The organism is Actinophytocola algeriensis, assembly GCF_014203735.1.
GTDB lineage: Bacteria > Actinomycetota > Actinomycetes > Mycobacteriales > Pseudonocardiaceae > Actinophytocola > Actinophytocola algeriensis.
Map to the genome: position 1 here is coordinate 1 of NZ_JACHJQ010000013.1, position 179,650 is coordinate 179,650.

At 70.3% G+C, this 179,650-nt stretch carries 170 protein-coding genes, 1 tRNA gene, 8 pseudogenes and 1 riboswitch; of the genes and pseudogenes, 81 read left to right on the forward strand and 98 right to left on the reverse strand.

Features of this window, described 5'->3' with window-relative positions; translation table 11 throughout:
- Positions 1-346: 346 nt before the first annotated feature.
- Entirely contained in the window at positions 347-1,621 is a 1,275-nt protein-coding gene (tyrS, locus tag FHR82_RS42205) for a tyrosine--tRNA ligase (protein WP_184816470.1), read from the reverse strand.
- Positions 1,622-1,706: 85 nt separating this feature from the next.
- Here tyrS and FHR82_RS42210 point away from each other — a divergent pair, with 85 nt between their 5' ends.
- Positions 1,707-1,973: a PASTA domain-containing protein gene (locus tag FHR82_RS42210; RefSeq protein WP_184816328.1), complete on the forward strand. Its 267-nt coding sequence runs from the start codon at positions 1,707-1,709 to the stop codon at positions 1,971-1,973.
- A gap of 46 nt (positions 1,974-2,019) precedes the next feature.
- Here the strand turns inward: FHR82_RS42210 and FHR82_RS42215 are convergent, their stop codons facing one another.
- From FHR82_RS42215 to FHR82_RS42265, 11 genes are all read right to left on the reverse strand, one after another.
- Positions 2,020-2,688 (reverse strand): DNA-3-methyladenine glycosylase, encoded by a 669-nt coding sequence (locus FHR82_RS42215; protein ID WP_184816329.1) that lies wholly within the window; start codon positions 2,686-2,688, stop codon positions 2,020-2,022.
- A gap of 9 nt (positions 2,689-2,697) precedes the next feature.
- Complete coding sequence (locus tag FHR82_RS42220) at positions 2,698-3,939, reverse strand: MFS transporter (protein WP_184816330.1); 1,242 nt, start codon at positions 3,937-3,939, stop codon at positions 2,698-2,700.
- Complete coding sequence (locus FHR82_RS42225) at positions 3,936-4,505, reverse strand: winged helix-turn-helix domain-containing protein (protein ID WP_184816331.1); 570 nt, start codon at positions 4,503-4,505, stop codon at positions 3,936-3,938. The genes FHR82_RS42220 and FHR82_RS42225 overlap by 4 nt, the downstream gene beginning before the upstream one ends.
- Before the next feature lie 49 nt (positions 4,506-4,554).
- Entirely contained in the window at positions 4,555-5,964 is a 1,410-nt protein-coding gene (gene argH, locus FHR82_RS42230; RefSeq protein ID WP_225944132.1) for an argininosuccinate lyase, read from the reverse strand.
- Positions 5,957-6,475: an arginine repressor gene (locus tag FHR82_RS42235; protein ID WP_184816332.1), complete on the reverse strand. Its 519-nt coding sequence runs from the start codon at positions 6,473-6,475 to the stop codon at positions 5,957-5,959. Before FHR82_RS42235 ends, argH begins: the two co-directional genes overlap by 8 nt.
- Positions 6,472-7,389 carry an ornithine carbamoyltransferase gene (gene argF, locus FHR82_RS42240; RefSeq protein WP_184816333.1) on the reverse strand — a complete coding sequence of 306 codons (918 nt, stop codon included), beginning with the start codon at positions 7,387-7,389 and terminating at the stop codon, positions 6,472-6,474. The genes FHR82_RS42235 and argF overlap by 4 nt, the downstream gene beginning before the upstream one ends.
- Before the next feature lies 1 nt (position 7,390).
- Positions 7,391-8,581: an acetylornithine transaminase gene (locus FHR82_RS42245; protein WP_184816334.1), complete on the reverse strand. Its 1,191-nt coding sequence runs from the start codon at positions 8,579-8,581 to the stop codon at positions 7,391-7,393.
- Complete coding sequence (gene argB / locus FHR82_RS42250; RefSeq protein ID WP_184816335.1) at positions 8,578-9,465, reverse strand: acetylglutamate kinase; 888 nt, start codon at positions 9,463-9,465, stop codon at positions 8,578-8,580. Before argB ends, FHR82_RS42245 begins: the two co-directional genes overlap by 4 nt.
- Positions 9,462-10,619, reverse strand: a complete 1,158-nt coding sequence (gene argJ, locus FHR82_RS42255) for a bifunctional glutamate N-acetyltransferase/amino-acid acetyltransferase ArgJ (RefSeq protein ID WP_184816336.1) — start codon at positions 10,617-10,619, stop codon at positions 9,462-9,464. The genes argB and argJ overlap by 4 nt, the downstream gene beginning before the upstream one ends.
- Positions 10,616-11,632 carry an N-acetyl-gamma-glutamyl-phosphate reductase gene (argC, locus tag FHR82_RS42260; protein ID WP_184816337.1) on the reverse strand — a complete coding sequence of 339 codons (1,017 nt, stop codon included), beginning with the start codon at positions 11,630-11,632 and terminating at the stop codon, positions 10,616-10,618. The genes argJ and argC overlap by 4 nt, the downstream gene beginning before the upstream one ends.
- Positions 11,633-11,773: 141 nt before the next feature.
- Positions 11,774-13,372, reverse strand: coding sequence for an alpha/beta fold hydrolase (locus FHR82_RS42265; RefSeq protein WP_376706494.1), 1,599 nt, complete (start codon positions 13,370-13,372; stop codon positions 11,774-11,776).
- A 136-nt stretch (positions 13,373-13,508) separates the two neighbouring features.
- Here FHR82_RS42265 and FHR82_RS42270 point away from each other — a divergent pair.
- Positions 13,509-14,196, forward strand: a pseudogene (locus FHR82_RS42270) (DNA alkylation repair protein).
- A 20-nt stretch (positions 14,197-14,216) separates the two neighbouring features.
- Positions 14,217-15,011 (forward strand): AAC(3) family N-acetyltransferase, encoded by a 795-nt coding sequence (locus FHR82_RS42275; RefSeq protein ID WP_221464986.1) that lies wholly within the window; start codon positions 14,217-14,219, stop codon positions 15,009-15,011.
- A 66-nt stretch (positions 15,012-15,077) separates the two neighbouring features.
- Here FHR82_RS42275 and pheT read toward each other — a convergent pair whose 3' ends face one another.
- From pheT to FHR82_RS42320, 9 genes are all read right to left on the reverse strand, one after another.
- Positions 15,078-17,588 (reverse strand): phenylalanine--tRNA ligase subunit beta, encoded by a 2,511-nt coding sequence (pheT, locus tag FHR82_RS42280; RefSeq protein WP_184816339.1) that lies wholly within the window; start codon positions 17,586-17,588, stop codon positions 15,078-15,080.
- Positions 17,589-17,622: 34 nt separating this feature from the next.
- Entirely contained in the window at positions 17,623-18,690 is a 1,068-nt protein-coding gene (pheS, locus tag FHR82_RS42285; RefSeq protein WP_184816340.1) for a phenylalanine--tRNA ligase subunit alpha, read from the reverse strand.
- A 104-nt stretch (positions 18,691-18,794) separates the two neighbouring features.
- Complete coding sequence (locus FHR82_RS42290; protein WP_184816341.1) at positions 18,795-19,622, reverse strand: DUF6159 family protein; 828 nt, start codon at positions 19,620-19,622, stop codon at positions 18,795-18,797.
- A 59-nt stretch (positions 19,623-19,681) separates the two neighbouring features.
- Positions 19,682-20,509, reverse strand: coding sequence for a TrmH family RNA methyltransferase (locus tag FHR82_RS42295; RefSeq protein WP_184816473.1), 828 nt, complete (start codon positions 20,507-20,509; stop codon positions 19,682-19,684).
- On the reverse strand, positions 20,506-20,883 hold the full coding sequence (gene rplT, locus FHR82_RS42300) for a 50S ribosomal protein L20 (RefSeq protein WP_184816342.1): 378 nt from the start codon (positions 20,881-20,883) through the stop codon (positions 20,506-20,508). Before rplT ends, FHR82_RS42295 begins: the two co-directional genes overlap by 4 nt.
- Positions 20,884-20,953: 70 nt before the next feature.
- On the reverse strand, positions 20,954-21,148 hold the full coding sequence (rpmI, locus tag FHR82_RS42305; RefSeq protein WP_184816343.1) for a 50S ribosomal protein L35: 195 nt from the start codon (positions 21,146-21,148) through the stop codon (positions 20,954-20,956).
- An 86-nt stretch (positions 21,149-21,234) separates the two neighbouring features.
- Entirely contained in the window at positions 21,235-21,816 is a 582-nt protein-coding gene (infC, locus tag FHR82_RS42310) for a translation initiation factor IF-3 (protein WP_184816474.1), read from the reverse strand.
- A 289-nt stretch (positions 21,817-22,105) separates the two neighbouring features.
- The gene (locus FHR82_RS42315) at positions 22,106-22,780 is read right to left on the reverse strand and encodes a response regulator (RefSeq protein WP_184816344.1); all 675 of its coding nucleotides are present in this window, start codon (positions 22,778-22,780) and stop codon (positions 22,106-22,108) included.
- Positions 22,781-22,837: 57 nt separating this feature from the next.
- On the reverse strand, positions 22,838-24,433 hold the full coding sequence (locus FHR82_RS42320; protein ID WP_184816345.1) for an ATP-binding protein: 1,596 nt from the start codon (positions 24,431-24,433) through the stop codon (positions 22,838-22,840).
- Positions 24,434-24,548: 115 nt separating this feature from the next.
- Here FHR82_RS42320 and FHR82_RS42325 point away from each other — a divergent pair, with 115 nt between their 5' ends.
- Positions 24,549-25,934, forward strand: a complete 1,386-nt coding sequence (locus FHR82_RS42325) for a cation:dicarboxylate symporter family transporter (RefSeq protein WP_184816346.1) — start codon at positions 24,549-24,551, stop codon at positions 25,932-25,934.
- Between the two features lie 52 nt (positions 25,935-25,986).
- Here FHR82_RS42325 and FHR82_RS42330 read toward each other — a convergent pair whose 3' ends face one another.
- Positions 25,987-26,448: a pyridoxamine 5'-phosphate oxidase family protein gene (locus FHR82_RS42330; RefSeq protein ID WP_184816347.1), complete on the reverse strand. Its 462-nt coding sequence runs from the start codon at positions 26,446-26,448 to the stop codon at positions 25,987-25,989.
- A gap of 44 nt (positions 26,449-26,492) precedes the next feature.
- Here FHR82_RS42330 and FHR82_RS42335 point away from each other — a divergent pair, with 44 nt between their 5' ends.
- Complete coding sequence (locus FHR82_RS42335) at positions 26,493-27,071, forward strand: TetR/AcrR family transcriptional regulator (protein WP_184816348.1); 579 nt, start codon at positions 26,493-26,495, stop codon at positions 27,069-27,071.
- On the opposite strand, the gene FHR82_RS42340 is transcribed toward FHR82_RS42335, so the two are convergent.
- Entirely contained in the window at positions 27,055-28,035 is a 981-nt protein-coding gene (locus tag FHR82_RS42340) for an AraC family transcriptional regulator (protein WP_184816349.1), read from the reverse strand. The two genes, FHR82_RS42335 and FHR82_RS42340, sit on opposite strands and share 17 nt — an antisense overlap.
- 141 nt (positions 28,036-28,176) lie before the next feature.
- Here FHR82_RS42340 and FHR82_RS42345 point away from each other — a divergent pair, with 141 nt between their 5' ends.
- The gene (locus FHR82_RS42345; protein WP_184816350.1) at positions 28,177-29,004 is read left to right on the forward strand and encodes an NAD(P)H-binding protein; all 828 of its coding nucleotides are present in this window, start codon (positions 28,177-28,179) and stop codon (positions 29,002-29,004) included.
- Here the strand turns inward: FHR82_RS42345 and FHR82_RS42350 are convergent.
- Positions 28,989-29,435 carry an SRPBCC family protein gene (locus tag FHR82_RS42350; protein WP_184816351.1) on the reverse strand — a complete coding sequence of 149 codons (447 nt, stop codon included), beginning with the start codon at positions 29,433-29,435 and terminating at the stop codon, positions 28,989-28,991. The two genes, FHR82_RS42345 and FHR82_RS42350, sit on opposite strands and share 16 nt — an antisense overlap.
- 32 nt (positions 29,436-29,467) lie before the next feature.
- Between FHR82_RS42350 and FHR82_RS42355 the strand changes: the two genes are divergently transcribed.
- Complete coding sequence (locus FHR82_RS42355) at positions 29,468-30,343, forward strand: oxidoreductase (RefSeq protein WP_184816352.1); 876 nt, start codon at positions 29,468-29,470, stop codon at positions 30,341-30,343.
- Between the two features lie 109 nt (positions 30,344-30,452).
- On the opposite strand, the gene uvrA is transcribed toward FHR82_RS42355, so the two are convergent.
- Entirely contained in the window at positions 30,453-33,305 is a 2,853-nt protein-coding gene (gene uvrA, locus FHR82_RS42360) for an excinuclease ABC subunit UvrA (protein ID WP_184816353.1), read from the reverse strand.
- Between the two features lie 188 nt (positions 33,306-33,493).
- Here uvrA and FHR82_RS42365 point away from each other — a divergent pair, with 188 nt between their 5' ends.
- The gene (locus tag FHR82_RS42365; protein ID WP_184816354.1) at positions 33,494-34,288 is read left to right on the forward strand and encodes a maleylpyruvate isomerase family mycothiol-dependent enzyme; all 795 of its coding nucleotides are present in this window, start codon (positions 33,494-33,496) and stop codon (positions 34,286-34,288) included.
- Here FHR82_RS42365 and FHR82_RS42370 read toward each other — a convergent pair.
- A complete protein-coding gene (locus FHR82_RS42370) occupies positions 34,285-34,827 on the reverse strand; it encodes a DUF1349 domain-containing protein (protein ID WP_184816355.1) in 543 nt (180 codons plus the stop codon). The two genes, FHR82_RS42365 and FHR82_RS42370, sit on opposite strands and share 4 nt — an antisense overlap.
- A 47-nt stretch (positions 34,828-34,874) precedes the next feature.
- Between FHR82_RS42370 and FHR82_RS42375 the strand changes: the two genes are divergently transcribed.
- From FHR82_RS42375 to FHR82_RS46995, 9 genes and pseudogenes are all read left to right on the forward strand, one after another.
- Positions 34,875-35,552, forward strand: a complete 678-nt coding sequence (locus tag FHR82_RS42375) for an MBL fold metallo-hydrolase (RefSeq protein ID WP_184816356.1) — start codon at positions 34,875-34,877, stop codon at positions 35,550-35,552.
- A gap of 312 nt (positions 35,553-35,864) precedes the next feature.
- Positions 35,865-36,131: a type II toxin-antitoxin system Phd/YefM family antitoxin gene (locus FHR82_RS42380; protein WP_184816357.1), complete on the forward strand. Its 267-nt coding sequence runs from the start codon at positions 35,865-35,867 to the stop codon at positions 36,129-36,131.
- Positions 36,121-36,585 (forward strand): type II toxin-antitoxin system VapC family toxin, encoded by a 465-nt coding sequence (locus FHR82_RS42385; protein ID WP_184816358.1) that lies wholly within the window; start codon positions 36,121-36,123, stop codon positions 36,583-36,585. The genes FHR82_RS42380 and FHR82_RS42385 overlap by 11 nt, the downstream gene beginning before the upstream one ends.
- A gap of 29 nt (positions 36,586-36,614) precedes the next feature.
- A pseudogene (locus FHR82_RS42390) lies at positions 36,615-36,804 on the forward strand (MBL fold metallo-hydrolase); the annotation flags it as partial.
- A 145-nt stretch (positions 36,805-36,949) separates the two neighbouring features.
- Positions 36,950-38,014 (forward strand): beta family protein, encoded by a 1,065-nt coding sequence (locus FHR82_RS42395; RefSeq protein WP_184816359.1) that lies wholly within the window; start codon positions 36,950-36,952, stop codon positions 38,012-38,014.
- Positions 38,015-38,053: 39 nt separating this feature from the next.
- A pseudogene (locus FHR82_RS48200) lies at positions 38,054-38,155 on the forward strand (MBL fold metallo-hydrolase); the annotation flags it as partial.
- A 39-nt stretch (positions 38,156-38,194) separates the two neighbouring features.
- Entirely contained in the window at positions 38,195-39,076 is an 882-nt protein-coding gene (locus tag FHR82_RS42400; RefSeq protein WP_184816360.1) for a hypothetical protein, read from the forward strand.
- Positions 39,077-39,227: 151 nt separating this feature from the next.
- The gene (locus tag FHR82_RS42405; RefSeq protein ID WP_184816361.1) at positions 39,228-39,431 is read left to right on the forward strand and encodes a cold-shock protein; all 204 of its coding nucleotides are present in this window, start codon (positions 39,228-39,230) and stop codon (positions 39,429-39,431) included.
- Positions 39,432-39,596: 165 nt separating this feature from the next.
- Positions 39,597-40,076 carry a hypothetical protein gene (locus tag FHR82_RS46995; protein ID WP_225944131.1) on the forward strand — a complete coding sequence of 160 codons (480 nt, stop codon included), beginning with the start codon at positions 39,597-39,599 and terminating at the stop codon, positions 40,074-40,076.
- Positions 40,077-40,125: 49 nt separating this feature from the next.
- Here the strand turns inward: FHR82_RS46995 and FHR82_RS48205 are convergent.
- A pseudogene (locus tag FHR82_RS48205) lies at positions 40,126-40,179 on the reverse strand (SEC-C metal-binding domain-containing protein); the annotation flags it as partial.
- A 252-nt stretch (positions 40,180-40,431) separates the two neighbouring features.
- Here FHR82_RS48205 and FHR82_RS42415 point away from each other — a divergent pair.
- The gene (locus FHR82_RS42415) at positions 40,432-41,172 is read left to right on the forward strand and encodes a GNAT family N-acetyltransferase (protein ID WP_225944130.1); all 741 of its coding nucleotides are present in this window, start codon (positions 40,432-40,434) and stop codon (positions 41,170-41,172) included.
- Here the strand turns inward: FHR82_RS42415 and FHR82_RS42420 are convergent.
- From FHR82_RS42420 to FHR82_RS42430, 3 genes are read right to left on the reverse strand one after another with little or no spacing between them, the layout of a single operon-like run.
- Positions 41,152-42,060, reverse strand: coding sequence for an aminoglycoside phosphotransferase family protein (locus FHR82_RS42420; RefSeq protein WP_184816363.1), 909 nt, complete (start codon positions 42,058-42,060; stop codon positions 41,152-41,154). The two genes, FHR82_RS42415 and FHR82_RS42420, sit on opposite strands and share 21 nt — an antisense overlap.
- Entirely contained in the window at positions 42,023-42,295 is a 273-nt protein-coding gene (locus FHR82_RS42425; protein ID WP_184816364.1) for a hypothetical protein, read from the reverse strand. Before FHR82_RS42425 ends, FHR82_RS42420 begins: the two co-directional genes overlap by 38 nt.
- A 13-nt stretch (positions 42,296-42,308) precedes the next feature.
- The gene (locus tag FHR82_RS42430; protein WP_184816365.1) at positions 42,309-43,004 is read right to left on the reverse strand and encodes a DUF429 domain-containing protein; all 696 of its coding nucleotides are present in this window, start codon (positions 43,002-43,004) and stop codon (positions 42,309-42,311) included.
- Between FHR82_RS42430 and rnhA the strand changes: the two genes are divergently transcribed.
- Together rnhA and FHR82_RS42440 are read left to right on the forward strand one after the other, a co-directional pair.
- Positions 42,994-43,440, forward strand: a complete 447-nt coding sequence (gene rnhA, locus FHR82_RS42435) for a ribonuclease HI (protein ID WP_184816366.1) — start codon at positions 42,994-42,996, stop codon at positions 43,438-43,440. The two genes, FHR82_RS42430 and rnhA, sit on opposite strands and share 11 nt — an antisense overlap.
- 42 nt (positions 43,441-43,482) lie before the next feature.
- Positions 43,483-44,268: a nucleotidyltransferase domain-containing protein gene (locus FHR82_RS42440; protein ID WP_184816367.1), complete on the forward strand. Its 786-nt coding sequence runs from the start codon at positions 43,483-43,485 to the stop codon at positions 44,266-44,268.
- Here the strand turns inward: FHR82_RS42440 and FHR82_RS42445 are convergent.
- Positions 44,237-45,421: an aminotransferase-like domain-containing protein gene (locus FHR82_RS42445; RefSeq protein WP_184816368.1), complete on the reverse strand. Its 1,185-nt coding sequence runs from the start codon at positions 45,419-45,421 to the stop codon at positions 44,237-44,239. The genes FHR82_RS42440 and FHR82_RS42445 overlap by 32 nt on opposite strands.
- 117 nt (positions 45,422-45,538) lie before the next feature.
- On the opposite strand from FHR82_RS42445, the gene FHR82_RS42450 reads away from it, so the two are divergent.
- On the forward strand, positions 45,539-45,913 hold the full coding sequence (locus tag FHR82_RS42450) for an FKBP-type peptidyl-prolyl cis-trans isomerase (protein ID WP_184816369.1): 375 nt from the start codon (positions 45,539-45,541) through the stop codon (positions 45,911-45,913).
- 4 nt (positions 45,914-45,917) lie between these two features.
- On the opposite strand, the gene FHR82_RS42455 is transcribed toward FHR82_RS42450, so the two are convergent.
- Positions 45,918-46,688: an alpha/beta fold hydrolase gene (locus FHR82_RS42455; protein ID WP_311771551.1), complete on the reverse strand. Its 771-nt coding sequence runs from the start codon at positions 46,686-46,688 to the stop codon at positions 45,918-45,920.
- A gap of 39 nt (positions 46,689-46,727) precedes the next feature.
- On the opposite strand from FHR82_RS42455, the gene FHR82_RS42460 reads away from it, so the two are divergent.
- Positions 46,728-48,026: a cytochrome P450 gene (locus FHR82_RS42460; RefSeq protein WP_311771552.1), complete on the forward strand. Its 1,299-nt coding sequence runs from the start codon at positions 46,728-46,730 to the stop codon at positions 48,024-48,026.
- A gap of 193 nt (positions 48,027-48,219) precedes the next feature.
- Here FHR82_RS42460 and FHR82_RS42465 read toward each other — a convergent pair whose 3' ends face one another.
- On the reverse strand, positions 48,220-48,777 hold the full coding sequence (locus tag FHR82_RS42465; protein WP_225944128.1) for a hypothetical protein: 558 nt from the start codon (positions 48,775-48,777) through the stop codon (positions 48,220-48,222).
- Positions 48,778-48,957: 180 nt separating this feature from the next.
- A complete protein-coding gene (locus tag FHR82_RS42470) occupies positions 48,958-50,445 on the reverse strand; it encodes an MFS transporter (protein WP_311771553.1) in 1,488 nt (495 codons plus the stop codon).
- Between the two features lie 97 nt (positions 50,446-50,542).
- Here FHR82_RS42470 and FHR82_RS42475 point away from each other — a divergent pair, with 97 nt between their 5' ends.
- Positions 50,543-51,544 (forward strand): aldo/keto reductase, encoded by a 1,002-nt coding sequence (locus tag FHR82_RS42475; RefSeq protein ID WP_221464988.1) that lies wholly within the window; start codon positions 50,543-50,545, stop codon positions 51,542-51,544.
- 60 nt (positions 51,545-51,604) lie between these two features.
- On the opposite strand, the gene FHR82_RS42480 is transcribed toward FHR82_RS42475, so the two are convergent.
- On the reverse strand, positions 51,605-53,611 hold the full coding sequence (locus tag FHR82_RS42480; RefSeq protein WP_184816371.1) for a beta-propeller domain-containing protein: 2,007 nt from the start codon (positions 53,609-53,611) through the stop codon (positions 51,605-51,607).
- Positions 53,612-53,698: 87 nt separating this feature from the next.
- On the opposite strand from FHR82_RS42480, the gene FHR82_RS42485 reads away from it, so the two are divergent.
- Positions 53,699-54,364: a nucleoside/nucleotide kinase family protein gene (locus FHR82_RS42485; RefSeq protein WP_184816372.1), complete on the forward strand. Its 666-nt coding sequence runs from the start codon at positions 53,699-53,701 to the stop codon at positions 54,362-54,364.
- Between the two features lie 19 nt (positions 54,365-54,383).
- Here the strand turns inward: FHR82_RS42485 and FHR82_RS42490 are convergent, their stop codons facing one another.
- From FHR82_RS42490 to FHR82_RS42500, 3 genes are read right to left on the reverse strand one after another with little or no spacing between them, the layout of a single operon-like run.
- Complete coding sequence (locus FHR82_RS42490) at positions 54,384-54,659, reverse strand: DUF4342 domain-containing protein (RefSeq protein ID WP_184816373.1); 276 nt, start codon at positions 54,657-54,659, stop codon at positions 54,384-54,386.
- Positions 54,643-56,145 carry an FGGY-family carbohydrate kinase gene (locus FHR82_RS42495; RefSeq protein ID WP_184816374.1) on the reverse strand — a complete coding sequence of 501 codons (1,503 nt, stop codon included), beginning with the start codon at positions 56,143-56,145 and terminating at the stop codon, positions 54,643-54,645. The genes FHR82_RS42490 and FHR82_RS42495 overlap by 17 nt, the downstream gene beginning before the upstream one ends.
- A complete protein-coding gene (locus tag FHR82_RS42500; RefSeq protein ID WP_184816375.1) occupies positions 56,138-57,550 on the reverse strand; it encodes an L-fucose/L-arabinose isomerase family protein in 1,413 nt (470 codons plus the stop codon). The genes FHR82_RS42495 and FHR82_RS42500 overlap by 8 nt, the downstream gene beginning before the upstream one ends.
- Before the next feature lie 149 nt (positions 57,551-57,699).
- Here FHR82_RS42500 and FHR82_RS42505 point away from each other — a divergent pair, with 149 nt between their 5' ends.
- Both FHR82_RS42505 and FHR82_RS42510 read left to right on the forward strand, forming a co-directional pair.
- Entirely contained in the window at positions 57,700-58,695 is a 996-nt protein-coding gene (locus FHR82_RS42505; RefSeq protein WP_184816376.1) for a LacI family DNA-binding transcriptional regulator, read from the forward strand.
- Positions 58,696-58,775: 80 nt separating this feature from the next.
- Positions 58,776-59,201 carry a hypothetical protein gene (locus FHR82_RS42510; protein WP_184816377.1) on the forward strand — a complete coding sequence of 142 codons (426 nt, stop codon included), beginning with the start codon at positions 58,776-58,778 and terminating at the stop codon, positions 59,199-59,201.
- A 72-nt stretch (positions 59,202-59,273) separates the two neighbouring features.
- Here the strand turns inward: FHR82_RS42510 and FHR82_RS42515 are convergent, their stop codons facing one another.
- From FHR82_RS42515 to FHR82_RS42530, 4 genes are read right to left on the reverse strand one after another with little or no spacing between them, the layout of a single operon-like run.
- A complete protein-coding gene (locus tag FHR82_RS42515) occupies positions 59,274-61,736 on the reverse strand; it encodes a glycoside hydrolase family 172 protein (RefSeq protein WP_184816378.1) in 2,463 nt (820 codons plus the stop codon).
- A complete protein-coding gene (locus tag FHR82_RS42520; protein ID WP_184816379.1) occupies positions 61,736-62,740 on the reverse strand; it encodes a substrate-binding domain-containing protein in 1,005 nt (334 codons plus the stop codon). Before FHR82_RS42520 ends, FHR82_RS42515 begins: the two co-directional genes overlap by 1 nt.
- A 55-nt stretch (positions 62,741-62,795) precedes the next feature.
- A complete protein-coding gene (locus FHR82_RS42525; RefSeq protein WP_184816380.1) occupies positions 62,796-63,845 on the reverse strand; it encodes an ABC transporter permease in 1,050 nt (349 codons plus the stop codon).
- A complete protein-coding gene (locus tag FHR82_RS42530) occupies positions 63,842-65,407 on the reverse strand; it encodes a sugar ABC transporter ATP-binding protein (RefSeq protein ID WP_184816381.1) in 1,566 nt (521 codons plus the stop codon). The genes FHR82_RS42525 and FHR82_RS42530 overlap by 4 nt, the downstream gene beginning before the upstream one ends.
- Positions 65,408-65,626: 219 nt before the next feature.
- Between FHR82_RS42530 and FHR82_RS42535 the strand changes: the two genes are divergently transcribed.
- The 3 genes from FHR82_RS42535 to FHR82_RS42545 all read left to right on the forward strand — a co-directional run bounded on the left by FHR82_RS42535 (position 65,627) and on the right by FHR82_RS42545 (position 67,226).
- A complete protein-coding gene (locus tag FHR82_RS42535; protein ID WP_184816382.1) occupies positions 65,627-66,202 on the forward strand; it encodes a DNA-binding protein in 576 nt (191 codons plus the stop codon).
- Position 66,203: 1 nt separating this feature from the next.
- On the forward strand, positions 66,204-66,857 hold the full coding sequence (locus FHR82_RS42540) for an RES family NAD+ phosphorylase (RefSeq protein WP_184816383.1): 654 nt from the start codon (positions 66,204-66,206) through the stop codon (positions 66,855-66,857).
- Between the two features lie 135 nt (positions 66,858-66,992).
- Positions 66,993-67,226, forward strand: coding sequence for a hypothetical protein (locus FHR82_RS42545; protein ID WP_184816384.1), 234 nt, complete (start codon positions 66,993-66,995; stop codon positions 67,224-67,226).
- A 4-nt stretch (positions 67,227-67,230) separates the two neighbouring features.
- Here FHR82_RS42545 and FHR82_RS42550 read toward each other — a convergent pair whose 3' ends face one another.
- Positions 67,231-68,412, reverse strand: coding sequence for a TerC family protein (locus tag FHR82_RS42550; RefSeq protein WP_184816385.1), 1,182 nt, complete (start codon positions 68,410-68,412; stop codon positions 67,231-67,233).
- A 262-nt stretch (positions 68,413-68,674) separates the two neighbouring features.
- On the opposite strand from FHR82_RS42550, the gene FHR82_RS42555 reads away from it, so the two are divergent.
- The 4 genes from FHR82_RS42555 (at position 68,675) to FHR82_RS42570 (ending at position 73,516) form a co-directional block, all read left to right on the forward strand.
- Positions 68,675-71,698 (forward strand): alpha/beta fold hydrolase, encoded by a 3,024-nt coding sequence (locus tag FHR82_RS42555; RefSeq protein ID WP_311771554.1) that lies wholly within the window; start codon positions 68,675-68,677, stop codon positions 71,696-71,698.
- The gene (locus FHR82_RS42560; RefSeq protein WP_184816386.1) at positions 71,695-72,624 is read left to right on the forward strand and encodes an ABC transporter permease; all 930 of its coding nucleotides are present in this window, start codon (positions 71,695-71,697) and stop codon (positions 72,622-72,624) included. Before FHR82_RS42555 ends, FHR82_RS42560 begins: the two co-directional genes overlap by 4 nt.
- 12 nt (positions 72,625-72,636) lie before the next feature.
- Positions 72,637-73,074: a hypothetical protein gene (locus FHR82_RS42565; protein ID WP_184816387.1), complete on the forward strand. Its 438-nt coding sequence runs from the start codon at positions 72,637-72,639 to the stop codon at positions 73,072-73,074.
- A 61-nt stretch (positions 73,075-73,135) separates the two neighbouring features.
- A complete protein-coding gene (locus FHR82_RS42570) occupies positions 73,136-73,516 on the forward strand; it encodes a VOC family protein (protein WP_184816388.1) in 381 nt (126 codons plus the stop codon).
- An 85-nt stretch (positions 73,517-73,601) separates the two neighbouring features.
- Here FHR82_RS42570 and FHR82_RS42575 read toward each other — a convergent pair whose 3' ends face one another.
- Positions 73,602-75,536: a vWA domain-containing protein gene (locus FHR82_RS42575; protein ID WP_184816389.1), complete on the reverse strand. Its 1,935-nt coding sequence runs from the start codon at positions 75,534-75,536 to the stop codon at positions 73,602-73,604.
- Between the two features lie 22 nt (positions 75,537-75,558).
- Positions 75,559-76,974, reverse strand: a complete 1,416-nt coding sequence (locus FHR82_RS42580) for a sigma 54-interacting transcriptional regulator (RefSeq protein WP_184816390.1) — start codon at positions 76,972-76,974, stop codon at positions 75,559-75,561.
- Between the two features lie 217 nt (positions 76,975-77,191).
- Here FHR82_RS42580 and FHR82_RS42585 point away from each other — a divergent pair, with 217 nt between their 5' ends.
- Positions 77,192-78,361: a phosphotransferase gene (locus FHR82_RS42585; RefSeq protein ID WP_184816391.1), complete on the forward strand. Its 1,170-nt coding sequence runs from the start codon at positions 77,192-77,194 to the stop codon at positions 78,359-78,361.
- A gap of 7 nt (positions 78,362-78,368) precedes the next feature.
- Here the strand turns inward: FHR82_RS42585 and FHR82_RS45450 are convergent, their stop codons facing one another.
- Entirely contained in the window at positions 78,369-79,016 is a 648-nt protein-coding gene (locus FHR82_RS45450) for a low temperature requirement protein A (RefSeq protein ID WP_221464990.1), read from the reverse strand.
- Between the two features lie 61 nt (positions 79,017-79,077).
- Positions 79,078-79,506, reverse strand: a pseudogene (locus FHR82_RS48210) (low temperature requirement protein A); the annotation flags it as partial.
- Between the two features lie 114 nt (positions 79,507-79,620).
- Here FHR82_RS48210 and FHR82_RS42595 point away from each other — a divergent pair.
- The 3 genes from FHR82_RS42595 to FHR82_RS42605 all read left to right on the forward strand — a co-directional run bounded on the left by FHR82_RS42595 (position 79,621) and on the right by FHR82_RS42605 (position 81,801).
- Entirely contained in the window at positions 79,621-80,154 is a 534-nt protein-coding gene (locus tag FHR82_RS42595; protein WP_184816392.1) for a YcxB family protein, read from the forward strand.
- A gap of 61 nt (positions 80,155-80,215) precedes the next feature.
- Complete coding sequence (locus tag FHR82_RS42600) at positions 80,216-81,013, forward strand: Rv1486c family protein (protein WP_184816393.1); 798 nt, start codon at positions 80,216-80,218, stop codon at positions 81,011-81,013.
- A 224-nt stretch (positions 81,014-81,237) separates the two neighbouring features.
- Entirely contained in the window at positions 81,238-81,801 is a 564-nt protein-coding gene (locus FHR82_RS42605; RefSeq protein WP_225944126.1) for a hypothetical protein, read from the forward strand.
- A gap of 113 nt (positions 81,802-81,914) precedes the next feature.
- On the opposite strand, the gene FHR82_RS42610 is transcribed toward FHR82_RS42605, so the two are convergent.
- The 8 genes from FHR82_RS42610 to FHR82_RS42645 form a co-directional block, all read right to left on the reverse strand.
- Positions 81,915-82,451, reverse strand: coding sequence for an RICIN domain-containing protein (locus tag FHR82_RS42610; protein ID WP_184816395.1), 537 nt, complete (start codon positions 82,449-82,451; stop codon positions 81,915-81,917).
- Positions 82,452-82,485: 34 nt separating this feature from the next.
- A complete protein-coding gene (locus FHR82_RS42615; protein WP_184816396.1) occupies positions 82,486-83,511 on the reverse strand; it encodes a ferrochelatase in 1,026 nt (341 codons plus the stop codon).
- A gap of 3 nt (positions 83,512-83,514) precedes the next feature.
- Complete coding sequence (fabI, locus tag FHR82_RS42620; RefSeq protein ID WP_184816480.1) at positions 83,515-84,282, reverse strand: enoyl-ACP reductase FabI; 768 nt, start codon at positions 84,280-84,282, stop codon at positions 83,515-83,517.
- Positions 84,283-84,482: 200 nt separating this feature from the next.
- Entirely contained in the window at positions 84,483-85,187 is a 705-nt protein-coding gene (gene fabG / locus FHR82_RS42625) for a beta-ketoacyl-ACP reductase (RefSeq protein ID WP_184816397.1), read from the reverse strand.
- Between the two features lie 102 nt (positions 85,188-85,289).
- Entirely contained in the window at positions 85,290-86,282 is a 993-nt protein-coding gene (locus tag FHR82_RS42630) for a VWA domain-containing protein (RefSeq protein ID WP_184816398.1), read from the reverse strand.
- Positions 86,282-87,166 (reverse strand): DUF58 domain-containing protein, encoded by an 885-nt coding sequence (locus tag FHR82_RS42635; RefSeq protein ID WP_184816481.1) that lies wholly within the window; start codon positions 87,164-87,166, stop codon positions 86,282-86,284. The genes FHR82_RS42630 and FHR82_RS42635 overlap by 1 nt, the downstream gene beginning before the upstream one ends.
- 53 nt (positions 87,167-87,219) lie before the next feature.
- Positions 87,220-88,293 (reverse strand): AAA family ATPase, encoded by a 1,074-nt coding sequence (locus FHR82_RS42640; RefSeq protein ID WP_184816399.1) that lies wholly within the window; start codon positions 88,291-88,293, stop codon positions 87,220-87,222.
- 85 nt (positions 88,294-88,378) lie between these two features.
- Positions 88,379-89,029 (reverse strand): CatB-related O-acetyltransferase, encoded by a 651-nt coding sequence (locus tag FHR82_RS42645; RefSeq protein WP_184816400.1) that lies wholly within the window; start codon positions 89,027-89,029, stop codon positions 88,379-88,381.
- A gap of 147 nt (positions 89,030-89,176) precedes the next feature.
- Here FHR82_RS42645 and FHR82_RS42650 point away from each other — a divergent pair, with 147 nt between their 5' ends.
- Positions 89,177-89,719, forward strand: coding sequence for an MOSC domain-containing protein (locus FHR82_RS42650; protein ID WP_184816401.1), 543 nt, complete (start codon positions 89,177-89,179; stop codon positions 89,717-89,719).
- A gap of 7 nt (positions 89,720-89,726) precedes the next feature.
- Here FHR82_RS42650 and FHR82_RS42655 read toward each other — a convergent pair whose 3' ends face one another.
- Positions 89,727-91,037, reverse strand: coding sequence for an NlpC/P60 family protein (locus FHR82_RS42655; protein WP_376706496.1), 1,311 nt, complete (start codon positions 91,035-91,037; stop codon positions 89,727-89,729).
- A gap of 211 nt (positions 91,038-91,248) precedes the next feature.
- Between FHR82_RS42655 and FHR82_RS42660 the strand changes: the two genes are divergently transcribed.
- Positions 91,249-91,737, forward strand: coding sequence for a hypothetical protein (locus tag FHR82_RS42660; protein ID WP_184816402.1), 489 nt, complete (start codon positions 91,249-91,251; stop codon positions 91,735-91,737).
- Positions 91,734-93,230, forward strand: a complete 1,497-nt coding sequence (locus FHR82_RS42665) for a mediator complex subunit 15 domain-containing protein (protein ID WP_184816403.1) — start codon at positions 91,734-91,736, stop codon at positions 93,228-93,230. The genes FHR82_RS42660 and FHR82_RS42665 overlap by 4 nt, the downstream gene beginning before the upstream one ends.
- 59 nt (positions 93,231-93,289) lie before the next feature.
- On the opposite strand, the gene FHR82_RS42670 is transcribed toward FHR82_RS42665, so the two are convergent.
- Positions 93,290-93,655 (reverse strand): VOC family protein, encoded by a 366-nt coding sequence (locus FHR82_RS42670; RefSeq protein WP_184816404.1) that lies wholly within the window; start codon positions 93,653-93,655, stop codon positions 93,290-93,292.
- 102 nt (positions 93,656-93,757) lie between these two features.
- On the opposite strand from FHR82_RS42670, the gene FHR82_RS42675 reads away from it, so the two are divergent.
- Complete coding sequence (locus tag FHR82_RS42675) at positions 93,758-96,562, forward strand: aconitate hydratase (RefSeq protein ID WP_311771555.1); 2,805 nt, start codon at positions 93,758-93,760, stop codon at positions 96,560-96,562.
- Between the two features lie 202 nt (positions 96,563-96,764).
- On the opposite strand, the gene FHR82_RS42680 is transcribed toward FHR82_RS42675, so the two are convergent.
- From FHR82_RS42680 to egtA, 5 genes are all read right to left on the reverse strand, one after another.
- Positions 96,765-97,670, reverse strand: coding sequence for a DNA-3-methyladenine glycosylase family protein (locus FHR82_RS42680; protein WP_184816406.1), 906 nt, complete (start codon positions 97,668-97,670; stop codon positions 96,765-96,767).
- Positions 97,671-98,098: 428 nt separating this feature from the next.
- Complete coding sequence (gene egtD, locus FHR82_RS42685) at positions 98,099-99,067, reverse strand: L-histidine N(alpha)-methyltransferase (protein WP_184816407.1); 969 nt, start codon at positions 99,065-99,067, stop codon at positions 98,099-98,101.
- Positions 99,064-99,810: an ergothioneine biosynthesis protein EgtC gene (egtC, locus tag FHR82_RS42690; RefSeq protein ID WP_184816408.1), complete on the reverse strand. Its 747-nt coding sequence runs from the start codon at positions 99,808-99,810 to the stop codon at positions 99,064-99,066. Before egtC ends, egtD begins: the two co-directional genes overlap by 4 nt.
- A gap of 3 nt (positions 99,811-99,813) precedes the next feature.
- Entirely contained in the window at positions 99,814-101,139 is a 1,326-nt protein-coding gene (egtB, locus tag FHR82_RS42695) for an ergothioneine biosynthesis protein EgtB (RefSeq protein ID WP_184816409.1), read from the reverse strand.
- The gene (gene egtA / locus FHR82_RS42700) at positions 101,136-102,368 is read right to left on the reverse strand and encodes an ergothioneine biosynthesis glutamate--cysteine ligase EgtA (RefSeq protein ID WP_184816410.1); all 1,233 of its coding nucleotides are present in this window, start codon (positions 102,366-102,368) and stop codon (positions 101,136-101,138) included. The genes egtB and egtA overlap by 4 nt, the downstream gene beginning before the upstream one ends.
- A 161-nt stretch (positions 102,369-102,529) precedes the next feature.
- Here egtA and FHR82_RS42705 point away from each other — a divergent pair, with 161 nt between their 5' ends.
- The 5 genes from FHR82_RS42705 to FHR82_RS42725 all read left to right on the forward strand — a co-directional run bounded on the left by FHR82_RS42705 (position 102,530) and on the right by FHR82_RS42725 (position 107,150).
- Positions 102,530-103,102 carry a TetR/AcrR family transcriptional regulator gene (locus tag FHR82_RS42705; protein WP_184816411.1) on the forward strand — a complete coding sequence of 191 codons (573 nt, stop codon included), beginning with the start codon at positions 102,530-102,532 and terminating at the stop codon, positions 103,100-103,102.
- A 64-nt stretch (positions 103,103-103,166) separates the two neighbouring features.
- The gene (locus tag FHR82_RS42710) at positions 103,167-103,730 is read left to right on the forward strand and encodes a TIGR03086 family metal-binding protein (RefSeq protein ID WP_184816412.1); all 564 of its coding nucleotides are present in this window, start codon (positions 103,167-103,169) and stop codon (positions 103,728-103,730) included.
- 145 nt (positions 103,731-103,875) lie between these two features.
- A complete protein-coding gene (locus FHR82_RS42715; protein ID WP_184816413.1) occupies positions 103,876-105,228 on the forward strand; it encodes a hemolysin family protein in 1,353 nt (450 codons plus the stop codon).
- Complete coding sequence (locus tag FHR82_RS42720; protein ID WP_184816414.1) at positions 105,225-106,274, forward strand: hemolysin family protein; 1,050 nt, start codon at positions 105,225-105,227, stop codon at positions 106,272-106,274. The genes FHR82_RS42715 and FHR82_RS42720 overlap by 4 nt, the downstream gene beginning before the upstream one ends.
- A 60-nt stretch (positions 106,275-106,334) precedes the next feature.
- Positions 106,335-107,150, forward strand: coding sequence for a pentapeptide repeat-containing protein (locus FHR82_RS42725; protein ID WP_184816415.1), 816 nt, complete (start codon positions 106,335-106,337; stop codon positions 107,148-107,150).
- Here FHR82_RS42725 and FHR82_RS42730 read toward each other — a convergent pair.
- Positions 107,116-108,060, reverse strand: coding sequence for a DMT family transporter (locus FHR82_RS42730; protein WP_221464992.1), 945 nt, complete (start codon positions 108,058-108,060; stop codon positions 107,116-107,118). The two genes, FHR82_RS42725 and FHR82_RS42730, sit on opposite strands and share 35 nt — an antisense overlap.
- Here FHR82_RS42730 and FHR82_RS42735 point away from each other — a divergent pair.
- The 4 genes from FHR82_RS42735 to FHR82_RS42750 all read left to right on the forward strand — a co-directional run bounded on the left by FHR82_RS42735 (position 108,059) and on the right by FHR82_RS42750 (position 111,998).
- Positions 108,059-109,435: an aminotransferase-like domain-containing protein gene (locus FHR82_RS42735; protein ID WP_184816416.1), complete on the forward strand. Its 1,377-nt coding sequence runs from the start codon at positions 108,059-108,061 to the stop codon at positions 109,433-109,435. The genes FHR82_RS42730 and FHR82_RS42735 overlap by 2 nt on opposite strands.
- A gap of 5 nt (positions 109,436-109,440) precedes the next feature.
- A complete protein-coding gene (locus FHR82_RS42740) occupies positions 109,441-110,292 on the forward strand; it encodes a 3-methyladenine DNA glycosylase (RefSeq protein ID WP_311771557.1) in 852 nt (283 codons plus the stop codon).
- Entirely contained in the window at positions 110,289-110,783 is a 495-nt protein-coding gene (locus tag FHR82_RS42745; protein WP_184816417.1) for a SecDF P1 head subdomain-containing protein, read from the forward strand. Before FHR82_RS42740 ends, FHR82_RS42745 begins: the two co-directional genes overlap by 4 nt.
- Before the next feature lie 99 nt (positions 110,784-110,882).
- A complete protein-coding gene (locus FHR82_RS42750; protein ID WP_184816418.1) occupies positions 110,883-111,998 on the forward strand; it encodes a serine hydrolase domain-containing protein in 1,116 nt (371 codons plus the stop codon).
- Between the two features lie 191 nt (positions 111,999-112,189).
- On the opposite strand, the gene gcvP is transcribed toward FHR82_RS42750, so the two are convergent.
- The 9 genes from gcvP to FHR82_RS42795 form a co-directional block, all read right to left on the reverse strand.
- On the reverse strand, positions 112,190-115,057 hold the full coding sequence (gene gcvP, locus FHR82_RS42755) for an aminomethyl-transferring glycine dehydrogenase (protein ID WP_184816419.1): 2,868 nt from the start codon (positions 115,055-115,057) through the stop codon (positions 112,190-112,192).
- A gap of 150 nt (positions 115,058-115,207) precedes the next feature.
- Positions 115,208-115,298, reverse strand: a riboswitch (glycine riboswitch).
- Between the two features lie 220 nt (positions 115,299-115,518).
- The gene (locus FHR82_RS42760) at positions 115,519-116,076 is read right to left on the reverse strand and encodes a MerR family transcriptional regulator (protein ID WP_184816485.1); all 558 of its coding nucleotides are present in this window, start codon (positions 116,074-116,076) and stop codon (positions 115,519-115,521) included.
- Between the two features lie 473 nt (positions 116,077-116,549).
- Positions 116,550-117,023, reverse strand: coding sequence for a bifunctional nuclease family protein (locus tag FHR82_RS42765; RefSeq protein ID WP_184816420.1), 474 nt, complete (start codon positions 117,021-117,023; stop codon positions 116,550-116,552).
- Positions 117,024-117,187: 164 nt separating this feature from the next.
- Positions 117,188-117,877 carry a transcriptional regulator FtsR gene (gene ftsR, locus FHR82_RS42770; protein ID WP_184816421.1) on the reverse strand — a complete coding sequence of 230 codons (690 nt, stop codon included), beginning with the start codon at positions 117,875-117,877 and terminating at the stop codon, positions 117,188-117,190.
- 20 nt (positions 117,878-117,897) lie between these two features.
- A complete protein-coding gene (garA, locus tag FHR82_RS42775) occupies positions 117,898-118,344 on the reverse strand; it encodes a glycogen accumulation regulator GarA (RefSeq protein WP_184816422.1) in 447 nt (148 codons plus the stop codon).
- Between the two features lie 83 nt (positions 118,345-118,427).
- Positions 118,428-118,808 (reverse strand): glycine cleavage system protein GcvH, encoded by a 381-nt coding sequence (gene gcvH, locus FHR82_RS42780; protein ID WP_184816423.1) that lies wholly within the window; start codon positions 118,806-118,808, stop codon positions 118,428-118,430.
- Between the two features lie 36 nt (positions 118,809-118,844).
- Positions 118,845-119,441: a cardiolipin synthase ClsA gene (gene clsA / locus FHR82_RS42785; protein WP_184816424.1), complete on the reverse strand. Its 597-nt coding sequence runs from the start codon at positions 119,439-119,441 to the stop codon at positions 118,845-118,847.
- A 21-nt stretch (positions 119,442-119,462) separates the two neighbouring features.
- Positions 119,463-119,657: a hypothetical protein gene (locus tag FHR82_RS42790; RefSeq protein WP_184816425.1), complete on the reverse strand. Its 195-nt coding sequence runs from the start codon at positions 119,655-119,657 to the stop codon at positions 119,463-119,465.
- 11 nt (positions 119,658-119,668) lie between these two features.
- A complete protein-coding gene (locus FHR82_RS42795; protein ID WP_184816426.1) occupies positions 119,669-120,535 on the reverse strand; it encodes a class I SAM-dependent methyltransferase in 867 nt (288 codons plus the stop codon).
- A 136-nt stretch (positions 120,536-120,671) separates the two neighbouring features.
- Here FHR82_RS42795 and FHR82_RS47855 point away from each other — a divergent pair, with 136 nt between their 5' ends.
- Positions 120,672-123,473: a helix-turn-helix transcriptional regulator gene (locus tag FHR82_RS47855; RefSeq protein ID WP_184816427.1), complete on the forward strand. Its 2,802-nt coding sequence runs from the start codon at positions 120,672-120,674 to the stop codon at positions 123,471-123,473.
- Here the strand turns inward: FHR82_RS47855 and FHR82_RS42805 are convergent.
- The 3 genes from FHR82_RS42805 to FHR82_RS42815 all read right to left on the reverse strand — a co-directional run bounded on the left by FHR82_RS42805 (position 123,468) and on the right by FHR82_RS42815 (position 125,989).
- On the reverse strand, positions 123,468-123,857 hold the full coding sequence (locus FHR82_RS42805; protein WP_184816428.1) for a hypothetical protein: 390 nt from the start codon (positions 123,855-123,857) through the stop codon (positions 123,468-123,470). The two genes, FHR82_RS47855 and FHR82_RS42805, sit on opposite strands and share 6 nt — an antisense overlap.
- An 18-nt stretch (positions 123,858-123,875) precedes the next feature.
- Entirely contained in the window at positions 123,876-125,531 is a 1,656-nt protein-coding gene (locus tag FHR82_RS42810; protein WP_184816486.1) for an MFS transporter, read from the reverse strand.
- 299 nt (positions 125,532-125,830) lie between these two features.
- On the reverse strand, positions 125,831-125,989 hold the full coding sequence (locus tag FHR82_RS42815; protein WP_184816429.1) for a hypothetical protein: 159 nt from the start codon (positions 125,987-125,989) through the stop codon (positions 125,831-125,833).
- A 159-nt stretch (positions 125,990-126,148) separates the two neighbouring features.
- Here FHR82_RS42815 and FHR82_RS42820 point away from each other — a divergent pair, with 159 nt between their 5' ends.
- The 4 genes from FHR82_RS42820 (at position 126,149) to FHR82_RS42835 (ending at position 130,935) form a co-directional block, all read left to right on the forward strand.
- A complete protein-coding gene (locus FHR82_RS42820; protein WP_184816430.1) occupies positions 126,149-126,973 on the forward strand; it encodes a crotonase/enoyl-CoA hydratase family protein in 825 nt (274 codons plus the stop codon).
- Positions 126,974-126,986: 13 nt separating this feature from the next.
- Complete coding sequence (locus tag FHR82_RS42825) at positions 126,987-128,696, forward strand: AMP-binding protein (protein ID WP_184816431.1); 1,710 nt, start codon at positions 126,987-126,989, stop codon at positions 128,694-128,696.
- 120 nt (positions 128,697-128,816) lie between these two features.
- Positions 128,817-130,352: an MFS transporter gene (locus FHR82_RS42830; protein WP_184816432.1), complete on the forward strand. Its 1,536-nt coding sequence runs from the start codon at positions 128,817-128,819 to the stop codon at positions 130,350-130,352.
- Entirely contained in the window at positions 130,333-130,935 is a 603-nt protein-coding gene (locus FHR82_RS42835) for a TetR/AcrR family transcriptional regulator (protein WP_184816433.1), read from the forward strand. The genes FHR82_RS42830 and FHR82_RS42835 overlap by 20 nt, the downstream gene beginning before the upstream one ends.
- A gap of 131 nt (positions 130,936-131,066) precedes the next feature.
- On the opposite strand, the pseudogene FHR82_RS42840 reads toward FHR82_RS42835, so the two are convergent.
- Positions 131,067-131,207: pseudogene (locus FHR82_RS42840) on the reverse strand (DoxX family protein); the annotation flags it as partial.
- Positions 131,204-132,541: a hypothetical protein gene (locus FHR82_RS42845; protein ID WP_184816434.1), complete on the reverse strand. Its 1,338-nt coding sequence runs from the start codon at positions 132,539-132,541 to the stop codon at positions 131,204-131,206. The pseudogene FHR82_RS42840 and the gene FHR82_RS42845, both read right to left, overlap by 4 nt.
- Before the next feature lie 145 nt (positions 132,542-132,686).
- Between FHR82_RS42845 and FHR82_RS42850 the strand changes: the two genes are divergently transcribed.
- The 6 genes from FHR82_RS42850 to FHR82_RS42875 all read left to right on the forward strand — a co-directional run bounded on the left by FHR82_RS42850 (position 132,687) and on the right by FHR82_RS42875 (position 139,674).
- A complete protein-coding gene (locus FHR82_RS42850; RefSeq protein ID WP_184816435.1) occupies positions 132,687-133,103 on the forward strand; it encodes a DUF1801 domain-containing protein in 417 nt (138 codons plus the stop codon).
- A 422-nt stretch (positions 133,104-133,525) separates the two neighbouring features.
- Positions 133,526-135,106 (forward strand): AAA family ATPase, encoded by a 1,581-nt coding sequence (locus tag FHR82_RS42855; protein ID WP_221464993.1) that lies wholly within the window; start codon positions 133,526-133,528, stop codon positions 135,104-135,106.
- Positions 135,085-136,074, forward strand: coding sequence for a serine/threonine-protein kinase (locus FHR82_RS42860; protein WP_184816436.1), 990 nt, complete (start codon positions 135,085-135,087; stop codon positions 136,072-136,074). The genes FHR82_RS42855 and FHR82_RS42860 overlap by 22 nt, the downstream gene beginning before the upstream one ends.
- Entirely contained in the window at positions 136,074-137,756 is a 1,683-nt protein-coding gene (locus FHR82_RS42865) for a VWA domain-containing protein (RefSeq protein WP_184816437.1), read from the forward strand. Before FHR82_RS42860 ends, FHR82_RS42865 begins: the two co-directional genes overlap by 1 nt.
- On the forward strand, positions 137,753-138,304 hold the full coding sequence (locus FHR82_RS42870; RefSeq protein ID WP_184816438.1) for a hypothetical protein: 552 nt from the start codon (positions 137,753-137,755) through the stop codon (positions 138,302-138,304). The genes FHR82_RS42865 and FHR82_RS42870 overlap by 4 nt, the downstream gene beginning before the upstream one ends.
- Positions 138,301-139,674, forward strand: coding sequence for an AMP-binding protein (locus FHR82_RS42875; protein WP_184816439.1), 1,374 nt, complete (start codon positions 138,301-138,303; stop codon positions 139,672-139,674). Before FHR82_RS42870 ends, FHR82_RS42875 begins: the two co-directional genes overlap by 4 nt.
- A gap of 261 nt (positions 139,675-139,935) precedes the next feature.
- Here the strand turns inward: FHR82_RS42875 and uvrB are convergent, their stop codons facing one another.
- Both uvrB and FHR82_RS42885 read right to left on the reverse strand, forming a co-directional pair.
- Complete coding sequence (gene uvrB, locus FHR82_RS42880) at positions 139,936-142,068, reverse strand: excinuclease ABC subunit UvrB (protein ID WP_376706497.1); 2,133 nt, start codon at positions 142,066-142,068, stop codon at positions 139,936-139,938.
- A 66-nt stretch (positions 142,069-142,134) separates the two neighbouring features.
- The gene (locus FHR82_RS42885; RefSeq protein WP_184816440.1) at positions 142,135-143,268 is read right to left on the reverse strand and encodes a DUF5685 family protein; all 1,134 of its coding nucleotides are present in this window, start codon (positions 143,266-143,268) and stop codon (positions 142,135-142,137) included.
- 91 nt (positions 143,269-143,359) lie between these two features.
- Here FHR82_RS42885 and FHR82_RS42890 point away from each other — a divergent pair, with 91 nt between their 5' ends.
- The 7 genes from FHR82_RS42890 (at position 143,360) to moaA (ending at position 149,345) form a co-directional block, all read left to right on the forward strand.
- Complete coding sequence (locus FHR82_RS42890; protein ID WP_311771559.1) at positions 143,360-143,866, forward strand: DUF402 domain-containing protein; 507 nt, start codon at positions 143,360-143,362, stop codon at positions 143,864-143,866.
- A gap of 142 nt (positions 143,867-144,008) precedes the next feature.
- A complete protein-coding gene (locus tag FHR82_RS42895; RefSeq protein ID WP_184816442.1) occupies positions 144,009-144,527 on the forward strand; it encodes a ribonuclease FAU-1 family protein in 519 nt (172 codons plus the stop codon).
- A 103-nt stretch (positions 144,528-144,630) separates the two neighbouring features.
- Positions 144,631-145,539: an ABC transporter ATP-binding protein gene (locus FHR82_RS42900; protein ID WP_184816443.1), complete on the forward strand. Its 909-nt coding sequence runs from the start codon at positions 144,631-144,633 to the stop codon at positions 145,537-145,539.
- Between the two features lie 9 nt (positions 145,540-145,548).
- Positions 145,549-146,289 (forward strand): ABC transporter permease, encoded by a 741-nt coding sequence (locus tag FHR82_RS42905; protein WP_184816444.1) that lies wholly within the window; start codon positions 145,549-145,551, stop codon positions 146,287-146,289.
- Between the two features lie 3 nt (positions 146,290-146,292).
- Positions 146,293-147,567 carry a sensor histidine kinase gene (locus tag FHR82_RS42910; protein WP_184816445.1) on the forward strand — a complete coding sequence of 425 codons (1,275 nt, stop codon included), beginning with the start codon at positions 146,293-146,295 and terminating at the stop codon, positions 147,565-147,567.
- The gene (locus FHR82_RS42915) at positions 147,564-148,193 is read left to right on the forward strand and encodes a response regulator (protein WP_184816446.1); all 630 of its coding nucleotides are present in this window, start codon (positions 147,564-147,566) and stop codon (positions 148,191-148,193) included. The genes FHR82_RS42910 and FHR82_RS42915 overlap by 4 nt, the downstream gene beginning before the upstream one ends.
- Before the next feature lie 111 nt (positions 148,194-148,304).
- Positions 148,305-149,345, forward strand: coding sequence for a GTP 3',8-cyclase MoaA (moaA, locus tag FHR82_RS42920; protein ID WP_221464995.1), 1,041 nt, complete (start codon positions 148,305-148,307; stop codon positions 149,343-149,345).
- A 29-nt stretch (positions 149,346-149,374) separates the two neighbouring features.
- Here moaA and coaE read toward each other — a convergent pair whose 3' ends face one another.
- From coaE to rpsA, 3 genes are all read right to left on the reverse strand, one after another.
- The gene (gene coaE / locus FHR82_RS42925) at positions 149,375-150,571 is read right to left on the reverse strand and encodes a dephospho-CoA kinase (RefSeq protein WP_184816447.1); all 1,197 of its coding nucleotides are present in this window, start codon (positions 150,569-150,571) and stop codon (positions 149,375-149,377) included.
- A gap of 45 nt (positions 150,572-150,616) precedes the next feature.
- A complete protein-coding gene (locus tag FHR82_RS42930) occupies positions 150,617-151,198 on the reverse strand; it encodes a hypothetical protein (protein WP_184816448.1) in 582 nt (193 codons plus the stop codon).
- A gap of 665 nt (positions 151,199-151,863) precedes the next feature.
- Positions 151,864-153,360 carry a 30S ribosomal protein S1 gene (rpsA, locus tag FHR82_RS42935; protein WP_184816449.1) on the reverse strand — a complete coding sequence of 499 codons (1,497 nt, stop codon included), beginning with the start codon at positions 153,358-153,360 and terminating at the stop codon, positions 151,864-151,866.
- A 290-nt stretch (positions 153,361-153,650) separates the two neighbouring features.
- Between rpsA and FHR82_RS42940 the strand changes: the two genes are divergently transcribed.
- The 4 genes from FHR82_RS42940 to FHR82_RS42955 all read left to right on the forward strand — a co-directional run bounded on the left by FHR82_RS42940 (position 153,651) and on the right by FHR82_RS42955 (position 157,198).
- Positions 153,651-154,511 carry a class I SAM-dependent methyltransferase gene (locus tag FHR82_RS42940; RefSeq protein WP_184816490.1) on the forward strand — a complete coding sequence of 287 codons (861 nt, stop codon included), beginning with the start codon at positions 153,651-153,653 and terminating at the stop codon, positions 154,509-154,511.
- A complete protein-coding gene (locus tag FHR82_RS42945; protein WP_184816450.1) occupies positions 154,508-155,443 on the forward strand; it encodes a GNAT family N-acetyltransferase in 936 nt (311 codons plus the stop codon). Before FHR82_RS42940 ends, FHR82_RS42945 begins: the two co-directional genes overlap by 4 nt.
- A 65-nt stretch (positions 155,444-155,508) precedes the next feature.
- Positions 155,509-156,000 (forward strand): RNA polymerase sigma factor, encoded by a 492-nt coding sequence (locus FHR82_RS42950; RefSeq protein WP_184816451.1) that lies wholly within the window; start codon positions 155,509-155,511, stop codon positions 155,998-156,000.
- Positions 155,993-157,198 carry a sialidase family protein gene (locus FHR82_RS42955; protein ID WP_184816452.1) on the forward strand — a complete coding sequence of 402 codons (1,206 nt, stop codon included), beginning with the start codon at positions 155,993-155,995 and terminating at the stop codon, positions 157,196-157,198. Before FHR82_RS42950 ends, FHR82_RS42955 begins: the two co-directional genes overlap by 8 nt.
- Positions 157,199-157,575: 377 nt before the next feature.
- Here the strand turns inward: FHR82_RS42955 and FHR82_RS42960 are convergent, their stop codons facing one another.
- A complete protein-coding gene (locus FHR82_RS42960; protein ID WP_225944125.1) occupies positions 157,576-158,100 on the reverse strand; it encodes a Rossmann-fold NAD(P)-binding domain-containing protein in 525 nt (174 codons plus the stop codon).
- A 140-nt stretch (positions 158,101-158,240) separates the two neighbouring features.
- Complete coding sequence (gene polA / locus FHR82_RS42965; protein ID WP_184816492.1) at positions 158,241-160,895, reverse strand: DNA polymerase I; 2,655 nt, start codon at positions 160,893-160,895, stop codon at positions 158,241-158,243.
- 142 nt (positions 160,896-161,037) lie between these two features.
- Between polA and FHR82_RS42970 the strand changes: the two genes are divergently transcribed.
- Complete coding sequence (locus FHR82_RS42970; protein ID WP_311771561.1) at positions 161,038-161,463, forward strand: PaaI family thioesterase; 426 nt, start codon at positions 161,038-161,040, stop codon at positions 161,461-161,463.
- A gap of 45 nt (positions 161,464-161,508) precedes the next feature.
- Here FHR82_RS42970 and FHR82_RS42975 read toward each other — a convergent pair whose 3' ends face one another.
- The 5 genes from FHR82_RS42975 to FHR82_RS42995 form a co-directional block, all read right to left on the reverse strand.
- The gene (locus FHR82_RS42975; protein WP_184816453.1) at positions 161,509-162,222 is read right to left on the reverse strand and encodes an ABC transporter ATP-binding protein; all 714 of its coding nucleotides are present in this window, start codon (positions 162,220-162,222) and stop codon (positions 161,509-161,511) included.
- On the reverse strand, positions 162,219-163,061 hold the full coding sequence (locus tag FHR82_RS42980; protein ID WP_184816454.1) for an ABC transporter ATP-binding protein: 843 nt from the start codon (positions 163,059-163,061) through the stop codon (positions 162,219-162,221). Before FHR82_RS42980 ends, FHR82_RS42975 begins: the two co-directional genes overlap by 4 nt.
- Complete coding sequence (locus FHR82_RS42985; RefSeq protein WP_184816455.1) at positions 163,058-164,845, reverse strand: branched-chain amino acid ABC transporter permease; 1,788 nt, start codon at positions 164,843-164,845, stop codon at positions 163,058-163,060. Before FHR82_RS42985 ends, FHR82_RS42980 begins: the two co-directional genes overlap by 4 nt.
- Positions 164,842-165,759 carry a branched-chain amino acid ABC transporter permease gene (locus FHR82_RS42990; RefSeq protein WP_184816456.1) on the reverse strand — a complete coding sequence of 306 codons (918 nt, stop codon included), beginning with the start codon at positions 165,757-165,759 and terminating at the stop codon, positions 164,842-164,844. Before FHR82_RS42990 ends, FHR82_RS42985 begins: the two co-directional genes overlap by 4 nt.
- A gap of 84 nt (positions 165,760-165,843) precedes the next feature.
- Entirely contained in the window at positions 165,844-167,076 is a 1,233-nt protein-coding gene (locus FHR82_RS42995) for a branched-chain amino acid ABC transporter substrate-binding protein (RefSeq protein WP_184816457.1), read from the reverse strand.
- A gap of 283 nt (positions 167,077-167,359) precedes the next feature.
- On the opposite strand from FHR82_RS42995, the gene FHR82_RS43000 reads away from it, so the two are divergent.
- A complete protein-coding gene (locus FHR82_RS43000; protein ID WP_184816458.1) occupies positions 167,360-169,306 on the forward strand; it encodes a hypothetical protein in 1,947 nt (648 codons plus the stop codon).
- On the opposite strand, the gene FHR82_RS43005 is transcribed toward FHR82_RS43000, so the two are convergent.
- Positions 169,299-169,907 (reverse strand): ANTAR domain-containing response regulator, encoded by a 609-nt coding sequence (locus FHR82_RS43005; RefSeq protein ID WP_184816459.1) that lies wholly within the window; start codon positions 169,905-169,907, stop codon positions 169,299-169,301. The two genes, FHR82_RS43000 and FHR82_RS43005, sit on opposite strands and share 8 nt — an antisense overlap.
- 247 nt (positions 169,908-170,154) lie before the next feature.
- Between FHR82_RS43005 and FHR82_RS43010 the strand changes: the two genes are divergently transcribed.
- Positions 170,155-170,231 (forward strand) — tRNA-Leu (locus FHR82_RS43010).
- A 492-nt stretch (positions 170,232-170,723) separates the two neighbouring features.
- A complete protein-coding gene (locus tag FHR82_RS43015; protein WP_221464996.1) occupies positions 170,724-171,830 on the forward strand; it encodes a hypothetical protein in 1,107 nt (368 codons plus the stop codon).
- 13 nt (positions 171,831-171,843) lie between these two features.
- Here the strand turns inward: FHR82_RS43015 and FHR82_RS47015 are convergent, their stop codons facing one another.
- Genes FHR82_RS47015 through FHR82_RS43025 form a run of 3 tightly spaced genes read right to left on the reverse strand, consistent with a single transcriptional unit; the run spans position 171,844 to position 173,413 of the window.
- Positions 171,844-172,545 (reverse strand): tyrosine-type recombinase/integrase, encoded by a 702-nt coding sequence (locus tag FHR82_RS47015; protein WP_311771562.1) that lies wholly within the window; start codon positions 172,543-172,545, stop codon positions 171,844-171,846.
- 20 nt (positions 172,546-172,565) lie between these two features.
- Positions 172,566-173,228, reverse strand: coding sequence for a hypothetical protein (locus tag FHR82_RS47020; RefSeq protein WP_225944124.1), 663 nt, complete (start codon positions 173,226-173,228; stop codon positions 172,566-172,568).
- A complete protein-coding gene (locus FHR82_RS43025) occupies positions 173,228-173,413 on the reverse strand; it encodes a helix-turn-helix transcriptional regulator (protein WP_184816461.1) in 186 nt (61 codons plus the stop codon). The genes FHR82_RS47020 and FHR82_RS43025 overlap by 1 nt, the downstream gene beginning before the upstream one ends.
- Before the next feature lie 11 nt (positions 173,414-173,424).
- Here FHR82_RS43025 and FHR82_RS47025 point away from each other — a divergent pair.
- From FHR82_RS47025 to FHR82_RS48215, 3 genes and pseudogenes are all read left to right on the forward strand, one after another.
- A pseudogene (locus FHR82_RS47025) lies at positions 173,425-173,715 on the forward strand (DUF5919 domain-containing protein); the annotation flags it as partial.
- Between the two features lie 122 nt (positions 173,716-173,837).
- A complete protein-coding gene (locus tag FHR82_RS47030) occupies positions 173,838-174,107 on the forward strand; it encodes a hypothetical protein (protein ID WP_311771566.1) in 270 nt (89 codons plus the stop codon).
- A 126-nt stretch (positions 174,108-174,233) separates the two neighbouring features.
- Positions 174,234-174,350: an inositol monophosphatase family protein gene (locus tag FHR82_RS48215; protein ID WP_184816464.1), complete on the forward strand. Its 117-nt coding sequence runs from the start codon at positions 174,234-174,236 to the stop codon at positions 174,348-174,350.
- Between the two features lie 349 nt (positions 174,351-174,699).
- Here the strand turns inward: FHR82_RS48215 and FHR82_RS43045 are convergent, their stop codons facing one another.
- The 4 genes from FHR82_RS43045 to FHR82_RS43060 all read right to left on the reverse strand — a co-directional run bounded on the left by FHR82_RS43045 (position 174,700) and on the right by FHR82_RS43060 (position 177,595).
- A complete protein-coding gene (locus FHR82_RS43045; RefSeq protein WP_184816465.1) occupies positions 174,700-175,350 on the reverse strand; it encodes a nucleotidyl transferase AbiEii/AbiGii toxin family protein in 651 nt (216 codons plus the stop codon).
- Complete coding sequence (locus FHR82_RS43050) at positions 175,350-175,880, reverse strand: helix-turn-helix transcriptional regulator (RefSeq protein ID WP_311771563.1); 531 nt, start codon at positions 175,878-175,880, stop codon at positions 175,350-175,352. Before FHR82_RS43050 ends, FHR82_RS43045 begins: the two co-directional genes overlap by 1 nt.
- Before the next feature lie 412 nt (positions 175,881-176,292).
- A complete protein-coding gene (locus tag FHR82_RS43055; RefSeq protein WP_184816466.1) occupies positions 176,293-176,913 on the reverse strand; it encodes a recombinase zinc ribbon domain-containing protein in 621 nt (206 codons plus the stop codon).
- A 223-nt stretch (positions 176,914-177,136) separates the two neighbouring features.
- Positions 177,137-177,595, reverse strand: a complete 459-nt coding sequence (locus FHR82_RS43060) for an NAD(P)-binding domain-containing protein (RefSeq protein WP_184816467.1) — start codon at positions 177,593-177,595, stop codon at positions 177,137-177,139.
- Between the two features lie 25 nt (positions 177,596-177,620).
- On the opposite strand from FHR82_RS43060, the gene FHR82_RS43065 reads away from it, so the two are divergent.
- Entirely contained in the window at positions 177,621-177,842 is a 222-nt protein-coding gene (locus tag FHR82_RS43065; RefSeq protein ID WP_311771564.1) for a transposase, read from the forward strand.
- Between the two features lie 19 nt (positions 177,843-177,861).
- Here FHR82_RS43065 and FHR82_RS43070 read toward each other — a convergent pair whose 3' ends face one another.
- A complete protein-coding gene (locus tag FHR82_RS43070) occupies positions 177,862-178,173 on the reverse strand; it encodes an Atu4866 domain-containing protein (RefSeq protein WP_221464997.1) in 312 nt (103 codons plus the stop codon).
- Positions 178,174-178,478: 305 nt separating this feature from the next.
- On the opposite strand from FHR82_RS43070, the pseudogene FHR82_RS47040 reads away from it, so the two are divergent.
- A pseudogene (locus tag FHR82_RS47040) lies at positions 178,479-179,547 on the forward strand (transposase); the annotation flags it as partial.
- Positions 179,548-179,650: the final 103 nt, after the last annotated feature.

The following is a 179,650-nucleotide window of genomic DNA, read 5'->3' on the forward strand; positions in this document are numbered from 1 at the left end:
CCAGCAATATATACCTACCTCTACCAAAAGAGGCCAGGCACAAGCTCACTAGCATTTTGAATCGGCACACTGTTGAGTTCTCAAACAACACACGCGCACCCGCCCGACGCTGCAAGAGCTATCTTCTGGGGGCTTATTTCAAGCTTGTCTTAGGCTCTGATCTCTCTCGGCCTGAGGTCACCCACTCTATCACCTTGGTGAGAGCTTGGTTCGCGACCCCTCTGCCTTCGCTCCGTTCCGGTCTGGCCTTTCGGCTTTCCGGCCCGTTCCGCGCTGGCAGAGAGAAAGTTACACGGGCCTGAAAACCCCGTTTCACCCACCCCCCCTTAATGTGCGTTTCCGCAGGTCAGGGGCGGATTTCGACCCCTGCGGTGCTGCGCTTGCCGCGACGCACCACGAGCCACCTCCCGTGCAGGAGGTCGCCGGCGGCCGGCGACCACTCCTCGTCGGCGATCCGCTGGTTGTTCACGTACGCCCCGCCCTCGTTCACGGCACGGCGCGCGGCACCCCTGCTGTCCGCCAGCCCGGACGACACCAGCAGGTCGACGACCGTGGGCTTGTCCGCGAGGCGTGCGGCACCGGTCGGCACCTCGGCCATGGCGGCGTCCAGCGTCGACGCGTCGAGGTCGCCCAGCTCTCCCCTGCCGAACAGGGCTCCACTCGCGGCCACCACCTGGTCGGTCGCGTGCTGCCCGTGCACGAGCGTCGTGAACTCCGCGGCCAGGCGCTTCTGCGCGGCACGCAGGTGCGGCCGGTCCGCGGTGTCCTTCTCCAGCGCGTCGATCTCCTCGCGCGGGAGGAAGGTGAAGAGCCGCAGGTAGCGGATGACGTCGGCGTCCCCGACGTTCACGAAGTACTGGTACCAGGCGTACGGCGAGGTCAGCTCGGGATCGAGCCACACGTTGCCGCCACCGGTCGACTTGCCGAACTTGCGCCCCTCGGCGTCGGTGACCAGCGGCGCGGTGAGCGCGTGCACCGACGCGCTGTCGATCCTGCGCACCAGCTCCACCCCGCCGATGATGTTGCCCCACTGGTCGGAGCCGCCCATCTGCAGCGTGCAGCCGTACTTGCGGAAGAGCTGCAGGTAGTCGTGGGACTGGAGCAGCAGGTAGCTGAACTCGGTGAACGACATGCCGTCTGCCTCGAGGCGGCGCCGCACGGTCTCCCGGGAGAGCATCACGTTGAGCGAGAAGTGCTTGCCGACGTCGCGGAGGAACTCCAGCACCGAAAGGCCACCGGTCCACTCCAGGTTGTTGACCACGACCGCGCCGGTCGGCGAGTCGTCGAAGTCGACGAACCGTTCGAGCTGGCCGCGGATCCGGTCCGCCCACTCGGCGACGACGTCGAGCGAGTTCAGTGAGCGTTCGCCCTGGTCACGTGGGTCGCCGATCATCCCGGTGGCGCCACCGGCCAGCACGATCGGCCGGTGTCCGGCCCGTTGGAGCCTGGTGAGCATCAGCAACGGCACGAGGTTCCCGGCGTGCAGGCTCGGCGCGGTCGGGTCGAACCCGACGTAGGTGGTCAGCGGACCGGCGTCGAGGTCGCGCCGCAGCGCGTCGAGGTCGGTGGACTGCGCGATCAGCCCGCGCCAGGACAGCTCGTCGAGGATGTGCTCCGTCACGGTCACCAATACTCTCCTACCGTTCCACGACCAGTCGCGCGAGTATCCTGAACGCGGGTGATGAACGCTGTCCAAGCCGATCTACGTGCCGGATTTCCGGGGCATGCAGGCCCTCAACGCCTGGTTGCTGGGGCACGACCTCGGGCTGCTGCTGCAGGGACCCGACCCCGACGCTCCCGAACCGCTGATGCACGGTGTGGTGGTCCGTCAGTCGCCGCCACCGCAGACGCCGTTCGACAGGTGGGACCCGGTCACGGTGTGGGTGGAGATCCCCGACGACGGTGGCGCGGGGGTGCGTGAGCCGCGCAGGCCGCTGCCGCCGCACCGCGAGGACGTCAGCGAACCGTCCTGATCCTGCCGAGCCCGATTCAAAGTCCGGCCGACCTCCGTCAGCGAGGTCACTCGGCTTTGCGAAGTCCGGCCCGTCTGCCTGTGTCAACTCGTGCTCGTCGTTTGCCACCACGCCGGTACACGCTCACCGCCGGTGAGCCCTCCAGCCAGAACCGCCACGGCACGTCCATCGCGACTGCCACCCCGACGCGGGGACCGGCGAGGATCCGCTCCGGCGGTGCCGGCTCCGCCGCGTGCAGGCGGACCGGCGACGCCGGATCGGTGAGGTCGGCTCCGTTGTGGCCGCGTTCCAGCCCGAGCACCGCGGTGAGCCGTGCGGGGCCTTTCGCCAGCTCGGCGTCGCTGCGGGACGCGGGGCGCCGGGACCGCGCCACATCCAGTCCCGCGACCACCTCCCCCGCGCGCAGGAGCACGGCGCCGGGCACGCCGTCGGTCAGCGAGACCACGTTGGCGCAGAAGTGCATGCCGTAGACGAAGTACACGTACAGGTGACCCGCCGGGCCGAACATGACCTCGTTGCGCGGTGTCCTGCCGCGGTAGCAGTGGGAGGCCGGGTCGTCGCCGCCGCGGTAGGCCTCGACCTCGACGAGGCGCACACGCACGTCACCGGTCTCGATCACGCAGCCGAGGAGCAGTTTCGCGGCGTCGACCGGGTCGACCGCCAGCTCCTCCCTGGTGAGCTGCCGGCCCAGTGGTGCGGCACCGGCATCGGACATGGGCCGACCCTATACGGGCACCGGTTTGCGGCGCTCGGCGCGCATCGCGGGCAGGTACAGCGGCGATGCCAGTGCCAGGACGACGCCGCCCGCGATGATCGCGACGCTCGTCGACACCCCGGAGGCGAGCAGGGTGAGGAGGATCTGGCCGAGCGCGCCCGCCGGTTGCCAGATCATCGAGCTCATCGACATCACGGTCGACCGGTGTTCGCTGGTGACCTCCCGGTGCAGCAACGTCATGCTGACCGGGCCGCTGGCGCCGTGCGCGGTGTAACAGACCAGGTGCGCGGCGATGACTCCGGCCGGGCCGGCGGCCAGCCCCATGAGCACGATCGACGCGCCGTGCAGGAGCGGCAGCAGCACGGCGGTGCGCCCGACCCCGAGCCGGGCGGTGACCAGCGTGATCGCCGCCGCGCCGAGGGCGTTCACGAACCACGCGGCGGCACTGACCGGGCCCGTCAGCTCCACCGCCCGCTCCGGACCGCCGACCAGCTCGGACAGGCGGACCGGCATCAGCACCTCGAAGGTGACCATGCCGAAGCCCCAGCACAGGGACACACCGAGCAGGCACAGCAGCACGCGCGAGCGCCGGACGATGCGGGCTCCCTCGACGATCACCCCGGGCACGTCGCGGATCGACGCGAGCAGGGAGCGCTTGCCTGACGGGTGCGGGGCCTCGCGGACCAGTAGCGCGAGGGCGGCGAACCCGGCCAGCTGCAGAGCGAGGATCAGCAGGACGGGTTGGACGAGTGTCGGCACGCCGGGAAGGTGGACCCACGCGACGATCCCGCTGGTGACCAGCGCGCCGGTGCCGATGGCGACCCCCGCGACCGTGCCACCCGCGGACAGGCCGCGTTCCAGCTTCGCGTCCGGGTCGTCGGCCAGTGTCGCGTCGACGTACCAGGACTCGAGCGGGCCGCTGTCCAGTGCGCGGTAGATCCCCTGCAGCACGTAGACCAGGGCGAACATGGCGAAGGTGTCGGCGAAGATCAGCACGGTGACCGAGGCGAGGCCGATCACCGACGAGAGCAGCAGGACCGGGCGGCGGCCCCACGAGTCGGACAGACCACCCGTCGGCAGCTCCAGTGCGAGGACGACGAAACCCTGCAGCGACGCCGCCAGCCCGGCTTCGGCGAGGGTCAGACCGCGGTCAAGGGGCAGCAGGACCACGATCGGCACCCACATGCCGACCGGGAACCAGCGCAGGAAGAGCAGGAACAGGTAGCGGTCGCGTGCCTGGGCGCCGGTCACGGTCTGTCGTCCAGGTCGATCGGCACGGCGTTGAGCGTGACCGACACCCGCCGGGCGCCAGGGCGGGGCTCGTGGCCTAGCCGCTCGCTGAAGCGTGTCATGACCGACTCCAGCTCGGTCATCAGCTCGTCCAGTTCCCCTGCGGTGGCGGTGAACATCAGGTCGGAGGTGTGTGCCGCGTCGCGCCACTCGACCGGCCAGAACCGGCGTTGGTCGTCCCATTTGGCGAGTTGCTCGCCGAAGTGGTTGAAGTAGTGCTGGCGCAGCCAGCCGGACGCGGCGATGGCGTCCGGGTCACCTTCGAGCTCGGCTTCCGACCAGCTGTGCGACTCCTGTGCCGGTGCCCAGAACCGTTGTTTGCCGGTCCCCTCCCCGGTCTCGACGACCAGGTTGACCTCGGCGAGTTTGCGCAGGTGGTAGCTGGTGGCGCCGGTGTTGGTCGACAGGCGCTCGGCGAGCTGCGTCGCCGTGGCGGCCCCGTTGATCCGCAGCTCGCTGAGCAGCCGCGCCCGCAGCGGGTGCGCGAGCACCCGCAGGGCGCGGCCGTCCAGGTGCAGGTTGTCCATGCGTGCACAATAACTGTGCACACTTCCTGTGCACAAGAGTTATGCACAACTATTGTGCATACCAGGTCCGCAGGTCAGCGAGCACAGTGGCGACCCGGGCACGCTGCTCGGCGACCCTGGCGGGCGCCGTGCCGCCGTACGCGTCGCGGGACGCGATCGAGCCGTCGACCGTCAGCACGTCCCGCACCTCGGGCGAGAGCGCGGGGTGCACACCGGCCAGCTCCTCGTCGGTGAGGTCCTCGAGTCCTGCGCCGCGGGACTCGGCGACCCGCACGCAGTCCCCCGCCGCCTCGTGGGCCACGCGGAACGGGACGCCCTGGCGCACGAGCCACTCGGCGATGTCGGTGGCGAGGGTGAAGCCCGCGGGTGCCAGCGCGGCCATGCGGTCGGTGTGGAACGTGAGCGTGCCGACCATGCCCGCGATGGCGGGCAGCAGCAGCTCCAGCTGCTCGACCGAGTCGAACAGCGGCTCCTTGTCCTCCTGCAGGTCGCGGTTGTACGCGAGCGGCTGGGCCTTCAGCACCGCGAGCAGACCGGTCAGGTTGCCGATCAGCCGCCCGGACTTGCCGCGGGTCAGCTCCGCGACGTCCGGGTTCTTCTTCTGCGGCATGATCGACGAGCCGGTCGCCCACGCGTCGTCGAGCGTCGCGTAGCCGAACTCGGCGGTCGTCCAGATGATCGTCTCCTCGGCGATCCGCGACAGGTTCACGCCCAGCATGGCCAGCACGAACGCCATCTCGGCGGCGAAGTCGCGGGACGCGGTGCCGTCGATCGAGTTCTCCGCGGCCGCGTCGAAGCCCAGCTCCTTCGCGACCGCCTCGGGGTTCAGGCCCAGCGACGAGCCCGCCAGCGCACCGGAGCCGTAGGGCGAGATCGCCGCGCGCTTGTCCCAGTCCCGCAGGCGGTCCAGGTCGCGCAGCAGCGGCTGGACGTGGGCCAGGAGGTGGTGGGCGAGCAGGACCGGCTGCGCGTGCTGCAGGTGGGTGCGGCCGGGCATGACCGCGGCCGGGTGCTGGTCCACCTGGTGGAGGAGCGCGTCCACGATGTGGCCGACACCGGCGGCGACCCGGCGGGCGGCGTCCCGCAGCCACATCCTGAACAGCGTCGCGACCTGGTCGTTGCGGGAGCGGCCTGCCCGCAGCTTGCCGCCCAGCTCGGGTCCGGCGCGCTCGATCAGGCCGCGCTCCAGCGCGGTGTGCACGTCCTCGTCGGCGAGCACCGGCGTGAACTCGCCGGACGCCACGTCGGCGGCCAGGGAGTCGAGCGCGGCGAGCATGCCGGTCAGCTCGTCGTCGGTCAGCAGCTTCGCGTTGTGCAGCACCCTGGCGTGCGCACGCGATCCCGCGATGTCGTAGGGCGCGAGGCGCCAGTCGAAGTGCGTCGACAGCGACAGCTTCGCCATCGCCTCGGCCGGACCGGACGAAAATCGGCCACCCCAGAGGGCGGTCGGCTCACTCAACGTCGTTCTCCTCTTCGTGCGTGCCCGCCGCGAGGGCGGTGAAGCGTTCCGCCAGGTCCTTGCCCGACAGGGGTTCCCTGGCGATGACCATCACGGTGTCGTCGCCCGCGATGGTGCCGACGACCTCGTGCAGTGCGGCCCGGTCGATCGCGCTCGCGAGGAACTGCGCGGCACCGGGCGGGGTTCGCAACACGGTCAGGTTGACCGAGTAGTCGGCGGACACCATCAGCTCGGTGAGCAGGCGGGACAGCCGCGACGTGCCGCCCTGGACACCGCGCACGGGCGCGCCGTCCTCCGGGATCACGTAGACGGCCGCGCCGCCGTCGACACCGCGCAGCTTGACCGCGCCCAGCTCGTCGAGGTCCCGGGACAGGGTCGCCTGGGTGACGTCGATGCCTTCGCCCGCCAGGAGTTTCGCGAGTTCGGTCTGGCTGCGGATGCCCATCGACGACACCAGCTCGACGATCCGGGCCTGGCGCGCCACGCGGGTGGTGTTCGACACGGCGGTCATGCGCCCACCGCCCACGACAGCAGTGCCTTCTGTACGTGCAGGCGGTTCTCCGCCTCGTCCCACACCGCGCTCGCGGGGCCGTCGAGGACCTCGTCGGTGATCTCCCAGCCGCGGTGCGCGGGCAGGCAGTGCAGCACGATCGCGCCCGGCGCGGCCCGGCCGAGCAACGCCTCGTTGACCTGGAACGGGCGGAAGGGCGCGATACGGTCCTTGCCGTCGTTCTCCTGGCCCATGGACGTCCACGAGTCGGTGACCAGCACGTCCGCGCCGTCGACCGCCGCGTGCGGGTCGGACAGGACGGTCACCGAGCCCTCGGTGTCGGCCGCGCGCTTCTTGGCGGCGAGCAGCACGTCGGGCAACGGCGCGAAGCCCTCCGGGTGTGCGACGCGGACGTGCAGGCCCGCGGTGACACCGCCCAGCAGCAGCGAGTGCGCCATGTTGTTGGCGCCGTCGCCGAGGTAGGTCAGGGTGAGGCCCGCGAGCCTGCCGTGCCGTTCGCGGATGGTCTGCAGGTCGGCGAGCACCTGGCACGGGTGGAACTCGTCGGTCAGCGCGTTGATCACCGGTACCCGCGACGCCGAGGCCATGGCGGCGATCCTGGCCTGCGCGTACGTCCGCCACACGACCGCGTCGACGTAGCGGGACAGTACCCGCGAGGTGTCCTCGATGGTCTCCTCGCGACCGAGTTGCATGGTGCGACCGTCGATGACGATCGGCTGGCCGCCGAGCTGGCTGATGCCGACCTCGAACGACAGGCGCGTGCGGGTGGAGTTCTTCTCGAAGATCGTCGCCACCGACCGGCCCGCGAGCGGGGTGAAGGCGAGATTGTCGGCCTTCATGCGGTCGGCGAGGTCGAGGACGGCGAGCTGCTCGTCGGCGGTCAGGTCGTCGTCACGCAGGAAGTGCCGGACCACGTCATGCCTCCTGTGCGGCGTCGAGGACACCCGGAAGGGCGTCGAGGAACCCGTGCACCTGCTCGGTGTCGAGGATCAACGGTGGCGCGAGCCGGACCGAGTCGGGCTGCACGTTGTTGACCAGGTAGCCGGCCTTCAGCGCCGCGCCGGCGACCGCGCCGGACACGGGGCCGGTCAACCCGATGGCCAGCAGCAGGCCGCTCCCCCGCACCTCGGTGACCAGCGGGTGGCCGAGCGCCTCGACGCCGGCGGCGATCTCCTTGCCCATGGCGGCCGCGTGGTCGACCAGGCCGTCGGCGGCGATGGTCCGCAGGACCGCGAGCCCGGCGGCGCAGCAGACGGGGTTGCCGCCGAACGTGGTGCCGTGCTGACCCGGTTTGAGCAGGTCACCCGCCGCGCCGACGCCGATGCAGGCACCGAGCGGCAGGCCGCCGCCGAGGCCCTTCGCGAGCGTGATGACGTCCGGGGTGACGCCTGCCTGCTGGAACGCGAACCAGGTGCCGAGCCGGCCGAGACCGGTCTGGACCTCGTCCATCACCAGCAGCGCACCGGTCCTGGTCGTGATGTCCCGCGCCGCCTGCAGGTATCCCGCCGGGGCCGCGTGCACACCGCCCTCGCCCAGCACCGGCTCGATGAACACCGCCGCGGTCTCGTCGTCCACCGCGGCCCGCAGCGCGTCGACGTCACCGAACGGGACGTGCGTGACGCTCTGCAGCAGCGGTTCGAACGGTGCCCGCTTGGCGGGCTGGCCGGTGACGGTGAGCGCGCCCATGGTGCGGCCGTGGAACGCGCCGTCACAGGCCACGAGCTTGGTGCGGCCGGTGAGGCGGGACAGCTTCACGGCCGCCTCGACGGCTTCCGCGCCGGAGTTGCAGAACAGGACCTTCGCCTGACCAGCGAGCCCGGCCACGTCGAGCAGTTCCTCGGCCAGCTCGACGGTGACCTGGTTGACGTACAGGTTCGACGTGTGGCCCAGCGTCCGGACCTGCTCGGTCACCGCGGCCACGACGGCCGGGTGGGCGTGGCCCAACGCGTTGACCGCGATGCCCGCGACGAGGTCGAGGTAGCGGTTGCCGTCGGCGTCCCAGACGTACGCGCCCTCCCCGCGCACCAGCGTGAGCGCGGGGGTGCCGTAGTTGTCCATGAGGGACGCCCGCCACTTCGCCTGGCCGTCCACATTGGACGCGATCATGCGTTCTCCTCCTCGGGCAGGACCATCGTGCCGACGCCGCTGCCGGTGAACACCTCGAGCAGCACGGAGTGGGCGAGCCTGCCGTCGATCACGTGGGCACGCGGCACCCCGCCGCGCACGGCCGCGAGGCACGCCTCCATCTTCGGGATCATCCCGCTGGCGAGCCCCGGCAGCATCTTCTCCAGCTCGCCCGCGCGAACCTGGTTGAGCAGCGAGTCCCTGTCCGGCCAGTCCGCGTACAGGCCCTCGACGTCGGTGAGCATGACGAGCTTCTCGGCCTTGAGCGCGATGGCGATCGCGGCGGCCGCGGTGTCGGCGTTCACGTTGTGCGCCAGGCCGTCCGTGTCCGGCGCGACCGTGGACACGACCGGGATGCGGCCGGCGTGGACGATGTCGAGCACCGCGGCCGGGTTCACCGCGATGACCTCGCCGACGAGGCCGAGGTCGACGACCTCGCCGTCCACGGTGGCGGTGCGGCGCTGCGCGGTGAGCAGCCGCGCGTCCTCGCCGGAGATCGCGACCGCGTACGGGCCGTGCGCGTTGATCAGCGCGACCAGCTCGCGGGACACCTGGCCGGTGAGCACCATCCGGACCACGTCCATGGTCTCCGGTGTGGTGACGCGCAGGCCGGCCTTGAACTCGCCGGGGATGCCGAGCCGGTTGAGCATGGCGGTGATCTGCGGGCCGCCGCCGTGCACCACGACCGGGTGCAGTCCGCACAGCTTCAGGAACACCATGTCCTGCGCGAACGCGGCCTTCAGCTCCTCGTCGACCATCGCGTTGCCGCCGTACTTCACGACGACCGTGGCGCCGTGGAACCGTTGCAGCCACGGCAGTGCCTCGATCAGGACCGCGGCCTTCTCCGCTGCCTGGGGGATCGTCATGACGAGTACGCGCTGTTCTCTTCGACGTAGCCGTGTGACAGGTCGGTGGTCAGGACGGTCGCGCGGCCCGGCCCGGCGTGCAGGTCGACCTCGACGGTGATGTCGCGGCCGGACAGGTCCGCCTTCGACCGGTCCTCCCCCGCGCCACCGGCGACGCAGACCGCGACGCCGTTGATCGTGATGTCGAGCTTCGCCGGGTCGAACTCGGTCGGCGCGTTGCCGACTGCCATCGCGACGCGGCCCCAGTTCGGGTCGGAGCCGAAGAACGCGGTCTTGCACAGGTTGTCGCGTGCGACGAGCCGTGCGGTCGCGTCCGCTTCGGCGGCGGTGGCGGCGCCGCGCACGGTGATCGTGATGTGCTTGGTGACGCCCTCGGCGTCGGCCTGGAGCTGCCGGACCAGATCGGCGCACAGCTCGGTGAGCCGCGCGGTGAACTCCTCGACCGGGACCTCCTTGCCGGACGCGCCGGAGCACAGCAGCAGCACGGTGTCGTTGGTGGACGTGCCGCCGTCGACGTCGAGCGCGTTGAACGTCAGGTCCACCGCGTGACGCAGTGCCGCGTCCGCGTCGGACCGCGCCAGCACGGCGTCGGTGGTGACGACCGACAGCATCGTCGCCATGTTGGGCGCGCACATGCCAGCGCCCTTGGCGAAACCGCCGAGCGCCCAGCCGTCCTGGACGGATCCGGCGTACTTGGGGACGGTGTCGGTGGTCATGACGGCCGTGGCGGCGTCGATCCCGGCTTCCTCCGTGCCGGCCAGCTGCGCCGCGGCGGCGGTGACCCCGGCTTTGAGGTCGTCCATCGGCAGGCGGGCGCCGATCAGGCCGGTCGAGCAGACCGCCACGTCGATCGCGCCGATGCCCAGCGTCGCCGCGACGTGCTCGGCGGTGGCGTGCGTGTCCTGGAAGCCCGCCGGGCCGGTGCACGCGTTGGCGCCGCCCGAGTTCAACACGACGGCCTTCACGTGGCCGGTCGCCAGGACCTGCTGCGACCACAGGACGGGTGCGGCCTTCACCTTGTTGCGGGTGAAGACACCGGCGGCCACGTCGAGCGGGCCGTCGTTGACCACGAGGGTCAGGTCCTTGCCGCCGCTCTCCTTGATCCCGGCGGCGACTCCGGCGGCCCGGAAACCCTTGGGGGTGTTGATGGTCACGGTGCCACTCCCACAGTGGTGAGTCCGGTGGTCTCGGGCAGGCCGAGCGCGAGGTTCATCGACTGGACGGCCGCGCCGGCGGTGCCCTTGGTCAGGTTGTCGAGCGCGGCGACCACGACGAGGCGGTGCGCGTCGCGGTCGACGGTGGCGCGCAGCTGCACGGCGTTGGAGCCGAGCGTGGCTGCGGTCGCGGGCCAGGAGTTCTCGAGGATGTGGACGAACGGCTCGTCGGCGTAGGCCTGGCGGTACACCTCGTCCGGGTCCAGCTCGTTCCTGAGCGGCGCGGACGCCGTGGTCAGGATGCCGCGGGGCATGGGCGCGAGTACCGGCGTGAACGAGACGGTGACCGGCTCCCCCGCGACGCGCCCGAGGTTCTGCGCGATCTCCGGGGTGTGGCGGTGCGCACCGCCGACGCCGTACGCGCTGGCCGAGCCCATGACCTCGGAGCCCAGCAGGTGCGGCTTGAGCGACTTGCCCGCGCCGGACGTGCCGCTGACCGAGACGACCACCACAGCGGGCTCGATCATGCCCGCCGCCAGCGCGGGGGCCAGGGCGAGGGACGCGCCGGTCGGGTAGCAGCCGGGGACGGCGATCCGCTTGGTGTGCACCAGCTTCGCGCGGTGACCGGGCAGTTCGGGCAGGCCGTAGGGCCAGGTGCCCGCGTGGTCGCCGCCGTACCAGCGGGTCCAGTCCGCCTCGTTCTCGAGCCGGTGGTCGGCACCGCAGTCGATCACGAGCGTGTCCGGGCCCAGCCGGGCCGCGATCTCGGCCGAGTGGCCGTGCGGGAGCGCGAGGAAGACCACGTCGTGGCCCGCGAGCTGCTCCGAGGTGGTCTCGGCGAGGACGCGGTCCGCGAGCGGGAGAAGATGGGGCTGGTGCGCGCCGAGTGGGGTGCCCGCGTTGCCACCGGCGGTCAGCGCGCCGATCTCCACCTCGGGATGGCCGAGCAACAGCCGCAGCAGCTCACCCCCGGCGTACCCGCTGGCACCACCCACCGCGATTCGGATCGTCACCTGGATGATTATGCATGGTCGTGCAAACTTACTCAACCGAGATGTCCGGCCCAGGTCGCGGGGGCGTGACGCGATCACGGCGGACGACGAACGGGCGTCCCCGGAGCTCCGGGGACGCCCGTTCGTGTGATCCGGATCGCGTCAGCGCGGGACCGCCACCGCCAGTTCGGCGCGGAGGTCGGCCGACGGGACCGTCGCGGCCCGCTTGTCGGCCGCGGCGCCCGCCGGGACCGGCCGCGGCACCGGGTCGCACTGGACGTCGGAGCCGTTGCCCGGCTTGCGGGCGGGCAGGGCACCCGTCTTCAGGTACTCGGTGATGATGCTGTCCGTGCACTCCACACCCGAGAGCGACCCCGAATGGGTGGTACCGCCGACACCTTCGATGAGCACCGAGTTCGGGAACAGCTTGCGCACCTCGATGGCGCCCGAGTACGGCGTCGCCGAGTCGAGGGTCTCGTTGATGAGGAGCGCGCTGTCGACCCCGCGGCCGTCGACCTTCACCGGCTTGTCCGACGACGCCGGCCAGTAGAAGCAGGGGGCGTTGAACCACACGTTGCCCCACGTCTCGAACGGCGCGCGGATGTGGGTCAGCCAGTTGTCGACGCGCCACTTGTTCCAGTTCGTCGGCCACTGGGCGTCGGTGCAGGACACCGCGAGGTACACGGCGTGCCCGTTGTCGTCGAACGGCGGCGTGCCGTACATCTCCTGCAGCGTCTGCCAGTCACCGTCGTGGACGTAGCCCGCGAACGCGTTGGCGACGTCCTCCCAGCCGTACACGTAGTACGCGGCCTGCAGGAAGATGTCGGTCCACTCGTCCGGGCCGATCACGCCGCCCGCCGGGGCGCGCAGCAGCTCGGCCTGCTTCTGGTAGAACAGCGCCTCGACCTGACGGCCGGTCTTGCCGAGGTGGTAGATGTCGTCGTACGTGGCGACCCACTCGAAGTAGACCTTGATGTTGCGGTCGAACGCGATGTCCTGGTCGATGTTCGCGTCGTACCAGACCCGCTTCGGGTTCACGTTGCCGTCGAAGGCCACCCGGCGGAAACGATCCGGGAACAGCGTGCCGTACACCTGGCCCAGATAGGTGCCGTACGAGAACCCGTAGTAGTTGATCTGCTCGGCGCCGAGCGCCTTGCGAATGCTCTCCATGTCGTTCGCCGAGTCGACGGTCGTCATGTGTTCGAGCAGTTTCCCGCCGTTCTCACCACACGCGTCCGCGTAATTCTTCGAACGCTTCAGCCACGTGCGCTCGAGACCCGGCGTGATTGGCACGAAGTACGGCCGGTTGTAGCCGTCGTAGTCCGGAATGCACGAAAGCGAAGGCTGGCTGGCGCCGACACCCCTCGGGTCGAAGCCGATCCAGTCGTACCCGTCGCCGCCGCCGTCCGGCACGAAGTCGCCGAAGATCGAGTAGATGAGGCCGGAGCCGCCCGGACCGCCCGGGTTGACCAGCATCGGGCCCTGGTACTCGGAGTCCGGGCTCTTGTGCGTCACGCGCGACACGGCGAGCTTGATCTTGTCGCCATCCGGCTTCGCGTAGTCGAGGGGGACCTCGAGGAAGCCGCACTTCGCACCGGCCTGCACGAGCCGGGGATTGTCGCATTCACCCCATTGGATGGCTTTTGGAGTGAATTCAGGTGTTTTCGCCGGCGCAGCGGAAGCGACCGACGTTGCGGTCAGCCCACTGAGCACGACTCCCGCGATCGCCGCCAGGGCAGCGAATCTCTTTGCTTTGATCACCGGATGAGCCTGCCTCCGAAATAGTGAGCGGGGAATACCCCGAAAGTCGATTTACCGTATCGTGACGGCACGGAGCGCGACCACTCGAACACACTGCTCGCGGGAACTGTCGGTGGGCTGACGTACGTTGCGCCCCATGGACGAATCCCATGCTCTCGTCGTCGCAGTGCGGTCCCGCCTGGCCGCCTGCGGCGACCCGCGCAAGGCACCGGAGATGCAGCGGTACATGAAGTCGGAGCTGCCGTTCCGCGGGGTCGCGTCACCGGAACGCAAGGCGCTCGCGAAGGAGCTGTTCGCCGCGCACCCGCTGCCGTCCGCGGCCGCGGGTGCGCACCGCCGCACTGGAGCTGTGGCGGACGGCCGCCTACCGGGAGGAGCGGTATCTGGCGATCGACCTGACCGGACACCGGGCGTACCGGGCATGGCAGACACCGGCGCTGCTGCCGCTGTACGAGGAGATGATCGTCACCGGCGCGTGGTGGGACTACGTGGAAGAGATCGCGAACCGCAGGGTCGGCCCGCTGTTACGCGACTTCCGGAGCGAGCTGACGCCGGTCATGCACGCGTGGGCGGCCGACGAGGACCTGTGGAAGCGCCGCACGTCGATCATCTGCCAGCTGAGCTTCAAGGAGGCCACCGACACCGCGCTGCTGACCGCGGCGATCGAGGCGAACACCGGCGACCGGGACTTCTTCATCCGCAAGGGCATCGGCTGGGCGCTGCGCCAGTTCGCCCGCACCGAACCGGGCTGGGTGCGGGCCTTCGTGGACGGTCACCCCGAGCTGTCGCCCCTGTCCGTGCGGGAGGCTGTTAAGCACTTGTAGCCGTTGGCAGGATGGTCGATGTGACCTCGCTTCCCCCGACCCGGGCATCGCTGGCCGCCGACCTCACGGCGCTGGGTCTGTCCACTGGCGACACGGTGCTGGTGCACTCGTCGATGCGCGCGATCGGGTGGGTACCCGGCGGTCAGGTGGCCGTGGTGCAGGCCCTGCTGGACGTGCTCGGCCCGGACGGCACGCTCGTCGTGCCTGCGCAGACCGGCGGCAACTCGGACCCGAAGCACTGGACCAACCCGCCGGTCCCGGAGGAGTGGTGGCCTGCCATCCGTGAGCACATGCCCGCGTTCGACCCCGCGATCACACCGAGCCGCGGCATCGGCGCGGTGGCGGAGTCGGTGCGGACGTGGCCGGGTGCGGTGCGGAGCGACCACCCGCACACGTCGTTCGCGGCGGTCGGCGCGCGGGCGGCAGCACTGATGGCGAGGCACGACCTGGACTGCCAGCTCGGCGCGGAGTCACCGCTGGGGGCGCTGGAGGCCGAGGACGCACGCGTGCTGCTGCTGGGTGTCGGCTTCGACGTCTGCACGGCGTTCCACCTCGCGGAGTACCGGATCCCGTCCGCGAAGATCGAGCACAGCGGCGCCATCCGCACCGAACGCGGCCGCGAGTGGATCACCTACGTCGACGTCGCCACGAACAGCGACGACTTCGACCAGGTGGGCGCGGCTTATGAACCGACGGCCACCCTGCGCCGCGGCCAGGTGGGCACGGCGGACAGCCGCCTCTTCCCGTTGAGGGAAGCGGTGGCCTTCGCCACAGGATGGCTGAACGAGCACCGCGAGACGCCGCAAGCCGAGTGAGGCAGGCACGCGAACCACGAGCTGACCCCTGCCCGGGCTCACCGGCCCGGGCGCAGAGTCACCAACTCAGGCCCGCAGCGCGGCACCGAACCGGGACGCGGCAGCAGCCACAGCGGTGTCCCGCGCCGCGGTCGCCTCCTCCACCGTCAAGGTCCGGTCCGGAGCCCGGAAGCGCAGCGAGTAGGCCAGCGAGCGCTTGCCCTCGCCGACCTGTTCGCCGGTGAACACGTCGAACAGGTTCAGCTCCTCGAGCAGGTCACCGCCGCCACCGCGCAGGGTGTCCGCGACCTCGGCGACCGGCACGGTCGCGTCGACCACCAGCGCCACGTCCAGCAGCACCGGCGGGTACGGCGACGGTGACGGCGCCGGCCTGCGCTCGACCAGCGGGAGCCCGTCGAGCTTCAGCTCCATCGCGCAGGTGCGCGCCGGCAGACCGAGCTTGTCGATCACCTTCGGGTGCAGCTCGCCCGCATAGCCCACGGCGAGGTCGCCCACCAGCAGCTGCGCGCACCGGCCCGGGTGCCACGGCGCCAGCTCGCCTGCCTTCACGGTCAGCTCGACACCGGCGGCCTCCGCGACGATCTCCGCCGCGCGCACCGCGTCCGACCAGCTCGCCCGGACGCCGGGGCCCCACCAGCCTGCCCGCTCGCGGTTGCCCGTCAGGACCACCGCCGTGTGCACCGGCTGCTGCGGTAGCGCGGCGTGCAGGCTCGCCACCTCCGCGTCGCTCGGGCGGCCGGCGACACCGACCTCGGGCACCGGCACCTGCTGCGCCTTCGGCAACGTCACCTGCCCGATGTGGAACAGCGCGATGTCCCGCATGCCGCGGGACACGTTGCGCACCAAGGCATCCAGCAGCCCGGGCAGCAGGGTCGTGGCCAGCTCGCTGCGCTCGGCCTCGAGCGGGTTGACGATCGACACCGTCCGGCGGCGGCTGTCTTCCGGGGCCAGGCCCAGGGAGTCCCACACGCTCGGCGCCACGAACGGGAACGGGAGGACCTCGACGTAGCCCGCCTCCGCGAGCGCGCGGCCGACCGACCGCCTGCGGCGCTGGCTCGCCGTGGTGCCGGTGCCGGGGCGCGCGGCGGGCAGGACGGTCGGGATGGTGTCGTAGCCCTCGAGCCGCAGCACCTCCTCGACCAGGTCGGCGGGCTCGGCGAGGTCGTGCCGCCACGTCGGCGGCTGGGCGACGACGTAGGACTTGCCGTCGTCGCCGGTGAAGACCTCGGTGGTGCAGCCGATCTGCTGGAGCCGCCGCACGGTCGCGCCGCGCTCGTAGTTCGTGCCTGCCACGCGGTCGGGCAGGCCGAGCTGCATCGTCACCGTCGGGAGCGCGGTCACGCCGCCCTCGTCGGTGCGGCCCGGCTTGATGCTGCCGTCCGCGAAGTCACGCAGCAGGCGCGCCGCCCGCTCCAGCGCCATCGGCGGGATGTTCGCGTCGACGTGCCGTTCGAACCGCTTCGAGGCCTCGGACGGCAGTTTGTGCCTGCGCACGGTCCGCGCGATCGAGGCCGGGTCCCAGACCGCGGCTTCGAGCAGGATGTCGGTGCTGTCGGCGTTGACCTCGGTGCTCGCGCCACCCATCACACCCGCGAGCGAGACCGGGCCGGTCTCGTCGGCGATGACGATGTCGTCCGGGTCCAGCTCGCGGACGGTGTCGTCGAGCGTGGTGAGCTTCTCCCCCGGCTTCGCGCGCCGCACGACCAGCCCGCCCTTGATCGACGGCGTGTCGAAGGCGTGCATGGGCTGGCCCATCTCGAGCATCACGTAGTTCGTGACGTCGACGGCCAGCGAGATCGACCGGACACCGGCCAGCATGAGCCTGCGCCGGATCCAGAACGGGGTCGGCGCGGTCGGGTCCACCCCGGTCACGCGCCGCGCGACGAAGCGCGGGCAGTCGGTCTCGTGCTCCACGGTCACCGAGAACGCGTCACCCTCGGCACCCGGCGCGTCGATGGCGGCGGGGTCGCGGTAGTCGATGTCGAACGCGCAGGCCAGCTCGCGGGCGAGGCCGCGGATGGAGAACGCGTAGCCGCGATCGGGCGTGATCGACAGCTCGATCACGCTCTCGTCCAGGCCCAGCAGCTCGACGGCGTCGTCACCGGCACCAGCCTCGCCGCTCGGCAGCACGAGGATGCCGGAGTGCTCGTCGCCCAGTCCCAGCTCGCGGGCCGAACAGATCATGCCGTTGCTGACCCGGCCGTACGTCTTGCGCGCGGCGATCGAGAACCCGCCGGGCAGCACCGCACCGGGCAACGCGACCACCACGAGGTCGCCCTCGGCGAAGTTCGTCGCGCCGCAGACGATCCCGCGCACGCGCGGCTCGCCCTCGATGACGTCGTCGTGGTCGTCGGCCTCCGCGACCTCGACCATGCAGTACCGGATCGGCTTCTTGAACTCGGTGAGCTCCTCGATCTCGGCGACGCGGCCGACCACGACGGGACCGGTCACCGGGCCGAGTGGCGTGACCTCCTCGACCTCGAGACCGACACGGACGAACGCCTCGGCGATCTGTTCCGCCGAGTAGTTCTCGTCCGTCTCGAGGTGCTCGGTGAGCCAGCTGACGGGGACCCGCACGGTGTTACCTCTCCTACTGACGGGTGTGGCGAGATCAGGCTTCGGTGCCGAAGGGGGCCGTGAACCGGACGTCGCCCTCGACCATGTCGCGCATGTCCGGGATGCCGTTGCGGAACTGCAGCGTCCGCTCGATGCCCATGCCGAACGCGAAGCCGGAGTAGACGTCCGGGTCGATGCCGCAGGCACGCAGCACGTTGGGGTTGACCATGCCGCAGCCACCCCACTCGACCCAGCCCGCGCCGCCCTTCTTCTCCGGGAACCACACGTCGGGCTCCGCGGACGGCTCGGTGAACGGGAAGTACGACGGGCGCAGCCGGATCTTGGAGCTGTCGCCGAACATGGCCTTGGCGAACGCGTCCAGGGTGCCCTTCAGGTTGGCCATCGTGAGGCCTTTGTCGACGGCGAGCCCCTCCACCTGGTGGAACACCGGGGTGTGGGTGGCGTCGAGCTCGTCGGTGCGGAAGGTCCGGCCGGGGCACACCACGTAGACCGGCAGGTCACGCTCGAGCAGCGAGCGGATCTGCACCGGTGAGGTGTGGGTGCGCAGGACCAGGCCGGAGTCGGCGGGCGCCACGTAGAACGTGTCCTGCATGGTGCGCGCCGGGTGGTCCTTCTTGAAGTTCAGCGCGTCGAAGTTGAACCACTCGGTCTCGACCTCGGGTCCCTCGGCGATTTCCCAGCCCATGCCGACGAACACGTCCGCGATGCGGTCGGACAGCGTGGTCAGCGGGTGCTGGGCGCCGCGGGGGACGCGGTTCCACGGCAGCGTGACGTCCACCGACTCCTCGCGGAGCACCCGCTCGTCGCGGTCGGCCACCAGCTGGACGCGGCGCTCCTCGAACGCCTCGCGCACGGCCTTCTGCGCCTCGTTGACCCGCTTGCCCGCGTCTGCCTTCCCGTTGGGCGGCAGCGCACCGATCTCGCGACGGGCCACCATCAGCGGGGCCTTGTCCCCCAGGTGGGCGGGCTTGACCGTGGCCAGCGCCGCCAGGTCGCCCACCGCCGCGAACTCCTTGCGCGCCTGCTCCACGGCAGCCTGCAGCGTCTCGGGCGCGAGGGCCGCGACCTGCTTCGGATCGTAGGAGTCGTTGGCTGCGGACATGTGGGTGCGAGCTCCCGGGGAAGGCTGACCGGATCGACGTGCTCGCGGGTAGCGAGCACAGTGATCCTAGGTGATCGGCTGATCCGGCCCGAACCCAGTTTCCCCTATCGGCGCTTCGGGGGGAACGCACCGGCCAGATCCGCGCCCCCGAACTCCCGCGGCACGCTCCGGTCCGCGGCGTAGTGGTACAGCGCGGTCTGGTAGATCCCGGATAGCGCGGTGATCAGCACGAGGCTCACGAGGAACCAGAGCACGGCGAGCGCGAAGCACACCATCGCCACCGCCCCGCCCGCGACGCCGCCGAGCACGACCAGCAGCACGCTCGGCAGGACGAACAGGAACCCGACCGCGCCGATGCCCACGTTGCCCAGCACGTTCTCGCCCCAGGTGCCGCGGAACAGCTCGGCGGAACGCTTGACCGCGGGCTTGGTGGTGGCGCGTTCGAGCACCATCACCGGCAGCACCAGGTAGGTGACGAGGCTCCAGGCCATGCCGATCAGACCGCCGACGATGCGACCCAGGAAGCCGAGGCGTTCCTCGATGATCCGCAGGACCATCGACACGGTCGCCGACAGCAGCGCCCACGGCAGGAGCCTGCCCGCCATCGAGCCCGCGGTGCGCAGCCCGCCTGCGACGCTCGGGTCACCGCCCTTCAGCGCGACGTTCGCCTGCGAGATCAACGCCACGTTGAAGAAGATCGCCACGTAGGCGCTGACGACGTAGAACCCGGCCAGCAGCGCGTAGGTGCCGGGAGTCGCGCCGCCGTCACCGGAGCCGAAGTCGACCGTGAACACCGCGGGGGTGAGGAAGATGATCGCCACCACCAGCCCCACCGCACCGGACAGGACCGGGAAGACCGCGAGTTCCTTGCGTGAGCGCAGCACGCGCCAGGACGCCGTGAACATTTCCCACGAACGCTTGAACCGACCCATGCGGAACCCCCAGGGAAGCCGTGACCCGATGCCAGCAGAGTGGTCGGATTCGCGTCTGACTAAACCTGATCAGGTGAACCGTGTGCACGCCACGCGCTCGCGTAGAGGCAGACGGTCGCGGCGGTGGCGAGGTTGAGGCTTTCCGCCCTGCCGTAGAGCGGCACGCGCACCGACTCGTCGGCGGCCTCCTTCACCGCGGCGGGCAGTCCGTGCGCCTCGCTGCCGAAGAGCCAGGCCACGGGCGCGGGTGCGGTGGCGGGGGTGAGTTCGGTGGTGGCGTAGCCGTCGGTGGCGACCAGCCGCAGACCGGCCGCGCGGCAGGCGGCCAGGGTCTCGTCGACGGTGGCGCGGGCGATCGGCAGGTGGAAGACGCTGCCGGTCGACGCGCGAACGCACTTGCCGTTGTGCGGGTCGACCACGTCCCCGGCCAGGACCACCGCGTCGGCGCCCGCCGCGTCGGCGACCCGGATGACCGTGCCCGCGTTGCCAGGGTCGGACACCTCGACCAGCACGGCGACCAGCGCGGGTGTGCCGGCCAGCGCGGTGGCGAGCGGCACGTCCACGAACGAGCACACCGCGACCACGCCCTGCGGTGTGACCGTGTCGGACAGGCCTGCCATCGCGCGGTCGGTCACCGGGGAGACGGGGACGTCCCGGCCGGCGGCGAGTGCGTGCAGTTCCGTGTCGCGGGCGGTGAACGCCTCGGTCACGAACAGTTCGTGCACCTCACCGGGCCACGTGAGCGCCTCGCGGACGGCCTGTGCGCCCTCGACGAGGAACCGCCCGGCGCGCTGCCGCCCCACTCGGCGCGACAGGGCCCGGGCAGCAGCGACCCGGGGTGTCCGTTCGGTGAACGGAACTGCCCCGGGTCGTGGTGCGGTGCTCAGGAAGCGGCCTTGCCCTGCTGGTCGGCGTTGGCACGCGCGACCTCGACGAGCGCGGCGAACGCGCCCGCGTCGTTCACGGCCAGCTCGGCGAGGATCTTGCGGTCGACCTCGACACCCGCGTTCTTCAGACCCTGGATGAAGCGGTTGTAGGTCAGGCCGTTCTGGCGAGCCGCGGCGTTGATGCGGGTGATCCACAGCTGCCGGAAGTCACCCTTGCGGGCACGGCGGTCCCGGTAGGCGTAGTTGAGCGAGTGGAGCATCTGCTCCTTCGCCTTGCGGTACAGCCGCGAGCGCTGGCCACGGTAGCCGCTGGCCAGCTCAAGGGTGGTGCGGCGCTTCTTTTGGGCGTTGACTGCCCGCTTGACGCGTGCCACGGTGCGAATCCGATCGATCTCGAGGGCGGCGGTCCCGCGCGCCCAGTGTGGTCAGGGAAACGAGTGCCGGTCAGCGACCGAGCAGCTTCTTCACGCGCTTGACGTCGGCCTTGGCCAGCTCTTCGGTGCCGGACAGGCGACGGGTCACCCTGCTGGACTTCTTCTCCAGCTTGTGGCGGAGACCGGTCTGCTGACGACGGAGCTTTCCCTTGCCGGTGACCCGAACGCGCTTCGAGGTACCGGAGTGGGTCTTGTTCTTGGGCATGGTGTTCCTTGCCGTCTTCCTTGCGCGGTTGTACGACCGGGTGCGTCACGCCTCGCGGTGAGACGCACTCGGCCCTGTTCGGACGATCAGTTCGTGTCGGCGGCGGCAGCGTCGGCGGGGTCAGCGGCGTCAGCGCTGGGCTTCGGCCGCGTCTTCTGGGTCTTGTGCGGCGCCAACACCATGATCATGTTCCGGCCGTCCTGCTTCGGCGCGGCCTCGACGAAGCCGAGATCGGCGACGTCCTCGGACAGCCGCTGCAGCAGCCGGAAGCCAAGTTCGGGGCGGGACTGCTCACGTCCGCGGAACATGATCGTCACCTTGACCTTGTTCCCGTGTTCGAGGAAGCGGATCACGTGACCACGTTTGGTCTCGTAGTCGTGCTTGTCGATCTTCGGGCGGAGCTTCTGCTCCTTGATCACGGTGAGCTGCTGGTTTCGACGCGACTCGCGTGCCTTCTGCGCGCTCTCGTACTTGAACTTGCCGAAGTCCATGAGCTTGCAGACCGGCGGACGAGCCTGCGGGGCTACCTCCACGAGGTCCAGGTCCGCTTCCTGAGCGAGGCGGAGTGCGTCTTCGATGCGCACTATCCCCACCTGCTCGCCGTTCGGTCCGACGAGTCGGACTTCCGGAACTCGGATGCGGTCGTTGATGCGTGTCTCGGAGCTGATGGGGCCTCCTCGGGCCGGGTTCGTCTTTCTCCTCCGCGACCCTCACGGATCCCCATCAAGCACGAAGCCCCGGTCGTCTGATGGACGAACGGGGCCCGCTTCCGATCACTCGTCGCACCCGACGAGAAACCGCGCCCGAATGCCGGAGCTGTCCGGTACAGGTCGCGGCGACCGGAACCCGGCCACTGTGTGACTCGGGTGGGAGCGGGGCTCCACTTGTACAGTCTCGCAAGCGAGACTGGTCGCGTCGTTCAGGATAACACCACCGCCTGGCCGGTTGTTCCACCGGTCAGGTCCTGGCCCACTGATAGCGCAACTCGGGCCGTCCGACCTGACCGTACCTCGGCTGCCGGATCGCCATCCCGTGGTCCGCGAGGTACTCCAGGTACCGGCGCGCGGTCACGCGGGACATGCCGAGCGCGTCCCCTGCCGCGCCCGCGGAGAGCCCCTCCGCCGCGCCACGCAGTGCGGCCGCGACGGCGTCGAGCGTCGGTGCGCTCATGCCCTTGGGCAGCTGGGCGCCCTCACTGCCGCGCAGTGTGGCGAAGAGGTGGTCGACGTTCGTCTGGTCGGCCTCCTGGGCCTGGTCGACGCCGTGCCGGAACCGCGCGTACCGCTCGAGCTTGTCGCGCAGTGTCGCGAAGGTGAACGGCTTCAGCAGGTACTGCACCACGCCGCTGGACACCGCGGCCCGCACCAGCGCCAGGTCCCGCGCGGAGGTCACCATGATCACGTCGACGAGCCTGCCCTCGGCCCGCAGCGCGCGGCACAGGTCGAGCCCGTTGCCGTCGGGCAGGTACTGGTCGAGCAGCAGGAGGTCCACGTCCAGCCGCCCGAGCGCCCGCCGCGCCTCCCCGGCCGAGTGCACGACCCCGGCGACGGCGAACCCGTCGACCCGCTCGACGTAGAGCCGGTGCGCGTCGGCGGCGACGAGGTCGTCCTCGACCACCAGCACTGCAATCATGGGTCGCCGCGCTCCTCCGCTACCACGTCGTCTTCCCTCCGGCGCTCCGCTCCCCGATCACGTCGACACCAACGCGGTCGGGAGCCGGACCGCGAACACCGCGCCGCGTTCCCCCTGGCTCACCTCGATCGTGCCGTTGCCCCTGTGCACCGCCTGCCGCACCAGCGCGAGCCCGAGGCCGCGGCCGTCCGCTTTCGTGGACCAGCCGCGGTCGAACGCCACCTCGCCCGCCGCGAGGCCGGCGCCGGTGTCCTCGACGCGCAGGAGCAGCGCGCCGTCCTCGGTGCGGGCGGTGACGAACACCTTCGGCGCGTTCCCGCCCTCGATGGCCGCGTCGAGCGCGTTGTCGATGAGGTTGCCGAGGATGGTGACCACGTCCCTCGGCGCGAGGGTGCCGCCCAGCACCGCGTCGTCGATCTCCGTCTCGGGCGTGATCACCAGCTCGGCGCCGCGTTCGTTCGCCTCGGCCGCCTTGCCGAGCAGCAGCGCCGCGAGCACCGGCTCGGACACCGCGTCCACCACGCGGTCGGTGAGCTGCTGCGCGAGCGCCAGCTCGGCGGTCGCGAACTCGACGGCCTCCTCGTAGCGGCCGAGCTCCACGAGCGACACGACCGTGTGCAGCCGGTTCGCGGCCTCGTGCGCCTGCGAGCGCAGCGACTCGGCGAAGCCGCGGACCGAGTCCAGCTCGCCGGTGAGCGCCTGCAGGTCGGTGTGGTCCCGCAGGGTCACGACCGTGCCGTGCGCGCGGTTGCCGGAGCGGACCGGAGTGCCGTTCACGACCAGCACGCGCCGGTCGGTCAGGTGGATCTCGTCACGGGTGGTGCGGTCGGGCGCCATGCTCGCGACCATCGCCGCGGGCAGCCCGAGGTCGCCGAGTGCCTTGCCCTCGATGTCGTCGGCCAGGTCCAGCAGCTCGCGGGCACCGTCGTTGCAGAGCGTCACCCGGCCTGCCTGGTCGACCAGCAGGAGGCCTTCGCGGACGGTGTGCAGGATCGCCTCGTGGTACTCCAGGCGCCTGCCGAGTTCCGCTGGCCCGAGGCCGTGGGTCTGCCGGTCGAGGCGCCTGCTGACGAGGTAGGTGCCGGTCATGCCGGCCGCGAGCGTCACGAGCGCGACCAGGACCAGCGGTACGAGCCGGTCGCGGACCTGCCCGGCGATCGCGTCGAGCGTGATGCCGACGCTGACCAGTGCCGCGATCCGGTCGCCGTCGCGGACCGGGACCACCGCGCGGACCGACGGGCCGAGCGTGCCGGTGTAGGTCTCGGTGAAGACCTCGCCCGCGAGCGCGTCCTCGATGTGGCCGAGGAACTTCTCGCCGATGCGGTCCGGGTTCGGGTGGGTGTATCTGAAGCCCGAGGTGTCCATGATCGTGATGAAGTCGACGCCGGTGTCGCGGCGGACGCGCTCGGCGAAGGGCTGCAGCACCGCGCTCGGTTCCCTCGCCTCGACGGCGTCGACGACCGCGGGTGAGTCCGCGATGGTCAGCGCGACCGAGACGACCTCCTCGCGCGTCGAGTCCTCGGTCCGGTCGGCCACGTCGAGGTACGCGAGGAGCGCGCCCGCGACGACCAGCACCCCGACGATGATCACCTGGAGCACCAGCAGCTGCCGCGCGAGGCTCCAACCTCCACGGCGCTCACCTGTCATGCGCATCAGTGTGGCCCGCTTCACAATGATCTTGGAAAGCCCATCTACTTAATGAACACAAACGTGACCCACCTCATAGCGGTTCGGAGAATCACCGCAACCAGCCCTGCCAGGAGGTCTCGTGTCCAGCGTTGAACAACCGGCCCGCCCACGTCGTCGGGACCGGACCCATCTCCTCTACATCGCCGTGATCGTCGCGGTCGCGGCCGGCATCCTGATCGGTCTGGTGTGGCCGGAAGTCGGCAAGGAACTGAAACCGCTCGGCACCGGGTTCGTCAACCTGATCAAGATGATGATCAGCCCGATCATCTTCTGCACGATCGTGCTCGGCGTCGGCTCGGTGGCCAAGGCCGCGAAGGTCGGCAAGGTCGGCACGCTCGCCATCGGTTACTTCCTCGCGATGTCGACGGTGGCGCTGGTCATCGGCCTCATCGTCGGCAACATCCTGCACCCCGGCGAGGGGCTGCAGCTCACCGACACCGTCCGCGAAGCGGGCCAGGGACAGGTGAAGGAGTCCGAGGGCACGGTCGACTTCCTGCTCGGCATCATCCCGGCGACGCTCGTGTCGGCGTTCACCGAGGGTTCGGTGCTCCAGACGCTGCTCGTCGCGTTGCTCGCCGGGTTCGCCGTGCAGGCGCTGGGCGCCAAGGGCGAGCCGATCCTGCGCGGCGTCGGCCACATCCAGCGGCTGGTCTTCCGCATCCTGGCGATGATCATGTGGGCGGCGCCGGTCGGCGCGTTCGGCGCGATCGCCGCGGTGGTCGGCGAGACCGGCGTGGACGCGTTGAAGAGCCTCGCGATCATCATGATCGGCTTCTACGCGACCTGCCTGCTGTTCGTGTTCGTGATCCTGTCGTCGCTGCTGTGGCTGGTCGCGCGGATGAACATCCTGACGCTGTTCCGCTACCTGTCGCGCGAGTTCCTGCTGATCCTGTCGACCTCGTCGTCCGAGGTGGCGCTGCCGAGGCTGATCGCGAAGATGGAGCACCTCGGCGTCAGCAAGCCGGTCGCGGGCATCACGATCCCGACCGGGTACTCGTTCAACCTCGACGGCACCGCGATCTACCTGACCATGGCGACGCTGTTCATCGCCGAGGCCATGGACGCGCCGCTGTCGGTTGGCGAGCAGATCGGGTTGCTGCTGTTCATGATCATCGCGTCGAAGGGTGCGGCCGGTGTGACCGGCGCGGGCCTCGCGACGCTGGCCGGTGGTCTGCAGTCGCACCGGCCGGAGCTGGTCGACGGCGTCGGTCTCATCGTCGGCATCGACCGGTTCATGTCCGAGGCGCGAGCGCTGACGAACTTCGCGGGCAACTCGGTCGCGACCGTGCTCGTCGGCACGTGGACCAGGGAGTTCGACCGCGACCAGGCGAACAGGGTGCTCTCCGGCGAGGACCCGTTCGACGAGAAGACGCTGATCGACGACCACTCCGCGGACACCCCGCAGGACGGTCCGGCAGCGCGGACGGAAGCTGCCGCGACAGCGGCGGCCGAGTCCGGCAAGTAGCTCCACTCCGGGAGACGACGGCCGCCCTGCCATCCCAAGGGCGGCCGTTCTCCTATTTGCGCGTGCGCCGCCGGTAGCCGGTGCCCTCGTGCCAGGACTCGATCACGAGGTGGTCGGGCGGGTTGCCGCCGACGTGGGTCAGCGCCACCTCGGTGATGTCGACGCGGAAGTACCCGGCACCCTCCTGGGCCTCCTGCTCCGGCGGTGCCGTCTCGACGACCCGGCCGGCGAGCTTGGCCTCGCCGAGCCATTCCGTGGGGTCCGACGGCGGTTCGACCGTCGGGCTGTGGATGGCGACGCGCGGGTCGCGGCGCACGTCGTTCAGCTTCATCGAGCCGTCCATCATGCCGAGGGTGACCTCGCCGTCCTTGATCTCCAGCTCGGACCCGCTGATCCGGGGCGACCCGTCCTTGCGCAGTGTCGCGATGGTCTTGTTGGTGCCCGCCGCGAACCGGCTCCGCACTCGTTCGGCGAACTCGGGCGCGTCCTTCTCGATGTCCTGCCAGGTGGCCATGGCACGGATGCTACCGCGTTTCCGAACCGTGGTTCAATAACTACATGGCCCGTCCACGCAAGGTGTCCGACGAGGAGCTGATCGCGGCGTGCGGCCGGGCGATCGGCCGGTTCGGCCCGGGTTTCACGCTGGCGCAGGTGGCGGGTGAGGCCGGTGTCGCGGTGGGGACGGTGGCGGGCCGCTTCGGCTCGAAGCAGAACATGCTGCTGACGATGATGACCATGGGCGCGGAGGGCGCGGCGCCGATGATGCGCGCGGCCGCGGCCGGCCGCGCGCCCCTGGACGCGATCACGACGACGATCCTGGCCACGACGGAGGCGGTCGCCGACCCGGCGACCACGTCCAACCACCTCGGCCAGCTGGGGGTGGACCTGGCGGACCCCGCGCTGCGAGCGGGTTTCGCCCGGCTGCGGGCCGGCGTGCGGGAAGTGCTGACGGACCTGTTCACCGCGGCGGACCTGCCCGGCGCTCCCCCACCGGCGCAGGCGGCCCGCATCATCGCGGCCATGGCCCACGGCGCGCTGATGGACTGGGCCCTGGACCCGGTGGGCGAGTTCGCGGACGTCCTGCGCGCCGACCTGGACGCGGTGCTCGCCGCGTGGTCGGTCAGCCTGCCGGGCTGACGCCGGGCTGGTCGTCGCCGCGGCGTTTCTTCGCCGCGCCCGGGGAGACGCCCAGCACCCGCTTGAACGCGCGCGCGAACGCGGCTTCCGACCGGTAGCCGAGCTTGCGCGCCAGTTCCGCGGTGGTGGTCCGGCCGTCCTCGAACGACCGCAGCGCCACCTGCATGCGCCAGCGCGTCACGTACCGCATCACCGGCTCCCCCACGACGTTGGTGAACCGCGCGGAGAACGCCGACCGGGACATGGCCAGCTCGGTCGCGAGCTCCGCGACGGTCCACGCGTGGTCCGGGCGCCGGTGGATCAACGCGAGCGCGCGACCGAGCTGCGGGTCGTGCAGCGCGCCGAGCCAGCCCGTGCGTGCGGCCGGGTCGGACTCGAGCCACGCGCGGATCGCCTGGATGACGAGGATGTCGGACAGGCGCGTGATCACCTCTTCGCCGCCGGGACGCAGGTGCTTCGCCTCGCTCGCCATGAGCCGCAGCAGGCTCGGCAGCCAGCTGTCCGGTGCGGCGTCGGCGGCTCCGATGTGCAGGGTCTTCGGCAGCACCTCGATCAGGTGCCGCGCGCCGGGCTGGTCGAACCGGATGGCACCGCAGACCATGTGCGTCGGCGCGCCGCCACCGCCGTGCCGCAGCGTCTCGTAACGGTCGCTGACGAGGTCGCGAGGCAGGTCCATGACGCTGGGCGCCGCGATACCCGGCTCGCTGAGCAGCGCGTGTCCCTGCCCGTGCGGCACGAGGAACAGCTCGTTCTGGTTCATGGTGTGGGTCGCGCCGTCGGCGGTGCGCAGCAGGCACCGCCCGGCGGTCACGACGTGGAACCACAGGTGCCCCGGCATCGCGGGCATGGTCATGCCCCACGGCGCGGACATGTCGGTGCGGCAGTAGAACGCGCCGTTCATCCGGAGCAGGTGCAACGCCTCACCGAGCGGGTCGGTGGGCGCCCACGGGTCGAAGCCGGTCATGCCGACAACTATCCCCCTCGGAGTATCGATCATCCAAGGTGCCTGGACGAAAGAGCATGAACTAGCGCGGTTCGGTCATGGAATCTCCCGTTCAGTCATGGTCTGCTGGACGCACTGCAGCCATGACTATTGGAGGACGACATGACCACACTCGTGCTGGGTGCGAACGGCAAGACCGGGCGACGGGTCGCGGACCGCCTGACGGCACGCGGCGTGCCGGTGCGGCGCGGCAGCAGGTCCGGAACGCCGGCGTTCGACTGGGCGGCCCCGGCGACGTGGGCACCGGTACTGGCCGGCACGGACGCGGTGTACGTGTCCTACTACCCGGACCTCGCGGTGCCGGGTGCCGTGGCGGCGGTGCGCGAGCTGACGTCCCTCGCGGAGCAGGCGGGTGTGCGGCGGCTGGTGCTGCTGTCGGGCCGCGGCGAGGCGGAGGCGCAGGCAGCGGAGGACGTGGTGCGGGAGGGCGGACTCGACTGGACGGTCGTGCGCTGCTCCTGGTTCAACCAGAACTTCTCGGAGGGCTACCTGCTGGACCCGTTGCTCGGCGGCCATGTCGTGCTGCCCGCCGGTGCCGTCACCGAGCCGTTCGTCGACGTGGACGACATCGCGGACGTCGCGGTGGCCGCGCTGACCGAGCCGGGCCACGACGGCAAGACGTACGAGATGACCGGCCCGAGGCTGCTGACGTTCGCGGACGCGGTGGCCGAGATCGCGGAGGCGACGGGCAGACCGCTCACCTACGAGCCGGTCGACCTGGACGCGTACGTCGAGGCCGCGGCGGCGCACGGCGAACCAGAGGACGTGGTGGGCCTCATGCGCTACCTGTTCGGCGAGGTCCTGGACGGCAGGAACGCGTGGGTCGGCGACGGGGTCGAGCAGGCACTCGGGCGTCCGGCGAAGGACTTCACCGCGTTCGCGCGGGACAACCGGGCGGCGTGGCAGGCGGCGGCTCAGCCGGCGAGGTAGTCGCGGAAACCGCGCTGGCCACGCCACATCATGAGTGCGTGGTTGGCGCGGAAGACGGGCCGCCCGACCGGGGCGAACGCGCGGAGCAGCGGTTTCCTGACGACGACCCGCTGGGTGATCGCGAGCAGCGCCCCGGCGGTCCGGTGCTCGGCGACCCGCCCCTGGACGAAGCCCTCGAGGTCACCGGTGACGTCCACCCGCATGTGCCCGGCGGACTCGTCCTCCACGGCCCGGTGCAGCCGGAACCTGAGCGCGTAGGGCAGGACGGAGCGGCAGATGACCTCGGCGGTGTCGTCGCCCACCCGGGTCACCGCGCGGATGTCGGGCCACCAGTCGGGATAGCGGGCGACGTCGACGAGCGCGGCGAAGACCCGGCCGGTGGTGGCGCGCACGGACCAGAGGCCGCGGAAGCAGTAGTCGTTGAGCGACACAGTTCGAGTATGCCCGGGACTAGGGTGCTGCCATGGCCAAGTGGACGTTGGGTGACATGCCGCCGCAGCAGGACCGCACGGTCATCGTCACCGGTGCGAACAGCGGCATCGGCCAGGCGGCGGCAGCGGCCTTCGCGGCGGCAGGCGCCCGGGTGATCCTGGCGTGCCGCAACGTCGACAAGGGCAACGCCGCCGCGGCGACCATGGCGGACACGGTCGAGGTGCGGGCGCTGGACCTGGCCAACCTGGCCTCGGTGCACGAGTTCGCGACGTCGGTCGACGAGCCCATCGACGTGCTCGTGAACAACGCCGGCGTCATGGCCATCCCCCACCGCCGCACGGTCGACGGTTTCGAGATGCAGATCGGCACGAACCACCTTGGCCACTTCGCACTGACCGGTTTGCTGCTGGACCGCATCCGCGACCGGGTGGTCACGGTGTCCAGCACCGTGCACCTGGCCGGCAAGGTGGACCTGACGGACCTGAACTGGGAACGGCGCCGCTACCAGCGGTGGCTCGCGTACTGCCAGTCGAAGCTCGCGAACCTGCTGTTCACCTATGAGCTGGCGCGGAGGTTGACGGATGCGGGCTCACCGCTGAAGTCCCACGCGGCCCACCCGGGCTACGCGTCGACGAATCTCCAGTCCCACACGGAAACCCTGCTGGACACGATCATGGCGCTGGGCAACCGGCTGGTGGCCCAGAGCGCGAAGATGGGCGCCATGCCGACCCTGTACGCGTCGACGATGGACCTGCCGAACGGCTCGTTCGCCGGCCCGGGCGGCGTCACCACCCAGCACGGCTACCCGAAACTGGTCGGTTCGAGCAAAGCCTCCCACGACAAGCACAAAGCGGAAGGTCTGTGGACGCTGTCGGAAAAGCTGACGGACGTGACGTTCACCATCTGAGCCGCGCCGGCAGGGCCGCGTCCCTGCCCGACCCAGCCCCCCTACCTGATCCCAGCCACACCCCTCCCCCGGAACCCCGGACCCCGGCCCATCCCAGCGCACAAACCCATCACAGCACCGGCTTCAAGAACTGACCGGTGTACGAAGCCTCCAGAGCGGCGACATCCTCCGGCGTTCCCTCGCCGATGACGGTCCCGCCGCCGGAACCACCCTCCGGCCCCATGTCCACGATCCAGTCCGACGTCTTGATCACGTCGAGGTTGTGCTCGATCACGATCACCGTGTTGCCCTTGTCCACCAACCCGTTGATGACGCCGATCAGCTTGCGGATGTCCTCGAAGTGCAGGCCGGTCGTCGGCTCGTCCAGTACGTACACCGTCTTGCCGGTGGACCGCTTCTGCAGTTCGGACGCGAGCTTCACGCGCTGCGCCTCGCCGCCGGACAGGGTCGGCGCGGGCTGGCCAAGGCGGACGTAGCCCAGACCCACGTCGACCAAGGTCTTCAGGTGGCGGTGGATCGCCTTGATCGGCTCGAAGAACTTCTCCGCTTCCTCGATCGGCATGTCGAGGACCTCGGAGATCGTCTTGCCCTTGTAGTGGACCTCGAGTGTCTCGCGGTTGTACCGGGCGCCCTTGCAGACCTCGCACGGCACGTACACGTCCGGCAGGAAGTTCATCTCGATCTTGATGGTGCCGTCGCCCGCGCACGCCTCGCAGCGGCCGCCCTTGACGTTGAACGAGAACCGGCCCGGCTGGTAGCCGCGCACCTTGGCCTCGGCCGTGGCCGCGAACAGCTTGCGGACGTGGTCGAACACGCCGGTGTAGGTGGCCGGGTTGGACCGCGGGGTGCGGCCGATCGGTGACTGGTCCACGCGCACCAGCTTGTCGACCATGGTCAGCCCGTTGACGCGGGTGTGCCTGCCCGGGACCTGCCGCGCGCCGTTCAGCTTGTTCGCGAGGACGGTCGCCAGGATGTCGTTGACGAGCGTCGACTTGCCGGAGCCGGACACGCCGGTGACCGACACCAGACACCCGAGCGGGAACGACACGTCGATGTTGCGCAGGTTGTGCTCCCGCGCGCCGACCACGGTCAGCAGCCGCTTCTTGTCGACGGGCCTGCGGATCGCGGGCACCTCGATCCGCTGCCGCCCGGACAGGTACGCGCCCGTCAGCGACTTCTTGTTCTTCAGCAGCTTCTCGTACGGTCCGCTGTGGACGATCTCGCCGCCGTGCTCACCGGCACCCGGCCCGATGTCGACCACCCAGTCGGAGTGGCGGATGGTGTCCTCGTCGTGCTCGACGACGATCAGCGTGTTGCCCAGGTTGCGCAGCCGGGTCAGCGTCTCGATCAACCGGTGGTTGTCGCGCTGGTGCAGGCCGATCGACGGCTCGTCCAGCACGTACAGCACGCCCACCAGCCCGGACCCGATCTGCGTCGCGAGCCGGATGCGCTGCGCCTCGCCGCCGGACAGGGTGCCCGCTCCCCGGTCGAGCGACAGGTAGTCGAGGCCGACGTCGAGCAGGAACTGCAGGCGCGCCTGGATCTCCTTCAGCACGGCGCCCGCGATCATCGTCTCGCGCCTGCCCAGCTGCAGCCCGGACAGGAAGTCGGCGCACTCCCCGATCGACAGCGCCGACACCTCGGCGATGGATCGTTCGCCCCGCTTCTTGTGCATCAGCGTGACGGCGAGGATCTCCGGCTTGAGGCGGGTGCCCTCACACGTGGGGCACGGCACCTCCCGCATGTAGCCCTCGTACTTCTCCCGCATGTACTCGGACTCGGTCTGCTCCTGGCGCCGCTCCAGGAACGGGATCACGCCCTCGTAGTTGGCGTAGTAGGAGCGCTCGCGGCCGTACCGGTTGCGGTACCGGACGTGCACCTGGTCGGCGCTGCCGTGCAGGACCGCCTTCTGCGCCTTGGCTGGCAGCCGCCGCCACGGGGTGTCCATGCGGAACCCGACGGCCTCGGCGAGCGAGGTCAGCAGGCGCTGGAAGTACTCGGCGGTCTGCCCGCCCGCCCACGGCGCGATGGCGCCGTCGGCGAGGCTCAGCTCGTCGTCCGGCACGACCAGCTCCGGGTCGACCTCCTGCCGGACGCCGATGCCGGTGCAGACCGGGCACGCGCCGTAGGGCGAGTTGAACGAGAACGAGCGCGGCTCGAGGTCCTCGATGGCGAGGGGGTGGCCGTTGGGGCAGGCCAGGTTCTCGGAGAACCCGCGGATGCGGGCCGGGTCGTTCTCCGGCAGGTCGACGAACTCCAGCTCGACGAGACCGTCGGCGAGGCGCAGCGCGGTCTCGACCGAGTCGGTGAGCCGCCGCTTGGAGCTCGGCTTGACCTGCAGGCGGTCGATCACGACCTGGATGTCGTGCTTCTCCTGCTTCTTCAGCTTCGGCGGGTCGGTCAGCTGGTACACGACGCCGTCGATGCGGGCGCGGGAGTAGCCCTGCGACTGCAGTGACGAGAACAGGTCGACGTACTCGCCCTTGCGGCCGCGGATGACCGGCGCGAGGACCTGGAACCGCAGGCCCTCCTCCATGGCCATGACCTGGTCGACGATCTGCTGCGGCGTCTGCTTGCTGATCGCCTCGCCGCACTGCGGGCAGTGCGGCTTGCCCGCGCGCGCGAACAGCAGGCGCAGGTAGTCGTACACCTCGGTGATGGTGCCGACGGTCGACCTCGGGTTCCGGTTGGTCGACTTCTGGTCGATCGACACCGCGGGCGAGAGGCCCTCGATGAAGTCGACGTCGGGTTTGTCCATCTGGCCGAGGAACTGCCGGGCGTACGCGGACAGCGACTCCACGTACCGGCGCTGGCCCTCCGCGAAGATCGTGTCGAACGCCAGGCTCGACTTGCCCGAGCCGGACAGCCCGGTGAACACGATCATGCTGTCCCTGGGCAGGTCGATGTCAACGCCGCGCAGGTTGTGCTCCCTGGCGCCGCGAACGACGAGGCGGTCAGCCACTGAAGTCCCTTCGAAGTATCCGTTCGTACTGGTCACGGGCCGGTTGCGGGACCGAGAGCCGTGGCCGGGGTCATGCTAGGACGGGGCACCGACAATTTCCGGATCGCTCGGTGACTACCGGTCAACTGCCGCGCTCACCTACGCTGGAGTAACCAGGTCTGCCACCGAACACGCGGGGATTGGGCGGTATGAGCATCTCACCTGAGGCATCCATCGGACAGAACGACGTACCGTCGCAGCGACGCGCCGACGAACGGTCGGCCGCGGAACGCGCGGTACGCCTGCTTCCCTTGGTGCGCCAGGCGACGGAGAGACTCGACCACGTTGTCGCGGGACTCGGCGAGGACGCCGTCCACCAGCCGAGCGGGCTGCCCGGCTGGTCGAGGGCCCACGTCGTGTCCCACCTCGCCCGCAACGCCGATGGGCTGGTCAATCTCCTGACCTGGGCACGCACCGGCGTCGAGCATCCAATGTACGCCAGCAACGCGGACCGCGACGCGGACATCGAGGAGGGCGCCGGTCGCCTCGCCCAGGTCCTGATCGAGGACCTCCGCGCCTCGAGCGACCGGTTCATGGCCGCCGCCGCCGCGATGCCGGAACTGGCGTGGTCCTCGGGGGTCACGGCCCGCCGCCCGGTCCCGTTCCCCGCGGCGAACATCCCGTCCATGCGCCTCCACGAGGTGTGGGTGCACCTCGTGGACCTCGACGCCGGGGTCACGTTCGCGGACGTGCCGCAGGACCACCTCGAGCACCTCGTCGCCGAGGCCGTCACCAGGCACATCAACCGGCCCGACGGCAAGCGCGTGCGCCTCACCGTCGAACTGCCCGGTGACCGTGAGCGCGTGTGGGACCTCGTGAACGGCCGCGACGACCCACGCCACGACGTGTCGGGCAGTGCCGCGGCCGCCATCGCGTGGCTGACCGGCCGCTCCGACGGCGACGGCCTGCGTGGCGACGTGCCGGTCCTGCCCGCCTGGGGCTAGATCGTGATGTTCTCGAATCGTGTGGTGAACCCCTTCCCGGTCGGTGACGCGCACATCACACCAGCGAGCACCGACAATTCCGGTGGGAAGTAGGCGAGTCGCAGCATCGTCGCAGGTGGGGCACCGTTCAGGCCGTACGAGATCGTGACGGTGTCCCCCGTCCGGTCAGCCTTGACGGTCACCGTCCCGGCGGGCTCCGCGAGCGCGACGACCGACCAGTCGGAAACCTCGCGCGTCACCACGGCCGAGATCTGGTGCTGCCCGTCGACGAGCTCGATCCCGCTCTTGATCCAGTTCTTCTCGTCGAGCCGGATCGCGATGCCCGCCTGGTCGTACTGCTCGCGGTAGTCACCCGAGAAGGTCACGGTCAGCTCGAAGTCCCCGGCCTTGTCGACGCCGAGGATGTGCCCGGTGTCACGGACATAGCCGTAGTGGGTGGTGCGCCAGAAGTCCGTGTCGGGATCGGTCGTGACCGTGTCCCCACCCCACTGTCCCGGCTCGTTGAACCAGCGCCAACCGCTCTTGATCAGGTCATCCACGAGGACATGCTGTCAGCCTGCCGGTCCGAGCCGCTAGTGTCCGTGGCGTGGACGTTGTCGAGGAGTACACCGGTCATGTCGAGCCAGGCGGCGCGGCCGCGCGGCGCACGCTGGCCGCGCTGACGATCACCAAGATCTCCGTCGGCCCGATGGACAACAACGCGTACCTGCTCGTGTGCCGGAGCACGCGTGAGGCCCTGCTGGTCGACGCCGCGAACGACCCGGAACGCCTGTCCGACCTCATCGGCCACGGCGACGACCGCCCCACGCTCCGCACCATCGTCACCACGCACCAGCACCAGGACCACTGGGGCGCCCTGGGGGCGATCGCCGGCGCCTACGGCGCGAACACCGTCGCCCACGAGGCCGACGCAGGCGTGCTGCCCGTGCCGCCGGACCAGTACGTGACGCAGGGCGACACGCTGCCCGTCGGCGACTGCGTGCTCGAGGTGATCCACCTGCGCGGCCACACCCCCGGTTCGGTCGCCCTCCTGTACCGCGACCCCGATGGCCACGGCCACCTGTTCACGGGCGACTCGCTCTTCCCTGGCGGCGTCGGCAAGACGACGTCACCGGAGAACTTCACGTCGTTGATCAACGACGTGCGGTCCCGCGTCTTCGACCAGCTCCCGGACGACACCTGGTTCTACCCCGGACACGGGGACGACTCCACCCTCGGCGCCGAGCGCCCCAAGCTCGACGAGTGGCGCGAACGCGGCTGGTAGTGCGCCTCGGCATACGGTGAGCCGCGTCCAGGGTGACTAGACCTCACCTTCATCGGCGAGGACAGCACGGCACTGAACGCAGGTGACGTTCGACAATGGCTCACGCAAACGCCTCTTCACCCGACGGGTGCCAGCACGCGAGCACAGCGTCGATGACGCCACCCTCGTTCTCACATTCTTCTGCCGCACCTCGGCAGCGTGCCGTCTCTGACACCGCTCCGACACCGACGTTGCTCGACGTGTGGCGCGCGCTGCAGCCAGCGAGCGTGCTACACGGTGCCACCGAGTGGCACAATCGCGTACCATGGCGTCATGGCTCAGCCTGAGATCAACCAGCGCGACCTTCGCAGCAGGTCCAAAGAGATCATGGACGCCGTCGCGGGTGGTCAATCCTTCACGGTCACTCGTGACGGGCATGAAATCGGAGAGCTGATTCCGTTGCGTCGGCGCCGACGCTTCGTTGCTCGAGATGAGTTCACCGCCATGTCACGCAACGCCGCGAGCGTCGATGTCAACGCGTTCCGCGCAGACCAGGATGCCGCGGCGGATCAGGAGGTCGTCGACCCCTATGAGCAGTAGCCTCCATCGCCAGGGTCTCCTCGACACGAACATCCTGATTCTTCGCCGCTGGGTCGATCCAGCCGACTTGCCGGAGGAGATGGCGATCAGCGCGATGACGCTCGCCGAACTCTCCGCAGGTCCACACCAGGTACGACCGAACAGCGAACAGAACATCTATGCCGAGCACGCGGAACGCGCCCGGCGCCTTGATCTACTTCAACGCGCCGAGCACGAGTTCGACCCGATCCCTTTCGGTGTCGAGGCGGCCAGGGTCTACGGCCGAGTGACCGCCTCAGTGGTCGCCGTCGGACGAAAACCACGACGCCGCATCTGCGACCTGATGATCGCCGCAACCGCCATCGCTGAAGAACTTCCTCTGTTCACGACGAATCCCGGCGACTTCGACGGACTTCACGACCTGCTCGCCGTGGTGCCAGTCGCCCGGCCTGTCGTACCTCATGAAGGGCGCTGACCATCCCCTCGGTTGTTCACCGCCAGTGCGACTCGCTGTTCCCGGGCGGCGTCGGCAAGGCGACGTCCGGAGAACTTCACGTCGTTGATCAACGACGTGCGGTCCCGCGTCTTCGACCAGCTCCCGGACGACACCTGGTTCTACCCCGGGCACGGGGACGACTCCACCCTCGGCGCCGAGCGCCCCAAGCTCGACGAGTGGCGCGCCCGCGGCTGGTAACACGGAACGAGCTCGGATACTGTCCGTGATCCACCTATCACGCTCTCGCCGATAGTCGCCACCTGTCCGGAGGACAGATGCGTGGCTCGATCATGCCCCACACTGGGATTTTCGAGCTACGCGCCGTCCATCGGGAGGAAGGCGGATGCACCCCGCTCGTCCACTGGTAACGCTCAAATGCAAGCTCGGCGAACTCGACAGTCTCTGCCGTCTCCGCTCCACGAGCGACGAGCATGTGACATTGATGATCGAACTGCTCGATTCGGCGAAGCCCGGCGGGAGGCTCCTCCCCGCTCTTGTCCGCGCAGCGGTGAGCGTCGCGAACTCGCGGCGGACGCTGTGGCTGGACACCACTTGGCTCACCGCCGCGAGCCAGCTCGCCGGACAACCCGGCGGAGTGTTCGAGTACCTGGACGACATGATCGAGTCCGCGTTGGTGGAAGAACTCGGGCTCATGGCCGACGGCCTCCCCGGCCTCGTACCCGTGATCGCCGGCGGCGCGCCTGACGACGCACTGCGTCGTGTTCGGTTGCTCGTCGAACACAGGGAGCGCGACCTGGTGATCCGGTTCCGCCGGCCGCTGCCGGCCAGCGAACTCGTCAGCAGGATCCGGTCCATCATGCGGTTGACCGGCACGCGGGTCGGACATGTGCACGTGGTGCTGGACGTCGGATTCGTCGAGGAAGTGCGCCAAACACAGGTAGCCGCCGTGGCAGAAGCCGCAGCAGCTGTGCACGACGTGCTCGGTCCAGGCTCTGCCACGCTCCTGGCCGGGTCGATTCCGGCCGCTCGAACCACCTACGCGACAACTACGCGGGATCGTCCCGAGGTCTTCATGTGGAGTGAGGTGCGCCGACGCGTTGGCACGATCGGCTACGGCGACTACGGCGTGGCGCACCCCGTTCCCAGGTCGGGGGAGAACGCACGGTCCCCTTACCCATACCTTTGCTACACCGTGCCGCGGAGAACGGTGGTATTGCGTAGAAGGATCGAGAAGGGCGATGTCCCTGCGGAGAGGTTCGCCGACCTCGCCGAGGAACTCGTCGAGCGGGAGGACTTCGCCGGCCCTGACTTTTCGTGGGGCGATCGCGAACTGGCGCTCTGCCGGCCCAGCGGCGGGCATGCTGCCGGATCCGTGTCCCGATGGGTGTCCATGGCGACGTCTCATCACCTCGCACACGTGTCACGCAGGGTTCCTGCGGACCTGTGAGCCAGCTGCTACAGACCCGCATCTCTTGACCGTCAGCGCGACTCGCTCTTCCCTGGCGGCGTGGGCAGGACGACGTCACCGGAGAACTTGACGTCCGCGCTCAACGACGTGCGGTCCCGGGCGCGCGAGCCGTCCGAAACCTCCAAGACGGGGGCGTGCGCGGCAGCGAGAATCGACGGCGTGACTGTCGATCTCGCTGCTGCCGCTTCCTTCATGGCCACCCACGCCCGGGTGCTCGACCGGCGGCGGTTCGAGTACCTGTTCGGGCAGGGGGACGCGGGCGCCGTGCTCGCCGCCGTGGACGGGTACCGGAACGCCGACGGCGGGTACGGGTGGGGGCTCGAACCCGATCTGCGTGCGCCCGAGAGCCAGCCCGGTGGGGCGCTGCACGCGCTCGAGGTCTTCGCCGAGGTCGGCACTGCCGACCGGGCCATCGAAGTGTGCGACTGGCTCGAGCGCGTCTCCCTCCCCGACGGGGGTGTGCCGTTCGCGGTGCCCGTCGCCGACGCGGCCGGGTGTGCGCCCTTCTGGGTGCAGGCCGACCCGACGTCCTCGTCCCTCCAGAGCACGGCCTTCGTCGCCGGGGTGGCGCACCGGGTGGCCGCCGCCGACGAGCGGGTTGCCGCGCACCCGTGGCTGCTGGCCGCCACCCGCTACTGCTTCGACGCCATGGCCGCGCTCGAGACCGCTCCGCACGCCATCGAACTGCGGTTCGCGGTCGGGTTTATCGACCAGGTGTTCGACACCCATGACGAGGCCCGTCCACTCCTTGACAAACTCAGGAACTTCATCCCCGCCGACGGGCTCGTGCCCGTGTCAGGCGGGAAGGACGGGGAGACCATGCGGCCGCTCGACTTCGCGCCACTGCCGGGGCGGGCGGCCCGGCGGCTGTTCGACGACGACGTGATCGCCGCTGACCTGCGGCGGGTCGCCGACGGGCAGCAGGACGACGGGGGCTGGACCGTGGATTTCGACAGCCATTCGCCCGCCGCGGCGCTCGAGTGGCGGGGGTACGCGACCGTGGCGGCCATGTCAGTGCTGCGTGCCTACAGCGTGGTTTGAGCGAGTCGTGTAGCGTTACCGTTGTCGTTGGTTTTGTGTTCGTGTCATTGCGCGCTCGCGAAACATGTCGCGGGCGTTCGCACCTCCTCGGGTGGTCGACCTTCCGCCGCAGACATCGGCGTACGTATCACCACAAAGTTGAGGAAGAAATATGGCACAGGGCACCGTGAAGTGGTTCAACTCCGAGAAGGGCTTCGGCTTCATCGCGCCGGACGACGGCAGCGCCGACGTCTTCGTGCACTACTCGGAGATCCAGGGCGGCGGCTTCAAGTCGCTCGACGAGAACCAGCGTGTGCAGTTCGAGGTGGGTCAGGGCCAGAAGGGCCCGCAGGCCACCGGCGTCACCGTCATCTGACGTAGCTAAGCGCAGCGGCCGGCAAGTTCACTCGATCGAGTGAACTTGCCGGCCGCACTGCTTTTGCCACCTCCCGGTGCTTCGGGAGGAGTAACCGGTCGCGGCCATTCTGCGTCAGATCCTGTTCGGGCGTAACAGCTTCCGCGTCCCGGCGACAGACCTGGCATGGGTTTTGCCGACCGGTTGCGGAAGCACCTCGTCTCGGGCACGCGCGTACCGGGAATCCCCGACACCTCCCCGTCCGCGGCGCGGCCGCTTTGGATGCGCGACGGGATGCGGGCGACCGAGATCTCCGGCGCCGACGACCTGCACGTCGTGGGTCTGCCCGGCCACCAGGACGTGCTGTGGTCGATCGTCGGCCGCGACGCGCCCGCGCCGGTGCGCCAGGACATCCACGGGCTGCTGGTCGCCGAGCACGGCAACCCGTTCGACCGGAACTCGGTGGCCGTGTGGGTCGGCGGGCATCGCGTCGGCAAACTCCCCGAGACCGAGGCGGGCAAGCTGCGGCCCGGACTCATCCGCCTGCAACGGGAGCACCGCAGGGCCGTCGCACTGCCCGGGCACGTCGGCGGGGACCACGCAGGCGGCCTCGGTGTGGTCCTGAGCTACGACGCCGGCGCGTTCGGTGTCCCTCAGCGAACGTAGGCCGGTCAACGGACGTAGTAGTCGCCATCGTGTCGTCGTAGCGGCCGGTCGGCCTGCAGCAGCGACGAAACCGCCGCCCCGAGCCGCACGGGCACGGGTCGTTGACTGCCTCCTCGGCATGGCCTCAGTCCGATGTGCCGCCAACGCTAGCGGGGCTGTCACCCGAAATTCGGTTGGTGCGCGGCCGGGCGCGTGGCAGACTGACCCGCGAACCCGAAAGACCGAGCCAGGGGAACGCCTCATGCCTGACGCCCTCGATGGGCGTCGCCTGTAGTGCCGGTGGCGCCACGTCCGCTGTCAGTTTCCCCATGCTCGTTGAAAGGTTCACCCCACCTTGTCTTCTTTGCAGTCACACATGCGTCGTGCCGCCGCGGCCGGGCGCATGGTCGAACAGATCGGTCCGTTCCTCGCCACCTTCTCCCGGCAGTCGGACAACCCGTTCCTCAACTACGCCATCCCCGACGACGGCGCGCGACCGTCGCGGTCCGGTGTGGACGACCTGACGAACGCCTACGCGCGGCGGGAACTGTTGCCACGCGTGGAGTTCATGGCCGAGACCGCACCGGACGCCGAAGGGGCGCTGCTCGCGGCGGGCTGGTCGGTGGAGCGGCGGATCCCCGTCATGCTGTGCCCGCCGGCGTCCGCGTTGACGATTCCGGCACCGGCAGGCATCGAGCTGGTCGTGCCCGGCACCGACGAGGAGATCCACGCCATGCTCGTCGTGCAGTTCGAGGCGTTCGGCCAGTCACCTGACGTGCCGGACAGCCAGGTCGAGAAGACCCGTGAACAGCTGCTCGCCGGCGGGTTCGCCGTGCTGGCAAGGGATGCGGCGACCGGCGAGCCCGCCGGTGGCGGCGTCGCGGAGGCGATCGTCGACGCGACGACCGAGGTCGCGGGCATCGCGGTGCCGGTCTCGTACCGCAAGCGCGGGATCGGCGCGGCACTGACCGCGTTCCTGACCGCGGCCGTGCACGACGCGGGTGCGCGGACGGTGTTCCTCACTCCCGCCGGGGTGCCGGAGCAGCGGATGTACGCCCGCGCCGGCTACACGCCCACGGGCGACATGCTGCACCTGTCACTGGCTGAGCTCGCGTAGCCACGACACCACGACGTCCGCCTGGGCCCGCTGGAACTCACGGAGTGCCGGCAGCCCGGGCGGCGCCGGGAGCCGGGCGCCGTCGGCGAAGAACCCGCCGAGCCCGGCGAGCACGCCGACGGCGTCGTCGTGGTCCGCGTCGAGCACGGTCAGGTCCGCGTGACCGCCGAACAGCCGGATGTTGATCAGCAGCAGGAGTGTGTCGAGCCACGCCGGGCCACGGCAGCCGTGTGGCCAGTCGATGACGGTGACCGTGCCGGCGTCGCTGATCAGGAGGTTGTCGGCGCGGACGTCGCAGTGCGCGAGCGTGTCCCCGGCGAGCGCGTCGAGGCCGTGCTCGGCGTGGCGGCACAGGTCGTCGAGGTGCTCGGCGACCCACGGGTCCAGGCGCGCGGGCGGGTCGTCGCGGAGGCGGTGCCAGCCGGTGAAGTCGGGTTCGAGGACGTCGCGGGCGGAGCGGACCTCGATCGGGCACGGGGTGAGCGCGCGGGCGAGGTCGGCGAGCGCGGTGCGCGCGGCGGCCACGTCGCCGGGGTCGTCCCAGGAGGGGTGCCGCCCGTCGACGTCGGTGAGCACGAGCGCGATCCAGTCGCCGTCGTCGTACGTACCGAGGAGTTTCGGTGTGGGCGCACCGGGCGGCAGAGCGGCGGTGATGGCCGCCTCCTGGCGGTGCATCCAGGGACTGTGCTCGTTCAGCGCCGCGTTGACTGCCTTGACGAACGCCCGCCCGCCGTCGGCGGTGCGCACCCGGTCCGCGGTACCGGGCGAGAACCCACCGGACTGCGACACGGCCTCGACGACCCTCCCATCGAGGATCTCCTCGACCGCGTGCCGCACCGAACCGGGCAGGTCATCCCACCCGATCCGCGTCCCGGAAGCCACCACCATGCCACCGATGGTGACCGATCACCACGACGGGCCGCATCCCGATTACCCGAGCGGGGCGACGATCGCGGGCATCCACCGACGGCATCGTGGGACCGTGCAGCCGCGTCTCGATCGGGCAGCCCTTGTTGTCCGGCAGGTCGTCGACGATCGCGTCGTCCATGTTGTTGCACAGCTCCTGGAAACGGCGGTGCTGTGCGCCGCGACCATTTCGTCCATGGTTGAACAGATAGTTCACGACGGCATGATCACTACCGCCAGATCGCCACGTCGCGGTCGCCGATCCGCTCAGGCGGGGAAGGCAGCGGAATCGCGTCTCCAGTGAGGAAGCGACGAGCCGTCCACGCGGCGACGGCCGCGTCGAGGACGTCGTCGACGCCCACGTCGACGCCCCTGAGGCCGAGGGCTCCGCTCGGCAGGATGTCCGCCACGGCGAGCAGAGCTCGACGGCGTTCTGCGCCCGCCCAAGTCTTCTTGCGTTCGTCGAGGGGGCCGCCGGCCAATTCGGCGAAACTCGTTTCCGGATGGACTTCGATCACCGGACACGGCGCCGATGGCAGCCAGCGGTCCACCTGGAGGATCTTCTCGCACAGGCCGAACGCCTGCCGCGAGATGCCGCTGCCGGTGATCCGCTGGTTGATCGCGTTCGCGGTCTCGTGGTCCGGCGCCGCCACGGCGGCGCGGACCGGAGTCATGAACAAAGAGGAGCGCCGATGGCGCAGGAATTCGCGGGTGTGCAGGTCGGCCTGCCGGTGGTCCGTCTCGGCGAGGCCGATCGGGATGTCGATGGCGATGACCGATACCTCGTCGACGAACTCGATGAGATCGCTGATGTTCTCGGCGACATGAGCCGTCATCGTCTCGCCGAGGCGGATTCCGATCCAGCCGGACTTGCACGCGTCCACGCCCAGGACCGGGTTGGTTAGGCTCCTGCTCGTGTCGAACACCGTGGAGATATACACCGACGGCGCGTGCAGTGGGAACCCCGGACCGGGTGGGTGGGGTGCCGTGCTCAAGTACGGCAAGCACGAGAAGGAGCTCTACGGGGCCGAGCCGGCCGTCACCACCAACAACCGCATGGAGTTGATGGCGCCGATCGTCGCGCTCGAGAGTCTGACGCGGCCGTCGGTCGTCGCCATGTACACCGACTCCACGTATGTGCGGAACGGGATCATGCAGTGGCTGCCAAGGTGGAAGAGCAACGGGTGGCAGACCTCCGCCAAGCAGCCGGTGAAGAACGCGGACCTCTGGCGGCGGCTCGACGAGGCCGTGAAACCCCATGAGGTGCAGTGGTTCTGGGTGAAGGGGCACGCCGGGCACCCCGAGAACGAGCGGGCCGACCAGCTCGCCGTGAAGGGGTCGCAGGAGGCCGCCGGCCGCTAAATCGGCGGCGCACCAACGCGAACGCATGCCACCATCCTCGGCATGAACCACACCGAGCACGGGAACCGGGACGTCGCGGTGCGCGGCGAGATCCTGCGTACCGTCGTGGGCTCCGGTGTGCACGGGATCGCGATCGCCGGCACCGACGACCACGACGAGATGGGTGTCTACATCGAACCGCCCGCCAACGTCGTCGGCACGGACGGGGCCGCGCAGCACTTCGTCTTCCGCACGCAGCCGGAAGGCGCGCGCTCCGGGCCGGGTGACACCGACCTGGTGAGCTACTCGCTGCACAAGTACCTGCGACTCGCGACCAAGGGCAACCCGACGGCGCTGCTTCCCTTGTACGCGCCGGAGGACACCGTCCTCACGGTCACGCCGCTGGGCGAGGAGCTGCGGGCGCTCGCACCGAAGTTCCTGTCCCGGGCCGCGGTGCACCGGTTCCTCGGCTACCTCGCCGCGCAGCGGGATCGGCTGCTCGGCCGGGGCAGCCGGGGGAACGTGCCGAGCAGGCCCGAACTGGTGGCGAAGTACGGCTACGACGTGAAGTACGCGTCGCACGCCCTGCGCCTGGCCTACCAGGGGCTCGAGGTCGCCAGGGACGCGCGGCTCACGCTGCCCATGCCCGACGCCGAGCGCGAGCGGGTGCTGCGGGTCAAACGGGGTGACGTGCGCGATCTCGACGACGTGCTCACCGAGATCGCGGCCGTCCAGGCCCGGGTGGAGGACCTCCTCGACACCGGGAAGACGCCGCTGCCCGACGAGCCGGACCGCCGGGCGATCTCCGAGTGGTCCGTCAGCGCTCACCGGCGGCACTGGGGCTGGTGAGCGCGGCCGCCAGCCTGCGCATGCCCTCGGCGATGTCCTCCGGCGGGTTCGTGGTGAACGACAGGCGCATCGTGGCGGTGTCGGGGTTGGTCGCGAAGAACGGGGCGCCCGGCACGAACGCCACGTCGTGCGCCAGTGCCTGCTTGAGCACCTCGGTGGTGTCGACAGCGCCGTCCACACCGGGCAGGCGCACCCACACGAACATGCCGCCGTCCGGGTCCGTCCACTCGGAGCCCGCCGGGACCGTGTCCGGGAGCGCCGCGATCATCGTGTCGCGGCGTTCCCGGTAGGCGGCGCACAGGCCGGCCACGTGCGCGTCCATGTCGACGCTCATCAGGTACCCGGCCGCCGCGGCCTGGTCGATCGTGCTCGTGTGCAGGTCGGCGGCCTGCTTGGCGATCACCGCGGCGGACATCAGCGACCGCGGCGCCCGCAGCCAGCCCAGCCGCAGACCGGGTGCGCCGATCTTCGACAGGCTGCCGAGGTACAGCACCCGGTCACCGTAGGACGCCAGCTGCGGCACCTGCTCGCCCCGGTACCGCAGCTCGCCGTACGGGTCGTCCTCCACCACCCACACGTCGTGCCGCTCCGCCAGTGCGGCGATCTCCTGCCTGCGCGCGGCGGGCAGCGTGCGGCCACTCGGGTTCGCGAACGTCGGCACCAGGTACACCAGCGTGGGCTTGTCCCGTTCCAGGACCTCCGCCAGCGCCGCCGGGACCATGCCGTGCTCGTCGCTCACCACCGGCACGACCCGCGCCCCTGCCAGCTGGAAGCACTGGAGCGCCGCGAGGTAGGTGGGCTCCTCGACCGCGACCACGTCACCCGGCTCGACCAGGGTGGTGGTCACCAGCGTCAGCGCCTGCTGTGAACCGGTCGTGACGAGCAGGTCGCCCTCGGTCGTCGGCAGGCCGCGACGGGTCATCCGCGCCGCGATCACCTCGCGCAGCGCGGGATCGCCCTCGGTCGTCGCGTACTGCAGGTTGCGCCGGTCGTCCAGGGCCTTGGCGAACGCGTCCCGCCAACCGTCCACATCGAACAGTTCCGGCGCGGGCAGGCCGCCCGCGAAGGAGATCACCTCGGGACGCCGCGTCAGCGCGAGCAGGTCACGGACGGGAGAACTCTTCACACCCTGGAGTCGGCTGGCCGGAGACATGCCGCGATGTTAACGAACGCTCACGTGCGGGTGCCAGTACCAGCCCACAGGGCGGGACGCCGAGGTGGCTGGTTGGATGGACCGGTACGCCAGAAGCCCAACCAAGGAGGAACACGCATGGCGCTCGAGAAGCCCGTTGTCGATCCGGTCGAGGGTCCGGCCCCGGCCGACCTGATCGTCGAGGACATCACGGTCGGCGAGGGCGACGAGGCGAAGCCGGGCCAGAGCGTGAGCGTCCACTACGTCGGCGTCGCGCACTCGACCGGTGAGCAGTTCGACGCCTCGTGGGACCGCGGCGCGCCGTTCGACTTCCCGCTCGGTGCGGGCCGCGTGATCGCGGGCTGGGACCGCGGCGTGGCCGGCATGAAGGTCGGCGGCCGCCGGCGGCTGGTCATCCCGCCGCACCTCGGCTACGGCGACCGCGGCGCGGGTGGCGCGATCAGGGGCGGCGAGACCCTCATCTTCGTGGTGGACCTGCTCGGCGTCCGCTGAGGGTTCACCGGCCGAGCGCGTCCGTCGCGGAGGCCAGCAGCCTGTCCATGATCGGCCACAACGCGAGCGGGTTCTCGACGTGCACGTTGTGGCCGGTCGCGGGCAGCACGACGCCGTCGGGGGCGACCGCGCGCAGCTGGTCGGGCGGGCACATCGGGTCCAGCTCCCCCGCCGCCAGGATCGTCGTGCCCTTGGCGGCCGCGAGCAGCGCGGGCACGTCCGGTGCGCCGACCCCGAACGCCTTCGGGTCGACCGCGACCCGCCAGCCATCGTCCACCCGGGTGACTCCCGCGTCGACGCGCGGCGAGTCCGGTGGCACCAGCCCGGCGAGGCCGGAGATCTTCAGCCAGCGGTCGACGGCCTCCTCGCGGGTGGCGAATACCCGCTCCGGTCTGGCGGCGACCTCAGCCGCCTTGGCCAGCTCCGCCTCCGACCAGTTCAGCTTGATGCCCACACCGCACGCGGCGGCGACGTCGAGGCCGTAGGAGCCGTCGGCCAGCATCAGCGCCAGCACGCCGCCGAGCGAGTGGCCGAGCACCACCACCTGCCGTCCCGGCGGCACGACCTCGGCGACCGAGGCCGCCATCGACGAGAACGTGTACTCGGACAGCCGCGGCGAGCGGCCGTGCCCTGGCAGGTCGGGGGCGAAGGTCTCGCCGGGCCAGTTGCGCATCTGCAGGTCGTGCCAGGCCTCGCCGGTCGCGCCGAGACCGTGGAGCAGCAGCAGGGCGGGGTCGCCGCCGAAGTCGTGCCGGGCTAGGTACAGGTTCGTCACCCCTCAGATCGTGCCCCATGAACGGGCAGAATGGTGATCGTGCCGAGCGACACCGAGGTCGATACCGCTGCCGTCGTCAACCCGGACACCTACCTGCGCGGCGTCCCGCACGACGTGTTCGCCCGGCTGCGGGCCGGGGCGGCCGTCCTGTGGATGGCTGAGCCGGCCGTGCCGCCGTGGCCTGCGGGGCCCGGCTTCTGGGGCGTGGTGCGGCACGCGGAGATCAAGCAGGTCATGCGGGACCCGGTGACCTACTCGTCGTGGGAGCGCGCCACCCAGATCATCGACCCGCCGGACGACGGGACGCTCGAGTTCGTGCGGCAGATGATGCTCAACCAGGACCCGCCCCGGCACTCGCGGCTGCGGAAGATGCTGACCCGCGCGTTCACGCCGAAGGCCATCGCGCGCCTGGAGGACCGGATCACCGGCTGGGCGAACGAGTTGGTCGACGGAGTGGCCGACGACGCGGGCTGCGACTTCGCCGAACTGGCCGCCGACCTGCCGCTGCGGACCCTCGCGGAGATCTTCGGCGTGCCGCACGAGGACCGGTGGCTGATGTACGACTGGAGCAACCGGGTCATCGGCTACCAGGACCAGGAGTACGCGGTCAGCGCGAAGGCGAGCGCGGACGGCTCCACGGCGATGGCGCGGCGGGCCATGGCGCTGCGGCCCCAGCCGGACGAACACGGGCTGCTGCCCGACCAGCGGACCCGCGAGGGCATGCCGGACCTGTACGCGTACGCCCACGACCTCGCCCAGCACAAGCGCCGCGTGCCGGGGGACGACGTGCTGACCAACCTCGTCGCCGAGGGCATCACGACCGCCGAGTTCGAGAACATGTTCTGGCTGTTCTCGGTGGCGGGCAACGAAACCCTCCGCAACGCACTGCCCGGCGGCATGCACGCCCTGCTGTCCCATGTGGACGAATACCGGAAGCTGTCGCGGGACCGGGCTTTGCTCCCCGGCGCGGTCGAGGAGATGCTGCGCTGGTGGTCACCGGTGATGCGGTTCCGGCGCACCGCGACCGCCGACACCGTGCTGGGCGGCCAGCACATCAGGGCGGGCGACAAGGTCGTGGTGTGGTTCTCGTCCGGCAACCGGGACGAGCGCGTGTTCGACGACCCGGACCGCTTCGACGTGACCCGCGCGAACGGCGACCACCTGAGCTTCGGGCACGGCCCGCACTACTGCATCGGCGCGCACCTGGCGAAAACGCAGATGCGGGCTCTGTTCACGGCGGTGTTCGACCGGCTCGGCGAAGTGCACGCGGCCGGTGAGATCGTGCGGCTGCGGTCCAACTTCCAGCACGGCGTGAAGCACCTGCCGGTGGCATGGTGAAAGCGGTGCTTTCCCCCGGGGAGCAAGGGAAAGCACCGCCAGTTCAGATGATCAGCAATGATGTTTCGCTCAGTAATGAGCGTTCGCTCCGCACGCTCCGCTAGTCATGATGTTCGCTCCGCAAGCTCCGCTCAGCGATGACGTTCGCTCCGCAAGCTCCGCTCAGCAATGATGTTCGCTCCGCAAGCTCCGCTCAGCAACCTCCGCAGTTGTAGTACGTGACATCCCAGTGGTTGCTTTCCAGGAAGTAGATGTTGCCCGACCCGGACTGCCACTTGTTGCCACCGATGTAGCTGAAGTTGTTGCGGATGTAGTTGCCGACGCAGGAGTACAGGCTGTAGTCCAGCTTGTAGCCGTTCCAGTGGCTGTAGGTGCCGCTCGCGTGCCCGGTCTCGGTGCCACCGGTGATGTTCAGCGCACAGCCGCTCGCCGACTTGAGCGTCTGCGCGCCCTGGATGGTCGCCAGGTTGACCTGGGAGAACGACGTGCAGGTCGGGTTGTTGCGGTCACTGCAGTTGCCGCTGGACGACCAGGTGATGCCGGACGACCGCAACCTCGACGTGGCCTCGGAGTGCGACAGCTTCGTGACGTACGGCCCGACATCGGCCGACGCGGCCGTCGCGGCCGGCCGGTCGAAGACCGGGTCGACCTCCCCTGGCTGCACGGATGCCTGCGCACCCGTGGTCGTGAGCAGCAACGCGGTAGCCGCGGAAGCGGCGGCGACCAACGCCCGAACCACCATTTTTCGCATGTTCGATCTCTCCCTCGCATGGGCAGGGCCGGACCGCCGGGCAGCCGGAACCTGTCGGCGCGCACGGCGTCGACCCTTGTGTGGAATGAGCGAAGGAAAGCGGCCCCCGGACCGCGACGGGTATCAGCAGGGGCCGCGCGCCGCGATCGGTGGAACGCCATCCGCAGCGAACGTTAGTAGTTACTGACTTGATGTCATAGAGGTTGATGAGAAATTTTCCAACTCGGTGTTCCCATGATTCCCAATTTGTCCACGGTGTTCCGCTATCGCGAGCACCAGGGCGATCACGATCAGCGCCACCGCGACGATCATCGCCACCGCGAAACCCGTCGCCGGGGCGTACGCGGTCGCGACGGCGTGGAACACCGCGGCCAGCAACGCGGTGCCGACCGCCGACCCGATCCGTTGCCCGGTCTGGAGCACCCCGCTCGCGACCCCCGACATGCTGGTCGGCACGCACGCGAGCGTCAGCGTCGTGTTCGGGGAGATCACCGCGCCGCCACCGATGCCAGCCACGAGCAGCGGCACCGCGATGGCCCAGATCAGGTGCTCCTTGCCGACCGTGAACCCGAGCACGGCGACCATGGTGAGCCCGGCCGAGATGAGGACCAGCCCGGCGGTCGTCACGCGCCTGCCGTACCGGTGGACCAGCCGGCCCGCGAGCCACGCCGAGACGGCGGAGCCGAGCGCGAAGGGCGTGACCGCGAGTCCCGACTCGAGCGGTGTGAGCCCCAGGTCGGACTGGAAGTACACGGCGAACACGAGCCAGATGCCCGCGAACCCGCAGAAGTAGACGGCGGCGAGCGTCGCGCCCGACGGGTAGCCGGGGGTCGCCGTGAACAGGCGGGTGTCGACCAGCGGCGGCCGGTCCGCCAGCCGCCTGCGCCGCTCCCACCGCAGGAAGCTCCAGCCCAGCGGCACCGCGACGAGGAACAGCCACCAGAACCGGCGCAGCCCACCCGACTCGGACAGCACGACCGGGAACATCACGGCCAGCACGGTGAGGCCGAGCAGCAGGATGCCCGCGTAGTCGATGTCGGCCCGGGTGGTGCGCCTCGGCGTCCTCGGCACCAGCAGCACCGCGAGCACGAGCGTCAGCAGCCCGAACGGCAGGTTCACGAGGAACACCCACCGCCAGCCGTCCGGCTCGCCGGCGACGCCGAGGATGAACCCGCCGATCACCGGCCCCACCGCGGTGGACAGGCCGACGGTGGCGCCGAACAGGCCGAACGCCTTGCCGCGCTCCGCGCCCCGGAAGAGGTCCTGGATGAGCCCGCCGTTCTGCGGCGTGACCAGCCCAGCGGCCAGCCCCTGCAGCAACCGGGCGACCACCAGCAGGGTCAGCGACGGCGCGAGGCCGGCGAACACGCTGGTCGCGATGAACGCGGTCAGCGCGACGAGGTACATGTTCCGCCGCCCGAACGCGTCGCCGAGCAGGCCGCCCGCGACCAACGCCAGCCCGAACGTCAGCGGGTAGCCGGAAACCACCCACTGCACACCGGCCTCGGAGGTGCCGAGCCCTTCCTGGATGGACGGGATCGCGACGGTCACGATGCTGACGTCGAGCAGGATCATGAACCCGCCCGCGAGCGTCACCACCAGCGCGCGCCAGCGGCGCGGATCGGTGCCCGGCTCGTAGTCGGTCGGCTGTGTCGATGCTCGGCTCACCACTGATGTCTACCCAGATCGGCACGCGGGTACCACCACCTGACGGACAACAAGATCATCCAGGACAACACGGCGTGCGGTCCGGGAAAATGGCCGGGTGACGAACACACGCACCCTCGGTGACCTCTCCACCTCCGCGATCGGGTTCGGGGCCATGGTCCTGTCCCCCGGCGTCTACGGCGACGTGGACGACGACCGCGGCCGCCGCGCACTGCGGCACGCACTCGACGAGGGCGCCACGCTCGTCGACAGCAGCGACGGCTACGGCCCCGACGGGCACAACGAGCGGCTCCTCGGGTCGGTGGTACGGGAGTGGGACAAGCTGGGCCGCCGCGACGAGATCGTCGTGGCCACCAAGTTCGGCTTCCTCGTCCCCGGCGGGGTGGCGCGGCACTCGTTCCCGGTCGCCTACGAGTTCGGTGAGCTGGCCGTGAACGCCGAACCCCGCCACGTCCGCGGGTACGCGGAGGCGAGCCTGCGCAGGCTCGGCACCGACCACCTCGACCTGTACTACCCGCACTACCCCGATCCGGAGGTGCCGATCGAGGACACCGTCGGCGCGATCGGCGAGCTGGTCGACGCCGGGCTGGTGCGGCACATCGGGCTGTCGAACGTGACCGCGGACCAGCTCGCGGCCGCGCACGCGGTCCGGCCCATCGCGGCGGTCCAGGTGCAGTGGTCGATGTGGACGCCGGTCGACCCGGACTTCCTGGCGACCGCCCGGCGGCTCGGGGTGGGGATCGTCGCGTGGGGCCCGCTCGGCACCGGATTCCTGACCGGGACCGTGACCTCGGTGGCGGACAACGACTTCCGCGCGAACATCCCCGGGTTCGCCGACCGGCACCTCGCCGCCGACCACGACCGGTTCGCGCCGGTCCGCGCGATCGCGGCCGCCGCGGGCATCACGCCGGGGCAGCTCGCCCTCGCGTGGTTGCTCCACCAGGACGAACACGTCGTGCCCATTCCCGGCAGCCGCACCCCGGCACACATCTCCGAGAACCTCGCCGCGGCGGCGGTGTCGCTGTCGGCCGACCAGGTGGCGGACCTGGAGGCCGCTCTCGACGGTGTTTCCCCTTCCGGAACCGTGCGCCTGTTGTGAACGGGAAGCCGGGCGGTGGCACACCCCCAACAGTCCGATGTGGACTTTCCGGCGCACCGGTCAGGCGAACGCCAGCCACGCCAGCTGACCGAGCGAGTCCAGGTCGCTCACCAGCATGCCCGCCTCGGACACCGTCCACAGCTCGTCGCCGATCACCATCGCGCGCCGCGGCGCCATCGCCATGTTGGCGAACCGCTCCGACGTGTGGGTGAGCACGCCGACCTGCTGGAAGGTGTTCCCGTCCAGCTTCAGCACGAGCGCGCCCGCGGCCACCTGCTCCGGCGGTCCGTCCGTGATCGCCACGCTGCCGCCGTTCACCGGAACGACCAGCAAACCCTTGTCCGGCCAGTAGAGGAACGCGTGCGGGTCGGCCTCCGCCTCCGTCCACGAGTTCTCCAGGTGGTACTGCGCGAGCCGCGTCGCGCCCGGTTTCGTCGTGTCGAACAAGGAGATCTGGGCGCCCGTCACCCTGCCGTTCGAGTCGGCCTCCTGGCCGACGCCGATCAGCCTGCCCTCGCCTGCCGGGTGCAGGTAGGCGGAGTAGCCGGTGATCTTCAGCTCGCCGGTGACCTTCGGCCGCGCCGGGTCCGACAGGTCCACTGTGTACAGCGGGTCGGTCTGGCGGAACGTCACGACGTAAGCGGTGTCGCCGAAGTAGCGGACGGCGTAGATCCGTTCCCCCACCCCGAGTCCGTCGACGAGGCCGACCTGGCCGAGCACGTTCCCATCGCGCCGCAACACGGTGATCCGGCTCTGCGAACCCTCACCGGCCGCGGTCGTGGTCGCGACCCGAAGGTGCCCGTCGTGTTCGGAGAGCGAGTACTGGTTGAGCAGCGTGCCGTCCACACCGCCGGACGCGACGTGCACCGGTTTGCCCGCGCCGGAGATGTCGAACTGGTACAGCTCGGTGCGGCCAGGGCCCCCCTGGCCGCCGCGCACGTCGCCCATCCCGTGCACGACGTGGTCGTCGGCGACGTAGAGGTGCTCACCGGTGCCGTACACCGTGTCGCCGTCGGCGACGATCGTGACCGGGTCGCCGGTGCCGAGGTCCTTGCCGAGGTCGAAGGTGAGCACCGTCAGCATCGAGGTCGCCGTGTAGTCGACGGGGTGGCTCACGTCCGCGCAGTCGGTGAGCTGGCCGGTCGTGGCGCCCGTACCGGTCTCGAGGCGGTAGGCGGGCAGCCAGTCCGCGATGGTCGACGTCGCGACCGCGTCCTTGTTGGCGACCGTGGCCTCGGCCGTGCTCGCGTCGTAGTCCGGGTAGGTGAACTCCAGCCGGGGTGCCGACCGCACGACGACGCGGGCGACGGCGCCGATCTGGCGGGCGTCGAGGTAGTTGCCGTCGAGCGACAGCGTGCCGAGGACCTTGCCCGCTCCCGTGAGGTCGACGAGCGTGAGCGTCGAGGCGTACTGGTAGGTGTCGGTCGGCGCCGGCTTCGGGACGTCCCTCGCCACCGGGGTGTCGTAGGCCATCACGCCGCCGGACATGACGAGCGCGCGGTCGCCCGAGATCAGCAGCTGGGTCGCGTGGCCGCCCTCCAGCGGCACGCGCGCGGTCTGCGCGCGGGACGCGACGTCCACGACCCGCACCACGCCGTCGGCGACGCTGATCACCCGCTTGCCGTCGGTCTTCACGAGGTCGGGCTCGTCGACGCCCTTCTCGTGCACGTTCGTCGTCGAGTGCTCCGGCGCGGACTGTTCCGGCTCGGCCTGCTTGGGCGCCCCCGCCGAGTCCTCCGCGACGTTCGGCTCGGCCGGTGCCGCGCGCCCGCCCTCCGCGGGGAGGGCACCGTCCTCCATCCGGGGTGCCATGCCCTGGTCGAGGCCGTAGGGCCCGACGCGCGGCAGGACCCGCGACTTCATCTCCGCGAGCGCGGTCTCACAGGTGTCGAACGAGACGAGGTCGACCCCGTGCCGCACGGGCGTGCCGCCGCCGGTCCGGTCGTCCGGTCCGTCACCGTCGTTCGCGCCGACGACCAGGGCGACGGTCGTGACGGCCGCGCCGAGTGCCACCACCAATGCCGCGGTCAGCGCCAGCCGTGGGCGGCCGGATAAGTCGTGCTTCATGCCGCCAGGACGGACCATGGTGGCGATTGCGTTGCTCGTTCGTGCGAAGACCTTGGAAAACGGGCGGTCACACGGTTCACTGACGGCATGCGTCCCTGCCAGCACGTAGCGGAAGCGGTACTCGCACTGCCCGCCGACCGGGTCCGCCGGGTGGCGATCGACGGCGTCGACGGGGCGGGCAAGACCTTCTTCGCCGATGAACTCGGCGAGGAGCTGACGGCCCGCGGCGCCACGGTCATCCGCGCGTCGACGGACGGTTTCCTGAACCCGCCGAAGACGCGGCACCGCAGAGGCCGCGACTCGCCGGAGGGCTACTACCGCGACTCGTTCGACTACGGCCGGATGTGCAGGCTGCTGCTGGACCCGCTGAGCCCGCGCGGCAACGGCGAGTACGTGCGCGCCGTGTACGACGTGCACCGCGAGCGCGAGGTGCGGATGCTGCCCGAACTGGCCCCCGACGACGCGATCCTCGTGGTCGACGGGATCTTCACCCATCGCGACGAGCTGATCAGGTACTGGGACTACTCGGTGTGGCTCGAGGTCCCCTTCACGGTCTCGATCCCTCGCGGCGCGAAGCGCGGCTACGGCACCCCGGACCCGAGCTCCCCCAAGAACGTTCGCTACATCGCAGGTCAGCGCCTGTACATGGCCGAGTGCCACCCGCAGACGCGGGCGACCCTGGTCATCGACAACACAGACCTGGACAAGCCCCTGCTGCTCCCGGACCCGGACGAGTCACCCTCCGGGTCCTAGCCGTGGTGACTGGCGCGGATCAGCCGGTGGTGTCGGTGGACTCGCCGGGAACCACGTCCGGCGTGGTGTGCTCCACCTGGATCTTCCAGCCGCCCGCCAGGGCCAGTGCCGCGCCCGCCGCCATCAGCATCGGGAAGAACACCGCCGCCACGACACCGGCGTTGACCGGGACGTCGAGGACCTTGCGGCCGGACTTGTCGGTCACGACCACCCGGCGGACGTTGCCCTCGCGGACCAGCTCACCGATCTTGTCGACCAGCGCCTGGACGCCGTTGCCTTCAGCTTCGTTCCCCATCGTCGCCCCCACCTGACACGTTCTGCTGTCCGGCAAGGAAGTGTGCCACGTCCACGGTCGCCGGGTACAGCTCGCGGTACCGGGCGTAGAAGTCGTCGTAGACATCACTGACACCGTCGCCGGACGGGTGCACCACGTGGTCGTCCGGGTTCCAGCCCGACACGTCCACCCCGGCGGCGCCCGCCGCCAGCATCGCGTCGCCGAGGGCCGCGCCGACCGTCTCGGCGGGCACGACCTGCGCCTGTCCCGTCACGTCCGACACGATCCGCGTCCACAGCCCGCCCTGTGTGCCGCCGCCGACCGCGACCAGCCGCCGCGCCGGGCCACCGGCCGCGCGCATGACCTCCAGGTTGTGCCGCACCCCGTACGCGATGCCTTCGAGCGCGGCCCGGTACAGCTCCGCCCGGCCGTGCCCCAGCGTCAGCCCGGCGATGATCCCGCGCGCCTCTGGGTCGAAGATCGGCGTCCGCTCCCCGGCGAAGTACGGCAGCAGCAACAGGCCACGACTTCCCGGCGGCACGCCACCCGCCTCGGCCACCAGCGTCGCGAAGTCCGCGCCGACGAGCCTGCGCAGCCAGTCGGTGACCGCGCCCGAGGTCGCCATCCCAGCGGCCAGCGACCACGTCCCCGGGTACACGCCGCTCGTGGTCCACAGCGCGGGGTGCGGCGCCGGCGCCGCGACCACCTGGACGAGGAACATCGTGGTGCCGTACATGACCATCACGTCACCGGGCTCACGCACGCCGACGCTCGTGGCCTCGGCCCACGCGTCGACCGTGCCCGCGGTGACCGGCAACCCCTCCGGCAGCCCGGTCTCGCCGGCAGCGGCCGCGGTGACCGTGCCGACGACCTCGGTCGGCCACGCCAGCTCCGGCAGCCGCAGCCCGGGCGCGACGACCGCCGCCCAGTCGTGGGCCCAGTCGAAGGCCGTCTGGTCGTACATCGGGTCGCACTGGCTCGCCGAGTGGTGGTCGAGCACGTACCGCCCGGTCAGCCGGTGCACCAGGTACGAACTCGCCATCAGCAACAGCTCGGTGCGCTCGGACACCTCCGGCTCGTGCCTGGCGAGCCAGCGCAGCTTGGGTCCGACCGCCTGACTGGAGAGCGGGGTGCCGCCGCGTCGGAGGATCTCCTCGGCACCCAGCTCTCCGGTCAGTTCGGCGATCTCCTCGGTGGCGCGGGTGTCGACGCCGTACAGGATCGCCGGGCGCAGCGGTTTCCCCGTGCCGTCGGCGGGCAGCAGCACCGGGCCGATGCCGCTCACGGCGAGGCCCGCGATGCGGTGGCCGGTCGCCGTCAGCTCACGGGCGAGCGCGAGGAAGTCGGCCCACCACACGCCTTCCGCGTCGTGCTCGACCCAGCCGGGGCGGGGTGCCGAGGTCTCGTGTGCGCGGCTCGCCCGCGCGATGATCTCGCCGTCGGCGGTGACGAGCACGCCCTTCGAGCTGGACGTGCCGATGTCGATGCCGCAGAAGACCTCAGCCACGGGTGAACTCGTCGAGGGTCACGTCCAGGAGCTCGCACACCGCCCGCAGCTCCGCGCGCCGGTCGCCGGGGACCGCGTGGATGTGGTTGGCGCCGAAGCGGGACAGGAAGACCTCGGCGGGCGCGTCGAGCCGGGCGAACGCGTGCGGCCACTCCGGCGTCGACATCTTCATCAGCTCTTCGGTGGTGGCGTCGTCGTAGTTCTCGAACTCGCCGAGCATCAGCTGCAGCCGGTAGCGGCCGTCGTTGCGGGTCAGCCGGGCGAGGGTCATCTGACCGGGTGCCGCGACGTGCTGCACGGACGCGCCGCCTGCCGGGAAGAAGAACACCTCCGGGTACAGGTGCACCTTCGCGAGGTTCTCGGCCGGGTCGTCGCTGCGGGCGGCGTACCAGGTGGCGTGCTGGCCGGAGTTGCACAGGTCCCAGATGTCGCGATCGCCGTGGTAGTGCCGCACGTCGGCGAACAGCACGGGGGTACCCGTGATGTGCTTCATGATCTGCATGGTCAGCGCGCCGTCCATGTCCGCCTCGGTGGCGCACACGTGCGGTTCCTTCGGCCCGTTCCAGTCGTACGGGTCGTTGAGGAACGCCTCGGCGATGTCCATGGTGGCGAAGTACTGGGTCAGCTCCGGCTGGCCCTTGATGCCGGTGAAGTCCAGGTGCCACTCGTCGATCAGCTCACGCATGGCGAGGTACGAGCCGACCTGGCGCTCCAGCAGCTCCGGGGTCAGCTTCCTACCGTCGTAGTGCACGTTGGCGTGCTGCTCCAGCCACCGCCGGGCCTTGGTCTTCTCGGCCTGGTCGGCCATCTCGGCGCGGCGGACGATCTCCCACTGGTCGATCTCCTCGACGTCCACGCCGAACAGCCGCTGCCACTGGTCGGTGTTGGCGGTGGCGGTGTTCATGCCCATCGGGCGGCCGCCGATACGGCCGAACGTCTGGCCACGGAGCGCCTTGACCGCGTGCGCGGCGGTGGCGCGGACACCGATGGCGCCGATGAGCGCGTCGTCCTCCGGGTCGCCCCACAGGCGGGTGTGGGCGCGGCCGACCTGGTCGAGCGCGCCGCCCGCGGCCAGCATGCCGACCATGCCGGGCTGGACCGGGTCGATGTTGGCGAGCAGCAGCAGCGGGCTGGTGAGCTGGCCCGCGGCGAGCATCGTGAAGTGCGGGAACGCCCAGACGCAGTAGTGCAGCACGGTCAGGTCGACGCCGGCGGCCTCGACCTCCCTGGCCACCGAGGTGGCGATGGTGTTCGCGGAGACGGGCTGCCGCGCGCGGACCACCTCGTGCCCGGCGGCCTCGAGCTTGCGGACCAGCTTGTCCTCTCCTGTGAGGATGAACTCGGCGATGCCGCCGTGGACGTAGTCCCGCCCGTCCGAAATGTTGATCACGCCGATACGGGCCACCGGTGTCCTCCTGCGTCGTCGAAGTCGGTCCCCCACGCTGCTTTGCGCGCCGGTGGAGTAATCGTTTTCTCAGAAGCTATTCTTAGGCCTGGATCGTGTCAATAGCGGTCGGCGTAGGGTCTTCGCAGAGGCGGGAAGCGAGGCGGTAAGTGGCGACGATCAGTGACGTTGCCGCGCGGGCAGGCGTGTCGACGGCGACGGTCTCCCGCGCGTTGAACGGAAAGTCCACAGTGGACCCCCAGTTGGCGGCGCGGGTGCTGGCGGCCGCCCAGGAGCTGGGCTACCAGCCGAACGGCCCCGCGCGGAACCTGCGACGGCAGGAGGCGGCGGTCCTCGCGCTGATCATCAGCGACGTGGAGAACCCGTTCTTCACCGCCATCGCCCGCGGCGTCGAGGACGTGGCGCACAGCGTCGGGTACTCGGTCGTGCTGTGCAACACCGACGAGGACGCGGACAAGGAACGCAAGTACGTCGACGTGGCGATCCAGGAACGGGTCGCGGGTGTGATCATCTCCCCCACCGCGACGGCCGCCGGGGTCGAACACCTCGCACGGCGCGGCACGCCCGTGGTCGCCGTGGACCGGCCGCTGCCGGATCGCGAGAGCGACACCGTGCTGGTCGACACCCGGCTCGCCGCCCGGCAGGCCACCACGCACCTCATCGAACAGGGTTACGAACGGATCGGCTGCATCACCGGTCCGTCGGGTGTCCGCACGGCGGACGATCGGCTCGCCGGTTACCGGGACGCGCTCAAATCAGGCAAACAACGCGGTTCGCCTCGGCTGGTCCGGCGGACGGAGTTCAAGGCCGCCGGTGCGCAGAAGGCCGCCGCTGATCTGTTCTCCCAGGATGAGCCGCCGGACGCGTTGCTGGTCGCCAACTCGGCCATGGCGATCGGGGTACTGGAGGCGTTGCGGTCGCACCGGTTGCGGCCCGGGCAGGACGTGGGCGTGGTGGCTTTCGACGACGTTCCCTGGGCCGGGCTCGTGGAGCCGCCCATGACTGTCGTCGCGCAGCCCGCCTACGAGATCGGGTCCGTTGCCGCTCAGCTGTTGCTCGCCCGGATCGCGGACAACACCCGGGCGGCCACGACCACCACGCTGGGGGCTCGGTTGATCGAACGGGGTAGCAGCCACCGGGGATGACTCGGTGGTCGTCCTGGCCGCGTCTCCCGGACGCGGTTCCCCGGCCGTGTGGTGATGATCGGCTCGGTAGGGTGCCCCGCGTGTCAGCACCGTGGACCTTCGGCCGTGTTCTGTCCGGCATGTTCGCCATCGGGGGCCTTGTCGCGCTTGTCGTGGGGATGTTCCTGTCATTCACCAGTGGGGACGGAGACGAGAACTTCTGGGGCACCCAGAAGGTCGAGATGGACGAGCATTCCTGGACCTGCACCGCCACCCCCGCCGGCGAGAGCCAGGTCAACCAGGTCTGTGAGAGTGGCCTCGCCTTCGGGACGGTCACCGACAAAGGCACCGGTTTCCCGATCACGGTGAGCCTGTTCGGTGTCGGCATGATCGGGGTGTCCGTCGTGCTGCGGCTGCGTCCGCAAGCCGCCACCCCCACCGCCCCGGCGCCCCCTGCCGCCCCGTCCTACCCGAACAGCCAGCAGGCGTACCCGGCCGGCTACCCCGGCCAGCAGCAGAACCGCTGACCGATGGGGACGCCTTCGCCGCCGTGGGGGACTACGGCGAAGGCGTCCCGTTCGGTAGTCCCCCGGCTCCGGTCAGCCGCGGGACAGGGCCCGGTAGGTGGCCGCCGACCAGGCAGGGCCGCCGTCGACCGGCCTGATGGTCACCGTCACCTTCGTCCTGCCCCCGGTCGCCGACGCGGGCAGCTCGAAGCTGTCCTCCAGCCACCGCGAGCGCGTGTTGCCGAGTGGCTGCAGCCACTCGCCCACCCGCTTTCCGTTCACCAGCACGACCGCGCGCTGGTACGCCACGTTCTGGTCCCCCAGCCGCAGCAACCGGACGCCCCTGTTGTCCCGTGCCACCTCGACCGTGAACGACACCTCTCCCGTCGCCGCCGTGACGTCGCGCGTTACGGGCGTGGTGTCACCTCTGCCCTCAAAGGTCGACGTGAGCGTCCCCCGGGTCTCCCCCTCGGCCCGGTACGCGTGCGACGCGCGGCTTTCCTCCGAGGTGGCGTCGACGACGTCCGTTTCGGACAACGATTTCTCGGCCGTGCCGTACCAGTACGCGGTCGAGCTGTAGTCCGCCGGTTCGTTGTCCACCGGGCCGTGTTCGATGTTGAAGCTCAGGGACTCGCCGAACGAGACCGCGTCGCCGACCATGAGCCGGTACGCGCCCGTGCAGTCGTACCGGCAGCCGTCGCCGTCCAGTTCGTACGCCGGGTTGCCCGCCTCCGGCATGACGTAGGTGGTGCCGTCCCGGAAGTACCAGCCGGACTCGTAGAAGTCCTCGCTGCCGGTGCCGTACAGCGTCGGGCTCGCCGCGCCGTCCACGTACACGGTCTCGTCGCCCTCGAGGTAGTTCCTGCGGTTGCCGGACGGGATGTTGCCGCGCATCGAGTGCGTCACCCCGTAGAACACCCCGGTGCCCTCGGCCTCCAGGAAGTTCCACGACTGCTCCGGCACGGTGGCGCCGCGCCGGTGGGTCGCGTTGAAGTAGCCGAGCCGTCCCGACGACAGCCCGCCCGCGACCGCCCGGTCCGGCGCCGAGGTCACCTCGACCACCGCGCCCGTGATCGGCACACCGCTGCCGTTGACCAGCTCGAACGACGCCGAGCGGCCGTAGGGCATCGGCCACCACGCGGTGTACCAGCCGTCGGCCGTCGCGTCGATCGACGAGAACAGCGTGCGGGTGTCGTACTCGCCGAGGCCGGAGCCGAAGAACTCGCCGACCGGCGCGTCCACCGTGGTCGTGCCGTCGAACGTGGCCCGCAGCCGCGCGCCCTCCAGCACCGCGTCGGAGGCGGTCACCCGCGCGGGGTCGGCCTGCAGGCGGTACACCCGCGAGCCCTCCCAGCTCTGGTTGCGGATCGTGTACCCGTGTGCCTTCTCCTCGCCGTCATGACCGGGGCCGAGGTCCAGCACGTCGGTGCGGGTCCACGAGTCGCCGAGGCGGGAGTGCACGTCGTAGCGGAACTCGTTGACGTCCAACGCGGACGACACGTACTCGACGCCGATCTTCAGCGACGAGCGGCCCTTCGTCACCGACGCCGGGATGTCGACCACCTGGTCGAGCCACTGCCCGCCGCGCACCGGTCCACTGTCGACGGTGCCGACCGCCTTGCCGTCCACCACGATCCGCGCGACCTGGTTCGCGATCACCGGGTCCACGCGCCGCGTCAACCGCACGCCGTCGTTGTTCTTGTCCACCGCCACGGTGAACGCGCTGCTGCCGCCGGCACCGAACGCGCGGCCGTCGTTGCCGACCCTCGGGCTCGCCACCACCTGCGGCAGCCGCACCCGCACCTGCGACACCCAGCCGGCGCCGGACAGCGACGCGAGCGACGCGGTCGCACCCGGGGCGAGGTCACCGGAGAACCGCTTCACCGAGGCGTCCCGCAGCGCGGGCTTCGGGTCGCGGACACCGAAGGCCCGCATCCGGTGCACCACGTCCTGCGCCGCGTCGCGCGGGTCGAACGTGCGGACGCCCTGGGAGTCGGTGAACTCGCGGTAGGTCACGTGGTAGAAGAACGGGTCCTTCTGGACGGTGACCCGCATCGACTCGCGGTAGGGCATCGGCACCTTGACCACCGAGCCGCCCGCGGTGTCGTCACCGTTGCCGACCAGCGGCCACACGAACGGCGCGCCTGCCTTGCCGTCGACCAGTTCCTGCAACAGCTCGTCGACCACGACGCGGCCGTCCAGCTCGACCTTGATCCGTCCGTTGTGGACCATCGAGCCGTAGTCGCGGGTGAACCACATCGAGTCGATCTCGCCCGCGCCCCGGCGTTCGGCGATCACGCAGCCGTCGTCGGAGTGGCGCAGGCAGGAGTAGGTGTTGTTGAAGCCGTCGTCGTTGCCGCCCGCGCGGTCGTAGCTGGAGAACTGCCGCACCTGGCTGTCCGGCCGCAGCTGGGCGGCGGCCGTGAGGTCGCGGTAGGTCTGCCAGCCGACGGGTCCGGTGCCGGTCTCCTCGGCGGCCGGGGCGGCTGGCGCGGTCGGCGCCGTCACGAAGGCGGCGGCGCCGAGCACGGCCGCGAGCACGATCCTGCCGCGCATCAGCTGTTGGCCTCGTTGTAGACGGTGGCCGCGTTGTCGATGGTGATCAGCTCGGTCTCGAGGGTCTGCTCCTTCGGCACGTCCTGGCAGTCGACGAGCAGCTTCTTGGCCGTGTCGACGGCTTCCGCGCCACCGGTCGGGTAGATCAGCGTGGCCGACAGGCGACCCTGCTCGACCGCCTTCAGGCCACCGGACGGGATGGGCAGGCCGTCGATGCCGATGAACTTCAGGTTCTTCTCGATGCCCGCGGCCTTCGCGGCGAGGTACGCGCCCTCGGCCATCGGGTCGTTGTGCGCGTACAGGACCTGGATGTCCGGGTGCGCCTTGAACAACGCGTCCGCCTGCGACTGGCCCTTCTCCCGCAGCCAGTCACCGTCGACGCTCTGGACGATCTCGATGTCCTTGCCCTCGATGCCCTCGCGGAACCCGTCGCCGCGCTCCTTGGCCGGGGTCGAGCCCGCCAGGCCGCGGATCTCACCGATCTTGCCGCCGTTCGGGAGCAGCGTCGTCGCCACGTACTCGCCGGCCGTGCGGCCGATCTCGACGTTGTCCGCGCCGATCCAGGTGGTGTACGCGTCACCGTCGACCTTGCGGTCCAGCACGATCACCGGGATGCCCTTGTTGTACGCCTTGGCCACCACCGCCGTCAGCGGCGTCGCCTCGTTCGGGCTGATGATCAGCAGGTCGATCTGCTTGGTGAGGAAGTTCTCCACATCGGACACCTGCTTGGCGTTGTCCTGCTGCGCGTCCGCGAACTCCACGCTGAACTGCGGCACCGACTCGGCCGCGGCCTTGATGTCGTCGTCCATCCGCTGCCGGTACGGCTCGGCGACGTTGGCCTGGCTCATGCCGATCGTGTACTTGCCGTCAGGACCGCCACACTCGCTCTCCTGCGCGCCCCCACCGCCCTGACCACTGTTCTCGCTGGTCGTTCCACATGAGACGGACAGACTGAGCGCGGTGGCCGCGGTGAGCACGGCGGCCACGGCACGACGACGGGCCATGTCGGATCCTCTTTCCTGGTTTGACAGACGTGTGGCAGAAGATGTGGCTGTGCGGTCAGACGGTCGGCCGCAGGCGCTGCAGCCCGGCGGCGACGACGATGACGAGCCCCTTGACGAGCAGCTGGACGTTCGGGTCCACGCCGTGGAGACCGAGGAAGTTGTTGAGCACACCGAGGAGCAGCGCGCCGGCGACCGTGCCGACGACCGAGCCCCGGCCACCCATCAGGCTCGTGCCGCCGATGACGACGGCCGCGATCGCGTCCAGCTCGTAGCCGAACCCGTCGTTGGGGCTGCCCTGGTTGAGCTGGCCGGCGTGCACGATGCCCGCCAGCGCCGCCAGGAACCCGCAGATGCAGAACACGATGACCTTCACGCGGGTCACCGGCACCCCGGAGAGCCGCGCGGCCTTCTCGTTGCCGCCGATCGCGTACACGTGGCGGGCGAAGGCACTGGTGCGCAGGAACACGATCGCGACGACGGCGACGACCGCGAAGATCAGCGCGGGGATCGGCACGATCCCGTTGAACGTGCGCTCCCCCAGCAGGGAGAACGTCACCGGCGCCTCGCCTGGCCCGTCGCCGTACGCGATGGCGACGCCCTGCCCGCCCGACCAGATGCGGGCGAGACCTCTGGCTATCTGCATGCCGGCGAGCGTCACGATGAACGCCTGTATGCCGAACAACGCGGACGCCATCCCTTGCAGGAAGCCGAAGAACAGCCCGATCGCCAGCACGATGACGACGGTGGCGACGACCCCGAAGTCGTCGTTCACCATCAGCACCGCCGACCCGACCGCGGCGAGACCGAGCACCGCGCCGACGGACAGGTCGATGCCGCCGACGAGGATCACGAACGTCATGCCGACGGCCATGATCCCGATCTCGGACATCGCGCGGACGACGTTGGCGAGGTTGTCCGCGTTGAGGAACAGCAGCTCGCCGTTGTGCCGCGGCGAGAACACCACGGCTACGACGAACACCGCGACCAGGCCGAACAGGCTCTGGAAGCGGAACAGCGCGTTCACGAACTCCCGGCGCTGTTTCCTCTGCTGTGGCGGCGGTTCCGGCTCGGCACCGGCCTGCTTGGTCGTCACCTCGCTGGTCATGCGTTCTCTCCTCCTTCAACCGCCAAAGCCGCGGAACCCTCACCCATCGACGCGGCCAGCAGGTCGGCCTCACCCGCCTGCCGCGTGTCCAGCTCACGCACGCTGCGCCCGCCGGACAGCACCACCACCCGGTCGCACACTCCGACCAGCTCGGCCAGCTCCGACGACGCGAGCAGCACGCCGATCCCCTGCTGCGCCGCCTCGCCGAGCAGCTGGTAGATCTCCGCCTTCGCACCGACGTCCACGCCGCGGGTCGGCTCGTCGAGCAGCAGCAGGACCGGTTCGGTCAGCAGCATCCGGCCGAAGACGACCTTCTGCTGGTTGCCGCCGGACAGCGTGCCGACCGCGTCACCGATCGAGCCGAGCTTCACCTTCAGCTCGGCGGTGATCCGCCGCACGGCACCGGTTTCCCTGGCCCTCGGCACGAACCCGGCCGTGGCGATGCGATCCACAATGGACAGCACGGTGTTCGCGGCGACCGAGTGTTCCAGCGACAGCCCCGCGATCCGCCGGTCCTCCGGCACGAGCGCCATGCCCGCGCGCAGCGACTGCCGGGCGCCGCGCGGGTGGAAAGGCCTGCCGCGGAACAGGATCTCGCCCCGCAACGTCCCGGCCGAGCCCGCGCCGTAGAGGGTCTCGAGCAGCTCGGTGCGCCCGGAGCCGAGCAGCCCGCCGACGCCGACGATCTCGCCCCGCCGGACGGCCAGGCTGATGCCGTCGGGTTCCCGCCGCCCGGACCGCTCGCGCCGCGGGGTGAGCGCGAGGCCGGTGACGCGCAGGACCTCCTCCCCCGGATCGACGTCGCGCGTGCGGAACATGGCCTGCACGGGCCGTCCGACCATGGCCTCGGCCGCGGCCTCCGCGGTCATGTCCCGCGTGTCGAACCCGGCGACCACGGAACCGTTGCGCAGCACGGTCGCCCGGTCGGCGATGCGGCCGATCTCGTCCATGCGGTGGGAGATGTAGACGATCCCGACCCCGGCCCTGCGCAGCTCGGAGATCACCGTGAACATCTGCTCGACCTCGACCGGCGAGAGCGCGGAGGTCGGCTCGTCCATGATCAGGACCTTCGCGTCGAGGGACAGCGCCTTCGCGATCGTCACCAGCTGCTGCTCGCCGGTGCGCAGCTCGCCGACCGGTCTGCGCGGGTCGAGCGCGACGCCGCAGCGCTCCAGCAGCCCCCTGGTCACCTGGTTCGTGCGGCGTCGGTCGACCGTGCGCAGCCGGGTCCGGAGCTCACGGCCGAGGAAGATGTTCTCCGCCACCGTGAGACCGGGCACGAGGTCCAGCTCCTGGTGGATCATGGCGACGCCCGCGCGCTGCGCGTCGGCAGGCGCGGCGAACCGCACCGGAGCACCGCCGATCGAGACCGTGCCGTCGTAGTCGGTGACGTCGCCGGACAGGATCTTCATGAGCGTCGACTTGCCCGCGCCGTTCTCGCCGAGCAGCGCGTGCACCTCACCGGCCCGCACCGTGAGGTCGATGTCGCGGCAGGCGCGCACACCGCCGTACGACTTGCTGATGCCGATCATCTCGACCAGCGGGTTGACAGCGTTGTCCATGCTCCCTCGTCGCCAGTCGTCAGCGTCTGGGAAATCGATTACCCGAGACGCTAGGGGCGGTGCGGGACGGTGTCAAGGGTGCGAACGAGGATGGCGCGGAGCCGCCGACCGGCAGGGCCCCGAGTCACGAAGGGGTCCTTCATCACACCGCTCCACACGAAGGGGTCCTTCGTCACGCGGGTGCGCACGTTCGCGCACGAGCGTGCTAGCCTGAATCGCATGTCCGCGCTACGAACCGCACTGGCCCGCGCCGGGCTTCGGGTCGAGGCGGACGAGTTTCTCGCACTGGTCGAGGACGCCGCCAAGCGGCTCTCCCCTGTCGACCCGCGCCCGGCCGACTACTTCACCACCGACCAGCGCACCGCGCTCACGGCGGTGGGGTTCGACCTCGCGCCACAGCGGCAGGGCGAACGGGACGTGCGGGCGCGGACGGTCGCGCTGCAGGCGGTCCTGCGCGACACGGCGCTGACGGTGGCGGGCGCGGCCGAACGGATCGGCGTCGACGCCAGCCGGATCCGGCACCGGCTCGCGGCGGGCCAGCTGGTCGGCTGGAAGGACCGCGGCGGCTGGCGGCTGCCGGTGTGGCAGTTCACCGACGACGACGTGCTGCCCGGGCTCGGGACCGTGCTCGCCGAGGTGCCCGCCGACCAGCCCGCGCTGGTGGTGGCCGCGTTCATGACCACACCGCAGACCGCGCTCGGCGACCCGCCCGTGACGCCGAGGGACTGGCTGCTGGCGGGCGGCATGCCCGAGAAGGTCGCGCGGCTCATGTCGGTACTGGGGACGCCTGCCTGACGTGTCCCGACTCCCCCTGCCCCCTTCGCCTTCCGTGCTGCACGCGCGCCTGCGCCCGCACGAGGACGTCGTCGCGCTGCCGACCTCCACCCGCCTCGTGCGGGTGTTCGTCGCCGCGGGCGCACACCAGCAGCGGTGGAACACCTTCCGCCACACCGGCCCGCTGCCGCACGCCAGGTTCGACCCGCAGCCGCCGCCACCGAACGGTGGTGTGGTCACCGCGCCCAAGCACGGCGTCCTGTACTTCGGGCTGTCCGTGCGGACGTCCATCGCCGAGGTGTTCCAGGCGTCGTCCATCGTGGACAGATCGACGCGGCGGCCGCACCTGGCCGTGTTCGCGCCGGTCCGCCCGCTGAAGCTCCTCGACCTCTGCGGGCTGTGGCCGACCAGGGCCGGGGCGTCGCAGGAGATCTCCAGCGGACCCAAGGACATCACGCAGGCGTGGGCGCGGACGATCCGCGACGCGTTCCCCGGCCTCGACGGGCTCTGGTACCGCTCGTCGATGGACTCCGGCGACCCGGCCGTGTGCCTGTGGGATCCGCCTGCTGGCGACGCGCTGCCCCTCACGCCGGAAGTGCTGCTGCCGCTCGACTACCCGGGCCTCGACCTGCCGCTGGCCCGCATCTGCGACTCGCTGAACTACGTCCTCAACTGAGGGCCTCCCCCGGCGCCGGGTAGGGGTTCCCCACTTCGGATTCTGGGGGTTTCCCCGGTGTCGGGAAGAGCTCGGGAACTTATCGTAAGGAACGAGCCGGCTCGTGAATCACATCACACGAACAAGGAGGTCGTGATGAACGAGCCAACCCGGTGCACGAGACCCGTCGACATGCCGAACCGCCCGCGTGTGTGGCTGGTCGGCCGGATCGGGACCACCCCCGACCCGATCGACCTGCCCGCCGTCCGGGACACCTGGTTGCGCACCTGGTTCCCCGGTGCCGACGGGATCTACCACACCGCGGACGGTCGGCACCACGCCACCTGGGCCGAGCTGCACGCTCGGTGCGACCTCGTCGAGGTGGCGTGATCGGTCACCTGCCCGTTCGGTCGGCGGCGGTGTCACCGGCCTCGAGCGGCGACCGGTCGGTCTCCGTGCTCTCTTCGTCGTCGGTCCCGGTGACGGCGTCGGTCCCGGTGACGGCGTCGGTCCCGGTGACGGCGTCGGTCCCGGTGACGGCGTCGGTCCCGGTGACGGCGTCGGTCCCGGTGACGGCGGCCTCGGCCGGCGCCCCGTTCTTCTTCTCGTCCCTGCGGGTCTTCATGAGGCTGGCGACCGCGGTGATGACCAGGACGCCGATGATCACCGACAGGGACAGCGGGATGCCGATGGTCGGCACGTTGAGGTGCTCGCCGCCGTTGAGGAACGGCAGCGTGTTCGTGTGGAGCGCCTCGAGGACCATCTTCACGCCGATGAAGCCCAGGATGACCGCGAGCCCGATCGACAGGTAGACCAGGCGCCGCAGCAGGCCGCCGAGCAGGAAGTACAGCTGCCGCAGACCCATCAGCGCGAACGCGTTGGCCGCGAAGACCAGGAACGGCTCCTTGGTGAGACCGAAGATCGCGGGGATCGAGTCCACCGCGAACATGATGTCCGCCGAGCCGATCGCGATCATCACGATGAACATCGGCGTCGCGAAGCGCTTGCCGTCGATCTTCGTGAAGACGTGGCCGTGGTGGTAGTCGTCGGTGACGGGGAAGAGCTTGCGGGCCCACTTCGTGACCCGGTTCTCCTCGTAGTCCTCGTCGTCGTCGCCGCCGATACCGGAGCCCGACAGCTTGATCGCGGTGTAGATGAGGAACGCGCCGAACACGTAGAACACCCAGCTGAACTGGGAGATCGCGGCCGCGCCGACGGCGATGAAGATGCTGCGGAAGACCAGCGCCAGCAGGATGCCGACCAGGAGGACCTTGTGCTGGTGGATCTGCGGCACCTTGAACGCCGACATGATCACCAGGAAGATGAACAGGTTGTCCACCGAGAGGGAGTACTCGGTGATGTACCCGGCGAAGTACTCACCGGCGTAGGTGCCACCCGAGAACATCCAGATACCGATGCCGAACAGCACCGCGCAGGCGACGTAGAAGGTGACCCAGCGCCCCGCCTCACCGACGCCGACCTCGTGTGGCTTGCGGTCGACGATCACCAGGTCGATCGCAAGTAGCACTAGGAGGCCGCCGATGGTGGCGAGCCAGATCCACGCGGGAACATTCATCCAATGAACCTCCGGTTCAACGGTTCTTACCGACAACCGGAGGTCTCTTCCGCAGGTCAGCGCCTGCCGGGGACGCCGGGACTCGAGGTCCGTGTTGACGACGCCGCCGCGAAGGAATACTCCCCTCCAACACATCCATTGTGGTGGTCATATCCGGAACACACCAGTCAGATCAGGTTGTCGAACATCACATTCGGGCGATGCGGACCAATCGGTCAGGGGCTCTCAGCCACTCTCAGGAAACGTCCAATACGTTTTGAGCGTGCCCCGTATCCCACGTCTTCAACCACGCTGGCTCGCCGCCGGGCTGGTCGCCGTCCTCGCCGCCGCCGGTGGCCTGGTCTGGCTGAACAGCGGCGACGACCCGGCCGAGGTCAAGACCCGTGAGCTGACGCTCGCCGGCGCCCAGGGGCCCGGCGACGCGGCCCCGGTGCGCCTCGACGCCACCCTGTACCTGCCCGAGGTGACCCCGGCGCCCGCGGTCATCGTGGCGCACGGGTTCGGCGGCTCGAAGCAGAGCGTGGACGGCGACGCCCGTGAGCTGGCGCAACGCGGGTTCGTCGCGCTGGCCTACTCGGCCCGTGGCTTCGGGCGCAGCGAGGGGCAGATCTCGCTGAACTCGCGGCAGCACGAGGTCGCGGACGCGTCGAAGCTCGTCGACTGGCTCGGCGAGCAGGCCGAGGTCACCCAGGACGGTGACGACGACCCGAAGGTGGGCGTGACCGGCGGCTCGTACGGCGGTTCGCTGTCGCTGCTGCTCGCGGGCACCGACAAGCGGGTCGACGCGCTCGCGCCGTCGATCACCTACAACGACCTGAGCCAGGCGCTGCTGCCCAACTCGGCCACGACCGACGACACGGTCCCCGGCACGCCTGCGGCCAACGCGTACGCGGCGGACGGTGTGTTCAAGCGCTCCTGGGCCGGCATCTTCTTCGCCTCCGGTGCGGGCGGCGGCGGGCTCGCCGACCCGACCGTGGACGCGGTGGAGGAAGGCGACGAGGACGACGACATCGACGTGCCGGCAGGCAACACGGGCACCGGCGGCACGGATTCGGGCGGCGAATCCGGCGGCACCGACAGTGGTACCGACAACGGCGCGGGCAGTGACACGGGCAGTGGCACCGACAGCGACACGGGCGGCGACACGGGCAGTGACTCCGGCGCGGCGAACAGTGCCACGGCCGGTGCCGGCGCTGGTCAGCCGGGTGGCGGACCCAGCCAGCCCGGGCAGGAGGCCGGGAACCCGTGCGGGAAGTTCCGGCCCGAGTTCTGCGCGGCCTACGCCGAGGTGGCCACCACCGGCCGGGCCAGTCAGCAGACCGTCGACCTGCTGCAGTCCGTCTCCCCGATGCAGGTCACCAAGAACATCACGCAGCCGACGATGCTGGTGCAGGGCGAGCAGGACACCCTGTTCGGCCTCGACCAGGCCGACGCCAACGCCCGGCAGATCGCCGAGGCGGGCGGCAAGGTGAAGGTCGTCTGGTACACCGGCGGGCACGACGGCGGACGGCCCGGTCCCGAGCTGCGCGGCCAGATCGCCGACTGGTTCGACTTCCACCTCCGCGGCCAGGGCAGCGACCCCGGCGAGGGCCTGTCGTACGCGGTGCAGGGCGCGCTGCGGGTGCAGGGCGCGCCGTCGGTGCGGACCGTCAGCACCGGCACCTACCCCGGCCTGAACGGCGCCGACGCCACCGAGCGCAGGAGCGTCCCGGTCTTCGGGCCGGAACAGACGATCGTCAACCCACCCGGCGGCAACCCGGCGTCGATCAGCAGCCTGCCCGGGCTCGGGTCGATCATCGGCAGCTCGTCGCGGCTGGTCGGCCGGGTGTCCATCGACCTGCCCGGGCAGGCAGCGCAGTTCCAGAGCCGCCCGCTGCAGTCGCAGCTGCTGATCGCGGGTGCGAGCACCGTCCGGCTGCGGGTCGCCGCGGTCCCGGGTGCCGCGCCGCCCGCGACCGAGGGCGCGGTGCTGTTCGCGAAGCTGTACGACGTTAGCGCGGACGGCACCCGGATCCTGCCGGGCTCCGCGGTGTCGCCGTTCCGGATCCCGGCGCTGCCCGCGGACGGCTCGCCGGTCGAGGTGACCGTGACGCTGCCGGGCATCGTCCGGCCCATCGAGACCGACCGGAGCATCGCGCTGGTGGTCAGCACCACCGACCAGGCGTACGCCCCCGCCACGCAGGCGGCGGCGTACCGGGTCGCCGTCGCCGAGGGCGCGGCCGTCGAGGCGCCGGTCGTGTCCGGCACGCGCACCGGCAACGGGCTGCCCTCGGGGCCGCTGATCGGCATCGCGATCGTGCTCGGGCTGGTCGTGCTCGCGGCGATCTGGGGTGCCTTCCGCAGGCGCCGGGCGACCGACCTGGATCCCGGACTCGTGGACGTGCCGCTGGTGATCGAGGGGCTGTCGAAGCGGTACCCGGGCGGCGTGACCGCGGTGGACGACCTGTCGTTCCGCGTCGAGGCCGGCCAGGTACTGGGGCTTCTCGGCCCGAACGGCGCAGGCAAGACGACGTCGCTGCGGATGCTGATGGGCCTGATCCAGCCCTCCGGCGGCACCATCCGCGTGTTCGGGCACAAGATCTACTCCGGTGCGCCGGTGCTGTCGCGGATCGGCTCGTTCGTCGAGGGCGCCGGGTTCCTGCCGCACCTGTCCGGGCAGGCGAACCTGGAGCTGTACTGGGCGGCCACCGGCAGGCCGCCGGACAAGGCGCACGTCGAGGAGGCACTGGAGATCGCGGGTCTCGGCAAGGCGGTGCACCGGCGGGTGCGGACCTACAGCCAGGGCATGCGGCAACGGCTCGCGATCGCGCAGGCCATGCTCGGTCTCCCGGACCTGCTGGTGCTCGACGAGCCGACCAACGGGCTCGACCCGCCACAGATCCACCAGATGCGCGCCGTGCTGCGCCGGTACGCCTCGACCGGGCGGACCGTCGTGGTCTCCTCGCACCTGTTGGCCGAGGTGGAGCAGACCTGCGACCACGTGGTGGTCATGCACCAGGGCAGGCTCGTCGCGTCGGGCAAGGTCGAGGAGATCGTCGGCGGCAGCGGTGAGGCGACCTTCCGGGTGGACCGCCCGGAGGACGCCGCCGAGGTGCTGCGCGCGGTGGACGGAGTGGAGGGCGTCGAGGTGGAGGGCAACCAGGTCCACGCGGACCTCGACGGCCTCCCCCGCGCCGAGGCGCTGGCCAAGCTGGTCGGCGCGGGTGTCGCGGTGGAACAGGCAGGACCGCGGCGCAGGCTCGAGGACGCGTTCCTGCAGCTGGTCGGAGAGGAGACGTCCCGGTGACCGGAACGAACGGGGTACACACCGACGAGGCGGCCATCGAGCAGCTGGCCGACGCGGCGGCGCAGGAAGATCAGGGCGTGCAGCCAGACGGCTCGGTCACGGGCTACCGCGCGGGCCGGACGCTGCGGCTGCGGGTCGAGCTGGTCCGCCAGCTGCGGCGCCGCCGCGTGCAGCTCATGCTCGGGTTCCTGGTGCTGCTGCCGTGGATCCTGTGGGCGGCGTTCGAGTTCGGCACGGACGCGCGGGACAACCGGTCCGGCGGGTTCGTCGACCTGGCGACCTCGTCGGCACCGAACTTCGTGGTGTTCGTGCTGTTCGCGGTGTCGAGCTTCCTGCTGCCGATGATCGTGGCGCTGTTCTTCGGCGACACGATCGCGTCCGAGGCGTCGTGGTCGAGCCTGAAGTACCTGCTGGCGATGCCGGTCCCCCGGCACCGGCTGATGCGGCAGAAGGCGATCGCGTCGGGGCTGTTGTCGTTCTTCGCGATCGCGCTGCTGCCCGCGGTGGCACTGCTCGTCGGCGTGATCTTCTACGGCGCGGGCGAGGCCGTCAGCCCCACCGGTGACGCGATCCCGTTCTCCGACTCGATGATGGCGCTGCTGTTCACGGTGCTGTACCTGGCGGTGCACCTGCTGTGGGTGGCCGGGCTGGCGCTGTTCCTGACGGTGTCGACGGACGCGCCGCTCGGCGCGGTCGGCGGCACGGTGCTGGTGGCGATCCTGTCGTCGATCCTGGACCAGATCACGGCGCTCGAGGGGCTGCGGAACTACCTGCCGACGCACTACGCGTTCGCGTGGTCGGACCTGATCTCGACGGACATCGACTGGTCGAACATGGCGGCGGGCGCGTTCTCCGCGGTGGCGTACGGCGCGTTCTTCGGCCTGCTCGCGGCTCGTCGTTTCCGCACGAAGGACATCACGTCGTGACATGATCGCGGCATGATCTCGCAGGCCTGCCTGCGCTGTGGGGAACGCCAGGAGCTGGTCGTGGATCTCGACCTGCGCGGCGTTCCCCACGGCTTCGCGGGGCACGACACCGTGTACGACTGGGACATCGTGCTGTCGTGCACCGGCTGCGAGTTCGGTGAGCTGCGCGTGTACTCCCACGACTGCTGGGCTCCTCGGTGGGACGAGGAGTGGGACATGGAGTGGTCGGGCCAGCTCGACGCGGCCACGCTCGACCTGCTCCGGCGGTCGCTTTCGGCGTGCCAGGACCGCTCGGACCCGAAGTGCGGGTGCGCGGCGCACGTGTCGTTGCGGAAGACCAGCGCCTACACGCACAAGCTGCGCATCGACCCCAACGTCACGCCAGAAGGGGAGCGCCCCTTCGCGAAGGTGACACTGAGCGACGACGGCCTGCCCACGTTCGCCTACTGATTGCTTCGCCGGTCCGCCGGGTAGTTCACTGGCACGTCCGAGAAGCCGCAGGAGGCGCGCCATGGCCCGACCCGTGCACTTCGAGATCCACGCGACCGACCCCGTACAGGCGAAGGTCTTCTACGAGACCGTGTTCGGCTGGCGCATCGAGCAGTGGGGCACGAACCCGTACTGGACGGTCAACACCGGCGAGGGCCCGGGCATCAACGGCGGGCTGCTGCCCCGCAAGGGCCCACGTCCCGCCGCCGACACCCCGGTCGGCGCCTTCGTGATCACGGTCGAGGTCACCGACCTGGCCGAGACCGTCGCCGCCGTCATCGCCGCGGGCGGCGCGATCGCCCTCGACAAGCAACCCGTACCGAACGTCGGCTGGCTCGCCTACGTCGCCGACATGGACGGCAACCTGTTCGGCATCCTGGAACCCGACACGTCGGCGTCCTAGCGGTTCGCCCTGTTGAGCCCTGCTTTGTCGCTGCGGCGGCTTTCCCTGTCGAGAGTTGTGCTCCGACGAGGCGCACCCCCGAGCATCAGCGCCCTCGGCGGCCGCGCAGGTAGTCGCCGACCACGGCGGCACCAAGGCCGTCCAGATCGGGGGCCACGACTCGCCCGCCGCTGCGGCGGGCGATCAGGTCGACGAACTGTGCCAGCCGAGGGTCGTCGCCCAGCATGAAGACCGTCACCGACGCCCCGAGTTTGGCCAGCGCGTCGACCTCCGCGACCGTCTTGCGCAGAGTCCTCGGCTCCGGTGGGTAGGCGAACTCCGCCTCCCCGTCGGGTTCCAGGTGTGCGGTCGGCTCGCCGTCGGTCACCACCAGCACCACCGGCTGGGCGTCGGAGTGCTTGCGCAGGTGCTGCCCGGCCAGCAGCAGCGCGTGGTGCAGGTTGGTCCCCTGCTCCCACACCCCCTCCAGGCCGACCAGCTCCGGCAGCTCCACCGACCGCGCGTGCCGCCCGAACGTGATGAGCTGCAACGCGTCCGTGCGGAACCGCGTCGAGATCAGCTGGTGCAGCGCGAGCGCGGTGCGCTTCATCGGCACCCACCGCCCGTCCTGCACCATCGACCACGACGTGTCCACGCACAGGGCGACCGCCGCCCGGGTCCGCTGCTCGGTCTCGGTGACCTCCACGTCGACGACGTCCAGCGACACCGGACCACCCGCCGAGCGCAGCACCGCGTTGCGCACCGTCCGCGACACGTCCCACGGTGCGGTGTCGCCGAACTCCCACGGCCGGGTCGCGCCGGTCGGCTCACCGACCGCGCCGGACAACGCGGAGTCCCGCTCGCCGGTGCGCCGGGCCGTGGCCAGCACGTCCTTCAGCGCCGTCTGCCCGAGGCGCCGCAACGCCTTGGGAGACAGGCGAAGCGAGCCGTCCGGCGCGCGTTCCAGCAGGCCCTGGTCACGCAGCTGCTGCTCCAGCTCGGCGAGCCTGCGGGCGTCGACCCGGGCCTCGTCACCCAGCTGGCGCTCCAGCGCCTCCAGGTCGATGTCCTCCAGCCGCGCACCCGGGTACGACTGCGACAGCTGCTCCGCCAGCGCGTCCAGCTCGGCGAGGTCGGCCATCGCCTGCGCGCCCTCGCCCATGCCGAGCGGCTGGTTGCCGCGGAACCGTGCCGAACCGGTCCAGTCCTCACCGGGCCGCAGCGCACGCAGGTTGGCGTCGAGCGTCGACACCTGTTCGAGCAGTCGGGGATCGCCGAACGCCGAGGCCATCAGGTCCGACAGCTCGGCCCGCTGCTGGTCGGACATCGAGTTCATCATCCGCTGCGCGGCCGCGGCACGGGCCGCCAGCGCGTCGACCAGTTCCTCGGTGTTGCGCGGGTTCTCCGGGAAGAACTCGCCGTGCCGGCGCATGAACTCCTGGAACTGCGCCGTCGTGTCGTCGCCGCGCAGGTGTGCCAGCAGCAGGTCGTTCAGATCCGCCATCATCGCGCGGATCCGCTCGGTGTCCTCCTGGCTCATGCCTTCCAGGGCCTGCTTCATGCCCTGGAACCGCGACTCCATCAGTTCCTGGCCGAGCAGGTTCCTGATCTGCTCGTACTTCTCGCGTGCCTCGTCGGACCGCCAGTCGTACTCGGACAGCTCCCGGATGGCCGCGGCCGTACCGGACGGCAACGCGTCGAGCTGCGCCTCCCGGAACCGGGCGTCGTCGTCCGGGTCGGGGAACAGCGCGGTCTTCTCCGCGCTCACCGCCTCGTCGAGCAGCTGCCGCACCTGCTGCAGCGTCCCGTCGAGGTTGTGGCGGCGCTGGATCTGCGACCGCTTCTCCCACAGCCGCCGCGTCAGCTCGTCCAGGCCCGCGTTCTGCCTGGTGCCGCGGCGGAGCAGCTCCTCGAGCGCGGACCGGGGCGACCGGCCGTCCATGACGTCCCGCCCGATCGCGTCGAGCGCGTCCCGCAGGTCGACCGGCGGCGCGAGCGGGTCGGGCCCGTCGTAGTACTGGCCGTAGGTGAAACGGGTCACGCCGCCCCCTCGCAAGCTCCGCTCACGGCCCGTACACCGTGGTGCCGTCGTTGCTGTCGGAGTCCTTCGCGAGCTTGCGCCGCAGGTACAGCGACTCGAGCGCCAGCTCGATGGCCGCCGCGATCCGGCCCGGGTTGTCCTTGGGTGACACGTTCAGCCGGGACGCGACCTCGTGCAGCACCGGCAGCTCGGGCAGCGCCGCGAGCACCTCGCCGCCCGGCACCCGCTCACCGGTGGCGACCAGGTGGCCGTCGACCACCGCGTCCACGAGCGGTCGCAGGTCCAGGCCGGCGAACCGGTCCTTGGCGGTCTCGGCGACCGCGCGGCGCAGCAGGTGCGTCAGGTGCTCGGTCTCGCGGCCCTCCTCACCGGACTCGAACTCGAGCTTGCCGCGCAGCACGGCGGGCACCGACTCGAGGTCGATCGGCCGCGCCACGGCCGGGTGCTCGTCGATCAGCGCGGACCGGCGCAGCGCGGCGGCCGCGACGGTCTCGGCGGCCGCCACGGCGAACCGGGCGGACACGCCGGAGCGCTGGTCGATGGCGGTGGACTCGCGCAGGTTGCGCACGAACCGGGCCAGCACCTCGAGCAGCTCGTCGCCGACCTCGGCGACCAGGCTCGCCTCCTGCTTGATCACGTCCACCTCGGCGGCGACGGACAGCGGGTAGTGCGTGACCACCTCGGCACCGAAGCGGTCCTTCAACGGGGTGATGATCCGGCCGCGGTTGGTGTAGTCCTCGGGGTTGGAGGTGGCGACCAGCAGCACGTCGAGCGGCAGCCGCAGCGTGTAGCCGCGGACCTGGATGTCCCGCTCCTCCATGACGTTCAGCAGCGCGACCTGGATCCGCTCTGCCAGGTCCGGCAGCTCGTTGATCGCCACGATGCCACGGTGCGCCCTCGGCACGAGTCCGAAGTGGATGGTCTCCGGGTCGCCGAGCGTGCGACCCTGCGCGACCTTCACCGGGTCGACGTCACCGATCAGGTCACCCACGGACGTGTCCGGGGTGGCGAGCTTCTCCGCGTACCGCTCGGAGCGGTGGCGCCAGCCGACGGGCAGGTCGTCGCCCAGCTCGGCGGCGCGGCGGCGGGACTCGGGGGTGATCGGGTCGAGCGGGTGCTCGCCGAGCTCGGCGCCCTCGATCACGGGCGTCCACTCGTCGAGCAGGCCGACCATGGTGCGCAGCAGCCGGGTCTTGCCCTGGCCGCGCTCACCGAGCAGCACGACGTCGTGGCCCGCGATGAGCGCGCGCTCCAGCTGCGGCACGACGGTCTTGTCGAACCCGACGATGCCGGGCCACGGGTCGCGCCCCGCACGCAACGCGGCCAGCAGGTTGTCACGGATCTCGGTCTTCACACCGCGGGGCTCGTGCCCGGCGGCGCGCAGCTCTCCCGCGGTGCGGGGAAGGTTCTCGGGTGGGGTGGGAACGGCGCCTGTCACCGTTACGACGCTACGCACGTTCGGCCGATCAGTCGACGTGGAGTGACTCCAGGAGACCCTTGACGGCCGGTCACCGGCGGTTAGGCTCGCTTCCGGAGCGCGTCAGGGGATCGCGCCGCGACTCGCCGGAAGGCTCGAAGCCACCCCTCGCAAGAACAACGGACACCGAGTTCCGGGTGGCCCGTGCGAGTCCGGGTCCAGAGCGAGGTGCTTTCCCGTGAAGACACTCCCCGACAACCCCGACCTCGGTCACCTGAAGCAGCAGGCCAAGGATCTCCTGGCCGGTCTGCGTGACACCGACCCCGCGACCACACTGGCCACCGCGCAGAAAGCGCTCGCGACCCAGTACGGCTTCCGCACGTGGACCGATCTCAAGGCCGAAGTGGACCGCACCCGTGGCCGGGCCGCCGTCGCCGACCCCGCCCTCGCCCGCGCGATCGCCGACCGGTACGACCTCGGGGCGGTGACCGGCGAGATGCGGTCGCTGGCCCGGCCGGACGAGTCGGGCCGGGCGTGGTCGCTGGAGACCGACCGCGGCCGCTGGGTGGCTCGCACGATGGACACCTGGTGGCCGATCGTGGACGTCGAGGCCGAAGTGGCACTGCAACAGGCGGCCGCGGCCGCCGGCGTGCTGCTCCCCGCCCCGGTGCGGGACCGGGACGGCGGCATCGTGGCGACGGTGGCCGAGCACGAGTGGCGCGTGTGCGTGTGGGCGCACTCCGGACCGCCGATGGCCGCGCCGGCGAGCGCGGCCGTCACCAGGACGGTGGGCGGGATCCTGGCGACCATCCACGGGCTGGCACTGCGGGCCGACCGCGTGAGCCCGTGGCACGAGCTGCGTCTCTCACCGGTCAGCTGGGCCGACCTGGCGGCCAGGGCCGAGGCAGAGGGCGCGCGCTGGGCGCCCGCACTGACCGCCGTCGTACCGGTGCTCACCGAGCTGGACGCCGTCGGCGCGGGTGTCGCCGCCCCACCACCGGTGTTGTCGCACAACGCGATGGGCCCCGGACAGGTGCGGCGCGGGCCGGGCGGCGGCCTCGTCGTGACCGGGTGGGAGCACGCGGGCGGTCAGCCCCCGGCGTGGGAGCTGGCGAACATGCTCATGGACTGGACGGTCGACCCCGGCGGCGGGGTGAACATCGCAGGCGCCCGCGCGCTGGTCGACGGCTACCACGCCACCGCGGGCACGGTGCCCGCGCTCGACCTCGCCGCGTTCCGCGGTGCGGTCACGGGCCTCATGAACTACGTGACCGGGCAGGTCGAGTACGCCCTGGCCGCCACCGACGACGAGGACCGGCGGTACGCGGACCGCAGCGTGCGGCACCTGCTGTCACACCTGCCGACCCGCGCCGCCCTCGAACAGCTCCTCGTGGTCGCCCGCGCCTGACGGCCCGCTACTCGTGGTGCTCGTGGTCGCCGTGCCGGGCCTCGTCCCGCGCGGCACGGAACACGGTCGTCTCGACCGTGTTCAGCGTGATCAGCAGCGCGGCGAGCACCCCGAGCGCGGCCAGCGCCGGCAGGTTCGCGACCAGCGGCACGAGCGCGACGAGCACGACCGCGACCCCCAGCCGGTAGGTCTTGAACGACCGGTAGCAGCGCCACGCGAAACCCACGTGCGCGAGGAGGTAGAGCGCGGTGCCGCCGTACAGCGCCCAGAGCGGCGCCCCGTACAGCGGGTCCGACAGCGCGTGGTGCTCGCTGTCGCCCACATAGGTGAGCACCTTCTTCATGCCCAGCGCCAGCATCACGATGCCGACCATCATCGGCAGGTGCAGGTAGGTGAACGCGGTACGTGCCATGGCGACCCGCTGGTCGCCCTTCGCCGAGGGCAGCGCGTGTTCGCTGAGGATGGCGGCGGTGTCGAAGTAGGCCCACCACAGGCTCGCCGCCACCGCGAGCCCGAGCGTCGCGGCGACCACGACCGGCCAGGAGATCGCCAGGTGGGTGACCCCCACACCGATGGCGACGATCGACTCGCCGAGCGCGATGATCACCATCAGCCCGTGCCGCTCCGCGCAGAGGTTGAATGCTTCGCTCCGCAAGCTCCGCGAAGTGGCGGGCCGAGTTGAGCCGCCAGCCGCGCGCGCCGATGGCGAGCGTGCCGCCGTAGTCCGCGACCACGGCGGCGAGCCACAGCAGCAGCTGCGCGTCGCCGGAGGTGTCCGCGGCGAGCAGGAGCAGCACCGTGCCACCCACCATGGTCGGCGCGAACCGGCCGACCTGGCGACGCAGCACCGGGTCGTCCTTGCTGATCACCCAGAACAGGAGGACGTGCACCAGCCGCAGCACGAGGTAGGCGAAGGCGAACACGGTCGGGCCCCACAGCCCGCCGTCGATGTCGTCGAACGCCTCCGGGATGGCGAGCGCCAGCAGGAACATCGCCGCCATGGCGACGAGCATGGTCACCCGCGCGATGCCCTCGTCCGCCTTGACCAGGTTCGACACCCACGAGTAACCCACCCAGCACCACCAGACCACGAGGATCAGCAACGTGCCCTTCAGCAGGCCTCTGCCGGTCGGCTCCTCGGCCATGAGCGCGGTGATCTGGGTCAGTGCGAACACGAAACCAGGTCGAAGAACAGTTCCAGGGTCGTCGTGCTGCCGGACTCCCGTAGCCTTTCGACCCGTACCCGGGCTGGTTGTGCCATGCCGGACAGTCTGCCCATCGAACGGCTGACCAGGAAGGACGACACGAGGATGGCGCTCGAGCTGAAATGGGACCCCGCGCCATCGGACTGGAACGACGCGTTGCGCGCGATCTACCCGATCTACCGCTGGGCCCCGTGGTTCGCGATGGCGCTGGCCGCGCTGTCGGCGGTGCTGCTGTTCGCCGGCCAGCCGATCCCGGGCGGGTTCGGGCTGATCTGCGCGGCGATCATCGTGGCCTTGCCGGTCATGGGCGTGCGGACCCAGTTCCGCCGCAACCCGGTCGCGGCGGCGACCGTGACGGCGACCGTGGACTCCCAGTCGTTCCGGATGATGACCATCGACGGCACCGCGTACACGGACCTGCGGTGGCAGACCATCGACGGCTGGGTCGAGACCAAGCACAACTTCGTGCTGCGCACTGGCGAGTCGGCGCTCTTCCCGGTCCCCGGCCGCGCGTTCGGCACGCAGGAGGACCTGGACGGCTTCCGCGACATGCTCACGGAGCGGCTGGGCGAGCCGTCCCGACGTTAGGCTGGCGAGCACTGATCACCACCCCGCAGGCAACCGACCATCGTCGCGTAATCTTCTTGTCGTGTCATCCCCCAGCGCGACATTGGCGGTGTGGAGCTCGGCCTGGCTGAGTGGCGCGGCCGCCGCCGACGATGTGCTCGACGCCCTGCAGGACTGGGCCGAGTTCCATGAGGTGGTCGCCGCGGACGAGCGGCTCGCCTCCACCCTCGAGATCCCCGTCCGGGGCACCGCGGGCGGTTCTCCCGCCGCGATGCTCGCGGCGCTGCGCCGGTCCGGCGCCGTGACCGCCGAGCTCGTGATGCCGGTGCCCGGTGACGTGCGCGGCCTCGGCGGCGCGGGCCAGTTCGCGGCCCACGCGTTACGCGTCGGCGAGGCGGTGGTCCTGAACGGGCTCGGCGCCGTGCCGGAGAAGCTCGGCAAGAAGGTCGACACCGGCATCATCCGCTGGACGGTGTACGAGGTCGAGCGGTTGATGCCGACCCCGAACGTGCCGATCGGCGAGGCCGAGCACGAACTGACCGGCGCCATGCGCGTCGCGGCAGGCATGCTCATCGAGCTGGGCGTGGCCAAGCAGCGCGCCGGTGTCCGCGAGGAACTGCAGGCGCGCATCGCCGAGCGCACCGGCGCCAGCTGGCCGGCGGGCATGCCGCAGCGCGCGCTCCGGGTGCTGCAGCGCGCCGCGGAGGTGGCGGCGATCCTGGAGCTGGCGATGGAGGACGAGCCGGGCGGCGCGCTGTCCGCGTCGGCGGCCCACAAACGCGCCGAGGCCCTGCGCCCGCTGTTCCACGCCGTCCGCGTGGCCCGCTGCGCCGCGGTCGCCGAGGCGGTCCGCGCGCTCGACGTGTCCGACGCTCACTGACCGGGCCGCGTAAGGCCCGCGAACGCCGAGCCGAGCGAGGCCATGTTCACTGAGCGGGCCGCCGGCGTCTGGACCGACGAGCAGCGCAGGGAGCTCGGCCACGAGCGACCGAGCAGCGCAGGAGGGAAGACACCGGGTCAAGGCCCGCGAACGCCGAGCCGAGCGAGGCCATGTTGATTGAGCAACGCCTTCGTGATGGCATCAGGGACGGCACCATCACGGTGATGTTCCGCCGGTGGCGCCGCAGCCAGGTGACCGCCGGGAACACCTACCGGACCGCGGCCGGGCGCATCGTCGTCGACGAGGTCTCCACGGTGGCGCCGTCGCGCATCCGCAGCGCCGACGCCCGTGCCGCGGGTTACCCGTCCGTGGCCGCCGCGGTGGCGGATCTCCGTGGCACGCCCGGGGATCCGGTGTTCCTGTTGCGCCTGCACCTGGCCGAGGACGACGATCCCCGTGCCGCACTGGCCGCCACCGCCGAACTGTCCACTGAGGACCGTGCGGAGATCGCGCTGCGCCTGGAGCGGCTGGACCGCGCGAGCAACCACGGCCCGTGGACGGGGCAAACGCTTGCCATCATCGACCGCAGGCCCGGCGTCCGAGCGGGAGACCTCGCGGCGGAGCTGGGCCGCGAGATGCTCCCGTTCAAAGTGGACGTGCGCAAACTCAAGAACCTCGGCCTGACGCTCAGCCTGGAGGTCGGCTACCGCCTCTCCCCCCGCGGCGAGGCCTACCTGCGGCTCACGGGCACACCTGGCACGCCTTCCGCCACGTCACGTACTCGTTGACCGCGTACTGCACCGGGTGCTGAATCAGCTTGGCACCGTTCGTTCTGCACGGCCATGCACAACCCGCTGTTCGCGTTGACCAGCCGCCCCCACTCGGCGTTCTCCGGCAGCGCTTATGCGGGCACGAACGTCACGTACGAGTTGTACGCGTGCTGTGCTGGGTACTGGATCACGCTGGCGCCGTTCGCGGTGGACGCGCCTGACACGTTGACCACCTTCCCGCTGCGGGAGTTGGTCATCCAGTAGTAGCCGGCCGGCATGCTCGAGTCCCGCCTGAACTCCCACATCTCGGCGGTCCCGGTCCCGCACGGCTGCTGGACGATCGCGACACCGTTGCTCGTCCAGCCGTTCTTCACCGCGACGCACAGCAGCGTGTACTTGCGCCCGACCGTGCCCCAGCTCCTCAGGGGGTCGAGAGTCGCACCCTCGAACGTGAAGTAGAACTGCTGGGACGTCTTGCCGATGCAGGTCCACTGGGTCAGGTACAGACCGCTGGTCAACGCGTCGTTCGGCACGGACAGGCACTTCCCCGAGTGGAAGAACTTCACGTAGAAGTAGCCGCCTGGCGGGTTCGCCGCGGCGTGGCCGGCCGAGGTCAGCAGTCCGGCGAACGTGAGCAGGGTGACGAGCAGTGCTCGAAGTCTTCGCATACGCGGCAGTGTCGCCGCGTGCGCTAACAACTTTCTAACCGCGGCGCAGACGCTCGCAGCAGCCGGCGGCACAGGGCGCGCCGTTCACCGTGCAGCCCGCGGCGGGCAGGTCCGACAGCTTCCTGGCCGGTGCGTCCGCCAGGTGTTCGCGGATCAACTCCACCACCAGCTCGGCGAAACGCGGGTCGCCGCTCGGTGCGATCGCGCGGGCGAAGCCCATGCCGAGCTCGGCCGCCTTCTCCTTCGCCTCGGTGTCCAGGTCCCACACGACCTCGAGGTGGTCGCTCACGAACCCGATCGGGCACAGCAACACCGCGGGCACTCCCTTGGCGTGCAGGTCATCCAGGTGGTCGAGGATGTCCGGCTCCAGCCACGGCACTTGCGGCGGCCCGGACCGGGACTGCCACACGACGTCGTACTCCGCGATGCCGAGGTCCGCCGCGACGAGCCGGGACGCCTCCGCGATCTGGCGTGAGTAGCGGTGCCCCCCTTCCTCGGGCGGGCCTGCGGCGACGTCGGCCGCGACCGGCACCGAATGGGCGGTGAAGACCAGCCGGTACTCCCCCAGCGAGGCGGCGGCCTCCCGGACCGCGTCCGCGAACGCCGACACGAACAGCGGGTGGTCGAAGAACTGCCGCAGCTTGGTCAGCTCCGGCGCGCCGGCACCTACGGCGTCCCGCGCGCGGATGATGTCCTCGTCGTACTGCCTGCACGCCGAGTAGCCGCCGTAGGCGCTGGTCGGGAAGACCAGCGCGGCCTTGACTCCGTCGCGGCTCATCTCCGCGAGCGTGTCCTCCGCCATCGGGTGCCAGTTGCGGTTGCCGAAGTACACCGGCAGGTCGATGCCGTAGCGCGCCAGCTCCGCCTCGACCGCCTCGATGGCGGCCCGGTTCAGCGCGTTGATCGGGGACACGCCGCCGAAGCCGAGGTAGTGCTGCTCGACCTCGTCCAGCCGCTCCGGCGGCACACCTCGGCCACGGGTCACGTTCTCCAGGAACGGCCGCACGTCCTCGGGCTTCTCCGGTCCGCCGAACGACAGCCACAGCAACGCGTCGGACATGGTCTACTGACCCGTCGCGTGCACGCCGCCGTCCACCATGATCATCGAGCCGGTCGTGGCGGGCAGCCAGTCCGACAGCACCGCGCAGATCGACTTCGCGACCGGGGTGGCGTCCTCGGCGTTCCAGCCCAGCGGCGCGCGGTCGCCCCAGCCGTCCTCCAGCTCGTTGAAGCCCGGGATCGACTTGGCGGCCATCGTCTTCACCGGACCGGCGGCCACCAGGTTCACCCGGATCCCCCTCGGGCCGAGGTCGCGCGCCAGGTACCGGTTCACCGACTCGAGCGCGGCCTTCGCGACGCCCATCCAGTTGTACGCGGGCCACGCGACGCGTGCGTCGAAGTCCATGCCGACGATCGAGCCGCCGGGCCCCATGAGCGGCAGGCAGGCGACGGCGAGCGACTTGAACGAGTACGCCGAGACCTCCACCGCGACCGACACGTCCTCGCGCGGCGCGTCCAGGAACGGCGCGCCGAGGCAGGTCTGCGGGGCGAACCCGATCGAGTGCAGCACCCCGTCCAGGCCGTCGACGTGCTCGCGCACCCGGTCGGCCAGGGAGTCGAGCTGCTCGTTGTTCTGCACGTCCAGCTCGATCACGGGCGCGGGGTTCGGCAGCCGCTTCGCGATCCGCTCGACCAGGCTCATCCGGCCGAAGCCCGTCAGCACGACGGTCGCGCCTTCTTCCTGGGCGACCTTGGCCGCGTGGAACGCGATCGACGCGTCGGTGATCACGCCGGTGATGAGCAGGCGCTTGCCTTCGAGCAGACCGGGCACGAAACCGTCCTCCTGGCTGAGCGGAGCTTGCGGAGCGAACAGCATTACTAGCGGAGCTTGCCGAGCGAACAGCATTACTGAGCGGAGCTTGCCGAGCGAACAGCATTACTGAGCGGAGCTTGCCGAGCGAACAGCATTACTGAGCGGAGCTTGCCGAGCGAACAGCTTGACTGATCAGGTCAGTTACCGGGGACAGTCTGTCAGTGCCCCATGCCGAGGCCACCGTCGACCGGCAGGACCGCGCCGTTGACGTACGCGGCGGCGTCGGAGGCCAGGAACGTGACGGCGGCGGCCACCTCGTCCACCTGCCCGTAGCGGCCGGCGGGCACGCTCGCGAGGATCGACTTCTTGCGTTCCTCGGTCACCGCGTCGGTCATGTCGGTGGCGATGAAGCCCGGCGTGATCACGTTCGCGGTGATGTTGCGGCCGCCCAGCTCACGGGTGATCGAGCGGGCCACGCCGATCAGACCCGCCTTGCTGGCCGCGTAGTTGACCTGGCCGGGGCTGCCCGCCATGCCGACCACCGACGAGATGAAGATCATCCGGCCCCAGCGGGCCTTGAGCATGGCGCGGGTCGCGCGCTTCGCGACGCGGAACGTGCCGGTCAGGTTGGCGTCGAGGACCCGGGTGAACTGTTCCTCGTCCATCCGCATCAGCAACGTGTCGTCGGTGATGCCCGCGTTCGCGACCAGCACCTCGACGGCGCCGTGCTTCGCCTCGATCTCCGTGAAGGCCGCGTCCACCTGTGCGGTGTCGGTGACGTCGCAGCGCACGCCGAACAGGTCCTCCGGCGGCGGCTTGCCGCGGTAGGTCACCGCGACGTCGTCCCCCTGCGCGGCGAACGCCCTGGCGATCGCCAGGCCGATCCCCCGGTTACCGCCGGTTACCAGTACTGAACGGCCCACCTGAAAACTCCTTGCGCGTACGACCGCCACGTTCGACGGCTCAGGCTATCTTTCCGCCGCGGGAACGTTCGCGCCGACTCCACCGTGTCAGCCAGAACACGATCAGGGCAGGCGCTGCCCGATCAACAGGGCGCTGCCCGCGGCCACCAGCGCGGCCAGCGTGCCGAGGACCATCCACGGTCTGCTGGCGTCCGCGTCCTTGGTCTCGTACCCGATCTGCTCACCGAGCGTGTCGTACACCCGGTGCAGCTGGTCCGCGGTCGCCGCCTTGTAGAACTCGCCGCCGGACAGCTCCGCGATCTCCTTCATGGACTCGTCGTCCACCGGCACCGGCTGGCTCTTGCCGTCGATCGTGACCGAGCCGTCGCCCGTGCCGAAGGAGATCGTGGAGACCGGGATCTTCTGGTCCTTCGCGGCCCTGGCCGCGGTGAACGCGCCCCGCGGGTCGTCGCCGTCGTCGGTCGGGACGGTCTGCTTCCCGTCGGTCATCAGCACGATGCGGGCAGGCGGCGCACCGGTGGCGCCGCCGACGATCTGCGCGAAGCCCTCGATCGACTGCAGTGCGGCGAAGATCGCCTCACCGGTCGCGGTGGACTCCGCGAGCTTCAGGTTCTCGATGGCCTTGGCGACGCTCGTGCGGTCGGTCGTCGGCGACACCATCACGCTCGCGGTGCCCGCGAACGAGATCAGGCCGAGGTTGATGCCGGGGGTGAGGCCGTTCGCGAAGTCCTTGGCGGCGTCCTGCGCGGCACGCAGGCGCGTCGGCCGCACGTCCGTCGCCTCCATGGACAGCGACACGTCGATCACGAGCATCACGGTGGCCCGGTTGCGCGGCACCCGCTGGGTGTCGGTCGGGCCCGCCATGGCTGTGGTCAGCAGCATCAGCGCGATCACCAGCACCACCGGCGGGAGGTGCCGGACCCAGCTCTGGCGCTTGGGCGCGACCTTCTCGAGCAGCGCCAGGTTGGTGAACCGCATCGTGCGCTTGCGGCGCATCCGCTGGACCATGATGTACCCGGCGACGATCGCGGCCACCAGGATCAGCAGCAGGAACCACCAGGGCGCGGTGAAACCGCCGAAGCTGAGGCCGAACATCAGGCCACTCCTCCCCCTGACCACCGTCGCTTGCGGGCGACGACGAAACGTACGGTGTCAGCGATCCAGTCCGAGTCGGTGCGCAGCACCAGGTGCCCGGCACCGGCGCCGCGGATCGCGGTGGCGACGCGTGACCGGTGCTCGGCGGCCGCGGCGGCGAACTCCCTGCGCAGCAGTGCCGAGGCGTGCACCTCGCGCTGACGGCCCGACTCCGGGTCGGACAGCACCACGGTGCCGACCTCGGGCAGGTCCACGTCGCGCGGGTCGAGCACCTCGATCGCGATCAGCTCGTGCCGGGTGGACAGGCCACGCAGCGGCCGCTGCCAGTCGATGTCGCCGAGGAAGTCGGAGATCACCACGGCGAGGCCGCGGCGGCGGGGTGGGCGGCGCAGCTGTTCGAGCGCGTCCCGCAGGTCACCGCGGGTGCCCTCGGGCGCACGGGGCATCTCGGCGACCTTGCGGACCAGGCCGCGGGCGTGCGCGAGCCCACCGCGGGCCGGCACGCGGTTGGTCTTCTCGCCGGTGGCGATGACCGCGCCGATCCGGTTGCCGCCCCCACCGGTCAGGTGCGCGATCGCGGCGGTCGCGGCGACCACCAGGTCCCGCTTCTCGCACGCCGCGGTGCCGAAGTCGAGGCTCGCGGACAGGTCGGCCACGAGCCACGTCTCCAGCTCGCGGTCGGCGACGGTCTCGCGGATGTGCGGCTCGGTCGTGCGCGCGGTGACCGCCCAGTCCATGCGACGCACGTCGTCTCCGGGCTGGTAGACCCGTGCCTCACCCGGCTCGGAGCCCGGACCCGGCACGAGCCCGAGGTGGTTGCCCTGGAGCAGCCCGTCGAGCCTGCGGCGCACGTCCAGTTCGAGCAGCCGCAGCCCGTGCTCCATCCGGTCCCCTTGCAGGATCGGCGGTGCCCAGCTCGGCCGCTCCTTCTCCCGACTCACCTACCAGCCACCCCTACGGGAGGCGGCTGCACCCCACCCGACTGCGGGCGGGCGGAGACCTGCGGCAACGGCACGGTCTGCAGCACGCGGGACACGATGTGGTCGACCGGCACGCCGTCGGCGAGCGCGTCGTAGGACAGGACGAGGCGGTGGCGCAGCACGTCCGGCACCACGTCCACGACGTCCTGCGGCAGCACGTAGTCACGGCCGCGGACCAGCGCGAGTGCGCGGGAGGCGGCGACGATGCCGAGGCTCGCGCGCGGCGAGGCGCCGTAGGCGACCCAGCCCGCGACGTCGGCCAGGCCGTGCTCGGCCGGGGTGCGGGTCGCGAGGACCACGCGGACGGTGTAGTCGACGAGCGCGTGGTGGACGAACACCCGCGCCGCCACGTCCTGGAGGCGGACCAGCTCGGCGGGGGTCAGCACCTGGTGCGGCTCCGGCGCGGTCACGCCCATCCGGTAGACGATCTCGCGCTCCTCCTCGGCCGTCGGGTAGTCGACGACGATCTTGAAGAGGAACCGGTCGCGCTGCGCCTCCGGCAGCGGGTAGACGCCCTCGTTCTCGATCGGGTTCTGCGTCGCCAGCACGAGGAAGGGATCCGGCATCGGGAAGGTCTGGCCGCCGATCGACACGTGCCGCTCGGCCATCACCTCCAGCATCGCCGACTGCACCTTCGCCGGCGCGCGGTTGATCTCGTCGGCGAGCACGAAGTTCGCGACCACCGGCCCCAGCTCGACGTCGAACTTCTCGGCGCCCTGACGGTAGATCCGCGTGCCGAGGATGTCGGCGGGCACGAGGTCGGGGGTGAACTGCACACGTGTGAACGATCCGCCGACGACCTTCGCGAAGGTCTCCACGGCCAGCGTCTTCGCGACGCCCGGCACACCCTCGAGGAGCAGGTGCCCCTTGGACAGCAGGCCGACGAGCATCCGCTCGACCAGCCGGTCCTGTCCCACGATGACCCGCTTGACCTCGAACACGGTGCGTTCGAGGAGCTGAGCGTCCCGCGCCGGGGTGCTGGCGGGCGTCTCGCCCGCCGTTCCGTTCACCGACTCCGCCGGCTCGGTCACTGACCAACCTCCTAGTGAAGCTTTATTTCTCCGGTCTACAGGCAACCTGACGAGCGGTGTGACGGCTGTGAACTGCGTCCACTCCTCACCCGTGACGGGTGTCCGGGGCGGCGGCCGCGAGGGCGTCGACACTGCCGGACATGATCGTCCGCACGTGCTCGGTGATGTGCTCGGCCGGCCAGTCCCACCAGGCCAGTGCCAGCAGCCGGCTGACGTCCGCGTCGTCGTAGCGGGTGCGGATGAGCCGGGCCGGGTTGCCGCCGACGATGCCGTAGTCCGGGACGTCGCTCGTCACCACGGCACCCGCGGCGACGATCGCCCCGTTGCCGATCCGCACGCCGGGCAGCACCGTCGCGCCGTGGCCGAACCAGACGTCGTTGCCGACCACGGTGTCGCCGCGGTTCGGGAGGCCGGTGAGGAGGTCCATGTGCTCGGCCCACGAGCCGCCCATGGTGGGGAACGGGAACGTCGACGGGCCGTCCATGCGGTGGTTGGCGCCGTTCATGATGAACCGCACGCCCGTGCCCAGCGCGCAGAACCTGCCGATCACCAGCTTCTCCGGCCCGTAGTGGTAGAGCACGTTGCGCGTCTCGAACGCGGTCGCGTCGTCCGGGTCGTCGTAGTAGGTGTACTCCCCGACCTCGATCAGCGGGGACGTCACCAGCGGCCTGAGCAACACCACTCTCGGCTGGTCGGGCATCGGGTGGAGGACCGTCGGGTCAGCGGGCACCGGCATGATCACCAGGCTCTCACGCGGTGGCCACCGGTTACGGGCGCATACTCCTGATCATGGCGTACGACACCGACCCGGCCGGCCGGGCGCGCGAGCTGCCCCGGGGCGTCACCCACGCCCGCGCTCTGTCCGCGAAGCGGGGCCGCTGACATGGGCGGACATGTCACGGCGGTCAGCAGCAGCCCGGCGCACACGTTCAGCAAGCCGAACCGCGACGACATCCGCCTGCTCACGGGCCTCGGCGTCGAGGGGGACGCGCACCTGGGCGTGACGGTCAAGCACCGCTCCCGGGTCGCCCGCGACCCGTCCCAGCCGAACCTGCGGCAGGTCCACCTCATCCACGCCGAGCTGCACGACGAGCTGCTCGCGGCGGGCTTCACCGTCACGGCGGGCGACATGGGCGAGAACGTGACCACCCGCGGCGTCGACCTCCTCGCGCTGCCGACGGGCACCCGCCTGCGCCTCGGCGACTCGGCGGTGGTCGAGGTGACCGGCCTGCGCAACCCGTGCGTGCAGCTCGACGCCTTCCAGCCGGGCCTGATGAAAGCGGTGCTGGACCGCGACGAACACGGTGCCCTCGTCCGCAAGGCGGGCGTCATGGCGATCGTCCTGGCCGACGGCGCGGTCCGCGCCGACGACCCCGTCGAGGTGGAGCTGCCCACCGGTCCGCACCGGCCGCTCGCGCCGGTGTGACGGTGGGTCAGAGGACCCTGGTGGCGTAGCCGACGATGCCGCCGTAGCGGACGGACGTGACCCGGACGCGGGAGCCGGAGAACGGGGCCTCGATCATCCGGCCGTCGCCGATGTAGAGGGCGACGTGGTGGATGCGGCCGCGGGTCGCCCAGAACAGCATGTCGCCCGGCGCCTTCTGGGACAGCGGCACGCGCCTGCCGGCCCGTGCCTGGTAGCCGCTGTAGTGCGGCAACCGGACGCCGACGCCCGCGAACGCGTAGATCATCAGGCCGGAGCAGTCGAAGCCGATCTTGTTGTAGTCGCCGTGGGAGTCGGCGACGCCGCCGTCGCGGATGCCCCTGGTCGGGCCGTGCGCGTTGCCGCCTCCCCAGGCGTAGGGGACGCCGAGCTGCGTCATCGCGCGGTTGATCACCGTGCGCGCGCCGCCGGACGACGGGGGCAGCGCCACTCCTCCGCCGCCGCCACCACCACCGCCGCCGCCGCCGGACGGGCGGGACTGCGCGGCTTCCTCGGCCTGCTTGGCGGCGAGCCAGTCGAGGTAGCGCTGCCGCTGGCTCGACAGGCCCGACGTGTTGGCCTGCGCCGCCGTGAGCTGGGCTTCGGCGGCGCTCTTCTGCGACTCGAGCTGGGAGGTCGCCGCGACCTGGTCGGTCTGGGCCTGCCGCGCGGCGGCGGTGGCGGCGTCGGCCGCCTGCTTGGCCGCCGCGGCCGCCGCCTGCTTCTGGTTGGCGAGGTCGAGCGCCTCGCGGGCGGCGGAGTCCTTGTTCGCCTGGTCGGTCCTGGCCACCTCCATGGTGTCCAGTGCGTCGAGCCTGCTCTCGCCGACCGCCTCCAGCAGCTGCGCGCGCTGGAGCAGGTCCTCCGGGCTCTTCGAGCCGATGTAGGCCGACATCGAGCCGATGGTCGAGCCCTGCTTGTAGCTGCCTGCGGCGAACTCGTCGAGCTGCTCGCGCGCGTTGTCCACATCGGAGGACGCGGTGGCCGCGGCGACCTTCGCGACGTCCGCGTCGGACTTCGCCTTGGCGGCCTCGTCCTGCGCGGTCTGCAGGTCGACCAGCGCCCGGTTGGCGTCCTCCATCTTCAGCTCGACGTCGGCCACCAGCTGCGCGAGCTGTGCCTCCGCCTGCGCGACCTGGTTGGTGAGCTGACCGACCCTGGTGGCCTTGGTCCGCGCGTCGGCCTTGCTGGCGCCCAGCTCGGAGTCGCTGGGGTTCGGCGGCGGGGGCGGCACGGCCACCGCCGTGCCCGCGCCCATGCTCACGACGAGCAACAGTGAGGCCGCGACGATCCGCAGCCCGGTGCCGGCCAGCCTGCCCACGGTGACAACCTCCCTCGCGCCGACCCGCACTCCCCTGAACAGCGGGGACAGCGGCCCCACTGTGCCACTGTGGACACATCAAGCACCACTCGCAACACCAGGAACTCAGACAACCTGCGCAACTTTCACCCCAATGAACACGCCAGACACACCGAGAGTGGTTACGGAGGGTGTCGTCGGTGCCACCGGCCAGGGCTGACACCATGGCGACGTGCTGTCGAGAATCGCGGCCCGCCCGCACACGCCGGTCGCCATCGCCGCCGTCGGGGTGACCGCGGCCGGGCTGGTGGCCGTCGGGATCGGCACGTTCCTGCCGTGGGTGAAGTCGGGGACCGTGCTGCGTGACAGCTACCAGTCGATCGCGATCATCCGCACGATCAAGGTGCTCGACGGGAGCCCGCTGGCGCTGGTGCTCGACGCCTGGACGCTGCTGATCCCGGTGATCACGCTCAGCGTCATCGTGTACGCACTCGGTTTCCGCCGGTCGGCCGCAACGATTTCCGCCATTGTGGCGATAATCAGCGGAACCGTGGCGGGGTCCGCCACCGTCCTAGGCGGTGGCGAAGAAGTCCGCCTCGGCATCTCGAGCACCGGCCCCGTGACAACGTTGATCGGGGCCGCACTGACACTGGTCGGGGTCGTCGGCATCTTCGCTGGCCGGCGCAGTCGCGCGACCGAAGACGCAGGAGGGGAACCGTGACCTATCCAGGTTCAGGCGGCCAGTGGCAGCCGAACGATCCGAACCAGCAGGCCCCGGGTGGCTACCCGCAGCCGGGTTACGGCCAGCAGCCCGGCTACCCGCAGCAGGGTGGCTACCCGCAGACCGGTCCGCAGCCACAGCAGGGGGGCTATCCCCAGTCCGGCCCGCAGCCCGTGCAGGGTTATCCGCAGACGGGTCCGCAGGGTTTCCAGCAGCCGCAGACCGGCGGCTTCGCACAGCAGCAGTACGGGCAGCCGAACTTCGGCGGCCTCGGCGGCGAGCCGCCCAAGAAGCGCGGCAAGGGCCCGATCATCGGCGCGATCGCCGCGGTGATCGTGGTCGCGCTCGGCGTCGGCGCGACGATCTTCGTGCTGAACCGGAGCAGCGGCGACCAGGCCGGCCAGGACAACCCGACGCAGGCGGCGACCAACCTGGTCAACAGCCTCAGCCAGGGTGACGTGCTCGGGGTGCTCGAGAGCCTCACGCCCGCCGAGTCCGCGCTGCTGGTCGACTTCAACGCGAAGACCACCCAGCGCCTCAAGGAGCTGAAGGTCTACAAGGAGGACGCCGACCCGAACAAGCTGCACGGCGCGGCGGTCGAGGCGACCGACCTCAAGTACGACGAGGCCGGCGCGGAGAAGGTCAACGACCACCTGACCATCACCAAGCTCATCGGCGGCACCGTGTCGTTCCGCGCGGACCTCAACGAGCTGCCGCTGACCGACGAGTTCATGCAGGCCGCGTTCCCCGACGGCGTGCCGACCGAGTCGACGGACGAGAAGGTGAACATCGCCGAGGTCGTCAAGGAGACCGGCGAGCCGATCCGCATCGCGACCGTCAAGGTCGACGACAAGTGGTACCCGAGCCTCTTCTACACCGTCGCCGACTACGCACTGGTGGACGCGGGCGAGGAGTGGCCGTCGGAGCCGATCGCGAACAACGGCGCCGACACGGCGGACAAGGCCGTCCAGGAGATGGTCCAGGCCGCGATCAACTCCGACATCGAGCGGGTCATCGAGCTGCTGCCGCCGGACGAGATGGGCGCCCTGCACGACGCGGGCCCGGTCCTGGTCGAGGCCGCGGGCCGTCCGTCCCCGGCCCCGGTGGAGGTCACCAAGCTGGACACCGTGTCGACCGACGCGGAAACCGGCGGCCAGAAGGTCATGCTGAAAGAGGTCGAGATCAAGGCCGACGGCCAGACCTACCGCGTCGCCAAGGACGGTGACTGCTACACCGCCGAGGGCGAGGGCCAGACCCAGCAGCTGTGCGCCGACGACGTGGCGGCGGAGATCGGCGGCACCGACATGCCGGCGGATGTCCAGCAGGCCCTGGCCAACCTGGCGTCCGGCATGCTGAAGAACACCGGCGTGGTCGCCACCGAGTTCGACGGCAAGTGGTACGTCAGCCCGCTGCGCACGTACAGCGAGCTGGGCCTGACCGCGCTGTCGGACCTGACCCCGGAGGACGTGCTCGCGCTCGTCACGATGAGCTGACGGTTCTTTCCCGGGAACGGCCCGGCACTCCGCGAGGGGTGCCGGGCCGTTCCACGTTCTCAGCCCGCCAGGAACTCCAGGCGGTTGCCGCTGGGGTCGTTCGTGTGGAAGCGGCGGCGGCCCGGGATCTCGGCGGGGTCGGCCCAGCGGATCTCGTGGCCCGCGGCGGCGAGGGCCGCCGCGGTGGCGTCCACGTCGACCACGAAGGCCGGGTGGGCCTTCTTCGCCGGGCGGAAGTCCTCCTCGATGCCGACGTGCAGCTCCGCGTCCGGGCCGCCGTGGCCCGGGACCTGGAACCAGCAGCCGCCCCTGGCAGCCAGTAGTGGTGGTTTCCGCAGCTCAGCCCAGCCCAGCACGCCGGTGTAGTAACCGCGCAGGCGGTCTTCGCTGCCCGGAGGTGCGGCGATCTGTACGTGGTGCAGCATGGGTGGCGACCCTCCCTTGGCGTCGAATACAGGACAAGCGTACTGTTTGACACGAGAGAGGTCGTTCCCGAACCGCACACCACAGGCCCCATGGAGTTGGACGTGACCGCACCAGCAAGCAAGGACACCTTCGGCGCCCGCCAATCGCTGACCGTCGGCGATGCCTCTCACGAGGTGTTCCGGCTCGATGCCGTCAAGGGGTCGGACCGTCTCCCCTACAGCCTGAAGATCCTGCTCGAGAACCTGCTGCGCACCGAGGACGGCGTGAACATCACCGCCGACCACGTCAACGCGCTCGCGGGCTGGGACCCGTCGGCCGAGCCGTCTACGGAGATCCAGTTCACGCCGGGCCGCGTGGTCATGCAGGACTTCACCGGCGTGCCGTGCGTGGTGGACCTCGCGACCATGCGCGAGGCCGTCACCGCGCTGGGCGGCGACCCGGCCAAGGTCAACCCCCTCGCGCCCGCCGAGCTGGTCATCGACCACTCGGTGATCGCGGACATCTTCGGCCGCCCGGACGCGTTCGAGCGCAACGTCGACCTGGAGTACGAGCGCAACAAGGAGCGCTACCAGTTCCTGCGCTGGGGCCAGAGCGCGTTCGACGAGTTCAAGGTCGTGCCGCCGGGCACCGGCATCGTGCACCAGGTCAACATCGAGCACCTGGCGCGCGTCGTGATGACCCGCGGTGGGCAGGCCTACCCGGACACGCTGGTCGGCACCGACAGCCACACCACGATGGTCAACGGCCTCGGCGTGCTGGGCTGGGGCGTCGGCGGCATCGAGGCGGAGGCCGCGATGCTGGGCCAGCCGGTGTCGATGCTCATCCCGCGCGTGGTCGGCTTCAAGCTCGACGGTGAGCTGCCCGCGGGCGCCACCGCGACCGACCTGGTGCTGACGATCACCGAGATGCTGCGTGAGCACGGCGTGGTCGGCAAGTTCGTCGAGTTCTACGGCGTCGGCGTGTCGGCCGTGCCGCTCGCGAACCGCGCCACGATCGGCAACATGAGCCCCGAGTTCGGCTCCACCTGCGCGATCTTCCCGATCGACGGCGAGACCATCGACTACCTGAAGTTCACCGGCCGCTCCGCCGAGCAGGTCGCGCTGGTCGAGACCTACGCCAAGGAGCAGGGCCTGTGGCACGACCCGGCGGCCGAGCCCGCGTTCTCCGAGATGCTGTCGCTGGACCTGTCGACGGTCGTCCCGTCGATCGCGGGCCCGAAGCGCCCGCAGGACCGGATCGCGCTGACCGACGCCAAGCCCGCGTTCCGCTCGGCGCTGAGCAACTACACGAACGACGAGACCGACGACTCCACCGTCGACGAGGCGTCGAAGGAGTCCTTCCCGGCCTCCGACGCCCCCGCCCACTCCACCTCCGGCAACGGCCACGGCAAGCCCGTGCACTACACCGCCGCCGAGGGCGCTGAGGGCCGCCCGAGCAAGCCGACCACCGTCTCGCTCGACGGCGCCACGTTCGACATCGACCACGGCGCGGTCGCGATCGCGGCGATCACCTCGTGCACCAACACGTCGAACCCGTCGGTGATGATCGGCGCCGCGCTGCTCGCGAAGAAGGCGGTCGAGAAGGGCCTGTCCCGCAAGCCGTGGGTGAAGACCACGCTCGCGCCGGGCTCGAAGGTCGTCATGGACTACTACGAGCGCGCCGGCCTGCTGCCGTACCTGGAGAAGCTGGGCTTCCACCTGGTCGGCTACGGGTGCACCACGTGCATCGGCAACTCGGGCCCGCTGCAGGAGGAGATCTCCGCGGCGGTCAACGAGGCCGACCTCGCGGTCGTGTCGGTGCTGTCCGGCAACCGCAACTTCGAGGGCCGCATCAACCCGGACATCAAGATGAACTACCTCGCGTCCCCTCCTCTCGTGGTCGCGTACGCCCTCGCCGGCTCGATGGACAAGGACATCACCACCGAGCCGCTCGGCACCGGCAACGACGGTGAGCCGGTGTACCTGTCGGACATCTGGCCCAGCCCGCAGGAGATCCAGGACGTGGTCGCGTCGGCCATCTCCTCGGAGATGTTCACGAACGACTACGCCGACGTGTTCGCGGGCGACGAGCGCTGGCAGTCCCTGCCCACCCCGTCCGGCAACACCTTCGAGTGGGCAGGCGAGTCGACGTACGTGCGCAAGCCCCCGTACTTCGACGGCATGGAGCTGTCACCCGCCCCGGTGACGGACATCGACGACGCTCGCGTGCTCGCCCTGCTCGGCGACTCGGTGACGACGGACCACATCTCCCCGGCAGGCGCCATCAAGCAGGACTCGCCCGCGGGCAAGTACCTCAACGAGCACGGCGTGGAGCGCAGGGACTTCAACTCGTACGGCTCCCGCCGCGGCAACCACGAGGTGATGATCCGCGGCACCTTCGCCAACATCCGCCTGCGGAACCTCCTCCTCGACGACGTCCAGGGCGGCTTCACCCGCAACTTCCTGGCCGGCGGCGAGCAGACCACCATCTACGACGCGTCCGTCGCCTACGCGGAGGCGGGCGTGCCGCTGGTCGTCCTGGCCGGCAAGGAGTACGGGTCGGGTTCGTCCCGTGACTGGGCCGCCAAGGGCACCTCCCTCCTCGGTGTGCGCGCGGTGATCGCGGAGTCGTTCGAGCGCATCCACCGCTCGAACCTCATCGGCATGGGCGTGCTGCCGCTGCAGTTCCCGCAGGGCGAGTCGGCGACGTCCCTGGGCCTGAACGGCACCGAGACCTACTCGGTCGAGGGCGTGACCAAGCTCAACGACGGCGACACCCCCCGCACGGTCAAGGTCACCGCGACGAGCGAGGACGGCACCACCACGGAGTTCGACGCGGTGGTCCGCATCGACACCCCGGGCGAAGCCGACTACTACCGCAACGGCGGCATCATGCAGTACGTCCTGCGGAAGATGGTCAACAGCTGATACACACTCCTACCCGGTGCCCGGCGACCCACGAGTCGCCGGGCACTTTTTCGTTGAGGGACAAGGAAAAGACATACAGCAGCTGGAGGACATGGGGAAGCGACCCACCGAAGGCGGCGACACTTTGGCCACCCCGTGGAGAACGTGACGACCACACCGCGGCCACGGCGAGCGGCGGCCACCGGCCAGCCGGGCCCGGCGATCAGTTCCCCACCAGCTCCTCCCGCCGCACCCGGAACAACACGGACACCCAAGTCCTGAAAGGGCGCCAGCCGTCGGCCACCTCACTCAGCTCCGCCTTCGTGGCCACCGGATAGACCCGCCGCATCTCCTCGTGCAACCGCGTCTCCGCGTCCGGGAACCCGTCCGGATGCGCGGCTCCGCGCAACAGCACCAGCTCTGACGAGAACTCCCCGATGCCCGGCAACGTCCGCAGCCGGGTCAGCGCCTCCGCCACCGGAATCGAACGCAGCTCCGCCGCGTCCAGCCTGCCGGCCTCGGCGGCCTCCGCGATCGCCTTCAGGCGGTCGCTCTTCACCTCGCTGACCATCGGCACCATGGGCACCGCCCGGAGCACCGCGGGCGGCGGGAACGACGGCAGCACCACCCCGTGCACGTCCACCGACGACCCCAGCTCCCTCGCCAGGTTGCGTTTGATCGTCGCCGCCTGGTTCATCCGGATGCGGTGGCCGATGATGGCGAAACACGCTGCCTCGTAAGGGGAATGGAACGCCACCGGCCGCAACCCCGGATAGCGCGCCTGCAGGTCCCCGACCACCGGATCTCGCGCGCCGACGGCCGCGAAGCCGGTACCGTCCACGTCCAGCGACAGGATCCGCCGTGCGGCCGCCGCCGCGTTGTCCACATCGGACGGATCGCCGTGGACTGCCATGCGCACCGGGCCGTTCGGGCCCGCCTGTTTCACCAGTACACCCACCGGCCGCCAACTCGGTGCGACCGGGAACGCGAGCCGTAGCTCGCCGGGGCTGGCTGCCGCGTCGGCGCGTGCCGCGGGTGCGAAGCCCTCGAGGAAACGGGCGCTCGCCGTGAGGTCGAAGGGCCCCTGGACGGGGACGTCAAGCCAGGTGACCTGGTCGATGGTTGTCATGGGGACACCATGCCCCGGGGCACCGACAGAAACGGGCCGGAGCGGCGAGCGAATGTCCCATTCGCTCGGAGAGGTGCCCGGCACGCCAGCAGGCGGCCACAAAGGTCAGTTGCCGCCGAGGGTGGGGCGTCCGTGCCGCGCCAGGCGGAGGTCGAGCGGTTGCCCTGCTCCGGTCGGCCTGCGCGGCGCCGGACTCCTCACGCTCCCGTACCGGGAAGCGCTCGTTCAGGTCGACCAGCGCCGGTGCCACCGCCATCAGTGCGATGACCGCCAGGCCGACGACGATGCCCAAGGTCGCCAGAACGCTCATGATTTACTCCCCTGCTCTTTTCTCGTGTACCTCCACTTTCGTCGTTCTCGCTGGTCAGCGGATCGGCCGATGGGCTGGTCGCCCATCGGCCGAGTGGTTCCTCCTACCGCCGAACGACCTAGTCGGTGGCCTGCGACAGGGAGACGCCGAAGCGGTTCAGGCGGTCGGTCCACCACTTGGCGATGGTGAAGCCGGCCTCGGCCAGCTCCGTCGACACGCGCGCCGGGCGGAACTTCGACGAGACCTCCGTGCGCATCTCCTCGTTCTCCGCGAAGTCGACCTCCAGGTGCACCTCCGGGAGGTGCACCCGCATGGCGCGGGTGGCCCGCAGGCGCATCTCGATCCACTCCTCCTGGTCGTTCCACACGGCCACGTGCTCGAACGCCGACGTGTCGAAGTCGGCGCCCAGTTCCCGGTTCAGCACGTGCAGCACGTTGCGGTTGAACTCCGCGGTCACGCCCTGGGCGTCGTCGTAGGCGCGGACCAGTGTGTCCTTGTCCTTCACCAGGTCGGTGCCCAGCAGCAGCCACTCCCCTGCCCGCAGGTCGTCCCGCAGCGCGGACAGGAACTTCGCCCGTTCGACGGGGACCAGGTTGCCGATCGTGCCGCCGAGGAACACCACCAGGCGGGGCGCGCCGCCCGGGAGCAGCGCCAGGTGCTGGGTGAAGTCGCCCACCACGCCGTGCACCGTGGCCGGGGCGTACGCGTCGCGCAGCACAGCGACCGAGGACTCCAGTGCCGCCTCCGACACGTCCAGTGCCACGATCTCCTGGAGGGTGCCCCCGGCACGGAGGGCGTCCAGCAGCAGGCGGGTCTTCTCCGACGAGCCGGAACCCAGCTCCACCAGCGTCCGCGCGGCGGTCAGCTCCGCGATCTCACCGGCCCGGTCGGCCAGCACCTCCCGTTCGGCGCGGGTCGGGTAGTACTCCTCGAGACGGGTGATCTCCTCGAACAGCTCACTCCCCCGCGCGTCGTAGAACCACTTGGGCGGCAACGTCTTCGGTGTCGCCGCCAGGCCCGTCAGCACATCCGACCGCAGGCCGCGGAGCACGTCGTTCTGCGTCAGGTGCACGGTCAGGTCGGTCATGGGTCTCCCAGTCTCGTCATGTCCACACTGGACGGTGTGGCGGTCACGAGGTGCCCGTCGGGCACCTCGTGCCAGCCGGGGTCGTCGTCGTAGGGCTCGGACGCGACCACCACGGCGCCGGGCAGCGCACGCACCCACAGCGCGTGCGTCCACGCGGTCCCCACGATGGTCGAGCCGTCGGTCAGCAACAGGTTCAGCCGTGAGCCGGGCGCCGCCTCCGCCACGTCGGTGACCACGGACGCGACCGCCTTCGCGGGCGCCACCCCGGTCGACAGCAGCGACCGCACCAGGAGCCACAGCAGCGCCGAGTCGGTCGGTGCGTCCATCAGCAGCAGGTCGGTCACCGGCAGCCGCGCCGCGAGCGCCGCCACCGAGGACGGCCAGCCGCGCACCAGGCCGTTGTGGCTGAACAGCCACCGCCCGCTGGTGAACGGCGCGCACGCGGTCTCCACCACCGGCATGCCGACCGTGGCCGAGCGAACGGCCGCGAGCACCCCGCCGGAGCTGACCGAACCGGCCAGCCCGGGCAGTGCCGCGTCCGTCCACATCGGAGCCGGACGGCGCACCCGGACGGGTTCGGGATCGCCCGTGTACCAGCCGATCCCGTACCCGTCCGCGTTCACGGTGCCGCCGCCGCGCATGTCACGCGGCGCCCACGACTGCCGCAGCAGCGAGTGCTCCGGCGTCAGCAGCAGGTCGGCGAGCCGCACGGGCTCGCCGACATAGGCCAGGTGCCTGCACACGGCTCAGGCCGACTGCTCGCGGGACGCGTCGCGTGCGCACCGGAACCCGGCGAAGATCTGCCGCCGGATCGGGTGGTCCCAGTTGCGGAACGTCGCCCGGCCCGCGACCGGGTCGGTGCCGAAGGAGCCGCCGCGCAGCATCTTGTAGTCGCCGCCGAAGAACACCTCCGAGTACTCCCGGTACGGGAACGCCTCGAACCCCGGGTAGCCGTGGAAGTCCGAGTCGAGCCACTCCCACACGTCACCGACCAGCTGGTGCACGCCCAGCGGCGACGCCCCGTCCGGGTACGCGCCGACCGGAGCGGGCGACAGGTGCCGCTGCCCCACGTTGGCGTGCTCCGGGCCGGGATCCTCGTCGCCCCAGGGAAAGCGGCGCGACCGCCCGGTGGCCGGGTCGAAACGGGCCGCCTTCTCCCACTCCGGCTCGGTCGGCAGCCGCTTGCCGGCCCACCGGGCATAGGCCTGTGCCTCGTGGAAGCACACGTGCACCACCGGTTCGTCCGGCGGGATCGGCTCGATGTGCCCGAACCGGTTCCGCAGCCAGCCGGAACCGTCCCGCACCCAGAACCGCGGCGCGTTCAGGTCGGCCTTCGCCCGGTACGCCCAGCCCTCCTCGGACCAGAACCGGGGGTCGTCGTACCCGCCCGCCTCGACGAAGGCGAGGTACTGGGCGTTCGTCACCGGCGCGGTGTCGATGAAGAACGCGTCGACGTGCACGTCGTGTGCGGGCCGTTCGTTGTCCAGCGCCCACGCGTCGATCGAGGTGCCCATGGTGAACGGGCCCTCTGGCACCAGCACCTCGGCGGCCGGCAGCGGACGACCGGGCGGTGGCGGTGGCGCGTTCAGCACCGGCGCGCCGGACCGCAGCTGGTGGGTGGCCAGCATGGTCTCGTCGTGCTGCTGCTCGTGCTGGACGATCATGCCGAAGGCGAACCCGCCCGCCTCCAGCCGCCGCCCGTCGAGCGGGCTGTGCTCCAGCACGTCGAACGCCTTGTCCCGCACCTCGCGCACGTAGGTGCGGGCCTCGGCAGGCGACAGCAGCGGCAACGCGGGCCGGTCGGCCCTCGGGTGCTGGAACGCGTCGTACAGGTCGTCGATGTCCGGGCGCAGCGGAACACGTCCACCCACGTCGCGGACGAGCCACAGCTCCTCCTGGCTGCCGATGTGGGCGAGGTCCCACACCAGCGGGGACATCAGCTTCGAGTGCTGGCGCACCAGGTCGTCGTCGTCGACGGCGTCGGTCAGCGCCACACTCCGGTCCCGCGCCCGCCGCAACTGCTCCGCGACCCGCGTGCGGAGCGCCTCGGTCGGGATGTCTGCCGCGGTCATGCGCTGCTCCTCACGGTGAGACGGTCGAGGTCGGCGACGATGGCCGAGGTCAGGCCGGCAGGCAGGCCCATGCCGGGCAGCGCGGCGGCGCCCAGTTCGAGCACCGTCGTCGCGGCGCGGGCGATCGCCCGGTCGGCGAGCCCGTCACGGGCGGCGGGCAGCCACCGGTCACCCACCGGCAGGCAGGCGTCCAGCACGGCGTCGACCGTGCGCCGGTCCGACACCAGCGCCGAGAGCAGCGCGGTCGGCGTGACCCAGCCGCTGCCCGCCTGCGCGTCGAGATAACGCACCTCGAGGTACCCGTGCGGGCGCACGGGCGGGAAGAGGGTCGACAGGTGGTAGTCGAGGTCGTCGGTGGTCGGCGGTGTCGGCAAGCCGCCCGCCACCCAGTCGGCGAACGTGAGGCCGGCAGGCGTGTGCCAGCGTGCGCCCTCCCCGCGCACGCAGAGAACGGGCGTGTCCAGCACGCGGCGGGCCCAGTCGGCGGCCGGGTCCGCGACGATCGCGGACGGGAACGACCTGGCCGGGTCGGTGCCGAGCACCGCGCGCATCCGTGCCGACGCCCAGCCGGTCTGGCTGCCGGAGAGCGTCGGGGAGTTCGCGAACGCGGCGACCAACACCGGACCGAGCGCGCTCACCGCCGCCCACCGCTGCGCGACCGTGTCCGCCTCACCGGCGTCCAGGCACACCTGCAGACCGGCGGTGCAACACATCATGGTGATTCCGTGCGGCCCGATGGACTCGAAGACGTGCTCCATCGCGGCGTAGCGCGGGGTGTCGAGGATTCGGGCGGGAGACCGGTGCGGGTCGACAGCTTTGTCGCCGAGGACCAGGCCCGCTGCGGCGAGTAGTTCGGTGAGAAACGCGAGGTCGGCGTGGACCGCGTCGAACAACTCGGCGAGTGAGGATCGGGGTAGTGCGGAGATCTCCACCTGGCCGCCGGGTTCGACGGTGAGCGGAGAGCCGGATGGCAGTGGTTGCTGAGGGCTGTCGGGGGTCAGGGTGCGGGGTGCGTGGGGGCCGAGCGCGGCGACCAGACGACGGGGGTCCAGTGGCCGCCGGGGATCCTCCTCGTGGTGGACGATCCACTCGAGCTCCACTCCGTGGAGTTTCGGTGGCCCGTGTTTGAAGCAGACCGAGGCGACATATGCCTCCGCCTCGACCCGGTCCCGCAGACGGCGCCGGTCAGGCCCCGTGACCTGCGGGTCTTGGACTGCTGTCACAGCCATCACCTCCTGGAAATCGACGCTACACGCGCCCACCGACAATTACGTGACGGTGAAACGCAGAACGTGTGGACGGCGATTGGGACAAGCAGGAGAAACCGGAAAGCGCCTGGAAGACGTACGTACGGATTGCATCGCGGTGAACGGACTGCGACGATCAGGCGGTGCCACGGGTCAGCCAGGATCACCTCGAAGCGCGTCGCCACCAGATCCTCGACGGGGCCCGCGTCTGCTTCGCTCGTTTCGGCTACGAGGGCGCCACCGTGCGACGGCTCGAGGAGGCCACGGGCCTGTCCCGCGGCGCCATCTTCCACCACTTCCGCGACAAGGAGTCGCTTTTCCTCGCACTCGCCGAGGACGACGCCCTGCGCATGGCGGACGTGGTCGCGAAGGACGGCCTCGTCCAGGTCATGCGTGACCTGCTGGCGACCAAGAACGGCGCCGACTGGCTCGGCAGCAGGCTGGAGCTGTCGCGGCGGCTGCGCACCGACCCGGAGTTCCGGGAGCGCTGGGCGGAACGGTCGCGCAACCTCACCCTCGCCACCCGCGCACGCCTCGTCCGCCAGCGCGAGGCCGGCAACCTTCGTGACGACGTGGACGTCGACGTCCTCACCGCGTACCTGGAACTGGTCCTCGAAGGCCTCGTCTCCCACCTCGCCATGGGCCTGCCCGCCGACGACCTGGAGCCAGTGCTCGACCTCGTCGAACAGTCGGTGCGGCGCCGCTCGGCGTCCTGACCCCGGATAGCGCCGCGGTCGTGCGGGCGAGCGGCGGGCGCACCGCGGGTGCGATGCTGGGGACATGGATCTCCTGGACGCGCACGGACAGGCCATGGACACCTTCGACCGGGCGATGCACAAGGTGGGGCTGACCGACTGGGACTCGCCGACGCCGTGCGGCGACTGGACCGTGCGGGACCTGGTCAACCACATCGTGGTGGACCAGCTGTGGGTACCGGACGTGCTCGACGGGCGGACCCTGGCCGAGGTCGGCGACAAGTTCGACGGCGACCAGCTGCACGACGACCCGCTGGCGGCGTGGCGCGCGGCGAGTGACGTGGCGCGGTCGGCCTGGCTGCGGCCCGGTGCCCTCGACGGCACCGTCCACCTCAGCTCGGGCGACCAGGCCGCCGCGGAGTACGGCTGGCAGATGACCACCGACCTCACGGTGCACGGCTGGGACCTGGCGACGGCGCTCGGCGCGGACGCGGCCATCCCCGACGAGCTCGCCGAGGCGCTGATCGCCTTCATCGAGCCGCAGGCGGACGCGTGGTCGGCGACGGGACTGTTCGGCACGCCGGTCGCGGTACCGCGGGACGCGCCCTCGGCGGCACGCCTGGTCGGGCTGCTCGGACGGCAACCGTAGCCGCCCCCGGCCCTTTACACTGGTCACCATCCCGAAGCGGATAGGAGTGACCTGAAACCGTGCCCGAAGCACAGTCCCCCAGCGACAGTACCGAGCCGGGAGAGCCCGGCTGCCATATCGACCCGGTCCTCGGCGGTGACCCCCGATGACCGGATTACTGCTGCAAGTCCTCGGCGTTCTCGCCATCATCGCACTCACCTTCGGCACGGCGATCTTCGTCGCGGCCGAGTTCTCCCTCACCGCGCTGGAACGCAGCCAGGTGGAACACCAGCTGCGCACGGTCGGCGACGCCCGCGCGAAGCAGGTCCACAAGGCGCACCAGTCGCTGTCCTTCCAGCTCTCCGGCGCGCAGGTGGGCATCACGATCACGACCCTGACCATGGGTTACCTCGCCGAGCCGATCATCACGGACTGGGTCCGGCCGCTGCTCGACGTGCTCGGTGTGCCCGAGGGCGCTGCCCTGCCGATCGCGCTGGTGGTCGCGCTGATCATCGCGAACGTGATCTCGATGCTGTTCGGCGAGCTGGTGCCGAAGAACCTGGCGATCTCCAAGCCGATCGCCACCGCGCGCGCCGTGGCGGGTGCGCAGATCAGGTTCTCCTCCGCGTTGCGCTGGTTCATCAACCTGCTCAACGGCGCGGCGAACTGGCTCGTGCGCAGGCTCGGCATCGAGCCTGCCGACGAGCTGGCCTCCGCGCGGTCACCGCAGGAGCTGGGTTCGCTCGTCCGCACCAGCGCCGAGCACGGCACGATCGACCCCGGCACCGCGACGCTGCTGGACCGGTCGCTGCGGTTCGGTGACCGTTCGGCGGAGGAGCTGATGACGCCGCGCGTGCAGGTCGAGTCGCTGCCGACGGACGCGACCGTGCTCGACCTGATCGAGCTGACCCGGCGCACCGGCTACTCGCGTTTCCCCGTGCACGAAGGAGATCTCGACGACGTGCGCGGGGTCGTGCACGTCAAGCAGGCGTTCAGCGTGCCGGTGGACCAGCGCGGCACGACCGCGGTGAACAAGCTGGCGCTGCCGGTGCAGACCGTGCCGGAGAGCCTCGACGGCGACACGCTGCTCGAGCGGCTGCGCGAGTCGGGCCTGCAGCTCGCGGTGGTCGTCGACGAGTACGGCGGCACGGCGGGCCTGGTCACGCTGGAGGACCTGGTCGAGGAGATCGTCGGCGACGTGCGCGACGAGCACGACCGCGGTGAGGTCAACCCGGTCCGCCCGCTCGGCCGCGAGAGCTGGATGGTGTCCGGGCTGCTGCGGGACGACGAGCTGGCCGACGCCACCGGGTTCCGGATGCCGACCGGTGACTACGAAACCCTCGCCGGACTGGTGCTGGCACGGCTGGGCCGCATTCCCGAGGTCAACGACGAGGTGCGGATCGACGGCTGGCGGATCACCGTGATGGCCATGGACCGGCACCGGGTCGCGGAGCTGCGGGTGGCGAAGGTCCCCGACGCCGAACGGGTGGAGAACCGCGAGGAGGTGGCAGCGCGATGACCGGAGGGGTTGCCATACTCGTCGCCGCGCTTTTGTTGCTGCTCAACGCGTTCTTCGTCGGTGCCGAGTTCGCACTGGTCAGCGCGCGGCGCGACCGGCTCGAAGCGCTCGCGGAAGGCGGGGTGGAACGGGCCAGGATCGTCATGCGGGCCGCCGAGCACACGTCGATGATGATGGCTGGCGCACAGCTCGGCATCACGCTGTGCACCATCGGTCTCGGCGCGCTCGGCGAGCCGACCGTGGCGCACTTCCTCGAAGTGCTGCTCGGCCCGCTGAACCTGCCCGCCGCCGTGCTGCACGCGCTGGCGTTCGCGATCGCGCTGGTGATCGTGTCGATCCTGCACATCGTGCTGGGCGAGATGGTCACCAAGAACATCGCGATCGCCGCGCCGGAGAAGACGGCGGTGTGGCTGACGCCCGCGCTGGTCGGCTGGGTGCGGCTGATCCGGCCGGTGATCGCACTGCTCAACGCGGCGGCCAACGGTGTGCTGCGGTTGCTGAAGGTCGAGCCGAAGGACGAGATCGAGAGCGCCCACACGCCGGAGGAGCTCGCGAACATGATCGCGGACTCGCGGCGCGAGGGCCTGCTCGACCCGGCGGAGCACCGGCGGCTCACGCAGACGCTGTCGTCGGCGGAGCGGACGGTCGCCGAGGTGCTGGTGCCGCTCGACGAGGTCGAGACGCTGCCGCACCCGCCGACGGTCGGCGACATGGAGGAAGCGGTCAACCGCACCGGTTTCTCGCGGTTCCCGGTGCGCATGCCCGACGGCAGGCTGAACGGCTACCTGCACGTCAAGGACGTGCTGGACCAGGCGGACCAGGACCCGTCGACACCGGTGCCCTACCACCGGGTCCGCGGGCTGCCCGAGATCCCGGCCGACTCGCGGCTCGACGAGGCGCTCGCCGCGCTGCGCCGGGCGCGCAGCCACGTGGCGAAGGCGGTGGCGGCGGACCGCACGGTGCTGGGTGTGGTGGCACTGGAGGACCTGGTCGAGGAGTACGTCGGCACCGTGCGGGACGGCACCCACACCGACCCGGACACCTGATGGTGGGACGGCGTCTCCGGGTTCCTTCCCGGCGGCGCCGCCCTCTGCCATCCTGAGCCGATGGGGGATTGGCTGGCACCGGTGGCAGGCGGTCTCGTCGCGGGGGTGGCCGTCGCCGTGCTGGCGTACCTGTGCCGCGACGGCACGCGGACGTGGACCGGCGGTGGGCGGCTCGCGGTGCTCCTGGTCGTGGCGATCGTGCTCGGCGCCGCGACACCGGTGCTGCTGCGCCCGCCCGAGGACACCCGCCCGGTCACGTCGGCAGGCGACGACACCCTCACCCGCACCGTGGCGCGGCTGAAGTCCGCCGACCTCGACGAGCGGCTCGCCGCGCTCGCGGTGCTGGACCGGCTGGCGCAGCAGTACGTCGGGAAGGTACCCGCGATCTTCGCGGCGCTCGCGGAGTTCGTGCGGCGCCAGGCGCCCGAGGCCGGCGACCAGCGCTGCGCGGGCAGCGTGCCTGCCGCCGACGTCGGCGCCGCGCTAGCCACGCTGCGCGCCCGGCCGTACGACCACGACGTCACCGCGGCCGTCGACCTGCACGGGACGTGCCTCGCAGGCGCCGACCTGCGCGGCCTGCGGCTGCCCGGCGGCACGCTCGCCGACGCGGACCTGTCCGGGGCGTCGCTCAGGAGCGCCGACCTGACCAGGGCGGACCTGGCCCGCGCGAACCTGGCGGGGGCGTCGCTCGCGGGCAGCGACCTGATCGACACGAGGTTCGCCGACACGCGGTTCGCGGAGACCGAGCTCAGCCACGCCCGGTTCTCCGACGACACGCTGTGGCCCTCGCAGCACGAGGACGCCGTGATGGCCGCGTCGAGTTTCGCGACCACCACGTTCGTCATCGGGGAACTGGTGCTGTCCGATCCCCGCTGACCTGGGTGGCGACCCTGGACCTGGTCCGCTGCGTGACCGCCACGGCGGCGATGACCAGCACGGCCGCGCCCGCGGTCGCGGGGCTGATGTGCTGGGACAGCAACAGCGCGGACCACATCAGCGTCAGCACCGGCTGCAGGAGCTGGAGCTGCGAGATCCGCGCGATCCCGCCGAGCGCGAGGCCGCGGTACCACGCGTAGAACCCGGCGAACATGCTCACCGCGCTCACGTACGCGAGGCCGAGCCACGCGTTGACGTCCGGCGCGTGCCACGGTTCCGCGGTCAGGAGCGTCACCGGTATCACTGCCGGCAGCGCGAGGAGTAGCGCCCACGAGATGACCTGCCAGCCGCCGAGCTCGCGGGCCAGCACGCCGCCCTCGGTGTAGCCGAGCGCGGCCAGCCCGACCGCCGCGAGCAGCCACAGGTCGGCCACCCGGATCTGCCCGGCGCCCTGGACCACCGCGAACCCGAGCACGGTCACCATGCCGAACCCGCACGCCGCCCAGAACGGCCACTTCGGCCGCTCTCCCCCGCGCACGACGGCGAGCGCCGCGGTGGCCGCGGGCAGGAGCCCGACGAGGACGGCGCTGTGCGCGGATGTGGTGTCCCGCAAGGCAAGCACGCTGCACAGGGGGAAGCCGACCACCACGCCGACGGCGACGAGCGCGAGCCGCCGCCACTGGTTCGCGGTCGGCCGGGGCGCACGCGCGGCGAGCAGGCACACCGCGCCGAGCAGTGCCGCCGGGATGGCCCTGCCGAGCCCGACGGTGACCGCGCCGAACGCGGGCAGCGCGGCCTCGGACGCCGGGAAGGTGACGCTGAACGCCAGCACCCCGATGCTTCCCCACAGCAGGCCCGCGTCGAGTAGCGGGGCACGGCGCGCGACGGTAGCGCTATCCTTCACTGACATGTCCAACGATAGCAGTGTGGTCCGGCTCGCCAGTGCGCTGCGCGCACGGGCCGCCGCGCTCGCGCCCGGCGACCAGCTGCCGTCGAGCCGGTCCATCGTCGCGGAGCACGGCGTCAGCCCGGTCACCGTCGGCCGGGCCCTCGCGCGGCTCGCGGCCGAGGGCACGGTGGTCACCGAACCGGGCCGCGGCACGTTCGTCGCACCGCGGCAGACGCCGGTCGAGGACGTCGGCTGGCAGACCGTCGCGCTCGGCGACGCCCGCGTCAACACCGCCCACCTCGGCAGGCTCCTCGAGGTGCCGGAGCCCGGCACGCTGGTCCTGTCGTCGGGCTACCTCGGCGACGACCTGCAGCCCACCCGTTTCCTCGCCACCGCGGCGGCGCGTGCCGCCCGCAGGCCGGGTGCGTGGGGACGGGTGCCACCGACCGGGCTGCCGGAGCTGCGAGCCGGGTTCGCCGCCACGATCGGTGTCGACGCCGGGGACGTCACGGTGGTCGCGGGCGGCCAGTCCGGTCTGTCCGCGGCGTTCCGCGCGCTGTCCCCACCCGGTGCGCCCGTGCTGCTGGAGGCACCGACCTACCTCGGTGCGGTCGCCGCCGCGCAGGCCGCGGACCTGCGGCCGGTCCCCGTGCCCGCCGACACCGACGGGCTGCGGCCGGACCTGCTCGCCGAGGCGTTCGCGCGGACCGGCGCCGCGCTCGTGTACACGCAGCCGACGTTCGCCAACCCGACCGGCGCGGTGCTGGCCCCGGCACGCAGGCAGGAGGTGCTCGACGTGGTGCACGCGGCCGGCGCGTTCCTGATCGAGGACGACTGGGCCCGCCACCTCGCACTGGACCGCACCGCCCCGCCCCCGCTGCTGCGGGACGACCGCAACGGGCACGTCGTGTACCTGACGTCGCTGACGAAGCCGGTCGCGCCGAGCCTGCGGGTGGGCGCACTGGTCGCCCGCGGTCCGGCGGCGGGCAGGCTCGCGGCGATCCGGCGCGTCGAGGACCTGTTCATCTCCCGGCCGCTGCAGGAGATCGCGATCGAGCTGTTCGGCTCCCCCGCCTGGCAGCGCCACCTGACCACGCTGCGGGCGGCGCTGCGGGACCGGCGGGACGCGCTGGTGGCGGGGCTGCGCCGCGACCTGCCGCAGGTGGAGCTGACGCACGTCCCGTCGGGCGGTCTCCACCTGTGGGTGCGGCTGCCGGCGGAGGTCGACGAGATCGACCTGGTCACCCGCGCCCGCAAACGGGACGTGGTGATCGAGCCGGGCCACCCGTACTACGTGACCGAGCCGCCGGGACCCCACCTGCGCCTCACGTACGCGGCCGCGACCCCGGCCGAGCTGACCGAGGCGACCCGCAGACTCGCCCGGGAGCTAGCGTGAGGACCGTGAACCGCACGATCCTCCCGGCAGTCGAGTGGCGGGCCCGCCAGGACGCGCACGTCTCGCGGGTGCGGCGGTGGACGGATCCCCTGCGGGAGCGCCGTGCCCGGGGCGAACGGCACCCGGTGCTCGACTTCCTGTTCACCTACTACTCGCACCGTCCCGCGCGGCTGCTGCGCTGGCACCCCGGCCCCGGCGTCGAACTGGCCGACGCCGACGAGTTCCTGCGGTGGCCCGCCTACCGGCGCACCGAGCACGGCGTGACGCTGGCGCCGCTGCCCGCCGCGCGGCGGTCGGCCGTCGAGTTCGTGCACGCCCTGCTGACCGCGACCGCGGCACGCAAGCCGCACCTTGGCTGTTTCGGGCTGCACGAGTGGGCGATGGTGTACCGGTCCGGGGAGATCCGGCACGAGAACTGGCCGCTGCGGCTGGGCGGCGACGCCACGGACGCGGTCGTCGAGTCGCTTCCCGTGCGGTGCACGCACTTCGACGCGTTCCGGTTCTTCACCCACGACGCGCGCCCGCTGAACTCCCTGCAGCCACAGCGGTCCGACCAGGTCGCGCTCGAACAGCCCGGCTGCCTCCACGCGGGCATGGACCTGTACAAGTGGAGCTACAAGCTCGACCCGTACGTCCCGTCCGAGCTGGTCGCCGACTGCTTCGAGTTGGCACTCGACATCCGCTCGCTCGACATGCGCGCGAGCCCCTACGACCTCGCCCCGCTCGGCTACGCTCCGGTACGGATCGAGACGGCGGAGGGCCGGGCCCGGTACCGGCGGGAGCAGGCCGGGTTCACCGAGCGCGCGCGGCCGCTGCGGGCGGAGCTTGTTGCGGTGTGCGAGGAGTTGCTGGGATGAGGTCGTTCTTCGTCTGCGTGCTGGCCGCGCTGATGCTGGCCGGGTGCACGTCACGGACGGGTGGCGCGCCGGAGAGCACGGAGGAGAGCCGCGCGGAATCGGTCGACCTGGCCGTGCCGATCGAGCTGCGGCCGGTGCTGGAGACCGAGTCGACCGACCCGACGGTGATCGTCCTGCCCACCGACGACGGCGAACGGCTCACGCTGGCCGAGCCGATGCTCACGATCCGCCGCCTGGACAGCGCGGAGGTCACACTCGAGGAGACCGTGGGCAACTGGGTCCTGACCCTCGACCTGGACGACGCCGACGGCAAGGCGTTCGGCGACTGGACCGCCGACCACATCGGCGAACGGCTCGCGATGGTCGCGGACGAGCAGGTGCTCATGGCACCTGCGATCCAGTCCGCCATCCCGGGCGGCGAGATCCAGATCTCGGCGCGGTACACGCGCGACGAAGCCCAGGCGCTACTGGACAAGATCACCGGCAGGTAGGGCTGTCCCCACCAGGATTCCGGGGGTTTCCCGGATGTCCCGGCGCGGGGCCGCTCCGTAACGTCGGCACGATCATCCACGCGACTTGGGGGTTGTGTTGTGCTGACGAGGAAATCCACGCGCGTCGTCGCGGGTTCGCTGGCGCTGGCGCTCGGCTGTGTGGCGGCGGTGCCCGCGGCCGCGACACCACGTGGTGGCCACCCCGGTGACCACGCCGATGTGCAAGCGGTCATCGACGGCTTCACCGCGGCTGGTGCGCCGGGTGCGATGGTGTACGGCCAGGACCGGCGCGGCCGCTGGTCGGTGTCGAGCGGCACCGCCGAGCTGGGCACCGACCGCCCGATCCGGCCCCGCGACCGGGTGCGGGTCGCGAGCAACACCAAGATGTTCACGGCCGCGGTGGTGCTGCAACTCGTCGAGGAGCGCGAGGTCGAGCTGGACGCGCCCATCGAGGAGTACGTGCCGGGGCTGGTGCACGGCAACGGGTACGACGGCACGAAGATCACCGTGCGGCAGCTGTTGCAGCACACCAGCGGCATGGCGGACTACGTCGCCGACGTGCTGGCCGACCCGGACGCGAACAACCATCCGTGGCGCCCTGAGGAGCTGGTGGCGATCGGGTTGAGCCACCCGCCGCTGTTCGCGCCCGGTGCGGCGTGGGCGTACTCCAACACCGGGTACATCGTGCTCGGCATGATCGTCGAAGAGGTGACGGGCAACGACCTCGGCGCGGAGGTCACCGACCGGCTGATCCGGCCGCTCGGGCTCGGCGGGACCACGTACCCGGAAGCGGGTGACAAGCGGATCCGGGGACCGCACGCGCATGGCTACTTCGCCTTCCCCGGCCAGCCGGTCATGGACATCACCGAGCTGGAGCCGAGCCTGCCCGGCGCCGCCGGCTCGCTCGTCTCCACCGGCCCGGACCTGACCCGGTTCGTGCGGGCCCTGTTGTCCGGCAAGGTGTTGCGCCCGGACCTGCTCCGGCAGATGCGCACGACCGTGCCGGCCAGGGGGTACGACTACGGTCTCGGGATCGGCGAGATCTCCCTGCCCTGCGGTGGTTCCGCCTGGGGCCACGCGGGAAACCTGCCGGGCTTCGACACGTTCACCGCGGCCACCGAGGACGGCCGCGCGGTGTTCGTGGTGACCAACGGCCGCCTCGCCGACGGCAGCGCCGCGAACTCCCGCGCCGCGGCGGAGGCCGCGCTGTGCTGACTCGATCGGCGCCGGACCACACAGCACGGTCCGGCGCCGATCGTCTGGCAGTGCCCCTTGGATCTTTGTGCAAAGTCTTGGCCTGAGCAGCAGTTACCTCAGGGGAACGTGACGGCACTCAGCCACCGACCGCGCGCGGTCCGCCGGTGTCGCTGGGTCGGGACCAACACTTTGAAATCCGGGGAGGCGGACTAGTAAGTGTCGATGGGTGGGCAGGAGCAGACCAGGTTGCGGTCGCCCTTCGCGCCGTCGATGCGCCGCACCGGCGGCCAGATCTTCTGGCCCGTCGCGCCCTGCGGGTACACGGCCTCCTCGCGGCTGTACGGGTGGTCCCACTTGCCCGCGATGGACTCGGCCGTGTGCGGCGCGCCGCGCAGCGGGTTGTCCTCCAGCGGCCAGTCGCCGTGCGCGACCCGGTCGATCTCGCGGCGGATCGCGATCATGGCGTCGCAGAAGCGGTCCAGCTCCGCCAGGTCCTCGCTCTCGGTCGGCTCCACCATCAGCGTGCCCGCCACCGGGAACGACATCGTCGGAGCGTGCAGGCCGTAGTCGGCGAGCCGCTTGGCGACGTCGTCGACGGTGATGCCGGTGGCCTTGGTGATGCCGCGCAGGTCGAGGATGCACTCGTGGGCGACGAACCCGCCGGCACCCGCGTACAGCACCGGGAAGTGCTCGTTCAGGCGCTTCGCGACGTAGTTCGCCGCGGCGACCGCGGTCATGGTCGCGCGCCGCAGCCCGGTACCGCCCATCATCCGCACGTACGCCCACGAGATCGGCAGGATCGACGCGCTGCCCCACGGCGCCGCGCTGATCGGTCCGACGCCGGTCTCCGGGCCGGCCTTCGGCTGCAGCGGGTGGTTCGGCAGGTACGGCGCCAGGTGCTCGCGCACACCGATCGGCCCGACACCAGGACCGCCGCCGCCGTGCGGGATGCAGAACGTCTTGTGCAGGTTCAGGTGTGACACGTCGGCGCCGAACTTCCCGAAGCGCGCCAACCCGATGAGCGCGTTCAGGTTCGCACCGTCCACATAGACCTGGCCGCCCGCGTCGTGCACCAGCTCGCACACGGTCCGCACGGTGTCCTCGTACACGCCGTGCGTCGACGGGTACGTGATCATGATGGCGGACAGGTCGTCGCGGTGCGCGTCCACTGTGGACCGCAGGTGGTCGAGGTCGATGTTCCCGTCCGCGTCACAGCGAACCACGACCACGCGCATGCCCGCCATGGCGGCGCTGGCGGCGTTGGTGCCGTGCGCACTGGCGGGGATGAGGCAGACGTCGCGGTCGCCCTGGCCGTTCGCGCGGTGGTAGGCGCGGATGGCGAGCAGGCCCGCGAACTCGCCCTGGCTGCCCGCGTTGGGCTGCAGGCTGACCGCGTCGTACCCGGTGACCCGCGCGAGCCAGTCCTCGAGGTCGGCCACGATGCCCAGCAGCCCGGCCGCGTCGTCGGCGGGCGCGAACGGGTGCAGGCTCGAGAACTCCGGCCAGGTGATGGGCTCCATCTCGGCGGTGGCGTTCAGCTTCATGGTGCACGACCCGAGCGGGATCATGGACCGGTCGAGCGCGACGTCCTTGTCCGACAGGGCACGCAGGTACCGCAGCAGCGCGGTTTCCGAGCGGTGCGTGGAGAAGACGGGGTGCGTGAGGTACTCGGACGTGCGGCGGAGCTCGGCCGGGAACGCGTCCTCGGTGTCGGCGTCGAGCCGCTCGAGGTCGCCGTCCACGCCGAACGAGGCCCACAGCTTGCGCACGTGGTCCCGCGTGGTGGTCTCGTCACAGGCGACGGCGACCCGGTCGGCGGAGACGCGCCGGACGTTGATGCCGCGGTCACGCGCGTTCCCGACAACCTCGTCGGCCCGCCCCGGCACCTCGACGAGCACGGTGTCGAAGAAGTGGTCGTGCACGACGGTGACCGCGCCCTGCCGCAACCCGGCGGCGAACACGGCGGCCATCCGGTGGGCGCGGGTGGCGATGTTCCGCAGCCCGTCGGGCCCGTGGTAGACGGCGTACATGGAGGCGACGATGGCGAGCAGCACCTGCGCGGTGCAGATGTTGCTGGTGGCCTTCTCACGGCGGATGTGCTGCTCACGGGTCTGCAGCGCGAGCCGGTAGGCACGGTTGCCGTCGGCGTCGACGCTCACCCCGACCAGCCGGCCGGGCAGCTGCCGCTCGAGCCCCTGCCGCACGGCGAGGTACCCGGCGTGCGGTCCGCCGAAGCCCATCGGCACCCCGAACCGCTGGGTGGACCCGGCGACGACGTCGGCCCCGACCTCCCCTGGCGCCCGCAGGAGCGTCAACGACAGGAGGTCCGCGGCGACGACGACCTGGGCCCCACGCTCGTGCGCGGCCTCGATGAGCGCGGCGTGGTCGCGCACAGCGCCGCCGGCACCCGGGTAGGAGAGCAGCAACCCGAAGAAGTCCCCGTCCGGCAGCCCGTTCTCCAGGTCGGCGACCTCGACCTCGATCCCGAGCGGCTCGGCCCTGGTCTCGATCACGGCGACGGTCTGCGGGAACGTGTCGGCGTCCACGAGGAAGCGGTTGCTCTTGGCCTTCCCGGCCCGCCGCACGAGCGTCATCCCCTCCGCGGCGGCGGTGGACTCGTCGAGCATGGAGGCGTTGGCGAGCGGCAGCCCGGTGAGGTCGGCCACCATCGTCTGGAAGTTCAGCAGCGCCTCGAGGCGGCCCTGGGAGATCTCGGGCTGGTAGGGCGTGTAGGCCGTGTACCAGGCGGGCGACTCGAGCACGTTGCGCAGGATGACGGGCGGCGTGACGGTGCCGTAGTAGCCGAGCCCGATCATCGAGGTCAGCGCGGTGTTCTTGGCGGCGAGCCCACGCAGCTCGGCCAGCGCCTGCGCCTCGGAGGCGGGTGCGGGCAACCCGAGATCGGGGTTCGCCTCCCGGATCGAGTCGGGCACGGCGCGCTCGACGAGTTCCTCGAGCGACCCGACCCCGATCACGTCGAGCATGCGCGCCAGCTCGGCAGGCCGCGGCCCGATGTGCCGGTCGGCGAAGAGGGTGCCGTCCTCAAGGGCGGCGAGTGGGATCCGGTCCTGGGTCATCTGCGCGCCTCCGGAGCGTGGGGTGGGCATGCGTCTGGCTGCCCTCCCCCTCTGTCCGTGCACGCTACGACGTGCGCCTGAGAGCTTCGTCCACATCATCTGGACTTGCACCTTCGGCGGGTCCGGTGCCGGACCGCTTTCCAGAGGCGTCTCCACCACGCGGTTCGGGTGCCTGAGAGGTTCCGGGGAGGAGTTGCTCCTTCGGCGCCGAGCCGGACTCGGTCTCTCCCGCGCGGGATCAACGACTACGCGCGTAGCGTACCCCGCTACCGGCGATCAACCCCCGCAAGGTCGCGAACGCGACGTCCGGTTCACCGGCGGTCACGGCCGGGAGCCGCTTCCTCGAACGGGACCTTCAGGACGTTGTCCGCAGGCGGCCGCCGGCCCCCGGAATCCAGCGTAACGACGAGCACCGACGCGAACCGGCCGCAACCACGCGTCAACGGACCGTTCGCACGGTCTCACCCAGCGTTGCGGGCCTTTCGCCGGGCGGTCAGCTCGTCGTCGACGACCGTCTCGACGATGCCGCCGTCAGCACGCTCGGCCGGGAACTCGTGGATGGTCCCGTTGATCTCCTGCATGGCCCCGGACACGGCGATCCCGAAGACCCCCTGCCCGCCCTGCAGCAGATCGACGATCTCCTCTGGCGACGTGCACTCGTACACCGTCGTCCCGTCGGAGAAGAGCGTGATCCTGGCCAGGTCGCGGACCCCGCGCCTGCGCAGGTGGTCGACCGCCACGCGGATGTTCTGCAGCGACACCCCGGTGTCGAGCAGTCGCTTGACCACCTTCAGGACCAGGACGTCCTTGAACGAGTACAGCCGTGCCGAGCCGGAGCCGTGCGCACTGCGAATGGACGGGGCCACCAGCCCGGTCCGCGCCCAGTAGTCCAGCTGGCGGTACGTGATACCGGCGATCTGACAAGCCGCGGGCCCGCGGTAGCCGACGAGCTCGTCCGGTCCGGACTGGTCCGGAAACAGCTCGCCCTGCTCTCCGGTGACGGGACCTTCCTCGACCACGCCTGCCTCCAGTTTCCCTGCCACGCGCGAGCCGTCAGCTCGTCAATACGACGGTAGGTCGGCGGGGGGACAGGGTCAACGCGACGCGCGGACGACAGGTCGCAAACCTAAACCTGATATGGAGACTTTGTTACCGATCAGTCATCAACGCCGGGCCTCAGGTGTCGGCGCCGCCGTTGTGCTCCGTAGCCGTCCGGAACCAGCTCATCTCACGTGTCGGCGCCGCGACTGTGTTCATGCGGGACACCCGCACCCGGGCTTCCCAAGCTTTCCGTAGCCGTCCGGAACCAGCTCATCTCACGTGTCGGCGCCGCGACTGTGTTCATGCGGGACACCCGCACCCGGCCTTCCCAAGCTTTCCGCGGCCGTCCGGAACCAGCTCATCTCACGTGTCGGCGCCGCGACTGTGTTCATGCGGGACACCCGCACCCGGCCTTCCCAAGCTTTCCGCGGCCGTCCGGAACCAGCTCATCTCACGTGTCGGCGCCGCGGAAATCTTCCGGGGAGACGCTGTCGAGGAACTCGCGGAACTTCTCGACCTCGTCTTCCTGCTCGTCCGGGATGATGAGCCCGGCCTCCTGGAGCACGGAGTCCTCGGCGTGGATGGGTACGCCGACCCGCAGCGCGAGCGCCACCGAGTCGCTGGGCCTCGCCGAGACCCGGATGTCGCCGTCGAAGACGAGTTCCGCGAAGAACGTGCCCTCGCGCAGATCGGTGATCCGCACCTGCTCGAGCTCCCGGCCCAACGCCCCGATCACGTCCTTGAGCAGGTCGTGCGTCAGCGGCCGGGCCGGCCGGACCCCCTGCTGCTCGAGTGCGATGGCCGTCGCTTCCACCGAGCCGATCCAGATCGGGAGGTATCGCTCGCCGTCGGTCTCGCGCAGCAGCAAGATCGGTTGATTGGCGGGTAGCTCCACCCGCACGCCCACGACTCGCATCTCGCTCATCGGGTTCGCCTCCCTCCGACTGGCTCAGCGAGGATGTGCATCCACACCTTCGAGCATCGCTTATCGATGACCTCGACGCTACCCGCCATCCGGTTCCGACGCTTGTGCAATCCGGAGACGATCGAGTGCCGATGTCATATCGTGGCAACTGGTTGATCTTCAGCTTACTTCCCCGCGATACGCCGTAAACCAGCCTTGACGAGCATCGTGTGCAGCCCGACGGACAACGCCGCCAGCTCACGGACCGCTTCGTCCGCCTTGCGCCCCCGCATGGGTGCCACGATCTGCTCGACGAGCCCGACCTCCCGGTCGGCCGCCGCGCGGAATCCGCGCAGGTGACGGGGTTCGACGCCGAAGTCGGCCAGTGCGTGCACGATGGCGGCGACCTGCGCCGACTCGTTGTCGTACAGGCCAGCCGCACCGGGTTTGACCAGCCCGTACTGTTCCAGCTCACTCAGCGTGGCCGGGTCGATACCCGCTGACTCGATCAGTTCCTCGCGGGTCATCCGGCGGATCGGCTGCTCCGCGAAGTCCTCCGCGGCGGGCAGGCCGTCGGCCGGGACGGCACGCAGTACGCGTGGCCGTTCGGCGGAGTCGGCCGCGTCCAGCTGTTCCTTGATGACCCTGAGCGGCAGGTAGTGGTCCCGCTGCGCGGCGAGGACGAAACGCAGGCGATCGACGTCGGCGGCCGTGAACTGCCGGTACCCGGAGGCGGTGCGGGCGGGCTGTACCAGCCCTTCCGCCTCCAGGAACCGGATCTTCGAGATGGTGACGTCCGGGAACTCCTCGCGTAGCCGGCTGAGCACCGCACCGATGCTCAGCCGGTCGCCAGCCGGCCGCCCGGCCGCCGTCACATCTATCCTCCGCTTGAGCCCTAGGACGCGTTGACGCCGGTGAGGAACACGAGGCGGAACTTGCCGATCTGCACCTCGTCGCCGCCGGCGAGAACGGCCTGGTCCACCGGCTCCCGGTTGACGTAGGTGCCGTTCAGGCTGCCGACGTCGATCACCACGAACTCGCCGCCCTCACGCCGGAACTCGGCGTGCCTGCGGGAGACCGTGACGTCGTCGAGGAAGATGTCGCTGTCCGGGTGCCGCCCCGCACTCGTGGTGTCGCGGTCGAGCAGGAAGCGGGAACCCGCGTTCGGCCCGCGCTTGACGACCAGGAGAGCGGAACCCGCCGGCAGAGCGTCCACACCCGCGACGGAAGGCTCCGGGGCTGGGGTCTCGGTCGCCTCTGCGTCGAGGAAGTCGGCCCGGAAGACGGAAGTCCGCTCCGGCGACTGCTCCGGCGGCACGCCGGGCCCGTCGTTGGTGCTCACCTGAGCTCTCCTCCTGCTGATGCTTCTTGTCCTTAGCTAACCTACCGTGCGCGATCAGCACGCCCGGAGGTGACCTCCCGGTCCTACTTGTCGGTGAGTGCCTGGTAGGCCGCGGCGTCCATCAGATCGTCCAGCGCGGCGATGTCCGTGGCGGTGATCTCGACGATCCAGCCCTCGCCGTACGGGTCGGAGTTGATCAGCTCCGGGGACTCGTCCAGCGCGTTGTTCACCGCGGTCACCTCGCCGGACACCGGGGCGAAGATCTCCGAGACGCTCTTGGTGGACTCCACCTCGCCGAGCGGTGAACCGGCGTCCACCTTCTCCCCCACCTTCGGGAGCTCGACGAACACCACGTCACCGAGCTGGTCCTGCGCGTAGTCGGTGATGCCGACACGCACGGTGCTGCCCTCGGTCTTGGCGAGCCACTCGTGCTCTTCCGTGTACTTGAGGTCTTCCGGCGTCACTGAACTTCCTCCGCGGAGAGTGGGTTTGGCCGAAGCTTAGATGGGCTTGGCCTGCAGTGGTGAGCGCAGTGCCATGCGTGTCTGCACCAGGTAGAGCAGGCCGGACCAGACGAACAGCGCACTGCCCCACACGACGAACGCGTAGGCCGCCGGCCGGGCGATCGTCGCGAAGTCCGAACCGCCCTGCGCGATCAGCAGCAGCGGCATCGCGTACATGAGGTTGAACGTCGCCGCCTTGCCGATGTAGGTGACCTCCGGCGGACCGAACCCGTTGCGCTTGAGCACCCAGATGCACACGGCGACCATGAGGTCACGGCCGACCAGGACCAGCGCGAACCACAGCGGGATGATGTCGCGCAGCACGAACGCGACCACCGTGGCGAGCGTGTACAGCCGGTCGGCGGCGGGGTCGAGGAGGGCGCCGAGCCTGCTGGCCTGGTTGAGCCAGCGCGCGATCTTGCCGTCTGCCCAGTCGGAAACGCCGCTGTAGACCAGGATGGCGAGCGCCCAGCCGTCGGCCTTCGGGCCGAGGAGCAGCCACAGGAACACCGGCACCAGCGCAAGGCGGATCACGCTCAGCAGGTTCGGGATGGTGAGCCACCGGTCGGGCAGCTCTTCGGGCAGGGAAGCCATGCCCTGCAGAGTATTCGCCGGTCAGCGTGCCATGCGGGTCAGGCTCCAGCCACGGCGGCGCAGGTCCGCGTCGGTGAGCGACCGGGGCCGCCCCTTGTCGTCGACGCCCACCCAGCGTGCGTCCTCGCGCACGAGGGCGCGGCCCTGGCACCACACGACGCGGCCCTGCGTGGTGGGAAGCGGTGATGCCGTGGTGGTCTTGCGGTTCTCAGCCATGTCCTCGCTGCCTAGTCGTGGATCTCGTCCCTCCCGCAGGGTCTTTCGACTCTGGCGCGTGAATCGTTATCCGGTTCGTCGTCCGGTGCCCACATGGTGGACGCAGCCGCCGTGGCGACTACGTAGCGAAACGACTTCGGCAGGCGCACGACACCGTCCGGAGCAACAGCGTCGGCCACCGATTCGGTGAAGGCCGCACGCACGGGTGTCTCCCCCGCGAGACGGATCGCACGCAGGATCGGTTCGCTGCCGAGCATGGCGGTCCACGCCGCGCCGACGCTCGGGTACCTGGCCTGGCACGCCACCTCGCCGCCGCGCAGGACGGTGAGCCCGGCGGCCCGCAGCGCGCCGTCCACGCCCTCGTCGGCGCCCGCGGCGGGTGGGAGGAGGTCGAGCCGGCGCAGGTGGCCCGCGAATGTCCCGGCCCAGCCGCCGGCCGGCCGGCCCCAGCCGCCGACCGCGACCCGCCCGCCGGGGCGGACCACCCGCACCAGCTCGGTCAGCACCGCCGCACGGTCCGTCCCGCTGTGTGCCGACGCCCCCGTCGTCACGACGTCGAACGTGCCGTTGTCGAACGGCAGTGCCTCTCCCGGTTCGACGAGCCCACCGACCCGCAGGTCGGCGTCCGGGAGCGCCCAGCGCGCGATCTCCAGCCGCTCCACGGCGGTGTCCGTGCCCGCGACCAGCGCCCCCCGCTGCTCGGCGGCACACAGGAACAGCCCGACCCCGCAGCCGACGTCCAGCAGCCGCTGCCCGTCGATCCGACCGAGTGCGGCGAGGACCGCCCGGTGCAGCGGCCGGAACTCCCGTTCCGGCAGCGGCGGCCAGTCCTGAACACTGTCCTGCAACGGATACCCGTACATCGTGCTGACGATCATGTCGCGCTCCCTGCCCGTCGCGGCCAATACTCGCGGTCACGGTGGGGCGGCACATCGGGCATTGCCTCAGATCGCGCGTCCCGATGACTTAGGCCGGACGTGCCGTGCCTCACACGCACAGGTGGATACTGGCCGCGTGTCACGACGGGTGTCGGTGCCGGAGCTGATCGGCAGGCGGAGTGAGCTGGCCGTGCTGGCCGCCGCCCTCACCGACGCGACGGCTGGCACCGGCAGGCTCGTGCTGGTCGAGGGTGACGCGGGGGTCGGCAAGACCCGCCTCACCCAGGAGTTCGCGGACCAGGCCGCCCGCGACGGCGCGACCGTGCTGTCCGGCGGCTGCCTGCAGCTCGAGGCCGACATCCCCTACGCGCCGTTCGAGGAGGCGCTCCGCGGGCTGCCGGAGCGGCAGGCGCTCTTCGGCGGCGGCACCGACCGGGCCACGGTGTTCCGCCGCGTCGCCGACGTGATCGCCGCCGCGGGCAGGCCCGTCGTGCTGGTGCTGGAGGACCTGCACTGGGCGGACGCGTCGACCCGCGACCTGTTCGTGTTCCTGCAGCGGGCGCTGCGGCACGCACCGGTGCTGCAGATCGGCACGCACCGCTCGGGCGAGGTCGGCGGTGACCACCCGGTGGCGGGCGTGGTCGCGGAGCTGGGCAGGCTGCCGCACACCGAGCGGCTGCGGCTGCCGCCGCTGGACCCGGCCGAGACGACCGCGCTGGCCCGCGGCCTGCTCGGCGTCGAGCCCGGCGGCGAGATGGTGAAGATGCTGCTGGCCAGGGCCGAGGGCAACCCGTTCTTCACCGAGGAGCTGATCGCGGCGTGGCCGGCGCGCGGCGAGGTGCCGCAGACCGTGCGCGAGGTGGTGATCACCCGGCTGGCCAGGCTGACGGAGGGTGCGCGGCAGCTGTCCCGCCTGGCGTCGGTGATCGGCAGGACGGTGTCCCACGACCTGCTCGCGGAGCTTGCCGCGTTGGCTGCGTTGTCCGAGGCGGACATCGGCGGCTCGGTGCGCGACCTGATCCACCACGGGCAGCTGGTGACCTCGGGCGAGGACGGCTACGCGTTCCGGCACGCGCTGATCCGCGAAGCCATCTACGCCGACCTGCTGCCCGGCGAGCGGCGCGCCGCGCACGCACGGGTGGCCCGGCTGCTCGCCGCCCGGCCGACCCCGGTCGCCGAGCTGGCGCACCACTGGGACGCGGCGGGCGAGGTGGACGAGGCGTTGAGGGCCTCCGTGCTGGCCGGTGCCTCGGCGGCCGCCGCGTTCGCGCACGCCGAGGCGCACGCGCACTACGAACGCGCGCTGCGGCGCTGGCGGGCGGCGTCGGCCCCGGAGGCGCTGACCGGGCTGGACCTGGACACGGTGCTGGAGCGGGCCGCGGCGGCCGCCAGCATCGCGTCCCGCAACGCCCGTGCGGTCGAGCTGACCCGGGAGCGGCTGGCGCTGCTCGACCCGGTGCGGGAGCCGGAGCGGGTCGCGGTCGCGTACGCGGAGCTGGCGCACCGGGCGTGGGCGTCGGCGGACTGGCCGCTCGCCAGGTCGGCCAACCAGCGTGCGCTGGAGCTGATCCCGGCGGACTCGCCGGAGCGGGTCGCGATCATGGCGCACCGGATGGGCCTCGCGATGCTGCAGTCCCGCCACCGCGAGGCGCTGCGGTTCGCGCGCGAGCTGATCCCGGTGGCCGAGGCCGCAGGCGACACCCGCTCGTACGCGCGCGGGCTGATGGTGCTGGGGATCAGCTCGATCGGCACCGGGCAGGTCGAGGACGGGCTCGCGTACCTGCGGCAGCACCTCGCGCTCGCGACCGAGACGCGGGACCCGAGGATGCTCGGAGTCAACTACGCCAACCACACCGAGGCGCTGGTGTGGGTGGACCGGGCGGAGGACGCGCTCGCCCTGTCCCGCGAGGGCATCGCGCGGGCGGGTGAGTTCGGGTTCGACTTCTACCTGCTGCTGATCGTCGGCAACCAGGTGCGCGCGCTGGCCGAGCTGTCCAGGTGGGACGAGGCGCTCGACACCGCTGAGGACCCGACGGACCAGGGCGCCGACGCGTTCACGCGGCTGCCGGTGGACCAGACGCGGGCGGACCTGTACCTCAAACGCGGCGACGTGGCGGCGGCCGCGGCACTGCTGGCTCCGGCGGCGGCCACACTGGCCGGACAGGACGACGTGCAGTTCGGTACCGAGTTGTCCGCCCTGCAGGCGTTGATGGCGCTCCAGGAGGGTCGCTGGGCCGATGCACGCGCCGCGGTGCGGGAGGGGCTGCGGATCGCACTGGGCGCCGACAACCAGCACCGCGCCGCCCGGCTGGTGGCGATCGGCGTCCGGGTCGAGGCGGACGCCGGCGACGACCTCGCACGGGCCGACGAGATCCTCGCGGCCGGCGAGGCCCACCTGGTGGCGCTGACGGCGGACGGTGTCGCACCACTGCCGAGGACGCTGCGCTCGCTGGCCACGGCCCGCGCGGAACGGACCCGGCTGGCCACGCCGGACCCGGCGGCGTGGGCGGCGGTCGTGGCGATCGCGGCCCACGACCGGCACCTGCTGGGCTACGCCCGGTTCCGGGAAGCGGAGGCGTTGCTGCTCACCCGCGGCTCTCGGCAGCCCGCGGTGACCGCGCTGGCGGAGGCGGCCGCCATCGCGGCCTCACTGGGCGCCGTACCGCTCGCCGAGGACGTGCGCGCGCTGGCCGAGCGGGCGAGGGTGGCGCTGCCTGCCGCGACCACCGCCCCGGCCGAGGAGGACCCGGACGGGCTGACCGCGCGGGAGGTGGAGGTGCTGGCGCTCGTCGCCCTCGGGCGCACCAACGCCGAGATCGCGGCGGAGCTGTTCATCAGCACGAAGACGGCGAGCGTCCACGTGTCGAACATCCTGCGCAAGCTGGGTCTGAAGAGCCGCATCCAGGCCGCGGCGGTGGCACAGCGCCGCGGCCTATGAGTAGCAACCCCGGTACGGCGGCGTCGGCCGCGAGCGGGGCCGCGGAGACACGCCACTGGCCCAGAGCCGCACCGCGAGCGGTGCGGGCAGCGTCAGCGACTCCAGGTTCACCAGGTCCGGCAGGTCCGGCAGGTCCGGCAGGTCCGGCAGGTAGGCGGGCAGCACCGCCTTCTTCAGCCGCGCCGCGGTGGGGCACAGCGCCAGGCCGCGTATCCGCGTCAGGTCCTCCTGGCGCGGCGTGCCGCTCCACGGGATCCGCACGGCACCGTCCTCCGCGTAGTGGTCGCACTCGGCGGCGTTGCCGACGCAGAAGACCGCTTCGCCGAGAGCCGCGACCGGTACCTCCGGCCGCCCGGCGGAGACGGGGCGGTCGACGCCCGTCATACCGGGCATCATCCCGGCTCAGCCCGCCGTGTCCGGCACCGGCGCACCCAGTGGCGCCGGTTCCGCCACCACGCCTGCCTTGCCGCTGCGGGTCCGGCCGAACCACGAGGCGACCGCGGCCACCAGGCTCGCGATGATCGCGAACCAGAACGCGATGTGCAGGCCGTCCGCGAACGGCTGGGTCACCAGGCTCGGGAAGAAGCTGTGCCCGGTCAGGAACGCGGCCTGGTCCGGCGGCAGCCCGGACAGCGACCCGCCGAGCAGGTGCTCGATCGGGTTGTAGCCGAGGAACGCGGCGAACAGGACCGCGACCGCGGGCAGCTGCGCCAGCTGGTTCGCGGCGTCGGCAGGCACGCCGTGCGTGGTGAGGCCGGTGTTCATGGCAGCGGGCAGCGTCGTCGACAACCCGGCGATGATGAGGCTGAAGAAGATCCCGATGGACAGCACCATCGCCGAGTTCTGGAACGTGGCGGTCATGCCCGCTCCCGCGCCCCGCGCGTTGCCCGGCAGCGACGACATGACCTCGGCCCGGTTCGGCGACGTGAACATGCCCATCCCGATCCCGTTGACCACCAGCAGCGCGGCGAACAGCGGGTACGGGAAGTTCACCGGCAGCTCGGTGAGCAGGAAGAACGTCAGCGCGGTCAGCACCATGCCGCCGGTGGTGAAGAACGTGGCCCCGCGCCGGTCGGACAGGATCCCGGACAACGGTGCCGCGATCAGGAAACCGACGGTCATGGGCAGCATGTAGATGCCGGCCCACAGCGGTGTCTCCTCGTAGGAGTAGCCGTGCTGCGGTAGCCAGATGCCCTGCAGCCAGATGATCAGGATGAACTGGAGCCCACCCCGGCCCAGCGAGGCCATCAGGTTCGCGAGGTTGCCGAGGCTGAACACCCGGATCTTGAACAGGGACAGGTCGAACAGCGGGTTCGCCGTGCGCAGCTCGAGCCACGCGAACAGGCCCAGTACGGCCAGCCCGCCGATGAGCGCGCCGAGGACCCACGGGTTCGTCCAGCCCATCGGGTGGCCGCCGTAGGGCTGGAGCCCGTAGGTGATCGCGACCATCACGGCGATCAGGCCGGCCGCGAACGTGATGTTGCCGCCCCAGTCGAGGTGCGCCTTCTGCCGCGGCGAGGTGTCGTGCAGCCGCAGGTACGCCCAGATGGTGCCGATCACCCCGAACGGGACGGATACGAGGAACACCCAGTGCCAGTTGACCGGCGCCAGCACACCGCCGACGACCAGGCCGAGGAACGAGCCCGCGACCGCGGCGACGCCGTTGATGCCGAGCGCGAGACCGCGCTGGTTGGCGGGGAACGCGTCGGTGAGGATCGCGCTCGAGTTGGCCATGAGGAACGCGCCGCCGACGCCCTGCACGACCCGCCAGCCGATCAGCCACAGCGCGGCCGCGTCGCCGGACATCCAGGTGATCGCGAGCAGGATCGACGAGATCGTGAAGATCAGGAAGCCGAGGTTGTACATGCGGGCACGCCCGTACATGTCACCGAGGCGCCCGAAACTGACCACCAGCACGGCGGTGACGATCAGGAAACCCATGATCATCCACAGCAGGTAGCTGGTGTTGGCGGGATCGAGCGGGTTGATCCCGATCCCCTGGAACACGTCCGGCAGGGCGATCAGCACGATCGACGAGTTGATCGTCGCGATCAGCATGCCCAGCGTGGTGTTGGACAACGCGATCCACTTGTAGTGCGGGCCGAGTTCGGCGAGCGACCGCACAGACGACACGGTGAAGCCCCCTCACATCAGGTTCTCCGGCAAGGCTAGCTCGTTTCGTTCGCCTTGCTAAAGACCTGGCGTGGGCAGCGCGAGTGATGTTCCAGACAGCCTGTGCGTTTTGTTCCGGACTGCCGGAATTGCCCGCTGGGAATTCCCAGAAGAGGGCGCGAAAGTGGCTCGCGGTTGTGCTCGCGGTCACGCCGACGGCGGCGCGAGCTGGGTGTTCGGCGGGGTCAGTCCGCGCGGTGGCGGCGTCTGCCCGCGGCGGGCGGCTGGTCCGGCTCGTGGCCGGACGGCTGCTCCTGCGCGGTGGCGCGCGGCTCGGCCCGCTGTGCCATCTCGCGCAGCAGTTGGTCGAAGATCGGCGTCGACATCACGCTCTCCCGAGCCATGCGCGCCCTCCTTAACGTGAAGATCCCGCTCGATCCGGACGGTAACGCCCATGTCGGCTCAGACTGCCAAACCCCGGCCGACACGATCGGGCGAACTCGGTGCGCTGGTAGGACATACTGCGAGTAAGAATCAGGCCGACTGAACGGGTGAGGGGCCGCATGACCGACAACCTTGTATCGCTCAAGGTCGACCTCAGCGACGGCGTCGCCGAGGTGACGCTGCTCGGCCCTGGCAAGGGCAACGCCATGGGACCCGACTTCTGGCGCGAGCTGCCGGAGGTCTTCGGGGAGCTGGACCGCGACGAGGCTGTGCGGGCGGTCGTGCTCACCGGCAGCGGCAGGAACTTCTCCTACGGCCTGGACCTGCCCGCCATGTCGGGCAGCTGGGCACCCATGCTCGGCGAGAAGTCGCTCGCGAAGCCGCGCACCGACTTCCTCGACGAGGTCCGCTCGCTGCAGCGGTCGGTGACGGCGATCGCCGCGTGCCGCAAGCCGGTGGTCGCGGCGGTCAGCGGGTGGTGCATCGGCGGCGGGCTGGACGTGATCGCGGCGGCCGACATCCGGCTGGCGAGCGCCGACGCCAAGTTCAGCGTCCGCGAGGTCAAGGTCGCGATCGTCGCGGACCTCGGCAGCCTCCAGCGGCTGGCCGGCATCGTCGGCGAGGGGCACCTGCGCGAGCTGGCGTACACCGGCAAGGACGTCGACGCGGCCCGCGCCGAGAAGATCGGCCTGGTCAACGACGTGTACCCGGACCAGGAGGCGGTGCTGGCCGCGGCCAGGGAGCTGGCGGCCGACATCGCGGCGAACCCGCCGCTGGTGGTCCAGGGCGTGAAGGACGTGCTCGGCCACCGGCGGGAGGCCGAGGTCGCCGAGGGTTTGCGGTACGTGGCCGCGTGGAACGCGGCGTTCCTGCCGAGTGAGGATCTTGGTGAGGCGGTAGCCGCCTTCCTGGAGCGGCGGGCACCGAAGTTCAACGGAAGGTAGGAGGGCACCGAAGGTGAGCAGCGCAGCCACCGAGAAGTTCCGTGCGGCACGGGACTTCCTGCTGGAGCACCGGACGGACTACCTCCGCGCGAGCGCGGAGTTCGAATGGCCGAACCTGACCGAGTTCAACTGGGCCATCGACTGGTTCGACGCGGTGGCCGCGAGCGAACCCACCGCGTCGAGACTCGCGCTGTGGATCGTCGAGGAGGACGGCAGCGAGCTCAGGTGGACCTTCGCGGACGTCTCCCGCAGGTCGAACCAGGTGGCGAACTGGCTGCGCGCGAACGGTGTGCGGCGCGGCGACCGGCTCATCCTCATGCTCGGCAACCAGGGCGAGCTGTGGCTCACGATCCTCGCGGCCATGAAGCTCGGCGCGGTGCTGATCCCGGCGTCGACGCTGCTGGGTGCGGCCGACCTGCGGGACCGTGTGGACCGCGGTGGGGCGGCGCACGTGGTGGTGCGCTCGGCCGACACGGAGAAGTTCGCCGACGTGCCCGGGCAATACACCCGTATCGCGGTGGGTGAAGCGGTCGACGGCTGGCTGGACTTCGCCGACGCGGACGGTTCGTCCGCCGACTTCACGCAGGACGCGGCGACGAACGCCGACGACACTCTGTTGCTGTACTTCACCTCCGGCACGACCGCGCGGCCGAAGCTGGTGCAGCACACGCACGTCTCCTACCCGGTCGGCCATCTGTCCACGATGTACTGGATCGGCCTCGAGCCGGGCGACGTGCACCTCAACATCTCCTCGCCGGGCTGGGCGAAGCACGCGTGGAGCAACGTGTTCGCGCCGTGGAACGCCGAGGCGACCGTCTTCATCCACAACTACGACCGCTTCGACGCGGTCGAGCTGATGAACGTGATGGACCGCTGCGGTGTCACGTCGTTCTGCGCGCCGCCGACGGTGTGGCGGATGCTGATCCAGGCGGACCTGACGGTGCTGAAGACGCCGCCGCGCAAGGTGGTCGGCGCGGGTGAGCCGCTCAATCCCGAGGTGATCGAGCAGGTCAGCAAGTCGTGGGGGGTGACGATCCGCGACGGCTTCGGGCAGACCGAGACGTCGGTGCAAGTGGCGAACACGCCGGGCCAGCCGGTGAAGCCGGGCTCGATGGGCCGCGCGCTGCCGGGGTTCGGCATCGCGCTGGTCGGCGCGACCGGGGCGCCGAGCGACGAGGGCGAGATCTGCATCGACCTGTCGCGCAGGCCGGTCGGCCTGATGGTGGGCTACGCGGACGACGACGAGCGCACGGCCGAGGCGATGCGCGACGGCTTCTACCACACCGGTGACGTCGGCTCCCGCGACGCGGAGGGCTACATCACCTACGTCGGCCGCGCGGACGACGTGTTCAAGGCGTCCGACTACCGCATCTCGCCGTTCGAGCTGGAGAGCGTGCTGATCGAGCACGAGGCGGTGGCCGAGGCGGCGGTGGTCCCGTCGCCGGACCCGATCCGGCTCGCGGTGCCGAAGGCGTACGTGGTGCTCGCGGCGGGCCACTCCCCCGACGCCGACACGGCACGGTCGATCCTCGCGTTCGCGCGCGAGAACCTGGCCCCCTACAAGCGGATCCGCCGCCTCGAGTTCACCGAACTGCCGAAGACTATCTCCGGCAAGATCCGCCGCGTCGAGTTGCGCGGCCGCGAGCGCGAGGTCCACGCGGACCCGCTGGCCGCGGTGACGGGCGAGTTCCGCGAGGAGGACTTCCCCGACCTGCGTTCCTGAGCAGCACGAATCGCGCGACCCCCGAGGCCTCCCAGCTCGGGGGTCGCGCGCTTTTGTGCTGGTCAACTCTTATCTGACAGTCTACTCTCATTTCAGTGTCTACTACTGAAACGAGGAGCTATGGCTGGGGTACGTAGGTGGTGGGCGCTGGGGGCGCTCAGCCTCGTGGTGCTCGCGGTCGCGCTGCCGGCGACGATCCTGTCCGTCGCGCTGCCGACGCTCGCACCGGCGCTGGGCGCGGACGCGTCCGAGCTGCAGTGGTTCGTGTCCGCGTACACGCTCGTGCTGGCCGCCGGTGTGCTGCCTGGCGGACTGCTCGGCGACCGGTTCGGCCGCAAGAAGGTGCTGGTCCTCGCGCTGCTGATCTACGCGGTGGGGTCGGTGCTGGCGGCGACCGCGAAGAACCCGGCGATGTTCATCGCCGCGCAGGCGGTGCTCGGACTGGGTGCCGCGTTCGTGATCCCGCTGGTCCTGTCCGGGCTCGCGGTCATGTTCACCGCGGAGGAACGGCCACGCGCGGTCGGCATCTGGGCCGCGGCGAACTTCCTCGCGCTGCCGCTGGGGCCGATCGTCGGCGGCTGGGTGCTGTCGAACCTGTGGTGGGGCTGGGTCTTCCTGATGAACCTGCCGGTTCTGGCGCTCGCGCTGGTCGCGGTCATGGTGCTGCTGCCGGAGTCCCGCAGCCCTCGGCGGCCCTCGCTCGACCCGTTCGGCATCGCGACCTCCAGCACCGGGCTCGCCGTGCTCACGTTCGGCATGGTGAAGGCGGGCCAGGACGGCTGGGACTCGGCCGGGTCGCTCGGCGGCATCATCGGCGGGCTCGTGCTCCTCGCCGCGTTCGGGTGGTGGGAGAAGGCGCGCGGCACGCGTGCGCTCATCGACCTGACCTTGTTCGCCAACAAGCGTTTCCTGTGGGGCACGATCATCGCCGGGCTCGGCACCTTCGCGTTCTTCGGCATGCTGTTCGCGGCGCCGCAGTACTTCCAGGCCGTCCTCGGCACCGACGCGATGGGCAGTGGCGTGCGGCTGCTCCCACTGCTCGGCGGCATGATGGTCGGCGCGGGCGGCGCGGACCGGCTCGCCGCGCGGGTGGGCGCGAAGATCACCGTCACGCTCGGGTTCCTGATCCTCATCGGCGCGCTCGTCGTCCTCACCGCCACCACCGCGACCAGCGGCTACGGCCTCGCGGCCACCTGGCTGGCACTCGGCGGGCTCGGTGCGGGGCTCGCACTCGCGACCGCGGCGAGCGCGGCGCTCTCGGCCATCACCGAGGACCGCGCCGGGGTGGCGTCGGCGCTGAACCAGGCCGTGCAGAAGCTCGGCGGTCCGCTCGCCGCGGCGATCCTCGGCAGCGTGCTCAACGCGGGCTACGCCGACAATCTCACTCTCACCGGCCTGCCCGCGCAGGCGGCGGACGCGGTGCGGGACAGCGTGTTCGCGGGTGTCGCGGTCGCCGACCAGCTGGGCTCGGCCGCGTTGCTCACCGAGGTGCGTACCGCGTTCGTCGACGGGCTGGTCCAGCTCGCGTGGGTGGGCGCCGCGGTCACCGTGGCAGGCGTGGTGCTGACGCTGCTGTTCCTCCCGGCCCGTGCCACCCGGGTCGCCGCGACCGCGCCCGAACCAGCAGAATCGGGTCATGACGTCGCCATCCGCTAGCAGTACCGGCGGGCTGCGTGAGCGCAAGAAGGCGAAGACCAAGGCCGCCATCCAGCGCCACGCGGTCCGCCTGTTCACCGAGCAGGGTTTCGCCGCGACGACGGTGGAGCAGATCGCGGAGGCGGCCGAGGTGTCGCCGAGCACCGTGTTCCGCTACTTCCCCACCAAGGAAGAACTGGTCGTGTTCGACCCGTACGACCCGGTGATCTTCGCGGAGTTCCAGCGCCAGCCGCCCGAGCTGAGCCTGGTCCAGGCGTGGCGGCACGCGCTGCGGGGTTCCTTCGCGAACATGACCGAGGACGAGATCACCGGTCAGCTCGAACGCGGGCGGCTGGTGCTGTCGGTGCCCGAACTGTGGGGTGCCACCCTCAACGACACCCGGAACTCGCTCGAGATCATGATGAACCTGAGCGCGGAGCGGGTCGGCAGGTCCGCGGAGGACCCGGAACTGCGGGCCACGGTGGGCGCCTTCTTCGGCGTGCTGCTGACCGCGGCGCTGGACTGGGTACGTACCGAGGACCGCCTCGTCCTGGCCAAGCTCGACGAAGCGCTGGCCTTCCTGGACAGCGGGCTGCTGCGGTAGGACACCCGCATGGGGTGCTCCGCCGGTGGCGGACTGCCCCGGGTGTCACAGGTCCGCGAACCGGCCACGCCCGTGGCCCACGGCAGGAGCACGCCGAGCACCCCGGCCAGCTCGGACACCCCGGCGACCCGCATGAACGGCAGCGGCACGATCTTCGCGGCCGTCTGCCCGGTCTCGATCATCCGGTCCCGGCTCTGCGTCGACTTCAGCACACCGGACAACGTGAAGATCGCCGCGAGCAGCCCCTGCCCGATCCACAACGTGATGTTCATGCCCGGTGGACGAGACGACCACCCGATGCGTGACGACGCGCGGTGAACACCGCCGCGACCACGAGCGCCGCGGCGGCCACCAGCAAAGCGGCCACGACGCCACCGTCTGCGGCGCCGCCGGTGGCGACGAGCGGCACGGCGAGGTACATGGCGAACGCGGCGGCGACCACGAGCGGAGCCGATGGCCGCCACCCGGTGGACACGGCCAACGCCATCACCAGCACGAGCACCACGACCTCCGGCCGCACGTCCGCGAGCGCCACCGCACCGAGCGCCACCGCACCGACGGCCTGCCCGGCAGGTGCCGTCTTCCGCCAGAACGCGAACACCACCGCCACCGCACCGATGACGAGTACGGACACCAACGGGTCGAGTGGCGAGACCCGCAACGCGAGGAAGGCGGCGGCCGCGAACACCGGTGGCGTCGGATGCCGGAGGAGGAGCGGCAGGGCCAGGAGCGCGAGCAGGCCTGCGACGTGCCCGGCCCCGAGTCCGACGAGCGCGACGACGGCGAGCGCGGGCCCGGCGGGTGCGGGCAGCCAGTGGCCGAGCGCGCCTGCGACCAGCACCGTGACGATGACGAGCCACCCGTACGGCAACTGCAGGGCGATCGCGACAAGCCCACCGGCGGCGACGACAGCGGCCCCGGCGGCGGCGTGCGCGGGCCGGGTGCCACGCAGTGCGGGCAACCGGGTGACCGTGGTTCGGACCCTGGGCACCCGAATGGCGACCAGCGCCACGACAACGACGACGGCGAGCGGCCAGGCGTGCGCGGGCGCGGGCACGACGAGAACGGCGGCAGCGAGCAACCCGGTGACAAGATCACGCCGCACCGCGGCGATCATCAGCAGTACCGCGGCACTCGCCGCCGCCACAACGGAAGGCTGCGCCAGGAGGGCCACACCCGCCGCGGCCCCGGCGAGGTCCCCCCACCAGGCCCGCTCGTCCGCGAACACCACGACGAGGGTGAGCACCGCGGCCAGCACGAGGCTGTCGGGAAGCGCGAGAGCGATGAGCACGCCGGCGCCGGAGAGCCAGATCCTCGGCCCGGTGGCAGCGAGCGCGAGCAGCACGAGTGCGGGCAGCCCGTAACGGAGGGCGTCGGTGGTGGCGGTGCTGCCGAACAACCCGGCCCCGAACGCGACAAGACCCGTGCCCACGGTGACGACGTCCGCGTCGGGGAGGAACGCGACCCCGGCCCCCACCGCGACCACGGCGACCGCCACCAGCACCCGGGCGAGGCCGTCGTCGAGCGCGGCGAACCCGAGAACCACCGCCCCGCCGAACACGAAGGCGGCAGCCACGACGAGCAGCGGCGCGAAGGACCGGGTCACCAACCCGTTCTAACGCACCGGGAGCCGGCGGGCACGATCAGGACGGACGCCATGAGCCGCGCGCCGGATGTCATCCGCCGCCGTGATGAAGGATGATGATCCAGAACCTGGTCGAAGCCGGCCTGACCGTGCTCCCGGAGGAACGATGGACCACGTGACCGACCCGCGCGTCGACGACTACATCGACCGGCTGCCGGAGTGGCAGCAGCGGATCTGCCACGAGGTCCGCGCCCTGGTGCACGAAGCGGACCCGGCGGTCGAGGAGACGATCAAGCGCACGGTCCAGCCGTACTTCGTGCTCCAGGGCAACGTGTGCGCTCTGCTGGCGGCGAAGACCCACGTGAACGTCTTCGTCTACGACGGCGCGATGGTCCCCGACCCGGACGGCATCATCACGGCGGGTCACGACAACAAGACCGCCAGGACGGTGTCGTTCCGGGAGGGCGAGCAGATCAACAAGCCCGCGCTGCTGGCCATGTTCCGCCAGATCATCGCCAACAACAAGGCAGGCGGCTGGCGCAAGCTCCAACAGGAAGGCCTGCCGAACGCCCCGGTCGACTGACTGTCAGGCCGCCGCGGCCGCGCCGGCACGTCGGACCAGTCCCGGTGACCACGCACCCAGCACCACAGCACGCACGGCGTACCAGGCGACCGTCCCCACCAGACACGCGGTGATCAGCACGGATCCATGCCCAGTCCTGAACCGGGGGCCCACCAGGAGCGGCACGGCGGTGTTGACGCCCCCTTCGACGACATGCCCCCACACAGCCCGGCGCGCCGGTGGCCAGCCTTCACCCGAACTCGAGTTCCAGTGGTCGTCGAACACGCTCGGCTGGGACACCCGCCATGTCCGGCTACCGGCAGGCACCGACAAACCGGGTGTGAGCCGGGTTCCTGTGGACAACTCCTCCTGCTGTGGACAACCCACCCCCGGGACCGGGTAATTCGCTGTGGGCGTCGGTGCGGTTGGGCATGATGTGCCTCGTGGAAGCTCCTCCAGCCGCATACCGGCAGGTCTCGCAGGCGCCGACCCTCCCGGGTGGCGCCCCGCACGAACCTGACTTCGACGTCGCCGCCCTCTACGAGACACCCCTCGGCACGGGCCCGGCGCCGGGGTCGCTGCCGCTCGACGAGAAGCTCCGCCAGGCGTACTTCTGGATCGTCAACCACGCGATCATCAGCCCGCACTACGACATGGAGTTCTCCGACGGGCCGTCGCCGTCGGTGACGCTCGGCGACAGCAAGGCCCGCCTCACCCTGCCCAGCGGTCAGAGCTACTCCAGCTTCGTCCTCATCCCCTTGCTGACGTTCGCCGTCCGGCGGCGGTGTCTGCTCGTCGGCGGGCCGGGTCGCGGCAAGACCGCCAGCGCGATCCTCATGGGCGTCCTCGCCGGCTACCCGCTGCGCGAGGTGCGGCGCGCCATGCAGCACGGGCACCCGCAGCTCACGATCTCCGACCTGCTCGGCACGCCGCTCCCGGCCGACCTGATCAAGGCCGAACGCGCCGCGGACATCGACATCGCGTGGCGCAGCTGGCTGTCCATGCGCGTGAAGATCATCGACGAGTACAACCGCATCCCGACCCGCACGCAGTCCGCGCTGCTCACGCTCATGTCGGACGGGTACGCGGAGGTCTTCGACCAGATCTACGAGGCAAGCGACTCCGCCTGGTACCTCACCGCCAACGACGACGCGGGCGGCGGCACCTACCAGGTCATCGAGGCGCTCCGGGACCGCATCGACGTGGTCGTGCACGCGCTCGCGTTCAACTCCCGCTTCCTCGGCGAGCTGGTCGCCCGCGTCGAGCAGCGGCTGCGGCCCGAGGAGCTGGTGCCGCCGGAGATCGTGTTCTCGCAGGCCGAGCACGACCGCATGTCGAGCGAGATCCTGCGGGTCCGCCTGCCCGACACGGTGCGCCGCCGCCTCGAGTTCTTCACCGCGCAGTTCGAGCTGCTCGAACCAGCCGGCGAGCAGTTCGAGTACCGCACGAAGGACACCGCGAAGCTCGCCGGCGTCGAGCCGCACCTGCTGGCCGCGGGCGAGACCGGGCGCGACCGCATCGCCGACATCGGCGCCCAGACCACCGGCGGGCTGTCGGTCCGCGCGCTGCAGAGCGTGCTGCACTACGCGAAGGCGCTCGCCTACTTCCGCGACCGCGACGAGGTCGGGCTCGACGACCTGCGCGCGGTCCTCCCCTACGTGCTGCACGACAAGCTGGACGCCGACGACACGAACCCCGCCTTCGACGAGCCGGGTGCCCAGGCGTACCGGACCGACCGGGTCAGCTGGATCCGGCACCTGTTCGACCGCGCGTGCGCCGAGTACGACCGGCTCGACCTGGACGTGGCCGACCCGGTCGGTGCGCTGCTCGCCGAGTTCGCCGACGGCCTCGACGGGCTCGACGAGCAGACCGTCACCGGCAGGCTCGCGAAGATCGAGGCGCTGCTCACCGAGTGGAGCTCCGGCCGCAAGCTGTACGGCCACGTGTACGACGACGCGCTCGCGCTCAAGTACCTGCACCAGCGGTACGTCAACTACCGGACGTGGTTGAGGTGGAAGCGCTGAACCAGTTCCACACCATCCTGGCCGCGCGCCGGGAGCGGTACAACCAGCAGTTCCGCCTCGCGCGGCACCACACCCGGGCACTGGACCCGCAGGAGTTCCTCACGCACCTGCGGGACGTGATCGGGCCGATCGTCGACGCCGTGCACCACGACCCCGAGCCGGTGTGCGACGCGCTGGTGGAGCTGTCGCTCGCGCTCGCGGCCCGCGGCAGGCTGGGTTCGTCCGGCGCGGTCGCGGACGGGCTGCGGCGGTTCCTGCCCTCGGTCCCCGGCCTGGTCGCCGCCGAGCCGCGCAGGCTGCCGGTCGCGGTCGTGAACGCCCTGCACCACCTGGACGTCTCCCCCACCGGCGACCCCGGCGGCTGGCTCGACACCATGCACGAGCTGAGCCAGCACACCGCAAACGTTTCCGAGCTGCTGGACGCGGGCGCGGTCGCCGCGTGGCGGCGCGGGCTCGCCCAACTGCGTTCTTCCGCGCTGCGGACCGCGCGCCGGCTGCCCGTCCCGCTGGTGCGGCTCGCGCTCGGCACGTCGTCCACTGTGGACCTCGAACGGCTGGCCGAGGACCCGTGGCTCGACCCCGGCAGCACCGGCCGCGACTCGGCGGTCCTGCTGCTGGCTCGGCGGGTCGGCGGCTTCCGCGGGTTCGGCGGCACGTTCCGCCGCCCGCCCACGGTGTCCACCTCGGACGGGCGGTGGTACGCGACCGACGGCGAGGACGCGTGGCGGGTCTACGCGGACCGGTTCGGCGTGAGCCTCGGCCGGGTCGCGGCGATGCCGGACGAACCCGGTGACGTCGGTCCGCTCGTGCTGAAGGCGGGCGGCGTGGTCACCGACACGTCCACCGGCGCGGCGCTGGAGCTGCCGGAGCTGGCCGGCGCGACGAGCTGGGCCAGCGCGGGCGGCACACTGGCGGCGACCACGCCGTGGACGCACGGCATCCTGTTCGTGGCGCGGACGGTCGGCTGATGGACCTCGAGCGGACGTGGCGGACGCACTGGCCGGACGCACTGCGGGCGTGGGGCCCGTTCATCAACCTGCACGACCCGAGGATGTTCGCGTCCACAGCGAACGCCGAGGAGGCGGGGCTCACGGGCTCGTTCGCCGCGTTCTCGCTGTTCGACCGCCAGGTGATGATCGACCTCGACGCGGTCGTGCGGCTCGGCCTGCAGGACCTGCCACTGGAGGTGCTCGCGCACGAGGTCGGCCACCACGTGCTGTGCCCGGCGGACCTCGCCGACCAGGGCAGGCTGCTCGCGCGGGTCCGCAGAGGGCTGCCCGGGCTGGAGCAGCACGCGGGGATGATCCAGAACATGTACGCGGACCTGCTGATCAACGACCGGCTGCTGCGCAGCAGAGGTCTGCGGATGGCGGAGGTGTACCAGCGGGTCCGCGGCTCGACGGATCCACTGTGGACGTTCTACCAGCGGATCTTCGAGATCCTGTGGGCGTTGCCGGGCGGCACGCTCGCCGCGGGTGAGGTCGACGCGGCGATGGAAGGCGACGCCCAGCTCGGCGCGAAGCTGGCGCGGGTGTACGCGACCGACTGGCTCGGCGGTGCCGGCGGGTTCGCCGCGCTGTGCCTGCGGTACCTGGAGCAGTCGGTCGAGGAGGCCACCGAACGGATGCGGCGGCTGCTGTGCGTGGGCGTGCTCGACGCCGACGCGCACATCCCCGGGCTCACGAGCCTCGACGATGGCGAGATCCTGCACCCGGCGCTGGACCCGAAGGTGAACGAGTACGCGGCCGAGCCGGACCCCGGCAAGGACAGCCCGCCGTCCGGCGGCCAGTACCGCCAGCCGTTCGACTACGGCCAGCTGCTGCGGCAGCTCGGGCTCGACATCTCGGCGCAGGAGGCGGCCGCGCGCTACTACCGCGAACGGGCGCTGCCCCACCTGGTGCGGTTCCCGGTGCGGACCACGCCGTTGTCGACCGAGCCGCTGCCGGAGGGGCACGGCCAGTGGGACGTCGGCGAGCCGGTCGAGGCGGTGGACTGGCTCGCGACCACGCTGCGGTCGCCGGTGGTGGTACCCGGTGTGACGACCGTGCAGCGCATCGCGGGCACGGTCGAGGGTGACCGCCGGGACAAGCAGCCGGTCGACCTGGACATCTACGTGGACTCGTCGGGCTCGATCCCCAACCCGGCAAGGTACGAGTCGAACCTGGCGCTGGCGGGCGCGATCCTCGCGCTCTCGGCGCTGCGGGTCGGCGCGCGGGTGCAGGCGACGCTGTGGAGCGGCACCCGCCAGTTCACCACCACCGACGGTTTCGTCCGCGACGAGCGTGCCGTGCTGTCCATCATGACCGGCTACTTCGGTGGTGCGACGGCGTTTCCGCTGCACGTGCTGCGTGACACGTACCGCGACCGCGACCGCCCGACCCACATCGTCGTGATCTCCGACGACGGTGTCGACACGATGTTCACACCGGCCGACGAACACGGCACACCGGGTTCGCGGATCTCGTCGACCGCGTTGGACGCAGCGGGCGCGGGCGGCACCCTGTTGTTGCTGCTGCGCTCGGAGCGGGAACGCGAACGCATCGCCGCGCTGGCACCGGGCTGGGACGTGCGCAAGGTGACGAGCTGGCACGAGCTGGTCGACTTCGCGACCGCGTTCAGCAGGCGAACGTACGAGAGGAGCGAACGGTGACCGACGTGGCCGTCGCACAGCTGACGCGCAGACTCGCCGACACCCCACCGGACTTCCTGGCCGACCCGGCGACGGTGGCGGTGCCCGCGGTGGTGTCGGACGTGCTGCTCATGGCAGGCGGCACGGCACTGGACGCGGCGGCCGCGGCACCGTTCGAGGCGAACGGGCCTCGCTGGCAGCGCCTGGTGCTGGTGGCGTGCTGGCTGCTGACCGACCCGTCGCTGCGCGCGTCCGACCCGGCGGCGCTGAAGAGCTGGCTGACGGACCCCGCCCTGGCCAAGCTGTCACAGCTGGTGGACCCGCAGCGTTTCACCCAGGACCCGGACCGCCGCGAGGAACTGGCCCGCCTGACGCTGCGCGCACTGTCACTCCGGCCCGCGAACGAGACCCCGGCACAGTCGGCGGACCGTCTGTCCACAGTGGACAGCGTGCGACGGCAGGAGGTCCTGGTGGCGGCGAAGGAAGCGGAGGAACGAGCCGCCGCGGTCCGCAAGGCGATGGAAGAGCAGCGCGCCAAGGAAGCGGCGGCGAGGTACAGCCAGGTATGAGCAGGCACGTGGACTACCCGGTCGCCGACTACGAACCCATGGCGGCGACCGCGCTCACCGACGACGAGCGCTGGCCGCTGATGACGCCCGCGGCCGAGGCGATGCTGACGCGCCTGCGCACGCACCCGTCGGCACCCCGGTACAACCACGCGTGCGGCGACCGGCTCACCGCGAAGGCCAGGGACAGCCTGGTCGCGTACCGCACGCAGCTGGCGGACGGCTTCCCAGCACCGGACTGGATCATGCCGCTGGTGGAACGCGTGTACCGGACGGTGCCGCGCTACCGGCGCGGCCCGGCGCCCGCGTCGCTGACAGAGGTCCCGACGACCGACCGCCACGACCTGCTGTCCCACGCGGAAGCCCATGTGCCCGAGGACGCGGACCTGTCGGACCTGATCGTGTACCGGACCTCCGGGTCGCGGGGCCCGGCGGCGACGGTGCCGATGACGCCGGAGTTCTGCGCGCTCGACCTGCCGGTGATGCAGTACCTGCTGTCGGAGCTGGGGGTTCCCCTGCGCAGCGGCGCGTCCCGGGTGTCGCTGGTGAACGTGTACGACCAGCCGGTGGCGTACCAGTTCGCGTCGGTGTCGTCCTATTTGGATGGTGCCGGGGTGGTGAAGGTGAACCTGCACGAGTCCGGCTGGCGCACCCCTGATGACAGGGTGGCGTTCCTCGACGCCTGCGCCCCGGAGTTGTACACGGGCAACCCGATCTCCCTGGCGAAGCTGGCTGAACTGCCGCTGACCACGCGCCCGGCGGCGGTACTGAGCGGCGCGATGGCCCTTGGCGAGGGCCTGCGGTCGACGTTGGCCGCGCGCTTCGACTGCCCGGTAGTGGACCTGTACGGGATCACGGAGGCAGGCCTGGTGGCGTGGCGCCCGGACAACGGTCCGCACCGCCTGCTGCCCAGACGACTGCACGTGGAGATCCTGTCCCCGGCCGGCGAGCCGTGCCCGCCGGGCGAACGCGGCGAGATCACGGTGACGTGCGGCGAGAACCCGCTGCTTCCCCTGCTCCGGTACCGGACCGGCGACCACGCCGCACTGTCCTTCGTGGCTGGTGAGCCGGTGCTGACCGGCCTGGAGGGCAGGGACCCGGTGAGGTACCGTGCGGCGAGCGGCCGGTGGGTGAACTCGATCGAGCTGACGCACGTGCTGTCCCCCCTCGATCTCGTCGCGTGGCAACTGCACCAGGACGAACAGGGTGCGGTGACGGTGGAGACACATGGCGGTGCGGCCACCGAGGAGGTGGTGGCGGCGGTGCGCGGGTTGCTCGGTCAGATCCCGATCACGGTGAAGCCAGGGAACCTGGCCCGGGACACCAAACCCCAGCGCTATTCGTCCGCCTTGGCGGGTGCACTGGTTTCGTGACCGGGCGGCGGTCCGCGACCGGCCTGCCCCCCCAGCTCGATCCCCCAACCGCAGTCACCGCCACCCGGCCCGACCTCGCGCACCTGCCGCGGGGCACCGAGAAACCACTCGAGACCCGGAGCGCGGCATGACCACCCGAACGGCTGCGAGGTCGTCGAGACCGACGCGACCGGGGTCCTGGGTGTCATTGGCACGCCGGGTGGGCACGGTGACCAACCGAGATCAGCCGATCGACACCTGCCCACCCGCGGCCCAGCCGGATCACTTCACGCCGGCGGCGTCCATCCCCCGCAGCTCCTTCTTCAGATCAGCGATCTCGTCCCGCAACCGGGCAGCCAGCTCGAACTGCAGGTCCCGGGCAGCGTTCATCATCTGGTCCGTCAGCTGCTGCACCAGATCGGCCAGTTCGGAACGCGCCATCGAGCCGACGTTCTCCTTCACGTACACGCCCGAGGAACGGCCGCCCGGCTCGCCGGCGGCCCGGCGGCCTCGGGAGGCGTTGCGGCCTGAACCGCCGATGGGGACCTCGTCGCCTTCCTGGGCTTCTGTGTAGACGCGGTCCAGGATGTCGGCGATCTTCTTGCGCAGCGGCTGGGGGTCGAGGCCTCGTTCTTCGTTGTACGCGGTCTGCTTGGCGCGCCTGCGGTTCGTCTCGTCGATCGCGTGTCGCATCGAGTCGGTGATCCGGTCCGCGTACATGTGGACCTGGCCGGACACGTTTCGGGCGGCTCGGCCGATGGTCTGCACCAGGCTCGTGCCCGAGCGGAGGAAGCCTTCCTTGTCCGCGTCCAGGATCGATACCAGCGAGACTTCCGGGAGGTCCAGGCCTTCTCGCAGCAGGTTGATGCCCACCAGTACGTCGAACTCGCCAAGGCGCAGCTGGCGGAGTAGTTCCACGCGGCGCAGCGTGTCCACTTCGGAGTGCAGGTAGCGGACTCGGATGCCGAGTTCGAGCAGGTAGTCCGTCAGGTCTTCCGCCATCTTCTTCGTCAGCGTGGTGACCAGGACACGTTCGTCGCGTTCGGCTCGGACCCGGATCTCGTGCACCAGGTCGTCGATCTGGCCCTCGGTGGGTTTGACGATCACCTCGGGGTCGATCAGACCCGTGGGGCGGATGACCTGCTCCACGAACTCGCCGCCGGCCTGGCCCATCTCGTACGGGCCCGGCGTCGCGGACAGGTACACCGTCTGCCCGATGCGGTCCTGGAACTCCTCCCACGTCAGCGGACGGTTGTCCATCGCGCTCGGGAGGCGGAAGCCGTGCTCCACCAGGGTTCGCTTGCGGGACATGTCGCCCTCGTACATGCCGCCGACCTGCGGGACCGTCACGTGGGACTCGTCGATGACCAGCAGGAAGTCTTCCGGGAAGTAGTCGATCAGTGTCGCGGGCGCGGTGCCGGCGTCGCGCCAGTCGATGTGCCGCGAGTAGTTCTCGATGCCGGAGCAGAAGCCGACCTGGCGCATCATCTCGATGTCGTACTGGGTGCGCATGCGCAGCCGCTGCGCCTCCAGCAGCTTGCCCTGCTTCTCCATCTTCGCGAGTTGCTGCTCCAGCTCCGCCTCGATGCCCTTGATCGCGCGCTCCATGCGCTCCGGGCCCGCGACGTAGTGCGTCGCCGGGGAGATGCGGACCTTGTCCACCTGCTTGACGATGTCGCCGGTGAGCGGGTGCAGGAAGTACAGCGCCTCGACCTCGTCGCCGAAGAACTCGATGCGGACCGCGAGCTCCTCGTACGCCGGGATGATCTCCAGCGTGTCGCCGCGGACGCGGAACGTGCCGCGGGTGAACGACACGTCGTTGCGGGTGTACTGCACGTCGACCAGCGCACGCAGCAGCGTGTCGCGGTCGATCTCCTCCCCGACCTTCAGCGCGATCGTCCGGTCGAGGTACTCCTGCGGGCTGCCGAGGCCGTAGATGCACGACACCGACGCCACCACGATCACGTCGCGCCGCGACAGCAGGCTCCACGTCGCGGAGTGCCGCAGCCGCTCGACGTCCTCGTTGATCGACGAGTCCTTCTCGATGTAGGTGTCCGTCTGCGGGACGTACGCCTCCGGCTGGTAGTAGTCGTAGTAGCTGACGAAGTACTCGACCGCGTTGTCCGGGAAGAACCCCCGCAGCTCGTTGGCCAGCTGGGCCGCGAGGGTCTTGTTCGGCGCGATCAGCAGCGTCGGCCGCTGCAGCCGTTCGATCAGCCACGCCGTGGTCGCCGACTTGCCGGTGCCGGTGGCGCCGAGCAGGACGATGTCCTTCTCGCCCACCTGGACCCGGCGCTCGAGCTCGTCGATCGCCGCGGGCTGGTCACCAGCGGGCTGGTAGTCGCTGACCATGCGGAACTGCCCGTCGGTGCGGGGGATGTCACCGATGGGCCGGAACTCGGAGCTAGCAGTCACGATTGCCACGGAAACAGGCTACGCCGGGGCACCGACAGTTTTCGTTCGCCCTGGTCAGGGGCGGTTTCAGCCGCAGTCGCAGCAGCAGTCGCAGTCACAGCCGTCGCCCTTGCCGCTCCGGCCGCAGCAGTCACAGCAGTCGCAGCAGTCGCAGTCGCAGGTGCCGTGCGGTTCGCCCGACCACGGCCCCGGCCACGGGTCGCGGCAGCAGTACTGGCAGGTGCAGCACTGCCACATGGCGATCCCACAGCCCGCGAACGCCCCGCGCCTGCGAGCCGGTACCCGGAACTTCGGCAGCCACAGCCCACCGCCCTTGCCGTCGTACACGTCACCATGGCCGGGATCCTTGTGCTTGTGCCCGAACGCGCGGATGACCGCCTGCTCCAGCTCGTGCACCAGCAGCGCGTGCACGAGCCGGCTGTCCCGGAACGACACGTCCGCGAGCGCCAGCCGCACCCCGAGCACCGCGTCGTCGCACAGCCGCCGCGCCTCCTCGAGCGAGGTCCCGGTCGCGGTCAGCGGGTTCCACACGCCTGACCCGGTGTCCTCTTCGAGGTCCTCCACCGCGTCCACGAGGTGCACGACGCGCCCGAACAGCCTGCCGACCTCCCGCAGCGGCACGACGTTCTCCGGCCTGCCCGCCAATGCAGCCGTATGGGCACACGCCTCCGCGGTCGCCGTCTCCGTCGGCTCCGTGACCAGCAACAGGTCGCCGGGACCGGCGGCAGCCTCGACCGATGTCTGCCTGCCGACCGCGTCGAGCAATACACCGGTATCGAAACCGACCCCGCGCCCGGACGCGCCACCCTGCCGCGCCCACCGCGTCGCCACGAGCCGCGCGGCACCGGCGACGGGCTGCCTGCCGAACGCACCGTCCCCGTCGTCGACGTGGTCGCGCACCTTCGCCGCCGCCAGCACCAGCGACGCGGCGGCCGCCAGCCGGGCCCCCGCCCCGACCGACACCTCCGCGGACCGCATGCCCCGCAACGGACAGGGACCCGCGACCCGGCGGGGCTCACCGGCCTGCGCCTGCGCGTCGACGAGCGCCGAGATGATCAGTCCGTCGTAGTTGGTCGCCGCACGGCTGAGCTGTCCGTGCTCGTCGCGGAGCGCGAGGCAGAGCCCGCACAGGTGCGCCCACCACGAGGTGCGCAGCGACGCGGAAAGCCGGTGACGGCAAGGCCTGATGATCCCGAACACGTGGCGAGGCTAACGACCGGACGATCATCGGATGGCCGCTTCCGCCAGAGTTGCCTGCGAAATTGCGGGACGGGCCTGGCACCCTGGTCCCGTGACCGACCTGCACCCGCCGAAGATCGAACTGTTCGACGTCGCCGCGATGACCAACACGGACAACAAGGGGTTCGTGCGCGCGGTCGACAGGTACGAGACCACCGAGTTCGGCCTGTACATGGCGCGGCCGATCGTCGGCCACCCCGATCTCGCGTACATGCGCACGTGGCTGCTCCCCGAGCAGGGCCTGCGGGTCAGCCGCTGGGTCCCGCACCCGGGCATGCGCCTGGACCACGACGTCTACATCGACATCGCCGACGTCGAGAAGGGTCCGGTCTGGCGCACCACCGACCTCTACCTGGACATCCTCGTGTTCGACCACGAGAGCCTCGGTGTGCACGACATCGACGAGATCCTCGAGGCGCAGACCGCAGGGCTCCTCGACCCGGTGACCGTCCAACGCGCGTTCGAGCGGACCTTCGCCGCCGTCGAGGGCATCTCGGCCGCCGGTTACGACGTCGAGGAGTGGTTGGGCATCCCGCTGACCTGGGGCGACGACGCTTAGCGAGAGATCCACTCCCGGTCAACGGTTACTTCACGTCCGGATAGTGGGTTCACCGGATCGGTATCTCTCCGCGCACGAGACGTGACATAACGAATCAAACCCGTGGGTCACGTACCGCATGCTGACGACTACCCTTCGACGCGTGGGCACGGCGATCACCCCTCAGCTTGTCGACGTCGTCGACACCTTCACCGCGTCGCGAACGTACTCGTCGGGCACGACCCGACATCTGCGGACGTGCCAGGTGGAACGCTGGGGCCTGCGCACCGAGTGCCCCACGCCGGAGGACCCGTTCCACGACTCCGAGGTGACGTGGCTGATGCCGACGCTCAACCTCCGGCTCACCTGCCAGCGCCCGCGTTCCCGCCACGCGAAGGCGGGGCCGAGCGTGCTCACCGCGGTCCGCGCGACCAGCGACGGCCGGTACTGGAAGACCACCGACCTGCTGCTCGGCCTCGAGACGCCGTCCGGCCAGCGGGCACGGATCGTGCGGTCCGAGGAGTTCGCCGCCGCGGTCGCGGGCCGGGTCCTGCTCGTCGGCGACGCCGACCTCGCGCTCTGCACGGTGCACAAGACGCTCGAGGAGTTCAGCCAGTTCCGGCACGACCTGTCCGGGTGGCTGGCACACAAGCACATCTTCGACGTCTGGCCGCCCTACTGATCGGGGGTCCACCGATCGGTTGATCGGCGGACCCACCTTCGTGTCCCCACCGGTGGCCACGCGGTCGATCCGGGGAAGCCCATGGTCACGGCACGCTTCTCGCATGGCAATCATCGAGGTCGACAACCTCGTCAAGCGGTACGGCGACACCACCGCCGTCAACGGTGTCAGCTTCGCCGTCGAAGAGGGCGAGATCTTCGGCATCCTGGGCCCGAACGGTGCCGGCAAGACCACGACCGTGGAGTGCGTGGAGGGGTTGCGCTCGCCGGACAGCGGCACCATCCGGGTCGGCGGGCTGGACCCGCGACGCGACGAGGACAAGCTGCGGGACCTGCTCGGCGTGCAGCTGCAGGAAAGCCAGCTGCCCGAGAAGCTGCAGGTCGGCGAGGCGATGGAGCTGTTCAGCTCCTTCTACCGCGAGCCTGCCGACTGGCGGAAGCTCATCGAGAGCCTCCACCTCACCGACAAGGTCGGCACCCAGTTCCGACGGCTGTCCGGCGGGCAGAAGCAGCGGCTGTCGATCGCGCTCGCGCTGATCGGCAACCCGAAGCTGGCGGTGCTCGACGAGCTCACCACCGGCCTGGACCCGCAGGCCCGCCGCGACGCGTGGGACCTGATCGAGGACATCCGCGCCCGCGGCGTGACGATCGTGCTGGTCACGCACTTCATGGAGGAGGCGGAGCGGCTCTGCGACCGGCTCGCCGTGATCGACGCGGGCAGGGTCGTCGCGATCGACTCCCCCGCCGGGCTGGTCTCCGCGGTCGACGACCGGCAACGCATCCGGTTCCGCCCGTCCGCCCCCATCGACCACGCGCTGCTCACCGCGCTGCCGGAGGTCACGGCCGTCGAGCGGGCAGGCAGCCAGCTCGTCGTCACCGGCACCGGTGACCTGCTGCTCGCCGTGACCACCACCCTCGCCCGCAACAAGGTCGTCGCCGCCGACCTGCGGGTCGAGCAGACCTCGCTGGACGACGCGTTCGTCGCGCTCACCGGCCGCAAGATCGACAACTGAGGAGCCACCGTGTCCGCCCTGTCCCGACTCACACTGACCGAGACCAAGCTGTTCTTCCGGGAACCGCTCGCGGTGTTCTTCATGCTGGCGTTCCCACCGATCCTGTTGATCATCTTCGGCGCCATCCCGTCGTTCCGGGAGGCCGACCCGGACATCGGCGGACAGCGGGTGATCGACCTGTACGTGCCGATCGTCGTCGCGATGGCCCTCGCCATGACCGCGCTCAGCGGGCTGCCGCAGATGCTGGCCTCCTACCGTGAGCAGGGCGTCCTGCGCCGCATGCGGACGACCCCGGTGAAGCCGGGGTGGATGCTCGGCGCGCAGCTGCTGCTGTGCACCGCCGCGTCCGTGGCGGTCATGCTGGTGCTCCAGGCCATCGGCCGGGTCGCGTTCGACGTGTCCCTTCCCCGCCAGGCAGCCGCCTACCTGCTGGGCTACCTCCTGAGCGCGTTGTCGATGCTGACGCTGGGACTGCTGATCGCGTCGCTGGCGCCGAGCGGCAAGGGCGCGAGCTCCATCGGGACGCTGCTGTTCTTCCCGGTGATGTTCTTCGCCGGGTTGTGGGCGCCGCGCGACACCATGCCCGAGGTGCTGAGGAGGATCAGCGACTTCACGCCGCTCGGCGCGGGCGTGCAATCATTGCAGGACGCCACCGCAGGGCACTGGCCGCAGCTGCTGCACCTCGCCGTCATGGCAGGCTGGATCATCGTCGCCGGCGGGCTCGCCGCGCGGTACTTCCGCTGGGAGTGATCGTTGAGCATCGAGGCCGAGCTGCGCGAGGAGTTCGACCGGTGGGAGCGCCAGGAGAGCGCGGTCGTCAGCGCGCTCCCCTACGCCCTCCTGGCGGTCAGCATCCTGTTCGCCACGCTGCAGCCGATCGTGGGCCTGCAGCGGGTGAGCTATCCGGCGATGTTTGGCCTCGCCGCCGCGGTCGTGCTCTGGCTGCTCTGGTTCCACACGCTCCACCCGGACTGGCACCGGAACGGCAGGCTGATGGGCCTGTACTTCATCGGGTGGGTCGTGCTGGCCACCGGCCTGGTGGTGCTCTCCCCGTTGTTCGGCTTCTTCACCTTCGTCGGCTACATCCACTCGTTCGCGTACCTGAAGGGCCGCTGGCGCTACGCGGGTGTCGCCGCGACCGCGCCGATCGCGGCGGTGTCCTACATCGGCGGCGTGCAGAACATCGACGCCGACTCGTGGTGGGCGTGGGTCGGCATCAGCCTGATCACCATGACGCTGGCCGGGGCGTTCTCGTTCTTCGGCGACATGACCGACCAGCGCAACACGAAGCAGAAGCAGGCACTCGCCGAGCTCCACGAGGCCAACCTCAAGCTCGAGGCGGCGCTCGAGGAGAACGCGGCCCTGCACGCCCAGCTGCTGGTGCAGGCCCGCGAGGCCGGGGTGCTGGACGAGCGGCAGCGGATGGCGCGGGAGATCCACGACACGCTCGCGCAGGGACTCGCCGGCATCCTCGCCCAGCTGCAGGCGGCCGAGCAGGTGCCGGACGAGTGGCGGCGGCACGCCACGACCGCGATGAACCTGGCGCGGGAGACGCTCACCGAGGCACGCAGGACGGTGCACGCGGTGGAGCCGTCGGTGCTCGCCGATGCCAGGCTGCCGGACGCGATCAGCGACGTGGCGAGGCGCTGGTCGGAGGCCAACGACATCGCGGCGGTGCTCACGACCACCGGCGACGCGCGGCCGATGCACGCCGACGTCGAGGTGACGCTGCTGCGGATGGCGCAGGAGGCGCTCGCGAACGTGGCGAAGCACGCGCGGGCCACCCGCGTCGGCCTGACACTGTCCTACATGGAGGACCTGGTGACCCTCGACGTGCGTGACGACGGCATCGGCTTCGAGCCGAACACCAAGCGCGCCAACGGTTCCAACAACGGCGGCTTCGGGCTGACGGGCATGCGCCAGCGGGTGCAGCGGCTCGCGGGCAGGCTCGACATCGAGTCCGAACCGGGTGGCGGGACCGCGATCTCGGCGTCCGTGCCCGCGATCCCGGCCGGGGGTGTGGAGTGATCTCGCTGCTCATCGTGGACGACCATCCGGTGGTGCGCGACGGGCTGCGCGGCATGTTCACCGCCGACCCGCGCTTCGAGGTGCTGGCCGAGGCCGGGGACGGCGCCGAGGCCATCGCGGCGGCCGAGAAGCTGCGGCCGGACGTGATCCTGATGGACCTGCGGATGCCGAGGACCGACGGGGTCACCGCGATCAAGGAGCTGGCGAAACGGGGAGTGCCGTCGCGGGTGCTGGTGCTCACCACGTACGACACGGACAGTGACGTGCTGCCCGCGATCGAGGCAGGCGCCACCGGCTACCTGCTGAAAGACGCGCCCCGCGACGAGCTGTTCCGTGCCGTGGAGGCGGCGGCACGCGGCCAGGCGGTGCTCTCCCCCTCCGTCGCGACCCGGTTGATGGGGCAGATGCGCCAGCCCGCGTCAGAACCACTGTCGCAGCGCGAGCTGGAAGTGCTCGAGCTGATCGCGCGCGGTTCCACGAACCGGGAGGCGGCGAAACAGCTGTTCATCAGTGAAGCAACGGTGAAGACGCACCTGCTCCACGTGTATGCCAAGCTGGGGGTCAACGACCGGGCGGCCGCCGTGGCCACCGCGTTCTCCCGCGGCTATCTGACCGCGGATCGCTGAATTGCGCGCGCGTCTTTGTAATGAGCGCTGTCAGAATAGCCACAAATTGCGCAATAAATGATACCTATCACCATTATGGCGAAAAGGCGATGTGGCCTATAGATTGGTTGGGTGCCCGAACGTGACGACGCGGGGCTGGTGCTCGACACCTACCGCCGCCCGCTGCGCAACCTGCGGATCTCGGTCACCGACAGGTGCAACCTGCGGTGCCGGTACTGCATGCCCGAAGCCGAGTACACCTGGCTGCCGCGGCGTGACCTGCTGACGTTCGAGGAGATATCGACGCTCGTCGACGTCTTCATGGATCTCGGCGTGAACAAGGTGCGGCTGACCGGCGGCGAGCCGCTGCTGCGCCGCGACGTGGCCGCCCTGGTGTCGATGCTCTCCGCGAAGCCGCTGCGCGACCTCGCCATGACCACCAACGGTGTGCTGCTGGCCGGTCACGTCGAGGAGCTGAAGAAGGCCGGGCTGAACCGCGTCACCGTCAGCCTCGACACGCTGCGGGCCGACCGGTCGAAGACGCTGTCACAGCGTGCGACGCACCCGTCGGTGCTGAAGGGCATCGCGTCGGTCGCACCCGCCGGGTTCACCGACACCAAGATCGACACCGTCGCGCTGAACGGCATCAACGACGACGAGCTGGTCGACCTGATCGAGTTCGGCAGGACCGTGCCCGCCGAGGTGCGGTTCATCGAGTACATGGACGTCGGCGGGGCCACCTCGTGGTCGCCGGAGCTGGTGCTGTCGCGGGCGGAGATACTCACGCGGCTGACCGCGCACTACGGGCCGATCACGCCGTTGCGCAACCACGACGCGGCGCCCGCGGACCGGTTCGAGCTGCCGGACGGGACGACCTTCGGCATCGTGTCGTCGACGACCAAGCCGTTCTGCGCCACCTGCGACCGGAGCAGGCTGACCGCGGACGGGCTGTGGTACCTGTGCCTGTACGCGATGGAGGGCGTGAACCTGCGCGACCCGCTGCGCGATGGCGCGTCGAAGGCCGACCTGTCGAAGATCATCACCGACGCGTGGACGGCACGGACCGACCGCGGCGCGGTGGACCGGCTCGCGGAACGGGACCGGACCCCGTTCATCCCGCTGACGGCGCTGAAGAACGACCCGCACCTGGAGATGCACACCCGCGGCGGCTGAGCAGGCCCGCCTCCCCGTGATGGGGTCCTTCAGGGCGTTGGTTGCCAGCCGGTGCGCTCCGCCCACTCCTCCGCGCGCGATCCCGCCGCGTCGAACCACGTCTCCTTGGCCTCGGCGTAGTTGTCCGTGTCGTCGTCGGTGGCGAAGCGGGCGGCCAGGTCCTTCTTCGTGGCCAGGTAGGCGTCCCGTTCGGCCGGGTTGGCGCGCAGCCAGTCGGGGAACAGCAGTGCGTACCGCCAGCCGGGGCTGCCCTCGACGCGGAGGTGGACGTTCGCGTGGCGGCCGGGGTCGGCGGCGGCGTGGTAGCGCTTGCGCCACTGCTCGACGTCCGGGGCGTACGGCTTCGGGTTGTCGTGGTCGACCCACGCGAGCTTCGGGAAGCCCGCGGCGGCGAGGTTGTCGGCCAGCGCGTCGGCGTCGGCCAGCGCGGCGACGGTGATCTGCAGGTCGATGACGTCCTTGGCGGGCAGCCCGGGGACCGACGTGGAGCCGATGTGGTCGACGCGGCGGGCCAGGTCGCCCGCGGCCATCGCGATGCGCGCCCGCAGCCGGTCGGCCTGCGCCGGCCAGGTCGGGTCGGGGTCGGCGAGGCGCGGGGTGCCGACCTTGGCGCGGCGGTGGAGGCGGACGTTGGCCTCGTAGCGGACGAGCCGGTCGGCCCACAGCGCGTCGACGACGGCGAGCACCTCGTCGGGGCTGCCGCCGTTGTCGAGCCACACGTCGGCGGCGGCACGGCGCGCCTCCTCGGTGGCCTGGGCCTTGATGCGGGCGCGGGCGTCCTGTTCGGACATGCCGCGGTCGCGGACGACGCGGTGCACCCGTTCCTCTTCCGGCGCGTCGACGACCAGCACCAGGTGGTAGGCGGGGGCGAGGTGGTTCTCCACGAGCAGCGGCACGTCGTGGACGACGATCCCGTCCTGGGGCGCGGCGGCCATCAGCTCGGCGGTCCGCGCGCCGATGCGCGGGTGGACGATGCCGTTGAGGGTGACGCGCGCGGTCTCGTCGGTGAACACCCGCTGTGCGAGCTTGGCCCGGTCGAGCCCGCCGGCACTGATGACGTCGTCGCCGAAGGCCGCTCGGATCGCGTCGAGCCCGTCGGTGCCGGGTTCGACGACCTCGCGAGCGATCTTGTCGGCGTCGATCACGACCGCGCCGTGCTCGGCGAGCCGCCCGGCCACCGTGGACTTGCCGGAGCCGATCCCGCCCGTGAGGCCTACGCGCAGCATGCGGGCATTCTGGCAGGCCGCCCCGGCGCGCGACGTCCTCACCCGTCACCTGTCGGTGAGCGCGTGGTCCGCCACCTGACCGAGCAGCGCACCCGCGTGGTCCTCCCGCACGAGCACCGGAATGACCTGCACGACGACGGTCACCCGCCCCCGGATGGCGACGAGCATCCAGTTGGCGTTCCTGACCAGCACCCCGCGGTCCTGCCCGACCTGGACGTCGCTCACGGTGGCACCGGCGGTCCGCTCATCGGCGACGGTGGCGGTGAGCCGCTTGCGGGCGGACTCCTCGTTGACGTAGCTCGCGAGCCCGATCCACACCTTCGCCTTGCCGACCGGCTGCCCCGAGGGGACGCCGTAGTAGCAGTCGATGCGCGCCACACGGCCGATGTTGCTCTGCGGCACGCCGACTATCGGTTGGACGGCGCCGGTGACGAGGTTGCCGAGGTCGCGGGTGAGGTCGTCGAGGGTGGCCACGTCGCCGCAGTTGTCGGGGACGGTGCGTTCCGCGCTCGCGTTCGCCGGAGCACTGCTGAACACGGGCACGGCGGGGCTGTTGCTCGGGGGCGCGGTGCGGGCACAACCGCTGATCACGAGCACCGCCCCGAGGACCACGAGCCCTGCACGCATCGCTCCACGGTAGGCGACGGACGGCAGAGGGAAGATAACGAACAGACGGTGGTTGACCACGGGCGATTGCCGGGCTTGGGGCTTGCGGGCTCGGCTCCGCAGGGCTCGACCCGGCAAGGCTCGGCACCGCAAGACCCGACTCCGCCCAAGCTCAGCTCGCCGTAGCTCCGCACGGCCCGGCTCAGCACGGCTCCCGACCGACCACGACTCGGCACTGGCTCCGCCGCCCCGGGGCCCTCAACTCCGACCCCCGGTTGCGGCTTCGGCCCTGGCTCCGACTCCCGACCGACCCGGCTCCGGCTCCGGCTCCGGCTCCGGCTCCGGCTCCGGCTCCGCAAGGATCGCCGCCGCGAGGGCGTGCTCCGCGAGGCGGCTGGCCTCCGGCCCCCTCGAACCACGCTACCGGAGGGCACCGACAATCCCGGGGCGTGCCGTGGCCCCCTGTGGACAACTCGATCGGCTGTGGACAAACAGCCGTTGACCAGCCAAAACTGTCGGTGCTCCGCACTACGCTGGTGTTCGGGGGGCCGGAGGCCGCCCTCGGCCCCGGCCGCCGTGCGGACAGCCGGTCGCCTCGCGGGGGGCCCGGACCCCGGCATGCGAAAGGCCCCACCGGTCCGTGGACCGGTGGGGCCTTCAGCTGCTAAGCGGTCAGATCAGATCGATCAGACGCCGCCGGACAGCTTCTCGCGCAGGGCGGCCAGCTGCTCGTCGCTGGCCAGGGTGCCGCCGCTCTTCTGCTTGTCGGCGCCCGCGCTCGAGTACTCGCGCTCGGTGCCGCCGGCTTCCTCGGTGCCACCCTCGGCCTCGGCAGCAGCTTCGGCCTCCGCGGCCTTCTTGACCTGGGTCATGTGCTGCTCGTAGCGCGTGTGGGCCTCGGCGTACTGCCGCTCCCACTCCTCGCGCTGCTTGTCGAAGCCTTCCTGCCACTCCTGCGTGTCCGGGTCGAAGCCCTCGGGGTAGATGTAGTTCCCCTCGTTGTCGTACTCGGCCGCCATGCCGTACTGGGTCGGGTCGAACTCGGTGTCCGTGGTGAAGCCCTCGTTCGCCTGCTTCAGGGACAGCGAGATCCGGCGACGCTCCAGGTCGATGTCGATGACCTTGACCATGACGTCGTTGCCGACCTGCACGACCTGCTCCGGGATCTCCACGTGGCGCTCGGCCAGCTCGGAGATGTGGACCAGGCCCTCGATGCCCTCGTCCACGCGGACGAACGCACCGAACGGCACGAGCTTGGTGACCTTGCCCGGCACGATCTGGCCGATCGCGTGGGTCCGGGCGAACTGACGCCACGGGTCTTCCTGGGTGGCCTTCAGCGACAGGGACACGCGCTCGCGCTCCATGTCGACGTCGAGCACCTCGACCGTGACCTCCTGGCCGACCTCGACGACCTCGGACGGGTGGTCGATGTGCTTCCAGGACAGCTCCGAGACGTGCACCAGACCGTCGACACCGCCGAGGTCCACGAACGCACCGAAGTTGACGATGGAGGAGACGACACCCTTGCGGACCTGGCCGCGCTGCAGCTGGTTGAGGAACTCGCTGCGTACCTCGGACTGGGTCTGCTCGAGCCAGGCGCGGCGGGACAGGACCACGTTGTTGCGGTTCTTGTCCAGCTCGATGATCTTCGCCTCGAGCTCGCGGCCGACGTACGGCTGCAGGTCGCGCACCCGGCGCATCTCGACCAGGGACGCGGGGAGGAAGCCCCGGAGGCCGATGTCCAGGATGAGACCACCCTTGACGACCTCGATGACCGTGCCCTTGACCGGCTCGTCGCTCTCCTTGAGCGCCTCGATCGTGCCCCAGGCGCGCTCGTACTGAGCACGCTTCTTGGACAGGATCAGCCGGCCTTCCTTGTCCTCCTTCTGGAGGACGAGGGCCTCGACCTCGTCACCGACCTTGACGACCTCGTTGGGGTCGACGTCATGCTTGATCGACAACTCACGAGAGGGGATGACCCCTTCGGTTTTGTAGCCGATGTCGAGCAGGACCTCGTCCCGATCGACCTTAACGATGGTGCCCTCGACGATGTCACCATCGTTGAAGTACTTGATGGTCTTGTCGATGGCGGCGAGGAAGTCATCGCCCGTCCCGACGTCGTTGATGGCGACCTGCTGGCGCGGCGCGGTCTCAGCCGGGACGATGGTGGTGTCGGTGGACATTAGCTAGGAGGCTCCGGTACGGCTTGGTTGAGAGTTGGCGGATGGGATTTGCAGTTGTCGTGCGACAGCGGCATAGTGCCGTCGGCGACGAACCCCGAACCAACGAGACAACCACCGACAACGCCGCGCGACCGGATCTGATTCCCGAGATGAACAGACGGCAGCACGAAACCACTGCGCGGAGGTATCCTACGCGGCCGCGCACAGACCGGGCAAACCTGGTCCGGGGGTATTCGTCGCGAGGGGCGTACTGAGGGGGACTGATGTCGACGCTGGAGGCGGGCGCCAGCATGCCGCGAGAAGGCGACAGCGTGGTGCCACCGGCACCACAACGGACCGCGGAACGCCTGCTCGGCACGGTCGGGAGCGAGCGTCGCTGGGCCGGTTCCGCCGAGTCCGTGGCCGCGAACAGTGCCTGGTGGGACGCCGACGCCGACGACTACCACGTCGAGCACGGGGCGTTCCTCGGCGTCACCGACTTCGTCTGGTGCCCGGAGGCACTGCGCGAGGAGGACGCGCGCCTGCTCGGCGACGTCGCCGGTAAGGAGATCCTCGAGGTCGGCTGTGGTTCCGCACCATGCGCGCGCTGGCTCGCCGAGCAGGGCGCGCGCGTGACGGCGTTCGACCTGTCCGGGGGGATGCTGCGCTACGCGGCGGCCGCCAACGAGGCCACCGGCATCGACGTGCCGCTGGTCCGCGCGAACGCGGAGCGGCTGCCGTTCGCGAGCGGGTCGTTCGACATCGCGTGCTCGGCGTTCGGCGGGGTGCCGTTCGTCGCCGACCTGCCGGGCACGTTCCGCGAGGTCGCGCGCGTGCTGCGGCCGGGCGGCTCGTGGGTCTTCGCGGTCACTCACCCGATGCGGTGGATCTTCCCCGACGACCCCGGCCCGGACGGGCTGCGGGTGACCGGCTCGTACTTCGACCGCACGCCGTACGTCGAGGTCGACGCCGACGGCCACGCCACCTACGTCGAGCACCACCGCACCCTCGGCGACTTCGTGCGCGCGCTCAGCCAGGCCGGCCTGACGCTCGTCGACCTGGTCGAGCCGGAGTGGCCGGACGACCTCACCGAGGTGTGGGGGCAGTGGAGCCCCCTGCGCGGCGCGCTCTTCCCCGGCACCGCGATCTTCCTGACCCGGCGCGCCGCGTGAGGGTTGCCGGCTCCCTGCTCGGCGCACAGACCACTCGGTTCGAGCAGGTGGATCCGCTGCTGCCGCCCGCCGCTCCCCCACCGGACGGGCAGGTGCTGACCGCCGCGCTGCCCGGCGGCGACCGCGTGGCGGGCGTGGTCACCCACAGCACGTTCGAGCCGGGCACGGCGACGACGCTGTGGTCGGCGCTCCAGCTGTGGGAGATGCACCCGCTGGTCGGCGCGACGGGCGGCGCGGGCATGGACGTGCTGCTGCGGGAGTGGGCGCGGCTGCAGGCCCGCACCACCGCGGGCCCCGACTCGGCGTGCCTGCTCACGTGGCCCAGCCGGGACACGGTGGCCGCGCAACCGCTGCTCGCGCACGGTTTCACGCCGCTGACGAGCCTCGCGGTGCGGCACTTCCGGGCGGGCACCCCGATGCGCAGGGCGCCGCAGGCCGGGGTCACGGTCCGGCTCGCGACGCCATCGGACCTCGAGACGGTCCTCGCGCTCGAGCTGGCCGAGCTGGCGTACTCGGCGCTGGTCGGCGCCGCGGTGCTGCGGCCGGACGCGGAGCGGGTGAAGCGGGCGACGGTGGTCCGCCACTTCGAGCAGGGCGACCCGATGTGGCTCGCGGAGCGCGACGGGGTGGCGGTCGGGCTGGCGCACTGCAGGCTCATGGACGTGGTGGCCGACTCGCTGATCGCGACCCGTCTGCGGCCGGGGCGCTGGGGGTACGTGAACTGCGTTTCGGTGGCGGACGACGCCAGGGGGTCGGGTGTCGGCAGCGAGCTGATGGCCGTCGCGCACCACGAACTGCACAGCCGCGGCGCGACCGGCACCTTCCTCTACTTCAACCCGCCCAACCCGCTGGCCTCGGTGTTCTGGGCCCGGCAGGGGTACCGGCCGCTGTGGACGAGCTGGGAGCTGCGGCCCGCGTCCGCGCTGCGCTGAATCCCCGGGAACCTGGTTCGGTGGTCGTGCCTCTTGTTCGGTGAGCACGGAACATTGGGGGCGCGATGGCGGAAGAGACGTGGTTCGCGCAGCTGTACCAGGGGTCCTACCGGCGCCTGGTGCTGACCGCGTACGGCATGACGGGTGACCTGGGCGCGGCCGAGGAGATCACCCAGGAGGCGTTCGCCATCGCCTACGGCAAGCGCGCCAAGGTGTCCGGCACGGACAGCCCGGAGGCGTGGCTGCGGACCGTGGTCGTGAACCTCGCCCGCAGGCGGTACCGGCGCAAGGCGATGCTCGACCGCATCCTGCGCAGGCACGAGGCGGAACCGCCACCCGGCGATGAGCCGCTCTCCGAGCACCTCGACCTGCACGAGGCGATCAGGGGTCTCGGCCCCGAGTACCGGGCGGTGGTCGTGCTGCACTACCTCGCCGACCTGCCCGTCGACGAGGTGGCGGCCGTGCTCGCCGCGCCCGTCGGCACGGTGAAGTCACGGCTGTCCCGGGCGCGGGCCGCGCTCGCCGAGCGGCTGCGCACGGAGGTGGACCATGTCTGAGCTGGACACGAGGCTCACGAAGCTGCGCGACGACCTGCGGGCGTCGATCGACCCGCCCGACCTGGCGCAGGTCACCGGCCGGGCCCGGCAGCGGACCGCGCGAAGGCGCATGCAGGTCGGTGCCGTCGCGGCGGTGGTGGCGGTCAGCGTGGCGGTGCCGGTGCTGCGGACCGTGCCCGACACTCAGCCACCGGCCCGCCCGGCCGTCCCGGCGTCCATGACGTTCGACGTGGACTTCGCCGACCCCGACCACGGGTACGCGCTGGGCAGCGACTGCCACGAGCCGGAGGGCTCGTGCAGGCTCGCGCTGTTCTCGTCGGCCGACGGCGGCCGGCACTGGGAACAGCGGACCCTGCCGGACGGTGGTGAGCGGTATACGTGGGGCCAGGTGACGGTGCTGGACGCGGACCGGCTGACCGTCGACCGCGTCTCGGAACCGGCCATGCAGGTGACCCGGATCATCAGCACCGACCGGGGCCGCACGTGGCAGGACGGCGTGCTGGGTGCCGTGGGCGCACCCGCGCCGCTCCCGGACGGCGCGTGGCTCCAGGGGGTGTGCACGGGCGAGGCCCCGGGCGGGGGCTGCCTGCTGGAGATCGGCGCGGTGTCCCCGGACGGGGCCCGGGTGGTGCCGGCACCGGCTCAGCCCGCACTCGTGGAACCGCAGGTGGGCAGGTCAGCGACCGCGAGCGGCCGGTACTGGGCGACCGGCGTCGACCGCCACACCGGCCGCTGGACGATCGCGGTGACCGGCAACGGCGGCAGGACGTGGCTGACGACCCCGGTGTCCGTGCCTGGCGAGCCGTCGATGAACGACGCGTGGGCCGTGGTCGAGGCCGACGGCGTCATGTACGCGACGATGCAGGGCTCGATCGCGAAGGGCCCGTTCGGCCTGCTGGCGGTCTTCCGCAGCACGAACGGCGGCGCGACGTGGACCAACACGTGGCGCGCGACGGCGGACACCGTGCTGCAGGCGATGCTGGGCACCCCGGTGGCGACGGCCGACGGACGGTTGCTCGTGTACTCGGCCGCCACGGGCACGCACGAGAGCCGCGACGGCGCCTCGTTCACGAAGGCTGCCCACCAGCTGCCGGGTGAGGTGGAATGGACGAGAGCCGGTTACGTGGCGAAGGGTGAGGGGCACGGGTACGCCGTCTCGCGCGACGGCATCGAGTGGAGGGAATTCACGATCGGCTAGTGCTGTGTCCGCTTGCGTTGACCGGGTGGGTTCGTGGTTTGTCCTCGCCGGACGTTCTCGCCGGGCGGGTTTGCCTCCGGCGGCTCCTCGCCGGAGGGGCAGGTCTCTGGGACGGCTACCCGGTTGGCATCTTCGGTTCTCTGGCATGGGTCGGTCTGCCTGCCATCCCGTCATGCCGTGAAAGGCGCTTTCACGGCATTGGCCACGCTGCGAAAGGCGCTTTCAGGGCACTCAACGCCCTCAACGCGCCATTCACAACACCGGCGATGCCCTGAACGCGACTTTCACGGCAAACCCAGCCCCACCCCGGGTACGGCGATCACCGTCGGCTTGGCCGGACCCGCCGCAGGACCCGGCAAACGTCGGTGGACACAGCACTAGCTGTGTACCGGTCGGAACTCCCCCACATGGTGCACGTGTGGGGGTTTGCCGTCGAGTGCTCGGTGCACCGCGTCCAGTACGCCCGAGGAGACCTCCTCGTGGGTGAGCCACCGGGTACGACCGGCATGCCGCACATACCCGAGCACGACCTGCTGTGTCGGGTGGGTTGGAAGCACGGGGTCGGGGCACCCGCCGAGTGGATTGGCGGAGGCACTGCCGTGCACCTCGACCACGGGGGCGCCGTCGGCCAACAGCGGGGCGACGGCACGAAGGACGGAGACGCGAACGCCCCGGTGCACCCAGGCGACCAGGAGGTCGGCCGGCCCGTCGAGTGCCTCGGCGGTGGTGGCGGCGAGGGTGGCGGGCTCGGTCCAGTCGGCTTTGACCCAGCGCGCGTGGTCGTTGGTGACGGGTTTTCGCCTGCTGGGGAGAACGACCTGCCAGCCGTCGTCGAGCAGTGCGTTCGCCACACCGGACAACATGCCGGTACCACCGAGGACAAGGGCTCGACGCGCGGTCATCCGACCTCCGCTGCTCGGCGACAGACCCTCACATTACCGGCGCAGGCGGCAATTTTCGCGGCAGCGCCCCGGTGCGGCTGTAGACATTTCCTGAGCACGTGGACGGGTGGTGTCCGTCGAGCTGCTGATCCGAAGGGAACTCAGTGCGCCGCCGAGTTCCAGGACCGGCCGAAGCCCACTGACACGTCGAGCGGCACGTCCAGCTTGTACGCCGACCCCATGCCCTTGCGCACCAGTTCCTCCGCCGCGGCGCGCTCCGGGGTCGACACCTCCAGCACCAGTTCGTCGTGCACCTGCAGCAGCATCCGGGTCGTCAACCCGGCGTCCCGCAGCTCGCGGTGCACGTTCAGCATCGCGACCTTGATGATGTCCGCCGCGCTGCCCTGGATCGGGGCGTTCAGGGCCATGCGTTCCGCCATCTCGCGGCGTTGGCGGTTGTCGGAGGTCAGGTCCGGGAGGTAGCGGCGGCGGCCGAAGATGGTCGACGTGTAGCCGTCCTTGCGGGCCTTCGCCACGATCTCGTTGAGGTAGTCCCGCACTCCGCCGAAGCGGTCGAAGTACTCCTCCATCAGGCCGCGGGCCTCTTCTGTCGAGATCCGCAGTTGCTGGGAGAGACCGTATGCGGACAGGCCGTATGCCAGGCCGTAGTTCATCGCCTTGATCTTGGCTCGCTGGGCGCCCGTGACCTCGGTCGGTTCCACCGAGAAGACGCGGGCCGCCGTGGCCGCGTGGAAGTCGAAGCCGGACTGGAAGGCCTCGATGAGTGCGGAGTCGCCCGACAGGTGGGCCATGATCCGCATCTCGATCTGGCTGTAGTCCGCCGTCATCAGTTCGTCGAAGCCGTCGCCGACGATGAACGTGTCGCGGATCGTGCGGCCTTCGTCCGTGCGGATGGGCACGTTCTGCAGGTTCGGTTCCGTCGACGACAGGCGGCCCGTCGCGGCGATCGTCTGGCTGTACGTGGTGTGGATGCGGCCGTCGTCCGAGACGCTCTTGATCAGGCCTTCCACCGTGATCTTGAGCCTGGTCGCGTCGCGGTGCTCCAGCAGGTGCGCCAGGAACGGGTGCTCGGTCTGCTCGAACAGGCTGGTCAGCGCGTCGGCGTCGGTGGTGTAGCCGGTCTTCGTGCGCTTGGTCTTCGGCATGTCCAGCTCGTCGAACAGCACCACCTGCAGCTGCTTCGGCGACCCGAGGTTGATCTCCTTGCCGATGACGGCGAACGCCTCCTGCTCCGCGTGCTTCACCCGCGCCGCGAAGTGCGCCTCCAGCGAGGCCAGCTGCTGGGTGTCGACCGCGATGCCGACCGCCTCCAGCTCGGCCAGCACCCGCAACAGCGGCAGCTCGATCTCCGCCAGCAGGCTGGCCTGACCGGTGTTGTCCAGCGCGATCGCCAGCGCGTCGGCCAGTTCGGCGATCGCACGCGCGCGCACGATCTCGCCCTCGGCGATCTTCGCGTCGTCGCCCTCGATGCCGTCCAGCAGCGACAGCTGCCGCTCCTGCTGCTGCTCCTCGACCCGCAGCTCCCGCTTCAGGTACCGCAGCACCAGGTCGTCCAGCGCGAACGACCGTTGCCCGGGCCGCACCAGGTAGGCCGCGAGCTGCGTGTCCATCGCCAGCCCGTCGAGCGTCCACCCGCGGTGCCGGATCGCGTGCAGCGACGGCTTCACGTCGTAGGTCACCTTTGACACGGCGTCGTCCGCCAGCCACGTCACGAGTGCCTGCTCGTCAACTTCACCCAAAGTGGTGACGTCGATGTACACACCGGTGCCGTCGGCCTTCGAGATCGCCACCGAGCGCAGTTCGACCGACTCACCCGCGACACCGGTCGAGCCAAGCTGGAACGACAGTCCCACTCGCGCGCCCGACGGTGCGTTCGACGACAGCCACGCGCCGAGTTTCTCCGCCTCGTACGCGCCGCCGGACACCTCGAAACCGAACTCGGCCTCTGGCTCCGCGGTGGTCAGCTCGCCGAACAGCCGGTCGCGCAGCACGCGGAACTCCAGCTCGTCGAACAGCCGGTGCACGGCGTCGCGGTCCCACGGCTTGGCGGCCAGCTCGTCCGGCTCCACGCCGATCGCGACGTCCTTGACCAGTTCGGTGAGCTGCCGGTTCATCAGCACGTTCGACAGGTTCTCGCGCAGCGCGTCGCCCGCCTTGCCCTTGACCTCGTCGACCCGGTCGACCAGGTCGTTCAGCGAACCGAACTGGTTGATCCACTTGGCGACGGTTTTCTCCCCGACGCCGGGGATCTTCGGCAGGTTGTCCGAGGGGTCGCCGCGCAGCGCCGCGAAGTCGGCGTACTGGTTGGGCTGCACGCCGGTCTTGGTGTGCACCGCCTCGGGCGTCATCCGCGCCATCTCGGACACGCCACGCGACGGGTAGAGCACCGTCACCTGGTCGTTGACCAGCTGGAACGCGTCCCGGTCGCCGGTACAGATCGACACCGCGAAGCCCTCGGCCGTGGCGCGCGTGGTGAGCGTCGCGATCAGGTCGTCGGCCTCGAAGCCCTCCTTCGACAGGAAGGGGATCACCAGGGCGCGCAGGACCTCCTCGATGAGGCTGACCTGGCCCTTGAACTCGTCCGGCGTGGTCGACCGGTTGGCCTTGTACTCGGCGTACTGCTCACTGCGGAAGGTCTTGCGCGACACGTCGAAGCACACCGCGACGTGCGTCGGCTTCTCGTCGCGCAGCAGGTTGATGAGCATCGAGGTGAAGCCGTACACCGCGTTGGTGTGCTGGCCCGTGCCGGTGGAGAAGTTCTCCTTCGGCAACGCGTAGAACGCCCGGTAGGCCATCGAGTGGCCGTCGATGAGCAGCAACCGGCGCTCGTGGGTCTTGACAGGTTCTGTGGCGGGCGTCTCAGGCACACCGCGAGTCTAGGGTGAGGCACCGACAATTCCGATCGGCCCCCGCAGTGACCAGCAAGGAGACCATGTGGTGACCTCGTTCCCGGAGAACCTGCCTGGCATCCGGTACGACCTCGCAGACCAGTTCCTGCCGACGAAGATGGGCATCGAGATCACCGAGTGGGATCCCAAGCGGGTCGTCGCCACGATGCCGGTCGCGGGAAACCTCCAGCCGTACGGGTTGCTGCACGGCGGTGCGAACGCCACGCTCGCGGAGACCATCGGCTCGGTCGCGGCCGCGCTCAACGCGCCGGAGGGCCGGGTCGCACTGGGTTTGGAGCTGTCCTGCACCCACCACCGAGCGGCCAGGCAGGGTCTCGTCACCGGTGTCGCCACCCCGGTGCACACGGGCCGGTCGACCTCCACGTTCGAGATCGTGATCACCGACGAGGATGGCAAGCGGACCTGCACAGCCCGGCTGACCTGCATACTCCGCGACGCGGCACCCGGCGCGTGAGAACGGCGCCCCGGCCGGAACCGGGGCGCCGTCCGTCTCACTGAACTACTGACCCAGGTACGCGGCCCGGACCCGCTCGTCGGCGAGCAGGTCGTGGCCGGGGCCCTCGAGCGTGGTCTGACCGAGGTCCACGACATACCCCCGGTCCGACAGCGCCAGCGCCGCCAGCGCGTTCTGCTCGACCAGCAGGATCGTGGTGCCCTGCTGCTGCAGTTCCTTGATCGTGTCGAAGATGAGCTGCGTCATGATCGGCGACAGGCCCATCGACGGCTCGTCCAGCATCAGCAGGCGCGGCTTGGACATCATGGCCCGGCCGATCGCCAGCATCTGCTGCTCACCGCCGGAGAACAGGCCCGCCTTCTGCTGCTTGCGCTCCCCCAGCACGGGGAACAGCTCGTACACCCGGTTCATGTCGGTGCGCACGCCCGCCTCGTCCTTGCGGGTGTACGCCCCGAGCAGCAGGTTCTCCTCGACGGACATCCGCGCGAACACCCGACGGCCTTCCGGCGAGTGCGCGACACCGCGGCTGAGGATGACGTGCGCCGGTTCCTTCGCGATCGACTTGCCGTCGAACCGGATGTCGCCGGCCCTCGGGCGCAGCAGCCCCGAGATCGTCCGCAGCGTGGTGGTCTTGCCCGCGCCGTTCGCGCCGATGAGGCAGACGATCTGCCCCTCCTCGACGACGAACGAGACACTGCGGACGGCCTCGATGGCGCCGTAGGCGACGCTCAGGTCGTCAACTTCCAGAAGCGCGGTCACGAGTCCTCCCTCTGCTGCTGAGCGGCGGCCTCGGCGACGTCCGCCTCGACCTCCTCGCGTGGCTTGCCGAGGTACGCCTCGATCACGCGCGGGTCGTCGCGCACCGTCTCCGGTGAGCCCTCCACCAGCACCTCGCCCTGCACGAGCACGGACACCGTGTCGCACAGGGAGAAGATGAACTTCGTGTCGTGCTCGATCACCACGACCGACACCCCGGTGTCCCTGATCCGGAAGATCAGCTGCCGGGCGGCCTCGGTCTCCTGCGGGTTCATGCCCGCGGTCGGCTCGTCGAGGAGCAGCACCTCCGGCTCGGTGGCCAGCGCGCGGGCGATCTCGAGCCGCCGCTGGTCACCGTAGGGCAGGTTGCGCGCCACCTCGGTCTCGACGCCGCGCAGGCCGACGAACTCGAGCAGCTCGCGCGACTTCGCCCTGGCCGCGGCCTCGCCCTTGCGGAACACCGGACCGTGGAACACCGAGGCGATCGGGCCCTGCTTCATCCGGATGTGCCGCCCGACGAGGACGTTCTCGAGCACCGTCATGTTCGGGAACAGGCGGATGTTCTGGAACGTCCGCGCGATCCCGGCGGAGGTGACCTTCGCCGGGTCGGACGGCAGCGACTTCCCGCGCAGGCGCACCGAGCCACGCGTCGGCGTGTACAGGCCGGTCAGGCAGTTGAACAGCGTGGTCTTGCCCGCGCCGTTCGGCCCGATCAGCCCGACGATCCTGCCCTCTTCCAGCCGGATCGACACGTCGTTGAGTGCCGTCAGACCACCGAAGATCATCGTCACGCCACTGGCCTCGAGCACCGTGTCTGCCGCGCGATGCTGTGCCGCGCTCATGCCCGGTCCTCCTTCGGTGCCGAGGGACCGGCGTGTCCTCGTTCTTCGTGTTCGAGCACCGCCTGTTCCTCTTCGGTCTCGATGGGCTTGCCCTCCGCCGTCTCACCGGCGAGCTCTGCTCTCCGGTGCCGGTCGGGCACCAGGCCCTGCGGCCGGAACCGCATGATGAACACGAGTGCCAGCCCGAAGAAGAACAGCCGGAAGTCGTCGAACTCACGCAGCTTCTCCGGCAGCACGAACAGCAGCGACGCACCGAGCACCGCGCCGGGGATCGTGCCCATGCCACCGAGGATGACCGCCGCGAGCAGCGTCACCGACTCGAGGAACTTGAAGCTGTCGTAGGACGCCGTGCCCAGCTTGTGCACGAAGATCGCGCCCGCGAGGCCTGCCAGCATGGCGCCGACCAGGAACGCGAGGATCTTGGCCTTGCCGGTCCGGATGCCCATGGCCCTGGCGGCGTCCTCGTCCTCGCGGATCGCGATCCACGCCCGGCCCATGCGGCTGTTCTTCAGGTTCGCGAAGACGGCCATGATGGCGCCGACGACGAGCACGATCATGAAGTAGTACAGGACACCGCTCGGCAGCTCGGCCCCGAACAGGGTGATCTTCTCGTTGAACGCCGTGCCGAACATGGTCACCTGCGGCACACCGGGGATGGCGCTCGCGCCACCGGTGAGCTCGCCGATGTTGTTCTGCGCGGCGCGGGTGAAGATCTCACCGAACGCCAGGGTCACGATCGCGAGGTAGTCACCACGCACGCGCAGCGTCGGCGAACCGACGATCGCGCCGAAGATGCCCGCGATGACCGCCGCGATCAGTGCCGCGACCGGGAACGGCAGGTCGAGGCCGACCTGGGACGCGACCGCGCCGGACAGGTTCGCCGCGACGAACGCGCCGATGCCCATGAACGCGACGTACCCGAGGTCGAGCAGACCCGCCAGGCCGACCACGATGTTCAGGCCGATGGCGGTGGCCGCGTAGACGCCGATGACGGCCGCGACCTGCATCCAGTACTGGCTGCCCGCCCCGGTGAACGGGAACGGCAGGAGGAACGCGCACGCGAGCAGCACGATGATGCTGAACGCGCGGTGCTTCTCCGACAGGTGCGACACCCACCGGGTGAGGCCGATGCCGTGCAGCGCACCGAGCAGACCGCCCGCGAACCCGAGGAACGCGAGGAAGATCGGCCCCGCGTACGGGAACGCGGCGCCACCGATGCCACCCGCCGTCAACGTCTGCGTGACGAGCCACAGCACGCCCGCGAACGCCACGATCAGGTAGGCGTACGCCTCGAGCCGCGCCGCCATGCCGGTGAGCCCGAACAGCGACGTCGGCCACTCCGGGATCTCGTCGAGCGGCTTCGCCATCGAGCCCAGGATCAGCAGCAGACCACCGAGCACGGCGACGACGCTGCCGAACGCGGAGGCACCGTCAGCGGCGGTGATGGCGCCGAAGCCACCACCGTTCTCCGCGATGAAGTACCCGCACACCAGGCCGATCACGAGACCGCCCCAGCCCAGGGCACGCAGCACGCGGTCCTTGCCCCGCAGCGGCACGAACGTCGTGACGAGTGCCACGACACCGAACACCAGCAGGTGCCAGCGGAACCCGGTCAGCTCGAACGGCGCGTCGAAGTACTGCAGCGTCGACTTCTCGGGGAACGGTCCGTCGTTGAGCAGGAACGTCGCCCACGGCAGCATCGCGGCGACGAGCAACAGGAGCCCGCCGAGCGCGTTGAACGGCCGGACCAGCGCGAGCGGGATCAAACCCGTGAAGCGGCTCATGCGCGCACCCTTTCCGCTTCACCGAACAGACCCTGCGGCCGGAACACGAGCACGAGGATGAGAACCACGAAGATCCACACGTAGTCGTACTGGGTGCCGCCCGGCATGTACTGGCCGCCGAGCGACTTGATCAGGCCGATGATGAAGGCGCCGATCACGGCGCCGCGGAGGCTGCCGATGCCGCCGAGCACCGCCGCGGTGAACGCGAAGATGCCGTTCTGGAAGCCGATGGAGTTGTCCACGTTGGTGATGAAGGAGCCGTAGAGCACCCCGGCGATGCCGGCGAGCGTGGCACCCAGCACGAACGTGAGGACGATGACCCGGTCGGGGTTGACGCCCATGAGCCGTGCGGTGTCGCGGTCCTGGGACGTGGCCCGCATCGCACGGCCCATCCTGGACCGGCTGATGTAGGTCTGCAGCAGCACCGCGAGTATCACCGACACGACGATCAGCAACAGGCCGGACGCGGGGATGCTGACATCCCCGAGCCGGACCTGGGCGTCGATGAACACGCGCGGGAACGGCTGCGCGGCGTCGGCGTTCGGGAACCACAACCGGATGGCTTCCTGCAGCGCCACCGACACACCGAGTGCGGTGATCAGTGGCGCGAGTCTTGGTGCGTTGCGTAATGGCCGGTATGCGAAGCGCTCCATGAGCACGGCGATCACCACGGCCACCACCACGCCGCCGACCAGCATCGCGGGCAACGAGATGTACCAGTCGCCGCGCACGCTCTCTGGCAGCACCCACCGGTACACGGCGAGCCCGCCGAACGCGCCGACCATGAACACCTCGCCGTGGGCGAAGTTGATCAGCTGGATGATGCCGTACACCATCGTGTAGCCCAGCGCGATCAGACCGATCGTCGCGCCCAGCACCAGCCCGTTGGCTATCTGCTGTAAAAGGGTCGTCACATCTGCCTCCACAGGCGGCGGGGGTGGGCTCGGCCCACCCCCGCCGTCGCGTCACTCATCGATTGATGGCTCTACGAGCCCGTGTCAGCCCTCGAACTTCCCGGTCTCGACGGACTTCCACTCGCCGCCGGTGACCTGGTAGACGGTCAGGACGGTGTTGGTGCTGTCGCCGTTCTCGTCGAACGCGAGCTCACCGGTCGCGCCCTCACCGCTGTAGTCCTGCGCGGCCTTGACCACGTCGGCGCGCATGTCGTCGGCCCACTCACCGTCGCCGATGGCCTTGCCCACCGCGGCGATGATCACGTTCGCGGCGTCGTAGGAGAACGCACCGTAGGCGGAGAAGCCCTCCTTGTAGCCGGCCTTGTTGTACGCGTCGACGAACGCCTTGGCGCTCTCGAGCTCCTCGGTCGGCGCGCCGACGGAGGTGGCCAGGTCGCCGTCCTTGCCGCCAAGGGCGATGAACTGCGGGTCGAAGATGCCGTCGCCGCCCATGACCGGGACGGAGAGGCCCGCACCGGCGAACTGCTTCGACAGCGGGCCCGCCTGCGGGTACTGGCCGCCGTAGTAGATGCCGTCCGGGGCGAACGGCTTCACCGCGGCGATGACGCCGGAGAAGTCCGTGTCCTTCTCACCGATCTTCTGGCGGGTGACGATCTCCGCGCCGTTCTTCTCCGCCTGCTTGGTGAACGAGTCCGCGAGGCCCTCACCGTAGGTCAGACCGTCGGTGATGATCGCGATCTTCTTCTTGCCCGACTTCTTGATCAGGTAGTTCGCCGCGAACGGGCCCTGAAGCGAGTCGACCGTGCAGGTGCGGAAGTACGTCGGGTACGGCCGCTTCGGGTTGTTCGGGTCCTCGCCCTTGGTGAGCGAGTCGGCGGTGTTGGCGGGCGAGATCTGAAGGATGCCGGCGCCGTCCAGGATCGGCTGGACGCTCTGCGACACGGAGGAGTTCAGCGTGGACACCACGCCGACGACGTTCGGGGTGGACGCGAGCTTCGTCGCGGCCTGCGCGCCGAGCTGCGGCGTCTTCTGGTCGTCCTCCGCCTGCAGGGCCAGCTTGTAGCCCTTGACGGCGCACTTCTCGTTGGCCTGGTCGACCGCGAGCTTCGCCGAGTTCTCGATGCCCTTGCCCAGCGCGGAAAGCTCACCGCTCAGCGGGGCGATCACGCCGAGGGTCAGCGTGCCCTTGCTGACGTCGCAGGACTGGTTGCCCCCGCCCCCTTCAGAGCCGCCTTCCTCCTTGTTCGTGCCGCAAGCCGACAGCAGCAGCAAGCCCGCTGCCACGACAGCCGCGGCTTTCACCGTCTGGTTTCGCACGTGACGTGTCCCTTCTCCGCATTTCCGTCCGGCAGGTTGCCGCTTGGTTGCCGCATAGCATGCCGAACCCTGCCCTCGTCCATGTCAGAGGGCTGGCCGGAACCTAGTAACCGACCGCAGTCCTAGTCACGCCCCAAGGGCGCTCGTGACCAGACTGCAACGAAACTGACCGTCCGTGTCCGCTCTCCGGACGAACAGGGACCTTCCGGTCATGGGCGGGTAACACGATCTCAACTTCGCAACGGACCCGTTGGCACGTACCGCCCGCTTCTAATGTGCACTCGTGCCAACCAGGACACGGGTGCTCGTCTGGCTCGGCGCCATCGCGCTCATCGCCGGAGCTGTGGTCACTCTCCGTACAACGGAGGATCCCCGTAGCAGCGACACGGACGGTGATGGACCGCGCAAGCCGATCACGGTGGACCGGTTCGCGGCGGACAACGTGGTCCTGCCCGCCCCCGGTCGTGAGCCGAAGCCACCCGCACGGGTGGTCGCCCGACCGGAGCCGGACGCGCTGCGGGTGTCGTGGGCCGACGCGCTGCCCGGTGGCCAGGCGCCGCCGGGGGCCGCCGGGTACGAGGTGCGCTGGAAGCCGTCGAACGGCAACGGCACCGACCGCGACTTCGGCACCCGGCTCGTCGCGACCCCCGACGTCCGGCTCGCCGGCCTGTCCGACCGGGAGCACGTCGTCGAGGTGCGCACCGTCGACGCGTTCGGCCAGCGGTCCGAGCCCACGCGGACGGCCGCGACGCCCGGCGAGACCGACGAGGCCGCCAAGCTGCCGAAGAAGCTGACCGGTCTGTACGACGACTTCGGCGACCTGGCGAACTACGGCGACCGGTGGCACCTGTCCGGGTACCGGGGCTGCGTGGACGTGGTCAACGAGCGGGACCAGGGGCTGCCGATCGAGCTGAGCTGCGGCGCGGACCTCGCGATGCTGCGGGCGAAGCAGCCGATGACGCTCACCGCGCCGACCGCGTCCGGCGAGCTGGGCCGGGTGGCGGTGTGGAGCGACACGGCGGGCACGGGCGGTGAGCTGACGATCACGCTCGCGCCGGGACCGGTGGACCGGGTCGGCGCCGACACGCAGCGGGCCAACCGGTTCCTGCCGAGGGACGGCGCGCTACCGGGCGGCACGATCCGCGTCGGCGTCGACGACGGCGGTGTGCACGTGAGCGCGGCACCCGACGTGCCCGGGGTGCCGCCGCCTGACCTGGAGGTGTTCCCGGCGCCGGTGCGCGGGCCGAACGTGACACACCTGTTCGAGGTCGTGCTGACGACGGCCGGGCTGCGGGTGTACCAGGACGGTCTGCTGGTGGCGGTGGCCGGCGTGGTGCCCGCGTGGCGGTCGGCGTCGGTGCTGCTGGGGTTCCGCGGTCCGGAGCGGCGGCGGTCGCGGGTGCACCTGGCGGCCGCGGGGTTCACCGGGCCCGCCACCGCGGTGCCCGCTCTCGTGGAGGTACCGGTGAACGCGGGCACGCAGCGGGTGCTGGACCTGACCGAGCAGGCGCCGCAGCTGGGCATCGCGCGGACCCCGCTCCAGCAGGCGACGGCCGCCCGGCTGGTGGCGACATTGCTGGTCGCGAAGGGCATGGACCCGAACGGGGTCGTCATGCAGTTCGGTGACCTGCGGGTGCCCGCGCGGCCGGTCGTGGTGGGTCCGTCGACCGTGGACGGCGCGGCGCTGACCGTGGCCGCCGACGTGCCCGCCGCGTTGCTCGGCGCCGCGGGCCCGGACTCGATCACGCCGTTCGTGCTGCGCGCCCCGGGGGCGACGCAGCAGGTCAGACTGGTGGAGACGTATCTGCAGCTCGCCCCGGCGGCCGGGTGGACGCCACCGGTCACCTCGTTGGAGTCACCCCGCCCGTCGGGCGCGGACGTGCCGCCGTCGGTGGACGCGGTGCTGTGCAACTCGGCGGGCGAACCGCTGACGTCGGCCGTGATCCCGGCGAGGGGCCAGATCGTGCTGAAGGTGACCCTCGACGCGTCGACCAGCCAGTGGGAGACCGGCACGATCGGCGGTGTGCAGGGCTTCCAGGTGTGGCTGGACGGTGAGCTGACCGCGGGCGTGCCGACCCGTGCCGACGGGCCGGGACTGGGTGGTCAGCACGCCTTGTCGATCGCCGTCGGCGGCCTGGCACGCGGCGCACACGTGTTGGAAGTGCGCGAGTACACGATGGCCGGCGACGAGCGACCGGTGTCGGCGGTGCTGAACTTCACCGTCAGGTGATGTTCTCCACCACAGCCTCGGCGACCGCCTTCATCGTGGCCCGCCGGTCCATGGCCGTGCGCTGGATCCAGCGGAAGGCTTCCGGTTCGGACAGACCTTGCTTGGTCATGAGGAGACCCTTGGCACGCTCGATGAGCTTGCGCGTCTCCATCCGTTCCGTGAGCGTCGCGACCTCGGTCTCCAGAGCCTGGACCTCGGAGAACCGGCTCACCGCCAGTTCGATCGCCGGCACGAGGTCGTGCTTCGCGAAGGGCTTGACGAGGTAGGCCATGGCCCCCGCCTCACGAGCCCGCTCGACGAGGTCCCGCTGCGAGAACGCGGTGAGGATCACGACAGGCGCGATCCGCTCCCCCGCGATCTGCGCCGCCGCGTCGATGCCGTCCATCTTCGGCATCTTCACGTCGAGAATACAAAGGTCGGGCCGCAGCTCCTTGGCCAACGCGACGGCCTGTTCACCGTCCGCGGCCTCCCCGACGACGTGGTAGCCCTCTTCCTTGAGCATTTCCACAAGGTCGAGCCGAATGAGCGCCTCATCCTCCGCGACGAGCACGCTACGTTGCACGGCCGGGACGGACTGGGCCTCGGCAGCCTGATCGGTCACCGGGGTCCTCCTGAATCGATCGGTCTGAGCCTTCAGCGTACCGGCGAGAAGGGGTCGAGGACCCGTACACGGGCCGTGATCAGCACAACGTTAACGCCGTGGCAACAAGCTGTCCGCCGAGAGGATGACGCACGCCACACCTGTTGGAACTACGCACTGGTCCGATCACGCTCCGTGGCCACCGCGCGCGGCCGATAACCCTGAGGACCCGGCCGATGTCGATCCCGTAGAGTCTCCCCACGCGTACGCCCCCGTAGCCCAATCGGCAGAGGCAACGGATTCAAAACCCGTCCAGTGTGCGTTCGAATCGCACCGGGGGCACCACCGCAAACCCCATCTGACCAGGCCCTTTGACCTGCGATGATCCCCCTGAAGTGGATCATGCGCTACCCGGCTCTGTCCGGTCAGGACCGGCTGAATCCGGCGAGTTGTCTCCTATTTGTGTCCGAGTAACCGGGCCCTACGTGGCGAGCAGTGGAAGTACCGCCACGGCTCCTGGTGACGTGAGACACGCGAACCAACACTCTCCAACAGCAGCCCCAGCACTCACGTCCCTCCAGTACCCCTGAAGCCGCTCGCATCACATCCTTGACACGACCGAAGGCAATGGGAGTGCGGCGAGGGCTCGACAAGCACGATCCGCACTCTGTGCGCACCACGCCATCGGCCACGACGCACCGCCCCTTCGGGGGCCGCTCCTCCATCTGAAACATCCGCGCAACTCTCTCCGACACAGACAACAGCAACGCTGCCCACACGCCTCATATCGGACAAGCTGGAGTGCGACCGCCGCGGAATATCGAGCGCAACTAATAGATGATGCAACCGGCGAATCCACAGATATTTCACCGGACAAACTTGACAACATTGAAAGTTTTCTTGACAGCTGGCAACAATCTGCGGATACTCCTCAAGAATATGGCGCCGACGCATGGCAAAAACGCCGACGATGATCATCCGATAGGCAGCGGAAAACCGGCGTATCGAATCGTCTACAAGACGCTCCGGACGGTGACACATCCATACGTGGTCCTAGAATGGCCGAATTTTCGCGTTTCGATAGCCAACGGTGACATAAACCGCGGCGGCCTGACCGTCCCCGATGCAATTCCTGCACGCAACCAACGCCACCGAGTCATTCCCGAGCACGGCCGAATTATGCGTATTGACAACTCGAACTCCTACATGAGTTGCCCAGATCTTCGGTACACATTCTCCGGCTGGAAAGAAAACGTGCGGGCACTGTGCTATGTGGAAATTATATACGTTCCAGAACTATCAAAGAACGTCTCGATAGAGGAGCTTTACAGCGTTGGGCGCAGCAGCGTGGCAGACCTTAAAGCGCTCTTGGATCTCAAATACGGCCCTCGGCTCCTCGCCATGCCGATCACCGAGGAAGTAGGCGAGACATTCGATGACTGGCACTGGAATCGCCATATCCACTCATCCAAGATATCAGCAGAGACGCAAGCAACTTTTAAATCGATCAACGGTAACGAGATGATCAAAGACTTGCAACGCTTGCTCAACAGGAGGATGGACTTCGGCGAGCGAATGCTACGACGCATCAAACTTGCCTCCCAATGGTACTGGATGGCCGACGCCGAGCCTGATCAGGTTATGCGGTTCACGTACTGGCGGTTAACTATTGAGGCACTGGAGATGGTCGACACAACCAACATCGCACCAGTCCGCGACCGCCTGGCCGAACTATGCGGAAACTCTTCAAACGACTGGGTGAGGGTTGTCGGCCCACTATACGGCGTAAGAAGTGTTTTACTACACGGGAATTCAAGAGACGTCACGGAGCAATCGATTAAAACAGCAGAAATTATCGCTCGAATTTTGTTGCACTCACGACTACTCGACGAGATCCCAGCCGATCTCACGGATAAAGTGAGGGCTCTCCTGCCAAGTAGATAGTCCTATCCGTCAATCACATTATCCCATCCGAGCGCTTCTTCGATTCGTCGATGGGCCGCTGTTCTAGGCCGTTGATGACCTTCGCGTAGATCTGGTGCAGCACCGCCACGCTGTGACCAGCCCACTCGGCGCACTGCGTGGAAGGCACCCCAGCCGCGAGCCAGGTAGACACGCAGGCGTGCCGGAGGTCGTAGGGCCGACGAGCGAGCGGCGAGGCGTACTCCTCCTCGGTCAGCGCCGCCTTCCGCGCCTTGTCCCAGACCCGGACGATGGTCGACTCGGCGAGGTCCCCGCCGACGAGGTTCCGGAACAGCCGCCCATCGGCCGCGACCCCGAACCGCCGCAGGTGCTCGTGAAGGACGAGGGTCAGCGGAGGCGAGGACGGCACCGACCGCACCTCACTGATAGCCCGTTGCTTGAGCTGCCGTCTGTCCCGCCGCTTTCCTGTGTCGGTCCAGGAGGCCCCGGCGATCGGAGCCGTCTCGGACAGCAGCAGCTCACCCCACCCGCTCTCCGGGAGCTGGAGATCCGACTTGCTCAACATCGCTGCCTCCTCCGGCCGCAGTGCCCCGTAGTACATGACCGCGAAGAACGCCTTCAGCATCGGCCCGGATGACCGCCGAGGCTGCCCGTCGATTGTCTGTGCCTCCACCGCGGCCAGCAGCCTCTCCGCCTGGCGCGCATTGATGACGACCCGCTTGTCGATGGCCCGCACTGTCTTCGGAGCCGTCCACTTCACCGCAGGCAGGTTGTTCGCCGACAGCGCCTTGACCTCGACCGCGCAATCGGCGCGTTGAACAGAACCGCTCTCTTCCGTGTCACGGTCTTCGCCGCAGCTTGCTTTCCGTCCAGTTTGGACGCGAGCGCGTCAAGCGCGTTCCTCAACATCGCCACGTCCTCGAACCGGGACACAGGCAACGTGTTCGCAGCGACCCACTTCAATGCCCGCTCGATCTCCGGTGGTTTCGCCGTATCGCGCCGCTTCGTGTTGAACGCCCAGCCCGTCAGTGCTCGCCTCATGACCCGCGCGTTCGGCTTGCCCTTGTCCGTGGCGAACATGACCGGCGTGACCGTCGCCAGGGCGTCAGCGTTGCCAGCACGCGATTTCGCCGCCGCCCTCGTCCACTTCATATCGATGTACTTCACGGCGAAGTCGAACCAGGACATGACTTGCTTCTCACGCACCATCGACAGCGGAAGACCCTCGTCGACATCGAACGCCTCCCCACGCCGAGACGCGGCGACCAAGTCCGAACGGAAGCTGTCCGCGTGCGCGAAGGTGCTGAACCCCACGGAGAACCGCTCCTTATCCACACTCCACGGCAACCGGTAAGTCTTGCCCCGCTTGCCAGCACGCGTCTGGATGTTCCAGACCTTCACGTCATACGAGTACGCCATCAGGCCGCCTCCTCATGGGACTCAAGCCAGCGTTCGTATTCCTCACGACGGATGCGGATGTCACCGTTGGGCAGCTTGATACAGCGCGGCGCACGCTTCTTCGCCCGCCAGTCGTAGAACGTCGACCGCGCGATGTCGAGGTCATCGCAAACGTCCTCAATGGTCAGATGCCGCTCTTTCCCCACCTGCTTCCCCCATGTCAGGCCGCCATCCCCTCAGCGCGCCCGGCGAGACCAAGGACGTGGTGGCCGTCTACACGTCCAGGTCGGAGTTCCAGCACGAGTTGCCGCCACACCGCCTGTTCGACGGTGCCGGGCACATCCGCGTAGCGGGCCTGTCGCTGAACCTGCTGTGCCAGAACTACCCAGACCGAGCCCTGCGCGAGCAGATCGAAGCGGGCACCAAGGTCGAAGTCCTGTTCCTGGACCCGGCTGGCATTCACATCCAGCAGCGTGACCAGCAAGAAGGCCATAATTCCGGCCTGCTGGCATCCCTCACCAACATCAACATCCAGGCACTCCAGCGCATACGCAGCGGCCTACCCCAGAGGCCCGCGACAACCTGCAGATCCGCGTCTACGACGAGAAGCTTCGCTTCAACATCACGATCATCGACGACCGCACCTGCATCGTGCAGCCCTACCTACCCGACTCACGGGGTGTCGAGTCGCCAACCATCGTCACCGAGAAGCAGGATGACCCGGCCTGTACGACACATTCGTCCAGGTGTTCACGTCCATGTGGGACCGAGCAAAGGACGCCACCGGGTGACCGACGAGCTGCTAGACCTCCAACGGATCGCGGAGCAAGCCGTAGGACTCGGCTACGACATCGTCAAGAACACCACGCCAGCCGAAATCCGCCTCAAAGGCGTCCGTGACGTAGTCACGGACGTCGATATCGCCGTTCAAAACGAAGTCCGCCACTTCCTCAAGCGAATGACTCCTGACGTCGATTTTCTCGGCGAAGAGGACGTCAACTCAATCGCCCTTATGACCAGACCGACGTGTGGACACTCGATCCCGTCGATGGCACATCCAACTTCGCCCACGACCTTCCGCTCTGCGCCGCATCTCTTGCTTTAGTTCGACACGGGGATTCAAAATTGATACGGCCACATTGATGCACAACAGCTAGCGAAGATTACCAGCATCGTCGTTGAATCTCAGGTGGATACGATGGCTTTATGCACTGCTGAGTTTGGCTCTATAGGATCAAGGCGCGCCGCCGATGGCGGCGCGCTGCGCCCGTCACGTTGGGGACGTGGCTGGCATCCATCGCGGCACGGGCGGCTACCGCTCCGCTAACGCCGCCCGGCCTGCGCGGCGCAGCCCCACGCCCCGTGACGGCAGCGCCGCCACCGACGGCGCGGTTATCCACGAGCACCAGGCGGCTCCCTCGGCCTCAAGCATCGAACACCGGGGCGCTACGAGACGGCCTGTACGAGGGAGCGGGGAGGGTATAGGCAACCGCTACGACTGGTCCTGCCTCAGCTCCGCGGCCCACTCGGAGAAGAACGTGCGCACAGCCGCCACGTCGACCGCGCCAAGGCTCAGGTCCACGTCCGTGTAGCGAGGCAGGGCGTCGAGCGCTTCGACGAAATAGGGCAGGTCGAATCCTGGATTGAGGTCACCAGCCCACGTCAGGAGGTCCGCCTTGCTGTACGTGTGACTCAGCGCGAACACGTCCACGAAATCGCGGGCCGCGAACCGGTCGAACAGCGCGACCACCTTGCGGCCCGCAAGCTCCTCCGGCGCATAGGTCGGGCCAGCGACACTCATCGTCGGCGGCTGTCCAGGCTGCGAATCCAGAGCGATGTCAATCATCAGGTCTTCCGGACCGGTGAACTGTAGGCGGCTGAAGCTCTCGCCCTCCTGGACCGTCCGCACGCCCCAGTCCCGCTCACCGGCCGCCGCGATCAGCGCTTCCCGCGCCGTGACGATGTCCGCCTGCCTGTCGGTGAAGAAGTCCAGGTCCTGGGTCGGGCGCGCCGTCAGATGCTGGGCCAGGAGCGCAGCGCCACCGGCGAGGACGAAGCCGTCACTGGCAGGCAGGCTGAAGAACAGCTGTGCCACTTCCAGCTGAAACGCAGTGAGCGGGACGTCCGCCGAGCCAGTGGTCACTACGCGGCGGCCAGCTTGGAGATCAACGGTGCCCAGGCCGCACGAAGATCGCGAGGGAGCAGCAGCTCGTCCCACAGATCGACCAGCAAGACACCATCGATGTACGCGAGCACGTCGTCCGGACCGCCCTCGCGCAACACCGCCTCGTACACGCGGGCACGCTCAGATCGGTCCATGAGCCGGTACTCCCGACCAGCCTGCGACCAGTTCAACGACAGCGGCAGCTCGACCGTCGCCAACGCCCTCTGCGGCGGGAGCGACGGGAGCTGATCCGGCACCTGGTACACCCGCCCGCGGCCACTCACGACCGAGCGGAAAGTAATCCGCGGACGTAGGTCGAGGTCGAAGCCCGACGCGCCCAGCAGACGTTCGGCCGTGTCCAGCGTCGGCTTCTTCCGGCCGTTCTCATAGGCCGACACCGCCGTCCGCGACGTGTGAGCCAGCCGGGCGAGCTGGTCCTGACTCAGACCAGCCAGGTGCCGCGCAGCTTCCAGCAACCTCGCCACAGACATCGGCGGCACCTCCTTCACCAAGCGGGGGTATCTACTTGGATACGTTACGCCAGGCTTCCAGCGGCGAGCAACCAACCGGTGCGGTCGCGGCCAGCTCTGGTCACCTACTCCCCGGCTTCTCCCCATGAATCGTCCGTGACGCCTATCTGCGCAGGTCAGAGCCAGTTGGCCGACTGGGTTCAAAACCCGCCCAGTGTGCGTTCGAATCGCACCGGGGGCACGCACTGCATTCACACTGGCTTCTACCTGCAGTTCTGCGCTCGACGGCCGCTTGATTTCGGGCTCGTCGGGGTGCCGTAGGGCCGTTGCGGTTGTGGAGACCACGGCCATCTCCTCTCTCGGCAGTGTGATCGTCAGCGTTGCTTCCTGCGTCTGGTAGTGAACTTCCACACGGAGCTTGGTCAGCTCGAACAGGCGTTGCTGTAGCTCGTCAGGCGCGGTCGAAGTTGAGCGTGAGGTGTGGAAGCGCGTCCAGGATGTTCAGCTCGGTCTCACTGGCCCGCCTGGGCTCAGCCCTGTCCTGGTCGTCGAGCGCAGCTATCTCGTCGAGGACGACGTGACGTTCGGTTTGGAGGTCGTTGTAGCGCTTCCTCAGGCCCTGCACGAACGGGTCGTCCGGGTCGGCGTCCTCGGCCTGGCGGAGCAAGTTCTCCTGCCGACGGGCCAGGTCAGCGATGCGGCGTTGCAGTCGAGTGCGCTGTTCAGCCCGTTCTGCGTGGGCCCGTTGCTCGGCCTGATCCACGTCCCTGGACAGCAGGACGCGTCGCTGGGGGTGGAACAGGAACTGGCTGAAGGCCTGGTCGACCACCGCGGTGATCGCTTCCTCGCGGACGTACACCGTGCGCGGGTGACCTGCGTGCTTGTCGGGGCGTCCACGGTTGTTGTTGGTCGGCCAGCACCGGTAGTAGACGTAACCGCGCTCGTGGCCGTGGCCCTGCATCCGTCGCCCGCAGTCGCAGATCACCCGGCTGCGGTAGCGGTAGCTGCGCTTCGTACAGCGGTGCACGTTCGCGTCGGCGCCGTCGCGCGAGCCCTTCTTCTCCGTCCCCATCGCGTTGATCCGTCCGCTTCGGTGACTCGGTCCCGCACCCGCACGCCCCATTGTTGGAGATCCCGCAGGCTGGTGCCGATCAGCGGGTCACGCTCGCGCAGGCGGCGGCCGAGTCGGCTCTCGGCGGGGATGCGCATGACGCCGAGCATGTTGAGCCAGCCGAACAGGTCGCGGCCGAGGAACCGTTGTGGGAGGGCGGGTTGCCGGGCGCCGACCGCGATGGTCACCGGCCTCGTGCGGGCGAGTTCTTCGGCGATCTGCACGCCGGAGTTCCCGGCGCCGACGACGAGCACCGGCCCGTCGGGGAGCTGGTGCGGGTTGCGGTAGTCGGCGGTGTGGAGCTGGGTGACCTCTCTGTCGAGGTTCGCGGCCAGGTCCGGGATGGCGGCTGTTGGAACGGGCCGGTAGCCACGACCACCGTCCGGGCGGTGATGGTGCCGTGGTCCGTACGTGCCTCGAACCCGCCGCCGACTTGGTGCAGGTGCCGGACGCCGGTGCCCAGCCACAGCGGCAGCGCGAAGTGGCGGGCGTAGTCGGTGACCTCGTCCTTGCCGGGCAGGTGCCCCGGGGATGCGGGGAACGGCAAGCCGGGCAGAGCGCTGAACCGGGCCGGGGTGAACAGCCGCAGCGAGTCCCAGCGACGGCGCCAGGACTTGAAGCCACCGCCGGTCACAGCATCCACATCCGACCACCCTGACCGCCCGCAGGTGTCAGACGCGGCCTGGTTAGCACTGGAGCCGATGCTGCAGTCCCGGGGCAGGCACGTACGCGACGTCCGGCAGGTGTTCGAGGGCATCGCCTACGAGCACCGGGCCGACGTGCCGTGGCGCGAGATACCAACGGTCTTCGGACCGTGGCAGACGTTGTACGCGAAGTACGCACGCTGGCGCGAGGACGGCACGTGGACAAAGCTGACGTCCGCCACGTGACCGGTTCCTGCTGATTCGGTCAGCGGCGGCCCGGTTGTGCGGTCGCCGCAACGGCGTCGCGGTGTGCCTGGCTGCCCTCCCGGTAGAACACGTAGCCGCCATGGTGCAGCACGTCGCCGTCGAACTCGCCGTCCGCGCTGAACCCGGTGTCGTCCTTGTACTCGATGTGTGTCCCGCTCACCCAGTACCGGCCGACGTAGGCACTGATGCGCTGCCCTCTGGCCTCGTCGTAACGACCGTCAGGCCGCAGCTCCTGCCGGATGTGGTTGTCCGCCGTCACCCACATCCCCACATACGGGTGTCCGGCCTGCCGCGGTTGCTGGCTTGTCATCGTCGGCGTTCCCTGCTCTCCGGTGTGGATCGTTCGACCGGCCCCGCAGCCACCGGCAAGGTCGGCAGGCAGCGTCATTCCTGGGTATACGGCACCCACCCAGAATTCAGTCAGGCTGCGGGAAGTCACCGCCCTAACGCTGGTCGATCGCTCGGCGCAACTCGGCTACCGACGGGTCACGACGCGATGCGTCACCACGGCGGCGGTCGGCGAGCGCTTCGCGCATCGAGCACCGCGACGCTGGAACAGCCGGGAAGGTGAAGAATCTCCATTTCATGTCATGAGACCAGGTCCGGGCGGGCCGCGATCAGGTCGTCCGTGAAGGAGCGCGCCGGATGCTGGCCGAAGCCCTGCGCGCCGAGGTCGACGCTACATCGCCGCGTTCGCCGACGAGCGAGATGTGCATGGCCACCGCTTGGTCGTGCGCAACGGCTACCACCAGCCTCAGGAAGTGCTGACCAGCGCGGGTGCGGTGGAGGTGACCGCGCCGCGGGTCAACGACCGCCGGATGGACCCCGAGACGGGCACACGGCGTCGGTTCGCCTCGTCGATCCTGCCGACCTGGGCCCGCAAGACCTCGAAGATCACCGAGGTGCTGCCCCTGCCGTACCTGCACGGCCTGTCCAACGGTGACTTCGTGCCCGCACTGGGCCAGTTCCTGGGCAGCGCGAAGGCCCTGTCCGGTCCGGTGATCACGAAGCTGACCGAGCAGTGGAAGGCCGAGCAACGCGCGTTCGCCGAACAGGATCTGTCCGGTGTGGACTATGTGTAATTGTGGGCGGACGGCATCCACGTCAACATCCGCCTGGAGGAGCACAAACTCTGCCTATTGGTGATGATCGGCGCGCGCGCCGATGGCCGCGAGGAGCTCGTCGCGCTGGCCGACGGCTACCGGGAGTCGACCGAGTCCTGGGCGGATCCGCTGCGCGACTGCCGCCGGCGGGGCATGGTCGCACCGATGCTGGCCGTCGGTGACGGGCACTCGGGTTCTGGGGCGCGTTACGGGAGGCACGCCCGGGACGCGGTGAGGGCCTTCGATGCCGCCTACGGCGCGAAATTCCCCAAGGCCGTCGCGAAGATCACCGACGATATCGACGAGTTGCTGGCGTTCTACGACTATCCGGCCGAGCACTGGATCCACCTCCGCACGACCACCCGATCGAGTCCGCCTTCGCCACCGTGCGGCACCGCACGAAGGTCACCAAGGGACCCGGCACGCGCACGACTGGGTTGGCGATGGCGTTCAAGCTGATCGAGTCGGCCCAGGCCCGCTGGCGCGCGGTCAACGCCCCCCACCTGGTCGCACTCATGCGCGCCGGAACCCGCTTCGAACGCGGTCCGCTGGTCGAGTGCGACGAGGACACCGCCGCATGACGCCGGTCCCCGCTCAGCTTTTCCGGTCACTCAGGACACAGAACTCGTTGCCCTCCGGGTCGAAGAGGGTCACCCAGTGCTGCCCGTCCTTCACGGTGTCGAC

Coding starts and splice junctions, on each gene's coding strand:
- FHR82_RS42215 (WP_184816329.1), bottom strand. CDS start 2,688: ATGTCCGATGCCGGTGCCGCACCACTGGGCCGGCAGCTCACCAGGGAG.
- FHR82_RS42225 (WP_184816331.1), bottom strand. CDS start 4,505: ATGGACAACCTGCACCTGGACGGCCGCGCCCTGCGGGTGCTCGCGCAC.
- FHR82_RS42235 (WP_184816332.1), bottom strand. CDS start 6,475: ATGACCGCCGTGTCGAACACCACCCGCGTGGCGCGCCAGGCCCGGATC.
- FHR82_RS42245 (WP_184816334.1), bottom strand. CDS start 8,581: ATGATCGCGTCCAATGTGGACGGCCAGGCGAAGTGGCGGGCGTCCCTC.
- argB (WP_184816335.1), bottom strand. CDS start 9,465: ATGACGATCCCCCAGGCAGCGGAGAAGGCCGCGGTCCTGATCGAGGCA.
- pheS (WP_184816340.1), bottom strand. CDS start 18,690: ATGTCCGCAGCCAACGACTCCTACGATCCGAAGCAGGTCGCGGCCCTC.
- FHR82_RS42290 (WP_184816341.1), bottom strand. CDS start 19,622: ATGGGTCGGTTCAAGCGTTCGTGGGAAATGTTCACGGCGTCCTGGCGC.
- rpmI (WP_184816343.1), bottom strand. CDS start 21,148: ATGCCCAAGAACAAGACCCACTCCGGTACCTCGAAGCGCGTTCGGGTC.
- FHR82_RS42315 (WP_184816344.1), bottom strand. CDS start 22,780: ATGATTGCAGTGCTGGTGGTCGAGGACGACCTCGTCGCCGCCGACGCG.
- FHR82_RS42320 (WP_184816345.1), bottom strand. CDS start 24,433: ATGCGCATGACAGGTGAGCGCCGTGGAGGTTGGAGCCTCGCGCGGCAG.
- FHR82_RS42330 (WP_184816347.1), bottom strand. CDS start 26,448: ATGGCCACCTGGCAGGACATCGAGAAGGACGCGCCCGAGTTCGCCGAA.
- FHR82_RS42335 (WP_184816348.1), top strand. CDS start 26,493: ATGGCCCGTCCACGCAAGGTGTCCGACGAGGAGCTGATCGCGGCGTGC.
- FHR82_RS42340 (WP_184816349.1), bottom strand. CDS start 28,035: ATGACCGGCTTCGACCCGTGGGCGCCCACCGACCCGCTCGGTGAGGCG.
- FHR82_RS42345 (WP_184816350.1), top strand. CDS start 28,177: ATGACCACACTCGTGCTGGGTGCGAACGGCAAGACCGGGCGACGGGTC.
- FHR82_RS42355 (WP_184816352.1), top strand. CDS start 29,468: ATGGCCAAGTGGACGTTGGGTGACATGCCGCCGCAGCAGGACCGCACG.
- FHR82_RS42365 (WP_184816354.1), top strand. CDS start 33,494: ATGAGCATCTCACCTGAGGCATCCATCGGACAGAACGACGTACCGTCG.
- FHR82_RS42380 (WP_184816357.1), top strand. CDS start 35,865: ATGGCTCAGCCTGAGATCAACCAGCGCGACCTTCGCAGCAGGTCCAAA.
- FHR82_RS42385 (WP_184816358.1), top strand. CDS start 36,121: ATGAGCAGTAGCCTCCATCGCCAGGGTCTCCTCGACACGAACATCCTG.
- FHR82_RS42395 (WP_184816359.1), top strand. CDS start 36,950: ATGCACCCCGCTCGTCCACTGGTAACGCTCAAATGCAAGCTCGGCGAA.
- FHR82_RS42405 (WP_184816361.1), top strand. CDS start 39,228: ATGGCACAGGGCACCGTGAAGTGGTTCAACTCCGAGAAGGGCTTCGGC.
- FHR82_RS46995 (WP_225944131.1), top strand. CDS start 39,597: ATGGGTTTTGCCGACCGGTTGCGGAAGCACCTCGTCTCGGGCACGCGC.
- FHR82_RS42415 (WP_225944130.1), top strand. CDS start 40,432: ATGCGTCGTGCCGCCGCGGCCGGGCGCATGGTCGAACAGATCGGTCCG.
- FHR82_RS42420 (WP_184816363.1), bottom strand. CDS start 42,060: ATGGTGGTGGCTTCCGGGACGCGGATCGGGTGGGATGACCTGCCCGGT.
- FHR82_RS42440 (WP_184816367.1), top strand. CDS start 43,483: ATGAACCACACCGAGCACGGGAACCGGGACGTCGCGGTGCGCGGCGAG.
- FHR82_RS42445 (WP_184816368.1), bottom strand. CDS start 45,421: ATGTCTCCGGCCAGCCGACTCCAGGGTGTGAAGAGTTCTCCCGTCCGT.
- FHR82_RS42450 (WP_184816369.1), top strand. CDS start 45,539: ATGGCGCTCGAGAAGCCCGTTGTCGATCCGGTCGAGGGTCCGGCCCCG.
- FHR82_RS42465 (WP_225944128.1), bottom strand. CDS start 48,777: ATGCGAAAAATGGTGGTTCGGGCGTTGGTCGCCGCCGCTTCCGCGGCT.
- FHR82_RS42480 (WP_184816371.1), bottom strand. CDS start 53,611: ATGAAGCACGACTTATCCGGCCGCCCACGGCTGGCGCTGACCGCGGCA.
- FHR82_RS42485 (WP_184816372.1), top strand. CDS start 53,699: ATGCGTCCCTGCCAGCACGTAGCGGAAGCGGTACTCGCACTGCCCGCC.
- FHR82_RS42490 (WP_184816373.1), bottom strand. CDS start 54,659: ATGGGGAACGAAGCTGAAGGCAACGGCGTCCAGGCGCTGGTCGACAAG.
- FHR82_RS42515 (WP_184816378.1), bottom strand. CDS start 61,736: ATGCGCGGCAGGATCGTGCTCGCGGCCGTGCTCGGCGCCGCCGCCTTC.
- FHR82_RS42520 (WP_184816379.1), bottom strand. CDS start 62,740: ATGGCCCGTCGTCGTGCCGTGGCCGCCGTGCTCACCGCGGCCACCGCG.
- FHR82_RS42525 (WP_184816380.1), bottom strand. CDS start 63,845: ATGACCAGCGAGGTGACGACCAAGCAGGCCGGTGCCGAGCCGGAACCG.
- FHR82_RS42530 (WP_184816381.1), bottom strand. CDS start 65,407: ATGGACAACGCTGTCAACCCGCTGGTCGAGATGATCGGCATCAGCAAG.
- FHR82_RS42535 (WP_184816382.1), top strand. CDS start 65,627: ATGTCCGCGCTACGAACCGCACTGGCCCGCGCCGGGCTTCGGGTCGAG.
- FHR82_RS42545 (WP_184816384.1), top strand. CDS start 66,993: ATGAACGAGCCAACCCGGTGCACGAGACCCGTCGACATGCCGAACCGC.
- FHR82_RS42550 (WP_184816385.1), bottom strand. CDS start 68,412: ATGAATGTTCCCGCGTGGATCTGGCTCGCCACCATCGGCGGCCTCCTA.
- FHR82_RS42565 (WP_184816387.1), top strand. CDS start 72,637: ATGATCTCGCAGGCCTGCCTGCGCTGTGGGGAACGCCAGGAGCTGGTC.
- FHR82_RS42570 (WP_184816388.1), top strand. CDS start 73,136: ATGGCCCGACCCGTGCACTTCGAGATCCACGCGACCGACCCCGTACAG.
- FHR82_RS42595 (WP_184816392.1), top strand. CDS start 79,621: ATGCCGGACAGTCTGCCCATCGAACGGCTGACCAGGAAGGACGACACG.
- FHR82_RS42605 (WP_225944126.1), top strand. CDS start 81,238: ATGTTCCGCCGGTGGCGCCGCAGCCAGGTGACCGCCGGGAACACCTAC.
- FHR82_RS42610 (WP_184816395.1), bottom strand. CDS start 82,451: ATGCGAAGACTTCGAGCACTGCTCGTCACCCTGCTCACGTTCGCCGGA.
- FHR82_RS42615 (WP_184816396.1), bottom strand. CDS start 83,511: ATGTCCGACGCGTTGCTGTGGCTGTCGTTCGGCGGACCGGAGAAGCCC.
- FHR82_RS42630 (WP_184816398.1), bottom strand. CDS start 86,282: ATGTTCGGCCTCAGCTTCGGCGGTTTCACCGCGCCCTGGTGGTTCCTG.
- FHR82_RS42635 (WP_184816481.1), bottom strand. CDS start 87,166: ATGGAGCACGGGCTGCGGCTGCTCGAACTGGACGTGCGCCGCAGGCTC.
- FHR82_RS42645 (WP_184816400.1), bottom strand. CDS start 89,029: ATGCCGGTGCCCGCTGACCCGACGGTCCTCCACCCGATGCCCGACCAG.
- FHR82_RS42650 (WP_184816401.1), top strand. CDS start 89,177: ATGGGCGGACATGTCACGGCGGTCAGCAGCAGCCCGGCGCACACGTTC.
- FHR82_RS42670 (WP_184816404.1), bottom strand. CDS start 93,655: ATGCTGCACCACGTACAGATCGCCGCACCTCCGGGCAGCGAAGACCGC.
- FHR82_RS42680 (WP_184816406.1), bottom strand. CDS start 97,670: ATGACAACCATCGACCAGGTCACCTGGCTTGACGTCCCCGTCCAGGGG.
- egtD (WP_184816407.1), bottom strand. CDS start 99,067: ATGACCGACCTGACCGTGCACCTGACGCAGAACGACGTGCTCCGCGGC.
- egtB (WP_184816409.1), bottom strand. CDS start 101,139: ATGACCGCGGCAGACATCCCGACCGAGGCGCTCCGCACGCGGGTCGCG.
- egtA (WP_184816410.1), bottom strand. CDS start 102,368: ATGGCTGTGACAGCAGTCCAAGACCCGCAGGTCACGGGGCCTGACCGG.
- FHR82_RS42710 (WP_184816412.1), top strand. CDS start 103,167: ATGGATCTCCTGGACGCGCACGGACAGGCCATGGACACCTTCGACCGG.
- FHR82_RS42715 (WP_184816413.1), top strand. CDS start 103,876: ATGACCGGATTACTGCTGCAAGTCCTCGGCGTTCTCGCCATCATCGCA.
- FHR82_RS42720 (WP_184816414.1), top strand. CDS start 105,225: ATGACCGGAGGGGTTGCCATACTCGTCGCCGCGCTTTTGTTGCTGCTC.
- FHR82_RS42725 (WP_184816415.1), top strand. CDS start 106,335: ATGGGGGATTGGCTGGCACCGGTGGCAGGCGGTCTCGTCGCGGGGGTG.
- FHR82_RS42735 (WP_184816416.1), top strand. CDS start 108,059: ATGTCCAACGATAGCAGTGTGGTCCGGCTCGCCAGTGCGCTGCGCGCA.
- FHR82_RS42730 (WP_221464992.1), bottom strand. CDS start 108,060: ATGTCAGTGAAGGATAGCGCTACCGTCGCGCGCCGTGCCCCGCTACTC.
- FHR82_RS42745 (WP_184816417.1), top strand. CDS start 110,289: ATGAGGTCGTTCTTCGTCTGCGTGCTGGCCGCGCTGATGCTGGCCGGG.
- gcvP (WP_184816419.1), bottom strand. CDS start 115,057: ATGACCCAGGACCGGATCCCACTCGCCGCCCTTGAGGACGGCACCCTC.
- FHR82_RS42765 (WP_184816420.1), bottom strand. CDS start 117,023: ATGAGCGAGATGCGAGTCGTGGGCGTGCGGGTGGAGCTACCCGCCAAT.
- clsA (WP_184816424.1), bottom strand. CDS start 119,441: ATGGCTTCCCTGCCCGAAGAGCTGCCCGACCGGTGGCTCACCATCCCG.
- FHR82_RS42790 (WP_184816425.1), bottom strand. CDS start 119,657: ATGGCTGAGAACCGCAAGACCACCACGGCATCACCGCTTCCCACCACG.
- FHR82_RS42795 (WP_184816426.1), bottom strand. CDS start 120,535: ATGATCGTCAGCACGATGTACGGGTATCCGTTGCAGGACAGTGTTCAG.
- FHR82_RS42805 (WP_184816428.1), bottom strand. CDS start 123,857: ATGACGGGCGTCGACCGCCCCGTCTCCGCCGGGCGGCCGGAGGTACCG.
- FHR82_RS42810 (WP_184816486.1), bottom strand. CDS start 125,531: ATGCTGATCGCGACGATCAACTCGTCGATCGTGCTGATCGCCCTGCCG.
- FHR82_RS42815 (WP_184816429.1), bottom strand. CDS start 125,989: ATGGCTCGGGAGAGCGTGATGTCGACGCCGATCTTCGACCAACTGCTG.
- FHR82_RS42820 (WP_184816430.1), top strand. CDS start 126,149: ATGACCGACAACCTTGTATCGCTCAAGGTCGACCTCAGCGACGGCGTC.
- FHR82_RS42830 (WP_184816432.1), top strand. CDS start 128,817: ATGGCTGGGGTACGTAGGTGGTGGGCGCTGGGGGCGCTCAGCCTCGTG.
- FHR82_RS42835 (WP_184816433.1), top strand. CDS start 130,333: ATGACGTCGCCATCCGCTAGCAGTACCGGCGGGCTGCGTGAGCGCAAG.
- FHR82_RS42850 (WP_184816435.1), top strand. CDS start 132,687: ATGGACCACGTGACCGACCCGCGCGTCGACGACTACATCGACCGGCTG.
- FHR82_RS42865 (WP_184816437.1), top strand. CDS start 136,074: ATGGACCTCGAGCGGACGTGGCGGACGCACTGGCCGGACGCACTGCGG.
- FHR82_RS42875 (WP_184816439.1), top strand. CDS start 138,301: ATGAGCAGGCACGTGGACTACCCGGTCGCCGACTACGAACCCATGGCG.
- FHR82_RS42900 (WP_184816443.1), top strand. CDS start 144,631: ATGGCAATCATCGAGGTCGACAACCTCGTCAAGCGGTACGGCGACACC.
- coaE (WP_184816447.1), bottom strand. CDS start 150,571: ATGCTGCGCGTAGGCCTCACGGGCGGGATCGGCTCCGGCAAGTCCACG.
- FHR82_RS42930 (WP_184816448.1), bottom strand. CDS start 151,198: ATGCGTGCAGGGCTCGTGGTCCTCGGGGCGGTGCTCGTGATCAGCGGT.
- rpsA (WP_184816449.1), bottom strand. CDS start 153,360: ATGTCCACCGACACCACCATCGTCCCGGCTGAGACCGCGCCGCGCCAG.
- FHR82_RS42940 (WP_184816490.1), top strand. CDS start 153,651: ATGCCGCGAGAAGGCGACAGCGTGGTGCCACCGGCACCACAACGGACC.
- FHR82_RS42950 (WP_184816451.1), top strand. CDS start 155,509: ATGGCGGAAGAGACGTGGTTCGCGCAGCTGTACCAGGGGTCCTACCGG.
- FHR82_RS42955 (WP_184816452.1), top strand. CDS start 155,993: ATGTCTGAGCTGGACACGAGGCTCACGAAGCTGCGCGACGACCTGCGG.
- FHR82_RS42960 (WP_225944125.1), bottom strand. CDS start 158,100: ATGACCGCGCGTCGAGCCCTTGTCCTCGGTGGTACCGGCATGTTGTCC.
- polA (WP_184816492.1), bottom strand. CDS start 160,895: ATGGCCTACCGGGCGTTCTACGCGTTGCCGAAGGAGAACTTCTCCACC.
- FHR82_RS42980 (WP_184816454.1), bottom strand. CDS start 163,061: ATGAGCGCGGCACAGCATCGCGCGGCAGACACGGTGCTCGAGGCCAGT.
- FHR82_RS42985 (WP_184816455.1), bottom strand. CDS start 164,845: ATGAGCCGCTTCACGGGTTTGATCCCGCTCGCGCTGGTCCGGCCGTTC.
- FHR82_RS43015 (WP_221464996.1), top strand. CDS start 170,724: ATGATGCAACCGGCGAATCCACAGATATTTCACCGGACAAACTTGACA.
- FHR82_RS47020 (WP_225944124.1), bottom strand. CDS start 173,228: ATGGCGTACTCGTATGACGTGAAGGTCTGGAACATCCAGACGCGTGCT.
- FHR82_RS43055 (WP_184816466.1), bottom strand. CDS start 176,913: ATGGGGACGGAGAAGAAGGGCTCGCGCGACGGCGCCGACGCGAACGTG.
- FHR82_RS43070 (WP_221464997.1), bottom strand. CDS start 178,173: ATGACAAGCCAGCAACCGCGGCAGGCCGGACACCCGTATGTGGGGATG.